The sequence below is a fragment of the Marinomonas flavescens genome (assembly GCF_004352835.1).
In the GTDB taxonomy this organism is placed as follows: Bacteria; Pseudomonadota; Gammaproteobacteria; order Pseudomonadales; family Marinomonadaceae; genus Marinomonas; species Marinomonas flavescens.
The window spans coordinates 1-214441 of the sequence record NZ_SJSB01000005.1 but is presented as its reverse complement, the minus strand read 5'-3'; the positions used below and the strand labels follow the sequence as shown (position 1 = coordinate 214441).

The following is a 214441-nucleotide window of genomic DNA, read 5'->3' as shown; positions in this document are numbered from 1 at the left end:
TGCTGATAATTCATGTTGGTACTGCTTTGTTCTGTGGTAAGAAGAATCATACCAACTTCAGCAGTTGGCTTCTTCTACACCTGATTAGCAGTGTCGCACTTATTATCTGAATTTAGGCATAATTGTTCTGTAGCCAGTATACCCATGAGAAAGAATGATAAGTGGAAATTTTCCTGCCGTATTAACAACCGCTGAATTTCTAACGGCATTTGCGATAATTGAAAACGGTTGCCCTGATCGAGTTACATTGTCATACGTAGTGGCATTATTACTATTTACTTTTTCACTACCTGGATACCAAACTTCTAGTTTCAGCGTTCTTGTCTTGTTGTCTGCATTAGTAAACGGGTCGTAATAATTTTTATCCGTTATTTCCATTGTTCTTACACCAACGCTATACCCCCCTGCTTTTGCCAAATCAGGGCTCATTTCTGATGGAACGTTAGTGTATAACTGCTCAGGCGTTGGCGGAACTGAAGCGATTGCCTGTTGTGAACATATAATAGTTGATAAAGAGAACAACATTATTTTAAACATACTCATCCTTAATTTTTGTCTTTATTATTTTGTTGACTTTATCACCCTACCAAATTACGTAAAAGATAACATTAGTGAAAAATTATTTTCAAACTGAGATTGGATGGGGAGAGTTATTTATCCATAACCTCATACACAAAAGTGGAACCTTTAAAAAACTCTCATCGTTTTGACTATGAAGCAACGACGTTATTACACACTAAGAAACCTGTGTTTTATGGCAGATAAGTACTTTATTTTTAAACGAATTCAGGGTTTTACTAGTTGAGGGGTTGGTTCAAGCGCAAATGGTTAGGTCGCGGGGATGCCACTTCCTAAATATAATATTTATTTACCTCAGAAAAACTCTATCGATCCACCGCTGGAGTCTTTCAGCAGCGTCACAAAATTATCAGTTTTATTATTCAATGCTGCCCGCCTAAGCTTTTTACCTGTTTTTATTCATTACTATTGGGCGTGTTTTTCTAACTAACGGGCCTGTGCAAAAAAATGCTGCGTGAGTGAATACAAAGCTTACGAAGATGAAAGACTATTCTCTTCCCAGACTTGAGCTGCCGCTTGGTGCAATAAACTATGACGCCAAGCGACACGCTCTTCTTGTCGATCGTAGCCACCACCTATCACACACGCCACTGGCAAACCTTGTTCAATGCAGGTGCCGATCATATAGCGATCACGTGCTAACACGCCACTGTCCGTCAGATTGACGTAACCTAATCGATCGTCTTTGTGCACATCAACTCCAGCATCATAGAAGATGAAATCCGGTTGATACTCAGCAAGCAAGCTCGGTAAGGTATTTTGCAGAATAGACAAATAGCATTCGTCATCGGCGCCTTTTGGAATCGCGATATTGATACCTTTTGTTTGCTTCACACTGGGGTAATTTTCTTCACAATGCCAAGAAACAGGGATTATGTCGGTACGGTCTTGAAAGAAGGCCACGGTGCCATCCCCTTGATGCACATCACAATCTAAAATGAGAATTTTTTTCGCTTTACCAGAATTGACTAACGCCAGTGCCGCAACCGCTAAATCATTAAAAATGCAGAATCCCGCTCCGTGAGAAGGATGCGCGTGATGAGTCCCACCTGCAAGATGACAAGCCAGACCATGCTGCAATGCCAACTCGCTGGTTAATATCGTTCCTGAAACTGCGCGCAAGGTCCGCTCAACCAACCACTCAGACCAAGGTAAGCCAATGCTTTTGATCTCTTGAGCGGTTAATTCACCACGAATAAATCGTTGTACATAGCTTTTGTCGTGGGCTTGCATCAATGCTGTTAATGATAGTGGCGCTGGTTGATGTTCATTTTCATCAGTCAGTATTCCCAGCTCTCGTAATGTCTCGGCAAGCAGCCTGAATTTATGCATAGGAAAACGATGCCCCGCAGGAAACGGAATACTGTAGTTAGAGTGAAACACCAATGGGAGCGATTTATGGCTGACTGGCACGACATTGCTTACCGAAAGGAAGTTGGTCATAGAAAGTAGGGAAACTCTAAAACATCAAAAAAACCATGCTATCAAGAATCAAGAGCGATGCGCTACCATCCCTTTAGGGTAATAGCCCGCCTAGATTAATATGATAGTTCCCGATAACATGCAAAACAACACTGTGTTATATCCGCTATCAAGATACATACGAGGAAAACATGCCAAACTATTGGTTGATGAAATCTGAACCAGATGCGTTTTCAATAGACGATCTAATAAGACAGGGAGCTTCTCCTTGGGATGGTGTTCGAAACTATCAAGCACGTAACTTTATGAAAGAGATGCAGGTGGATGACCTTGTCTTTTTTTATCATTCAAGTTGCAAACCGGCGGGGATTGTCGGCATTGCAAAAGTCACTCGATGCGCTTACCCAGATCACACGAGTTGGGACCCAAGCAGTGCTTACTACGACCCTAAATCCACCCCAGAAAGTCCGCGCTGGTTTATGGTGGATATTGAGTTGGTCGAGAAATTTCCTGCGCTTATTCCATTAAGCACCCTAAAGCAAGATCCAGCATTAGCCGAGATGCTGTTAGTCAAAAAAGGCAGTCGTTTGTCTGTCATGCCCATTCAAAAAAATGAGTTTCAGCATATCATCAGTACCACTCACTATGCCTAATCAGACTAGCAGGCCAGCGATTTATATTCAGTGATAACGCCTTTCACGCACTTTTAACGAGACGGCTTTATCAAAGTAGTAACGCGCGACAACACCAAAATAGTCGTTTCGCTCACCAGATCGTACAATAATCCCGACACTACCAAGCTGCTTATACTTTTCCGGCTGATAATAGGTTTCAAATCGCCAAGCCGCTTCGTCATTATAATGTTCGCGGTATAAGGAAATACGTTGATCATCCGTCAAATAGTAGCTCGCACCAACTCGTGTACTACTAATGTTACTCAAAGTATTTTTATAAGAAGTATAATTACCCGTTAAAGTAACAGAACCCCAAAACACATCGGCCATCCCTCGACCAATAACGCTTCGCTCAGACTCTTTATTTTCATCTTTGGGTTTAAGTTCAGAAAGCCCGATACCAACACCAAGGCGGCCGTATTGATTACGAGCAAACCAATTAGAGGACAATTCAGACTGTGCAAAGCTGTCTTTTGATGACCCCGTAATTAAATAGTTACTGTTCAGCAACACTTGTGTGGAATACACCTCACTTAAGGGTATATTAAGCATGACATCAATATTAAACAGCGCCTTACTGTTTAATAGCCCTGCGCCCAAACCAAGTTCGAAATTAGGCGCTTCGTCTTCCGCCCACACCACACTGTGGAAGATGTTAAAAAAAATGAATATTGAAAACAGATACTTCATATAGGTTCCTTGCCTAGACAGCCCGTAACTGTGGCATTGTAGGGCAAATAAAGCAAAGCAGATGAGTCTTTCTTGACGAACTATTTCGACTTAAAACGCTCGGAATGTTCGAGACCACTGTGATTCAGACTCAATCCCCAATATAATGGGGACAAAGTCGATTAGACGAACTCTTTTTTAGGTTTATAGGTTACATGGCAAAAAAACTTTTTATCCAAACTCACGGCTGCCAAATGAACGAATACGATTCTTCTCGTATGGCGGATTTACTTGGCGAAAGTCATGAGATGGAACTAACAGACAACGCAGAGGAAGCAGACGTTCTGCTTCTAAACACATGCTCCATCCGCGAAAAAGCACAAGATAAGGTGTATCACCAACTTGGTCGCTGGAAAAAGCTAAAACTTAAAAATCCAGACCTTGTGATTGGTGTTGGCGGCTGTGTAGCTAGCCAAGAAGGCGATGCTATTCGTAAGCGCGCCAAACACGTTGATATGATTTTTGGACCACAGACGCTGCATAAATTACCAGAAATGGTGAATGCTGCGGGTAAGCACATCCCTATTACTGATGTGACCTTCCCAGAAATTGAAAAATTCGACCATCTACCCGCTCCTCGTGTTGATGGTGCAGAAGCCTTTGTTTCTATCATGGAAGGTTGCAGTAAATACTGCACATTCTGCGTAGTTCCTTATACCCGTGGCGAAGAAGTTAGTCGCCCATTCGAAAGCATATTAGTAGAAGTCGTTCAGCTTGCAGAGCAAGGCGTTCGTGAGATTCATCTTTTGGGTCAAAACGTAAACGCTTATCGTGGTGAAAATGAAGACGGTGACGAAACGGATTTAGCTGATATTATTCATGCTGTTGCACAAATCGATGGCGTTGAGCGTATTCGTTTTACAACCTCTCATCCTGTTGAATTTACTGACAGTTTAGTTGAAGCCTTCCGCAATGAGCCTAAATTAGTTAGCCACCTTCACTTGCCTGTGCAAAGTGGTGCTGACCGTATTTTAAGTGCGATGAAGCGCGGCCATGACCGTCAATACTATATTGATAAAATCAACCGAATCAAAGAAGCGCGTCCTGGTATCAGCTTATCTTCTGACTTCATCATTGGTTTCCCTGGTGAGACCAATGACGACTTCATGGATACCATGAACTTGATACAAGAAATTGGTTTTGATCACTCTTTCAGCTTTGTTTATAGCCAGCGCCCAGGCACACCAGCGTCTAATTTAGAAGATGACACGCCTGATGACGTGAAAAAAGAACGCCTTTCTATCCTGCAGCGCCGTATTAGCCAGCAAGCCTATGACATTAGTTTGGCAATGGTTGGAGAAGTTAAACGCATCTTGATTAGTGGCTATTCACCGCGTGATCCAGGTCAGCTACAAGGTCGTACCGAAAACAATCGTATTGTGAATTTCCGTGCTTCTGACCCTCAACTTATTGGTAAATTTGCTGATGTGGTCGTCACAGACGCTTATCCGAATTCCCTACTTGGTGAATTGATTAGCTCCGAACTTGATTCTGATTTCACTCTTCAATAAATTAGGTAACTCTTGGAAACAACACAAATAACACAACAAACTCGCTTAGCGCCGGCCGAAGCTTCGGCCTTGGCCGTTTTGTGTGGTCAGCTTGACGAAAATATTAAACTTATTGAAGCCCGTCTTGATGTTTCTATTCATTATCGTGGTGAATTATTCAATATTTCAGGCGATGACGCAGAACGCGTGGCTGCCACTAAAACGCTAATCGAAAACTTGTATCGCGAAGCGTTGGCAGAATCGGTATTAACCACCGAAAGCATTCATCTTTACCTGCAAGAATCTACCATTGAGTCCCTTACTAAAAGCTCAAAAAGCCAAAGTAATCAGTTGGTTGTTAAAACGCGTAAAGCGTTTATCAAGCCAAAAGGCGAAAACCAGCAAGGCTATGTACGCGAGATTCGCAAGAACGACATCAACTTTGGTATTGGTCCGGCTGGAACAGGGAAAACGTACCTTGCTGTGGCTTGTGCGGTAGAAGCACTTGAAGCAGAGCGTGTAGAGCGTATTATGCTCGTTCGTCCTGCCGTTGAAGCAGGTGAAAAGTTGGGGTTTCTACCCGGTGATTTATCACAAAAAATAGACCCATATTTACGCCCATTGTACGACGCTCTCTATGAGATGCTCGGTTTTGAATTGGTGGAAAAATTCATTGAGAAAAATATCATTGAAGTGGCACCTCTTGCATTTATGCGCGGTCGAACACTTAATAATGCGTTTATTATTCTTGATGAAAGTCAAAATACAACACGTGAACAAATGAAAATGTTTCTCACTCGAATCGGTTTTGGTTCTACTGCCGTGATCACTGGCGACACCTCACAAGTCGATTTACCGCGCGGAACAAATTCTGGTCTTACCCACGCAATGCATGTATTACGTGGCGTAAACGGTATTAGTTTAACCCATTTCAGTGCTGGTGACGTTGTTCGTCATCCGATTGTTCAACGCATCGTTGAGGCTTATGAGCGCTTTGATGTGGAAGAAGAAGCAGAGAAAAAAGCACGTACCGAAGCTCGCCTTCAAGCACAAGCTGAGCAACAGGGTAATAAAGAATAATGGCTGATTTAGAGTTAGATCTGCAAATTGCGACACTAGCCACCGACAATCTTCCTAGTTTTGAGGATTTTTCACGCTGGATAAAAGTCGCTTTGCCGACCATTGGTGATGAGTTCGAAGTAACGGTTCGCCTTGTCGATGAAGAAGAAAGCCTTGCCTTAAACAGTGAGTATCGCGGTAAAGACAAATCAACTAATGTGCTGTCTTTCCCCTTTGAAGCGCCAATGGATTTGGACGTGCCCCTGCTTGGTGATTTGGTTATTTGCACTCAAGTGGTTAACCGAGAAGCAGAAGAGCAACAGAAAACTGCTTTAGATCACTGGGCACACTTAACAATTCATGGCATATTGCATTTACGTGGTTATGACCATATAGATGATGATGAAGCAGAAGAAATGGAAGCACTAGAAATACAACTGCTTGCTTCCCTAGGCATATCCGACCCCTATTTGATAAAAGAGTGAGTTCACAACCCCATGAGTGAAGACCGATCGAGTAATTCCAACGATCATAAATCTTGGTTTGAGCGATTAGCACAAGCATTTCATGACGAACCTCGTAGCCGAGAAGATATCGTCAAATTACTGGAAGCTGCCGTAAAATCGGATGTTATAGACCGCGATGCCTTTACAATCGTAGAGGGTGCTTTAGAGGTATCTGAAGTACAAGCTCGCGATATCATGATTCCACCATCGCAAATGGTGATCATCAAATCTGAAGATGATCCAAAAACCTCGATTCGAAAAGTTATCGACTCTTCTCACTCTCGATTCCCTGTTGTTGGTGAAGAGCCAGATGAAATTCTGGGTGTTCTCCTCGCAAAAGATTTACTGCCTTTGTTGTTCAAAGATGAAGATATCGTTCTTGAAGATATTCTTTCACGTCTGCGTCCAGCAAACTTCATCCCAGAGAGCAAACGTCTGAATGTGCTACTGAATGACTTCAGAACCAAGCGCTATCACATGGCACTTGTTCTTGATGAATACGGCAGTGTCTCTGGCTTGGTTACCATTGAAGATGTGCTAGAACAAATTGTCGGCGAAATCGAAGATGAAACCGATCGTGAAGAAAATGAAGACATCCAAACAACGGATGAAAAGAATGTTTTTCTTGTACCGGCATTATGCACTATCGAAGACTTCAATGAGTTCTTTAAAATTGAACTAAGTGAAGAAGAATTTGATACCGTTGGCGGCATTATCGTACAGCAATTTGGTCATGTGCCAGTGCGTGGCGAAGAAATCACGTTCAATGATCTTCATTTTCATGTTGTGAAATCCGATGGCCGACGCGTCAAAACCATTCAAGTAACTATCCCAACACCTGAAACAACGGAATAATAATGGCTGATATCCACCCCGACTTAACCACTAAAGCGGGGCGGAAACGCCCTCGCTTTCTTCAAAATGGCTCCCCTTATATTATTTTCCTTATTGGCCTACTGGCTGGTGCTATTGGCATTACCAGTTTTTCACCATATAACTTTTGGCCTAGCTACTTCGTTACACTGATTGCGTTCACCACCTTAGTTATTTCTAGTTCAACGGCAAAAACAGCCTTTTGGCGCGGTACTTCTGTAGGCTTAGGCTTCTTTGGTGCGGGTATTTCTTGGGTTTTTGTTAGCATTGATACTTATGGGCAAGTGGGCGATATTGTCGCAACGCTTATTACGCTACTTTTTGTCTTAGTCATCACTGCTTTTTGGTCTCTTTCTGCGTGCCTGTCTTGGTATTTAATACAACGTTTTAAGAACATCCCTCCTGCCCTGCTGATTGCTTTTAGCCTGCTATTGGGTGAATTTGCGCGAAGCCATTTATTTACTGGCTTTCCTTGGCTTTTACCCGGCTATTCAATCCAAGAAACATGGCTGTATGAATTATTGCCTATTGGGGGGATTTGGCTAACCAGCGCCATTGTTGTTATTACCGCTTGCCTTATTCCTGGCCGCTTGTTTAGCAATCATAGCCATGCTGCGCTGATCATCATTATGATTGCAGCTTGGTCATCTGGCCTGTACCTGCATTACTTTCCTGAAAAATGGGTCACACAGACTGGTACGATTAAAACAACACTGGTTCAAGGCAATGTGGCACAAGATCTAAAATGGCAACGAAGTACGGCCTCTGAATCTCTAGCATATTATGAAAAAGCGACTCAAGAGCATTTAGACAGTGATTTGGTGGTCTGGCCAGAAACGGCAATCACTTATCTTTACCAACAAGTGAAACCATTCCTTGCGCCTTTTAGAAAAGAACTTGTCGACTCAAACACCACGTTAATTACTGGCGTTCCAGATTATGACACAACAAAGAAAACCTATTACAACGCAATGTGGGCAACAGGAAATGGGCATGGCCTTTACTATAAACGCCACCTAGTGCCTTTTGGCGAATACATACCCTTTTCTTCTATTATTGGCCCTATTTTAGATATTTTCGGTATGCCGATGTCTTCTTTTTCTCCTGGCAAAGAGCATCAACCAGACCTAAACGTTGGACCATGGAAAGCCGCGCCGTTTATTTGTTACGAAATCGTGTATCCAGAACAAGTACGCAAACGAGTCCACGATAGCGATTTTCTAATCACCATTAGTAACGATGGTTGGTTTGGCGCTTCTATCGGGCCTTGGCAACACTTACAAATCGCACAATTTCGAGCAAAAGAAACAGGGCGGTATTTGATTCGATCAACCAATACCGGGGTGTCTGCGATTGTTGATGAAAATGGTAAAATAGTAAGCGAAGCGCCGCAGTTCAAAAGAACAACTCTGACTTCTGATGTGAAAACATTTAAAGGGCTGACGCCTTATGTCCAATGGGGTTACTGGCCTGTCCTGCTATTACTTTTCATCGGTTTTATCTTGTCTTATGCAAGCAACAGAATCATTAGTAAAAGACTAATCAGTGAAAAAAAGAGCCATCTTAAAAGACGACTCTATACATAAGCGCGCTCAGGGGCTGGTTAAATCACTTGTGAATTTACCAGCCTTACTTGACCGTTCTACAGTGGGTGGGTCGACATCAAACCATAATGACAAATTTCACAGGTTGATAAAATCCCATCTTTTTCCAGTACATTATCGTGGCCACAAGACATACAGTGATAAACCCCAGCACTTGCCTTTTCACCAGCCACATGACATTTCTCTAAAGGCACAGGATTGTTGTTCGCGTGATTGATTAACCACAACAACGCCACATCTTCTTTATTATCAAGCTCATCAATAAAGTCTTGCCCTTCGTCCATGACAAGATGCCAGTTAGCATCTACCCACGCTTCGGTATAACCCATTTGATCATCCCAATAGGCTTTCATCAGGGATACATCATCTAACAACCAATCTTTCGCACCTTGCAATGTTTTGCGTGCTTCCTCGACTAGATCCGTGTTGTTTTGCTCATTTTTATGATCTTTTTTCATTGTTTTCATAACTCCCCTTCTATGTGCCTTCTCATTAGAGCTCCATCTCTATAAAATAGCGAATATTCTTAGACTCTGTTGGGCTCTGCGCAAACATTTAATGCAATTCTTTTATGTTTCCTTACTTGGAGACGATTGTGTAGACAAGACCAACCTAACGCCTTTTACGGGACCATAAAACATCATGCAAGAACAATATAATCCTCAGCAAATTGAACAAGCTGCTCAATCATTTTGGGATGAAAACAAAGTTTTTAAAGCTGTCGCCGATACAAACAAAGAAAAATTCTACTGTTTGTCTATGTTCCCTTACCCAAGCGGCCGTCTACACATGGGTCACGTGCGTAACTATACCATTGGTGATGTTATTTCTCGTTACCAACGTATGCAAGGCAAAAACGTTTTGCAACCAATGGGTTGGGATGCTTTTGGTCTGCCAGCAGAAAACGCAGCGATCAAGCACAAAACTGCGCCAGCAAAATGGACCACTGAAAACATCGCCTACATGAAAGGCCAACTAAAAGAACTTGGCTTTGGTTACGATTGGGATCGTGAAATCGCGACTTGCACCCCAGAATACTACAAATGGGAACAATGGTTCTTCACTCAGTTAGTAGAAAAAGGCTTAGCGTACAAAAAAACTGCAGCAGTGAACTGGTGTCCTGAAGATCAAACCGTATTGGCTAACGAACAAGTAGAAGATGGCGCTTGTTGGCGTTGTGGCACTACCGTTGAGAAAAAAGAAATCTCTCAGTGGTTTATTCGCATCACTGATTACGCTGAAGAATTGTTAAACGACCTTGATCAACTGGATGGCTGGCCAGAAAAAGTAAAAGCCATGCAGCGTAACTGGATTGGCCGTTCTGAAGGGCTAGAATTCAGCTTCGCGGTTGAAGGTAAAGAAGAACGCCTTTCTGTTTATACCACTCGCCCAGATACTATCATGGGTGTTACCTATGTTGCCGTTGCCACTCAGCATCCATTGGCTCTAGAAGCGGCTGAAAATAACGCTGAACTGGCTAATTTCGTTGCTGAAAGCAAGTTGATGTCGACCACTGAAGCCGACATGGCAACGGTTGAGAAAAAAGGCATGGATACGGGTTTTAAAGCTGTCCACCCTATTTCTGGCGACATCGTTCCTGTTTTCGCTGCCAACTTTGTGTTGATGGAATACGGTTCTGGTGCGGTTATGTCGGTACCTGCCCACGATCAGCGTGACTTCGAATTTGCGAAAAAATATGGTTTAGAAATCAAGCAAGTTATTCAAAGCGATGCTGCTGACCTAGAGAAAGAAGCGTTTACTGAAAAAGGCGAACTTTGTAACTCTGGCGAATTCGATGGTTTGACGTTTAAAGACGCGTTCGATGCTATTTGCGCTTGGATGACAGAAAACGGTATTGGCGAGAAAAAAGTCAATTACCGCCTACGTGACTGGGGCGTTAGCCGCCAACGTTATTGGGGGACGCCAATCCCAACAATCAACCTAAAAGATGGTTCTGTGGTCCCTGTACCAGAAGATCAACTTCCAGTTGTGTTGCCAACAGACGTAGTGATGGATGGTGTTAACTCACCCATCAAAAACAACCCTAACTTCTCGTCTATTATGTTCAACGGCGAAGAAGCAGAACGCGAAACGGATACTTTTGATACCTTTATGGAATCTTCTTGGTACTTCGCTCGCTACTGCTGCCCAGATTCAAAAGACGCCATGCTGACAGAAGAAGCCAATTACTGGCTACCTGTTGACCAATATGTAGGTGGTGTAGAGCACGCAATCTTGCATTTGCTGTACTCGCGTTTCTTCCATAAATTGTTGCGCGATGCGGGTCTAGTCACCTCTGACGAACCATTCAAACGCTTGCTAACCCAAGGTATGGTTAACAAAGACGGCACTAAGATGTCTAAGTCCAAAGGCAATACCGTTGACCCTCAACAAATGATTGAGAAATACGGTGCTGACACAGTGCGCTTGTTCATTATGTTTACCGCGCCACCAGAGCAATCTCTAGAGTGGAACGATGCCGGTGTTGATGGTGCGTCACGTTTCTTACGTCGCTTATGGGCTTTGTCTTACCGTCATACCAATGCAGGTGAGATTGGACAATTAGACATTGCTGCGTTGAACGGTGCACAAAAAACGCTGCGCCGTAAAACCCATGAAACGATTCAAAAAGTCACTGATGATATTGAACGCCGTCAAACCTTCAACACCGCGATTGCCGCTGTGATGGAGCTTTGTAACGAGGTTAGTAAGTTTGAAGACAACTCACCATTGGGACTTGCGGTCGTTCAAGAAGCGTTAGAAGCCGCCACCTTGTTGTTGTCTCCTATCGTACCGCACATTTCACACCAGCTTTGGACAGATCTTGGCCACACAGGCAATGTTGTGGATACACCTTGGCCAACATTGGACGAAGACGCCTTGATCAAAGACGAATTGACCATCGTGGTTCAAGTTCTGGGTAAGAAGCGTGCTGAATTAACGGTATCAGCCAGTGCGGATAGTAAAACGATCGAAGCGGAAGCATTAGCACATCCTGGTGTAGCTAAGTTTCTTGAAGGTAAAACGGTTCGTAAAGTGATTGTTGTGCCTGGCCGTTTGGTCAATATAGTCGCAAACTAATACGCTCCCAAAGGGATGGCGTCGCCATCCCTTTTCATTCTTACTGAATAAGAGATCATGGATATGCTAGCGTCATTTAACAAAACATCGCGTTATCTTTTTCTTGCCTTCATCGCCCTTAGCGTTACCGCTTGTGGCTTTCATTTGCGCGGCCAAGTCAACATACCTCAATCACTAAAAACCATTACGCTAGTCTCTGAATCAAAATCCAATGCATTCAATACCGCCTTACGTATTGCCCTCACCCGTGCTGGAATTACCGTCGTATCACCAGAAGCTGCTGGCGCTAATGTCCTTGAGTTAAAAGTCAATGAACTAACTAATGCAGATACTGTACTCGCACGTAACTCGTCGAATGATATCACCCAAATCGAACGTCGCTTAAGCACCAACTATTTTATTCGCCAAGCCGATGGTAAATCTCTGTATGGCCCACGTACCGTTAGTACAACCAAAACGTTAGCGAACCAAAATGCAGAAGAAAGCACCAAGGCGGCATACAATAAATCGAAAGAAGAACAAATGAGCGAAGATCTAGCAAATCAACTCATCTATGATCTAGGCTATGCGCCTCTAAAATAATTACGCCAACAGGCCAATTTACGAATGAAAGTAAGAGCAGATCAACTGCCTCAGCAGCTCAATAAAAACCTTGCTCCTCTGTATATTATTTCAGGGGACGAGGTATTATTAATTCAAGAAGCGGCTGATAGCATCCGTAAAGCAGCACAATCTGCAGGTATTAATGAGCGCTTGCGGTTTGTTGCTGATGCCCAGTTTGACTGGCAAGATGTGATTAACGAAAACCAGAGCTTATCGTTATTTTCAAATCAACGTTTGTTTGATATACAGATCGATAAAATGGGCGAAAAGCACACCAAAGCGCTTACCCTACTGGCTCAATCCCTTACTCCTGATAACACCATATTATTAACGTTACCGAAGATCGACGCACGCACCCAAAAAGCCAAATGGTTCACACAACTAGAGTCTCAGGGTGTCTTTGTTCAAATCTGGCCAATTGACGCCAGTCGACTTCCTGCTTGGGCTCAACAAAGAGCCCAGGCACTCGATCTATCCTTGACGCGCGACGCTGCTAGCATTATTTGCGAACGCGGTGAAGGCAATCTACTCGCCCTTTCTCAAGAGCTAGAAAAGCTAGCACTCATACATGGCACTGGCACTAAGATAGACGCTGAAAAAGTGGCTGAGTCGATGGCAGACAGCAGCCGCTATTCCATTTACGATTTAAGTGATCGCATCTTAATGGGTAAAACCAAAGAAGCCATGCATTGCTTGAGTCAGTTATTGGGAGAAGGCATTGAAGCCAATATTATTCTTTGGCTATTTAATCGCGAAACGCAAACACTCGTTGCGTTACTTCAAGCCATGCAAACCAGCAATTTACGACAAGCCTGCCAATCCCAAAAAATCTGGGATAAACGCATCCCTTTTTATGAAAGCGCCATGTCTCGTCATAACCGAGGCACACTGCCCTATATCCAAAACTATTTGGCCTTAATGGATAAGCGCATTAAAGGACTAGAAGGTCCGGATTTAGACACAGGGTTTCGCAATCTGGTGATGATGTTCTGCGGTTACAAACCAACCGCCACTGAATTAGATCTGCCCACCTACTAGTAACCGTTAATAAAAATGCATTGTTTAAAATTCACCCAATGCAAAACAATTAATCTCAGCAGCATCGCTTTGATAGACTTCATTTATTCCCCTAGCCTGTTATCATGCGACATACTCACGAATCGCCTTCATACACTACGTTTATAAACTGCCCGTGCGCACTAGGTAAAATAGAATGAATAATGAACCCATTGTTTTAGAAGAGATAAATGTCTGGAATACCCCCTTATTTGTGAGCCAGCTCCCAGACCATGAGTTTTTAAAAGAAGCATTACTGGATCTAATCTACCAACAAAAAACTGCGCAAAAAACAGCCATCGACAGCCTAGTCGCTCCAACTGCAAAACACGCTATGCACGAGAGCACCTTGGATTTTCTAGACCAAGAAGATCCGACTGTGATGGAAACCAAGCGTATTTTGGAAGAGCTAACCTTAGAAGTCGCAGCAACTTTAAACCACTCCTTTTGGCCTGAAGATGCCACTGCAGACGCTCACATTATTGAGTCCTGGTATCACGTTACGCAAAAAGGCGGCTACCATGATGTGCATTCGCATCCGAATTGCTCTTGGTGCGGCATTTATTATCTAGAACCTGGCGATGCGGCAATGGCAGGTAATGGCGGGTTAAATCGTTTTTATGATCCGCGTATCAACGCAGAGCATTATACCGACCCAGGCACTGCGTATTTAGGCGCACAAGGGGTTTGGGACTTCACCCCAGTAGAAGGACAAATTGTCTTCTTTCCTTCTTACTTAAAACATTCAGCTTTGCCATATTTTGGTGATAAAGACCGCGTTGTCATCGCATTCAATTGCATTATCGAGCTTTACTAGTTTCAACCCATTTTTAAGGCAAGTAATTCCAATAAGTTACCAATCAGGCATTCACAAGCGACCAACACTTGTAGTAATTTAACTAGCATATATTTTTGATTTAATAGGAAGGTTTATGCTTTTTCAATTCGATCAACTCAGTGGCAGCGACCGCTACCACTTGATCACCCAAACGGTTACGCCAAGGCCCATCGCTTGGATTATGACTCGCAATGAAAACAAGTCGTATAATGTCGCCCCTTTTTCTTTCTTCTCTGCTATCAGTCCTGATCCAGCATTACTTGTGGTTTCCATTGGTAATAAGTCAGCAGACATCCAAAAAGACACCAAATTAAATCTAATCCGTGAGCGGGAATGCGTCTTGCATATTCCTAGTGGTGAGCAAATTGAGGCCGTCAATAGCAGTGCCGCAACATTAGAGTATGGTGATTCTGAGTTAGATGACGCAAGGCTGACGCTGTCTGACTTTACCGAAAATATGCCACGTATTAGTGACGCAAAAGTCGCCATGCACTGTCGCCTTTATGATATACAATCTATTGGTGAATCGTCATTTAGTGCCTGTTATTTAGAAATTTTGAATTTATATGTAGACGATAACATCTTAAAACAGGAAAACGGGCGTAACATAATCAGCAGTGCAAAACTTAATCCACTTAGCCGTCTTGGCGGCAACGATTATGCACTGATTGGCCAAACACTGACGATCAAACGCCCTGCATAAGGGCCAAAAGAACCGAGGTAATAACAATGGATATCACCAAACAAATACAAGCATTGCCGTTTATGGCAAACGTCAGTGCAGAGCTTCACACCTCATTGCTTAACATCGCCAGTTTCAAACATCTCGAAGCAGGAGAAGTACTCGCTAAACAATTCGAAATAGGCCAGTCACTGTATTTTCTCCTAGAGGGAGAAATTGCCATTTCGATTCCATTAAAGGAACAAGGTAAATCTTACAATGTTAGCTTAATCAATGACAAATACGCACCAGTAGGTTGGTCGGCTTTTCGCCACCCTTCTCGTTATGCCACGACATTTCAAGCAACTAAGTCATCTATACTGCTAGCTTGGCCAATTGTTGAACTCAATAAGATACTTGAAAGCGACCTTAACTTTGCAAATCTATTCTTGCGCTTTGTCTATGAGCAATCTTTACCTGTATTAGCCACGGTTCAAAATAAGACTCGCCCTTATTTTTCTAACGAGTCTCTGGCGTTCGACGAAACTCGTCCGTTTACCAACCCAGACAAGCAAACTCAATCATTAAAAGAGTCTATTGCGCTGTTAAACTATGCGGCATTTTGTGAAAAATTTACCCAAGCCGAAATTCACGCCTTAGCCAAAAATGCTTCCATTTTATTAGCCCACCAAGGCGATATTATTTGTCAGCAGGATCAGTGCCCTGATGGACTGTATTTTCTAATCAAGGGTAAGGCGATCATCAGCTACCAGACTGATAATGGTGACATTATTACTACCCGATCGATCGCTCGGGCCGGAACGGTATTAGCTTGGTGCATACCGGGCAGTGAACTCAAAAATAGAACCTCTATTATTTCTTCTCGTGATAGCAGCATTCTGTTTATACCAAAAGAAAAGTTACAATCGATCTTCACAGAAGACCCAAAATTCTCTGTGAAATATCTATACCGCTTAATATGGTTAGTAGGAACCCACCTACTGGCAGCTAGAATGCGTTATTTATCACAAATCGCCAATGACGAAGCACTCGCGGTAAGCAATGTCATTGATCAAAATGCGGCGATACTCCCAGTAAGTTCACCCCTTTATAAAGTGAGCGAATTACTAAAAAGCGCCATTACGACCGATTCCGCTTTTGGTGTTCTATATAAAAGCCTCCATTTCGGCAGTGTGTTAGAAAGAACCATTGCAGGCATGTGCTTAGATATTCTCAAGGATTTACAGCGCGAAAACGCTTTTTATCGTCATCTCCAGAAAGCGTATGACAACATTAATGCGTTGCCAAAAGACACCACAGCGCTGGATGTAAGGCGCTTCGGTACCGAGCAATTTAAACAGGCGTTTAAGCAGGTTCCTTATGTTATAAAAGGGCTTGAAAACCTGCCCAAAAAAGCGGGTAGCTTGTTTATCCATAACCATTTACTTGGCTCACCAACCAACCGATTACCGAATGGCTTTCGCTTTTCAATGGACGCTCAGTTTATTAGCACCATGGTCATTGATAAAGAGTATGGGATTTCCGGCCAACGAATCGTCCGTCGTAGCGGAGAAAATGAATTTTGGCGAGATGATTACTATGAGCGTTTTGGTAATGTGTTTGTCGATAGCTGGCAAACACTGGCAAAAGACACACCAGAATACGATCAGTTTATTAAAGAATCCCAGGAAACATTGCGCCACAACTATCCTTTGATGATTTCACCCGAAGGCACTAGTTACGGTACCCATCAGTCACCTGGTGCTTTCTTACCACACGCTTTTGAACTAGCAGGTTCACTGGAAGCAGAAGAGCCTTGGATCGTTCCTATTGTCGTGGCAAACTTTGATCGTCGTGCAGATCACAACCTTTATACCGTTATCATTAAGCCAGCGTTTAAACTGTCTGAACGCGTCGACTATAAAGATAAAGAAGCACTGGCCTTGTTTTTAATTGAGTACCAAGAAGAATACCGAGGCTATGTCAGCGAAGCTGTTGAGTTATCTCGTGAAATTCGTCAGTATCCGATTCTTAGTGGCCGTGCCGGTTATCGCTCTAATGTCATGAGCTTAAATCAGCTCGATGTCGAATTCGAATCGGATGTACGAGAATTAGAATTCCGTACCGCTCATCAAATTTACAAAGATCGTCCGGTCGCATTTTATGGCTCTTCTACCATGCGTCTATGGCATGATTTTGATGAACACTTTCACCCTAAAGACGCCATTAACCTTGGTTTTAGCGGAGCAACATTAGAAGCTTGCGTGTACTATTTTGAGCGCATTATCTTGCCTCATAACCCACGCTCTATGGTTATCTATGCGGGAGACAATGATATTGGCAATCATTGTGACAGCAACAAAGTAACCGAGCTATACATTGATTTATTACAAAAAATCGATCGATATCTTCCCGGCATTCCAGTGACGTTAATCAGCATTAAATGCAGTCCAGCACGGACAAAAATGCGTAAAACGATCGAAAAAGCCAATCTACAGTTAGAAAGACTGGCGATTACTCGTCCCAATACGAAATACATAGACCTCTTCTCAACATTGCTTGAGAAGCAAGGAGAAATGAAAGAGACGTTATTTGAAGGGGATAAACTGCACTTGAACAATAAAGCCTATGAGATTTGGACCAAGCATTTACTAAATTTAGAAGGCTTCATTTTTGATAAAAAATAATACGAACCAAGAATAACTAACGACAACTCAAGCCGTTGTGTTCTCACACTATCAGTAGCATAGGATTAAATAGCCATTATGTATGGTTATTTAATCCTTTTCGCTCAATCGTTTAAATCCCCCTCCCTAGTCCAACAAAAAACACCCTTACTAGCCAGCTAGATTGCTAGCAATAAATACCACGAAACTGTGAGCGCATTTTATTCAGAAAACAAGATTGGTCCACTGGCTGTGCTGGCACAGGAAACTTTGCAACCGATATAAAAAATGGCGATTATAATAAAGCCACCTTTTCAAAGATCAAATTAAGCGCAGGAACACCACCTAATAACTAATGATGTTACGCCTCACAAAATAGAAGTAAGTAACGGCCTAAACGGGCACATTAAAAAAGGGACATCCAGTTATTTGAATGTCCCTTTTTTGTGAAACCACCATCACTCTCTATTCTTTATAACGCTGCATTTATGAGCCAATAATTACTTTCAAAGCCAAGGCAATAAGTAAGCAGCCCATCGCCCGATCAACCCAAGCCATATGGCGACGCAGCCAAGATAATACCGGGCCACCAGCCAGTAATAGAGCGACTAAAATATACCAACCACTGTCTATCAGTACAACGGTAGCCCATAATTCTAGTTTAATATAAGCACTCATATCAGCCTGAATAAATTGGCTAAATAGCGCAAGGAAAAACAATCCAGCTTTCGGATTCATCAACGCAATAAGAAGACCATGTCTAGCGGATTCCCAATAAGAAGATTTAATCACTTCCGTGTCTATCTCCCCACCTTGCCCAGCATAACGAATCGACTTAATACCTAACCACGCCAGATATAGACCGCCTGCGACTGAGAGAATATAAAACGCTTGGGGGTGTTCTGTTACTAACAAGGCCAAACCTTGCATCGTAAAAAGCGCCCAAAGACCAATCCCAAAACCATGGGTTAACGCAGCAACTGCACCGTGCAAAGGAGACTGAGAAAGTGTCACTCTAAGTATAACGGCTAAGCTTGGGCCGGGAGAAATTGCTCCCATAATGCAAATAGTGACTAAAGATAACCACGTCGTTATATCCATCTGAACTCTCTAGTTATTTTAATTTCGCTTTATAAAATCGGACAAAAACACTGTAAGACATTATTTTGCCAGCATTAGTCTCTAAATCCTAGATAATTGAATTGTGAGTATTGACCTTCTTCGTCAAAAACGGCAGCATGCTAAATATCAAATACACAACACGATCTATTTAGAACTATGATTAATTCAATCTTAAAGAAACACAACGGCGATAAACGTAAGGCGAAGAAGCCCTGCAACGCTGACGTGTGGATGTAAGATAAAAAATCCCCGGCAGCATTTCTCGCTGACGGGTTCACCACCTCTTCAGCGACATGCTTACCCACTATTAATGAGGCAACAGTATGTTCCACGGTGCAATAACCGCTTTAATTACTCCTTTTCGTGATGGTCAGTTAGATGAAGACGCTTTACGCAAGATTGTACGCTGGCAAATAGACCAAGGTATCGACGGGCTCGTTCCTGTCGGCACCACTGGCGAATCTCCTACTTTGAGTGAGCACGAACACAAACGCGTCATTGAAATCACCGTAGAAGAAACCAATAAAGCGGTCCCTGTCTTAGCGGGTGCGGGTTCAAACAACCCAGTTGAAGCAGTGAACTATTCTGAATTTGCTTATCAAGCAGGTGCCGATGCAACGCTTCATGTGGCAGGTTATTACAACCGACCTAACCAAGCGGGCTTGTATGAACATTTTAAATACGTTCATGACAACAGCAAATTGCCTATCGTTCTGTATAACATTCCACCGCGAGCGGTTGTTGGACTTGAGGTGAATACCTTAGCGCGCTTAGCCGAATTACCACGTATCATTGGTGTTAAAGATGCGACTGGGGATCTTACTCGTCCTATTCGTGAACGAGCATTAGTGAACAAACCTTTTAGTTTTTTAAGTGGTGACGATGTAACAACCGTTGCTTATAACGTTGGTGGCGGTAATGGCTGTATTTCTGTGTCATCCAATGTGGCACCAAAACAAGTGGTTACACTTCAGCGCCTCTGCCGAGAAGGAAAGTTCACCGAAGCGGCTCAATTACAAGATAAGTTGTTTAACCTGCACTGTGCGCTTTTCCTTGAGCCAAACCCAGCTGGCCCGAAATACGCCATGTCACTACTTGGTTTTTGTTCAGAAGAATGTCGCTTGCCTATTGTACCTTTACAAGACAGTAGCAAAGCCACCATTCGCCAAGCAATGATCGAGCTAGAGCTGATTACACAATAACAGTTATGCTTTGATACCTGCATAAAAAAGCCAAGGTTCGCATATTGCAAACCTTGGCTTTTCTACTCATAGAGACTTTACTAAAAAGTAATGTTCTGTGGATTATTCTTGAACATCCATGTACTTATTCGCCCACGCACGATTTTCTGCTAACGTAGAATAACGAGTAGACAATTCAGATGGATTCAGCGTCCCTTCTGCAATGCCTCGTTGCTCTCGTAAGCAATCATACGTCGCTTTAATCGCGGCAAAGTACGCAGCATGACCGTTTACAACAATACGCACACCGCACGCCGCAAGACGTTCACGATCACGTAACTCAGGGTTATCGTAAGCGACCAACATTACTGGGATCGTTAAGTGTTGAGTAATCGCTTCTAGATGATCAAAGTTACGAATACCGACCATGCAGATACCGTCCACACCAAGCGCTTGATACGATTTAACTCGCGTCACCGTTTCTTCTATTGTCAGCTGACCCGCATTGGTACGCGCAATAATACTCATCGCTGGATCAATACGCGCCTCTAATGCGGCTTTCAATTTACCGACGGCTTCTTCAAGCGGAATTAAATCCGTTGATTTACGGCCATATTTAGCAGGCAGAAGCGTGTCTTCAATCGTCAAAGCAGCCACACCAGCACGCTCTAATTCAGTGATAGTTCGCATCACATTCAAAGCATTACCATAGCCATGATCCGCATCCGCAATAATAGGCAGACGTGCCACGCGACCAATGCGTGTCGCTTGCTCGGTAAATTCACTTAAAGTGATCAATGCAAAATCGGGGGCAGCCAATACTTGAAGTGACGCGACAGAGCCGCCTAGTATACCGACTTCGAAGCCAAGGTCCGCTGCGATACGAGCTGACATAGGGTCAAATGTAGATGCCGTATAATAACATTTACCGCTTTGTAGCAAGGCACGAAAGTCATTACGCAAATCATGCTGAGAAGGTGTTGCCATTTATTTACTCCTGAAGTGTCACTAAATTACATATGGCTAAGATTTCGGCGATTATACTCGCCTTATTGACAAGCTTCATTACCAACCGACCAACTGGTTAGGTTTAATCAGCTAATGAAGGCAATAAAAAACGTGTATCACCGTATTGTTAAAGGTTATTTCGGGAGTATGTAAAAAGTAGGGATATTTATGCTGAATACAAAAATGCGAGAAATTCTCTTTAGAAAAGAGCGATTTAAAGCAATAACTTACCTAATTGAGATACTCGATGCTGAAAAACGAAAAATGGCCAACGTAGTTCGTTGACCATTTCAGTATTTTTAGCATTATAAAGAGAGCACATCTGTAACGCTAGACTAACTCTCTTTCACTTGAAAAAATAAGTCTATATATTTTATAACCTCTTTTTTCTAAATAAGCCTTCTACACCTTTGTTTATGCTTTCTTAAATTTAGGAATAATATGACGACCATACTTAGCGATAATTTCTTCTTCATCACCACTGTCTAAATAGATATTAAACTGCGTAGTACCGGCCTCTTCTAGCGCTTTTACCTTAGCTATATGATCTTCAACTGTACCAAGGACACAGAAGCTTTTCACAATATCTTCCGTGATAAAGTCCAAAAATGGGTTATCGCTTTGGCCATGTTTTGAATAGTCGTAACCACGACGCTTTTCAATGTAATCCGTCAAACTTTTTGGCACTAAGCCAGAATCACTGCCGTATTTTTCAACGATATCGGCAACATGATTACCCACCATCGCAGGGAACCATTTCGTATGTTCGATGCAGTAATCCATATCACCAAAATAGGCAGGAGCAGCGGCCTGTACTTTAAAGTTAGACATATCTCGTCCAGCTTTTTCACCCGCTTGAATCGCTTGATCTTTAAACCAAGTTACCAAACTAGGATCGCCGATTTGTAGAATTAAGCCATCGCCTACTTCTCCTGCTGTTGCCAGCGCTTTTGGTCCATAAGCACCAATCCATACAGGCAATTCATAACCTGTGGCCCAAGGTAATTTTACCGCTTCAGGACATTCTCCGTACTCCACTTCATCACCACGAACCATGGCTTTCACTTTAGTCGTGAACTCTGCCAAACGCGCGAGTGTCGCAGGCTTTTTCCCCATGACGCGCATAGAAGAATCCCCACGCCCTAAACCAATATCAAAACGACCATTACTTTGCAGCGCTAAGCTGGCATACAAGCTCGCTGACAACGACCAATCACGAATATTTGGATTGGTTACACATGGGCCAAAACGCATAGTTTTTGTGTGTTCCATACACATTGCCATGGCCACAAACGACTCGCGCCATAAAATGTGAGAATCGTAAAACCAGCAATAATCAAAACCGGCTTCTTCTGCCTGACGTACCAAGTTTCGTGCTCGATCTGGACTTACAAAGCCTTTAAAAGTAATACCGAATTCCATGATGTGTTCCTCTTTATGATTTTTGTGTCTTTTGGATTTTTCTTTTAGTTTCTATATTTCAAATCTTGAATAACCCGAGCTAAAGGCCCGTTAGTAAACTTAATGTTCAGGTGGACAGATACGAATACCGGCATGACTAAACGGCACGTCTTTTGAAATATTCAAACGAATCAAGATAGGTGTAATGGCTTCAATACAGCGGGCGCTTTCTGCAAGCCCTGCGTTATAAGCTTTAGTTCCCATAGTATCGACCAGCGCCATAACGCGTTTTTTCGCCGCTAAATCGTTACCACAAACCAAGATATCGCAGTTAATAGAGCGAGACAGGTCATTCAAAGTAATCGCTGACACATTATGCAAGGCACCAACTACAGGGATGCTTTCACCAAGCAAAGCTTGAGCGTGCTCCGTAACGGAACCTTCTGCTGGCATCTCAACAGCTTTAGGGTTACCCGGTGCTAATGGCACCACAATATCCACTAGAATCTTGCCTTCCAACAAAGGCTTTAAGACTTCCAAGGTGGCATCGTGACCACTAAAAGGCACGGACAAAATAACCATATCCGTGGCGACCTTAGTCGCGTCCTCCATAGACAACCCACTAATATTTGCAGATTTAGTACCCAGTTCAGCCAATTGAGCGATCAATTCTTCAGCCACAATTTGTGCTTTACTCGCATCACGAGAGCCTAATACAACACTGACGCCAGCCATCGCTAATCGCAATGCTAACCCTTTCCCCTGTGGGCCTGTGCCACCAATAATAGCGACGGTTCCGATATCTGTATTCATTCTTGCTTCCTTTTGATTAAGCATGCTGTCTATTTATTAATAGTTTCGTTCTTATGTTTTTTATTACTGATAGCTCTTAATTACTAATCGCTCTTAGCACGGCCTTTACTTAAAAAGGTCTTCGTTTTGTGCCCGAATAAGATCGCGGCTACTGCTATCAGTTTTTGGCCAATCAAGTCCCCGAAAAACAATCACTGGAGCCTTAGCGCTTTTTTCCATCAGCAAGCCAGACGCTGCGGCTAACTCATCCGCAAAAGCGGGTGCGGTTACACTAAGAGGACGGCCAAATGCATCTAGCTCTCCTTCCATCTTCATCACCCCAGGAACATTAGCGAGACCGATTGCCACATTGGTCTGACCCAAGCGCCAAGGACGTCCAAAGGTATCGCTGATGACAATGCCCAAAGAGCAACCAAAATGCGCTTCCAATCGCTTGCACAGTAGTCGTGCACTTTGATCCGGATTTTCAGGGAGTAAAATAAGTTGGCCTGGATGATCTGCATTGGATTCATCCACCGCGGCATTGGCGCAGATGTAACCATTTTTGTGCTCAGCAATCAGTACTCCTTCTTGCTGATCAGGGCGCTTAACCGCACGCACAATGCGTTTCGATTGAGATAAAATCACTTCGACTTTTCTTGGATCTTTATTAACGCTCTTGGCCAGCTCAATGGCTTCTAAGCTCGGTGTGATTTGATCTAAATAGGCACAAGCACCTTCGCTTTTCGACACCACCTTATGAGCAATGACTAAAATATCGCCAGCCACTAGCGCTTTCTGCTGAGCAATCAGTGTGTCGATAATTACTTGCGCAAGATCATCCCCGTGTTGGAAATCGGGCAAGCCTTCAAGGCGAAACATGGACATAGACTCAGGCATACTGTCTCTCCTTCATAAGATCCGTGTTAGACAAATGGCGCCACGCTAAAAAGCGTTCCGGCTGCTGAGCAATCGCTCTTTCTAGGTCATCACTTTGGTCTATATCTTGTGACAAATTCGGCAGCTCTAATTGGCAAAAAGACAAATCGTGATCTAAAGCATCCATTCCATGCTTTTCTGCAGAGTTCTGCCCATAGTGGAAATCAATCGCATTTGGTGGCGATGTCACCAGTGCATTCGTGCCGCCATCTTTCGCTTTAGCAACAACGACCTGATGGCGCTTAGCCGCTTTCAGCAAGACACTAAATTCACATTTATCCAGCAGCGCAATATCACTCGGAACAATCATTTGATGGCTAAACCCTGCTTTGTTCACCCATTCACATGCTTGGAGTAATGCCCCGTTTAAGCCTTTTGATCCTTTTTCTAATACCGTCTGTGCGGAATAGGAAGACGCCAACGCCAACATCTCAGAAGACTCACTGATCACCATGACTTGTAAGTCTGGAAAGTGTGTACGGAAAAACGCCAAGGTATTTTGAAACATACTGATAGCAAGACTTTCGCGCTCCACTTGAGGCAAACACGTCGCTAATCGCTGCTTTGCACGTTTAGGACATTTCATCGGAATCACAATACAAAGTTTGCTCATTAGGCCACCCTCTGTTGACGTTGCGCTAGCGCAAACGCCACGACGTCTGTTAGCAAAGCACGCTTATCCTCAGTGCTACTCATAAAGGTAGGCGTAACCAATACATCCAAACCTTTGCCTTCTAACCAAGGAGCGTCGCTGCGGTCTACATCATCAATAACCAGCGCATTTAGAAAAGAGGAATAACATTGATATACACCTTTAGAATCGGTGCTTTTACCCATACTTTCCAACATTTTATCCGCAGGGCCTTTGATCGTTTTACCAGCAATTAACGGTGAAATAGCAATCACATAAGCACCACTTTTCTCAATCGCTTCTTGAATCCCTGGAATCGCTAAAATGGCGCCAATACTGACAATTGGGTTACTTGGTGCCACAATAATCACGTCGCTATTTGCAATCTGATTTAGCGCTTCTGATGTAGCTCGAGCGATCTTAGCGCCCTTATAATCGATACCAAGTACCTTAGGTTCGCAGTGTTCACGAACAAAATACTCTTGAAAAGACAACCAACCAGACGCGGTTCTGACCTGAGTTTGGACCACATCGTCTGTCGGTAATAAAATGGGCACTTGTACACCATGACGATTCGCTAAACGCTGAGTAATATGACTCGCTCTCACTCCTTGTTTACGCAATTCGGTGCGATAGATGTGTGTCGCCAAATCTAAATCCCCAAGGGTCATCCAAGTCTCTTGACCCAGCGCCTTGAGTTCATTAAGTACTTGGTAGGACTCATTCTTTCTTCCCCAACCACGTTCTCGATCAATCTGATCTCCAAGAGAATAAATTAAGGTATCAATGTCAGGAGATATCCATAAACCATGGAACTCTTCATCATCAGCAATATTACCGATGATGTGAGTCGCATCAGAGTAAGCACTCGCGGCAAGCCCTTCCGCCGCCTTCGCGCCTCCCACACCGCCCGCTAATAAGGTAATGGTTAAATCGGACATTACGCGACTCCTTGCACAGGGATACGCAAGTGAGTGATCGAATCAACAGCAAAGGTTTTTAGTTCCTCATATACGGTATTTCGCTGAATCGCTTTCAATCCTGCTGAATGAATATTGGCAACCATGTCTTCTGGCATCACTTCTTGACCATGAGTTGCACCAGCCGCCCGAGAAATACTCTCATTCATCAGGGTTCCGCCTAAATCATTGGCGCCTGATCGCAACATTTTTGCAGCGACATCTGGTCCCATTTTGACCCAAGATGCTTGAATATTATCGATATGACCTTGCAGCATAAGGCGTGCAATAGCGTGCATTTTGAAATGTTCATCACGGGTAGGACCAGGGCGAACCTTGTCCGGATTATCGTTAAACAAACGCGTTTCATAATGAATAAATCCCAATGGCACAAACTCAGTAAAACCACCGGTTTCTTTTTGAATATCACGCAATAGCTTAAGATGATTTGCCCAATGAATCGGTTGATCCACATGGCCGTACATGATGGTAGACGTTGTTTTAACACCCACAGAATGTGCTGCTTTTACGATGCGAACCCACTCTTCTGTAGTGAGTTTATTTTTGGTCAGTTGTTTGCGTATCTCAGTATCCAAAATTTCTGCAGCGGTACCCGGCATGGTACCAAGCCCTAACGCTTTCAGCTCTGTCAAAAAAACCTCTGGCTCAAGTCGCGCTTTCTTACAGCCATACCAAATTTCAAATGGCGAAAAGGCATGTATATGGATTTCTGGTACTCGCGATTTCACCGCAATAATAAGGTTACGGTAATAATCCGCATCAATATCTGGGTGTAATCCACCTTGAATACAGACTTCTGTTGCTCCGCGGGCCCATGCTTCTTCGGCTTTGTCAGCAACTTGCTCAACGGTCAAAAACTCCGCATCTTGATCGCCTTTTTCTTTGGCGAAATTACAAAACCGACAACCCATATAACACACGTTGGTAAAGTTAATGTTTCGAGTAATAACAAAGCTGCCAGTATTACCAACACGCTTTTCACGTACTTTGTCAGCAATGTCTAACACCGCTTGAGCTTCTTCACCTTGCGTGGCGAAAAGTACACAGGCATCTTCCACACTCAGCTCTTTACCCGATAAAGAGTGCTCTAAAATGGCACGTACTGGTGCACTAATATTGTGACTTAATAGGGTTGGTGGAAGCATTTCTTCCAATATTGAATGTGATAAGCTCATGCGCTGATATCTCCTTCTGACCGATGACCAGAATACTGATGGTTAGAGCGAGCGGCATGACTAGCAAGCGATGCGACTCGATGAGTTAAATTGGGCGTTAGATATTTATCGTCTTGCTGCTGAAAGCGATCATAAATAGTCAGTCGCTCTGCCAACGAATAACCTAATCCTTCACAAGCTTGCGCTACGCTACTAATCTGAGGCCACGCTCGTTCTGGATTAATAAAATCTTTGGTTAACGGAGAGATACCGCCCCAATCATTAATGCCGGCGTTAATGTAACTGCCGTATTCCACTTCTAAATTGGGTGGCGCTTGAATGCTAATTTCTTTTGGTAGGATCAAACGTGCTATCGCAATCGTCCGCTTCATGTCATCTAAATTAGGCTCTTGATAACCCGCCATAACGGTGCCCGCTTTAGCGCGAAAATTTTGAATGATAACTTCTTGTATGTGTCCGTAAGAAAGGTGTCGATCACGAATCGCCACCAAACTGTTAATGCGGTCTTGCCAAGTTTCACCAATGCCAATCAAAATGCCCGTAGTAAACGCAATATCAAGCTTTCCCGCTTGCTCGATTGTATCGAGTCGTCGTTTAGGCGTTTTATCTGGGCAAGCATGGTGTGCTTGACCTTTCCTAAGTAAATCATTGGATACATTTTCCAGCATCATCCCCATACTCGCCGCGACAGGTTTTAACCGCTTCAGTTCGTTATAAGACAATGCGCCTGCATTCACGTGGGGTAATAGATTGGTATGTGTTAATACGTTTTCACACTGATCATGTAGATAATCTAGCGTGCTTTCATAGCCTAAGGCCGCTAATAAGTCGCGAGCTTTTTGATGCCGCTCTTCTGGTCTTTCACCTAAACTAAATAAGGCTTCCTTACACTCTAGTGCTTCACCATCAAAAGCGGTTTTCAACACCTGATCTGGTGTCATGTAATTGGAATTGGGGGATTCAGGCCCTTGTACAAAAGTACAATAACCACAAGTATCACGGCACATATTAGTGAGTGGAATAAAAACTTTTTTTGAATAAGTAAGTTGTTTTCCCCAATAATCATCACGTACTTGAGCCGCTTGCTGACAAAGAGCATACAAGTCTGGTCCAGTGACAAATTCATTAGATACAGCATCAGAAACAGAAATCATATTTAATCCTAACCAGCCTTAATTTCATTTTTTTACCATTTGGTATAAAAACTAATATCAAGAATACAGAAGAGAGTAAATCGTTTTTTTTCGGTGCATCCTTGCACCAAAAAAAAACTTACCGACTTAAGTTTAGTTAACTAAAAAGTTAACTAAATGGTTAAGATCATGAATAGGAAAGGTTTTTCTTTAAACAATTTATATTAAAAACAGAGCTACTCTACGTTGAACAGATGAAAACGTGGCGTTAATTATTATTATTTTTTTTGTGCGCACCAAGACCGCGCACGATAAAATCTGTGACTGCAATCTCAGCTTGTTCAAAATCAGTTTGATGCAAACTGCTTCTACCTAATAAAATTTCAATTTGAGTCGAGAAATCCGCATAAGTTTGTGTTGCAGCCCATATCGTAAAAAATAAATGCTCAGGATCTACATTTTCTATTAATCCCTTATTTATCCAAGACTTAACTAACGAAACATCTCTATCAAACTGTGGTTTTAAGTGGCTAATCAAATAGTCTTTTAGGACTGGAGCACCGCTAATAATTTCATGGGCAAACACTTTCGAGCCATTTGGGTAAAGCCTTGAAATCTGCATTTTCTCACGTACATAACTGCGTATTACCTCTTCTGGAGTATCGCCATGATTTTCTAGAAAAGAGAGTTTCTCTATCCAAATATCAAGAATCTCCTCTAACACTCTTCTGTACAGTAAGTCTTTGTTTGGAAAGTAATAAATAAGGTTTTGCTTAGATATTTTAGATATTTCTGCAATGCGCTCCATAGAGGCACCACTAAATCCCTTAGAAGCAAAAACAATTTCAGCCGAACGTAATATACGTGATTCTAGTATCTTTCTATTAACCGATTGCTTTGTATGCTTTGATTTTTTTCCAATCAAAATTCGCCCTTCCTTATTTTATAATACTAAAAAATACCCACGATATTTTATTTACTTAATTCTACCTTTAAAGTAGCATCGAAAATCACTTAAAATTAGCCTGTTAATTAAAATTCTAATTAATTCACCAACTAAATGATTAATAATAAAAGTTGGCCTGCTAATTGCTTTCTGTAAAGTTCAATAAAAAACACTTAACCATCATGAATTTACGTTGAACCATTATATTCTCTCTTCTAACGAAATGAATATGTGATTCACTTCGTTTTGGTAATTTTTTTACCTTTTGGTAAAAAATACTGAATAAATATTAAGTTATCTAGGAGAACACTATGCAAGATCTTCGTATTAACGAAAAGCGTCTTTGGGACACCCTTATGGAAATGGGTGAAATTGGTGGTACAGAAAAGGGTGGTTGTAATCGCCTTGCTGGGACCGATTTAGACAAGCAATCTCGTGACCTTTTCGTCTCTTGGTGTAAGGCTTGCGGTTGCGAAATTGAAGTCGATAAAATAGGAAATATCTTTGCTCGCCGACCAGGGAAAAATAACAATCTACCAGCCGTAGGTACCGGTAGCCACCTTGATACCCAGCCTACCGGTGGCAAGTTTGACGGTGTTTTTGGCGTACTTTCCGGCGTAGAAGTACTTCGCACACTCCATGAAAACAACATCGAAACACCAACGGCAATGGAGTTCTCTGTTTGGACAAATGAAGAAGGCTCCCGCTTTCAGCCTGCTATGCAAGGTTCTGGTACCTATGTTGGCCGTTTTGACCTAGAGACAGAGTTAAATAAAACCGACGTCAATGGCATTCGACTCGGTGATGAACTAGAGCGTATTGGCTATTTAGGTGAGATGGAACTAGGTAGTCGCCATATGGGCGCATTCTTTGAGGCTCATATTGAACAAGGTCCAATCCTAGAGGATGAAAAAAAATCCATTGGCATCGTAAGACTAGGACAAGGTATTCGGTGGTATAACATCGAAGTTGTCGGCCGCCCTTCTCATTCAGGCACCACCCCTATGCATTTGCGTAAAGATGCCATGTTAGCCGCCGCCGCGATTGTGACTGAAATGCAAGCCATTGCAAACCGCCATGAAAACGGTCTGGGTACTGTCGGCTTTATGCAAGTCTGGCCAAATTCTCGTAACACCATTCCCGGTAATGTGAAATTCAGTGCCGATCTACGTAATCCAGTTCCCAGCGTATTGTTGACCATGCATGAAGAGCTACTCGCTTTTTGTAAGAAGATAGCCAGTGAGCACGAACTAGACGTTAATATCGACCCTTTTTGGTATTTTGCTCCCGTAGAATTTAATGCGTCTGACGATGTTAAGTCCGCCACAGAGAAATTAGGCTACAGCAATATGGATATCTACGCTGGCGCAGGACATGACGCCTGCTACATGGCCGACTTGGTACCCACTGGCATGATTTTTACACCCTGCCTTAATGGGATCAGTCATAACGAAGCAGAATATAGCTCTCCAGAAGAATGTGGCGCAGGCGCCAACGTACTGCTGCACTCCATGCTTGAAGCCAGTGAACGTATCGCCAAAGAACACGAATAAAGTAAGAAGATACATAAGAGCACTTAATAATTATGTTACTCAAATGGAACATCGCTATACACACTAAATAAACACTCATAATCAAAAAAATCGAAGAGGTGGCAACATGACAAGCAAGTCCATTCAGCAAGGTGAGTTTTTCGAGCTCGAGGTCGATAAAGACCTCAGAGAAAGTTCGGCATACAATGACGATTTAGCGCCAACCAAGATTAAAGATCGCACTTGGAACAAGTGGAATGTCACCGCGTTATGGGTAGGTATGGCGATTTGCGTACCCTCTTATACGCTGGGTGGCGTGTTAACATCCTACTTTGGTTTATCGGTTATGGAAGCTTTGCTTACCATTCTAATTGCCAACATTATCTTGCTTGTTCCCCTCACATTAAACGCCTATCCGGGCACAAAATACGGCATCCCTTTCCCTGTTTTATTACGCTCCTCATTCGGCATAGTAGGGTCTAATATTCCTTGTTTAATTCGTGGTTTTGTTGCGTGTGGCTGGTTCGGCATTCAAACCATGTTTGGTGGCCTAGCCATTCACTTGTTTTTATCGGCGATATCTTCAAGCTGGGCAAGTTTAGGTGGCGTTGGTGAAGTCATTGGCTTCTTTCTATTTTGGGCACTGCAAATGGTTGTGGTTGTACGTGGATCAGAGTCAATCAAATGGCTAGAGACACTTTCTGCACCGTTATTGTTGGTTGTTAGTATTGGCTTGATGATTTGGGCAGGAGGCAAGGTCTCCTTTACCGAAATTTTAGCAACCCCTGCTAATCGCCCTGAAGACGCTGGCTTTTGGGGCTACTTTTTTGGTGGTTTAACCGCCATGGTTGGTTTTTGGGCAACCTTGTCCCTTAACATTCCCGACTTTAGCCGTTATGCAAAATCACAAAAGGACCAAGTACTTGGTCAAATTATTGGCTTACCGATCACCATGTTCTTCTTTGCAGCATTGGGTGTTGTACTGACCGCGGCCTCGTCAACATTAGTAGGCGAAACCATTTCTGATCCTATTTCATTAATTGGTAAAATCAACAGCCCATTTTTAGTTGCGATCGCGATGGTCTTAATCATTATCGCTACACTGTCTACAAACATTGCAGCCAACGTTGTCTCTCCAACGAACGATTTCCAAAACATTGCACCGAAACTTATTAATCATACCCGCGGTGCGTTATTGACTGGCTTGGTTGGTATTCTATTAATGAGCTGGGAATTATTGAAAAAAATGGGCTGGATCGAATCCGATGTGAGTGTTGAAAGTATGTACTCTAATTGGCTATTAGGTTACTCAAGCTTACTAGGCCCTATCGCAGGAATCATGATCGTCGATTACTTCTTAATTAAGCGTCAAAACCTTGATTTGGTCGCTCTGTATACGCCGAATGGTATTTATCCTGCTTTTAACTATGCTGGCTTGCTCGCCTTTGCCGTACCAGTAGTGATTACTATTGCTGCGCTAAGTGTTCCAAGCATTAATTGGTTTTATCGATACGGCTGGTTCACGGGTGCTTTTACTGGCGCCATTGTCTATTTCGTTTTGGCCAAAATACTGGCATCGTCAGCTAATCAAACGCAAGCCATGCCGTCTTAATATCGAAATAAGAGAGGTCTAAACAGTAAGAGCATCAAACTAATCATTGATGCTCTTACTGTAGGACTTGCACGACAGGAAATTTCAAAGAAGCACATCTATCAGAACTTAATAAATACGAACAAAAATACTAATAAAACCGACAAAAAGGACGACACTATGAGCCTGTTTATTAAAGGGGGGACGATCGTCACCCACGAAGAAACTTACCAAGCTGATATCTTATGCGATGGTCATAAAATCATTAGCATCGGCCAAAACATGACACCTCCAAGCGACGCAACTGTCATCGATGCAACCGGCAAACTCATTATGCCTGGCGGAATTGACCCTCATACACACATGCAACTTCCTTTTATGGGCACCGTCGCCAAAGACGATTTCGCATCCGGTACTCGAGCCGCATTAGCTGGCGGCACCACCAGCATCATCGATTTTGTCATTCCTAATCCACAGCAATCTTTATTAGAGGCTTATCATCAATGGCGTGAGTGGGCAGAAAAAGCACATTCAAATTATACTTTCCATGTTGCCATTACTTGGTGGGATGACAGTGTCGGGGAAGAAATGGAAACGCTGGTAAAAGACTATGGCGTTAACAGCTTTAAACATTTTATGGCATACAAAAACGCCATTATGGCCACCGATGAAATTTTAGTTTCCAGCTTCACTAAATGCGTTGAATTAGGCGCTATTCCAACAGTACACGCAGAAAACGGTGAGCTGGTGTACCATCTTCAAAACAAACTCATGGAACAAGGCATGACTGGGCCTGAAGCTCATCCTCTGTCGCGCCCTTCTTCCGTCGAAGGGGAAGCTGCCAATCGTGCAATCAGCATTGCCAATACTCTTGGCGCACCGCTTTACTTGGTTCACGTATCTACCGAAGAAGCGGTAGATGCTATCCGTTACGCTAAAGACCATGGTCACACCATATTTGGCGAAGTATTAGCGGGGCATTTAACCGTCGATGACAGTGTCTATCAAAATCCAGATTGGGCAACGGCCGCCGCCCACGTCATGAGCCCACCATTTCGCCCTAAGCATCATCAAGATGCCCTATGGAAAGGTGTGCAAGGGGGAACGCTACAAACCACAGCAACCGATCATTGCGCATTCTGCAGTGAACAAAAAGCCATGGGCAAAGACAATTTCACACAAATCCCTAACGGCACCGCCGGCGTCGAAGAGCGCATGATGGTGCTATGGGAAAAAGGCGTCAATGCAGGTAAAATCACCCCTAATGAATTCGTAGCACTGACATCAACCAACACAGCAAAGATTTTCAACCTTTACCCAACTAAAGGCTGTGTGCGAGTCGGTGCCGATGCGGATCTGGTTATTTGGAATCCAAGCGCGCAGAAAACGCTATCAGCGAAAACTCACCAATCGAATATTGAGCACAGTATCTTTGAAGGCATGACGATTCACGGCATTCCAGAAACGACAATATGTAATGGCAAATTAGCATGGCACGAAGGCAAGTTACTTGCTCAGTCAGGCGATGGCCAATACATTGACCGCCCTGCTTACGCCCCTTATTACGAGTCATTGAAAAAACGACAAAGTCTATCAAAACCCAAAGCAGTTATTCGCTAACCGCTTTAAAACTATCTATATTAAAAGTAACAAAGGGCACGTGATGCCCTTTTTTTAAGGGACGTTTTTCGTGCTACTGTTGGCCAAATTGAATATTAACTGGTGCGTGCATAAAATCATCAGATCAAAATAGCCTTAAAATCATTCGTAATTCTAGCCAATATACTCTCAGTTCTGGCCGCTATAATAGTGCCTGTTCGGACTGACGCCTGATAATCTTCTCCAGTCAACATTTTCACAAAACCGCCCGCTTCTTGATAGGCCAAAATACCCGCAGCATGATCCCAAACTTTAGGTTTAGGGCTGACAAAGAAATCATAACTCCCTTGCACTAATGATCGGTATTCATGGCAGCAACACCGTAATGAATTAGTGCGAGCATAACTCACTTGCAACAAGACTACTGGCTCTTGATACGTTTTCTGAAAAAGAAACGGTGACATTACACCAACAAGGCGAGGTTCTTTTTCCTTATCTGACAAGGGTATTTGTCTAGATGTCTGATTCGGTTTTCCATACCAACAGCCCCTTCCTAAACTGGCCTCAATCCAATCATCTAAAACTGGATCATAAAGCACTTAGCGGGACATTCTGCGGGGCTAAACATCATCAAATGCCCCTCTTCAGAATCTCGATAAGAAATGAGTATTAAAGCGCGTCTGTAATGCTTTTTGCCATTGGGTTCATCACTTGTTGGAACCATGTAGACGCCAAGGTTTGCACCAAAGCGGGATAGCCATTTTCGTTCAATTTTTCAGTGACCATAAACGCCTTAGAGCGAAGTATTTTTCCGGAGTCTGAAAGTAATGTCCAACGCCCTGAAACGTGCACCTGCCCTTCTAAATCCCCATAAAACGCATCCACTTCGACGCTTAATTTAAGCAAATTCGCCACCTGAGTATTGTGCCCTTTATACCAGTTTGTATCGGGTAAACGCTGAATCAAGCCCTGCATCGTTAATCGATTTAATTGCGCTGACAATGGCTCAGCCCACAAGTTTTGCTGAGACCGATACACCATGCCTTGTTTAGACAACAAAACAATCTCACTGCCTGCCAAATAATCCGCTACCTGTATCGGCATGAGTTGAATATTAACCTGTGTTTTAGGGTCACTAATCACTATTTTAGGTGTGTTATCCATCAACAAGTATTCATTGCTCGTCACCTCTGTAGTGGCACAGCCAGCTAGCAGAGCAGAGATAAAAACAATCATTAGGGCCGATAAGTAGTTACCTTTCATTCTAGTTTCCTTTATTTACTGTGCGGCTTTAGGTTGTATATCTGGCTGCATTTTTTTATCAAATATTAATGAATTCGGATTATTTCGCAGACCTCTTAATAGCGGCTGAAGTTCATTCAACGATTTTTCCAAGGCCTTAAGATTGTCTTTTAGCGGCAAGCCTATTTCGCCATTGGTTTGATAGGCTTCTAGAATGCGAGACAGTTTATCCATTATCGATAGCACCTCATCGGGTAACTTTTGTACTTCAGGCTGATTAATTAACTGATCTACATTTTCAGACGTTGCCTTCATAGAAGCCAAGGTATCATTGGCGTTACTCATGGCATCGGTAATACTTTGCAAGCTTTCATTGACTGGTGCTTGCGCCAATTTATCCAGTATCTCAGTCACTTTCTTTTCGATGCTTGAGAAGCCTGTATTGGTCACAGGAAAGACGTCTATACCCACCACTTTTTGTGGCTTCTCGTTCTTAGAATTAGGGTAAAAATCGATATTAATCGCCTTAGCGCCTGTTAAAAAGTTGCGAGTTTTAAGCGTCGCTCTAAAGCCACTTTCAATTCGATCTTTAAACAAGGCTTTCCATTCTTGTAACGTCAGGTCTTTGTCCCCATTATTCAAACGCTGAGGTTCAATGCGAGCCAATACAGGAATCGCCGATTGTTTGAGCGAGGTTAACCCCACCATCGAGAGACCGGTAAAGGGTACTTGCTCAACCGTGCCGATACGAACACCTCGAAATTCCAGAGGAGCACCAGCGGTTAAGCCACTGATGTCTGAATCGAACAAAAAGACATAATCAATAAACTGATTGTAAAACTGATTTTCTGCGTCTTCTTTAGAGGCATACAAATGAAATTGCGTAAGGTCTTCAATCTCTTTCCCGGCCTTTTGATCATGTACCAAGCCAAAACTGATACCACCAGATAATAAGGTTTCCAAGGAATCCACTCGCAACTCTACCCCTCGTGCTGAGCTTGTTAAGGCAATACCCGGAGTCAGCCAAAACTTAACCGAGCTATTTACCAAAGCATCATATGGCGCCTTGATAAACACCTGATAGGTGATCGCCCCTGCAGCGGTATCAAATCCGACTTTTTCAACATACCCCACATCGTAACCGCGAAAGTGAACCACAGTCCCCACATCCAATTTTGAACTGCCCTTGCTGTCGAGCATCAATCGAACCCCTTTGTCCTCCGTGGTTGACAAGGGCGCTTGCTCAAGAACATTAAATTTAGAGGCGATTTCCCCCTTTTCGCCCGGCTCCATGTCAATATAAGCTCCCGATAACAAGGTACCTAAACCACTGATGCCTTCCTTTCCTACACGCGGTTTAACCACCCAAAACTTGGCGTCTTGGTGCAGCATATTATCGGTATCTTTGTCCATCCGAACGGTAATAATGGCCGTATTGTAGTCTGGACTAAGGTGAATACGAGTCACGGTACCAATATCAACATTACGCGCTTTGATCTTGGTTTTGCCAGCTTCTAACCCTTCTGCATTAGAGGCTATCAAGGTAATTTCTGGGCCTTCGCTGGACCAATTTTGATACACCATCCAACCTGCCACGATTAGGGCTAATAAAGGAACAAGCCAAATCGAATTAAAGCGTACCTTGCGTATCGATTGGCTGTTCTCTTGTAACTCACTCAAGGTTGATTCCCCTTATTCATTAATAACACCGGCTTCACCATTAGTATTCATCTCACCTTTCACTATTTTTGCCCGCAAGCAACGCTTCTTCTTGATCCCATAACAGCCGTGAGTCATAAGACATAGCGGCTAACATGGTTAAAATTACCACACCAGCAAATGACAAAGCCGCCGCTCCGGGCACCACCGACATCAACCCTCCCATCTGCACCAATCCGGTTAATGTTGCAACCACGAATATATCAATCATCGACCAGCGTCCCACACATTCTGTCATACGGTACAGTTTTAACTTCTGTGTTGTGGAATGATGAGAAGAAAAATGCAGCTGCCAACATAACCAGCTTAACGACAGTATTTTGGCAATGGGAATAAACACGCTCGCCAAGAGAATGATAATCGCAATAGGATAAGAGCCCATTCCCCAAAGCTGAAACACCCCTCCTATTATGGTCGACGGCTCACTGACACCAAAGAAGGTGGTATTCATAATCGGTAATAGGTTCGCGGGAACATACATCAATAACGCCGCAACAAGTAACGCGACCGTCATTTGAATACTAGCTGGTTTTCGACTGTGAGTAGTGTGCCCACAACGCCCACAGTGGCCATGCTCTTCCGCCACCACAGCACCACAAAAATGGCAACCAACCAGTCCTTGAGCGCGTGCGGAGCCTGCCATTAAAGGAGGACATTTAGCCGCACCCGCCACTTGATTCCAGAGCCAACGGCGATTTACCAAGGAAACGGTTTTTAACAGGCATAACACATAACTACAAAATGCCCAGAACGATAAACCAAAGCCAATGTCTGCCATACTTTGCATTTTCACTAACGCCACCAGCACACCGACTAAAAATACATCTACCATTAACCAAGGTTGAATCACCGTCATGGTGCGCAAAAATAATCGCTGTAGTACTCTGTTTCTTCTCTTATTGATAAGCCAAGTTAATAGCGCCGCACTAAGCAAATAACACATAGGCAGAACCAAAAGCACAAAAATCAATAAGGCGCCCAAGAAGGTAAATTGCTTATTCAATAACACAGATAGACTTTGCCAAAAGGTCACGGTGCGCCCAATGCCGGTGGTAGAAAAGCTCAGAAAAGGAAAGCTCAGCGCCAACGCCAACATCAATAATCCGGAGCCACTATAAACCAATATTTTCTCGCGCCTTTTCTTCGGTAAACTCACCAATAGGTGGTCACACCGTGAACAAGAAAGACTCTCACCGGGTTCCATTAAGGGAACCTCATTCACCAAATCGCATTCATCACAAACAGTGGCATATTCATTAAATTCCGAGTGACTCATAGCCTTCCTGAAAATAAAACACGTTTAAAGTAGTGTATGTCACACATAAAAATGACATCAAATCACGAAAGATAGGCTAAAATGCACATCTCACGTAAAGCATACCGCCTTCTCTCACTGGTACTTTCCCCATGAGTAAAGATGTTCACACTTTATTTTGACTTTTTTGATGCTTTACTCACAAATAGGTTCATTTTTCTCACAAAGTAAATTAGCCTAAAAAAAAGGATGCGCCTTGCACTTTCCCAATAAAAAAAGGAAACAGACTCACAAAATCTTTTCAATTCTCGGACGCCAAAAACTCACTATGAAATTATTAAAGCTTTATCATAAGGCTTTATATTAAAAGAGATTCTCAAGGAGTCAGCGGCTCATAAAAAACACAATATTCAGAACCATGTTTATACTCAGTTCTGCCTATTTATTTAGAGCTCATTTTTTTTACTATGCATAATTCGACATCTATTAAATTCTTTTTCATTGTTGCCTCTTTATTATTAAGTGCGTTTTCACAAGCAGAAAGCGACATGGCAATCCCAAAATCAGAAAGCCTTGTGGTGACCCCACAATCTAAAGAAACGCAAGACCAAGGTACAAAACAAGCACCATCTGAAGACTCGACGACGCCAACAAAAAAAATAGAAAAGAAAGATCCTACATCTTCGACTGAAATGGATACTAAACCCGTTAGCGATACAGAGAAAGACGCTAAGGTAGATTATCCATTTTCTTCCCAAACTGTGGTCAATATTGCAAGAAATCTCGCTAAATCACCGATGATTGCCCCTGATGTTGCACCAGAGTTACTGACTAATCTTGATGCTGCAACCTATCAAAAAATAGATTTTCAACAAAACAAGGCCGTTTGGGGAAATACGCCAACCCCATTTTCCATACAATTGTTTGCCCCAGGCTACTTATATAAAGATTTAGTCTCTATTGATGTGGTTGAAAATGGACGTGGCTTCCCTCTGGAAGTGTCTGCTTCGTCGTTCACCACACCAACACAAAAAATTGATGACCTCATTGCAAAAGCAGGAAAATACGCTGGATTACGTCTGCATTATCCATTAAATGCACCGGATCAGAATGACGAATTTATTGTTTTTCAAGGTGCGAGTTATTTTCGGGCGATTTCGAAAGGGCAAACTTATGGCCTTTCATCACGCGGTCTTGCTATCAATGTTGCACAACCCACAGGGGAAGAATTCCCAAGGTTTAAACACTTTTGGATCGAGCGTCCATCCGTTACTCAAAAAGCCATTGTGGTGCATGCACTGTTAGACAGTAAAAGCGTCACCGGCGCTTTCCGCTTCGGTATTTACCCAGGGTCACCAACACGGGTCGATGTTCAAGCAACACTGTTTCCAAGAGTAGACATTCAACATGTTGGCTTAGCCCCACTTAATTCCATGTTCATGTACGATGGGACGTTAGACCATTCAGATCGTCCAAATTATCGACCTGAACTTCACAATTCTGATGGTCTACAAATTCAGACCGGCAGCGATGAGGTATTGTGGCGCCCTCTCAACAATCCTAAAACACTACAAATCAGTGCTTTTCTTGATACATCTCCAAAAGGCTTTGGACTGATCCAACGTGATAATAAATTCAGTGATTACCAAGATTTGGACGCCGATTACCAAGATCGCCCATCCAGTTGGATCAAACCGTTAAACGATTGGGGCGCTGGCAATATTGAACTGGTAGAAATACCCTCTAACTCTAAAAGCAATGATAATATTGTTGCTTATTGGGAACCTAAAGATGGTCTAAAAAAAGACGTTCCATATACCTACTCCTACCAGCTGACCTGGCCTAATGACACACCTATATTAGCGGGCAAACCGCATATAGTACGCAGTGCAAGAACTGTCAGCCTACCGAATAACAATCCTGAGGTTGTGATCGATTATAGTAATTTATCCGTTAGTGACTTAAGTAAAGTTGCTGTGAACGCGAGCATCAGCCAAGGCAGTATCATTAAGACTCGGGTGGTTCAAAACCCTAATATTAAGGGCCTAAGAGTTTTCGTTACATTTGATACTCAAGAGGCAGACGTTGCTGAATTGCGAGTGCAGTTGAAAGAAAATGATCAACCACTTGCTTCCACCTGGTTATACCGATGGTTGAAACAAAAATGATAAACACACAAGGAAGTCAGTACGAACGTCTGGCGTTACCGCCAGAAGCACCACTCGCCATGCCTCGTCACAAAGTGAATGAGGCTCGCCAAAAAGCGAAAAAATTAGTCAAGCCGTTTCTATTTAGAACACTCTTGGCTCGCCTTTGCGTGCTAACCATTACACTTGGTCTAACTTGGTATGGTGCAACAGAAATGTATGCGGTGCTAAACACCAATGCCATTGCGGGTTTGCAATGGGCGTTTTTAGTCTTATTCTGCATAAACTTTACTTGGATCTCTTTTGCTTTTTCGCAAGCGATTATTGGTTTTTTATGCCGCCTATGGCCGTTTTCTCGCAAAGTAAAAGAAGTGGATGTTGATGGCGTTACTGCTATTTTATTGCCTGTTTACAATGAAGATCCTGCTCGGATTCGTGCCAGCATTGAAGCCATGCATGAAGATTTATTGGAAAAAGCACCCGGTAAATTTGCCTTTTTCATTCTTAGTGATAGTAATCGCTCCGAAGCCTGCATTAAAGAAAAGCACACCTTTTACCCATTATTAAATCATGATGATCAAGCCTGCCCAATCTACTATCGCCGTCGTGATAATAACAATGAACGTAAGGCGGGTAACATTGCCGATTGGGTAACGCGTTTTGGTGCTAATTATGAAAGCATGATTGTTTTAGATGCCGACAGCTTGATGAGTGCGGAATGTTTAATTAGTTTATCTCGCCGTATGGCTGCTGAACCTGGTCTCGGTTTGATACAAACGCTACCCACCATTATTAAAGCCAATACTCTGTACAGCCGTATACAACAATTTGCGAACCAATGTTTCGGACCGGTTTATGCGTCTGGTCTAGCGGCATGGCATGGCACAGCCTCGAACTTCTGGGGACACAATGCCATCATTCGCACCAAAGCGTTTGCTGAAGCATGCGGTCTGCCTATTTTAGAAGGGAAAGCCCCTTTTGGTGGACACATCATGAGCCATGATTTTATGGAAGCCGCCATGTTACGTCGCGCTGGCTGGGGTGTGCGCTTTGATATGGACTTAGAAGCGTCTTACGAAGAAGCGCCACCATCTCTGATTGATGTGATGGTACGAGATCGTCGCTGGTGTCAGGGTAACTTGCAACATAAGGCATTTTTGTTCGCGAAAGGCTTTCACTTCGCTACACGCATTCATTTGTTTTCAGGTATCTTTTCTTATCTGAGCGCTGTCTTTTGGTTCTTACTGATTGCTGTGGGTTTCGCTCTCGCTGTACAGGCACACTTTGTCCGTCCCGAGTATTTTTCTAACCCGTCATTATTCCCAACTTGGCCGGTCTTTGATTTTCAAAAAGCACGGCTATTATTCGAGCTTTCAATGGCACTAGTCCTCGCACCAAAGGTCTTTGGTTGGATCAGCGCTATGATCTACCCTCGCCGCTGCATGGCGTTTGGTGGTCCAATATTATTGACATTGGATACCTTGCTGGAAGTTATTATGTCGGCGTTGTACGCTCCGATTTTAATGTTTTCTCAGTTCTTGGTGGTCTTTGATGTTTTAAAAGGCCGTGATAGCGGCTGGAAACCACAGTCTCGTGATGATGGCGCTACACCATGGAAAACCGTCGCGCGTGCCCATTTATCTCATACGTTATTGGGTGCAGGATTAGCAGGCGCCGCCCTATTTCTTAGTCCTGAACTCTTCTACTGGTCACTGCCTATTACCATCGGCTTGGTATTTTCTATCCCTCTTTCTTGGCTTAGCGGTGGCGAAAAACGCGGCAATCTACTGTCTAAAATTATGTTGCTTCGCTCTTCAGAAGAAAAACACCCTAAAGGGATCGTTAAACGCCTTAACGACAGGCAAAATCATATTGTTAAAGATGACGATTATGATAAGCAGCCTCCGTTGTCTCGATTTATCAGTGATGTAGGATTCTATCATTGGTATGTTGCTCAACTTCCTAATGAAGAAGAAAACACATTATGCCGTAATCGTATTTGTGCCGAGTGGCAAATTGAGCAAAGCGACAGCATACCTCAGCTCTATGAGCACCTCAAAGAGAGTGAGTGCTTGGCTATTTTGAAACACAAATCACTTATGTTAGCCATGGGTAAATATTTACCCCAATCTTAAAAATAACAAACTATGGCTGGTATCACTCCGGCCATAGTTTTACTTTTAATAATCTACACCTCCTTTCAGAGCACTCTTATTTTACAAAAAACGATTAGCTTCTTCTAAAACGCCCTTTATTAATCAAAAAAACACAGTGCATATAGGCATCTTTTACTCTATAACTAATTAATATATTTGGTTTTTACAGTAAGAAAAACAATTTCCCTCATCCTATAAATACAGCTCAAGATCGCAGTGTTTATGGGTTTCACAAAAACAAAAAAATGATTAATGAGACAAATAGGTGTCGTAAAAAAGCAGACAAAAACACCGACACTCTGCTAATGTAACGTCATATCTAAGCGTAAATCGACTAACTACATTACTGTTCATAAAGACTCTGTCCGTTAGTCCTAAATTAGGACACTACTATGTTTGAAATTATTCAATTAGCTGGCGCCATCACCCTACTACTCTGGGGGATTCGCATGGTGCGCACTGGCTTCGAACGCGCCTATGGCAAAAATCTAGAAAATGCGATTCGTTTGATGACACGTCATCGCCTTCAAGCCGCAGCTTTAGGAGGGATCGCCGCCGCGGCACTACAATCTGGCACAGCGGTTGTACTACTGGCGGCAGGCTTTGTCGCGACAAGTGCTTTAGGGCTTATTCCTGCCCTCGCATTAGCCGTTGGTGCAGAAATAGGCTCAAGCTTAATGGCAATGCTACTTAGCTTTGACTTGTCTGCTCTTTCTCCATTGCTATTGCTGATTGGCTATATTAGTTTTCAGAAATCGACAAAACGAAAGTATAAATACTGGGGACGAATCTGCCTTGGGCTTGGCCTTCTCCTGCTCGCCTTATCTCTGATCGCAAGAAGTACGGCAGACATGCGCTCTGGCAACGGCATGACGTATCTCACCAGTTTATTGGCTCACGATACCTTACTAACCCTATTTTTGGTTGCGCTCTTTACTTGGCTTGTTCACTCAAGTTTAGCGATGATTTTGATTATTACTCACCTTGTCACTGACGGCGCTATCTCTATTGAGATGTCGATGATCATGGTTATTGGCGCTAATATCGGCGGCGCATTGCCCGCATTAAGCTCTGGGTGGGGATTGAGCGCAAAAGGACGACTGGTGATAATAGGCAACCTACTTATACGCTCTTGTGCCGTTATTATTGGTTTGCTGATTTACTTCATTCAAGAATCTGGATGGCTTTCACTACAAAGCCTTGGTTTAGATTCACCGATGGTTTTCCATGTCATGATCAATGCCATTAACGGTATTCTGTTTCTTGCCATGCTGCCTTTCTGGGCGAATCTATTAAAGAAATACGTCTCTCCTAACAACACGGAAATGGATGGTCACAAACCTCTAACATCCGTCTATTTATCACAAGACGATATCAAGCATCCTACTCGAGCCATTGCTAATGTCGCCAATGAAACTTTGCGAATTGCTGATATCGCTTATCAAATGCTGGAAAGTACACCTAAAACATTTACCAATGGTAAACACATTAATAGAGTAAAAGAGTTAGATGATGATATTGATCGAATTCATCGCGAAGTAACTTACTACTTGGCCGCGATAGAAAACATTAAGAGCTCATCGGAAGAACAAAATAGCTGGCAAGATGCGTTCAGTTTTGTAACCAATTTAGAGCACGTGGGGGACATCATTGACGCAAGCCTTATGGTGCTAGCTCGCAAAAAACACAAAGAAAAGATTCATTTTTCTGAGCAAGGTGAAAGAGAGTTAGATACTCTCTTCTCTGAATTGTTTGAAATTTTTCGTTTAGCTCAAGCTGTTTATGTGTCAAAAAGCCCTGACCTTGCTGCCGAATTGGTCGATGCCAAACACGTATACCGTAATAAAATTGCCGTATGCCGAGAGCAACATACTCGCCGTATTAGAGATCAGATTCCTGCAACACTGGCCTCATCACAAATACATATGGATATTTTACGAGACCTACAGCGCCTATCTTCATTACTGGTCGCGACGGCATACCCTATTTTAAAACGTCATAAACAAGAAATGACCTAATCGCTCATGTACAAGACGACTAGATCATTTCCTACAGGCACCATTAATAGTGAGTACTATCTATATTAGTTACTATCGAGAAGGCTTAGGCTTTCTCGTATTTCCTTTAGCAAAAGGTTTTGCTCCGGGTTTTGTACCCGATGGCTTTGGCCTTTGTCCTGATTTACTAGGTCTCCCTGGGGCATTATCAGACGGGCGTTTATGTTTAGTATTCGGCGCCTTAGGGTTGCCACCAGGTCGACTAGGCTTGCCTCCTGGTTTTGAATGACCTGAAGCCGCACTGGTTGCTTTTGTTCGTGCACCGGTTCCGTTCTTAGCGCTATTCGAAGGTTTTTTCGCCGCTGATGATGACTTTTTTGAAGGTTTTTTGTCTGTTTCAGAAGAAGACTCTTCTATTGCTTTAGAGAGAATTTCAATCTCTTTTTGCGTAAAGTCACGCCACTCTCCAACCGGAACGCCCTTCAGTCCGATGTGCATGATACGTACGCGCTCAAGCTTAACAACCTCATAACCAAAGTGTTCTGTCATACGACGTATCTGACGGTTCAAACCTTGCACCAAGGTAATACGAAAGACGTTATTAGACTCTTTCGATACTGGGCACTTCTTGGTCATGGTGCCTAAGATAGGCACTCCATTCGCCATGCCATTTATAAAATCATCGGTCACCGTCTTGTTCACTGTGACCAGATATTCTTTTTCGTGATTATTACCAGCGCGCAGTACCTTGTTCACTAAATCGCCATTGTTGGTCAAAAAGATCAAACCTTGAGAGTCTTTATCTAGACGCCCAATCGGGAATATCCGCACCCCGTGATTGACAAAATCGACAATATTGTCTTTCTCAGTGCTTTCTGTCGTACTAACAATTCCGACCGGCTTATTTAATGCGATCAAAACAAAATCTTCCGCATCTTGCGGTTCAATCAGCTGTCCGTTTACTTTAACCGTATCACCAGACGTAACCTGATCCCCTATCTTTGCTCGCTTACCATTAATAAACACATTGCCTTGTTCAATAAAGCGGTCTGCATCTCGTCGGGAGCAAATACCACTTTCGCTAATGTATTTATTTAAACGGGTTTTGTTAGAAATATTTAGCATAAATAGTGTCTTATAAATTCTGGGTGATGGCTGTAAACAGGGAAAAATAACAGCCTAATTGTAACTTAAATAGGGTCTTCACCGTAGTGTAACAACTCAACTAAGAGAGATGAAATTTTACAGAGATTATAGGGGATGGAGAAAGAATAAACTGCATAAAAGCATGCAAAAAAACCTCTTTATCTTGATCGTCGTTCACTTTTTTTTTGCGTTTAAAATAATACACTGACCTTATTACTAGGAGAATCGTAATCATGTCAGAAAAAGCATCATCTTATAATCCATACCAAATAATACTGCATTGGCTTATTGCTGTGTTAATCATTGCTAACTACTTCATTAGTGATCATATGAAGCGTTTTTTTGATGCCCACCTAGCAAACAATAACAGCCCTGCTAACTGGGTAGAAAATTTTCATATTTATGCAGGCCTGACTATCCTGTCATTGGTTGTGATACGAATCATTGTTCGTCTTCTCAGTAGAAAAACCGAGAAAATAAGTACGGGTAACGCCTTTCTAGATAAAATATCCCATTACTCACACGAGCTCTTGTATGTATTGATGTTTTTGGTTCCCGCATTTGGTGCAATCGCTTGGTTTTTTGATGTTGACGAACTGGGATATATTCATGTGATTACCATGGATTGCATGATGGCATTAGTGCTTGTACATGCCGCAGCGGCCCTGTTTCATCACTATATCCTCGAAGACAAACTACTTTTGCGCATGCTAGGACGATCCTAATTATAGCCTTGTGTGAAATGTAAAAATTCACGTAAATTCTCAGCAAAGTGGAGTTACGCAAAGGCTATTGGTAAACTGCGCACAGATTTAATTTTGAATGGATACGTCATTTCATGTTTACCTCAATAACATCACGATTTTCTCTGCCTATTTCCCTACGCTTTGGCACACTATCTTTAGCAACAGTGCTGATTATTAGCGGATGCAGTCAGCCACCGAAGATAGAAAAAGTAGAAGGTTATGCCCAAGGAACCACCTACCATATTAGCTTTTGGTCTAATGACGCCGTTCCCGTTGAGGACGTTCGAAGCAGCTTTAATGTCACCTTGGCACAAATCGATAAAGAGCTATCTACTTGGCGCAATGACTCTTATATTTCAACATTTAATCACAGTACTTCCACCGCTTGGCAACCAGCGTCGAAAGACTTTATTGAACTAATAGAAATAGCCAAAGACATCAATAAAAAATCAGAAGGTTGCTACGACCCAACTGTTGGGCCTTTATTTGATTTATGGGGATTCAAGAAAGATTCACTCCATATTCCGACGAAGCAAGAGCTTGCTGCAACAAAAGCAGACCTTGGAATGGAAAAGCTCGAAATAGATAAGACAGGCAAACGCATCCGTAAAACCATCCCTGCCCTACAAGTGGACTTCTCATCCATGGGCGAAGGTTATACGATCGGCAAATTAAGTCAGGTTTTAGAGGCTAAGGGCGTCACCAACTATCTTGTTGAATTTGGTGGTGACATGAAGATCAGAGGACACAAGCCGAACGGTGATAAATGGCGTGTTGCCATAGAGCGCCCAGTGCCTGACAAAGGTAACCCAACGCCCTATCAAATCATCACCATCAATGACAAAAATGGCGTAACCCTTGATACATCGGGGACTTATCATCATTACTTTGATGACAAAGGTAAAGAATACTCGCATATCCTAAACCCAAACACTGGCCAGCCAGTTTCTCATGACTTGGTATCGGCATCTGTCTTTGGAACTGACCCTCGAATCAGCGATGCCTGGGCGACGACTATGCTCTGTCTTGGCCAAAAAGAAGGCGCTAGAATTGCTAAAAAAGAGCAATTAGAGGTTTTCTTTATCGAGAATAAAAAAGGCAACTTGGTAAATTCAACCAGTCAGGCATTAGATAACTCTAAACGTGTGACTTTCGAAAGTGACAAAAAATAGTTGAGCTAGCTCGTACCTACACCAGCACGAGTACACACAAAAATGGCCGCATCATGCGGCCATTTTTACGACTAGACAGTAACACTCATCGCTTATCCACCAATATGCCAACCGTTGGTGATCGGATAACGACGGTCACGACCAAAACCACGACCTGTCACACGAACCCCAGTGGGTGCTTGGCGACGCTTATATTCATTTACATCAACTAAGCGAAGGACACGATAAACGGTATCTCGATCAAATTTTTTCGTTGCCAATATTGCTTCAGCACTCCAATCTTGTTCGATATATAGGCGTAGAATCTCGTCCAAAATATCATAGCTTGGTAAAGAATCTTCGTCTTTTTGATCTGGTGCTAATTCCGCGGATGGCGGACGAGTAATAACCCGTTCAGGAATAACATAACCGAGGGTATTACGGTAACGGCACAACTTAAAGACCAGTGTTTTGAAGACGTCTTTTAAGACAGAATAACCACCGACCATATCGCCATATAAGGTCGCATAGCCAACGGCCATTTCACTCTTGTTACCAGTGGTCAGAACCATAAGGCCCTTTTTATTAGAAATTGCCATCAAAACCACACCGCGAGTACGTGCTTGTAAATTTTCCTCGGTAGTGTCTTTCGCATAGCCTTCAAATTCTGGTGACAAGACATCGGTAAACGCAGACACCATAGGTTCGATAGGCAAAACACTGTATTTAACACCCAATAAATTGGCTTCTTCTTCTGCGTCATGCAAGCTGATAGACGAGGTGTAAGTGTATGGCATCATCACTGCCTGAACACGCTCAGCACCAATCGCATCCACTGCCACCGCCAACGATAGCGCCGAATCAATACCGCCACTCAGCCCCAGTACAATGCCTTTGAATCGATTCTTTTCGATGTAATCACGCAGACCAAGTACCATCGCTTGATAGACACTGGCTTCGACGTCTAACGCTGGTGCAATATTGCCTGCCACAGGTTCAACCTTGTTTGGCTGGCTGTCGTCTACGATTAGGTCCACGCAATACAAGCCTGACTCAAACCAAGGCGCTTGGTAAACTTTCTCACCTTTAGCGTTCACCACAAAAGAGCCGCCTTCGTAAACAAGCTCATCTTGCGCACCCATATAGTTCACATAAACAATAGGCAAGCTGACTTGCGTCGCACGTTGATGCAACAAGGCTTCGCGTTCGCCCATTTTTTCAATATGGTAAGGCGAGGCATTCAAGTTAAGGATTAACTCAGCACCCGCCGCTTTCGCTTGTGCGATGGGTTCTGGGTGCCAAATATCTTCACAAATACTCAGACCGACTTTCACCCCTTTGATATCAAGAATGCCAGCATCGCAGCCTTCGCTGAAATAGCGCTTATCATCAAATACTAAGAAATTAGGCAGCTTTTGTTTGGCGTATTCCGCCAACAAAGCACCTTGATAAATCACGCCAGCACAATTAAACAGTTCACCATCAATACGTCTTGGGTAACCCACCACAACATAAATGTCATGAACCTCCTGTAAAATTCGCTGCAAAGCAGATTCGATACGAGGATCTAAGCTGGGTCGCAGCAATAAGTCTTCTGGTGGATAGCCTGTTAAGGTTAATTCAGGGAAAACAATCACATCCGCATGTTCGTTATCACGCGCTTTATTTGCCGCGTCGATCACAGATTGTGTGTTTTTTGCTATGTCGCCGACCAGCATATCCAGCTGGGCCATTGCTACTCGTAATGTCATACAGTTGCTATCTCGTTAACTCTGTTAGAATATGCCCTTTATTGTCTGGAATTACCCAACCTAGGTAAAGTATATGATCGTCAGATTGATCGTTTTTATTGCTATTTTCGCAATTGGCTGGTGGTTATACCGCCAAGTGCTCGCTTTTCAACGTACAAAGAACCCAAGTAAGTCTCATTCTCCTTCAAAAACCACGGAGAAAGATGCGCAAGAAAACATGGTTCGCTGTGAACAATGCAAAATTCATGTCCCAAGATCTCATGCAATCCATGATCAAGAGGCCAATGCGTTTTGCAGTAAAGAGCATTTACAAGCGTTTCATAAAAAACCATAACATCAGCTTGCTACGCCAACAAAACCTCGGCTTATTGGTATTTTTTCCTGCCACCACCAGCAATGATATTGTTGGTGGTTTTGGCTAGCGCACAAACGATAAAAGCGGACGCCTAAACTGTTTATGTAATAACGCCATAAATAAGTAATACTCTCTTCACCATGACGCCATACATTGGTATTCACAAGATGAGAACTAGGCGTTAGCGGGCAAAAACCGTCACAAAGACTTTTTTGTGCTGCGTTAAAGACTGGCGAGGTCACAATATCTTGTTCAAACATGTACCAGCGTTCACGACTTTGATTTGACTCTGCCAATGTGGCTCGCCACTGAAAGCTCTCTTGTAGCTTTTGCTGATACGCTACCGAAAGGCCTGCCACCACCAGCAAAAAGAAAATAATCGGCAGTGAAATCCAACCTTTTTGTGTCTGTCTAGTGTGCATCACAAACCTCCCGTCACTCGATGTTTAAAAACTATTCAACACAATGATTTGATTACCCACACCTTGGCACGGTGATAAGTACTCCCAAGTGTTACCTCGCATCGTTTTATAACGCTGAGTGATTGGTGTTTGCGCATGAGCCTTACAATTGCCCAGTTCATAAAGGTACTCGACCCATAAAGCACGCACTTTATTCAGAGAATAGGGACCATAACGGGCATTTATTGAGTCCACAAAACCATCTTGGTTTGCATCTATAAGAGGCAGTACTGTTAACGCTTTTAAACCTGCCCATAGCTCTAACGAGTTACCGCTGCTTTTGGGCGTTCGCCACAGTGCTTGTTGAGTGTTTTTACCTTCGCCTACATACCAATAAAAAGCGGCTTGGCTTTCTAATATCCCAGTTTGAGTAAGCACACTACTGTTCAATAAATCGAAGCGTAATTTTTGACTTGTCGACAGAGTAACTTGAGCTTGAACACTCGTCTCACATGTTGAAATTCGAACTGAATCCCCAACATTAAGACCACAACTATTCGGTGTTTCTATAGGGTTAGATATTGTATTAAGAGACAGTCGGCAAGCGCCGTAATCCATTGCTTCTAACCAGTCTGACTGACTTGATACCGAGCGCCTAGACAAACGTTCGGGTAAATTATTACCTGCGCCAATCACTAGGTTTAATGCATTATCAATATTGCAACCAGCCGGTAGCAGCCGCCCCCAATGCGCCTTAAATTGTGCGCCTAATGCCGACTCAAAAACCGCTTGATCAAGGTAAGTTAACGTAAGATTATGGCGTGCTCGAAGTTGCCACAGTGACGGGATAAGTAAAGGAAGAATGACGGCCAATAACACGCAGGCAACCATTAATTCTAATAGCAAACTTCCTCGTAAGGTCGCGCGTCTAGGACTAGTCATGGTTAGACACCATGGTTTGAACGCTTGACGAAACCTTACCCTGCGCGGCATTAAACCATTGTGTCAGGTCATCACCAGAACATATTTCACAGCTAGGATAATCACCTTGTTGATGCGATTTATCGCTATCCAACCAAGCTTTAGACCCCGTTAACAGCGTCATCACTTCTTGTTTATTGAGATTATCTCTTAGCCTAGAAGTTTCTTCTCGCTGCTGAAGCGTTTGCCATTGGCGATCAGACTGCTGCTGAACCAAATGCAATACCACTGATAGCAACACCAGTGCGAGAATGATTTCTATGGTAATCCAACCATGAAGAGAAGCACGATGGGACAATGAGTACGATGCTTTCATCGGCACGAATCCTCATCACCATCAATAATATCTGAGGTGTAATAACGACCGCTCTGATTAATAACAATGCTGGTTTTCCAACTAAGATAACAAAACCAAAAAGTACCATTTTGATAGCTGGATAAACCGTTAGGAAGGAAGGTTATACGTGATTTATTAGCAGGAAAGCCTTTCCAAAGAATTCGAACATCATGGTCAAATACCACTTTTCGATATAAGCCACCCAAATGATCTGGTTGAATGACTTTAAAGCCATAAGACCAATCTCCACTGCAACTGAGGCCACCACAAATATAAGTGGACTCGCCAGATTCGATCGATAGCTGACGCGCCTCTTGAAGCGCGTTCGTTACGTTTAAAACATCAGCAATTAGGGTGTCTCTGTCTTTGCTCTTTTGCTCCGCCTTCAGAAACACCGCGGACCCAATAACGGCGAATAAACTCAATACCGCAAGCACACACATAAGCTCTAGTAGAGAAAACCCTCGCTTATTTCGCATAGAAACCTCCTTGTTTCTTGCTATTAAAACGACTTACATTGTTAGCACCTTATGAGAAGCCTAATAAGCAATGAAACTCATGCATGTCATATTCAAACATCGCACACTTCCACTATCGCCTACAGACCCAGAATTAACCTTATGCATGCGGCCTAACGACTCATTGTTTAAAAGTATAGCTTACTCCATAAATCTAGCCTGCAGAGAACCAACGATTAATATGATTCGCAATCTGCCTTGGTTTTTGAAATGGCAATGAATGATCACACGCGCTCATAATTTTATGCTGCCAGCCTTCATATTGCTCACTCAGTTGTTGATAATGTGCTCTTAATTGCTCGCTGCTTAACTCTCCAGAAAATAAAAACACCTGCTTGGCAGAACGAATCATAGCCTCTCTGTGTTCCGGTGCTTCAGCGAGAACATCCACATGATTAGTAACAGCATCCAGTGCGTAAGAAAAGCCATAGGGACGATGAGCCAAGCGAGATTGTGTGGTCGCCTCAGCAACAGGGTGCTTACGTCGATTAGGCGAAACGCCGTCCATAAAATGCGCCACACCCTGCTCCACATCGCCAGTGTCGCGAATAATGCTAGAAGCTTGACGATATTTTTTACGCACTTCTGAAAGAGCATTTAAATCTTCTCGATCCAAAGAGGCAGGTTCCATCAGCGCCATTTTGATGGCAGGTTTACCAGAAATAACGCGTTCATGATTGAGATTAAGCCCAATTAAGCCCCCTAATGAGTAGCCTACCAGATCAAAATCTTGCCAATTAAGATGCGCTAATAGTGCTTCTATATCATGAGTCAACTCGCTGATGGTGACAGGCGCTTCTTGACCATGCAGATGAAATGACTCGCCCATACCCTTGATGTCAGGCACTAACATCCAACGCCAATGTGTGAAATAAGGCAGGATAGGTGAATAGGTAATCTCGCCCGCAACGCCCGCCCCATGAAGCAATAAACAATGGCGGTCGCTTGTGGCTTCTTTATTTTCATAAAGACGATACGCAATACGGCTGTTAAATAAACTAAGAAAATGTACGTCAGACACTTGTAATAACCCTGTGGTCGCCCTTATTAAAGGACTACAATTGTAAACTTTTTAAATCATGGTTCCATTATGCCAGAAATAAAACGGATAACACTGCCCTATCAGTTGTCTTTGCTTTCTTTGTACCAATCCGTAAGAGCATTGCCTTATCCGGCAGTATTAGACAGCAATCACGAGTCTTTTCCTGATACACGGTTTGATATTTTGGTGGCAAACCCTCTTGCTCGAGTTTACGCAACACAAGGTAGGCATGATGTTCAATGGCGCAATGAGTACCAAGAGAAACCTCTTTATTCTCTAGATAAGACAGAAGATCCGCTAGATACTCTGAATCAATTATATACCATGACCACGCAAGAAACGTGGGCGCAGAGTGCACCGAAAGACTTACCTTTTGTTGGCGGTCTATTAGGCTATTACAGCTACGAATGCGGGCATTATATTGAAACACTACCTGACAACGTAGAACACGACATCAGCTTAGATCAACTCAGTGTCGGCCTTTATGGCTGGGGCATAATTACCTCCCATGCAGACAAAAAAACCGAGCTCATCGTCACACCTTGGTGTTCTCAACAAGAGGAAACGGCGCTACTCACCCTCATCAACAGCGCTCTTTCTAACGATCAAAAAGCGGCAACATCGTCTTTTGAGCTAAAAGCACCCTTCACCTCAAATATGACTGCAGACGAATACCACACCAAATTTGACACAGTAAAAGACTACATTCTCTCTGGAGATTGTTATCAAGTGAACTTAGCACAACGCTTTTCAAGCCAATATGTAGGCGATCCAATGGAGGCTTATCAGCGATTGCGCGAAGTCTGTCCGACGCCTTTTTCAGCGTTTATGGAGCTGGGCGAACAGCAAGCCATCTTGAGCCATTCACCAGAGCGCTTCTTATTGTGCGATCAAGGTCGTATCGAATCCAAGCCGATTAAAGGCACCATTGCTCGCGGCAACACCCCAGAAGAAGACAACGCCAATGCTGAGACTTTATTGGCCTCTGAAAAAGACCGTGCAGAAAACCTGATGATCGTCGATTTATTAAGAAATGATCTTGGCCGCACCTGTCTCACAGGCAGCATTAAAGTACCCAAACTCTTTGCTTTAGAAAGCTATGCCAATGTTCATCATCTGGTGTCGACCGTAGAAGGAAACATTGCAGGAGTGGATCAATCCATTCGGGTATTCCACGAAAGCTTCCCCGGCGGCTCAATTACGGGAGCACCCAAAATTCGTGCCATGGAAATCATAGATGAGCTAGAGCCACATGAACGTTCCGTCTATTGTGGCTCCATTGCCTACTTCAGTGTCAATGGTCAAATGGATTCCAGCATCACGATTAGAACCTTAGTTGCTGACCGTGGACGCCTGCATTGTTGGGCGGGAGGCGGTCTGGTAGCCGACTCTAAATATCAAGAAGAGTACCAAGAAACCTTTACCAAAGTAGGTAAATTAACTCATACTCTCGAAGATGATTTTTTGAAATAGGTCGCAGTATGTCCGATATGTCGCAGTTTTTAAACGCTCCAGCTATCTCAACCAACTTAGATGAGATACGCGCTGCGCTCGACAATACGCTAGAAGTCCATTCCATTTATAACCCTGATAAAAACCTGTCACCTAGTGCTTACAGATTAAAATACCGCTCTGCCGCTGTATTAATTCCTATCTGGCACTCGCCTGAACACGACCAACTAGAAGTATTAGTCACTAAAAGAGCGCTGCATATGCGTAACCACCCAGGGCAAATAGCCTTCCCTGGTGGCAAACATGACCCTGACGATGCCAGCATCCAATACACGGCATTAAGAGAAACACTGGAAGAAGTAGGGCTAGCCCCTGATTGCTTTGACTTAATAGGTGAATTGGGTGAGTACTGCACGATTTCTGGGTATTGCATCAAACCCATCATTGCTGAAATGACACGATTGAGTGCCATGAGCTTATGTGAAGATGAAGTTAAATCCGTTCATTGGGTACCGTTAGACTTCCTATTAGACCCTAGTAACTATCAATTTAAAACTCGACAAATTGGTACAGTGACGCACAGCTATTTTGAAATAAAATACCAAGACATTCGTATTTGGGGGGTTACTGCTGGCATCCTATATGGCCTTTATCAGACCCTCTCCAATCATATTCGCTAAGCCATTATAAGGTTAGTGTGCTTTCGTCTTTTGCATCGTTCGCACAAATTGTTATGGTACAGCCAACATACATTTAGATAGTGGTAAAACAGACTATGTCTACTTTCGACTTAACGTCTTTCGTTGCTAATAACGTTGAAGACGAAGCACAAAAAATTATTCATAACGCCATGAAAGAATTCGACAACATCGCCATTTCATTCAGTGGTGCAGAAGATGTTGTATTGATCGATATGGCGGTAAAAGCCAATAAAAATGTAAAAGTTTTCTCTCTGGACACTGGTCGTTTGCACGCCGAAACGTACCGTTTCATTGAACAAGTTCGCAAGCACTACCAAATTGAAATCGATATTCTCTCACCAAATAGTGAAGTGCTAGAAAACTTCACCCGTGAAAAAGGCTTATTTAGCTTTTTTGAAGACGGCCATAAAGAGTGCTGTGGCATTCGTAAAGTTCAACCGCTAAAACGCAAATTAGCCACTCTAGATGCATGGATTACCGGTCAGCGTAAAGACCAAAGCCCAGGCACTCGAAATGTGTTGGCGTTTGCTGAACTCGACTCAGCATTTAGCTCAGAAGAGAAACCACTTTTTAAATTTAACCCACTGGCTAACTGGTCTTCTGAAGATGTCTGGAACTACATTAAGATGTTTGATGTGCCATACAATGAATTGCATGCCAAAGGCTTTACTAGTATTGGCTGTGAGCCTTGTACTCGTGCTGTATTGCCTAATCAGCATGAGCGTGAAGGTCGCTGGTGGTGGGAAGAATCTGAGAACAAAGAATGCGGTCTGCACATTGGCAACCTGATTCCTACTGCGCAACAATAAACGGTAAAACCCGCAGCTGATAAAATCAACAGGCTGGACTAAACCGCCTGTTGATCTCTCTCCTGAACCACTTCTTGCTGCCACTTTTCCATAAAACGCTCGTAACACACTTCCAAATTTAGAATGTGCTTAAACAGCACCTCACCCGCATGGGTTAGCTCAGTCGTTCGACCATGACGAATAACCAAGGTCGCGCCTAAGCCTTGCTCTAACTTTTTAATGTGCTGGCTCACCGCTGGCTGAGTCAGTCCTAACTGCTGAGCGGTTTGCGTGAAATTGCCCGTTTTCACCAATGTTTTAAACGTAACTAGATGATGAGTATTTAACATAACGATTCCTTATAATTGGATGCATTATGACGAAGCCTTTTCACGGGCACATTGACCTAAGTCGTGTTTTAATGAAAGACTGATAATTCCTTACATACGTAGAGTATGAGCATGACAATAGAGCAAGATGAGATGTTGCCTTGGCACGAGAGGCAATCCGGCTATAAACAACCTCGTGAAAATGACTACCGCACTCCTTACCAACGGGATCGGGCGCGTATTATTCATAGCGCGGCGTTTCGTCGCTTGCAGTCTAAAACTCAAATACTGGCCATTCGCCAAAACGATTACAGCCGCACGCGTCTGACCCATTCGCTAGAAGTGGCACAAATCGGTAATGGTCTGGTACATCAGTTAAAACACAGTGCCCCAGCGGATGCGCCTTTTCAAAAGTGGCTCGCCGAGCCCGCGTTGATCGAAACCGTTTGTCTAAGTCATGACATTGGCCATCCACCTTTTGGCCACGGCGGCGAAGTGGCGCTGAACTACATGATGAACAACAATGGTGGCTTTGAAGGCAATGCTCAGTCGTTGCGCATCTTGGGAAAACGCGGCTCTTACTCACCTACTTTTGGCATGGATGTGACCCGCCGAACCCTGTTAGGCATTCTCAAATACCCAGTGTTGCACAACACTGTGGTGGGAAGTTACCCGCAAAAGCCAGATCGTTTTAGACAATTTAAAGCCAGCCACTGGGCTCCACCAAAATGTGTCTATCAAGAAGAACAAGATCTGCTGACTTGGATTATGGCGCCCTTTAGCGACGCGGATAAACTCGCCTTGCAACACTCCACGCGCCAGACGCCTGACAGCCATGCGAAATCAAGCCACTCCAGCTTCGATACCAGCATCATGGATCTGGCCGACGACATCGCCTATGGCGTACACGATCTAGAAGACGCCATTGTGTTAGGCATGGTCACCAAAGAGATGTGGTCAGAGCACCTAGAACCTAAGCTCGCCAGCCTCGCTGCGCCATTTTTAGATAAGCACCTTGGCGACATCAAAACACAGCTGTTTAGCCGTCAAAGTCATTTGCGAAAAGAAGCCATTGGTAGCCTTGTTAGTTGGTTTATTACCTCTTGTCAGGTGGTTGAAAATAGCGCCTTTGAACACCCTTTACTGCGTTTTCAAGTGACGCTTCCAGAAGGCCAACGACAAGCGCTCTCCTTACTGAAAAATTTTGAAATGCAACACATTATTCAGCGTCCAGAAGTGCAAATGCTGGTCTATAAAGGCCAACAAATGCTCTTGGAAATGTTTGAAGCGCTGGCCGCCGACCCAAGCCGACTGCTGCCGAGAGAAATCGCCACTGAATGGCAAAAGAGCGTCGATGACGGCCACGATGGTTTGCGTATTCTTTGTGATTACATGGCGTCCATGACGGACGACTACGCCAGTCGTATGTACAACAAGCTATTTGTACCTAGCTTAGGTTCGGTCTTCGAACCCATGTGATATCACCAGATAGCATCGCATATTACCAATAGACGCCCCTTCTTATGGCTTATAAAAGGGGCGTTATTTCTCTATTTTTTCCAGCTAGGCCTTTGCTATGAATACCTTAGACACAACGTCATTACTGCGGAAATTTCCGCTACTCAAACAACTGATCGCCTTAGAAGAAACCAGCTGGTTTAACCCCAACATCACCGGCCTCAAAGACGCCTTGCCTTATGTGGGCCTAAGCGCTCAAGACATCCAAGACGCCAGCGACAAACTGACTCGATTCGCCCCTTATTTGGCGCAAGTATTTCCAGAAACCGCCGCCAACGGTGGCATCATTGAATCTGAACTGGTCGAAATTTCGGCCATAAAGGCCGAACTAGAAAAGACATACAATACTCAAATCACGGGATCGTTACTGTTAAAAAAAGACAGTCATCTGCCTATTTCTGGCTCAATCAAAGCCCGCGGTGGCATCTACGAAGTATTAACCCATGCTGAGAAACTTGCTATACATGCAGGCTTGCTGAGTATTGATGACGATTACAGCAAACTGACCTCTGATGAATTTCAACGTTTCTTCAAACAACATAGCATTGCCGTAGGATCGACAGGCAATCTAGGTATGTCGATCGGTATTATGAGCGCCAAATTGGGCTTTTCGGTTGCGGTTCATATGTCGGCAGACGCGCGCCAATGGAAAAAAGACACCTTGCGCGCTCACGGTGTGACCGTTGTCGAATACGATCAGGATTATGGCGTGGCCGTAGAACAGGGCCGCAAAGAGGCAGAAAACAACCCAAACTGCTTCTTCATCGATGACGAAAACTCACACACCTTGTTTCTTGGCTATGCGGTCGCCGGAGAACGCCTGAAAGCGCAATTTGAGCAACAAAACATCCTTGTTGATGTAGATCACCCTCTGTTTGTGTATTTGCCTTGTGGCGTTGGCGGAGGCCCTGGTGGGGTGGCATTTGGGCTTAAAATGGCCTTTGGCGACCATGTCCATTGTATTTTTGCTGAGCCAACGCACTCCCCTTGTATGTTACTTGGCGTGCACACTGGACTGCACGATGCCATTTCAGTTCAAGACCTTGGCATCGATAACATCACAGCCGCAGATGGCTTAGCCGTAGGGCGAGCTTCTGGATTTGTCGGGCGCGCAATGGAGCGCTTATTGGATGGCTACTACACGCTCTCAGATGAACGCATGTATCGTCATTTGGGTGATATGAACGAGCTGGAGAATATTCAACTAGAGCCGTCGGCATTAGCCGGTTTAATCGGCCCTATTCTCGTCTCCAACAACCCCGAATACCGCCATCGTTTAGCACTGGATGACGACAAAATGCGTCACGCGACACACCTCGTCTGGGCCACTGGCGGTGGCATGGTACCAACAGAAGAAATGGCCGCGTATTTAGCAAGAGCCCAGCATGAGAAGAGCAAAGAAACAGAGAAGAGGAAAGAAACAACCTAGTCTTGGCGCTTCGGACTAGGATTCGGGTCTTAATACCGGCCAATTATTTCTTACGCAAGGCCTTTGCCACGCAAATAGCAGAATGCGCGTCATTGGCCGCGTACAACACCTGACTTTTCTTCAATGGGTAAGCGCCCCAATTTGAAATCTGCGCGCCTTTCCTAAGACAAAGATTCAACACCATAGCCACGGCTGCACGGGCACCTATGGTGTTTTTCTCCCCCACTTTGTTTTTCAACACAACGGACAAGTCTTGAGTATTGGCAATCTCTATATCGAGCTTATTACGCAGCGCTTTATTGTCATCTTTAATGCCAAAGCCGACTTTTTGAATACGCTCATTCGTTAACAATACTCGTGCCGCCTCTACAGCAAACGAAAAGCGAGTCGGAAAAAGGTAGCCCGTAGATTCGGTTGCCAATTGGATTAACGCAGGTGCCGGACTCTCTTCACCCTTACGAAAAGTTGGCTTGGTTTCTGTGTCAAAGCCAAGACAAGGCTCGTTTTCTAAAGCGCTCACGGCTTGCTTGGCGTCTTCTTCGCTTTCAATGATTTTAATATCCGGCAAATCAAGACCCATATAAAACGGCAATGCTTTGATTTGCTCCTTAGTAGGACGCTCCATAATGGCTCTCTTGGCTTGTTTTCTTAGGTTGCTTTCTTAGATCTCTATTCAACCATAAAACCGCCTCAATAGGCGGATAAAACCGTCATCGACCTGCGCTCATGCTATAGTCATCCGCTTATCTGTGCTGCTGTTTAAGGTCTGGCCACGTATGGCAATCTCTGAATACCCTTCAAAACTGAGTTTACCTCAGAGCAATCCCGGCGTCGTCACTGTGCTGGATTACCTGATCATTAAATTCCCCTATGTGGACGCGCAAATTTGGCGACAGCGGATGACTGCAGGCAAGGTACATTGGCATGACGGCACCTTGATTCATGCGCACACGCCATTCGAGACACAGCAAAGAGTGTATTATTACCGAGAAGTCGACAACGAGCCTCAAATCCCTTTTCAAGACACTATTGTGTTTCAGGATGAGCACCTTTTAGTGGCTTACAAACCCCACTTTTTAGCCGTGACACCAGGCGGCCAGTTTGTTAATGAGTGCTTGCAGACCCGCCTACGACGCCGCACAGGTTTAGATAGCTTACAAGCTCTGCATCGGTTGGATAGAGTCACCGCGGGCTTAGTGATTTTTTCGATTAACCCAAACACTCGACATCCATATCATGAGTTGTTTAAAACACGACAAGTACACAAAACCTATCAAGCCATTGCAAACGTGAGCAACAGTGACAATCTAGTAGGACAAGAATGGGAGGTAAAGAATCGTATCGTACCCAGCGAGCCACGCTTTCGCATGCAGGTGGTTGAGGGTAACGCCAACAGCCACTCAGTCATTCGCTGCGTACAACAAAGCGCCCAACAAGCCTTGTTTGAACTTACCCCTGTTACCGGTCGAACCCACCAGCTGCGCCTTCATATGCAGACACTGGGCTGGCCGATTCTGCATGACAAATACTACCCCGTTTTAGAGCCGCTCAGTACCGACAACTACGCTACGCCATTGCAGTTACTCGCCAAAGAGATTCAATTTATTGACCCCATCACTCAGCAGGTTAGGCACTTTCGTTGCCAAGATCGGCTGGCACTTCTGGAAGATTGAAATACCAGTACAAACAATCCAAATAAGGTGCCTTGGCGATTACTCAAACAAAGGCTTCTTCGGCCAAACCTCATCAAAAGTTGCTTCTTTTTTTTGTGTTTTTGCGGCAAAGCTTTTCATCATATCATTCGGCCTAAACATCCCTGCTTGCCAAGTCGCCATGTATTTCAAACTGTCTTCCACACTGTGATCGCGACTGTAGTTAATCATCTCTTTGCAGCCAGTTACCGCCAATGGAGAATTCTTGGCAATGGATTTTGCTACGTCTAACACACCTGATATGAGACTTTCATGGTCAGGAAAAACGGCATTGAGCAAGCCTATGTCTTTGGCCTCTTGGGCACTAAATTTACGCCCAGTGTAAGCCAATTCTCGTACTATTCCCGCAGGCACTAATTTCGGAAAACGTTGTAAAGTACCGACGTCTGCGGTCATACCTAATTCGGTTTCTTTAATGGTGAAAAAAGCATCTTCTGTGGCGTAACGACAATCGGCGGCACACACAAAATCCAACGCACCACCAATGCAGCCGCCCTGAATCGCTACTAGAACAGGAATTCGCGACTCTTCAAGAGAAGACAAGCTGGCTTGTAGCTGCATCACCACACGACGTAAATTCTCTGCCATTCGTCCAGGGTCGCCTGTCATGGGCACGGCATCGCCACTCATAAATACGCTAAGATCCATCCCAGCACTAAAGTGTTTCCCGGTCGAAGAGATCACAATAACCCGCGCTAATGACTCTGAATCCAACCCCTTAACTAACAGCGGTAATTCTTTCCAAAATGCCTTATTCATTGAGTTCATTTCGGTCGGACGCGACAATTGAATATGCGCGATGTGATCTTTAATATTAATCTCGAAACACGTAAATTTTCGCTCTAAAATAGCCATGACATTTCCCTTTCGTTATCTTTTTTATACGGTAGGCTACTGCCTATGAAATGATCAGAATGCATCAAATTAGCAAGTTTTTGTGCTTAGAATCAAGTCACTTCATTTTTTCTTCAAACCTCTCTCCCTGTTAACCTTAGAGGTCTAGCGAGAGTTGAACATTTCTCACCCCTATCCCGATGAAGTTTCATTATCATTGACGACAAAATATGCTTGAATAGCCACCTCTTAATTTAGGCATAAAGAAATCAATTAATGAAAAAACTCACTATTCTCGATGGCGGTATGGGGCGCGAACTTAAGCGTCTTGGTGCACCGTTCTCACAGCCCTTATGGAGTGCACAAGCACTAATAGAAGCACCACAATATGTGACTCAAGCGCATCAAGGTTTTATTGATGCAGGCGCTGAAATCATCACAACAAATAGCTATGCCTGCGTACCCTTTCATCTTGGCGAAGCGCTTTACCAAGAGCGTGGTGCGGCGCTAGCTAAGCAAGCCGCGATCCTTGCTCAAAACACGGCAAACAATGCCCAACAAACAATATTGGTCGCCGGTTCACTGCCTCCACCATTTGGTTCTTATCGTCCTGACTTGTTCGAAGAAGACCGCGCTTTTGATATTTTAAAAACATTGTTTAATGCTCAAGACGAACATGTCGATCTATGGCTTGCTGAAACCATCTCAAGCATTGAAGAAGCGCAAGTCATGATAAATGTGCTTAAAGAGTCAACGAAACCTTGCTACTACGCATTTACACTGAACGATAATATTGAACAACCCGCGACCCTACGCTCTGGTGAAAGTGTCACAAAAGCCATTGGCGCTATCATTCAAGAAAACATTGATGGGGTATTCTTTAACTGCTCTATCCCAGAAGTCATTGAGCAAGCGATACGCGATACTAATAACGTATTAGAGAAGCACCATAAACAAATCGACATTGGTGTTTTTGCTAATAGCTTTACGCCTATTTCAACGGATCACAAAGCCAATCTAAGCGTACAAGGCTGCCGTGATTTATCCCCTGAACAATATCTAGAATTCGCCAAAAAATGGCATACCGCTGGCGCCAATATTATCGGCGGGTGCTGTGGCATTGGACCCGAGCATATAGACCTGCTGGTACAGTGGAGAGACGGCTTCGAAAAAGCGTAACACCATGGTGATATTTGCTCCGCAATTTAGGTTTATAACCAGATAGCAGAGTATCAGCAATGACGTTATTATCGGCGACACAATACGTTCTCAATAACTCTATGGATTAGCAGTATCAATGATACCTTCAACTCAATTCCCTATGATTGCCGCCTTTGTATCGTTACTGTCCTTACAAATTGGGGCCGCCTTTGCTAAGACAATTTTTCCTCTTGTTGGTACCGATGGTGTTGCGGCTCTGCGCATCGGCATCAGCGCGCTACTTCTAGCGATTGTATTTCGTCCATGGACTGCAAAATTTCAAGCGACTTACTGGCCGAGTATTTTTATCTACGGTGCCATGATTGGGCTCATGAACCTGTTAATTTACCGAGCCTTTCTGCACATCCCCGTCGGTATCGCCATTTCCATTGAAGTGCTGGGACCACTCGGCATTTCATTACTGTCAACTAAGCGTAGAACGGACATTATCTGGGTACTCTGCGCATTAATTGGTGTGCTGTTGCTGCCCTTTAATCAAGCTGATACCGCGTTAAGTCTAACCGGTGTTATTTACGCTGTATTAGCCGCTATTTGCTGGGGTTTATACATCAAAACGGCAAGCACAGTCTCACAACTTGGCAGTAAAGGGGTGGCGACAGGTATGTTCATCGCCGCACTCTTCATGGTGCCTATTGGCACAGTTCAAGCGGGGGCTTCACTCTTTACTCCTCATATCCTCATGCTTGGCTTAATCATCGCCTTGCTATCCAGCGCCGTACCTTTCTTACTCGATATGTATGCACTAAAACGGCTTCCAAGAAGCATTTTTGGGATTCTAATGAGCGCCTCTCCTGCTGTCAGCGCCATTGCTGGCGCCATCATTCTTGATGAGCAACTAAGCACATTGCAGTGGTTTGGCATTGCCGCTATCAGCCTAGCGTGTATTGGAGCAAGCTTTACTAAAAAAGCATAAGACACTGCTTTTAGTAATTACGCCGTTAAGCTCTAGCGAATTAAGTTGAGAATAGGACGAAACTCTGGCGCTCTGCAGTCTTTTACAAGCTCGTACAGACACATTTCTAAGCCTGTGATTGTCACGCCTTTATTCATCAGTGCGGTTATCCCAAGTTGCTTATTGGTCTGCGTTCGAGAAGAAACACAGTCGCTGACCAAGTGCACATCGTAGCCACGATCCAACAATCCGCTGGCGGTTTGATAGACGCATATATGTGCTTCGATGCCACACACCAGCCAAGTTGTTATCTGTGATTCTGCTTGCACTGCTTCGACAAACTTAGCCTCTTCACAAGCATTAAAGGTAAACTTTTCGATTGGTGCCAATGGGGCTAATAACGAATGAATTTCTTCTATCGTTGAGCCTAACTTATCTGGATTTTGTTCAAGGTAAATAATAGGGAGAGCAAGCGTTTGAGCAGCCTTGATCAGCTGTTCACAATGAGAAATAAAGAATTCGCTGTCGTGGACTAGGCGAGCAAGCTTACCTTGAATATCCACCACGATAAGACCCGTTGTGTCTTTTTCTAACATAAGCCACCTCCAGATAGTTGGCTAAGCCTAACGCCATTCCGCTCGACTTAATCCATAAATAGCATGATCAAGCACATGCCTGTTTATCTTTTCAGCTCGCGTAATAATACCTTCTAGTTTGAAGCCTAAGCGCTCACACACTCGACGACTGGGCTGATTATCAACAGCGGCCGATATTTGAACTTTCTCCATATCGAGGTCAGTAAAGGCCATGGCTATTAGTTTCGTAACACATTTAGAGACAATGCCTTTACCTTGATAATCCGCGCTTATCCAGTAACCGATATCCACCTTCTTCAGATCGTGATCGATGCTATTAAAGCTAATATTACCCACTAGAGTTTGATTATAAAATATTGCACAAACCAGTGATTTTCCGTCAGCGTAGTCGTGCAAAGAGCGACTAATAAAGTTCAGAAAAAAACCGTCATCATGAGCATATGGAGGCCAAGCTAACCATTCACCCAAATAGTCACGCTCTCTCGACACAATATCGAAATATAAGGAAGCGAATGAGTTGTGAACTAGAGCCAGTTTTAAGTCTTTTTCAACGTCTAATGTAAACATAATTCCCCTTGCTTCCTATAAGCCTGTCATCAATCTAGCACCAAATCATCCGATCAAGCAGGCCGTCATTTTTTGGCTAAGCTAACGTTTCTAATGCTTTAATAATGTCGCTAGGTTCTGAACGTGTGCGATAGTCTACATCAACAAAACGCCACGCAACGTTCCCATCACGACCAATCACGAAAGTCGCAGGAATCGGCAGTATCCTACCGTTACCATTGTTAATGGATTCTAAATCAAGCTTACGATCGACACGCATATGCTCTAGTAAATGCTCAGGCACTTCCCACGCGACACCATATTCAGAGGCGACGGATGCGTTTTGGTCAGACAATACCTGAAAGGCCATTTTACTGATGTCATGTTTACTCATTGAATCGTCTGGTACTTGTGGGCTAATCGCAACCAACTCTGCACCTAGCCCATGAATTTCATCTAAATGAGCTTGTAAGGCTCTGAGCTGTAAATTGCAGTATGGGCACCAGCTGCCGCGATAAAATGTAACAACCACGGGACCTTTTTCTAATAAAGCGGTTAAAGATACCGCTTTGCCTTCTTGATTAGGCAGTTCGAAGTTAGGAGCACGTTGGTCTAATGCAATCGCATCACTGCCTTGTTGGAATTTTTTAGCTTGCGCAATAACATCGTCGACACCCTTCATGAACTCAGGGTTAGCATTTCGTGATTCTGCTATTTTTGCGTTGGTTTGTTCTTTCAACATTTTCATACTTTTCCTTTAAATCAAATTCTTTGGCGTAAGTGTCATCGCAATGCCAAATACAGTACTAATAATGTTAAAGCGACACCAATAAAAAACTAGAAAACAATAAGGAGAGTAATAATAGGAAAGTGGTAGCGGTAAAAACAACGTTACCCATATTGTCTGGGTAACGTGTTTAAGGATATGGTTACGCTTCTTGTAGCTCTTTTAATAGATCATGGATTTCGGCTTTTAACTCTTTATCAATGATTTTATTGCTATGGGTTTTAGCTTTTTCCAAGGACTCAATAGCCCCTTCTGAATCACCAAATTCTACTTGAAGTAATGCTTTTGAATAACCGATTGAAGATAAATAGTCTTTTGAGTTTATCGCCTCAGCTTTCAATAAGGCTTTATTATAAAGAGCGATAGCTTGTTCGATGTCATCATTAAAGTCTGCAAGCGCTTCCCACTGTACCGGGTGATCTTTGTCGGTATTATCATTGTCATCGCAGATCTTTTTCAATTGTGCATAACACGCATCAAAGCCAACTTGATCTTTTTTATTCGCAAAAGACATTAAGTCATTGGCCAACGAAAAGACTTCTTTATAAATTTTCGTATTCATATTTCACTCTATATTAAGCATTCAAAGATAATAGCTGCCTATGGTAATTTTAACGGGCAGTTTATGACAGTGTTGATATGTTAAAACGCGATTCTATCTGGTCAAAAACACTCTCGCGCTCTTAAAAAGACAGTAACATTTATTGATCTAATGGAATTCTCTGCCGAGTAGGTGTACATCTTCAGTAATCGCATCGTTTTGAGCAATGTTAGGCAATAAGCCCCATTGCTCGAAGCCTTGCCTCGTAAAGAATCGTTGACTGGCGTAATTACTGGCATAGATATAGGCAATTAAATGAGTAAAGCCGATACTTGTCTGATGATGCTCTAAATGCTGGATCAGTTGTTTGCCTAGACCTTTGTGCTGGTATTCAGGAGCAACATAAAGACTAATTTCTGAAGCTCGATCAAAAGCGGGTAACCCATAGAAAGGCTCAAGAGAACACCAAGCGACAACCTCATCTTGTACAACTATAACCAGCATCGGGTATTTATCGGAGGTATTTTCAAGCCATTCCATGATATCGATAAGACCAATACTGTCTTGTCGATTTGTGGCAACCGCGAACGGATCACCTTGCTGAAAGATAGATAAAATAGCCGGAGCGTCTTCTAAAACAGCGGCACGAATCAAGTGTCTCTTCTCTGCATTCATACCGCTATTGTCTCTTAGGTTCTTACGATGTGCGAATCGTTGTTTAGCCTTGCTCTAGCAAGCTACGTAAATCAATCAGCGCGGCGTTAGCGCGAGAGAGGTAAGATGCCATCACCAACGAATGGTTTGCCAAGATACCAAAACCACTGCCATTGAGAATCATTGGAGACCAGATACTTTCTTGGGTCGCCTCTAATTCTCGAATAATTTGACGCAAGCTAACGAGAGCATTTTTATCTTTTAGTGTAGGAGCAAAATCCACTTCCACTGATTTAAGAATATGGATCAACGCCCAACTAGTGCCGCGGGCTTCATAAAATACATTATCAATTTGGCTCCACGGCGTTTTAACGTATTTGTACGCTTCCTCGTTATTGTTATTGCTCGCATCTTGAGCGCTTTTATTGCCCGCTAAATCTGTATTCTCACGAACTTTAACTACACTGGCTGATAAACGCTGAGATAAGCTACCTAAACGAGTACTCACATCTGATAACCAATCCACTAGGTTATCTGAGCGAGCGTAAAACTTCGCTGGTGCTTGTCGTGAATTGCCCGCCAAACGATCCATGTATTCTAAGATTTCTTTATTACCGCGCTCGTATTCGCTTTCACTAGAAGGCAATGCCCAGCTATTATTATCAAAGTTAAATTGAGGCTCAGCGACTTTTAGGTTCACATCTTCGGTTGACTGAGATTGCGACCGACTAAACTCTTTACGCATTGCGCGAGCTAAGTCCCTTACTTGTACCAATACTCCAAATTCCCAAGAGGGCATGTTGTCCATAAAAACACCTGGAGGCATCACATCATTCGAAATAAACCCACCTGGTTTATTAAGCAATGTATCGACCATTTCATGCAATGTATTGGCTGTCGTATAACCTACAACCAACTGTTTATCAGGGCCAAGATCACCACGTGCTTCTGCAGTCGCTTTTGCTGACGCAACCACATTAAATTGGCCAGGCTCCGTGCTCCAATACATTCCCAATATAGATAACAAAATAACCAGCACACAAATAAGACCAACTATCCATTTCCATAATCCAGGCAAATGGGAGTCGCCTTTCCAAAACTGTAATTTACTTAATAAACTCGCCATCGTTATTTCACCTTAATTCTGTTGTAATTCGACCATATAGTCTGAGCGATGATAAATCATTGCGCGTACACGATAATCACTGACTCGACTGTTGATAATTTGATAAATCAATCGGGCTTGTTTGTCATTCGGCCAATAAATAGCAACTTCACTTTGGTCTTTTGCTACTTTATCGATAATAGGCTGAAGTGTCTTAACTATTTCATCGTCACTCAAACTGAATAAATCATGTGGCAAAAAATATTGCCCTGCTTTAATTTGAGATTCTGCTGTTTTAGAAGTATTCACTTGAGTGTTTGTTGATCCACCCTGAATCGTTTGCTGTTCAGTCTCTGACGGCGAGGCGTTTAGTCTTGCTGCTCGCTGTCGTTGCGCTTGTATTCGTTGTTCCTTTAATCCTCTAATACGCGCCGCCATATCATTAATGGTCGCGTCTTCAGGGTTTACTGAGCGAGCAGAGTCTAGATAACGCTCAGCGGCTTTATAATTTGTTTGTCTCGCCGCGTTTAGCGCCCATTGAGTATAAGTATCAATAATGGAAGCAATACCCAGTGTCGCTTGATAATTACCCGGGTCTCGACCCAATACGGCTTGAAAATACAAATTAGCATTATCATCGGCTGGCGTAAGTAATTGATTTGCCGCGAGAGCTTGTTTCCCCAGCTGAACCAATTTGTCCGTCATTATTTCAAAAGAGGTACGCACCTTTTTTTGAGTAACTTGAACCACTTTTTTAGCGTTAACTGGTGTTTGTTTCGCCTTAGCCACTTTTACCACTTCTGGTTTGGCTAGACCGACATGAGTAGGGTCCGATTTTTTCACATTTTCTTGGCATCCAGCGAGGAAAATGACAGTAAACAGTAAGGATATCGTTTTAATGCTCAATTTAGCCTCTTATGACTGGCAACTTTCTAAAGGGTTGATAGTCTATATCCGCTATTCGTGTGATGGAATAGATTCACGCAATCTAACTTATTTATAAAAGATTCTTATGCGCCTATTTATTGTATTTTGTTTGCTCTTAGTTAACAGCACCGCTTTTGCATTTACTTTTGCTCCTACCACAAATCAACTAGGACCTACTTTTCTACCCGTTGAGCAAGCCTTCCAGCTCACGTTAGACCCACCAAAAGATGGGAAAATAAAAGCGAATTGGTACATCAGTAAAGGTTATTATCTTTACCAGAACCGTTTATCACTGTCTGGCCCTCAAGCCGATAAACTGCACTTTGCAGCGCTGCCTAAAGGCGAAGACAAAACCGATAAATATTTCGGCGACGTGGTTATCTACAAACACAATTTGTCACTTTCTATTTATTATGACATTACTTTGCCTGTTGGTACTAAAATCAATGCCACCCTACACTACCAAGGATGCGCTGAAAAAGGCTTATGTTACGCGCCGCAGTCCACCCCGATTGAATTCACCGTCCCGCAGACAGATAAGACCAGTATTAAAACGAACGCATCACAATCGATACAAGCTCCTGTTGCGTTATCTGAAGCCTCTTCAATCAACCAAATTCTTGCCTCAAGCAATCTATGGGCGGCCATTGCCGCTTTATTTGGCTTTGGCTTATTGCTTTCGCTAACACCCTGTGTGCTACCAATGATTCCTATTGTTAGCGCCATTGTTGTCGGCACGCGACGCTCGAAATTAGGCTCTTTTTATTACAGCGTTGTGTATGTACTGGCGATGGCGCTGACTTATGGCGCCATCGGTGCTATTGCCGGTATTTTCGGAACCCAGCTTAATTTGCAAGCACAGTTGCAAAGCCCTGTACTGCTTTCCATCAGTGCGATTCTTTTTATTGCCTTGGCCCTTGCGATGTTTGGAGTATACGAACTGCGCTTGCCGTCATCATGGCAAAATCGCCTACAGCAAAGTAGCAATCCAGACTCTGCTTCAAGTCTACGCACGACGATCAATACCTTTATCGCAGGCGTACTGGCAACATTGATTGTTTCGCCTTGCGTGTCAGCTCCCGTCGCTGGCGTATTACTTTATATATCCAGCCAAGGTGATATTTGGTATGGCGCGCTAATGCTTTTCGTTATGGCGTTAGGTATGGGGATTCCGCTCTTATTAGTTGGGTTATTTGGCCCTAAAATATTGCCTAAAACGGGTCCTTGGCTTCACGACACTAAAGTCATTATGGGATTTGCCCTACTGGCTGTCTCTATCTGGCTCGCGACTCGCTGGTTACCAGACGCCACCCACCTTATTTTATGGGCGGCCTTAGCGCTCGGCATAAGTGGCTACTTCCTACACAGAGTGAGTAAATCATACTCTCATCCAGTGCGCTGGTTTTTTGCACTGTTCTTTGGTGTGATTGGTGCTTTTGAAATGTATGGAGGGGCTTCTGGTGCTTCCAACCCTCTAGAGCCTCTTTCATCCACTCAAGACAGAATTGAAGATGTTAGCGCTTCTCCATTCAAAAAAACCATTACCAGTTTAAACGAAATTCCACCGTTATTAGCCAGCCAAGACCATCGACCCATCATGTTAGATTTTTATGCCGATTGGTGCATAAGCTGCAAAGTATTGGAAGAAGAAGTTTTTAAAGCAACAGATGTCCATCCATATTTGAAACAGGTTCAACTGGTCAGAGTCGATGTCACAAAAAATACACCAGAGAACAAAGCGTTCATGGCGCACTTTTCTGTTTTCGGTCCCCCTTCTATCATCTTCTTAGATAAAAATGGCAACGAACGTAAAGACTTAACCTTGATTGGAGAACCATCTAAAACAGATGTTTTAAATCGATTAACGTATGTAACAAAAAACAATCAGTCAGAAAATAAATAACGGTTTACTACTGTTCAAATAAAACACTAGACAGCATTTTAATGGTTTTTTTACGTCATAACTGGACAATATCACGCTTTTTAACGATAATTTCTTACTACATGACTCTGCCCCTTCACTTTTGGCCGTTAATGTAAGTAGATTGTTAAAACCTTGGTTTTACAACGTCTTCATTAAAGGACTTCATTTGCCAGAGCATGCCGAAATTAATAATGATTAGTGTCTCTAAGTAGGCACTAAACAATTTAGACTGACAAAAGAGAGTAACCATGGATATTCGTAAAATAAAGAAACTAATCGAGCTTCTAGAAGAATCTAACGTCTACGAGATTGAAATCAAAGAAGGCGAAGAAGCAGTACGAATTAGTCGCGGTGGCGCACCTGTTGCTATGGCTCCTCAAATGATGGCCGCTCCAGCACCTCAATTAGCCGCTGCTCCGGCACCAGCATCTTCTGCAGCACCAGCCGCAGCACCAGAAATTGCAGGCCACACAGTAAACTCTCCAATGGTTGGAACTTACTATAAGTCTTCTGCTCCAGGTTCTAAGGCTTTCATTGAAGTTGGTCAAAAAGTTAACGTGGGCGATACAATCTGTATCGTTGAAGCAATGAAAATGATGAATCAAATCGAAGCCGACAAGTCGGGCACGATTGCCGCTATTCTTGTAGAAGACGGCGAGCCAGTTGAATTTGATCAACCTCTTGTTTCCATCGTTTAATCAACAGCTATAGGTTTCATCATGCTAGATAAGGTATTGATTGCTAACCGAGGCGAAATCGCGCTACGTATTTTACGTGCGTGTAAAGAACTCGGTATCAAAACCGTTGCGGTTCACTCAAAAATTGACCGCGACTTACTACATGTTCGCTTAGCAGACGAATCCATCTGTATCGGACCAAACCCTTCATCACAAAGTTATTTGAACATTCCTGCGATTATCAGTGCAGCAGAATTGACAGATACATCTGGGATTCACCCAGGTTATGGCTTCTTAGCAGAAAATGCTGATTTTGCTGAACAAGTAGAACGCTCAGGCTTTGCCTTTATCGGCCCTAAAGCTGAAACTATTCGCCTTATGGGTGACAAAGTTTCTGCGATTAAAGCAATGAAAGAAGCGGGTGTTCCTACGGTTCCTGGCTCCAATGGCCCAGTTCCTGAAGATCCAGAAGAATGTATCCGTGTGGCTCGAGAAATCGGCTTCCCTGTGATCATTAAAGCCGCTGCTGGTGGTGGTGGTCGTGGTATGCGCGTTGTTCACAACGAAGGCAGCCTACTTAAATCGATCAGCGTTACACAAGCAGAAGCAGGATCTTACTTCGGCGACAGCACGGTTTATATGGAGAAATTCCTACAAAACCCACGTCACGTAGAAGTACAAATCCTAGCTGACGGCCAAGGTAACGCAATTCATTTGTATGATCGCGATTGCTCTTTGCAACGTCGTCACCAAAAAGTATTGGAAGAAGCTCCAGCACCAATGCTTGATGAAACATCTCGCCAAGCTTGTCTAAAAGCCTGTGTTGATGCTTGTATCAAGATCAATTACCGCGGCGCGGGTACTTTTGAGTTTTTGTACGAAGATGGTGGCTTTTACTTCATCGAAATGAACACTCGTGTTCAGGTAGAGCATCCAGTTACTGAAATGGTAACAGGTGTTGATATTGTAAAAGAACAACTTCGCATTGCCAGTGGCATGCCATTGTCTCTTAAACAAGAAGACATCAAGCTTAATGGCCACGCCGTAGAAGCACGAATCAACGCTGAAGATCCGAAAACCTTCATGCCAAGCCCTGGTAAAGTGAACTACTTCCATGCGCCTGGCGGTAACGGTGTTCGTGTTGATTCTCACCTTTACAGCGGTTACTCAGTACCACCAACGTATGACTCTATGATTGCCAAAATCATCTGTCATGCACCGGACCGTACTATGGCAATAAAACGTCTTTCTGGTGCATTAGATGAAACCTTCATCGATGGCATTAAGAGCAACATTGAACTGCAAAAAGATCTCACAAATGATGCGAACTTTATTGCGGGTGGCGTTAATATCCATTACTTGGAGAAAAAGCTCGGCTTATAAGAGCTGATGCTTATCCCTAGCGTTCGTAAAGTTCGCTAGGGATCTTCACTTTCTGCTCGCGAACCTTCCCCAGCTTCGTTATTCTATCCCTTGCTTGTTTATTTTTCGGATGTTTGTTTATGCCTTGGCTTCAAATTTGTTTACACACCACACCTGATCATGTTCCTGCCTTTGAAGACACCCTACTAGATTGCGGCGCTATGGTCGTCACCTTTGAAGATGTTCATGATGACCCTGTCTATGAACCAGAACTAAATACAACGCCGCTATGGAAACACACGAAAGTAACAGGATTATTCGAAGCAGATGCCGATGTAGAACACATTCGCCCTGTTATTGAGCACAAAGCCAGCACCTTAGGTGAAGAAAGTACGATCGACATAAAAATCGAAATAGTCGAAGACAAAGATTGGGAAAGAGAGTGGATGGACAGCTACCATCCAATTCAATTTGGTGAACGCCTATGGGTATGCCCAAGCTGGCGCGAAGTCCCAGACGAAAACGCCATCACCCTTATGCTCGATCCAGGCCTAGCTTTCGGTACTGGCACACACCCAACCACCGCACTCTGCTTACAGTGGCTAGACAGCCTTGACTGTCATAACAAAACCATCATTGATTACGGTTGTGGCTCAGGCATTTTAGGCATTGCTGGACTATTGCTAGGCGCAGATAACATGGTTGGCATCGACATTGACCCACAAGCTGTGCAAGCGACACAAGCCAACGCTGAACGCAACAACATCGATCCTGCGCGCATCGAGGTAAAGCTTCCACCTTACGAATCAGATTTACAAGCTGATATCGTTGTCGCTAACATCTTAGCGGGACCTTTAGCACATTTAGCCCCAACTATTACGGCATTAGTGAAAACCGGCGGTCAATTAGCACTATCAGGCATCCTTGCGAACCAAGCACAAGAAGTAATAGACGCATATCAAGAATGGTTTACGATTGAATCTATTACAGAGAAAGAAGAATGGGTTCGCATTGTTGGTATTAAAAACGCCTAAAGTCACTAGGTAATCAGTAGAAGTCCAAATAGGAAGGCCGTAACACAATGACCGATAGCTTAATCACTCGTTGTCCCAAATGTTCCACTGCATTTCGTGTAACCGATGATGTATTAAGCATGGCAAAAGGAAAAGTACGTTGCGGTCAATGCTTCCATATTTTTGATGCCAGAGAAGCGGCTAACAAAATAACGACACCACCAGCGCAACCCACCGCAGTAAAAGAACAGATTCTTGAATCGAAAGTGGAGCCTGAACTTAAAAAACACACACCATTCTCCGAGTCAGAGCCAGAGACCAACGAAATCTCAAAAGGTAACACTCTGCTTTTTACCTCAGCTGACGATGAACCTGTCAGTCCTGAATGGTTACAAACACTGTTCGATGAAGATGATTTAGCACCGGGTACTCCAGATGACCCTTTGTTTGATGCCCCCAAACACACTCATCAACCTTCTCCCACTTCCGATGACTACGACCCAACTGATGCATTGCTCATTAACACGAGCAGCACGTCGTCACGCACCAAGCAAAACAATGAATTCAGCAGCCATACCAATGAAAAGGCTTTCTCTAAGCCCCAAAGAAAAGAAAACCAAGCTCAGAAATCAAACGATGCGCAAACAGACCCCGCGCCATGGGAACTAGAGCTAGCCGAAGTCGAAGCCGCATTAAATGCGACCCCAAGGCAACAGCCGATCAAAAAAGAAACTCTCGAACTTTTCACTGCGAAAAATAAACACGAAGAATTACACGCTACACCTGAGGCTGAACCCGAAGCAGAACCTGATTACATGGTGGCCTTGCACTCACTTGCCCAGGAAACCTCTAAACAGGACGCTTCAAATAGAATAACCAGCCAACATGCCGCATTAGATCAGCTGACCGGTCAAGAGTACCTAGACCCTTTACTGGGTGAATACGAAAAAGAGCAAAAATCCAACAAAAAACCGCGCACCTTCTTATGGTTTCTAGGGGTTCTCTTTGGCCTATTCGCTCTCGCGACACAAGTGACTGGACATTTCTTTTTACAAGGTAGTCAGTCGGAAAATTTTAGAGTGCTTTATCGAACCTTTTGTACTTATACCGGCTGTACTTTGCCCGTATTTGTTGACATTAACGCCATCAGTATTCAACACGTACGTATTCAAAGCCACCCAACAAAACCGAATGCATTATTAGTTAACGCCATCATGACTAATACCAGTAAGTACGCACAACCCATGCCTAAAATTGCTCTAGAATTCTTTGATCTAAATGGCGCACCCGTCGCCGCTCGATTATTCTCTCCTAGAGATTATCTTGATAAAGACTTCTTAGACATTACTTATATGCCGCCTAACACGCCAATTCACTTAGTCATTCCTATTCGAGATCCTGGTGCACGAGCGGTTACACACCAGCTTCGAGTTTTCCCAGCAGGGACTCGTTCTTACTAATTTAGGGTATTTTTGAGCCCGTAATAAAATAAGCACAAAAAATAGCCAATTTTCGTGTTGTCAAGACTTCAAAAATGTCTATCTACTAGGTATTATGCACGCCCGCTCGACATTGTCGCCGATCTTAAACTTTCGATTCAGTATTCAGGAACAGCATGGCTTTTGCTATTGGCTCATATTGCGTTGACAAGCCAGTTATTCTTGCCCCTATGGCAGGTGTAACAGATTTGCCTTTTCGCCGTCTTTGTCATGATCAAGGTGCTGGATTAGTCGTCTCAGAAATGGTGACGTCTGATGTTCGTCTTTGGAACTCAACGAAGAGCCGTCATCGTTTAATTCACGATGCCGAAGTCTCGCCAAGATCCGTACAAATTGCTGGCGGCGACCCAAAAATGATGGCAGAAGCGGCTCAACAGAATGTTGAACTAGGCGCTCAAATCATTGATATCAATATGGGTTGTCCTGCTAAGAAAGTATGCAATAAAGCAGCAGGGTCAGCGCTGCTAAAAGACGAAGTATTAGTTCGTGAAATATTAGAATCGGTGGTAAATAGTGTCTCTGTTCCTGTTACTTTAAAAATCAGAACAGGATGGAGCCAAGATCAAAAAAATGGTTTAACCATTGCCAAGATGGCAGAAGACATTGGTATCAAAGCATTGGCTGTCCATGGAAGAACACGAGAGTGTAAATTTCAGGGGCAAGCTGAGTACGATACGATTGCCGAGATCAAGCATCATCTTACTATTCCGGTGTTTGCTAACGGTGATATCAGGGATGCAAAAACCGCTAAATTCGTGATGGATTACACGAATGCTGATGGCGTTATGATAGGACGAGCAGCACAAGGACGACCATGGATTTTTCGAGAAATAAATCACTACTTACAAACCAATGAACTGTTAGCACCTCCTTCTCTTTTAGAAGTGCATCAGTTGGTTATCAGTCACGTCAATGCTCTTCACCAGTTTTATGGTGACTATCTGGGCGTGCGTATTGCACGCAAACATGTTGGCTGGTATCTACAAACGTTGGCGGACAAAACACAATTTCGTAGCTTGTTTAACCGTATTGATAATACGCAAGAACAGCTCGATCAACTGAACGAATTTTTTGTTTGTCATATGACAAACAAACCTTGTACTTAATAGGCAAAGACTTTATAGCCTCGTCAGATTTATTATCTTTCGTAATCTATGATCTATGCTCATTACTAAATGGTTAGCTTTAAACTAGAAGGTCATTCTGTGGTAGAACAAACTCATACTAAAACGTTTCAAGCGGCTTCTTCAGAGCAGTCACAAACACTACGTGATAACGTTGAAAAAGCACTGCAAAACTACTTCGCTCACTTGGATGGGCAGCCAGTGACTGACTTGTATCAGTTAGTCTTAGCGGAGGTCGAGGCACCTCTTCTAGAGTCTGTCATGAGCTACACAAAAGACAATCAAACAAAGGCGTCAACTATCCTTGGCTTAAACCGAGGAACATTGCGCAAAAAGTTAAAGCAGTACGGCATGCTTTAACCATTGAAAAAAGGGCAATTTCGCCCTTTTTTCGTTTTACCTTCCCCTTGTTTATTTATCGTTAATCAATTGCGAGAACCATGATGGCAAATCACACAACTGTTACTCCAATCAAACGAGCTCTAATCAGCGTTTCCGACAAAACAGGCATTGTCGAATTCGCCCGCGAATTAACCGCTCAGGGCATTGAAATCCTTTCTACTGGTGGCACTTACCGTCTATTACTTGAAAACCAAGTAGCGGCAACGGAAGTATCTGATTACACCGGTTTTCCTGAAATGATGGATGGCCGTGTAAAAACACTGCACCCGAAAGTACATGGCGGCATCCTTGGTCGTCGTGATATCGACGGCGCGATCATGAAAGAACACGGTATCGACGAGATCGATATGGTCGTTGTTAACCTATACCCATTCGAAGCAACAATCGAACGCCCTGATTGCGACCTACCAATGGCGATTGAAAACATCGACATCGGCGGCCCGACTATGGTTCGCTCTGCAGCGAAAAACCATAAAGACGTGGCTATCGTTGTATCACCAGCAAGCTATGATGCGCTACTTGCCTCCCTAAAAGCAGACGGCGGTTTAACGTACGATCAACGTTTCGACCTTGCGGTACAAGCATTTGAACATACGTCTTATTACGACGGTGCTATTGCTAACTTCTTGGGCAAAAAAGTGGAAGGCGGCAGCGAAGATTTCGCTCGCACATTCAACTTGCAGTTCAACAAACAAGAAGAAATGCGTTACGGCGAGAACCCACATCAAAAAGCGGCGTTTTATGTTGAAGCAAATCCAAAAGAAGCGTCCATCAGCACGGCAAAACAAATTCAAGGCAAAGCCTTGTCTTACAACAACATTGCCGACACTGATGCCGCTCTAGAATGCGTTAAAAGCTTCGACAAGCCAGCTTGTGTAATCGTTAAGCACGCTAACCCTTGCGGTGTGGCGACTGGCGAAAACCAATTAGCCGCTTACGAATTAGCCTTCCAAACAGACCCAACGTCTGCGTTTGGTGGCATCATTGCTTTTAACCAAGAATTAGATGCAGCAACCGCTCAAGCGATTGTTGACCGTCAATTCGTTGAAGTGATCATAGCGCCAAGCGTTAGCAAAGCAGCCGCAGACATAGTGGCAACTAAGCAAAACGTACGCGTTCTTGAATGCGGTCAATGGTCACAAGACAAGCCTGCAGCACTAGACTACAAACGCGTTAACGGCGGCCTATTGGTTCAAGACCGTGACGACGGAGCTATCACGCTAGACGACCTAAAAGTTGTGTCTAAGCGTCAACCAAGTGAAGCGGAACTAAAAGATCTATTGTTTGCTTGGAAAGTTGCTAAATTCGTTAAATCTAACGCCATTGTTTACGCAAAAGCAGAACAAACTATCGGTGTGGGTGCTGGCCAAATGAGCCGCGTATACAGTGCAAAAATCGCGGGCATTAAAGCCGCTGACGAAAACCTTGAAGTACCGGGTTCTGTTATGGCCTCTGACGCTTTCTTCCCATTCCGTGATGGCATAGACGCCGCAGCGGCAGCGGGCATTACTGCCGTTATTCAGCCTGGTGGCTCGATGCGTGATGCTGAAGTCATCGCGGCAGCAGACGAAGCCGGCATGGCAATGGTCTTCACTGGCATGCGCCATTTCCGTCATTAATCAACCGCCACTAAACAGCCGTCACGATAAAAGTGACACTCTTTAGCGAATAGCCAGTGGGGAGACTCACTGGCTAACAATAGAAAGGATGAAAACATGAAAGTTCTTATTATTGGTAACGGCGGTCGTGAACATGCACTTGCATGGAAAACCGCAGAATCAAGCGATGTCGAAAAAGTCTTTGTTGCACCTGGTAATGCGGGTTCAGCGATGGAAAACAAAGTTGAAAACGTCAATATTGGCGTGACTGATATTGCCGGCCTTGTTGCCTTTGCCAAAAAAGAAAACATCGATCTGACCATTGTGGGCCCTGAAGCGCCATTGGTTATTGGTGTGGTAGATGCGTTTGAAAAAGAAGGTCTTGCTATCTTCGGCCCAACCGCTGCCGCAGCACAGCTTGAAGGCTCTAAGGCCTTCACTAAAGACTTTTTAGCTCGCCATAATATCCCAACAGCGGCCTACGGCAACTTTACTGAGATCGAACCTGCGGTTGCTTACATCAAGCAACAAGGCGCTCCGATTGTGGTAAAAGCCGATGGTCTTGCGGCTGGTAAAGGTGTGATTTTGGCTCAAACAGAAGCCGAAGCCATCGAAGCGGTTGAAGACATGCTGCAAGGCAACTCTTTTGGTGATGCGGGCAGCCGTGTGGTCATTGAAGAGTTTCTAACTGGCGAAGAAGCCAGCTTCATTTGTATGGTAGATGGCGAAACTGTATTGCCAATGGCAACCAGCCAAGACCATAAAGCACGTGACAATGGTGACCTTGGACCAAACACTGGCGGCATGGGCGCTTATTCCCCTGCTCCCGTTGTAACACCTGAGATTCATGATCGCATCATGAACGAAGTCATTATGCCAACCGTGAAAGGCATGAACGCTGAAGGCAATCGTTACCGCGGTTTCTTATACGCAGGTGTCATGATTGACGCTGATGGCACACCAAAAACACTGGAATACAATTGCCGTTTTGGTGATCCAGAAACACAACCTATTATGATGCGCTTGCGTTCTGATTTGGCAAAAATGTGTTTGGCTGCCGTCAATGGCCAGCTAGACAGCGTTGACGCAGATTGGGACCCTCGTGCTAGCCTAGGCGTTGTACTGGCTGCTGGCGGCTACCCTGCTGACTACCCGAAAGGCGATGTTATCTCAGGCTTAAATACGGTCCTTCCAGCGCACCAGAAAGTCTTCCAAGCAGGTACTGCATTGAAAGATGGTAACGTGGTTACTAATGGTGGTCGTGTCCTTTGTGCGGTCTCTCTTGGCGACACCGTTGCCGAAGCACAAGCTGGCGCTTATGATGTCGTAAAAACATTATCTTGGGATAAAGTGTACTTTCGTACCGACATTGGTCATCGCGCCATTGCCCGTGAACAGAAATAGTCACTCGTTATAAGAAATTGCTAAATAAGCAACGCTGCTGATTTAGCGTTCCTTTTTAAAAACGATTTTCCAAATAAAAAGGCTCGTCATTTTTGACGAGCCTTTTTTTGTTTCTATGTTCCACTCTAATATTGTATTGCTACCAAGGAGTGGCGAGCTGTACGCAATCAATCAATGGCTGCGGATAAACACCTAAAACAACCACGATAATCACTGATATTAATAGTACACATGTTCCAGATTTAATAGAGGCACTCTTCGCTTCGATACTTTCTAAACGCTCTTCTACTAGAGAGTTGTCACGAGCCGGCAAAAATACGTTAATGGCTACTTTCAGATAATAATAAAGACCAATAGCACTCCCAATAACCACCGCCGCACTTAACCACCAAAGAGAGGCTTTCATCGCTAATGCAAGCACATAGAACTTACCGATAAAACCAAGCGTCATTGGAATACCCGCTAACGATAACATCATCACGGCCAGAACAATGGCAATCAACGGGCGACGCTTAAATAAGCCACGGTACGCAGAGATCTCTTCTACATCTTTGCCTTTATAGGGGCTTGATAGCAAACTCACCGCACCAAACGAACCTAAGCTGGCAAATAAATACCCGACTAAATACACACCCGTTGTTTCAATGGCTAATTGGCGATCTTTTATAGCCACTAACACGATTAGCAAATACCCTAAGTGTGCAATCGAGGAGTACCCTAATAATCGCTTAATATTCGTTTGCGACACCGCCATTAAATTACCAAATAGAATGGAAGCGAAAGCAATCACACCCAGTACTAATTGTACCGATGGCAGACTTGCTAATGGCGCTTCTAAAAAGATGCGCATTAGCACTGCAAAGATAGCAATCTTACTGCTTGTTGCTAAAAAGGTCGCTACTGGTGCTGGTGCACCTTGGTACACATCAGGCGTCCATAGGTGAAACGGCACCAATGAAAGCTTAAAGCAAATGCCCACTAACAGCATGCCAATACCAACTAATAATAAAGGCTGATGAATCATGCTGTGATTAAGGCTAGCACCGATACCCGCAAAGGATAACGACCCAGTATCGGCGTACAAAAGCGCCATACCAAATAACATAAACGCCGAAGCACCTGCGGAGAGCAGCATGTATTTGATCGACGCCTCAAGTGAAGGCTTCTGCTGGAAGACATAGCCCACCAAGCCGAACAACGGCAAGGAGACCAACTCAATTCCTAAGAACAAAGACGCCATATGGTCAGCACACGCTAACAATAGTCCGCCACTGGTAGAAATGAGCACCAGCATATAAAACTCTTCTTTATTATCCTGATGATATTTCAACCAAGAATAACCAAAGACACAAGTTGCTAAGCCGGCCAACAGTACTAAGCCGGAATAAAACAAAGTGAAGCCATCGACACGTAACAACGGCGTAATATGCGTAGGAATGTCTTTACCGGCTAAGAATAACGACAAGAATGCCGCAGTAAGCCCTATCAGACTTAGCCAAAGCGTCATACTGTGAGAGCGACGCCAAGCAATAGCCAGCATCACCACAACGACCGAGAAATCAACGATCAGAAGCGGTAATAAAGTGATCAATTGTTGGATACTTATGGTCATGGAAAATTACAGCCCTGTGGTTGATGTACCTGAGATGGATAAAGAAGAAGCCGCCGTATAATAATGCTGAATATTGGCAATCGCAGCGTGTGATGTATCAAGTACGCCCTGCGGATAAACGCCCAATAACACTAAGAGTACGACTAATGAAAGAATCATCGATAACTCTCTTACCGACATAGACTTCAACGGAGCTTCTGATTTTGCTTCTCCGTAATAAGCTCGGTGCATCATAATCAGTGAATATACGGACGCAAACACCAAACCAAATGTTGAAACAACGGTGATCACCGGAACCACGCTAAAGCTACCAAACAGCATCATAAACTCGCCGACAAAGTTCCCCGTGCCCGGCATACCTAACGACGCCACAGCAAAGAACATAGACAAGCCTGGCATATATCGTAAACGCCCCCAAAGCCCGCCCATTTCCCTCATGTCTCGAGTGCCTAAACGTTCATAAAGCTGACCACAAATGATAAACAAGGCCGCCGCAGATAGACCCAGAGCAATCATGGTGACAACTGCTCCTTGATAGGCAAGTTGGCTGCCAGTATAAATAGCCACCATCACAAAGCCCATGTGGGACACACTGCTGTAGGCAATCAAGCGCTTAATGTCGGTTTGAGCAAAGGCCATCCAAGCGCCGTAAAAAATACCGATCACACCCAACCACATAGCAATGGGTGCAAATTGCGCCGAGGCATGAGGGAAGAATGGCAACACAAAACGCAGTAAACCATAAGCCGCTGTTTTTAGCAGAAGACCCGCTAAATCAACCGAGCCTGCCGTTGGAGATTGGCTATGAGCATCAGGCAACCAGCCATGGAACGGCACTAAAGGCATCTTAACCGCGAACGCAATAAAGAAACCTAGCATCAGCAAGTAAGCTTCGGTATTGCTCATTTTCGTACCAAGAAGATGATTATAATCGAAGGTCCAAACGCCCGTCGTTTGATAATGAACAAAGACCAATCCGATAATCGCCACCAGCATGATCAAGCCGCTAACTTGAGTATAGATAAAGTACTTAATAGCCGTCGCAATACGAGTTCGTTCGTCGGAACCTTTATAGCCCCAAAGTGCGATCAAGAAGAATATCGGTACCAGCATCATCTCCCAGAAGAAGAAGAATAAGAACATATCAATCGCAAGAAATACGCCCATCACACCACCCACAATCCATAACAGATTGAGGTGAAATAATCCCTCACGCTTGTCCACTTCATTCCAAGAACAGACAACAGAAAGTAGGCCTAGAAAGGCGGTTAATACCACCATTAATAATGACAAACCATCCAGTGCAAAATGAATCGAGATCCCAAATCTAGGAATCCATGGCACTATAAATTCAGACTGCCATTGAGGAACACCATGGGGCACTGTTAATGAAAAGTGTCCTTGTCCCCACATCACTAATGATAATAATAACGTCAGCACCATGCTAAGCACGGCTATCCAACGAGGTAACGCTCGGCTAAAGCGTTCGCTCTGCCAACACAACAGACCGCCAATAAAAGGCAGAAGAATGAGCCAAGGTAATAGCATGGCGTTATATGATCCTCTTCAATTGATAACACTCACTTAAGCACATCGGATTAACTCCAAAGCAACAGGCCTAACACGATCACAGCACCCATTCCAAGCGATGCCATATACCAACGAACTTGGCCATTTTCACTTAAAGCAAGTCCTTTATTAAAGCCAATCGCGACAAAACGAAGACTGTCTAACATGGCATCGATTGGGTCTCGGCGCAGCCAATGTGCAATCGCTAAATAAGGACGCACAAATAATTGGTCATACAACCAATCAAAGCCCCAGGCATGAAACCAAAACTTACTCAATAATCGACCAAGGCCAGTATTGGCCACTTTAGTCACCAAACGTCTATTGCCCAACCACAAGAAAGCCGCAATCAAGACACCGGCAATAGCAAAACCACCGGAAATCAACTGCACCATCATGGATTCATGACCTGGCATCGACGGCAGTACGTTTTCAAGAGGTTGTTGAATTAACGCACCCACAAACGTCGATAAAATCATCAATACAATCAGTGGAAGATGATGAGAGATACCTCGACCAGGAGTAGCTTTGATTTGATCTTTGCCATGAAAAACGATGAAAATCATGCGGAAGGTATACAAGCCCGTTAAGAACGCGCCCACTAAGCCAGCAGTCAATAAATTAATATGGCCGCTTGCCAACGCACCAGACAAAATTTCATCTTTACTGTAGAAGCCAGCAGTGATCACAGGCAACGCAGCCAGTGCGCCCCCACCGACCAAGAAGCAGGCATATACGAGAGGGATATGCTTACGCAAGCCGCCCATTTTGAAGATATTCTGCTCATGATGACACGCCACAATAACGGACCCAGCGGAGAGGAATAACAGCGCCTTAAAGAAAGCATGGATCATCAGATGAAAAATCGCAGCATCCCAAGCTTGCACACCCAGCGCCAAGAACATATAACCGATCTGACTCATAGTGGAATAAGCCAACACCCGTTTAATGTCCGTTTGAACCAGTGCCGAAAAGCCTGCAATTAACAGGGTAATTGCCCCGACGATGCCAACTAAATGCAACACTTCTGGTGACAGTAAAAATAAGGTGTGAGTACGAGCAATCAGATACACCCCTGCCGTCACCATGGTTGCAGCATGAATTAATGCCGACACAGGTGTTGGGCCTGCCATCGCATCTGCCAACCAAGTTTGTAATGGCAATTGCGCTGATTTACCCACCGCACCACCTAATAACATCAAGGTTGCCCAGAACATAACCGAGGAGCCTACGGCCACTTGAGCGGGAGCGATCGTCGACAGTTGTTGTATATTTAACGTGCCAAATTGCTGATAAAGAATAAACAAAGCAAAGGCCAAAAAGACATCCCCTACTCGCGTAACAATAAAAGCTTTTAACGCCGCGGCACCATTATTACGATCTTTGTAATAAAAGCCGATCAACAAATAACTGCACAGACCAACCCCTTCCCAACCAAGATAAAGCAGCAATAAATTATCGGCCAAGACCAAGATCAACATGCTGGCGATAAACAAGTTAGTGTAGGTAAAGAAGCGAGAGTAACCCTCTTCCCCGCGCATATACCAAGAAGCAAATAGATGAATAAGCGCACCAACACCGGTCACCACACACATCATGGTTAATGATAAACCGTCTAGATGTAATACCGCTTGAACATCAAAATTGCCTTCGTGTATCCATGTCCATAATGGCTGATTAAACGAGGTTATTAGCCCTGCGTGCATCTGTGTTAGAAAATCGATACCCACATAAGCGGTAATTAACGCGGCAAGAACAATAGAGCCCACACCAATTACAGCGGAGGTATTTTCCGACCAGCGACCACGAGAAAAGGCCAGTAATAGAAAACCAATTAAAGGCAAAAGAACCGTTAAATAAAGTAAATTCATCCGCGCATCTCACTCACTGTATCCACGTTCAAAGACTGGTGACGACGATGTAATTGCAACAATAAAGCTAAGCCTATACTCGCTTCAGCCGCGGCCAAACTGATGGCCAAAATATACATCACTTGCCCGTCGGCTTGTTGCCAGAAACTACCAGCGGCTACAAATGCTAACGCGGCCGCATTGATCATAATTTCAAGAGACACCAACATAAAAAGCAAATTACGGCGCACTAATAAACCAGCCAACCCTAAAACGAATAATATCGCCGCAAGAATTAACACATGCGATAATGGAATCATGCGTCTTCCTCCATAGAATCAAGGCCCGTTTTATCTCGACCCAAATGGAATGCCACAATTAAGCCAGCCAGTAGCAATAAAGACGCTAATTCAACCGCCAATATATAAGGGCCAAATAAGCTTTCACCGACGCTTTTACCACCAATTAATTGATACTGAATAGCGCCATGCTGAAGACTACCGATACCGTAAACCAAGGTAATCAGTAGTAACCCAGAGATCAGACCGGGGCCAATCCATAACGAAGGTTTTAGCCATTGACGCTCTTGCTTAATCACTTCGCCACCGAGGTTTAGCATCATCACCACAAACACAAATAGCACCATAATGGCGCCTGCATAGACGATGATTTCCAACGCCCCAGCAAAATTGGCTCCCATGGAGAAAAACACCACCGCCACAGACAGTAACGACACAATCAAATACAACAAAGCATGCACTGGGTTAGTGTGACTAATAACGCGAATCGTCGTCACAATCGCAATGAACGCAGCAATATAAAAAACAATATTCACAGCAGAGCTCCTTACGGCATCAAACCTTTAACATTAATAGGTTGTGCTTCATTTTCAGCCGCCCCTTTCGGTTTGCCAGCGATCGACATACCCGCCATTCGATAGAAGTTATAATCAGGGTATTTACCTGGACCTGAAATCAACAAGTCCTCTTTCTCATACACCAAGTCCTGACGATTAAATTCACCCAGTTCAAAATCGGGTGTCAGCTGAATCGCCGTGGTTGGACAGGCTTCTTCACACATGCCACAAAAAATACAGCGTGAAAAATTGATACGAAAAAACTCTGGCATCCAACGACCGTCTTCGTCCTCCGTTTTTTGCAGAGAGATACAGCCAACAGGGCAAGCCACCGCACACAAGTTACAAGCGACACAGCGCTCTTCACCGTCAGGGTCTCGAGTCAGCACAATACGACCACGATAACGAGGCGGTACATACACTGGAACTTCTGGGTACATTTGCGTTTCACGCTTCGCAAACGCATGCATACCAATCATCCAAAGGCTGCGCGCTTGTGTGCCGAAACCAACCAGCAAATCTTTTAACGTCATGGTTGTCCCCTAAATTAGTTGTTTTGAATCAGCACAATCGCCGCGGTTATTAGTAGATTGATCAAGGTAATGGGCAGACATATTTTCCAGCCAAAAGACATTACTTGGTCATAACGAGGACGAGGTAAAGCGGCCCTAAGCAAAATAAACATCACCATAAAAAAGGCTGTTTTCAGTGCAAACCACACAACAGGCGGTAAAAAAGGCCCCTGCCAACCACCGAAAAACAGTGTCACAATCAATGCAGAAACCGTCACAATACCGATGTATTCACCGACAAAGAACAAGCCAAATTTCATTCCGGCGTATTCAATGTGGTAACCATCAGCCAATTCTTGCTCCGCTTCTGGTTGATCGAAAGGGTGACGGTGACAAACCGCAATCCCAGCAATGGCGAAGGTTAGAAAACCAAAGAACTGTGGAATAATATTCCACAGATGAGCTTGGTTATTGACAATATCCGTCAGTTGAAATGAACCTGCTTTCGCGACAACTCCCATCAAAGACAAACCAAGAAAAACCTCGTAACTTAGTGTCTGTGCTGAGGCTCGTACGGCACCTAAAAGAGAGTATTTGTTATTACTTGCCCAGCCAGCAAATAACACAGCGTATACACCCAAGCCCGCCATCATCAAAAAGAACAGCACACCAATATTAAGATCCGAAACAATCCAACCCGGACTGACTGGCACAATGGCAAACGCCAGCAGTAAAGAAGTGAACGCGATCAATGGCGCTAGAGTAAAAATAAAGCGATCTGAGAATGGTGGAATCCAGTCCTCTTTAAAGAACATCTTGATCATATCTGCGACGAGTTGCAGAGAGCCGCCCCAACCGACTCGGTTAGGGCCATAACGATTTTGAAACAAGCCTAGCAAGCGCCGTTCACCAAAACTCATAAACGCACCACATGCCACCACAACCATCAAAATTGCCAGCGCTTTACCAATGGTAATCAGCGTGGTGATGATCTCAGGTGAAAATATGCTCATGCTCGTTCCTCCTGCAGATTGTCAATCATTTTACCTGCAAGACTCGCTGGCAATCCTTCAGTACCAAGCGGCAAACCAATACTGCCAACTTGTAATTGATCACTAAAAGACACAGGCAGTTGCCATTCTTTTCCACCCCATGTGAAGCACACTTTTGCGTGTTCATGAACGCCCAGTTTTTCGGCATCCATTGGGTGAATTGACAGCGCTACTATTCCGGTACGCTCTTGGATCACTGGACTGCGTTGCGACAATTCATCACTACCAAACAGTCGGTAATTAGCAGCAACCTGCCATTGACCCTCAGTAATTTCAAACGCATTAGGAATGACGCTAAAATACTCACCCTGTGTAGACGCTTTGATTAAGCGCACACCTGGATCGCCATTGCGTAAATGTCCACCCACTTCGTCTTGAAACTTATTCCACGCTTGTGGGGAGTTCCAACCCGGAGCCCAAGCAAAAGCAACTTCGTTACGATCGGCTTGCGGATTGTTATTCCCTTCCATAGAGAAGGCAAAAGGCGAATCTACATCTTGTGGCTGACGAGGTTCATGCACACTGATATCAGCACGCATTGCCGTGCGGCCACTATAACGATGTGGTGAACGGGCAAGTTTTTGACCATGGATTCTAAAATCGGCATTCGGTGCAGCATCTATAATCGGAGCTAACTCAGGAACTTCTTGGGCAATTTCTTCGATTAAATTGTCAAAGGTTCCCCAATCTGAAGAATGCAGATTTTTTGCTGAATCAACGAGGTGCAACCAACGCCATGCGGCCAATACGATCGTTCCTGGTTTGTAATAACTAGGGTCATACACTTGGAAGAACCGTTGCGCACGGCCTTCTAAATTAACAACTGTGCCATCAGCTTCAGCAAAGCTACCAGCAGACAAGACTAAATCTGCGCGTTGTGCCAAGGCCGTATTCTGGTGATCGACAACGATAAGATGTTTTAGCTGTTCCAATGCTTGATCTACACGCTGTGGCGACACACGCTGATACAAATCATTTTCTACAACAATCGCTGTATCTGCGCCGTCTGCGATTGCGGACAAGCCATCATCTAATGTTTTACCGCCCAACATGGCTAATCCCATGCTGTTCACTTCACGAGCCACTAGCGTTAAGCCAACTTCATCGATACCACGAGATGTCAGTGCTTGTGCAATGTTAGCTGCGGCATCTATTAACGCTATTTCGCCCGCCTGACTGCCTGAAATAATCAGGGGTTTGCGGGACGTTTTTAATGCTAATGCGATAAATTCTGCTTTTTTCTGCAACTCATCACTTAAGCCGGTAACCGCTGGTGCGCTAGGATCAATGGCATGAGCGATAGCAAAACCAAGACGAGCCTGATCTGCCGCTGACGCGCTGTAATGCCAAGCCGTTACATCATCTAACCGAGTACGATCAGTGTGGGTAGTGAAAATAGGATACTTAGCATGCTGACCAATATTTTGAACCGCCGCAATCTGCCATTCTGAAATACGCTGCACTGCAGCCATTTCACGGGCCTTGCCTTTCACTGCTTGTCGAACAGATAACGCAATACGAGCCGCGGTTTGAGTAATGTCTTCACCTAAAATAACCACGGCATCGTAGGACTCGATGTCTCGCAATGTCGGGGTATGAATGCCTGAGGTATTCAATACTTGCAGCATGCGCTCAAGGCGTTGCTGTTCACCCGCTTCAATTCCGGTAAAAAAGTTTTCTTCGCCCACTAACTTACGTAGGGCAAAGTTGCTTTCTAAACTGGCTCGAGGTGAACCAATACCAATCACACGCTTTGAATCGCTTATCATATCCAGAGCAGACTGAACCGCTTGCTCTGTATTAAGGGTAACGTGCTCGTCACCTTGTTTTTGCAACGGCTTCTTAGGGCGATCATCTAAATTCGTATAACCATAACCAAAACGGCCGCGGTCACAAAGAAAGTACTGATTAACATCACCGTTGAAACGGTTCTCGATACGACGAACTTCGCCATAGCGTTCGCCCGGGCTGGTATTACATCCCACACTACATTGCTGACAAATACTCGGAGCAAATTGCATATCCCACTTACGGTTATATCGCTCCGTATGGGTTTTGTCTGTGAACACACCGGTTGGACATACTTCAACCAGATTGCCAGAAAACTCACTTTCTAATGTTCCTGATTCTGGTCGGCCGAAATAGATATTATTACTCGCACCATAAACACCAAAATCTTCACCGTCTGCGTAGTCTTTGTAGTAACGAACACAACGGTAACAAGAGATACAGCGGTTCATTTCATGAGAAACAAATGGCCCTAATTCTTGGTTTTCATGGGTGCGTTTGTTAAAGCGATAACGACGTGAGTTATGACCTGTCATCACCGTCATATCTTGTAAATGACAGTTACCGCCCTCTTCACATACCGGACAATCGTGTGGATGGTTTGACATCATCCATTCCACTACGTTTTCTCGAAACGCCTTTGCTTCTTCATCTTCAATCGAGATGTAAGAACCATCGGTCGCTGGTGCCATACACGACATCACCAAACGACCGCGTTTATCATCTGCGTCTTTATATTGCTTTACTGCGCATTGACGACATGCGCCGACACTACCCAATGCTGGATGCCAGCAAAAATAAGGAATATCAAGTCCTAGAGACAAACAAGCCTGCAATAGGTTGTCTGCTCCATTTACCTCGTATTCTTTGTCATCTACATGAATGGTTGCCATAAGTCTTATGCTTCCCACTGGCCCGTCACTATTAGACGGGCATCAAACACAAAAATAATTAAGCTGAATAAATTACTGCTGATTCGGTTGAATACCGCGGATCTCACGTAAATTATTAGCTTGTCCCGTAATGCCCGCTTCGAATTCACTGCGGAAGTAATTGATTGCACTCTGTAATGGCTCAACCGCGCCCGGAGCATGGGCACAAAACGTGTTACCAGGTCCTAACGAGCGACATAATTGCTCAAGTGTTTCAATGTCTCCTGGTTGGCCTTCACCGTTTTCAATGGCCATCAGGATTTTTACACTCCAAGGCAAGCCATCACGACAAGGTGTACACCAACCACAAGATTCGCGAGCAAAAAAAGTTTCTAAGTTGCGAACCAAAGAAACCATGTTGATCTTATTGTCCACCGCCATCGCCAACGCGGTTCCCAGACGACTACCAGCTTTTTGGATATGTTCAAAATCCATTGGCAAATCCAAATGCTCTGGTAAAAGGAAATCCGTACCAGCACCACCTGGCTGCCAGGTTTTTAAATCCAATCCGGCCTTCATGCCACCCGCGTAATCTTCCAGAATTTGACGCGCGGTAGTGCCCATTGGCAGCTCCCACAAACCTGGGTTATTGACGCGACCAGAAAAGCCCATTAGCTTGGTGCCACAATCCTTACTGCCATTGGTCGTAATACCTTGATACCAATCCACGCCTCGATTAAGAATGCCCGGGACATTACAGATCGATTCCACGTTATTGACGCAAGTGGGTTTGCCCCATGCACCAGAAACAGCGGGGAAAGGCGGTTTTGATCTTGGGTTCGCTCGACGCCCTTCAAGAGAGTTAATCAATGCGGTTTCTTCACCACAGATATAACGACCCGCACCTGTGTGTACGAACAGTTCAAAATCTTTACCGCTGCCTAAAATGTCTTTTCCTAGCAACCCTGCTTGCTTCGCTTCTTCTATCGCTTTACGTAGATTCTCAGCCGCTTCGACGTACTCTCCACGCAAAAAAATGTAACCTCGATAAGCTTTAATAGCGTGCGCCGCGATGATCATGCCTTCTACCAATAAATGCGGCATTTGCTCCATCAACAAACGGTCTTTATAAGTACCGGGCTCCATTTCATCGGCATTACAAATCATGTAACGAATGTTCATCGATTCGTCTTTAGGCATCAAACTCCACTTAAGACCGGTCGGAAACCCTGCGCCACCACGGCCGCGTAAACCTGCGTCTTTCACCTGAGCAACCACTTCATCAGGGTGCATCGCTAAGGCCTTTTCGACACCGATGTAACCTTCTCGTTGACGATATTCTTCTAACCAAACTGGCTGTTCATCATCACGAAGACGCCATGTTAGCGGGTGATCTTCTGCCGTCCGCTTACTTGATAGGCTCATTGATACTGCTCCAAAATTGTTGACAGCGTAGCGACTTGTAAGCGCACGTGCGTATCATCGTTCACCATCATGGTTGGCCCTTTATCACAGTTCCCCAAACAACACGTTGGCAAAAGCGTAAAACGATTGTCCGCTGTGGTTTGTCCAGGTTTGATCTGGAGTTGTTTTTCTAACTCATCAACGATTTCCTCAAAACCCGTTATGTGACAAACGACACTATCGCAATAGCGAATAATGTGTTTTCCCACTGGCTGACGATAAATTTGACTGTAAAAAGTGGCGACACCTTCAATATCACTGGCGGGTATACCCAATAAACCTGCGATGGCTTTAATCGCACCATCTGGCACCCAGCCATGACGTTTCTGAACAATTTTTAATGCTTCAATAGAAGCGGCACGAGGATATTCATAATGATGTTTTTCATGCTCGATAGCCTGCGCATCAGCATCATTTAGAATGAAATCGTCGTCACTCACTGTAATTATTTCAATCGATTGACTCATGATTAACGGTCCACATCTGACATAACAAAATCAATACTGCCTAGGTACACAATGAGATCCGATACTAGGCTGCCTCGAATTACCGATGGAATTTGCTGCAAATGCGGAAAACTCGGCGTACGTACACGGGTACGATAACTAGAAGTATTGCTATCGCTAGTGAGGTAATAACTGTTGATGCCTTTGGTCGCTTCTATCATTTGAAAGGACTCATTGGCAGGCATAACTGGACCCCATGACACTTGTAAAAAGTGGGTGATCATGGTCTCGATATGCTGCAGAGTTCGCTCTTTCGGAGGCGGAGTCGTCAATGGATGATCCGCTTTAAATGGACCAGAAGGCATGTTGTGGTAACACTGAGTTAAGATCTTCAGACTTTGACGAATCTCTTCAACTTTAAGCATGACACGGTTGTAACAATCGCTGACACCACCGCCGACAGGGATTTCAAAATCAAAATTTTCGTAGCCTGAATAAGGGCGCCATTTGCGCACATCAAATTCGATACCGGTGGCTCGTAGTCCTGCTCCAGTGACACCCCATTCCAACGCTTCTTTGGCGTTATAGGTTGCAACACCTTGAGAGCGCGCTTTCAATACGGAGTTATGCAGCGCTGCTTTTACATATTCATCTAGACGTTTAGGCATCCAATCTAAAAAGGTTTTTAGTAACTGTTCCCAACCTTTTGGCAGATCATGAGCCACACCGCCAATGCGAAACCAAGCCGGATGCATACGAAAACCGGTAATCGCTTCCACTACGTCGTATATTTTCTGACGATCAGTAAAAGCAAAAAACACCGGCGTCATCGCGCCAACATCTTGAATAAACGTGGAGATATAAAGTAAATGACTATTGATGCGAAATAGCTCAGACAGCATCACTCGAATCACTTCCACACGTTCAGGTACTTTAATACCAGCAAGCTTTTCAACCGCTAATACATAAGGCATTTCATTAACGCACCCACCTAAATATTCAATACGGTCGGTGTATGGAATATAGCTATGCCAGGTTTGGCGTTCGCCCATTTTTTCAGCACCACGATGGTGGTAACCAATATCAGGAACACAGTCGACAATGTCTTCACCATCAAGCTGTAAAATAATGCGAAAAGCACCATGTGCAGAAGGATGGTTTGGCCCCAAGTTAAGGAACATAAAGTCTTCATTGTCTTTACTACGCGCCATACCCCATTCTTCGGGTTTAAAAGTAAGCGCTTCCATTTCAATCGCTTCTTTTTGGCGTGTTAACTCATAAGGGTCAAATTCGGTTGCACGAGCGGGATAATCTTTGCGTAATGGATGACCTTCCCATGTATCTGGCATCATGATACGACGTAGATTAGGGTGCCCCTTAAAGACGACACCAAACATTTCCCAAGTTTCACGCTCATACCAATTAGCGTTTGGAAACAGGCTAATAATGCTGGGTAGCTCTAACTCTTTTTCACTCAACCCGACCTTTAACATAATGTCGGTATTGCGATAAATAGATAACAGGTGATAGAAAACTGTGTAATCAACACCGGTCGGTAATTGCTCACGATGTGTTCGTAGACGCTCATCAACCCCATGCAGGTCATACAACATGGAATAAGGTTTAGAGATGTTTTTTAAGAAAAGGATAACGTCAGTGATTCGTTCTCGAGCAACCCAAACAACTGGCATCCCAGTTCGTGTTGCTTGAAAATGAAATATTGACTCTCCAAACTTTTCGATAAGCTCACTAACGACAGGGTCAGTGCGGTGATCTCCAGTCTTCCAAGACTCAGGGACGGAGTAACTTGTTGCTTTGGTCATCTTTGCTCACTATCTTGAAATACGCTTAATGCACATAATGAACGATTAAATTTCGTCCGGAGTTCGTAGGTTTTTCACCGCAATACGATCATCACGTTTTCGTTCACGCTCAGGCTCCATATTGGCTTTGTAAACCCCTTGATCACCCACAACCCAAGACAGTGGACGACGTTCTTTACCGACGGCTTCTTGAAGTAAATTGAGCGCTTGAATATAGGCTTCTGGACGAGGTGGGCAACCTGGAATATACACATCCACAGGAATGAATTTATCAACACCCTGAACCACAGAATAGATGTCGTACATGCCGCCTGAGTTAGCGCAAGCCCCCATTGAAATCACCCATTTTGGTTCTAGCATTTGATCGTATAAACGCTGAATAACAGGCGCCATCTTGGTAAAACAGGTGCCTGCTACAACCATGAAATCCGCCTGTCTTGGTGAGGCACGAAGTACCTCAGAACCAAATCGAGCGACGTCATTGACGGCAGTAAATGACGTGGTCATTTCAACGTAACAACAAGACAAGCCAAAATTGTATGGCCAAAGTGAGTTTTTACGCCCCCAATTGACTAAATCATGTGCTGCATGCTCGAGCTTACCTAGGTAAACACTACGGTGAACCTGCTCTTCAAGCGGGTCACTGACCACTTCTGTAGTTTCAAGTGGATAGCGATCGTCTTCGCCATCCAAATTAATGCGTGTGAGCGTATAATCCATGATGAGACCTCTCGGTTATTTGTGAGAACCGTCGACAAGTTTGATAATTTCAGATTGATTAATAAGCTCTTTTGAACGAACTGGCGCCCAATCCAACGCTTTAGTTCTGATCAAATAAATCAAACCAGCAAGCAATACAAAAATGAACGTAGTGGCTTCAATGAAGCCCATCCAACCGCTTTCACGAATGGATACCGCCCAGGCATATAAATAAAGGGCTTCGACATCGAAGATTACAAAGAACATAGCAACCAAATAAAATTTGGCGGAAAACCTAAGTCGCGCGGTACCAACCGATGCAATACCAGATTCAAAAGGCGTATTCTTGGCGCGAGCTTGTGCTCTTCCGCCTAAGAAAGTCCCTCCGATCAACATCGCACCACCAAGGCCTATAGCGACCACAATAAACACTGCAAATGCCCAATGATGGGCGATTACATCGACAGGTGTAGACATAGAAAACGGCGCTTAAATTAAATGTTGGACAAAAACATTGGCTCAGAAGATTGAGTCAATACCCTATTATTTTTTGAAGGTTCGATATCAGGCAGATGCAGGAAAATGATCTAACCTATTCAACTAAACTGAAGTGATAGAAAACGACTTGCAAAAAATCCTGAGAATCATTATTTTTTTATTAGATTTATTATTTCAAACAAAAATTCTGCTCATCGACGCTGAAAATCAGATGCGTTCAGGAGCATCTTCAGCAGATGTCAATTATCCTACTCGCCTTATTCTTATCCTGTATAGAGTCATGACGGTCACACAAGAAAGCACCACATTCTTTTCTACATTTATGAGTTTTTGTCCTTTATATTTATCAAGACTAAACATAAAAACAGTCAGATTACTGTAAGCAAAACACAAATCTGTTCTTTTAGTCAGAATTTGGATTACAAAAAAATACATGAGAACACCTTAAATAACGAAAACTCAACATTTATTTATAAAGTGAATTACTTCTGCGAGGGTGAGATAAATAGAACGAAGGCTGATATTTCAGTTTTGAAAGGCAATAAAAAAGGCTTTCAATTGAAAGCCTTTTTTATCTGTGATTTTCGATTCTAATGCTATGAACTTGGTTCTATTGTAAGTAGATTATCTGGATTTGACGTGAAATTATTTTTTAAGTTGCTGTTCTTTTTTATCTAGCCACACCTTAAATAATCGACCAAGCTCTAAAAAAATCAACCCAAAAATCACTCCAGCGACCCAATGCAATGCCAGTAAAAAACCGATCGTTGCAATCATCGCATAACCGTACATCAGGTTTGTACGCACCTTTGGCTTATGCTGTCGAGTAAACCAAGTAATGCACAGTAAAGCTAAGCTAAACCAAACATAATGCTCTACTAAAATTGGATATAGCATTTCATCCCCTATCTAGTTAATAATGATAGCCTTACTTAAAACATTCTGGGCTAGCTTTTTGTTTTCACGACTAATTCTACTATTTTTATTGTTGGCTACCAATGACTCTTGGGCCGCTCACGACATTGCGTTGATAGATGACACCCATAGCGTGTTTAATGTAGCGAAAAGTGCCCACTATCTTGTTGACAGCAGTGGGCAGTTATCAATCAACACTGTCTCTTCAGAAGCATACTCCAAGCATTTTTTACCCGTTAACGGGTATTCCTTACAACTAGGGTTGATTAAAGGAAACATTTGGTTGCGAACAGAAGTCGCCATTAGAACCAGCAAAAACCAACCTGTGTTACTTGAACTCAATGCCCCACGTTTAGAATATGTTGATATCTACATTCCTAGCCTTTATGAAAACCAGGTTCAAGCTCGTCTCGGTGAAGACCGTCCTTATTCGAATAGACCCATTGAGCACCCGAATTATCTTTTTCCGCTACCAAGTAACGCTCCACCCGTATTTACTATCTATCTGCGGTTATCTTCAAACTTACCCATCAATATGCAGATCTATCTTAAAACCTTGTCTAAGGTCTCATTAAGCTCACAAGAGAACTTTACTTTTACCGGCTTATTAATGGGAATTTTATTGATTGTGTTCTTAAGTAATCTCTTTTTCTATATAAAAAGCACACACCCGATGTACATTGTGTACAGTGTTATGCTGTTAGCAATCGCTTTATTTCATCTGGCCTTCCATGGTCAACTTTATCAATTTTTTCCTAATCAAGTAGGACTACAAGAACGTATATACAATTTTGCCGCTCTATCTTGTATGGTTGGCATGACCTTTTTCTCCCGACTCTATCTGGATACCAAATCCTATTTACCGACGCTCGATAAAGCGCTAGTTGTCCTTGGTACTACTAATGCTTTTTTCGCGATACTCTTTACCGCGTCACCACATTTTATCAATATCATCTACTTGTCTTTTATCACTTTTATTACACTGCTTCTGTTAACCGCATTGGCTGTTTATGCCTATTTCAAATCCATTCCTTTTTCTGGACATTATTTAACAGCTCGTATCACTTTGCTCATTGGGTATTTTATTTGGGCAATGAGCGCCTACGGAATGATGTCCAGTCCAATCATTTATGAATGGGGCTTGACGGTTATATTTATTATTGAAGCCATGATCCATTTCAGCGGCATGATTGCTCAACTCAATCCATTTTTGAAAAAACAATCCCGCTTAACTCGCTACTCACAGGCTAAGACGTTAGATCTTATTTCGGACCTATCAAGCCGCTTGCGCAGACAGATCAATGTTATCGATGGAAGCCTTTTAGAAATAGAAAAAAACCTTAAAAGTGAGAAAAACAGGCAGCTTATTCATAATGGGCTGATTGCTAACAACAACTTGCAAGAATTAACTCAACGCCTTGATTTCATCGGTGCCACACAAGACAAAACTCAACCGGAACAATCGCTGCCACTGTTTTTAACTAAAATTGTCGACGATGCATACAATAGCTTTCAACTTCTAGATCAAGACAATACAAGTGTCGATCTCATCACTAAGAACATTGATCATGTAGAAATATTAAACAATGCTGAGCTTATTCAGCATTTGATTGAAACCATGATACTGGAATTCAAATACTTCACCGATCAAGTGCTAACGATGGAGATTTCTCGTCACGACTTAAATCGTGAAGGCATACGAATGCTTGAGCTCTACTGCTACCCCATTCCAAATCGGGTGTCTAAAGCTGAAGGGGGATTTGATTTAGGGATGAACTACATCTCGTTACTCATCCATCATCTAAATGGTAAAATGGACATTACTCAGCATGAAAAATCTCAAGTATTAAGTGTTAGTATTCCAATTTCGTCTCATATTCGATACGCCAGAACCGAACTAGAGCAGGAACATAATTGCGATTTAATTCTCTTCGGCCAACAGGATAAAGACTTACAAAAAGCATTAAATATCCTACAGTCTAAGCACAATAATATTGAGCATTTTGATCAATTGGATGAGTTACTAATATTCTTAGACAAACCAGACAACCGATATTTGGCCAGTATTATTTTAGTCTTTGATAATGGCGGGCATATTCCTCATATCACTATTCAGAAAGTTCGACCACTGATGAAAGTTGAAGACCAATGCCTACTGATTACGAATAATGTTAAAATGTCACGAGATTACGCGAAAACCATTGGCTTTGATGAGCTAATGACCGGCAGTGAACTTGATAGCCAACTGCAAGTGCAATTATTGCGCCTGATTCGCAGAGGCGAGAGACATAAAAACACTTTATTGCCTAGCATCAAACCTTTGCGCAAAGAGCCTTGATGAATCGATACATACCTTCAATAATAGAAACCTAGGGGACTACATGGATTGCCTATTTTGTAAATTAGTCAAAGGCGAGATACCAGCCACTATTTTGTACCAAGATGATGATGTGATTGCCTTTGAAGACATCATGCCTCAGGCGCCAACGCACTTTTTAGTGATCCCAAAGCGCCATATCAGTACATTAAACGACTTGACCGATGACGATTCTCCGATCGTAGGGAAGCTCCCTATCGTTGCGGCGAAAATCGCCAAAGAAAAAGGCATTAGCGATGCCGGCTATCGCGTCACAATGAACTGTAATGAAATGGGTGGCCAAACCGTGTACCACATTCACATGCATGTACTCGGTGGTCGCGCCATGACCTGGCCGCCAGGCTAATAGGAGTAAATACGATGTTTTCTGTTCTAGACAAAGCGGTATTACAGCTTGATCGGGCTCTGCAAACACTAGTGCCACACGCAGCAAAAGCCATGCGAGCGTCTCCAGCTAACGAACACCAAGAGGCACAATACACGGATGCTGAACGCAAGCATGCTATTGGCCTAATGCGGATAAACCATACTGGTGAAGTTTGCGCTCAAGCATTGTATGCAGGCCAAGCAAGCACAGCCAAACTGGATGCCGTTAGAGAAAAAATGGAGCATGCTGCAGAAGAAGAAATAGATCACCTCGTATGGTGTGAGAAACGCTTATACGATTTAGGCAGTCGACCCAGTATTTTAAACCCATTATTTTATGGTGCTTCTTTTAGTATCGGCGCAGGGGCTGGATTGATTAGTGACAAGCTCAGTTTAGGCTTTGTCGCCGCAACCGAAGATCAAGTCTGCACTCATTTAGAAAAACATATGAGCGCATTGCCAGTACAAGATGTAAAAAGTAAAGCAGTGCTTACTCAAATGCACATTGATGAAGCACGACATAAACAAGCAGCATTAGACTCTGGGGGCTATGTTTTCCCTAAACCTGTTATGGCAATGATGACACAAATTTCAAAAGTTATGACCATCTCAACTTACAGGATCTGATTATGAACCGTGACCTACACGCCATTCGACGTGATTATCAATTCGAGGATCTCTTGGAAGATACCGTGGGAGACGACCCAACCGCTTTCTTTGATCAATGGCTTGCTTTTGCTATCGACGAAGGCGTCGATGATCCAACGGCTATGCTAATAAGCACAGTCGACGCTCAAGGGCAGCCTCATGCTCGTGTGGTTCTGTTAAAAGAACATAATGAGTCTGGCTTCACCTTCTTCACCAATTATGAAAGCGACAAAGGCCAGCAGCTAGCACACAACAACAAAGCTTGCTTAACGTTTTTTTGGCCCACGTTATCACGACAAATTCGTATTGAAGGTACGGTAGAAAAAGTACTCAGAGAGGTTTCTGAAGACTATTTCTCTAGTCGTCCTAGAGGCAGTCAACTTGCTGCACGAACATCAAAACAAAGTACCATCATTAAAGATCGAAGCGTTCTTCAAGCCGCCTTTAAGGCAGAAGAAAAAGCGTTCACGGATCAAAAAGTGGCCTGCCCTGAAAACTGGGGTGGCTATACTTTAAACCCAACCTCTATTGAGTTTTGGCAAGGCCGTCCTAGTCGCCTCCATGATCGTCTATGCTTCAGAAAAATTAATGAACAATGGACATTGCGACGTAAAGCGCCTTAACCCTGTGTACAGTGATCAGAATAAGAGGAGCCGAAACGTTAAACTTATCCGCTCCTCTTTGACTTTTTTTCTTTTCGGTAAACTATGCTGCCACAACACCTGAGTAGATTCACACATCACTAACCAGCTTTCGTTAGTTAAACTTACCGTATGTTTTATCTTGTGATTGCCTTTAAGGCGAAATACAAACTCCCTCTGCGCACCTAAACTTAACATCGCCACCACAGGCGCAGGGCCAAGCGTCACTTCGCTATCACTATGCCACCCCATATAATCGTCACCATCTTGATACCAGTTTAATAAGACACAATTAAACCGCTGCCCCGATAAACACTCGGCTTCTTGCTTAATACTCAGCAACCAATCTGGCCACCCCTGCGCATAATGATCTACACCGGAATAACGATAGCAAAGCCCATGATCACCCAAAAAAGCGACTTTGCGAGGCACACTAACCTCACGACCAAACATAATAATTTTCTCTTGATTCCACTCTAAATTCTTTTTAAGACAAGGTAATAGCACCGAGCACCTTGAGCTCGAATTTGAGTGTCGGTATGATGGCCGGACTCTCTTCGTTATATTTTCCTTGGATTCACATGTCAGCAGATCATGATGTTTTAGACGTTTCACGCAGTTCGTTCCTTGATGCATATCGAGGCTTTGCCGTTTTGCTTATGATGATTTTTCATTTTTGCTGGGACCTAGGAAACTTTGGCTATATTGAGTTTTCATTAGCCGATCCATTCTGGATCGATTTTAGACGCGTTATCGTGACGCTATTTCTCACCGCTGTAGGCTGGTCCGCCTATTTATCCAATCGTCATCACCTCAGATTCGTCATTTGGAAACGAGACGTAAAAGTACTGCTGGCTGCTGCATTGATTTCTCTCGGAACCTATCTTGCGCTCCCCAATCATTGGATTTTTTTTGGCATCTTACACTTTATTTTTCTGGCTACCTTTTTGGTACGCCCATTAAGTCGTCGCCCCATTCTTTCTGCTTTGATCGGCAGCGCTATTCTCGCCATCTACAGTGAAACGTCTTGGTTGCATTTCCCAAACGCCCTTCCTACCATAGTACATTACTTAAATTTACCTCATCAGACACTAGACATTCTTTTTCCACTGCCTTGGATTGGGGTTGTTTTGATTGGTCCTCTATTCGGTTATTTAAATTGGCATAAATGCACCATTCCAAACCACTTATTGGTGCAAATATTAACCTTCATGGGTCGCTTCGCTCTACCTATCTATCTGGTACATCAGTTAATTTTATTCTCTTTGGTCGCTTTTGCCAAAATGGTGCTAAGCGCTTAATCCTGATCAATGTTTGGGCAAGAAAAAAGGCTATTTTTTTTTCGTAAAAATAGTAAAAAAAAGACAATCACATATTGCCTCCCACCAAGATTCCGCTTCCTAAGGCGAGCCTAGTTAGTAGACGCTTACCGCAGCTAACAGACCTTAATTCTGTGCATTTATCAAGTCTTGATTTAAAAAAAAAAGAGCATTATTGTTCTCACAGTCAGGTGATCAAAACACTATATGTAGTGTTCAAACAAGCAAACCAACACTAGATACAGTAAAACACCTCTTAAATCACAGAATGCACTAATGGGAAGTTAAGGCATGAGCACTCTCACAGTTACTAAGCGTAACGGGCAGACCGAAAACATCAATCTTGAGAAGATTCATAAAGTCATTACATGGGCCGCTGATGGCTTAGACAATGTATCCGTTTCCCAAGTCGAATTAAAAGCCCAAATTCAGTTCTTTGAAGGGATTCGAACCACTGATATTCACGAAACTTTGATCAAATCAGCTGCAGATTTAATCTCGGAAAACACCCCTGATTACCAGTATCTTGCCGCGCGCCTTGCCATCTTCCATTTGCGTAAAAAAGCATTTGGTGATTTTGAGCCACCGCATCTTTATGCTCATGTGCAAAACCTTGTTGAACAAAAGCGCTACGATGAAAACCTGCTAAAAGATTACTCTAAAGAAGACTTCGAGAAACTAAACGGTTTTATTGATCACTCTCGTGATATGGATTTTTCTTACGCTGCGGTTAAACAGCTAGAAGGGAAATATTTAGTTCAAAACCGCGTTAGTGGCCAGATTTATGAAAGCCCACAATTTATCTATATTCTAGTCGCTGCATGCTTGTTTGCAGGCTACGATAAGAAAGAACGCTTAGTCTTGATCAAACGTTTTTATGATGCTGTTTCTAAGTTCAAAATTTCACTACCAACACCGATCATGGCGGGTATTCGTACCCCTACACGTCAGTTCAGTAGCTGTGTATTGATTGAATGTGGTGACTCTCTAGACTCTATCAATGCCACGTCTAGCGCTATCGTTAAGTACGTTAGTCAACGCGCTGGTATTGGCGTAAATGCGGGCGCTATTCGCGCTTTGGGTAGCCCAATCCGTGGCGGTGAAGCTTTCCACACAGGCTGTATTCCATTCTACAAACACTTCCAAACTGCCGTAAAAAGCTGTTCACAAGGTGGTGTTCGTGGCGGTGCGGCCACTGTTTTCTACCCGATCTGGCATCTAGAAGTAGAAAGCCTATTGGTCTTGAAAAATAACCGTGGTGTTGAAGAAAACCGTGTTCGCCACCTAGATTACGGCGTTCAATTTAACCGCCTGATGTACCAACGTCTGATTAAAGGTGGCAACATCACCTTATTCAGTCCATCAGATGTACCTGGACTCTACGATGCTTTCTTCGCAGATCAAGAAGAGTTCGACCGTCTATACGTTCAATATGAGCAAGACGAATCTATCCGCAAGCAAACCATTAAAGCGTCTGAACTGTTTACCTTGTTTGCTTCTGAGCGTGCTAGTACAGGCCGTATCTACCTGCAAAACGTCGATCACTGCAATACGCACAGCCCGTTTGACCCAGCCGTGGCGCCGGTTAAACAAAGTAACTTGTGTCTAGAAATCGCACTACCAACTAAACCATTAAACCGCATCGACGATCCAGAAGGCGAAATTGCCCTTTGTACCTTGTCTGCTTTTAACCTTGGTGCCTTAGAAAACCTTGATGAGCTCGAAGAACTGTCTGAATTGATTGTTCGCGCATTGGACGCGTTACTTGATTACCAAAACTACCCGATTCCAGCGGCGCAACGTGCCACTGAACTGCGTCGTACTTTGGGTGTTGGTGTCATCAACTATGCGTATTATTTAGCGAAGAACGGCGTTAAATATTCTGATGGCAGTGCGAACGAACTGACCCACAAAACTTTCGAAGCGATTCAGTACTACCTACTAAAAGCATCGAACAAACTTTCTCAAGAGTTCGGCCCATGTTTGGCTTTCAATGAAACAACGTACGCAAAAGGCATTTTGCCAATCGACTCTTACAAAAAAGAAATCGATAACATCGTTTCTCCTGAGCTTTACTACGATTGGGAAACATTGCGTACTGATATTGTGAAACATGGCTTACGTAACTCAACGCTAACCGCGCTGATGCCTTCTGAAACGTCTTCTCAGATCAGCAACGCGACCAATGGCATTGAGCCACCACGCGGTTTTGTCTCTGTGAAAGCCAGTAAAGACGGCATTCTTAAGCAAGTTGTGCCTGAGTTTGATCGCCTAAAAGAGCAATATGAGCTATTATGGACCATCCCTTCAAACGATGGTTACTTGCAGCTTGTGGGTATTATGCAGAAGTTTGTTGACCAAGCAATTTCGGCGAACACAAACTACGACCCTCAGAAATTTGAGTCTCAAAAAGTACCTATGAAGGTGATCTTAAAAGACCTTCTAACCGCTTACAAACTGGGTGTAAAAACACTTTATTACCATAACACCCGCGATGGTGCGGACGATCAGCAAGACGACATTGATGATTGTGCCGGTGGTGCTTGTAAGATCTAGGCCTGATATTTGTCACACAAACACAAGCCCCATCCTAGGATGGGGCTTAGTTGTGTAAAGCGAAACAGAAATTTAATCACTCTCTAAGGCTTTTCTCTATAGAACGCCTGATGAATTTAAGGAACCCCCTGAGCAATGAGTTACTCGACTTTTAACCGCAAGCAATTCGATAGTATGAAAGAACCTATGTTCTTTGGTGAAAATGTCAATGTTGCTCGCTACGACCAGCAAAAACACCCTATTTTTGAAAAACTAATTGAAAAGCAATTGTCTTTCTTTTGGCGTCCTGAAGAAGTCGATCTGTCTAGCGATCGTAAAGATTTCCAACAGCTAGCCGAGCATGAACAACACATTTTTTTGAGTAACTTAAAATACCAAACCTTGCTAGACAGCGTGCAAGGCCGCTCACCTAATGTTGCGTTATTGCCAATTGTGTCGCTACCAGAATTAGAAACCTGGATTGAAACCTGGTCTTTTAGTGAGACCATTCACAGCCGTTCTTACACTCATATCATTCGAAATATTGTCAATGATCCAACGGTTATTTTTGATGATATTACCGTCAACACAGAAATTACCAAACGAGCAGACAGTGTCTCTGTCTACTACGACCGCTTAATTGAAATGGTCAGTTTGTACAACACACTGGGCATGGGCACACACCATATCCCTGGTAAAGGCAGCGTTGAAATTTCCATGCCGACGCTAAAAAAAGCCCTCTACCTCACCATTGCTTCCGTTAACGTATTGGAAGCCATTCGCTTCTACGTCAGCTTTGCTTGTAGTTTTGCCTTTGCTGAACGCACATTAATGGAAGGTAACGCTAAGATCATTAAATTGATCGCACGCGATGAAGCCCTTCACCTGACGGGGACTCAGCACATGCTGAACCTAATGGCGTCTGGTAAAGATGACCCTGAAATGGCAATGATTGCGGCAGAATGCCAAGATGAGGTACGCAACATCTTCATTGAAGCGGCAGAGCAAGAAAAAGAATGGGCAACTTACTTATTTAAAGATGGCTCCATGATCGGCCTAAACGCTCAAATTCTAAGCCAATATGTTGAGTACATTACCAATGTACGCATGCAAGCAGTGGGGCTGGATACTTGCTTTAGTACTAAGCACAATCCAATTCCTTGGATCAATGCTTGGCTCGTTAGCGACAACGTACAAGTGGCTCCTCAAGAAGCAGAAATTAGCTCCTACTTAGTGGGCCAAACAGACAACAGCCTAGACGATTCAGACTTCGATGACTTCGATCTCTAAACAAGACTCACTATCTAAAGACCTGGTACATCGCGTCTTATTGGGTAAGAAGCAGTTTCTTGTCACTGAAGACGAGCCGCTGCTGCCTCAGCTGGAAAGAGCGGGTATTCACATCGAATACCAATGCCGTGAAGGCTACTGCTCTTCTTGCTCAATTAAGCTGTTATGGGGGCAAGTGGAATACCCATTTGAGCCCCTTGCTTGGGTTCACAGTGGCTACATGCTTGCTTGCTGTGCGATCGTAAAAAGTGACATTGAAATCGCCTTTTTTCACGACTAATCACAGGCACCTTACCCATCCAAGTTTAGATAACGTTAAGACAATGTTCGGTAACCTGCATAAATACGGGTTGCCGTTGTTATCCAGCACGCAGCACCAAATACATACGCTAATACTGAAAAGTAATCAGGCAACAGACAAATCAACACCAAGAACAAAATCGTCTCCGTTCCTTCTGTTAATCCCCCTAAAAAATAAAGTGACTTTCTGCCATAGTCTAAACGCTCGATATTGCGCTTTTCAGCCATGATCGCAAAGGCCAAAAAGCTACTCCCCGTCCCCATAAACGCAAAAATCAAAAAGCTCGCCGCCAATGCATTTTCCGCGGGGTTCATTAATGCAAAGCCAAATATCACTGCCGAATAAAAAATAAAATCCAACGTAATATCCAAATATCCACCCAAATCGGTTGGCCCTTGAACTCGCGCTACCGCACCGTCTAACCCATCCATCGCGCGATTGAATACAATCAACAACAAGGCAACAAAGGTCATTTCACAGTACAAAGCAGGCAAAACTAAAAGGCCAAACAAAAAACCCACCACAGTTATGCCATTAGCGGTGGCACCTAAAGCATCTAAGCTCTGCGCCAAACGCGCTAATGGTTGCTTTAAATTTCGAATAAAGAATGTATCTAGCATGAAAAAAGTGCCTTGTCTGAATGGAAGCGAACAGTCTAAAGACTTGCTACAATGTGTTAAATTTGATGTTGAACAATAAGGTTATTATGGTACACGCAAAAAAATACGGTGAATCTGGCCCAGCTCTTGTCATCATTCATGGCCTTTTTGGCAACGCAGACAACTGGCACTCAATCGCACAATCCCTTGCTGAACACTTTACGGTTTATTGCTTGGACTTGCCTAATCATGGCGCATCTTCACCACTAGAAGACGCCACCTACCCCAAAATGGCGAGCGCTATATTGGCGTGGGCTAATGCCGCCAAATTAACGTCGTTCTATCTTCTCGGACACTCGATGGGCGGAAAAGTTGCAATGCAAATGGCCGCCATGGCCAAACCAAATCAAATTAAAAAACTGATTATCGCAGACATATCCCCTGTGGATTACCAACCAGGCCATACCGAGATATTCAAAGGACTGAAAGCAGTTAACGAAGCAGACATTCAATCTCGCAAACAAGCGGACACCATACTAAGTCAATTTGAACCAAGCCTACCTATTAGACAGTTCTTACTGAAAAATCTTACAAAAAAAGACAACAATTTTAGTTTGGTGATCTCTCTCGACAATATCGCCAATAGCTACGCCACTATTTTAAAGAAACCAGAGATCTCTGCACCTATCGACACACCGACATTGTTTATCAAGGGTGAGAAATCTAACTACATCATTGCAGACTACCAAAATGCGATTATGGCACTCTTCCCTAATGCAGAATTCAAAATGATCCCAGGCACAGGGCATTGGCTACACGCCGAAAAACCAGCGGCATTTACGGGTTTAGTAAAACGTTTTTTAAGCAAATAACACAGACAAAAACGCCCTGACCTTAAGTGCCCCAATAGCTAGGCACTTAAGGTCAGGGCGTTTTTATTCAAGAGCATTAAATTATAGACGCGGCTCGTTTCACTCGATACTCATCAGCATAATAGGTGCCCAGCATACGAATCTCTTCTGAAAAAAAACGCAATTCTTCCAGTGCAATCTGCATTGCAGGGTCTTGGAAGTGCGCTTCTACATCGACGTAAAACTGTGTCGCTGTAAAATGACCATTCACCATGTAACTTTCTAGCTTCAACATATTAATACTATTGGTAGCAAAGCCGCCCATGGCTTTATAAAGTGCCGCCGGGATATTTCGCACACGAAACATAAAAGAGGTGATGTAGGTTTGTTGAGGTTCGAAAGCAGGCATTTTCTGCTGTTTAGCAAACACTAAAAATCGCGTTGTATTACCTTGAGTATCGTTAAAGTAGGTTTTTAGTATGTTTAGCCCATACAGCTCAGCGGCCAGCTCTGAGGAGATAACAGCTAGCCCCGCCTCAGCTTGCTCAGCAAGATGCTTCGCGGCACCTGCCGTATCATACATGGCGACACTTTTCGCCCCCAGTGCTTTGATATTACTGTCACATTGAGCCAATGCTTGTGGATGACTACCAATCTGGCTCACTTGCTCTAGGGTCATCCCATGACGCGCCATTAAACAATGATTAACCGGTTCAAAATGTTCTTTAACAACATACAGTTGAGTACGTCTCAATTCACGATAAATTTCTTCGACACGACCTGCGGTGGAGTTTTCAACAGGAATCATCGCGTAATGCGCATCTCCTTGCTCGACCATCTGCAAGGCATCTGCAAAGGTAGCACAGTTGACGCTTTTCCAGTGGGGGAAGGTTTGTTTACAAGCTAGATGCGAATAAGCCCCTGGCTCGCCTTGATAGGCCACCACCTGAGTCGCATCAAAATGAATAATCTGTTCAGACATGGTATATTCGTTTTCGTAGGAAAGAGAGCTATTACTAGACCTCGATTTAAAAGACAAAGCAACTTTATGATAAAAACTCTATTTATTAAACTAGTAAGAGGCTATCAACTTTTGATTAGTCCTTTTCTAGGTAACAACTGCCGATTTTACCCTAGCTGCTCTCGCTATATGATTGAGGCAATAGAACGTTTCGGTATTGTGAAAGGCGTTTATTTAGGCCTAAGAAGGCTTGGCAAATGCCACCCTTGGCATGAAGGTGGCATCGATCCTGTGCCGCCCTGCTCCCACTCTCACAAAGATAACAGCAATCCCTAAGATTGGATGCTACCAATCTGTAGTTTCAGCTCACTGGCGACCAGAACGGCTTGTGTACGGTTGTTGATCTCTAGTTTTCGAAAGATAGCGGTAATATGTGCCTTTACCGTTGCCTCAGAAATCGACAACGCATACGCAATTTGTTTGTTAAGCAAACCTTCGTGAAGATAACAAAGAACTTTATATTGTTGCGGAGTAAGTTCTGCCACCTTGTGTTGCATACTTAAATCAGGCTTTGGTTGGCTAAGCAATTCAGATTGTAAATACTCAGGCAGCCAGATATCTCCCGCTAAAATCGCATTGATTGCATTGCTATAAATAACAGGTTCACTGGTTTTAGGAATAAAACCAAGCGCACCAGCCTCTATCACTTTAGCCACCATAGACACTTCATCGCTACCAGAAATAACAGCAACGGGAATATCGGGGAAGTCAGAGCGGATCCGAATGAGACCAAACAAATCTCCGCTACCGGGCATATTTAAATCCAAAAGAAGCAGATCCACATCCTCCATTTGCCGCAAACAGCGCAAAGTTGAATCCAAATCATAGGCTTCTTCGATGGTAATACCTTTCATCTCAGCACGAAGCGCGCCACTTAGCGCGCTCCGAAACAAAGGATGATCATCTGCAATAATAAGTGAAATCACTAATGACTCTTTTTTTAAGTGTTATTAAGACTTCACATTTAAACGGTTATCGATCAATTCATCAACCACACTTGGATCCGCCAAAGTACTTGTGTCGCCTAATTGGTCCTGTTCATTGGCCGCAATCTTACGAAGAATACGACGCATGATCTTACCTGAACGCGTTTTTGGCAGGCCTTTGGTCGCCCATTGAATAAGATCAGGCGTTGCAATCGGGCCAATTTCTTTACGAACAAACTGTTTCAGTTCTTTCATTAAATCATCGCTTGGCTCAACACCATCAATCAGCGCAACGTAAACATAAATACCTTGGCCTTTAATGTCATGCGGGTAACCAACGATCGCGGCTTCTGCAACAGAAGGGTGTGCTACCAATGCACTTTCGATTTCTGCTGTCCCTAAGCGATGCCCTGAAACATTTAATACATCATCCATACGACCAGTAATCCAATAATGACCATCAGCATCTCTAGACGCGCCATCACCAGTGAAGTACATACCATCAAAGGTACTAAAATAAGTCTGTTCAAAACGCTCGTGATCACCATAGACAGTTCGAGCTTGGCCAGGCCAAGAATCTGTAATAACCAGACCGCCATCCACCTTGACACCCTGCGCATCTAACAAAACACCTTGAGCATCAACTAATGCAGGTTGAACACCGTATAAAGGACCCGTACAAGAACCGGGCTTACTATCGCCTTGTACGATTCGTGGTGTCATCATCATGCCGCCGGTTTCTGTTTGCCACCAAGTATCAACGATAGGACAAGAAGCATTACCCATTTCTGAATAGTACCAAGACCAAGCTTCTGGATTAATTGGTTCACCCACACTACCAAGAATGCGCAGTGAATCACGTTTACTAGAACGCGTTGCTTCATCGCCTTTCGACATAAGCGCTCGAATTGCCGTTGGCGCAGTATATAAAATAGTGACATTAAATTTATCAACAATACGACCAATACGACCAGAGTCTGGGTACGTTGGTACACCTTCGAACAACACACTCGTTGCTGCATTAGCTAGAGGGCCATAAACAATATAACTGTGCCCTGTGATCCAGCCAACATCCGCCGCACACCAAAAAACATCATCGGGCTTAAGATCAAATACAACTTCATGTGTCATAGCCGCATACATCAAATAGCCACCAGTAGTGTGCACAACACCTTTTGGCTTACCAGTTGAACCTGATGTATACAGAATAAATAAAGGATCCTCAGCGTTCATCGTCTCTACTGGGCATTCAGTACTTTCTTTTTCAGCCTCAACCATCCAATCTAAATCTCTCCCCTCAAACCAAGGGACATCTTTTTTAGTGTGACGATAGGTCAAAACTTTCTCAACAGTAGGGCAAGCATTGTTTTCTAATGCCATATCTACATTGTGTTTTAAAGGTATAGTGTTGCCAGCTCGACGACCTTCATCTGCGGTAATGACAAGTTTCACTTCACAGTCATTCAAACGATCGGCAATGGCATGGGCAGAAAAGCCCCCGAAAATAACGGAATGGATAGCACCAATTCGAGCACAAGCTAACATGCTGTAGACAGCTTGCGGTATCATTGGCATGTAGATGGCAACTCGGTCACCTTTCTTCACACCTTGTTTCTTTAGTACATTGGCTATACGGCCAACTTCATCGTGCAAAGTTTGATAGGTAATAGCGTTCTTTTCTGAATTCTCTTCATCACTTTCTAAGTAATACGCGACTTTGTTGGCATGCTGAGCTAAATGGCGATCAATACAATTGTAGGCGACATTAAGCTCACCATCCTCAAACCATTTTATGCTGACATTTCCACGCTCAAAAGAAGTATTTTTAACCTTGGTATAGGGCGTAATCCAATCTAAACGCTTCCCTTCTCTCCCCCAAAATGCTTCTGGGTTTTGGATCGATTCTTGATAGCGTTTTTCAAACTCTGCTTGACTAATATTAGCGCTTTTTGCCGCCTCATTTGAGGTTGCACTGTATAATGTTTTCATAACCCGCTCCATTGTTAAAGTTGTTTTTAGGATGCTGAAACTACTATAGCTTTCTATACATGATGATCTATTCCACTTTAGTCTAAGCCTGACTTATTTCATGCGACCAGCTCTAACAAAAAATGGAAGGTGTATTTGTTTTTTATGTAAAGGGTCACTCCACACGGAGCGCAGTACCGTATTTGCTTGTACTAAAAAATCATCGCCTTCGTCTTGAATGCGCAACTGCGCAGCCGTCCAAGAGCGAATAAAATCCATGGTTTGAGAAACAGACCAATTACAATATAAATCAAATTTAGGAACATCGATCGGCTCAAATGGGAATTGAATATCTCTATACTGATTCCAAAGCAAACGACTCTGTACAGGCCAATAAGAAGACAAATGAGACAGTACATGCTCAGAAATAACGAGGTCTTCTTGCTCGCCTACCGTAAGCCAGTTGTACCCCCAACACACCAAAAGACCACCCGGTTTAAGTACGCGCTTTACTTCTTGCCAAAATAAATCCAAATCAAACCAATGCAACGCATGACCTATGCAAACCGCATCAAAATAATGGTCTGGATAATTGGTTTTTTCAGAAGGAAAGACTTGATAATGTACTTTGCGATGCGGTGTCGCCTCAGCAATTTGAGATTCACTGATATCTGACGCTTCTACCTTATCAAAATAAGCGGCCAAATCGATAGATGCTTGGCCAGTGCCACAAGCAGCATCCCATACGACACCTGAACTTTTTACCTGATGTGAAAGCCAATAATACAGCTCTGCAGGATAGGTCGGTCGTGCCCTTGAATAAATGCCTGAGGATCGTCCATCAAAAGAACGCATAAGAAATACCCTATTCAAATTATTTTGCTATCTCGATGACAATGACTTCCTATCAAGGGAGCACAATACACTATTATTTTTACCCGAAAATAAAACCTATTCCTGTAATACATTATAGGAATTTAATACATTTTTTGCCTCTTCAACACCCTTCACACGGTGAGCTTGAATGCCTAAAGTTTGAGCCATATCAATGTTTACTTGATTATCATCAATAAACAGTATTTTCTCTGGCGCAACCTGCAATGCGTCAAGAACATAATCATAAATAGAACGATCAGGCTTTACTGACCCTATCAAATGAGAAGCAAAATAACTGTGGAAATTTCCAGCAAGCCCCATTTCATTCATGAGACGAGACCAATGGGCGGCATTGGTATTCGATAAAATTGCTCGATGGTAGTTCGGCTTAACCGATTGAACCAGCTCAAGAGCACCTGTAAATAAGCCTTTTGGCCACGCTTTGAAAGCCTTTTTAAAGGTCTCTTTATCAACATTACTGCCTACTTCTTGCGGCAAACGCATCGCAAATTGGTCAAATGTGATCTTACCTGAGTCAAAGGCAGCAACAGAAGGCGAACGAAGCCACTTCAGCCAAACGTCAGATTCTTCACCTTCTGTGTTTAGCATCTCATGCATTTTTTCTACATCGCCAAGATCAACCAACACATTGCCTAAATCAAACATCACAACACTGATCTCTGTGTTTTCCATGGACAATCACCTCTCACTTCGCTATACATTTAAAGAATGTGTAAAAATAAATCAAAAACTATCGACAATTTTGGTTTATAAATGAATTATTCTTACGACCTACTGTCTAGAAAGACAATATTGCTATTTGAATTATGAGCCGCTGAGCTAATGATTGTTAGCCATTATTAATAACCAAATACACAAACGGAACAATACCCTGTTCGACTTAATAACAATAAACAATGATGTTCTCACCAAGGAGAAAAATATAATGAAACTGGGATTTTTCACTAAAACAATTCTTACAACAGCGACTGCCGCTACTATTGCGTTAACAGCAACCAGCAGTATCGCTGCCGATAATAGAAACTACATCCTTGCTACGGCGTCCACCGGCGGTACTTACTACCCAGTGGGCGTTGCTATCGCCACCTTAAGTAAAGTGAAGCTCGAACCTAAGTTTGGTATGTCACTTTCAGCAATCAGCTCTGCAGGGTCTGGCGAAAACATCAAACTGCTTAAAGAAAATCAAGCTCAATTTGCCATATTACAAGGCTTATACGGTGCTTGGGCATGGAATGGCGAAGGTCCATTAACACAATCAGGTAAACAAACTGAACTGCGTTCAGTATCTATGTTGTGGCAAAATGTTGAGCACTTCTCTCTTCGAAGCAATCTTGTTAAGACAGGTACTATTTCCGACCTTAAAAACATCGAAGGTACCGACCACAAGTTTTCCATTGGACCAAAGAATTCTGGAACCGAAGGTTCTGGTCGTCAGATTTTCAAAGGCTTAGGAATTCAACCTGATAATTTCAGCCTTGCTTACTTGGGTTACGGCTCCAGTGCCGATGCGATGCAAAACGGTAATATCGATGGCATGAACACACCAGCAGGTGTGCCAGTCAGTGCCGTCACTCGTTTATATGCTTCGCTAGGCGGTGACAATGTAGCTGTGCTTGATTTCACTGACAAGCAGATGAAAGAAGCAAATGGAAGCTACAACCTTTGGACTCGCTATGTAATCCCTGCGAACACTTATCCTGGCCAAACTAAACCAATTAACACCATTGCTCAGCCTAATTTCTTAGCAACCCGTGCTGATGTATCTGATGAAGATGTTTATCAGCTAACAAAAGCATTGTATGAAAACTTAGGCTACTTGAGCGCGATTCACAAAGCGACTGCCGTAATGAAACTTGAAAAAGCCATTGCTGGCTTGCCAGTGCCGCTTCACCCAGGTGCTGCTCGCTATTACCGTGAGCAAGGAATCAAAATTCCTGCTGATCTAATCGCAGACTAATCAAAACGTTTGTAAGTACCACCTCATAAGAGGCGGTACTGTTTTTTACATTATCCTGTTTGTACAAAGGTAACTGCCCTATGACTGCTTCAACTGAGTCGATCAAATCGCCTGAAAAAGAAATCAGTTTGGAAGATTTTGAAACCAAACACAGAGAAGGAAGATGGATCACTCGAGTGGTCTTTGCCTTGTCGATTTTCCTTGCTGTTGCACATATTTACATCAACACCATAGGCACTCTGCCAGAACTCAGAATATCTGCGTTCCACTTTGCAGGTTTCGGCGCACTTTGCGCGCTATTAATACCCGCAAATCCAAAATGGCGTGATAGCAAAATAGCCCTATTTTTTGACATTCTGATCGTGCTTGCACTCATTGGAATGGTACTTTATATCGTCTTTTTTGAAGACGCCTTATACGCTCGAGGTGTCACCTTTGATACCGGTGACTGGATTGTTTCCAGTATTGCCGTGCTGTTATCCTTAGAGTTAATCCGTCGCACAAGTGGCTGGTTTATTCCTTTTCTGATTCTTGTTGCGCTTACCTATGTTGTTTTGTGGGGAAAATGGATTAGCGGCCCTTTCTCGTTCCCAGGGTTAAGCGTTGAAACACTTCTCTACCGAAGCTTTTTCAGTACCGATGGCATGTTTGGATCCATTTCTCGAATTTCATGGAGCTTTGTCTTCATGTTTATTTTGTTTGGGGCATTTTTAGTCAAATCTGGTGCTGGCGATTTTATTATTTCTTTAGCCCGCTCTCTTGCCAGTAAAATGATTGGTGGTCCGGGTTTTGTGGCCGTCTTAGGCTCTGGCTTGATGGGATCAGTCTCTGGCTCTTCCGTTGCCAATACGGTTTCAACTGGGGTTATTACTATTCCTCTAATGCGTAAAGCAGGATTCCCAGCTCGATTTGCCGCAGGCATTGAAGCAGCAGCGTCTACAGGCGGCCAATTAATGCCTCCTATTATGGGTGCTGGCGCATTCATCATGGCGTCATACACTCAAGTGTCTTATGTAACCATCATTGGTGTTGCCACTATTCCTGCTATTTTATACTTTTTATCTGTAGGCTTTTTTGTTCGGGTAGAAGCAAAGCGCACGAGAGTAACGGCAGTCGATGAAGACGATGGCATTCCTATGTCACAAGTATTAAAAGAAGGTTGGCATAATATTCTGCCGTTGGCGGTGCTTGTGACACTTTTAGTAAAAGGCTTCACACCGACTTACGCTGCAGGCTTGGGTATTATTGCAGTAATTGTGTCTTCTTGGTTATCTAAAAACCATAAGATGGGACCAATAGCGATTCTAGACGCGATGGCACAGGGTGCCAAAAATATGTCTACGACCGCCGTTCTACTGATCGGAATTGGCTTAGTTGTTAACGTCATCAGCACCACTGGCGTTGGTAATACCTTCTCTATTATGATTTCAGATTGGGCTGGCGGCAGTTTATTCTTAACGATTGTTCTGGTTGCTATCGCATCATTAGTCTTAGGTATGGGGCTCCCTGTAACGGCGTCTTACATTGTATTAGGTACACTTTCTGCACCCGCCATTTTTAATCTAATGGCTGAAAGTCAATTATTAGAAATGATGAGTAACGGTAGTCTACCGCAAGCAGCAACCGCAGTATTTATGCTAGTTGATCCTGGATCCATTGCAAAACTTGCCCAAGGCATGCCGATGGATCAAGCCACTGCGTTATTGGCGCAAGTCCCTGCAGACTTCAAAAGTATGTTGATGGACCAAGCGCTTGGTGCAAACAGTGTTGCTATGATTTTAGTAACAGCGCATATGATCATCTTCTGGCTTTCACAAGACAGTAACGTCACACCGCCGGTTTGTTTAACGGCCTTTGCTGCGGCTGCAATTGCGAAAACACCACCGATGCGAACAGGCCTAACCGCGTGGAAACTGGCAAAAGGGCTCTACATAGTCCCATTATTAATGGCTTACACGCCATTGATTGGTGGTGATACAGAAACACTGATTCGCCTTACTATCTTTGCTGTCTTTGGCATGTACGCTTTGGTTGCCGCGATGGAAGGTTATTTGGAAGATAAATTGTCCATTCCATCAAGAATATTAGTACTCGCGTCCTCTATATTCATGCTTTGGCCACACTTTGATATCTGGTTACAACTGATTGGTTTAGCTATTTTCTTAGTCCTATTCATCACGGGCAACAGAAAATATTCGAGAGAAAGCGCTCTAACCTAACAATATAAAACAGCACAACAGAAACCGATATTGGCTGAAGCCAATATCGGTTTTTTTTTATTTTTAAGCATCTAACTAAAACTCATATTGGACCGTAAAATGATGAGAAAATTGACTTTATCATCTATTTAAATTATTCATATCGTCATATGAATAATTTAAAGTACGGTTTACTGGTTATGATAATAAACCTTACGCTGCCTAAGGCAGGCTTTCCCATTCAGTAAAAGGACGCAAGATATGATCAAGGCAAGCAATACAACAAGACTGAAATACACCTGTATTTTCCTCATGAGTTTAATAGGCTTTTCCACTGGTGCCTCAGCAAAAAGCCTTAGTATGGATGTTTTCGCGATTCCTTCTCAACCCATCAGCGACTTGGTAAAACACACAAGTGATTCTCTTAAAAAAGAAGGCATCAACACCTTTTATGAGAAAGGTTTTCCAGTTCACGCGACTCTGTATCTAACAGATTTTCCTGAAGGGTCAGAAGCAGCAATCAAGCAAGCAGTAGAGAAAATAGCCCAGAACTTTAAAGCCTTCCCGATTGACGCAAAAGGTCTCACGGTTACACAAAGTAACTGGGCTTTCATCAACTTAGAGCCATCTAATTCCTTACAAAGACTCGCAGACGAAGTCACTTTAGCCATTGAACCACTCCGTGATCACAATGCAGTGTTACCAGGGTGGGTAAAAAGCTATCCGAATAAACTAGCCGCCTTCCAGCGCTACGGAAGCCCAAATGTTTTCCAAAACTTTCAACCTCATTTGACGTTATTGGCAAACGAAAAAAGCTCAAAGCTTGCTAGCTTCAACGTAAAAATGAAAGCAAATCCACCTCAAGCGAAAGGGAAAATCATTGGCATTGGTATTGGCATTGCTGATGAATGGGGACAACAAAAAGAAGTTATCGCCCGCTATCTATTTAAATGACAGCCACTGATTTAAGTGTTGGCAAAGTATAGAAACGAACTAGATACCGATTTGTTAATCGGTATCTAGTAAAGTCTGGGGGACTCAGACCTGTTAATTAACTATTCTAAATAATTAAACTTGAAATATGATTTCACACGCTAGACTGAACACACATCCTTCTGCTTTGAAAAACGCTTAAAAAACATCCATATCATATTGATTTATCAAAACAAACGCTCTTTTTACCAAGAACGGCTGATTTTCTTTTTCATTTTCTTTTTTCGTGCTAGATTCCTGTCGCCCTCGTTTTTAGTAAACCAATTAACTGTCATTAGTTTCTTTCTGTTGGTTTATCAATAACAAGGATTAAGATTATTAGCACCTAATAATCCAAAAAAAAATATAACAATGCTTACAAAGCAATCACTTTGGAGACTTACATATGCAAGCATTCATTGACTTTCTAAACGGAGTCATTTGGAGCCCAGTATTAATCTATTTGTGTCTAGGCGCAGGATTATTCTATTCCGTACTCACTCGTTTTGCTCAGGTTAGACATTTCAAAGAAATGTGCAATTTATTGCTCAGCTCTAACGAATCAGACAAAGGCATTTCGTCTTTTCAGGCCCTAGCGGTTTCTTTATCTGGTCGTGTTGGTGTTGGTAATATCGCAGGTGTTGCTGCTGCCATTGGTTTTGGTGGCCCTGGCGCCGTATTCTGGATGTGGGTGGTGGCTTTCTTAGGCGCCAGTACCGCTTATGCAGAATCCACACTTGGACAGCTATATAAAGTAAGTGAAGATGGTCAATACCGTGGTGGACCCGCTTACTACTTTGACCGCTGTCTTGGATGGCGTTGGTTAGGCGTTTTATTCGCACTCGCTTCTATTATCGCTTGTGGCGTTTTTCTACCAGGCATTCAAGCCAATGCTGTTGGTAATGCCGTAGTAGAAATATTTGGACCGGGTTCTATTGTATCCAGTTCATTCGGTGATGTTAGCTCAACTAAATTGGTGGCTTTGGCTGTCATCTTGTTGGTCTTAGCCTTCATTATCTTTGGTGGCATCAAGCGAATTGCGAACTTTACTCAAATCATCGTTCCTTTCATGGCACTGGGTTACATTGTCATGGCGTTGATCGTTGTTTTTCTAAATATTCACCAAGTACCTGACATTTTCAAATTGATTTTCTCTGATGCCTTTACTGCTCAAGCAGGCTTTGGCGCAGCGATTGGTTGGGGTGTAAAACGTGGTATTTATTCTAACGAAGCAGGTCAAGGTACTGGTCCTCATGCGGCCGCTGCTGCAGAAGTAGAACATCCAGCACAGCAAGGACTTGTTCAAGCATTTTCTGTTTATGTTGATACATTATTCATTTGTACTGCGACAGCTCTGATGATTTTGATCACGCAACAGTACAATGTGCAAGGTAGCCTACCTGATGGCCAGTTCATCGTTCAACACGTTGATCCAGCAACTATCATCGCCTCTCCTGCGTTCACTCAAATGGCGCTGGCTCATGTTTTTGGTGGTGTAGGACCTATATTTGTTGGTATCGCACTGTTCTTTTTCGCCTTCACTACGATCTTGGCGTATTACTACATTGCAGAAACCAACGTGGCGTACTTACGTCGTACTTTGAAGTTCAATATTCCACTAACATTGGTTAAATTATTGATTATGTTCATGGTTGCGTACGGTACGGTCAACACCGCAGGTTACATTTGGAACCTAGGCGATGTGGGCGTTGGTTTAATGGCATGGATAAACATTGTTGGCATCCTAGTGATCTTCTTCCTATCGAAGCCAACGATAAAAACCCTTCGCGACTATGAACGTCAAAAAGCCGAAGGCGTCAAAAAATACACGTTTAACCCAAAAGCCCTTGGTATTAAAGGCGCCGACTTCTGGGAAGAGCGTTATGAAAAACAACAAGCAGAAGAAGCAGCAGAAGCAAAAAACAAATAACGTTTGTTGCTAATACTGTTTATTGATCTTCTATCTTGGTAATAAAAAAGGGGGCCATCATTATTGATAGCCCCCTTTTTTTACCTCTTATTATTTATAAGGTAATTTATTTAGCTAGCCACTCAGCCACTTGTTTCGCGTAGTAAGTCACAATCAAAGAAGCCCCTGCTCGTTTAAATCCTACTAACGTTTCGAACACGACTTGTTGCTCATCGAGCGCGCCAGCCAATGCTGCAAACTTAATTCCAGCGTATTCACCACCTACTTGGTAAGACGCCAGTGGAAGATGAGTCTCTTTGCGTAAATTGGCCAATACATCCAAATATGGGGTGCCAGGCTTAACCATCAAAATATCAGCGCCTTCTTGCTCATCTAGCAAGGCTTCTTGCATCGCCTGACGACCATTAGCACAATCCAGCTGATAGGATTTTCTGTCTCCATCTAACTCACTTTCAACCGCTTCACGAAACGGTCCATAGAAAGAAGAAGCAAACTTCGCAGAATGCGCCAGAATACCGACCTGTTTAAAACCCGCCTTATCAAGCCCCTGACGAATAGCTAATACTTGTCCATCCATCATCGCTGATGGCGCCAACATATCAGCCCCAGCCTTGGCTGCCGTAATACATTGCTTCACTAGATTGTTAACACTTTCATCGTTTTCAACATCGCCGTTATGAACCACACCACAATGACCATGATCGGTATATTCACAGAAACAAATATCAGGAATCACTACCATCTCAGGGCATGCTTCTTTAATGGTCATAATCATTCGTGCTAATAAACCATCATCTTTCCAAGTGTCGCTACCAAGGGCATCTTTGTGATGACTAATGCCAAACGGCATCACATAACGAATTCCCAAGGCAAACAAATCTCTTGTCTCTTGTGCTAGATCGTTTTCTGGCAAACGAAAGATGCCCGGCAACTTGGTTAGAGGGATCGCCTTATCAATACCTTCTTCAATAAAAAGTGGGTAAATTAAATCGTTCAGAGAAAAATCATTTTCTCGAACTAAATCACGCATGGCTGGCGTGCCACGAAGACGACGTAAACGTTTTAGAGGACCAACAGAAGCTGACATGTGTATTCCTTACGAGTAACCGCGTTAATACGCGAATTCAACAATTTGTTGAAACGAAGGGTACACCCGAGCGAAGGTAGTAAGCTATGGTAAGCAAAAAGGATTCATAAAATAAACACATTTCTATGGTATACATCAGAAAAACGCAAAACAACGAGCTTAACATTTCCTCGTTTCAGAAGTGTATTCGCTGTTTCGCTTCAATATCCAACTCAAATTAAAGTACTGTTACACCAGCGACTTCCGTCACACTTTTTGCATCGGCTCTTTCAATAATTTTAACGAGCACCGATTGAATGGTTTCATCTTCACGCACATCTGTTTCAGCGGAGAACCTCTGCTCTTGTGGCTCATCGCCCTCTTCCATCGTGAAGCTAATCGCGACTTCTGTTGCTAGCTCTTTTGATGCACCAAAGTACTCTAGTGAAATCGCAGGGTATCCTTTGAAGCCCTTTTTTACTTGTTTAGCGATACGTTTTTTCGCTTTATCCACGTGCATGTTGAACCCTTATGGTGAAAATTTAAAATAACTTTTGGCAAGTTAACATTTTGTCTGCCCTAAACAACAAACACTTTTCTCAAATATTTCTCTTGAACCATCAAGACAGTTTAATCTTCTCGATTCAATCACTGAATAGCAACAAAATTTAGGATGAATTGCGTATTAAATAAAACGCACTGCCTTTAATATAAAAAAAGAGTATTTTCATTTGAATCTAACCTATTAGGGAACGCCAATGTTTGATCAGATAACCCACTGGTGGGAAGACAAGAAAATTGAAAAAATCGACATAACCCCTGCGCAATGGGAGGCCGCTATAGACGGCTGGCACGTAATGGAACGCTATCAAGGAGAAGAGCGCGACGCCTTACGGCAATTAACCATGCGTTTTCTAGTCCATAAATCCATCTCTCCCGGAGGGGATGCTGAAATAACCGATGAGATGTGTTTGCGCCTTGCAACAATGGCGTGCGTGCCTATCCTAAATTTAGGGCTAAACTGGTACGATCATTGGAGTACGATTATTCTTTATAAGGGTGATTTTGTCCCTAATAGACCCTATCAAAGCGAAGATGGTGTCGTACATAGCCAAGCACCAGGATTAAGCGGTGAAGCATGGTTACGCGGGCCCCTAATACTGTCATGGGAATCGATTTGTGAAACAGGCGCACACGCCAGACATGGCCACGCAAGTAACGTGGTTATCCATGAATTTGCCCATAAACTGGACATGCTACGCGATGGCGCTAACGGAGCACCACCAATGCATCCAGACATGCGCCCTGGAGAATGGCATGATGCTTTCACGAATGCTTGGGAACGCCTATCAATTGATTGGCAACACCATCGGCCATTACCACTAGACGAATATGCTCTTACCAATCCCGCAGAGTTTTTCGCAGTGTGCAGCGAAACTTTCTTCGAAGCACCTCATAGAATGAAAAAACATATGCCTGAAGTCTACCGACTACTGTGTCAATTTTACCGACAAACCCCAGACCTCAAAGAGTCAAAAGAAAATACTTAGCCTAGCAAACACCGTGAACATAAAGCAGCCAGTAACTGGATAAAATGATTAGAGATAGTTACTGGCCTAATACTGGCTAAGCTTGCGTTGCTCTCAACATCCACGCAGTTTTCTCATGTATACGCATACGATCAGAGACCAATGACGCAGAAGATTCATCCTCTGCTTCTTGGGCAATTTTCAACACACTCCGAGCCGTTCTAATGACTTGCTCATGACCTTTCGTTAAAATTTTCACCATATCAGTAGACGCTGGTACACCGTCTACTTCTTTAATAGAAGCAAGCTTTGCAAATTCTTTGTAGGTACCTGGTGCAGGAACATCTAAGGTACGAATACGCTCGGCGATATCATCCACCGCAGTCGCCAATTCTTGATATTGCTCTTCAAACATTAAGTGCAACTCACGGAACTGAAGACCCGTCACGTTCCAATGAAAATTATGAGTCTGTAAATACAAGGTATAAGAATCTGCCAAAAGGCGTTTTAATCCCTCTGAAATTTCAGATCGGTTTTCTTTATTAATACCAATATTAATATCTGTCATGTTATTACCTCATTGTTAACATCGTGAGATAGCGCTTATTCAATACGTGAATTAAAAACAATCTTCCGTTTTAGAAACAACGCATTCCACGATAAAATGTATTTGTTAAAATGACGCATGAACCCTATCTCTCTTTTGAGTCATTGGCGATTACAAGATCAAAACCTACTCCATTTTTGCTCAGTCTATCAACAAAAAGACCAAACACAATTTGAACCGCCCTAAGGCTTCATACGCGATACGACACAGTCAATCCGTGTGGCATGTTTATATTATTACAGGAACAAAGAGGACTTTGAAATGGGTTAACTTGTAGCAAATGAGGAGATAACAGCAAATAAACTGACAGCATGACTTAAGACAATTACCAAGCATAACTACGTCATAACCAAGCCATGAAACCACTAAAGTCATCTGACATCACTGGTCTGATGCAACAATTCAAAACCCCGCCGAAATACGAAGCAAGCAATATCTTAAAAAAACATTCGCTTCTAGCTCTTATACAATTGATACTTTACCGCTAGAATGAGCGAAAATTGATATCATTCCTATTTATTAAGAGGGCAAACAAGCAACCCATATGAAAATACTTATTAGTCTAATTCGTAACCTGCTAGGTGCCATCATCGCGACCATTGACCTGATAACGCGTGGAACAAAGCTAAAACGCACACCTGAAAAGCAACAGCAAGTTAACGAAGAAGTGCAGCACCTAACCCTTTACCAGTTTTTTGCCTGTCCTTTCTGCATCAAAACTCGCCGAGCTATGTACAAGTTAAACTTACCAATCAAAACTCGCAGCGCGTCAGAAGGCTCTCCTTACCGTAAAGAGCTTCAAGAAGGCGGCGGCACAATAAAAGTACCTTGTTTGCGTATTGAGAAAGAAGGGCAAGTAGAATGGATGTACGAATCTTCAGATATTATTCGCTACTTAGAAAAACGTTTCGCCTAGCACTAGCTTAAAAGGCATAACACGAAAGACTCCGAACAATGATCAAATAAAAATGGCCTGTAAACCTCTGGCTTCCAGTAGACATAGGCCATTTTTTTCTCTCGTAGATCTAACAAATCAAGAAATGATTCGCGCGAAATTGCAGCAACTCATCGCAAAGCATTCATCATCTATTACATTCATTTTTTAGAGCGCTCAACGTAAACATGGCAACGCTTTCTTAGCGCTATGATTTAACGATGTTCAAACAATGAGAAAGTCGCATTTTTTATCATATTCGAGCAACGGTCGATGGCTTTTACGTTATACTGCGCACTACTATCCTTATGATATCTGCTGAGCCTTTATGCCATTTTCAAAACTTGGGTTATCTTCCCCTCTTGTAAAAGCCACAAAACAATTGGGTTACAGAACCCCAACAGAAATTCAGAGACAAGCCATTCCCGTTATTCTTGCCGGTAAAGACTTAGTTGCCACGTCTCAAACTGGTACCGGTAAAACAGCGGCGTTTGTTCTACCGATTCTAGAAAAACTGAATAAAGAACGTACCTTACGCGGCAAACGTGTACACGCATTGATCCTGACACCAACACGTGAATTATCCGTGCAGGTAGAAGCCAACATTGCCCTGTATAGCAAAAATTTAGCACTTACCTCTATGGCCGTTTACGGTGGTGTCGATATCGAGCCACAAAAACAGCGCTTAATTGAAGGTGTTGATATTCTGGTAGCAACCCCAGGTCGATTGCTTGATTTAGCTCATCAACGTGCAGTGCACTTTGATGAGCTTGAAATCTTAGTATTAGATGAGGCCGATCGAATGATCGATATGGGCTTCTCAGATGACCTGTATAAAATACTAGATCGCCTACCTCAACATCGTCAAAACCTATTCTTCTCTGCGACAATAACAGACAGTGTACGCTCACTTTCTTATGATTTTGCTGACAGCAAAGTCAGTGAAGCTGCGACAGAAATAAAAATTTCGCCACGAACAAAGACAGCACCAACGATCAAACAATGGTTAATCACGGTCGATAAAGACACTAAATCAGCATTGCTTAGCCATTTGATCAAAGAATACGAATGGGATCAGGCGCTGATTTTCATCGAGAAAAAACACGGTGCTGCCAAACTAGTGGCCCAACTTGCCAAGCGTGGCATAGTAGCAGACTCCATTCATGGTGATAGAAGCCAAGCAATGCGTGAAAAAATTCTGGCTGACTTCAAATCTGGTAAATTAAAATACTTAGTCGCAACTGGCGTTGCCGCTCGTGGTATCGACATTGGCGATCTAAGCCGTGTGGTTAACTACGATTTGCCGTTTAAACCAGAAGAGTACGTTCACCGTATTGGACGAACGGGCCGTGCTGGCGCCGAAGGTGAAGCAATTTCTTTTGTTGCTATGGGTGACTTTAAAAACCTATGCGCAATCGAAAGCCGTTTGAAACACATTATTGAACGTGAAGAAATTGACGAATTCCCTGTCCGTAAAACAGTGCCTGTTTCAGTATTGAATTTTGTTCGTAAGAGCAAAGCACCTGAACGTAAAGGTCCATCAAAACCAAGAAACAATACCAAGCCAAAAGACGCATCAAAAATCAAACACGAAGCGCCTCGAAAATCATCAGTTAAGAAAAATACTGACAAGTAATACATAAAAGAAGAGGCGGAGTTTAAGAAAGCAAATTTCTTAAACTCCAAATCAGACCGCGCAATGAAAAGATGTACACTCCTCTTATTGGATATAAAATACTCTCTTTCACATAACGTCTAAATCAGCATAAGGTGTGGTTTATGCAAATAATTGAAACATTGCTTGAATGGGTTTGCATCCATTGGGTTACCATCGTTGTTTTTTTGCATATCAGTTTCTCTTTCATCACATCGATACATGTTCTTTTATTCAAAGAAAATGAACGTACATCCCTAGCTTGGATCGGTCTTGTAATCTTCTCCCCTTTCGTGGGTAGCCTATTTTATTGGCTATTTGGAATAAATCGAATCAAGCGCTTAGCGCAAAAAAAGCACCCTCAAACGCTTAAACAAGATTTTTTTCACCAAAAAAAATGCATTAAATTTCATCAGATACCAAAATACTGGCATTCGTCCATCATCGCAGGACATGCAATCCACCCTGTCAATTTTGTTGAAGGTAACAATGTTGAGCCGCTCATCAATGGTGATATAGCCTACCCTGCGATGATCGAATCCATTCATTCTGCAAAACATTACGTTGTTCTATCGAGTTATATATTTGATTACGATTCCCTTGGCCAACAATTTGTTGATGCGTTAGCAAAAGCGCATCAACGAGGTGTCATTGTGAAGGTATTACTAGATGGTATTGGTGTTGGGTATAGCTGGCACAAATCAGACAGAGCCTTAAAAAAGCGCGGCGTCACAACGGCCCGTTTTTTACCCGCCATTTCACTTACTGGCTTTCGTTTTATCAATTTAAGAAACCACAGAAAAATACTCTGTATTGATGGTGAAGAAGCTTATATTGGTGGAATGAACGTCAGTAAAGACAATGTGGTTAAATCTTCTGCACACCCTATTGATGACGTTCAATTTAAAGTCACTGGCCCCGCGATTGACCAAATTAGTCAGGTCTTTATAGAAGATTGGTTCTTTGCTACCGGTGAACTGATTAAATTCCCTCACTTTGACCCAAAGACATCTAAACAAATAAACGGTCATAACGTGGTTGCTCGTGTCGTTCAGGATGGCCCTGATGAACACCATAATAGAATACGCTGGACACTAATTAACGCCTTAGTTTGCGCCCAACATAGCGTAAAAATAATGACGCCTTATTTTATTCCTGATCAAACATTGATGACCTCTCTGCATGCGGCGGCATTGCGTGGCGTATCCGTCGAAATCATTGTTCCTGAGCACAGCAATATTCCCTTTGTAGACTGGGTGATGGAAGCAAATTTCCCAAGAATAGCAGAGCACGGTATAAAAATTTACAAAAACAAAAGACCGTTTGATCACAGTAAAATTGTCATTATTGATGATGTTTGGTCATTCATAGGCTCTACCAACTGGGATGCCAGAAGCCTAGAATTCAATTTTGAAATCAATCTAGAATGCTTTGATACCAAGCTCAATGCGCAGCTAACAGAAATGTTTACCTCAAAAAAACACAATGCTGATTTAGTTATTAGAGATGAAATGAATAATTTACCAACCTACAAAAAAATTCGTAATAACTTGTTTCGTTTATTTTCGCCCTATCTGTAATATAAGGGATAGCATCATGCCGTCAAACGCTTTATTAAAGGCTGATATTTAATGATAAAAAAACGTTATAGCAAAGTTGAATCGCTAAAGTTTATGGGCAGTGCCTCAAAACAGGTGCTCGGACCCAATATCGAAATATTGCTGTGGAATGTATTCAAATGCAAAAAAAAGGGATGGTTGAAAGATTTTACCTCTCTCATTCAAGATAAAGATTTGATTCTTTTACAAGAAGCCATTTTAAACTCGCCCTTTGATAACCTTTTCCACAAATCGTCACAACATCAGTGGATTATGGCGAGTAGTTTTAGAAACGTAAAAACCAACATCGAGACCGGAGTCAAAACGGGATCAACCGTTGCAGCAAAACAACAGTATTTTTCAGTATCAACCTATGGTGAACCTATTACACAAACCAAAAAAATGCTGCTGGCGGCCGAGTATCCACTGTTTAATTTTGAAACACTGGCCCCAGGACAAACCTTGCTCGTGGTCAATGCTCATGTTATCAACTTTGTTTCTATCGAGAAGTTCAGAGCGCATCTCGACCAAGTATTTCAGACACTGAAGCATCATGCTGGGCCGGTATTATTGGCAGGAGATTTTAATACATGGAATGGTAAAAGATTAAAATATTTTAATAAGCTCGCTGTATCATTTTCATTAGAAAAAGTAGACATGATTCGCCAGCCAAGACTCAATCATTTATTTCGACACCTTGACCATATTTACTATCGTGGATTAGAAGTAACTGATTCGTTCGTACATACAGAGATTCACTCTTCAGACCACTATCCAATCAGTTTATCAATACGCACATTAGCACCGCCACTTATGACATAAACCTGTTTTTCCTGTGCATGAAAAACAAACAATCAACTCATAGCAGCATCAAAAGCAAAGCCTACTAAGGCTGTTACTGACATCGCCAATGCCCCCCAAAAACTCACTCTAGCGATTCCAATCACCATTTTTGCACCACTCAAATACGTTGATATAGCGCCTAAGATGGCCAGGAAAAATAGTGATAATACGCTTATAACAAATGATAAATTGTTTGCGTGATAAAAATAGGTGGTGAGTAAGGGCAATAGCGCACCAAGCGTAAAACTTAGGGCCGATACCAATGCCGCGGTGACTGGTTTGGCTGACGTCTGTTCTGATATACCGATGTCATCTCGGGCATGAGCACCAAGAGCATCACGAGACATCAGCTGTTCCGCTACTTGTCGCGACAAACTTGGCTCAACACCACGCCGTTGATATATTTCAGCCAGTTCGCTCACTTCGGACTCATAATCAGCTTTAAGGGATTGCTGCTCTAACAAAAGATCCGACTTCTCTGTATCAGCCTGAGTACAAACCGATACATATTCACCAGCCGCCATCGAGATAGCACCTGCCACCAGAGCCGCTGTACCAGCGACCATGATGGAGAGGTGTGTGGAGTTTGCCGCTGCTACCCCAATAATAAGACTTGAGGTGGAGACTATTCCATCATTAGCCCCAAGTACTGCGGCCCTTAACCAACCAACGCGATTTTGTCGATGGGGCTGCAAATGAGGCATTTGATTAGATTCCTTTTTATCGTTCTAGCGTTACATCGCCACCAAGCATCGTATAACGTAAAATACTTGGTGACATTACCTCCATGAATTAATGCTCCCACACAATATGATTCACTTCTAAAGGCGTCGAAAAACCCTCTCGATGAGGAATTATTCGCAAAGTGTATTCAGATAACGCTTGCCGTTCAGGCACTGTTAGTCGATACAAATGAGCCCCCATTTTGTCATCAGGCACATCCATACATTCCATTAATTCTCGTATTTCATCACCGCCGTCAATACCATTAGCATAAAGTTCAACGCTCACATCATGCGGCGCTAAACCATTGAGCAGTACAGTGGCGGCAAATATAAACTGTTCGCCCTCCTGTCTTGCAGTAATCCCGTCCACACGTAACCCAGCCCACTGCTGTTCAATAGTTTGCTGCCAGTCTGCAATCTGTTTTGCCACTTTGCCATTATCAGCTGAGCGGGCTTTAAAAGCCTCAGCGGCCGGAAGGTAGCGTTGTTCGGTATATTCACGTACGACACGGTTAGTTGAAAACTGTGGCGTTAGACGGGCCATACTTTCACGCATTCGTGTTGTCCATTCAACGGGGATTCCATTGCTATCTCGCTGGTAAAATTCCGGTATGACTTCCTGCTCAAGCAAGTCATAAAGTGCTTCTGCCTCCTGCGCATCCCAGGCAGGATCATTACCGTGCTCTTGACCATCCCCCAATGCCCAACCGATATCTGGACTGTAGGCTTCAGCCCACCAGCCATCGAGCTCAGACAAATTAATAGCGCCGTTTACTAACACTTTCATACCGCTCGTTCCACTTGCTTCCCAAGGACGCTGCGGGGTGTTTAACCATACATCAACCCCTGCCACCAAATGTCCACTTAATAGCATGTCGTAGTCACTAAGAAAGATGACATGCTGACGAACTTGAGGTTGGCGAATGAATTGCACCCACTGCTTGATTAACGCCTGACCTGCCAGATCTGCTGGGTGAGCTTTCCCAGCCATAATAAGCTGCACAGGACGTTCTGGATTAGTCAATATTTTCAGTAACCGAGCAGGATCGTGTAACAATAAGTTAGGACGTTTATAAGTGGCAAAACGCCTAGCAAAGCCTAACGTTAGAACCTTGGGATCAAACAGATGTTGCGCCTCTTCTATTTCTGTCTGCGGTGCCCCTGATGCTGCCATCTGACGAACTAGATGTTCTCGTACATAAGTAACAAACGTTTGACTAGCAGCGGTTCGGAAGTTCCATAGTTCTGTATTTGAGATCGCTCTAATGGATTTTTCAAGATGATCTGTGGCGCCAAGCCAACGATCTTTACCGCAAAATTTAGTCCAGAGTTCATCCGCGCTAGCAGAATCCCAACTCGGTGTATGTACACCGTTAGTGACATGACCAATAGGAATTTCGTTTAACGGCCAACGCGGAAATAATGGTGCAAATAATCGTCGACTAACCTCGCCATGGAGTGCACTCACGCCATTCACGGCCACACTACCTCGAACCGCCAGATAGGCCATATTGAAATCATCGGTCAAATGGTTTGGCGCTTCCTGCCCTAGCGCTAACAAATCATTCGTTGATATACCCAACTCTACGTTGGCGTATTTGCCTAACCACTGTTCGATTAGAGCAGGTGGAAAACGGTCGAAACCGGCCTCTACCGCAGTATGAGTTGTAAAAACATTTCCGGCTCGGGTTGCGACAAGCGCTGCCGCAAAAGGTAGCCCTGTTTTATGCATAAAACAGCGAGCTCGTTCTAAGATGGCAAATGCCGCATGCCCTTCATTCAAATGGCAAACTTCTGGCTCAATCCCAAGCGCTTCAAGCAAGCGCCAACCACCAATCCCCAACACTAACTCTTGCATTAATCGTAAATCTGCACTGCCGCCATAAAGCTCACTGGTGATAGCACGAAACGGCGCATAGTTTGCGGTGTCATTACTGTCTAGCAAGTATAGTTTTGTTCTGCCCACCTGAACTTGCCAGGCTCGCAGCCAAATCGGATGCCCAGGTAGATCAAGCTTTATGCGTAACCATTCTCCATTAGCGTGACGCAAAGGTGACACAGGTAATTGTCCCGGATCATTGTAAGGATACACCGCCTTTTGACTGCCATCGTTATCAATGAGTTGACGAAAATACCCTTGCTGATAAAGCAAACCGACACCAACGACTGGCACACCTAAATCATTGGCGGCTTTCAGCTGATCTCCCGCTACATTACCTAAACCGCCTGAGTAGATTGGCAGAGCATCGCTCAGCATAAACTCCATACTGAAGTAAGCCACCGTATTAAGAGCTGATTTCGGATGATTTTTCTGAAACCAACCCGGTGTCTTTGCGGATTCTCGCTTCTTTTTAATCAATTCATCAAGTTGTGTACGATAAGCAGAGTCAGCCAACAGAGTACTAATTTGGTCACGCGATACGGTTTGCAATAACCCCCACGGATTATGCGTTAATTCCCAAAGTTCAGGATCAAGCTGCCTCCAGATATCATCGGTAGCATGATTCCATGAACAACGTAAATCGAGCGCCAGCTCTGCCAACAAATCAAATCCTTCAAGATCTCTTGGAAAAAGAGCCGTAAGGGGCGAGCTGCTAGGGGTTTGTTTGTCCATATTATTTCCTATTAAAATCTGTTGAAGACATTGTCTATCTAGGCTCGCACCTAAAGGGATGACGTTTTTTCAAGCTCAACGACTTGTCGAATCGTTTTAAGTACCGTATCCGGACTGAGACTGATTGAATCGATACCAATTTTCACTAAGTACTCTGCAATCTCTGGATAATCCGAAGGCGCTTGACCGCAAATACCTGAATGCCTGTTGTTACGTCGAGCACCATCAACCGCTAGCTTGATCATTTTTTTAACACCCGCATCACGCTCGTCAAAATCAAACGCAACAATTTCTGAATCGCGGTCTACGCCTAAGGTAAGTTGAGTCAAATCATTTGAACCAATTGAAAAACCATCAAACAGTTTAGAAAACTCATCGATCAAGATGACATTGTTAGGGATTTCACACATCACATAGATTTCTAAACCGTTTTCTCCCTGCTTAAGGCCATTTTTATCCATCACCGCCAATACTTTTTCACCTTCATCGATACGACGGCAAAAAGGGATCATAAGAATGACATTATCAAAGCCCATTTCATCACGCACTCGCTTCATTGCAGCACACTCTAAAGCAAAACCTTCTGCATAAGCGGGATGACTGTAACGTGCAGCACCACGAAAACCGATCATTGGATTAGACTCGACCGGCTCAAAAGGCTTACCGCCTAATAACGTCGCGTATTCATTACTTTTAAAGTCACTCATGCGTACAACGCAAGGCTTTGGGTACACTGCAGCGGCGATGGTAGCGACGCCCTCAGAAAGCGTTTTGACAAAAAAGTCTACAGGGTCTGCAAAGGCGCTGCTGAGTGTTGCAATGGACTGACGTGTTTTCTCATCCAATTTTTCAGGGTGAACAAGTGCCATCGGGTGGGTTTTGATGTATTCATTAATGATGAATTCCATACGAGCCAGGCCGATACCGTCTACTGGTAACGAGGCAAGTCCAAAGGCTTGATCAGGATTGGCTAAGTTCATCATGATTTTAGTTTTCGGGTGCGACAAGTTGCTCAAATCGGTTTCTTCAATATTGAATTCGAGGATGCCATCATAAACTCGACCGATTTCGCCTTCGGCACAACTCACTGTGATTTCAGTGCCGTCAGACAATATATCAGCACCATTGTCGCTGCCTACGATGGCAGGAATACCCAATTCACGAGAAACAATAGCAGCATGACAGGTTCGACCACCATGATTCGTCACAATCGCTGCCGCGGTCTTCATTACAGGTTCCCAATCTGGTGTAGTGGTATCGGTTACTAGCACTTCACCTGGTTGGAATTTACTTAAATTTTTCACATCGTTGATCACGCGAACTTTACCCGCGCCAATTCCAGTGCCAACTGCCTGACCTTGAGTCAGAACAGTCGAACGACTTTTAAGATGATAAATTTTTAATACGTTGCCAGACTTTTGAGACTCCACGGTTTCAGGCCTTGCTTGTACCATATAGATATGACCATCGAGACCGTCTTTCGCCCACTCCATATCCATGGGTTTATGCTGGCCTCTCTGTTTTGAATAGTGATTTTCTACCTTAATAGCATAGTCAGCGAGCACCATCACATCGTCATCTGAGATAGAAAAACGGCTCTGTTCATCTGCGCTCGTATCAACATTACGAGTATACTCAACGGCAATGCTGTCAGTGTTGAGAGTATCGGTAAAAATCATTTTTTGTTCTTTTTTACCTAATCGACGCTTAAGCACGGCCCTAAAGCCTTTTCCGAAAGTGGGCTTATGTACATAAAAGCTATCTGGATCTATGGTGCCTTGCACAATATTTTCACCCAAACCTAGGGCCGCATTAATGAAAACAACATCTTTAAAACCAGTCTCAGTATCTAATGAAAACATCACACCACTTGCACCGATATCGCTACGCACCATTTTCATGATGACAACACACAAATCTACTTTAAAATAATCGAATTTGTTGTCGTACTTGTAATGAATAGAACGGTCGGTGAAATTAGATACTAGGCAGCGAAGATAAGCATCAAGCAAGGCTTCATCACTGCTGATATTTAGATAAGTGTCGTTTTGTCCAGCAAATGAAGCTTCTGGGGAATCTTCTGCTGTAGCAGAAGAACGTACAGCCAGAGAGACATCATCACCATACTGCAATTTAAGTTTGTCATAATATGCGATGATCTCAGTCTGAAGATCCTGAGGTAACTTACAGGCCGCTACAATCGCTCTTGCCTTGGCTCCACGAGCTTGCAAATCCTTAACATTGTCTGGATTAAGACCATCAAGCACATCATGCAACTCTACCCATGCGTTGTTAGCATCAAGTACTTTGCGATATGCCTCAGCTGTAACAGCAAATCCATTGGGTACTCGTACACCTTGTGCAGTAAGTTGTTGATACATTTCACCAAGTGAAGCGTTTTTTCCGCCCACCTGAGCCACATCGTCTATACCAATTTCTTCGAACCAGCGAATGTATTTATTTGACATGTAATCACCTATTAATGAATTGAATTAGCGATTTTTTTGCAAGCATTACCATAAAAATATTCACTGAGCATAAACTCAGAAATTGAAGTTTTCAGTGCTCTAACGAACAGATAAAAACAAAACATTTATTTTTACAAAAACCTGTGTCATAGACCAAACAGCCTCATCTCTTTTCTTTAGCAATGATGACCAAGGAGATAAAAGAGTCTGAGTCGACGATGAAAATAGAATCGTCGATAACTGTGTCAAATATGATAAGAGCGTTATTAGGCGAGACAGCAATTTTTGGGTAAATAAGGAAGTGTGGTTATTGAGCTATTAGGAGAGAAACGTCGAAAAAGACAATCATGGCGTTGTAAAATGCCCTGTTATAATCAGGCGGGAGATTGAAATAATGCATGGGATACTATTATAGCGGTGGATCAAAACAAACACTCAGTTTCTTAGTCCACCGCTATTACTTACGTTGGCGTGAAAGCCTTTAATAACTCAGCATTAGTAGGATATTCTTCTAACAGATCAACTAATTTCTGAGCACCATCCACAGGTTGAAGATGTGTAAGTGATCGACGTAAACCTATGACTTTTCCTATTTCTTTTGAGTCAATAAGAAGCTCTTCACGACGCGTACTGCTTTTGGCAATGTCTATTGCAGGGAATATACGATGGCTTGCAACTTCCCTTGATAATACAATTTCCATATTACCAGTGCCTTTGAATTCCTCAAAAATCACCTGATCCATACGACTGCCAGTATCTACAAGAATGGTTGCTAAAATCGTCAAGGATCCACCATTCTCGATTTTTCTAGCCGCACCAAACAGTTTTCGTGGTATTTCTAATGCCCTTGCATCCACGCCACCCGACATCGTTCGACCACTACTCTTTCTCTCTGCATTATGCACTCGTGACAACCTAGTCAGAGAGTCAATCACTATCATCACATCGTGACCTTCGCCGGCTTGTGCACGAGCAATATCAAGAAGATTATCGGCCACACGAACATGCTGAGTATAACTGTCATCCGAAGAAGACGCGTGTACCTCTGCAGGCACACTACGCTTAAAATCTGTTACCTCTTCTGGACGCTCATCAATCAGTAAGGCATAGAGTTTTATCTCTGGATAAGCTTTTCCCACTGCCTGACAAATATGTTTTAGTATCGTCGTTTTACCTGACCCCGGTGGTGCGACAATCAAGCCACGCTGCCCCATCCCGATGGGAGTAATTAAATCCATCGCACGAACAGAACGCTCATTAGAGCCGGACTCCAAACAAATTCTTGGAGAAGGATGAATAACAACACCGTTTAAAAATCGCTTCTGTGGGTCATTAGGAAACAAGTCCTCAACCACCTCTTCTACAGGATTGAGATCTTTGGCTCGCTTTCCTTTCAAACTTAGTATTTTTCTCGTCATAATATTATTTAAGGCTCTATAAAATTAAATATCTTATTTATTTATGATCGTTTGATGAGCACTGAAGAATAACCCCTCTTCCGTTAAACATAGGAAGTGAATTAAAAGATTTACTGCTCTTTAAAAAAATATAGTCTCTTTATTGCTCCTTCAATTTCTAACAATAAAGAAAGTTACTGACTAAAAGACTGCACTTCATCATTGGTCAAATAGCGCCATTGACCCACTTCAACATCAAGTGAAATGCTTCCGATCTGCTCTCGATGAAGTGACATCACGCGATTCCCTACGGCGGCGAACATTCGCTTTACCTGATGAAACCTACCTTCTGTGATGGTCAATAACACTTCTGTTGGTGTAATCACATCCAATATCGCAGGTAGCGTTAATTGCGATTCACCTTGCAGCTGAATCCCTTGCTTAAAGCGATATGTAATCTCTTCGACTCGCTCTGTAGATAACGCTTGAGAAAGCGTCACTCGATACAGCTTACGGCACTCTTTAGCAGGTAAGGTGAGATTAAAAGACCAACGACCATCATCGGTAATCAAAACCAACCCAGTAGTATCAGCGTCTAAACGCCCTGCTATATGTAACTCTGAAACGTTATCAAGCTCTAAATAATTGAATAGAGACGGATAGACTTCATCAATATTCGAACAGACAGTACCGGCTGGTTTATGCATCATAATATAGCAAAAATCACGAGTTTTCAGCTTAACACCGTTTAATATTATCGCATTATTCTCATGCACCTGGGTCGCTTCATTCGTTATAACCTTACTATTAACACTCACTTGACCGAGCTGAATGCGTTGGATTGCTTCACTTTTTGTTAACTCAGTACTTTTACAAACGAACTTATCAAGGCGCATGATGAATAATATTCAGAATATGAGGAAATATGACAGGCATTATTCTAACCGATAACGATGAGTGATTTGATGATAATAGCCTTAACATTGCTTATGTCGCTTTAAGATACTGAACAGCCTGCCCTTGCTCTTCAAGAGTAAAGCATTTCATTTGAATGCTACTGAAAATCTTGCCTTCAAAATTCACAATCTGCTCTATCCACTTTTTATCCGTTAAAATTGCCACTTTTAGTATATTAGACATACCAACGTCAAAAATGTATTTGAACTCTTCCATCATAGCTGCGATTTCAACGCCCTCGAAAGAGTTAATTTTTTCATAAATAACAATTTGTCCATGGCGTTCAATTTTGTCTTTCGCTTCACTAAGGACGATATCCATATCACTTTCTGTTATTTTTCCTGACATTTGAAATGCAAGGGCGTTATCAATTCCGATCTCTATTATTTCTAGCATCATTTCCCCCTACTACTCGTTATGAAAAGGCCTTATAAGTAAGGCTAAAATTCTGCGTTTACGTCTCTACACGAGTACTTGTCGTGTGGTCGCGATGTAGTGATGAACCTGACCTTCTATCTTTGGATCCACCATTTCTTCTGGACGACGGTCATTTGGGCAAGCCATACGAGGTGTTGTGCCAAATAATCGACAAATCAACGGACGCTCATCATACACAGTACAGCCATTAGGCCCTAAGTGTACGCAAGTCAGCTCTTCTAATGCAGCATCGTGTTCAGCGTCCGTTTTTACTGGTAGACGAGACATTTCTTCCGAAGACGTTGTTACTGGACCACAGCAATCATGACAGCCATCTACACATTTAAACGATGGAATATTCTCTCGCAGTCGTACAATGATGTTTCGGTTACTATTCATTCATATCTACCTTTTCCACAATTCATTAGCCTTACTTTATACCTAATTGACGATAAATTAATCACTTTTACACACCCTCGGATTACGATCACACGTCAAAATTGAACCCTCAAACTATGACCTAAAAATATATAACATAAGGTTATTTTTTAGCCGTCAGTAAAAAAACCGAAAAATCTCCATGCGGTTTATGCACCACACTTGCATCTATTACTTCAACATCTCGAAAACAAGCTTGTTTCGCTGCATTGGCAATAAGCTCACGATCAAAACCTGAATGGAAAACACCGGTGTCTTCCGTATGAAAACTTCCATCTTCTTTATCAAGGTCAGATATCGCGATGATTCCACCATCATTTAATAATGAATAAAATTTAACAAACATCGCTTCGATATCTTTCACATGATGCATCGTCATTGAAGATAGGATGCCATCAAACTTATCCGTAATATCTGTTGATACTAAGTCAATTTCCAGAATATCAATGTCACAAGCAAGGCTTGCTTGCTTTGTCACTAACTGCTCATTCATTGCTCTAGAAATGTCGATTGCGGTTACTTTTCTTACAAAAGGCGCAATACGTTCTAGCAGTAAACCTGTACCCGAACCAAAGTCCATAACATGCATTTCACGGTCAAGATTTACGTTATTAATAACCGCATTAGCAATACGGTCAACATTCGATACTCTATGTTTATTTTTCTCATAATTGCTGGCTTGCTTCTCAAACAAATCTTTACTCATTATTAGTACCTATTTTTTGAATTATTTACCAAGAATAGAGTCTCTTCTTTAGCAGATATGTGTATCTATGCCATAAAGCAAGTCTATTCTATCATGCTATAATAAAACCTATATTTCATTGGATGAAACCGATTGTCAGCATATTCACTGGCATTATTAGTCAGATTAGACTTAGCTTTTTTAGTTTAGCCATTTGGCTATTAAGGAATGTAAATGAGTGCAAAAGTAAAAATTGTATCCTCAATAGGTGCGATGTTTTTGATGGTCATTTTAATAGTGACATTAACCAGCTTTTTTAACTTCAAATCCGCATCTACGAATAATTATAAAGCATCGTTGAATGATAATTCATTCTTAATTGGCAACGCCATCGAACAGAAAATGAGTCGGTATTTTGATTCTCTTAATATCGTTTCTGATAAAATATCTATCAATGCTGATGGTAGTGTTAACCTAGAAAGTTTAAAAAACGAATTAGGAGATATTGAAAATAGATTAGGTGTTCTAGCCGTCTATGTTGGTCTAAAAAGTGGTGTCACCTATTTGCCAAGTGGTGAGATTTCAAATTTTAATGCAAAATCATTAGATAGAGAATGGTACAAAAGAGTCTTTTCTGGTGAGAAAAATATCATTACAAAGCCCTATACCAGTAGTGCCGGAAACCTAGTAATGGCCTTGGCGATTCCAGTCATAAGAAATAATGAAATCGTCGCGGTATTAGCTGCGAACCTAGCCGTTGATGATCTAACCAAATACATTGCAACGCTTTCTGATAACAATCAGCTATGGGTAACAAGAGAAGATGGCTTTATTTTAGCGGGTAAAGATCCTAAATACATAGGAAAGAACCTTTTTGAATTAAGACCTAGCTACTCTCAATACAAAGACGAAATATCTACCCATCACACCTATGATCTTGAAGGTGAACAATATTTTGTAGCCCACTCTAAAATCCCATCGAACAACTGGTCAGTATGGTCTTGGGATAGCATGGCGAATATCAATCAAGCTTCTAATGACAATTTAGTAGAAAGCTTAATTACTGCAATTGTACTAATACTCATTTCTCTTTATGTCTCGTATTTTCTGATTATGAAATTAATTTATCGTCCAATTGGGGGAGAACCAACAGAAATTGAAGATATTGTAAAACGCATTTCTGATGGTGATTTATCCATTCAACGATCATCAGATGGAACGGAAACTGGCATCTATTCCTCTGTGCTCACAATGGTTGATAATCTCAAAGCCAGCATGTTAAACATTAATGAAGCGGCAGAACAGCTACATTCCTCTTCTAGAGAAATAAGTACTGCCGCTCAATCTATTAGTGCTAGCTCTAGTGAACAAATGAATCAGCTAGAAAATTCAAGTACCAGCATGGAAGAAATGACAACAACGGTTGAAGATGTTGCTCGTAATGCTTTAGACGCATCAGTGGCGGCTCGTGAAGCTCATGATTCATCTGGGTTGGGATTAACCATTGTTACTGAAATGAATAACAATATTCAGGTTCTTGTTCAAGGCATCCAAGACGTTGTTGTCGTTACCAATAAACTCGAGGCTGAGACTCAAAGTATTGGCAGCATTTTAGAGGTTATTAATAGTATTTCTGAACAGACTAATTTACTTGCTTTAAACGCAGCAATAGAAGCAGCAAGAGCAGGCGAACATGGTCGTGGTTTTGCCGTTGTCGCAGATGAAGTTCGAAACTTAGCAAACAGAACGAAAGAAAGTACCGGCGAGATTCAAAACATGATTCATCGCCTTCAGGAAGAAGCGAAGAGATCAGTTTCCATGATGGAGCAGAATGTTATTGATGCTCAAAATACATCAGAGAAATCATCGAGTGCCGCCAACGCTTTAGGTTCGATACAAACTTCTATTGTTTCGATACAAAACCAAAATGATCAGATCGCGACAGCAGCAGAAGAACAAACTCACGTATCCACTGAAATCAGTCAAAGTGTGTTTGATATCTACAATAAAGCAAAAGAAAACTTTAATAATTCAAAAGAGAATGATGGAAGATCTAAAAGGTTAGCTGAAATAGCCGCTAGCTTGAAAAAAACGGTAGGTTTTTTCAAGCTATAACTACGTTAAGATAAACGATTTAGGCTCAGATAAAGATGAAACAGGATATTTCATCCTGAGCCTAAATTATGGCGTGGTTACTGGCCTACTTTTCGGACGTTTAATCGCTCCCAAGATGTCTCTCCAGCTTAATATTCCAACAGGAAAATTATTGCTATCTACAACAGGAATGCAAGATAAGTTGTGTTCCAAAAATAACTCTATAGCGTCATGTACACTTCTATGCTGCTCTATGTAGACGGGCTTTCTACTCATAATTTGATGAGCTTTTTTATTCAATGTTACCGTATCACTAAGCTTTTCTGCGACGGTTCCCAATTGAGGACTTAATACTTTCAGTAAGTCTCTATCAGAAACCACACCTAATAATTTTCCATTCTCAACCACTAACAAATGATGAAATTTTGTATTTGAAAACATGTCATTTACAACAGCTAACTTGTCATCAAGTCCAATGGTCGTAACTGGTGAAGACATAATTGCTTTAACACTCACTGTATACTCCTGATCAAACCTAACACCGCATTAGTAGCAAAATGAAAGGCCTGCTTAATGTAATTTAATAATCAATATTACACTTCGGGATCTGAAAAAACACGATCAATAATACCGCTCATCCTCTACTAGTGGATCTAGAAGCAATCATCACTACCTTCTACCTTCTACCTTCTACCTTGAAAAATGCTAATTGGATCATTTTAGGCCAGTCCATTGGAAAAAATATTGGAGCTATAATTAACGCTAACGCTCTTTCACCTAGCTCCGATATCTAGAATACCAACAGTATTTTTATGCCTATACGCAGCACTACTTCCAATAATACAAAGCATCTTCCCCAAGCTCTTGTTCAATTTCTAATAAACGATTGTATTTTGCGATTCGTTCACTGCGGCTTGCAGAACCACTTTTTAAATGTCCGCCATCCATAGCAACAGCAAAGTCTGCCAAGAAAGTGTCCTCTGTTTCACCAGAACGATGGGAGATAAAATAGCGCCACCCAGCATCTCGGCACATGCGCACCGCTTCAATAGATTCTGTCACTGTGCCTATTTGATTCAATTTGATTAACGCTGAATTTGCTTCTCGCTGCTCTATCCCACGACGAATGTACTTAGTATTAGTAACAAATAGATCATCACCAACCACTTCTATCTTATCTCCAAGGCGGGCAGTGAAGCGTTTAAACCCTTCAAAGTCACGTTCAGCTAGAGGGTCTTCCCACAATATAATGGGATACTTTTTCACCCACTCTTCCGCCATTGCAATAAGGCCTTCACTATTCATTTGGCCTTTGCCAGACCACTTAAGGTCATAGGAGCCACTCATATCGGTAGAAAACGAATTAGCCGCACTGTCTACCGCAATAGCGATATCAACTCCAGGCTTGTAACCCGCCTTCTCAATCGCTTGAATTATGGTCTCGATTGCATCTTCATTACTATCTAGATCTGGTGCAAAACCCCCTTCATCACCCACACTAGTTGCCAAACCACGGTCTTTTAGAATGCCCTTAAGAACATGAAAGGTTTCTGCCACATAACGCAAACCTTCTCGAAAATTAGGCGCGCCAATGGGAACCGCCATAAATTCTTGAATATCAACATTGTTGTCAGAATGCTCTCCGCCATTAATAATATTCATACAAGGAACAACTAAACGCCTCGCCCCCGTGCCACCTAAATATTGATAAAGAGGAATGTTAGATGATAGAGCAGCCGCCCGAGCAACCGCCATAGAAATGCCCAAAATCGCATTAGCACCAAGATTAGACTTATTAGGCGTACCGTCCAGTGCGATCATCGTACGATCCACTAAAGCTTGTTTAAACGGATCCATACCGAGCAAAGCAGGGGCAAGTTTATCATTTACATTCGCAACAGCCTGCAAAACACCTTTACCTGCGTAACGTGCTTTATCGCCATCACGTAGTTCGATGGCTTCATTTTCGCCCGTACTTGCACCAGAAGGAACGGATGCGACCGATGTTGTACCATCACTCAGCTCAACAAATACGCGAACGGTTGGATTGCCGCGGGAATCTAGTATTTCCATGGCTTGTATATTAGATATGGTAACTGACTTCATTTCTTACCCCTATTGTAGCTTTAAGCTACCGGCATAACGCCTTGTTGAGCGCCATAAAATAGTTGGCAAAATGTACAAAAAACGAAGCGCAGCCAACTGTTATGCCCCCGTTTAGGTAACTTACTATGTGTTATTTTCAATGTTTCTTTTTGATAGTCGAAACGACAAAAGGATTGCTTAACGCTGATTACTGGCTGACAGGCTATGACATAATTGATAGCCATACGTGCGAAGAGGTAAGTTTTTCATAGAAATGCGGTTGTCTATATACGCGTTAAAATAACCACTGGTCACCTCTTAACCAACAACACTTTATAATAGTGCCATGGTTTAAAAAGTGACTTATATCAACGCTAGACTTTTAAACTGTTTATTTACACTTTTCTTTCGATGATTTTATCAACAATATTACCCATCGTTGTCGCCATGATATCTGGCTGTCTATATAACGGGTGATAAATAGCCTGTGATCGAGCGATATAGGCCGCTTTCATACCAACAGACAGTGCTCCATGAGTGTCCCAATCGTGAGTAGCGACTAACCGCAATGATTCAAGCGGTTGGTTTAATTGCTGTGCAGCAAACTGATAGGCTGCAGGATCTGGCTTAAAACTGCCAGTTTTCTCGACGGATATAATCTCGTCGAAATACTCAGACAAGCCTGAATTTTTCATTTGAGTCGAAATCAGGCCGAGTGAAGAATTTGAAAAGGCGACCGTACGATAACCAGCAGAACGTAATCGACTAAGAGCTGGCTTGATATCATCATGAGCAGGAAGACTAGCAAAGCCACTCAGAATATCTTCACGGACCGCCCTAGATAATGCGATCCCCCTACGAGCAGCAATGGATTCAAGCATGACACCAGCTAATGTTGCAAAGTCCGTTTTGACACCAGTCACAACACAGACCGTTGAAGAATGTAAAAGCATAGAAAACCACACAGCCATCGCACTTTGATCACCAAAGGCTGCTATAAACTTAGACTTTAACGTACTGAGGTCCAGTACTGTTTCATTGATATCGAATAATATTGTCTGTTTGTTCATTGTCTTTTTATTCATCGTTATTTCTCGTCGCATTATTTAGTAAACGATACATTTATTGGCTATACCAACGATTGTGGACTCTTTCCTAAAAAATACACCCTCGCCATATGAATCTTCACCATATGAATCAAAGCCAGACCCATTAACACTGTAATATTGGTTGTCTTTATCCTCTACAAAATTATGTCGCCGCTAACTTAAAAAGTGGGCAATTGGACGTTAAAGCCCTTCAAGGAAGAACCTTCTAAATAACGTGAGAAATAGTGAACAAACTCTTGATCTACAACTTTTCCCATTATTAAGCTCGCGTTTCGAATATACAGGCGACCATGCTTACGAATTGCGATGGCTTGATGCGTAATGTTCATATTGGTTCCTATCCATCGTTTCACATTGTAATTTGGCCTTACCATGCTAATAACGCTGCCTGTTGGAATACGGTTCAATAAGGCTTGATTGATCGTTGAATAGGTTAGACGCTGCTGTAATACAGAAGAACGAGCAACTTGGTCTTGCAGAAAGATAGCCGACAGTGGAATATACGGTGTGCTCACCGACTCAGGCTTAAGGCTTCTGCCTTCTTTTTTTAAGGCGATAAGCAGCGTTTTTTTAGATTCTGGCGTCGCTGTTATATTCTGTATCCGATTCAGCGCCATACGCTGATACCAAGCCTTTTTATCGATAATGGTGTTTGCTAAGGCTGTCTGTGTGCCGCCTATTTGCTGGGTAATGTCTTTCAACATCCAATGATTATTCGGAATCCAGTCGACACTGGGGAAGTGATTACGAGTAACAAAAGACACCTGACCATGGTCATAACGAATTTTTAGCAGGTTAGGAACAAAATCATTGGCTGATTGAGACATTGCACCAGCCAACACCGTCTCTACGTAAGTTGTACAATCAAATTCATTAAAACGCCATAAAGGGTCTTTATCATATTTACCATTAATACCTTCCCCTAGATTACCATCCACATAGGGGGCGCCTAGCAAGGTAGCACTAAGGCGTTCGATCTTTTGTGCCGTGCTTATTGAATGCGCTTGGTTGGCTTCTATCACCCTATCAAAACTTGCTTGACGATTTTCTGAAGGCACTGTCATGTTCGCTTGAGACGGTGCTGACATCGTCGTAAGCAAGCAGTAACACCCTATGAGATTGATCTTTTTAAACATACGTCCACTACGATAGGATTGGAGTTCCAAGCCTATCGTAAAAAGTCTTTCATGGGAGCCAGCTTTACAGTTTTTTCTAAACCTGAACTTTCTAAACCTGAATGATGCTAATACTCGACACCTTCTCTGTATTTATGATTCTTTACGCGAGTTTATTTACATCAAATTAAACATTGCAGCACAACAAAAAAAGACCGATCAAAGATCGGCCTTTCTATGCATTTTTAAGAAGTGTTATGGGATTATTTTTTTGGTTGCCAAGCATGAAGATGAGCTTTACGCATAGCATCTTTTTCCGCAGCAGACGCACCCCAATTATTATTATAAACTTTTCCTTCCCAATCACCGTAGGCTGGGTTTGGTAACAGGATAAATTTAGTACCAAATAATGCCTTATCTTTTTCGACTGCAGCATAACTTTCTTTTAGACTCTTAGTTTTAAAGTCTTTAGAAAAATCATTCAGGTTGTCGCCCATGAATAATGCAATATCATAATGCTCTGCTACTTTTAGGCGACGAGGTTCTTTATCGCTCGTCGTTGTTTTCAGCATCAAATGCGCATCATCAACATCAGGAAAACCAAGTTCTTTTAGGTTTTTGCGCGTACCTTCCAAACCACTCATTTTACGGTTAGTAATATAGAATACTTCCGCACCATGTTTCACCGCATAATTTAAGAAATCAACAGCACCCGGCAAAGCGGTTGCTTCTGCAGAAGCCATCCACTCTCCCCATGTTTTACTGGAGTAGCTTTCATTTCTGCCCACTAACCAAGATTCATAAGCGCTGTTGCTAATGATTGTTTCATCAGCATCGACCACGATTGCAATTTTTTTATCGCCTTTATGAGTACTTGCATAACTATCAAAACGCATTTTCGCTAAATTAAATGCTTGATAAGACATTCCTCTAAATTCAGCGGAAGCTTGCATCCATAAGTTGGACATGACCAACTGTTCATTCAAATTTTTCGTAGTGTACGAAGCGTCATCTGCCCATGCTGGTAAAGAAACACTTCCCACCAATATAGCGGTAGAGACAAGTAGTGTACGTAATCTAGTCGGAACCATTTCCAAACTCCTTTAAGTGAATAAGCTAAAACAAGGACTTACTAAGCAACCTAATCCCATTTCTTAATTGTCCATGTGTCATTATCATTACAAGATTTTAACCACTAGGTCAAAAATTTTACGATAACTTTAAACTTCAATATGAAATTCATCCCTACTACGAGAAAGTCACCCGATTGCGGCCCGAGCTTTTAGAAAGATAAAGCGCACTGTCGGCCAATCTTAATGCATGATCAACGCCCTCTTTGTCGCTTACGTGAGCGCAACCAATAGAGGTCGTAATATGACCATGTTTTTCTGTATAGTCTGGTACTACGATTTCTTCAACTGCTCTACGAATACTGTCCGCAACTATTGAGGCTTCTTCTTTGGTCATTTCACTTAAATAAAGTGAAAACTCTTCACCTCCTAAGCGACAGATCAAATCCTCTTCACGGACAAATTTATTCAATATTCGAGCAAATTCGATTAATATCTTGTCACCCATTTCGTGACCAGCTGTGTCATTCACTTTCTTAAAATGATCAATGTCTATCATTAGCAGCCAAGACGTCAAAGGCGCGACTAACTCACGATCTTCTTCCAGTTTCTGAGCCGCCATCTCCATAAAGAAGCGCCTATTAGGTAACTGAGTCAATTCATCCGTCATTGCAGAATGATGCAACATTTGTTCCATTTCGCGGCGCTTACTGTCTACTTTTTCTTGCATAATGGCACTCACCACCACAAGCAGAGCAATAAACCAGCAAATTGATACAACGTAAATACCAAAGATACTGTTTTGACTAGAGTTCACTAACGAACGGATCACCATATAACCGATCAACAAAGGCACAAAATACCCAAGTAATATTTGGATACGGGCAATCTTACCGCCTATATAAGGTGACAATAATGCCCTCAATCCGCCTTTATCGGCTGTTACCGCCAATGTACCAATACAAAGCAAAACACCGAGAGTAGTAGAAAGGAGTGACATGGAGCCATAAAACGCGGTTAAACCATAAGCATACCCAGTTATGGATATTAGCGGGAAACATAACGCGGTAAAGGAAAGCAACTGGGAAATAAGAGGAAACTTAAAAATATAAGACAAATGAGACAGTGCTAAAAGCAGCAACATAAACGCAGTATTAACGCCAACTGAATTGCTTTTACCAAGTAATAAGTCACGGTCTACTATTGATTGGAATGGCACTAGGGTCGTGGTGAATGGAATGCCACTGGCACCCTCTACAATATATAAAGTGCAGAGAACAGTCGCAACTAGACCCAATAGTACAGGCATTTTTTTGCTGATGACTCGGTTACTCATTTCAATACTTAACGCCACCAGCACGACTATCGTGGCAGTCAATGGATTGGTAGCAGGTCCGTTAACAATAGGCCGATATAAATACTCAAGGTTAAAGGCATAACCAACCAGAACTAACAGTCCTAATAACATAGTAATTAGCCCAATCGGTTGGCCTATTCCTATAATAAAACGACTCAAATTTGAATGCTTGATTTGCTCGCCATTCAGGTAATCATTGGCATCTGAAAGTGGCATTACAATGGCCTCTTTATACTATTTGACGTTAATTTTATTTTACGAATTTCTTTTTTATAGCCTGTGAAATTGATGATGTTCACCTTAATTATAGAAGCATTAATTCAACTTCTTTATTAAATTTAAAATAGAATTTCATGAGTCCCACGCAGGAATTCATTATTCTCTTAAAATATCTATACCTTAATGAAGCTCAAGCCGGTTAAAACGTCGGTTCCAGTTTCCTTCATCGCTTCTTTCGCACGCTTCTTGCGTATCAAAAAACACATACTGGTGACTATTTTTAATAGAAACATTGGCACGAACTAACTCATCCTGAATGAGGCAACAAAAAAGCTCATCTTGTTTCGTTTCCAATGCCCTTTTTAGCTCTTCATCTTGTCGAAATACGCACACAATTCTGAGCGATTTAGGATATGAATTAAAATCAACCAAGTGCGTTAACCAAATAAATCCTTCAATATCGTATAACATTCGATCACAGACTTTTGTTAACGCTTTTCTTAATTCATTTTCGAGTTTTTTGTCTGACTTTTTCATTCGTCAACTTAAGTGAACATTCGGGTTAGTTTGTAGAAGAAAGGCTATCATATCAACCTATTACATCCGCTGGTAAATATTTTATTCTATTAGAGCAATGTCCAGTTCGATCGACAACAAAGAAGCTGTAATAAATTTAAAAACGCTTAGCATTAATCACTGTTGACACTTCGCAATCACAACCCAAAAATTCAAATCAGCTGCGACGACCAGTAAGCAATATCGATAATTTTTGAAGCATTCAGACCAGATTTTTATCTTAAAATGGCTTATTATTCCCTTCCCGGCTCGTTAATAGCCTCACTATTTCAAGATCAAATTTTTTTCTATGATTAGACTTACGAATATACAGCTACCTTTGGATCATAATGACACCGCATTAGAGCAAGTTATTTTGTCCACTTTGGGCATTAAAGCAGATCAACTTGTTCGATTTTCAGTTTTTCGACGCGGCTATGACGCAAGAAAGAAAGCTTCTATTCTTCTGACCTATACTTTGGATGTTGAAACCTTAAACAACCAAGCTTTGTTGAATAAATTTTCCGATAGCCAGCAAATTAAAGCAACGCCAGACCTCAACTACCACCCAGTTGCACAAGCGCCAGCGACATTAGCAGAACGCCCGATTGTTATTGGCTTTGGCCCTTGTGGCTTATTAGCAGGCCTAGTGCTTGCTCAAATGGGTTACAAGCCTATTATTCTAGAACGTGGCAAAGAAGTACGAGAACGAACCAAGGACACATTTGGTTTTTGGCGCAAAAAAGTACTCAATACAGAATCCAATGTACAATTTGGTGAAGGCGGCGCGGGGACCTTCTCAGACGGCAAACTGTACAGCCAAGTCAAAGACCCAAAACAATACAGCCGAAAAGTACTCAATGAATTTGTTGCCGCCGGCGCACCTGAAGAAATTCTTTTTGTCAGCAAGCCACATATCGGCACATTCAAATTGGTGGCTATGGTCGAGAAAATGCGTGCTCAAATTATTGAGCTCGGTGGTGAAATTCGCTTTAGCGCACGTGTTGATGACATCCATATCGAAGACAACCAAATCACTGGCGTCACGCTTTCAGATGGAGAGCGACTTGAGTCCAAACATATTGCTCTCGCTATTGGACACAGTGCCCGAGACACTTTCGAAATGCTTCATGACAAAGGGGTTTATATCGAAGCTAAACCTTTTTCTGTTGGTTTTAGAATCGAACATGAACAATCCGCTATTGATAAAGCCCGCTTTGGTCCAAATGCTGGTAATGACATTCTGGGGGCCGCGGATTATAAGCTGGTTCATCACTGTAAAAATGGGCGTTCTGTATACAGCTTTTGTATGTGCCCAGGCGGTACTGTTGTCGCTGCGACTTCCGAAGAAAACCGCGTTGTTACTAACGGCATGAGCCAATATTCTCGTAACGAGCGCAACGCAAATAGCGCCGTAGTGGTTGGAATAAACCCATCAGATTACCCGGGTGGACCTTTAGCAGGTATCGAGTTCCAACGTCAGTTAGAAAGCCATGCATTTGTTATGGGAGGCAGCAATTACGACGCTCCTGCGCAAACAGTCGGCTCTTTCTTACGCAATGAAACACCAGAAGAAGTGGGCTCTGTAATTCCTTCATTCAAACCCGGCATCAAATTAACCAATCTTGCTGACGCCTTGCCAGATTTTTGCATCGACGCAATCCGTGAAGCCATTCCTGCATTCAATAGGAAAATTAATGGCTTCTCCTTTGAAGATGCTCTCTTAACGGGTGTTGAAACACGTACATCAGCGCCGATCAATATCAAACGTGATGAGAGCTTCCAGAGCATAAACACGAAAGGTTTGTATCCGGCAGGAGAAGGCGCCGGTTACGCTGGCGGCATTATGTCTGCCGCTATTGATGGTATAAAAATCGCTGAAGCAATGGCGCTAAGTATCAATCAAACCGTTAAAAGCTAAGCATTCTTGCTCATACCAGAGGCCTTTGCCTCTGGTATTTCCTGCTCGTACTACCTTCTAAAGAACATTAAAACTAATCAGTGTCTCATCGTGATTCGTCAGTGAATTAAACCCAATAGAATCCGCCACTGAGACAAGCCCATTTAGTGTTCCCGTAATAAAAAAATAGTCTTTTCCTGCATATCCACGACGAATACACTCAAGAACCCCCTGTTTCAGTACACTTCTTTTTCGCTCAGCGGCCTGTTCAATTGAAAAAGCAAACTTATACCCTTGATGCCCACCATTAAAAACTAAATCACCAGAAAGCGTTTTTTGTGAAATCAGCACGCCGTAGTTAAAAAAGAAATCACAGGCTGGATGATTCAATGTATTTATAGCTGGACGGATTAGCTCAACGGCAGCATAAGTATCCAGACTAGCCACCAATTCACTGATTGATTCATTGGACGTAGGAACGTTTAACTGAAAGCAAACTTCCATTTCTGTGCCACGCAGTACTTCGCGGGACACCGTTTCACCCGTTGTAGGCACAACCTGAAAATCAAAGATCGGTGAAATAATAACACCGTCATTTCTATCGACAATTTTCCAGCCAGCAATCACAGCACCTTGCTCAAGCAAGGAGGCAATCAAATGGGCTTGATCATCCAACAACGCATCCAACTCGGGCAAGGTTATATTGGCAAGATCCAAATCAGAAAAGCCTTGATCGCGAAAAGCTTGTAACGTCGTTTTATACGCTTCAAAATGCATACGTTTTGCCTATAAGTTGTTGGGGAGTCATCGTTAAACTAAATTGTTTTAGAGCAAAAAATATTAAGATTTATTAAGGCCTTAATAAAAAACACTAGATTGTTTAATTAAGGGATTGAATGGCCTTTCAGCGTCTACCACAGCTTGCTCTAACTCAAGCAACTTGGATAAATTTGTTAAATTTTCACACCTAACAATCAAAACAAATACCCTCTTTAATAATCAGGAATAGTGGTCAAAAACACGATAAAAAAACGCGCCAATTGGCGCGTTTTCTACACAGAGAATAGTGTCTATAGATACAATTGCCGTTATAGAGGCTTTCCATCGTATTTATTAACCAAACAATCTTGGCCTTTTTGTTTCAACATATTACAAAAATCTGCGCCGTAAGCTCGATCCAAAAATGGCCCAACTTTCAATTGATACATAGTACGTCCGTTTATTTGTTTTTCATTCACATGAGGAACAAGATTTACATACGTATCTGGCGACGCATTACTAAGAACTTGCCAACCACGTACTGCTTCATTGTGAGAGCCGTAAGCGGCTAGCTGAACACCATAGCTATTGTCTTTTTCTTTGTATTTAGTCGGGGCAGCTACCGGTGTAATCACCGTCGCCTGAGCCGCTTTAGGCTTCATCTTAGTAGACTGACTTTCAACGATTGGTGCAACCGTAATGGCTGGAACCACATCAGACGCAGCCATTGCCTTACCGTCCGCAAGATTATTTTCATCAGAAGCCACGGTAGAAATCATTGGCTGGCTTGAATCTGTCACACCTTTGGATTTTTTGAGTTCAGCAACTTCGGTTTGCAACTCATCAATTCGATTCAATTTTGCTTTCATATCTTGCAATTCAGTATCGTGTGTTTTGACTTTATCTTGCAGATCTTGATACGTCATGAAAGTATTTTTACCTTCAAACATAGAACAAGCACTTAGCGACAACGCCACAGACACTAACAAGAGTTTTTTTAGTATACCCATATCTATTCAATCCTCCGTGTATAGCTATAATACAGAGCTTGGTTAACCATTAAGTAACCAGCTTTGTCCCCATAAAAGTAATGCATATCTTGCCGCCTTACCGATAAAAACGAAAGGTAAAAAATACCTTATTGGCGTATGAAATACACCAGCAACCAATGAAATAGCATCGCCAATGATAGGAAGCCAAGTAAACAGTAATGTCCAGATCCCATATCGATTAAAAAAGTGTTCCGCTTTCTGCCGACTTTTTATACTAACAGGAAACCACTTACTGTGTTCGTATTGAGCCAAATATCGCCCCAAATACCAATTTGTTAACGCCCCAAGCGTGTTACCTATACTAGCCCAAAACCATAACCAAACAATCGCTGAATTTGCTTCACTCACATAATAAAGCAACACCCCTTCTGAACCCAAAGGTAAAACTGTCGCCGATAAGAATGAAACAGCAAAAACAATAAGATAATTCAATAAAGTCTCTAAGTTAGATAATAAAATAGGCCATTAAGTTTACCTCGTTTCACATTTAGAAAGGTAGTTCTAAAGAGCCCTATTGCTTTCTCTTCGCTTTATCTTGGTGCATAGGATGAAATAACGCCTATTGATGTCTTATTCTGTGATATAGATCAACGTTTTACGTTCGAGTTCCGAACATCACAGCCGTAGAATGAGTGTGATGTATTCTAGGGGAAGTCTATGTTAAATCGTATTAACAATATAAAAATACGCTATAAGTTGTGGGCTATTATTGGGCTCATGTCGATGGGAACCGCTGCGTTAATTCTGGTATCACTCACAACACTTTTTCAAAGTAGTATTCACGACAGAGAAGATCACACTCAAGATATTCTTAATATCGCTAACTCAATTATTGCCCCTATTTATCAATCACAAAAAGACGGTCAAATAACCGAACAACAAGCCAAGCAACACGCAGTACAAGCATTATCAACGATTCGTTATGGCGATCGACAAGGATTGTGGATTTTAGACCAATCCAACAAACTGCTCGCTTCCTCCCATGATTATACTGGTCACATAGCACCAGCTTCGCTGCTTTCTGCGCTGCCAGCTCGTAATGGCCTAGCTGGAACTCGCCCTGACATTCACTCATTACGTTTTGAGTATCAAGGAGACCAGCAAAGAACACATAGAATGATTGCGAGCGCCTCCTCTTTTCAACCTTGGCAGCTCACTTTTATTGCAACTGATTCTATGGATACAGTGTGGAATGTTTTCCTAGACGCCGTTATTAATTACGCCATTTTAGTTGGTGTGTTAACAATACTCGTAGGCGGGACTGCGCTGTATATTATCCACTTAGTAACAGCGCGCGTGACTAGTCTATGCAACACAATGACATCAGTGAAAGAGTCTGGGGATTTGACTCGTCGAGTAGATTTCAATGGTAATGACGAAATGGGGGAAATGGCCGATGCGTTCAATACCATGATGGGAGATTTTCAATCTATTGTTCGAGAAGTCAGTCATTCCAGTGAAATGCTAGACAATATTGTTGATCAAACCAATCAATCGACTCAAAAAACAGCCACCAGCGTAGCAACGCAACTCAATGACACTGAGCAAGCTACATCGCTAATGCAAAGTGTATTGATCTCCGTCGATGAAACGCTTGGTATTGCAGAGCGTGCTAGCAATACAGCACAAACACTCGGCCTGCATTCTAAGCAAGGCCTCGGTGTCATGGACAAAGCGAAGAAAGAAATCCAACAACTCTCTATCGAGGTAGGAAATGCCACCAAAAACATTCATCAACTAAGAGAGGATGTCACTAATATTAACGACCGCTTAAGTATTATTTCTGAGGTAGCGAACCAAACAAACTTACTAGCATTAAATGCTGCTATTGAAGCCGCCAGAGCAGGTGAACAAGGTCGTGGTTTTGCTGTTGTCGCAGACGAAGTAAGACAATTAGCACAGCGATCTCAATTAGCGGCGACAGAAATTGGCAAACTGATTGATGGACTCACTCAACAAACGCTGGTCTCTGTGAATGTCATGGAGACGGTACAGCATACTGCTAATGAAGGCGTACAAAAAACAGAAGAAGCGGGTCAAGCCTTTAACGACATAGCCAATGGGGTATTATCCATTTCTGAATTAAACGGTAATATAACGCAAGCAGCGAATCGTCAACATGACGCATCCAATACGGTAAATTCGACTTTAGAAAGCATTGCTCATATCTGCGAAACAACAACGCGAAACTCAAGTGATATTCAGACCTCTGTCGAGCATCTACAACACTGTGCCACACAACTTCGCGGATTAATTAAACAATTCAGTGTTTGAAATACAGTTACGTATTAGACGGTCTCGCAATGCTTTGCTTAAGCACACTCGCCCTACTTTTGTTCAAAAAGGTCAAGTGAGTGTGTCTTTAGCCATGCGCTTCGGCATTATTCTTGCTTTACTTCATAGGTTGTTCAGTGTGAGGCCGCTTTCGTCCCTAATTGCCAGCGACAGTAAAAACCTTGAAAGAAAAGAAGAAGTTATTTTACTACTTTATCTTCACGGCCAGTCACCATATGCTTACAAGAGAAAAATATGGTTGCTTCTTTTCAATTTATTACTCGCTGTTAACGTCACCATTCAATCAGGGTGACTGTTTTAAAGCGTTTTCGCTTCAGAGGAATCGAATATGGCGTTTGATATACAAGAAAAGCTAGATTCTCTTTATCAACACATCCAGTCCGTCATTTTAGTTCGCCAGCATCCTGTTACTGGTCTCTTTCCAGCCAGTACTAGCATTAACAATCACGGTAATTATACCGATGCTTGGGTACGAGATAATGTTTATAGCATTCAGGCCGTTTGGGCCTTGCACCTTGCTTATAAACGAGCGTCTAACCCTGACAAACGGACCCACGAATTAGAGTACGCCTGCATCAAAATGATGCGTGGCTTATTGTTTGCGATGATGCGTCAGTCACATAAAGTCGAAGCCTTTAAACATAGCCTCGATCCAAAAGATGCTCTGCACGCTAAATACGATACAAAAACAGGACTAGAAGCGGTTGCTGATGATGCTTGGGGGCATTTGCAGATAGATGCCACTAGCTTTTATTTATTGATGCTGGCTCAAATGTCCAAGGCAGGCAGCAAAGTCATTTTTGCTCGCGCCGAAGTTAACTTCATACAAAATTTAATTTATTACATATCTCGAACCTATCGCACCCCAGATTACGGCATTTGGGAACGAGGCAATAAAGTTAATAACGGTAAAGCTGAAATTAATGCCAGCTCCGTTGGTATGGCAAAAGCTGCCATGGAAGCGCTAGATGGTTTGAATTTATTTGGTGAAGATGGCCCTGAGTGGTCGGTTATTCACTCGTTCGCCGATGCCGTGGCCCGAGCAGGTTCCGTCCTGCAATCGTTGCTTCCTAAAGAATCGCGTTCCAAAGAAGTAGACAGCGCGTTGCTGAGCATTATCAGTTTTCCTGCTTTTGCAGTGAACGATGAAAAATTGGCTCGTCGAACGCGTAAAGAAATTATCAATAAATTAGGCGGCGAATATGGCTGTAAACGTTTTCTACTCGATGGGCATCAGTCCTTATTAGAAGATCAAAGCCGAATTTATTATGAATACGATGAATTGATTAACTTCGAACACATCGAGTCAGAATGGCCTCTTTTCTTTACCTATCTATATATTGATCGGCTCTTTGCTCGTGACTGGGAAAGCGCAAACTTTTATCGCTATAAATTAGAAACCTTAATGGTTGAAAAAGACGGTCACATGCTGCTTCCTGAGCTCTATTATGTGCCACAAGAAAACATTCTGGCAGAGAAAGAAAATCCAGGATCACAAAAGCGTGTACCAAACGACAACCTACCTCTTGTTTGGGCTCAAAGCCTCTATCTTGTGGGTAAAATGCTTGATGACGAGTTGATTAAAACGGATGATTTAGACCCGCTAGGCCTCCATAAAATCCAGTACCGTCCTAACAAAGCCACCACATCAATGGTGATATTGGCGCAGAATGCAGAGGTTAAAAAGAAATTACTAGACGCAGGTTGTTTATGCCAAACCATTGAAGAAATAGCCCCACTAAAAGCAATCAGCGCAAAACAACTGGTTGAAACCTATCAATACTTAGGGGCCTCTGAGAGTCTGGGATTAACAGGCAGACCTAATCGGGCATTAAACAGTTTAGCGACATCTCAACCATTTTATATCAATGAAGATAACTACCTTTGTTTGTCATGGATTCAAAACGAAGACAAAGACTATCGGAAAATCGACCCTGCACTGCTTCAAACTCATATTCGGAATGAATTAAGCATTATTGCGCAACACTGGTATTATCCAGCCAATGCCGTTTTTACCATTCTGATTGATGAAGGAATGAGTGAGATGAAAAATGTGGATGAGTTATTTGAATTCATACGCATGCTACAGAATCATGAAGTAGAAGAGTTTCGTGTTACGCCACAATCCGCAAAAAATGCGTTCAAATCTGGCAACAGAAGAACCATCACAATCACCTCACCAGAAGAGCAAAATTTATGCACTACCTTACCAGTGCATCAAACACCATGGCCGATCTCCACCGAATCAGAAGATTACAACAATGGCCAAATTCATACGGTCGACACAGACACAATACTCGCTCGTTTAAATGAAACACCTTCTCTTGAAGAAGCTATTGATAGTTTAATCGAGCTCGGTGCAAGACGCTCGCTGATGAATACAATACCGGGTTCAACACCAGCAGTGACGGCCTACAAAGTATTAAATTCGGTGTACACACAAGCTCTATTAAACAGTAACTGGCATGCTGCTCGCTTATTGTTTTCATTGATGCTTAAACCCTCTTCTGATCTAGCCACTTATATTGCAGATATTACCGTTCGTCAGCGTTTTTTAGTGCTTGGCGAAACCCCAGAAGACGAAATAGACATTTCTCTGCCTTTGCATCAGGATGAAATTTTAGAGCTGTTACGATCCACATCGTCTTCAGCGCTTAATATGGTTCTCAGTCATGAACTAATCGCGATTGCCGGCACCCTAATCAAAATCCACCCGGAGTACTTTTCTGGGGTTCGAACGTTACGAATCCACAGTTTGGCGATGCTATGTGCACGACATTTTGAACCAGAAGAAAATGCACCTGTTTTTGAAACCTTGTCCTATGTTTCACCGAGTGAGTTATATGACGCACTTAGTGAAGTGCTTCAACAAAAACACGTTGAATTCACTCAGGTTGCTAATACAATTCACTACCACCACAATGTCGATGCGAATGACATAAAAATGAAGGATGTAGATTGGTTTGATTGGCGTGTAGAACAAGGCATTATTACAAAACTGCCTGACTCTATGTTATTGCAACTCTGGGAAAGTTTAAGTCATGTAGACTCTATTATTTTTGGTGACCTGAAAAGTAATACGACTCTAGACTGTAAGCGCACACTCAGTTCAATGACACCAGGCGAGGATACCTTTGCCATACTGATCGAGTCGTTAACGTCAGACATTCATCCAAGTTGGTATAAGAGTTTGATTTTTGAAGGTTTATACGCCTATATTCAATTTTGTCAGCAACATAAAAACTGTCGTTTCGAACAAGAAATCAACTTACCCGTTCTCGTATCACACGCGGCAGTAGATCATGTAAAACAATACCGCGTAGACCACCCTGAAAATGATTTAGCGGAAGCGGCATTGGATGAGTTCGCACAATTAACACCTAATAAAGTAAATCAATACTTACGTTGGGCGGTCAGTAAACTTCATAGCCGCCAACGTCAATTATTATTAGATAACAAAACCAACCCCTAGTTGGAGAAGTAAATGGATCTGCTTGAAAATGCTTTAATAAATGATGTTCTTAATGCCTGCTGCGCCGACCCTTTTGGCTGCTTAGGCCTACATCAAGAAGGTAAGAAGAAAGGACTTTCTCTCACAGTATGGCGTCCCGGAGCGACGGCAATCAGTGTACTAGACATCACCAAGAACGAAGTGTTGGGTGAGATGAAACAAATTGCCAAAGACGGTTTGTTTTATCTGAATTTCCCTAAACAAAAGCAACATTTCCACTATCGTATTCGAGTTGCTTATGGCGATAATGTTTTCACGATTGTCGATCCTTATCAATTCGCCGAAACTACATTTTCGGACCCTGAGCACCATCAAGCCAGCCTTTATAAAAGCCAAGGGGCGATTAAAGTTGGTGCGAAAATAGGTAATAATCTCACCATAAATGGTACTCGATTTGCGGTCTATGCCCCTGCGGCTCGATCAATGTCGGTCGTCGGTGATTTTAATGGTTGGGATGGTCGTGCTCACCCTATGTCGAGTAATGGCGATGGCATTTGGCGTTTATTTGTTCCCGATGTAAACCATGGTACCCGCTACAAATATGAGATTCGCGCTCATAACGGCGATTTACTTCCTCATCGTACAGACCCTTATGCACAACGCATTGAGCAATTCCCCTCTTTTGCAAGTGTGACCTGTTTCGATAATAAACATCAGTGGAAAGACTCTAAATGGACGGGGCGCCCGGTCGAAGACTTGTACGAAAAACCCATGAGCATTTATGAGTTACATGTGGGTTCATGGCGCCGCAAAGAAGACAATCAACCACTGACATACCTAGAGCTAATTGATGAATTAGTACCTTATATCGTCAAAATGGGCTATACCCACGTAGAACTACTTCCTATTACTGAGTACCCATTTGATGGATCTTGGGGTTATCAACCCGTTGGCTTATATGCTGTAACGTCGCGTTTTGGCACACCAGAGGAGTTTAAAGCTTTAGTAGATGCTCTTCATCAAGCCGACATCAGCGTTATTATGGATTGGGTACCAGCGCACTTTCCTGCCGATAGCCATGGCCTAGCGAACTTTGATGGCTCTAAACAGTATGAATATCCAGATCCTAAAAAAGGCTGGCATCCTGAATGGAACTCTCTGATTTACGATTTCGGCAAAGAACATGTTGTCAATTATTTGATCAGCAACGCAGTTTATTGGTTACAAGAGTTTCATATCGATGGCTTACGTGTTGATGCAGTTGCCTCCATGTTATATCTGGATTATTCACGCAAAGAAGGCGAATGGGTACCGAACAAAGATGGCGGAAATCACAACTACGAGGCGATTGCTTTTATACGTCGTTTAAACGAGACCGTTTATCTTAATCACCCACGCTGCTTCACCGTAGCCGAAGAATCCACCGCTTTTCCGGGAGTATCAAAACCAACCTATATGGATGGGCTTGGCTTTGGCTTCAAATGGAATATGGGCTGGATGAACGATTCTCTTGATTACATAGAAAAAGACTCAGTGCATCGTAAGTATCATCAGGGTGAACTTACTTTTAGCATGGTCTATGCCTATGACGAACAGTTTGTTCTGCCACTTTCTCATGATGAAGTCGTCCATGGCAAAGGCTCCATGATCGAGAAAATGCCAGGAGATCCATGGCAGAAATTTGCGAACCTACGTGTATTCACCGCCTATATGTACTTTCATCCGGGTAAAAAACTGAATTTCATGGGCAATGAGTTTGCTCAAGGTCGAGAGTGGAGCCATGAACGCTCATTGGATTGGCATTTACTCGATATTGATTACCACCAAGGCCAACAAAACCTTAGCAAAGATCTAAACCATTTATACAAAGATGAGTCTGCACTGCATCTCGATCACTCAGGATTAGGTTTTGAATGGATCAGTTATGACGACAGTGCTAACAGCATCTTAGTGTTTGTTCGTAAAGCGAAAAACTACGACACTCACGGTATTGCTATTACTAACTTCACACCTGTACCACAAGGTAACTATCGGATCGGAGTGCCAGAACCAGGTCGTTATCAAGTGGTTCTAAATACCGATGAAGGTAAATATAAAGGCAGTGATTACCTACTTCACGAAGGCTTGGAAACGGGCCATATTTACTCAACCGAAGCAATTCCTAGTCACGGAAAGGCACACAGCATTATTGTTAAAATCCCCCCTCTATCAGGGATCTTTCTTAAATGGCTAGAGCATTAATTGAGATCACTTCAATTTATCGTTCTTTGATTCAGACACGACGGCCGTTTCACACGGTCGTTGGCTTTTTTAACTCATTGAGGAGTCATAATGAGCACTTATACCGTTAACAATGGACAACCTTTCCCGTTAGGTTCAAGTGTTACAGAGAATGGCGTTAACTTTGCGGTCGTTTCAGAGGATGCCCACACTTTAATACTGTGTTTATTTGATGAAGAAGATAATGAACTTCAACGCCTACCCTTTATTGCTAAGCAACGTGGTATTTGGCATATGGAAGTGTTGGGGCTAAAAGAAAATCAGCGCTATGGTTTACGTGCAGAAGGGCCATTTGAGCCCGAGAAACAATGGTTGTTCAATAAAAACAAACTTCTGATTGACCCTTACGCCCGAGTCTTAACAGAAAAGCTTGTATGGCATGCAGACCAAGCGGCCATGACAGAGGAAGGCGAACTTCATCTCGTAGACTCTGCCTACTGCATTCCTAAATCCATTGTTAAAACAGTTTTACCCGCAGAAAACAGACCAAAACGAGTGAACGTTCTGCCGTCACATAGGGCGCTTTATGAGCTCCATGTAAAAGGTTTTAGCCAGCAGCTTCCCATTGATGATGCGCTAAAAGGCACATACTTAGGCGTTATTTCAAAAGAAGGCTTAGCCCATCTTACCTCACTGGGTGTTACGACTATCCAGCTAATGCCTTGCTTTAGTTTTGCGAATGAAAGGCACTTAGAAGAACTCAATTTGAAAAATTATTGGGGCTACAATCCTATTAGTTTTTTTGCGGCAGAGCCCTCTTATGCTCAACAAGATGCCACTGTAGAATTTCAAAAAATGGTCGATGGACTACGCGAGGCAGGCTTTGAAGTTATTTTAGATGTCGTCTACAACCACACCGCTGAGAGTGATATGGATCAATCTAGCGTATGCTATCGTGGCTTAGATAATGCTCATTACTACCGCTGTGCTGATGGCCACTATCTTAACTTCACAGGTTGCGGCAATTGTGTTGACACTTACCACTCAGCGTCCATTCGACTCATTTGTGACAGTATGCGTTACTGGGTAGAGGTCATGGGGGTTGACGGTTTCCGCTTTGATTTGGGTGTTGATATGGGCCGAACTGATCATGAGTTTTCCCCTAAAGCCCCTTTGTTACAAGCCATTTTACAAGACCCCATTTTGAGCCATACTTGCTTAGTCATGGAGCCTTGGGATATTGGTCCTGGTGGCTATCAAGTTGGTCAATTTCCACGTGGATTTTTAGAATGTAATGATCAATATCGCGACACTATTAGACGCTTTTGGCGTGGCGATGAGGGTATCATTCCACTGTTCGCGACTCGCATTATGGGCTCAAGAGACTACTTCCATAAAGGCCAACGCAGTGCGCTTCATTCAGTCAACTGCATTACCTATCACGATGGCTATACCCTAAACGATTTAGTGTCTTATCATCGACGTCACAATTTAGCCAACATGGAAAATAATCGTGATGGTCATGGTGACAACATCAGCCAGAATTTCGGCATAGAGGGCGAAACAGACAACACAGAGATTCAAAGTAAACGTCTTAATCAGCAACTGTGTTTTATTGCGACCTTATTACTAAGCCAAGGTACACCGCACTTTTTAGGTGGTGATGAGCTTTCTCATAGCCAAAAAGGCAACAACAACGCGTATTGCCAAGACAATGAAACAACATGGTTATCATGGCAAGAAAACGACGCTAGGAAAGCGCTCCAAACGGCACTATCAAGCCTAATGACAATTCGCAAGGCCTACCCTATTTTGGCAGAAATCTATCTTGAAGATGATCCGCTTTATCAGCACATGGACGCGGACCATATTGAATGGCTGAATCAGTTCAGTCAGCCAATGTCAGAAGGCGAGTGGTCTGAAAGCGAACGCGATTATCTGGCGTTAACACTAACGTCTGCGGACATATCTAATCGCCTATGGATCGTATTCTATCGAGAAGATCACCCTCTTAACGTACCGTTGCCGAAAAACTCAGAGAATATCGAAGTGCTATTCCAAACGCCCGGCATGAGCATCAAGAACGATACGCTACAGTGTGATTATCGTGGTGTGCTCTTAGCTAAACTGGCCTAATAACACTAACCGTTCAAACCAGCCTATAAGGCTGGTTTGAACCCCATACGAAAACCGCCCCAATGCTGTCCATTCACAAAAATGGGCACGGATAGGTCATGTAAGACTTCTCCGGTATCTCGCTTGTACGTTTGCAATAAAAAGCTTTCGTTATGGGCTCCACAGCGACGCCCTGTTGGATCGTCAAAAATACGACGACTACGATTGTTCGCTAAATCAATATCATAGTCACCCGTCAACGGTTGACTGAATTTCTTATTATGGGTTGGAAAATACCCATTCACATCCACCGCACCAGCGAAAATAACCTCGCCGTGCTGCTCTAGAATCGCTTCTTGAAATTGAGGAAATGTACGATCAGTAAACGCATTATATGGTGTGCTGAATTTTTGTGGATTCGTGTTCTCAATGGGTTGGTATTGTTTAGAAAAAACATCCTCCTGTGAAAGTTTTCCTTCCGCGATGGCACTTTCAAAAAGCTGTCCAATTCCTTTAGCGGCATGTTTTGCCGCGGCGACTAGCTCAGAGAAAAAGAGCGATTGATCGACTTTATCCAACTCTCTAAAAACCACCTCAGCGCCATCACTGAGCCCTGACGCCTCTTTTGATAAGTGTTCACTACGTTGATAAATATTTCTTAAAGCGTTACTAATACGCGAAATTGACTCATTAATTTGCAAGCTGGTTGATCCCAATATCTCCCCTGTATTTTCTACTTCTGACAATATCAAAGAGGCACTCTGCACTTCTTCCGTTACTGAAATAAAACGTTCAGTTTCTCCTAACAAGGTTTCAGATAACGACTCCGATAACACCTTCAAAGAGGTCATTTCAGTGTTGGTTAACTCACTATTGTGTCGTACTTCAATTAGCAGCGCTGAAATTTGCTCAGTGGCATCCGCCGTTTTGCCAGCCAAGGCTCGGACTTCATCGGCCACTACCGCAAAACCTCGCCCTTGCTCACCTGCTCTAGCGGCTTCAATAGCTGCATTTAAAGCCAACAGATTGGTTTGATCGGATACCCCTTTAATCACATTAGTAATACCATCAATAGCGTCCGCACTTTGTGTTAATTGACTAAGCTGCTCGCTGGCTGCTTGAACCTTTTGGGTCAGCTCACCTATTTGTTCTGAGCTCTGTTTCAAGGCAGTTTGGGCAACTTGGCTGGAGCTAGCCGTGTCACTCATGGTGTGCGCAACTTGGGTCAAGTTTTTTGACAAGGTAACGCTGGTTTCAGAAAGGATTGTCGCGGCTTCAGAAATTTGTGAACTATCATCGCTTGTGAAACGAATGTCTTTATTAAGGATATCGACAAAATGAGAGACTTCCGCGGCTCCCATCGCCATCTTGGAAGTCGCACTGGTCACACTTTTGCTAATTTTCCCGTATTCAGCGCTAAGTGCAGTCTCTTCTTGATTTTCGATACCATTAGATGAGGGTAACTTTATTCGAGATAACAGCACTAAAACACAAATAATCCCTCCGACAATACTGTAGGCAAGTGGTATGGAGTTTTGTACATAGCCAATAATAAATAAAATAAAAAGAGAACATACGCCACCAAACTGCACATAAACCATGAATATTTCCTACTGCTTTTTATTAGAATGTTGCCTTATCCTAACGCTAGATCATCGTGAAATTCAAAGACTAATACTAAAGTAGTAATAGATTCGGCTTATAGTCTTTATATGCCATAAAAAGTCTGCCAAACCTGTGACTATTCTTTACTCTTTTCTGCCTTTCTCCTCTTCCCTCTCACTATCTAAGACATGCCTTCTAATGGTTTTTTTAAGAGTCTCCAATATTTAAATACTTAATACAGGATTTGGCATGATTAGATGTTAAATCTAAACAATACTAATTATATGAATAATATATTCCGTAAAATATTAAATCAGTGCATAAAAAGCAAAATAACTTTCCTTGTTAATCGCTACACTAGATGCCAGCCAACAAGGCCGCCAATTCATTAAAATAACAACAAACGTCATTGTGCATGAGATGCCAATGCGCTGACGGAGGATTCCATTATGATTACTAATAAATCAACTCAAGACGACTTCTATCTTGAACTAGGTCAACTCACTGCAAACAGCGTTAATCATTTAGTTTCTTCATTTAATGATTTACCAGCGAGTCCTTATGCCGATGGCGCCTATCGTTTACGTCGCTATTCCCGCTTTACCATGAATAACCACAGCCTGTCTCGCTTGGCCTCTCAAGCATTCGTACAAGATGAAAGCATCAACCACTTTCAAGGTAATGTTGTCCGTGTTTACCCTGAAATCGAAGATCAAACATTTGAAGATCCTGCCTTTATTGAGCTGTTTAATCACTTCCAAAGAATGGCCAATGTACAAGACGACACGCCTATAGAAGTGCATCAAATGCGTATTTTAGCCAATAACAAAAGAGCCGAAGTCGCGCCAGAAGGGGTCCATCAAGATGGCTTTGACCGTGTCGGTATTTATGTCATCCAACGCCATAATATCCAAGGTGGCAATATCAACATTCACTCTAGCAAAAACAGCCCAGCAATCATTAGCCACGATTTTGATCAGGGTGAATTTGTTGTCTTAAACGATCGCAAGTTCTTCCATAGCGCGTACCCTATCAAGCCTGTTGATGGTGAGTTCGGCTACATGGATACTTTTATTCTTACTGCCAATTTAATACGCCAATAAAACATTTATTTACCAAGCCGACTTACAATGGAGAAAAACATGCGTAACCTAGAACAATGCCGACACCTTTTTCCGGCTTTAAATAGAACTCATAACAATCAATTACCTATTTTTCTAGATGGGCCTGGTGGCTCACAAGTGAGCCGCGGTGTGTTGGATGCAATGCAAGACTATCTAGGTCATTTCAATGCCAATTTAGGAGGCGCTTACTTTTCTAGTAAAGAAACAGAAAACGTTATGCATCAAGCTCGCTTGGCAGCCAAAGATTTATACAACGCACCCAGCGAGCAACAAATCATTTTTGGCGCCAATGCCACCAGCATTAATTTTCATGTCAGCCGGGCTATTGCTAGAGATTGGCAGTCAGGTGATGAAATCATTGTGACCAACTTAGACCATTATTCCAATGTGTCTCCTTGGGTTTTATTGGCGGAAGAAAGAGGCGTCATTGTTCATTATGTGAGAGTCAACGAAATCGATTGCACGTTGGATATGAACCACCTAAAAAGCCTATTGAACGAAAAGACACGACTCGTCGCATTTACTTGTGCATCCAATGTCACGGGCTCCATCGTCCCATTGTCAGAGATCATGAGCTTGGTTAAACAACAAACCAACGCCATCACCTATTTAGATGCAGTGCACTATGCGCCACACCATGCCATTGACGTACAAGCATTGGATTGTGATTTCTTAGTGTCTTCTGCTTATAAGTATTTTGGACCACATTTAGGCGTCTTATACGCCAAAGAAAGTACGCTAGCCAAACTAACTCCATACAAGGTCGCACCTGCTAAAGATATTGACCCAAACCGCTGGGAAACAGGCACCCAAAATTACGAAGCCATGGCGGGTTACATCGCTTGTGTGAATTATCTTGCCTCCTTAGGAGGACAAGATGGAGATAGAAGAGCACGATTACTCATGGCGTTTGATAATATCAAAGCCCACGAAGAAGCCTTGAGTCAGACACTTATTAGCGAACTACTGAAAGTAAATGGCCTAACTTTCTATGGTATTACAGATTTGGAGCGCGTGTCAGAACGTACGCCAACGATTGCTTTTCGAATTAAAGGCTTCAAACCGCGTGCTATTTCTGAGTATTTTGGGGATCAAGCCATTTGCCTATGGGATGGTAATTTCTATGCGCAAGGCCTTTACGATCAACTCGATTTATCAGACAAAGGCGGCGTCGTTCGCGTGGGTTGCTTGCACTACAATACCAAAGAAGAAGTGATGACTTTTTGTCAAAAGTTACAAGAATTGATCGCATAATTTATATCACTGCAACCCGTATCGCCAATCCCTGCCGATTTTTCTAGACAGAGACTGGCGATGCGTTATGTACTGAGAAAAGTGCTTCGAGCACGTTATTCGCTATGCTCTAGTTTTAATTGCCAATAACCAACAGAGACCCATTGTTCAAACTTAAATCCTACGTCAGAAAACTCACCCACTTTTTCAAAACCGTGTGCTTCATGCATCGCCACGCTCGCCTCATTAGGCAAAGCAATAACACCCAATACATTCCTAATTTCACTTTGACGTAGTAGCAGTAATAACGCATCGAATAATATCGTGCCATATCCTTGGCCTTTGACTTCAGGTAACAAGTAGACAGATGGTTCTACAGTAAATCGATAACAACGACGTGTATGCCATGAGTCCGCATAGGCATACCCTAAAAGGTCGCCTTCCTCATTCTCTATAACCAACCATGGCAAGTGTTGCTGTATGACTTTTTCTACACGAGAATGCATCTCTTCTGCGGTGATCGCCTCTTCTTCAAAAGTGACCAATGTATTCTCTATATAGAAATTATAAATCGCTGTCATTTGCTCAACATCAGAGAACTTTACTTTACGAATTTCCATCATGCCTCCTACAAACCATTCAGAAATAAAGCCAAGTTAAACATAGTACTATGTTGTAGATAAATTTAGCTTAGCATTTATGTCATTGGTATTTTCCGAAAAATTGACATATATCTTCAAGAACCGTCGCCTTTCCCCTTAAAAACCAAGTAAAGCTCGATACCATTCCAACATGATCAACATTGGGATAAATTTTGGTTTCTACGACCCCCTGTTGCTGGCGAATTTTATCTGCCAATAAATCCATATTACTTCTGCCAACTAAGGTATCCTTCGCTCCCCAAAGCAATAACATTGGCGGCTCACGACCATCTATAAAGGTGGTTACCTGCATTTGTGGGTAATTTTCTGGTGGACCGAAAATGGCTTTATAGGTCTCTTCTTTAGGCACAAAATCATAAGGACCAGACATACCTGCAAACGCCTTAATAACTGATGTATTCAGTCCTTCTTTCTGCAAATACCTATGATCAGCAGCAATCAACGCAGCAATATGCGCACCAGCAGAATGACCTGAAAGAAATAAATCATTTGGATTTCCAGAATACTTTTCAATATTTCGATACACCCAGGCAACGGCCTTAGCGCCATCGTCAACAAACTGTGGAAAGACCACTTGAGGGTATTTACTGTAATCTGCAATGACAGCAATGTATTTTTTCTGAGCAAATGCATCACCAACAAAAGCGTACATGTCTTTTGAGCCATCTTGCCAGCTACCACCGTAAAAAAAGACAACAACAGGCAAGGTTTCACCTTTGGCATGTTTAGGAATATAAATATCAAGTTTTTGCCAAGCATCGTGCCCATACGCAACATTTCTTATAATGTCTGTATCACTAAACTTTGACGGTAAATTAGCAAGTTCCAACCCAGTCCGAGCACAACCCAATAGAAGAAGAGAGCTAAGCGCTACAAGCAATTTTTTCATTGAGGAAAGTTACCTTTTTTGACCCTTTTCAATCGATGTCAATTACGATCATCAATACTGCGAATTAAATAGTACGAACGAGGATCGATCACAGATCAAAAAAAACATACTTTCAGCTCCTTTTCATCCTCCAATGGCATAGAAATATAGTGATGGATAAAATTGAACTTAACCACTACTATTTGCCCAAGAAATACGATTTTTTAGAAAAAGAAAGTAAAGCAAGTTCTTATTATATAGGCAAAAAAAAGCAGTTTTGCTATAGTTATTAGTTAAGATAAAACAAAGGTAGCCCTCTGGTATCATGCCCATTAGACCCCAATTTGATTCATTGCCCACTTTCTCTGTTCAGGCTGATCAATTTCAAATATTGCATTCTGCCCATTGTTTTAGTGATTTTTTACTTGATGCGATTAAAAATGCCAAACAACGCATCTATTTAACCTCCCTTTATCTAGAAAACGATGAAGCAGGTCAGGAAGTTCTCACGGCAGTTTATCAAGCTAAGCAGCGTAATCCGCAGCTCGATGTAGCGATTTGTGTCGATTGGCATCGAGCACAACGTGGCCTCATTGGTGCGAATAAAAGCAAAGGCAATGCTGCTTTTTATCAAGAGTTTGCACAACAACATGAACACAAAATCCCTGTTTATGGGATACCGGTGCGTAACCGTGAAGTGTTTGGAGTGCTGCATCTTAAAGGCTTTATCATTGATGATATGGTTCTTTACAGCGGTGCGAGCATTAACAACATCTATCTTCACCATAAAGATCGCTACCGATTTGATCGCTATCATGTCATTAATAATCGATCTCTTGCCAACAGCATGGTTGATTTCATTTGTCAGAACATGATCAACAACCCAGCAGTACATGACCTATCTAAAGTGGATTTACCAACCACGAAAGAACTCAAGTCGGCCATTAAACGATTCCGTATTTCATTATCAAAAGCCACTTACCACGTTACCAACGAAGAGATAAAAAAAGACCAAGTCGCCATCACGCCATTGGTCGGTGTTGGTAAACGAAACAATAAACTTAACCAACAAATTGTCTCCTTACTTGCTTCTGCGAAAAACGAGATATTCCTTTGCACTCCTTACTTCAACCCGCCTAACATCGTTATTAGAGAAATTAAACGCGCGATGAAACGCAATATAAGAGTGCATATCATTGTTGGAGATAAAACGGCAAATGACTTTTATATTCCACCAGAGCAACCTTTTCGAGCCATTGGCGGCCTTCCCTACCTTTATGAAATGACATTACGACGCTTTGCTCGAGCTAACGAAAATCATATTGAATCTGGCCTTTTATCCATTCATTTATGGAAACACGACAGCAACAGCTACCACTTAAAAGGCATCTGGGTGGATCGTCATTCCATGCTACTCACAGGCAATAACATAAACCCAAGAGCTTGGGCACTAGACCTAGAAAATGGCCTGTTGATTCAAGATGCTAACGGGCAACTTGAAGAAAAATTCTCTGCTGAATTCGATAATATTTTCGCACACACTCAACGTGTTGCAAGCTACCGCCAACTTGAGTCCATTAGAGACTATCCATATAAAATAAAGCGGCTATTAAAAAAGATCATTCGAACCAGAGCCGATCGATTGCTCAAGCGAATTCTTTAAATTATTAAAATATAGATATAAAAAGGGACCAAAATTTGGTCCCTTTTTATATCTAGCCATCACAACAACCAAATCTTCTAACAAAAATTAAAAAAATAGACAATGTGCTAAACATAATTTAAATGCCAAATAAATAGTGCAGTTGCACAGAAATAACTTAGATAAAGCAATATATATAGACATCAATATTAATTTTATATATTTATAACACAAGATTTTTAATTAAAATCATAAGCACCGCATGTTGAGTTTTACCTTGGTTGTACATTCGACGTAAATTGACTTTTAAATGGTAGGTAAAAAATATGCTGAATTTTCAGCTAAGCTTTAAATCCAAACTTCGTGTTGCTATCACGTTAGCGTTATTAGGCTTCATTATTTTATCTTTCATATCCTTTAATGCGCTGACAACTTTAAAAAACACCTCTCAAAAAGTTGACTTAATCAGCCAACAATCTCTTTTCCTAAAAAATCTTCAGATTGATGTCCTTCAACTAAATAAAAGTACTGATTTAGGCTTATTAAACCAACTTTCATCGAAGCACAACAACCAATTAAACGCAGTAAAAAAGCTGCTTCCAGAAAATAAATCAGTGTTAACAGAGAACGTTAAAAACGAATTGACCAACTGGGCTAATAGCCGAGTAAAAGAATTGAAGATACTGAAAATCATCGGTCATAATAATAGAGAAGGCCTTCGAAATACGCTAAGCCTCTCACTTGCCGACATTGAGAAAAAACTTTTTCCTATGTTCAACGACCCTTTTGCTAAAATAGAAAAAAGCGTTGCTGTCTATGAGGACAATCAAACTCTAGATCGTTTTAACTTAGTCTTAGCGTCTCTTGATGCATTCCAGAAGAAGTCCGATGAGATTAATTTCGGAAAAATCTACGACGCAAGAATTCAAAAAATAAGAAGTGACTTCTCGTTATTAGAGCAAAACTTTTCTGCAATGAAAATTGAGAATGACAAAGCCGAAAAAGCGTATATTCAATTGACCAGCTTTGTAACAAGCCTACAAGAATCTTTAAACCAACAACTGATCATTGCAAAAGAACAAGCCGTAGAAAGCAGCGAAAGAGCACAATTAATGATCATAAGTGTGTCTATTTTAATCATTCTGTTGGTTGTTGGCCTATTAATACGCACTAGCAATGAAGTGGTTAATACTCTATCTCGCATGTCTACAACGCTATATAAGCTTGCAGAAGGCGATTTGACACAAAAACTAGAAGTTAATACTCAGCGTAATGATGAGTTGGATAAAGTGGGCCAAGCTGTTAATAAAATGACCCAATCTTTAAGCGCCGTATTAACGCAAGTCACTAAAACGAGTGAACAGCTAGATCATGGTGCAACAAACTTATCGCACAGCTTAGATTCAATGATCACCATCAATACAACCACCAACACTCAAGCGGAATCGGTAGCCGCTGCGGCAGAAGAAATCAGTGTCACTATTTTAGACATGGCCAGCGCCACCGAAGTCGCTCATGATCAATCCCAACAGGCGCAAGACTCAGCCAACCAAGGTGGAGAAGTTATTACCAGCGCCATCGACAGTCTGAGCAAATTGGCGGTTATTTTTGATGGTCTAAATACTCAAGTTGTCGACCTAGAAAGCTCATCAGGAAAAGTTGACGGGGTAACAGACATCATTAACGGTTTAGCCGAGCAAACCAATCTATTAGCTCTTAATGCAGCAATTGAAGCCGCTAGAGCAGGCGAAGCCGGTCGGGGTTTCTCTGTTGTTGCAGATGAAGTTCGTGGCCTAGCAGAAAAGACCGTAAACGCAACTCAGAGCATTAACACTATCATTAACGAAATGCATCGAGGCATTCAAGAACTCCTTAAAGCCATGTCTGAAGGACGAGATTACGTTAACAGCGGTCGTCAGCTAGGCGACAAAGCCGCCGACGCAGTAGAGCAAATAAAGTCATTGGTTGAAAATGTTACCAATCGAAATCAAGAGCTTAAAGTAAATATAGATGAAGTCGCTAAATCGACACAAATGATTGCAGAGAACATGGTTCAAGTTGCAGATAATGTCTCTCACGTAAACGAGAAAAGCAAAGAAGTTCAAGAGTACGTTAGCGAATCGAGCAAGCAAGCCGCCAGCCTACTGGATATGACACAAAAGTTTCGCTGCTAACTCTCCTACCAATAGATCCTTACACGACCTAATAGACCGTTCTTGGAAACAGAACAGTTAAGCCACTTAACAAAGCCCCTTCTCCACCGGAAAGGGGTCTCATAGATACAGCCACACACTCATAGACAGCACGTCTGGCCATCAGTACGTCACAGCAGAGTGTTTAGAACCCTTGTGTAGATATGAGCTGAACTGAAGAACGCACTACCAACCACCACGGGACGCCTGAACCCTGCTTTTCCGTCGCCGAGGGTAGTGACTTTGCAGATAGTACAGCTGCCTTTCATTTCGGGTGGGGAGATGTCGTTTAGGGCGGCTTTGACAAGAAATAATGAAGGCAGCAACCTACAACGGATTGCTGCCTTAATGATTATTCTTGATCTTTGAAGAATTTTACAATGGATTCGATCGGCATCCAAAGTTTGGAGGTGTGCTCTTCCTTCAGAAGGAAGATGAAACCACGGTTTTGATAGAATTTAACGAGGTCATCGTCTTTGGCATCTACAAATAATCCAACAACTCCCATGTTCTCGTTTATCAGCAATGTTCGCCTCATTGCATCGATTACCATAATTTTGGCGATGCCCTGCCCTTGGTAATCTTCATCCACTCCCATTCTGGCTAAGGTCACCCCGGGCAATGGATTAGGGTGTTTCTTGTACATTCTATGAGGAACAGGAACTTTGACCTCAATATTGCTGAGCGAGTAGAAGCCCGCAATGTCTGTTTCATCGCTTCCTTCCAGAACAAATGTCCTAGACAGATTACGCTTTGCTGCACTGTTCGCAGACTCTTTTAAAAACTTATTAATTCGTTCATTGCCACAATCGAATCGTTTACGATTGTGGCTTTCTTTTAAAGGTGACACTGCCATTTTCATAACCCTTTAGCGCTTCATAAGCGTCATCAAGATGCTGAATCTCTGGCGGATTATCTAATGCTTCAAAAAATCGGTTAGCCCCTTCCATAGACAGCATTAGTAGTCTACTTCGTTCTACCACTTCCTTTGCCTTATCTAAGGCTGCATCAATCATAAACTGAGACATTGAAGCACCGGACAATTCCGCCGCATTTGTAATGATCTCTTGAACATCTTTTGGCGCTCGAGCAACGAGACGCACATTTTCTTGGACATGAGATATAGACATAACACTCCCCGTTGGCTTTAGTTGACCAGCCAACTACTTACATGTTGATATATTAAATACCTTATACAGTGAGATCTAAGCTCACTTGGTGCCATTATGGCACCAAAAAAACATATAGTAAACAAGGTGCCACTCTGGCACCACAATTACCTCAAACAACCTCACTAGCGACCACAGCACACCTGCACCCTGCTTTACCATCGCCTCGAGCGGTAACTTTGTCGATGGACCAGTTGCCTTTCATTTCGGGTGGGAAGGTGTCGTTTAGGGTGAGGATACCTTCGGCGACGAGGTTTGGGTTACCTGGTAGGTCTAGGGTGACGCTAGCGCCTTGGCGTTTTATTTAGGTGGCAGTAAAGTGAGTTGGGGAAGTTTTATTGTTTGCAGGCAGTTTGCAGATACAAAAAAGCCTCGATGCTGTGAGTGATCACTAACTATCGAGGCTTTCTGCTATTACTTAATAAGTGGTAGGGCTAGGCAGATTCGAACTGCCGACCTCATCCATGTCAAGGATGCGCTCTAACCAACTGAGCTATAGTCCTAAAAAGTGTTGGTTATTATACGCAGGAGCTCGCTTTTGACAAGCCCTGCTTACACTTTTTTGAAGTGTTTGTTTTACAGAGAGAAAACTCTTTATTTGTGCTCAGACAGGAATGAGTAATTCATGCCCTACTACTTCGTCTATCAGGTTATAAGGAACCTTGTATTCCTTACCACGAAACTTCACCGTAGCAAATTCATAACACATAGAAATTACAGTGCAGTTCACGATGACACCGTTGTCAATTACTCGAACAATGTTGTAATTACGCAGCGTGATAGCCATAACACTCCTCTATTTTATTGTCGTTCTTTTAATACAATTCTCAGCAAAATTAGCCTTCACCAACGTCTTTTAATTTACGCTGTAGTTGATGAATTTGATCTCGATAACCAGCCGCTAATTCAAATTTCAGACTCTCGGAAGCAAGTACCATTTCTTTTTGCAGTTGTATCATGGCCTTACGCACTTGCGCTACATCCTCCATGCTTTCTACTTGGTAGTCTTTCGCAGTTTCAGCGACTTTCTTCACTTTGCTACCACGCTTACCGGCACCTGGGTTATAAGCGCCTTCTAGAATGTCTTCGACAGATTTGGTAATACCCTTCGGCGTAATACCATGCTCTTCGTTGTAGGCCTCCTGTGTGGCTCGACGACGAGTGGTTTCATTCATTGCTCGTTCTATAGAACCTGTGATTCGGTCCGCATAAAGAATAGCTCGGCCATTTACGTTACGCGCAGCACGACCAATGGTCTGAATCAATGAGCGCTCTGAACGCAAGAAGCCTTCTTTATCCGCATCAAGAATGGCGACAAGACTCACTTCTGGAATGTCCAAACCTTCTCGCAGAAGGTTAATACCCACCAATACATCAAACTCGCCCAATCGTAAATCACGAATAATTTCTACTCGCTCAACCGTGTCGATATCCGAATGTAAATAACGCACGCGAACACCGTGGTCACTAAGATAATCGGTCAAATCCTCCGACATACGTTTGGTTAATGTGGTTACCAATACACGCTCACCAATAGGCGCACGTTTATTTATTTCAGAAAGTAAATCATCCACCTGCGTCGCCACAGGTCGAATCTCTAATATTGGGTCAACCAAACCAGTAGGACGAACAATTTGCTCTACTACCCAGTCTTGGTGCTCCGCTTCGTACTTGCCCGGTGTCGCCGAAACAAAAATGGTTTGCGGCTTAATTTGCTCCCACTCTTCAAAGCGCATCGGCCGATTGTCTAATGCCGATGGCAAACGAAAGCCGTATTCAACGAGATTTTCTTTGCGCGAGCGATCCCCTTTGTACATAGCGCCAATTTGCGGCACGGTCACATGAGATTCATCGATCACCAATAGCGCATTCGCAGGCAAATAGTCGAACAATGTTGGCGGTGGTGAGCCTTCTTCTCGACCCGATAAATAACGCGAGTAGTTTTCAATGCCGGAACAATAGCCAAGCTCTTGCATCATTTCTAAATCATAACGAGTGCGCTGCTCTAAACGCTGCAACTCAACCAGTTTATTCAATGATTTAAGCTGTTCTAAGCGTTGATCCAGCTCTACCTTGATGCGCTCAATAGCCGCGACAACGGTTTCTTTTGGCGTCACATAATGCGTTTTAGGATAAATGGTCGCGCGCGGTACTTTGCGAATGGTTTTATTCGTCAGTGGATCGATTATTGATAAGTTTTCGACTTCGTCATCAAACAGCTCAATACGGATCGCCGTGTCTTCAGAGTCCGCAGGAAATACTTCAATCACATCACCACGCACACGAAAGTTGCCACGCTCTAGAACCAAGTCGTTTCGAGTGTATTGCAGTTCGGCCAAGCGCCGCAATACGGCACGCTGGTCAATACGATCGCCGCGATCTAGATGAAGCATCATTTTCAAATATGACTGAGGGTCACCCAAGCCGTAAATCGCGGACACAGTCGCCACGATGATAACGTCTTCACGCTCTAGCAAGGCTTTCGTTGCAGACAAACGCATTCGCTCTATGTGTTCGTTAACTGATGCGTCTTTTTCAATGAAGGTATCTGACGCGGCTACGTACGCTTCAGGCTGATAATAGTCGTAATACGAGACAAAATACTCGACCGCATTATTAGGAAAAAATTCTTTAAACTCACCGTATAACTGAGCCGCCAACGTTTTGTTATGCGCCATTACAATAGTGGGACGCTTCACTTGAGAGATAACGTTTGCAACCGTAAAGGTTTTACCCGACCCCGTTACACCAAGCAGGGTTTGATGCGCTAACCCAGACTCAACACCTTGAACGAGCTTTTCAATCGCCTTGGGCTGGTCACCCGCTGGTTCATATGAAGAAACAATTTGAAATTCTTGTGACACGGTTCTCTTCCTAAGGGGCTGCAAACAACTTAATAGAGTAGCAAATTTTTGATATCAAGTCTGAAAATACTAAATAAATTGGGCGTAAACCAAGTAGGCTTTGTCAGCTAAAAGCGAATGTATTTTTAGCGATGAATCAATAAAGAAAGCCAAGTTAATCAGAGACTAACTTGGCTTAGAAACAACCAATAATAAAGTGGATTATAAAATCGTTTGATTCTCTTTAATTATCTGACATTTGGCCCTTGTTATCTTGAGACTCCGTAGCCTGAATTTCCAGGTTCTGATTACCAGAGACTTGAACAAGAGCTCTATTTCGCTCAACTAAAGCATCACCCAAGCCTTTCACTTTAGACAATTGATCGACCGTTTTAAAAGGGCCATTTTCAGCTCTGTAATCAATAATAGCTTGAGCTTTCTTTTCTCCTACACCAGACATGACCGCCGCAATTTGATCCGCTGTGGCGGTATTAATATCCAGAGGTTCAGCCGCAAAAAGGCCAAATGGGGAAAGAACCAACATCAGAAGGGAGCTTCGTAAGAACATTCGAAAGCATTTAATTAGACGCATAATAAAAATCCTTTTTTATAAATAAACCAAGGCATCCAGCCAATAAAAAACCGCTGCTAACTCTTATTGAAAAAGAGTAAACAACGGTTTTAGGATAAGAGGTTTTATTCGATAGCGCAAGTAAGCGAGTCGTTAAGCAAAAACACCTAACTCTTTATTCACTTGAATCAAGGCATTGACCGGATCTGCAGCTTGAGTAATAGGACGCCCCATTACTAAATAATGGCTTCCCGCTGCCATCGCTTCAGAAGGTGTCATGATGCGTTTTTGATCGCCTTGTGCAGAACCCGCTGGACGAATACCTGGCGTGACGAGTACAAAATCTTTGCCTAATTCAGAAGACAACATGGAAGCCTCTTGAGCAGAGCAAACCACCCCATCCATACCAGAAGACTGTGCCAGCGTAGCAAGACGTTTTACGTGTTGCTCTGGCGTCAAATCAATCCCTACTTCTACAAGGTCTGATTGATCCATACTGGTTAATACCGTTACCGCAATCAGCAAGGTTTTGTTGTCCGCCCGCTGGGAGAGCGCATTAACCGATGCTTCCATCATACGACGACCGCCAGAGGCATGAACGTTTACCATCCAAACCCCCAAGCTCGCAGCAACACTCACTGCGTTAGCAACGGTGTTTGGAATATCATGAAATTTTAGATCCAAGAATACGTCAAAGTTTAATTTATGAAGCGCTTCTAAAATCGCTGGACCTGCGGTGGTAAATAATTCTTTGCCCACTTTCACTCGACACTGAGTAGGATCAAGGCGTTTCGCCATCTCAATGGATTGCGCCATGGTAGGATAATCTAGGGCAACCACTATGGGGGATTGACAACTCATTCAAGGTCCTCTTTTTTCTATGTTGACTCACTCTGCTACCACTAAAAATAGCAGACGTGTTACGTGGATTAACGATTCGACTTATCGCCTTTTTTATCTTAAAAAAGGCTATTCACCCTCAAGACCGTGTATCGGTTTTACGACTCCCCAGCTTTTGCAACCTGGACATTGCCAATGTAATTGATAACCTGAAAAACCACATTGGCGGCACTGAAATTGAGGTTTTGCTTGAGCTAACTGATCAATCAATTCATACAAAACAATAAGATGCTGTTGGTTCTGACCGCGAGACTCCCCCATTTGTAAATTAATAAGCTCTCTAAAGCCCTTTACGGTTGGGTGGGAACGCAACTGCTCAACTAAGAACATCTCCGCGTATTCTTTATCATCTTCCATGTAATGGTTCGCTAGCGCTAAAATCAGTGCCGCGGATGGCTTTTTCTGATTTTGCTCTTGGAGAAACTTAATAAAACCACTGCCTCCCCATACTCGCTGATAACAGTCTTTTAGCTTGGGAATAATAATAGAAATAAACTCAGGGTCTTGTTCCGCAACTTGTTTCAATTCTTTTATGGCGTCCCGATAACGGCGCTGACTACACAAGACATCTGCCGCACCAACACTTGCCCTGACACAACTGGGATCAACACCTAACGCTTGTTTATAATGTTGATAAGCGTCTTTCCATTGTTCTTTTTTCGATAACATCTCAGCCATCTCACAATGAAAGTGAGCCAAGCGTTTAATTTCTTTTTTATTTGGGGAATCTTTAATTAGCTCAGTACTGATCTGAATAGCTTTTTCCCAACTCTGCTCAAACTCATAGAGATCCACGAGTAAGGTTAAAATCTTAGGGTGAAATTCACTTTTCTTAGAAGACGTCGCCATATTGAGTAATAATCGGCTGGCCCTATCTAGTAATCCAGCAGACATAAAGTCACTGGCAAGCTCCAACTGCACCATGCGCATTTCACGCTGAGAAATCTCTGGACGAGCTAATAGGCTTTGATGAACATTAATCGCTTTTTGAATTTCACCTTTTTTACGGAATAAGTTACCCAGTGTAAGATGAATATCAAAAGTATCTGAATTGACTTCTAGCGAATCAACAAACGCATCAATAGCCTCAGAATGTTGATCATTTAGTAGGTGATTAAGGCCTCGGAAATAGTCTGGCGGTACGCTTTTTTTATCACGCTTCAGCTTTTTAGCAGGATTTTTCCGTCCCATTGCCCACCCTAAAAACAGCGCAGCAAAAAGAACTATAAATAACCCAACTTCGGTCAACGCCGTTACTCCTTCCCTATTGAAAGTTCTTGAGCAATAGATGACGCACGCAAACGATCGGCTTCACTCTGTGATTTTTCAAGACGCTTACTTAAGACTCGAACTTGGCGCTCGCTACGAAAATAGGTCACAGAGCTCACTAAGAGCGCAACACAAGCACCAATAGTAAATGACAGAATAGTGTATAAAGCCACGCTCAGTTCAGGCCCTTGCCAAAACACCAAATCAAGATGGATCAGCTGTGGGTTCCTGATGGCGAAAAAAACGCCAACGGCAAGGAAAAAGACAATCAGAATTGTTAGGACAACTCTTTTTAGCCATTTAAGCATAAGAAAACCTACCAAATTAGAATGGCGATATTATGCCGTGATAGCTAAGAAATTTCGAGGCATAAGACGTAAATTAGTTAAGTTCGTTAATCTCAACCTCTGGCAAATTAACCAATTCGCGCAATTCTTTGCCTGGTTTGAAATGAGGAACATACTTAGCCGATAACTCGACCGACTCGCCTGTTTTTGGGTTACGACCGATTCTTGGCGCTCGATAATGCAACGAGAAACTGCCAAAACCTCTGATCTCAATGCGCTCACCATCCGCCAGTGAGTCCGACATATGATCAAGCATTGTCTTAATAGCTTCTTCAACATCCTTCACTGGCAAGTGTGATTGCTGATTGATTAACAGCTCTATCAGCTCAGATTTTGTCATTTTTGTCTCCGCGATTATATTTTGATCACTCCGTAAGACTAGCTAAATTTAGAAAGAAAGCAATAAGTTATAAGGCTTTCAGGCAAATTTAAGGTTTTTTTTATGATAATTTTGTAAATTATATCATCACAGCAGCTTCCACAACTGGCGCAGACCTTAACGAGCTTTTATAATGTCGGCATATTCAACACCACTGGAAGATAAAACAATGAGCTATAGTCAAATTCCTGCCGGCAAAGATGTACCAAACGATATCAATGTAATCATCGAAATCCCGGCTCAAGCCAGCCCGGTAAAATACGAAGTAGACAAAGACATGGACGCCCTAGTTGTGGATCGTTTCATGACCGCGCCAATGTTTTACCCTGCTAACTACGGTTACGTAAACCACACCTTGGCTGATGACGGCGACCCAGTTGACGTTTTGGTTATCACACCTTACCCAGTCGTAGCAGGTTCTGTTATCCGCTGCCGTCCTGTTGGCGTGCTAAACATGTCTGACGAAGCTGGCATTGATGCAAAATTGGTTGCTGTTCCTCACGAGAAACTAAGCAAAGAATACGGTCATATCCAAGATGTGAACGACATTCCACAATTGCTACGCGACCAAATCGAACATTTCTTCGAAAATTACAAAACGCTTGAAAAAGGCAAATGGGTAAAAGTAGAAGGCTGGGCAAACGCTGAAGAAGCGAAGAAAGCTCTAGTTGAAGGCGTAGAAGCTTACAACGCTCAGTAATAAAAAGTAGATCAAGAAAGGCGATTCATACCTTTCAATCACTTTATAACTGACCTAAAAAAACCGATCCTAGGATCGGTTTTTTTGTGTTCTTAACTCAGGCATCCGTTATTCTAAATAGCCTAGATCGCCAGTTATTCAAGAGAATCTAGGTAACGCTCTGCATCCAATGCAGCCATACAACCTGTTCCAGCTGACGTAATCGCTTGGCGATAAATATGATCACTCACATCGCCTGCTGCAAACACACCTTCGATACTGGTTTGTGTCGCGTTACCTTGTGAACCTGTTTGTACTTTAAGGTAACCATCTTTCATGTCTAACTGATCTTGGAAAATATCGGTATTTGGCTTGTGTCCAATGGCAACGAATACACCTGCAACCGCAAGATCTTTCTTCTCACCTGTTTGGCTGTTCTTAATACGAACCCCGGTCACACCATTCGCATCACCTAGCACTTCATCAAGTTCTGAGAACCATTCGATTTTTACGTTGCCGTTTTTCGCTTTTTCTAGCAATTTATCAGACAAGATTTTTTCAGAACGGAACTTATCACGACGGTGAATCACGGTAACGGTTTTTGCAATGTTCGCCAAATACAGCGCTTCTTCAACCGCAGTATTACCACCACCAATCACTGCAACATCTTGGTTACGATAAAAGAAACCATCACAGGTCGCACAAGCAGAAACGCCTTGACCCATGTATTTTGTTTCACTTTCAAGACCAAGGTACTGAGCACTAGCACCCGTTGAAATAATCAAGGCATCACAAGTATAGACGCCGTCATCACCTTCTAGACGGAAAGGACGGTTGTTCAAATCTACTTTATTGACATGATCAAAAATAATTTCAGTCTCAAAGCGCTCGGCGTGCTTGCGCATACGTTCCATTAGTTCAGGACCTTGCACACCTTGATCGTCGCCAGGCCAGTTATCAACTTCTGTGGTAGTCGTCAGCTGACCACCCATTTGCATACCAGTAATCATTACAGGGTTTAGGTTGGCGCGAGCCGCATAAACAGCAGCGGTATAACCTGCTGGGCCTGAACCCAAAATCATTAATTTGGCGTGCTTTACATCGCTCATGCAATTATCTCCTGTAGATGAATGTTTCTGACGCTCTCGCCAGATTAATTTCTTATGGTGAATTCTAACGAATCTGCGTCACAAATACTTAGCGAAAAATATTAATAACTAAAATAGGGATCTTCTATCAGTTTTCAAGCGCACCGTTTCTTTGCTTAGCCGATTTGACTACTACAAAAGGCGCATTCTGGGTCTTGAGTTAAACGCATTTCACGCCAACATCCTTCCAAACCGTCAAATAACTTCAGTAAGCCATGCTCTACTCGCCCACAACCACTGGCAATTTTGAGTGCATCCAGCGCTTGTAATACACCTAAAGAACCCACTACAGGACCGATCACACCACTTTCACTGCAACTGAGCTGATTATCAGACATAGAGGGATAAAGGCATTCATAACAAGGAGATGTATTCTGATCATAGAGAAAGCTAATCAATTGCCCTTCCCAGCGAATCGCCGCGGCGCTAACGAGCGGTGTTTTATTGTTTAAACAAGCTCGATGAATACTTTGACGGGCTTGATAATTGTCCGTGCAATCCAATACCACGCTGGCCTTAGCCACCACAAGAGATAAAGCCTCTCCTGCTAAATGCTCTGCAATAACCTGAATACGACTTTCTGAGTTTTTCGCGGTAAGCTCTGCCTGCGCCGCCTCTGCTTTGTTACGGCCAAGACAGGCCTCATTGTAAAGTACTTGTCGCGGTAAATTACTGAGTTCTAGATGATCGCCATCTGCTAGAATCAACTCACCAACACCGGCACTGGCCAAATACGTGGCGGCTATATTACCTAAGCCACCCATTCCAATGACCAAAATTGTTGCGTTTGATAAGGCAACCTGCCCTTCAATATCAAAGCTGGGGAGTAAAAGTTGTCGACTGTATCTATCAAGCTGTAATTCGTTCATTTTTCTCTACATTTATTTTAGATAACTGCCCGAACGGTCAATGTTTTGATAAAATAAAATCATCAACTTATCAGCGGACAAAAGTATGAAATTCCCAGGTAGACGTAAGATCAAACACTATTTTCCAGTTTCTGAAGCAAAACCTATTTTGCCTACCTCTGAAGTTCGTCCTGATAAAGACACCTATATTGTCGGGCTAGATGAAACCATTGTCGATGTTATTGCCAACATCAGTGATGATTTTTTAACAACCTTTAACATTAAGAAAGGATTATCCAATCTAGTTGATGTCGATACGGCTTCCGCAATCTATGAGGAATTGACCGCACAGCAAAGCATTTCTGACCATTTTGCCGGTGGCACCATAGGCAACACCATCCATAACTACTCCGTTTTAGCGGATGATAAATCAGTACTGCTCGGTGTAATGTCTTCTCATATCGCATTAGGCTCGCCAGCTTATCACTACATCTGCCACACCAGCAGCAAGGTTGATATGAATCATCTGCACGGCGTGAGTGGTGACATTGGCCGCGGCATTACCCTAATTACTCCAGACGGCGAACGCACTTTTGCGATTGCACCTGGCGACATGGATGAACTTAGCCATGAACATATCCCAGAAGATATTATTGCCGGTGCCGCTGCCTTTGTTAGCTGTGCTTACCCACTGCGCCACCAAGGAAAACCTATCAAGCAAGCCATGCTGACGGCCATGTCTTATGCCAACAAACATCAGATTCCGACGGTACTAACCTTAGGCACCAAACACCTCGTCGAAGATCATCGTGATGAGCTACTTGAGCTGATCAAACGTGATGTAAACGTCTTGGCGATGAACGAACTTGAAGCGGAAGCGCTCACTGGCTTTTCTGATCCATTGCAAGCCGCCGATGCGATTCTCGATTATGTGGACATGGTATTACTCACCGCTGGGCCAGATGGTCTGTATTTATGTGGCTACACAGAAGACACCCTAAAGCGAGAAACGACTAATCCAATAAAGTCCGCTAATGTTGCCGATTTCAACCGTTGGGAATTTAGTCGTCCAATGATGCGTCAAGCTTGTGACAACCCTATTAAAGTCTTTTCTCACATCGACCCTTACATGGGTGGCCCCGAGAAGATCCGCAACACCAATGGTGCTGGTGATGGCGCCTTGTCTGCATTACTGCATGACATATCTGCTAATCACTTCCATCGCGAAGCGCAACCTAACTCAAGTAAACACGCAGCACCTTTTCTTGCGTATTCGTCATTTGCCCAGATTTGTAAATACGCTAACCGCGTGAGTTATGAAATTCTAGTGCAGAGTGCCCCACGTTTATCACGCGGTCTACCAGAAAGAGAAGACAGCTTAGAAGAAGCTTACTGGGAACGCTAAAATCGGACGACAAAAGAAAGAACCATTACATTAAATAAAATAGTTAGACAAAAAAACCATGCTTTTTGAAGCATGGCTTTTTTTACGTAAAATCTCGAACTTAGTCGTGATTTACTTACATTGCTTCAATACCAAGCGCTTCATTACGCTCAAACATACGATCCAATTCAAGAAGAATAACCAGCTCATCTTCTTTCTGATAAACGCCTTGAATAAACATCAACGCGGAGTCATTACCCACACTAGGGCTTTGCTCAATTTCACCCTGATATAGATAAAACACTTCTTGAACCGCATCAACCAATAAACCAATTTGCTCGCCATCATGCTCGATAATAATAATACGAGTGTCATCCGTGATAGCACATTCTGGCAAACTAAACCGAACACGCGTATCGACCACTGTCACAACATTACCGCGTAGATTGACGATACCTAAAATATAAGAAGCTGCGCCAGGAACCGGAGCTATCTCACTGTATCGAAGCACTTCTTTGATTTGAAGGACGTTAATGCCGTAAGTTTCGTCAATCAATTTAAAAGTAAGATACTGCAATAATTCGCCTTTTTTGCTTTCCGCTAAGGCTTGTCCAGATGCTTTTATAGGCGCTAATTCTGACATGACGTACGTCCGTATTCGATTTAATTAAAATAATAAAACGGATGCACCCGTTAAGAACGCATCCGTTGTAGGGGTATTAGCAGAATTCTAAAACAATTAACTATCTTGTTGTATACCAACAATAGTCCAATTGCCTTTCTCATCCGACATATTTTTTTCTAGATGCCAAACTTCATTCGTATCAGAGGTTTGATCACCCTCTTTAATCCAGCCGGAAAATCTTAATGAAATTGACGCAATCGAACCAATATATTCACCACGTACAAGCTCAACCATCAATGAAATGACTTCAGTGCGAGGCATATTTTCGCCATGATTCGCTCTTTCACCTTGTAACATTGTTAACAAATCGGCACTTACGTAGCTGCGAATTTCATCAAAGTTATTATCATCCCATGCTTTTTGCAAAGCGATGTAATGATTTTTCGCTTCAGCTACAAACGCTTGCTCATTAAAACCTGGTGGTAATTTAATGTCTGACTCACCACCAAATCCAGAAACACCAGACATAGGAGAAGCCTTGAATTGATCACGTGTCGACGTTGGCGCTTCACTGTTCATAGTGTTGCCGTATCCTGCCGCTTGAGCCTGTGCTGCACGACGTTTTGGTGCAATTAACAACTTATAGATTAAGAAGCCAATTACTGCGAATAATAAGATATCGCCAAATGAAATACCGTCAAATGCACCGCTGCCCATTAGCGCAGCAAAAATACCACCCGCCAATAAACCACCTAGTAAACCACCGCCTAAACCGCCAAGAAATCCACGTTTTTGAGGAGCGGCTGTATTGGTTGCTTTAGGAATAGTGGAAGCACTGCTGCTTTTTGATTTAGAAAAAGAAAAGCTTTTCCCAAAACTCTTACCACCACCAAATTTCTTAGCTTGAACATCGGCACTAAAACCACCAACACCTATCGCCAAGACAAACGCCATTAACATGGCATATACAGTCGATTTCACAAAACTCTCCAAATTATTTAAAGCTTACAAGACCAACAGCATTGCGAAGGTCTGAAATGAATCCACGCACACGAGCTCGTGCTTTTTCTGCTCCAGCTTGAAGAATAACTTCAACCTGAGCAGGATTTGCCATTAGTTCTAAATATTTTTCACGAGGCTCAGCTAGTTGACCATTGATCAACTCAAAAAGTTCCTTCTTCGCTTGTCCCCAAGCAATACCATCTGCAAATTTCTGACGCATTTCAGCCGTTTGCTCAGGTGTCGCAAAGGCTTTATAGATATCAAACACAGTTGAGTCGTTTGGATCTTTCGCTTCGCCTGGTTCTAACAGATTAGTTTTGATCTTATTAATGCCTTTTTGAAGCTTTTTCTCAGTATCAAAAAGTGGAATCGTGTTGTTGTAGCTTTTACTCATTTTGCGGCCGTCTAAGCCTTTCAAAATAGAGCCTTCTTCACCAACAACCGCTTCAGGTAAGGTAAAGTGTTGACCAAACAAGTGATTAAAACGGCCAGCAATATCGCGCGCCATCTCAATATGCTGAATTTGATCTCGACCCACAGGCACTTTATTGGCATTAAACGCCAAAATATCCGCCGCCATTAATACTGGGTAGCAGAACAGGCCCATGGTGATACCAAAGTCAGGATCTTGGCTATCGGCTAGGTTCGCGTCTACTGCACCTTTATAAGCGTGCGCTCGGTTCATCAAACCTTTTGACGTCACACAAGTCAGTAGCCAGTTCAGTTCAGCAATTTCTGGAATATCGGATTGACGGTAAAAGGTCGCTTTGTCTGTGTCTAAGCCACAAGCAAGCCAGGTCGCTGCAATTTCTTGGCGAGACTGCTGAACACGCGCTGGATCTTGGCATTTGATCAAAGCATGGTAATCCGCCATAAAAAAGTAAGCATCCGTGTTTTCTTGACGGCTTGCTTCGATTGCAGGACGAATAGCACCCACGTAGTTTCCTAGGTGTGGTGTACCTGAGGTTGTAATACCGGTTAAAACGATTTCTTTTGACATTACTGCTACTACTCTCTTTCTACTGTATTTGGTGTCTAAATTTGCGTTTACCCTACCATAAAAGAATCACAGCAAGAATCTTACAAAAGCCTTTATTGCTTTTCTAACGCATTGGGTAACGAGGTATATTAATTAATGGAGTCAAATATTCTATTATCAAGCGTTCGGCCAAAGTTCATCCGGCAAACCTGAGTTGCGCTGAATCCGAGATTTAGCTGCCGCCGTCACCAAATGCGCCGCGCCCCACAGGGTGAAATCTTGCTTTGCTCGAGTGATTCCGGTGTAGATCAATTCTCGCGTTAACACCGGAGATGGCGTCAGCGGCAACAACAAAGCAACACGCTCGAACTCAGAACCTTGAGATTTATGCACCGTCATCGCAAACACCACTTCAAATGCGCTTAAACGACTCGGCAACAAGCCTGTAAAAGAACCATCCGGCTGCATAAACCACACTCGTAAACGCTGTGATTCATCCGGCATACACAAGCCAATATCGCCATTAAACAAGCCTAGACTGGCGTCATTACGCGTCAGCATGACGGCTTTTCCGGGATACCAAACATGAGGATCTTTCACTCTCCCGCGCTGATAAAAATACAACTCAAGATGTTTGTTTACTTGCTCAACCCCAAATTCACCTTGACGCACCGCGGTCAAAATTTGGTAACGAGAGAAAGACTGATAAAGCGCGGCAATGTCTTTTTGCTGTCGTACTGCGTCCCAGTACTCGTCGTAGCCCTTGGCTAAGGTCGCAATATCCGGTTTCGTCTGCTGCTCTGTCGGCACCTGCCAATGCACATCGTGCGGGTTATTTTGCAGCTGATAAATCGCCCCTTGTGCGTCGCCTGCGTTCATTGCTTTTGCCAAATGCCCAATACCGCTGTTGGCATCAAAACGATAACTGGTACGCAATAAGGTCAGCGAACGACTGATTAACGGCGCGGCAGGGTTCGCAAACTGACTGACATTTTCACCAGTAAGTTGCGTTAATCGCTGCGCCCAGTCCGCCTGAAAGTACGCCGTTTCTATGCCTAACGACAAATCCCCCAGTACACTGCCCGCTTCCACTGAGGCCAACTGGTCTTTATCACCCAATAAAATCAGCCGAGCATGAGGCGGTAAAGCATCGATCAGCTTCGCCATCATCGGCAAATCCACCATGGAAACTTCATCCACCAGCAGCACATCTAAATGCAGCGGATTGTCTTTATTATGTTTAAAACGGCTGCGACCAAAATCACTGCCAAGCAAACGGTGCAAAGTACTGGCTTGCTCTGGAATCACAGCTTTAATGTCTTTTGCTAATGGCAATGCACTTTTGGCATTGGCAATGGATTCAGTCAATCGCGCCGCCGCTTTTCCGGTAGGCGCTGCCAACTCTATTCTCAATAACTTGCCTTGCGCAGCAGACTGCGACACAAGCAAAGCCAACAGCTTGGTCACTGTGGTGGTTTTGCCTGTTCCAGGGCCACCACTGATCACAGAAAAGGGCAAACTCGCCGCATTGGCAACCGCGACTTTTTGCCAATCAATCGTGTCTGATTTTTTAGGAAATAAACGATCAATAATCGCCGCATCCGGCTCAAAAGGCGTCGCGCCAGCATGATGCTTAAGGTAGCTAAGTACTTGCTGCTCGTATTGAAAATAACGGTACAAATACAAGCGCGTGCCGCTTAATACCATGGGCTTTTCAGTCAATGGCAAAGCCACACTAACCAGCGAACTTTGCGCTAGCGCATTACACCAATCCGCCACCGAATACACGCCGCTGGACGCTAACAGGGCTTTCAATTCTGCGTTCGTCACCCCTTCTGGCGGCTTATGCCAAAGTACGGCCAAATCGATGCAAATATGCCCAGCCCCTAAATACGCACTGCACAACGCACCGGCAACACGCACCGCGTCGTGGGATTCATTGGCGTGGCTGGCCAATTGTTCAATCCACTGACGGTCAATCGCTCGTAATACCCCTTGCTCCTGCCATACCAATAACCGGTTGCCTGAGCTTGGTTCTGCCTGCGCTAATAAATCCAATTGATTAGAAAAGTCCAAGCTGGCCTTCCTCCTGTGATAGTTCACCGGCAAACAAGTGATCCAATGCGTCGACATGCTGCTTTGACAATCGAGTATTAAAAATGCCCGTTTGTTGGCCCGGTGTCATGCCTCGTAGAAACAAATAAACCACACCACCGACGTGGGCATCATAGTCATAATTCGGCAACCGTTGCTTAAGCAAACGATGCAATGCCAAGGTATAAAGCTGGTACTGCAAATCGTATCTGTGCTCAGCGATCGCATGCTCAAGCGCATCGCCTTGGTAATCGGCAAAGTCATCACCTAAATGATTCGACTTATAATCCAGCACGTAATAACGCCCTTCCCATTCAAAGAGTAAATCGATAAAGCCTTTTAGCATGCCCTTCAAAGGCCGATCCTGAATGCTCGGCGCGGACCTTGAAACCGCATCGTGTTCTCGTGCAATACGGTCTAATTGCAACGCATTCATGCCATTGACCGGCATAAAAAACTCCAGTTCTTTGCGGCAAGACGAGACTGGAAGATCACCAAGGCTTACCCCTGAAATCACTTCAGTATTCACAATGTCACCCAACCAATCACTCAATACAGAGCGCCACTCACCAAACCCTTGGCGTTCATAAAACGCCTCCATATTGGTTTGATAACTCAACTTTAGTAAGTCTCTAAAACTGGGGTCATGGACCACCTCTTGAATGCCTTTGCCTTCAAGCGTGTCATGCAAAAATGTCCCAACCTTAGCGCCTTTGGGGAAGCTAAAACGGTTCTGCTCTGGCTCTAACGAGGCATCAACAAGCGGGGAAATTTCTTCTAATTCATCATCAAATGGATCTTGAAGTCGCGTCATTTCATCTAAGCCGGGCAAGCTTTCATCGTTTTTCTCAGTGGCTTCCACCACCAAAGAAGAATAACTGCCCACCCACCAATCGCGCTCTATACGGCCGTTAAAACGCCGTGCTTGAGGCTCACTAAGACGCGTCTCAAGCATTTTAAAACGTGGTAATTCTGGCGCGTCACTGGGCAGATCCACCAAACTCATTTTTCCGTCTGGATGACGACTCACTAAGCGCCCAATAGTCGGCACCAGTCCCCCTGCCTCAAGTGGCTCACCTTCACATAACAAGGCGCCAACACCACTCAAATGCACATCACAAATCGCCTCTCGGGATTTAGTCGCGCCCTTGCCCACTTCCATACAACCAATAAAACAGGCTTCTTTTGAACGCGTTAGCGCCACGTACGCCAAGCGAATTTCTGCGGCGTAAAGCTCTTCTTTATGGCGCTCAGACTCGTCTTCGTCTGGGTCGATGGAAATCCACAACTGCTGTTGATCATCATGATAAAGCGCAGACTTGCCTCTATCTTGAAACGGCGTCAAAGCGAACGGCAAATACACAATCGGATACTCCAACCCCTTACTTTTGTGAATCGTGACGATCCGCACCAGTTCGGCGTCGGTTTCTAAGCGGATTTTTTGTTCGTCACTGTCACCATTGGGATTCTGGATCGCCAAGCGCAAATAACGCAATACGCCTTCTTTGGAGTCCAGCTCTAGGGATTTCTGCTGGAGTTTTTCAGTCAGGTGCAAAAAGTCGGTGAGCTTTCGCTCGCCGCCTATTTGACGCAACATATGAGTAGCAAGATCCACATCGGTCATAAACTCGCGCAGCATGGGGAGCAAACCTTGGTTTTCCCATAACTCTAAATACCCTTGGAAAGACTGCACCCATTTTTCGTACACGACATCATCGTGATTCAGCGTATCCAGCTCTTCTAATGACCATTCTACCAAGCTGGTCGCCAGCGCTGAGCGCATTTTACTTTCTTGGGCGTTGGACAAAATCGCCGTCAGCACGATCAATAACTCGCGCGCTTCGACGGTTTCAAATACCGAGCCTTTATCGCTCAAATAAACACTGGGAATACCTCGTTGACGCAAGGCGTCTTTCAGGGCATTGGCTTGACTAAAGTTAGTCACCAGCAAGGCCACGTCTTTCGGTCGCACGCCTCGCTCACCAATTAACGCAGCTTGGGTTTGCCCTTCTAGCAAGATGGCGTGTAAATGCGCGGCACAGGCGTCCGCCATGGTGGCGCGATATTGCGCACTCGAAATCGGCTCATCACTTTGCTGATACAAAAATTGCAACGCAGGTTGGCTCACGCCATGACGAGAGAATTGCCCTGCCACACCACGATCTTCTACTTCGACAAACGGAATGCCCGCCACACGAAAAGGCGCGTCATGGGTGGTAAATAAGGCATTTACTGACTGGATCATCGCCGCCGAAGAGCGGTAATTAGTCGCCAAGGAATAGACGCTATCAACACGCTGCTTAGCCGACAAATAGGTATAAATATCCGCACCACGAAACGCATAGATGGCTTGCTTTGGATCACCGATCATAATCAGACCCAAGGTATTTTGTTGCGTGTCCGCTGGCTTATATATCGTGGAGAAAATGCGATATTGAACCGCATCCGTGTCTTGGAATTCGTCGATCAAGGCAATCGGATACAAATGACGAATACGCTCCGCCAGATTACCCGCTTCGTCTTGCCCTAATGCCACGTCCAACGACGTTAGCAAATCCGTAAAGGTCAGTGACTGCGTGCTGCGTTTCCATTGTGCCATGCGCTCTTGGGTTTTGACCCAAAGTTGCTGCAATAAGACCGCTTTTAAACGCCCGGCTTCAGGAAAAGATTCTCTTAGCGCTTGTACCGAGGCAAAAAATGGATGCGCTGGCAGTTCACCATTTTTACTCAAACGCGTGGCGTGTTCACTGGTGTCGAACTTCTCAAGGCTTTTATCCAATTCAAAACGCGTCGAATGAGCCCATTGGGTCATCGCCTGTATGTCTTTGGATGGGTCTTTGCGCCAGAAAGTGCGTTTAATGCCGCTTTGTTCTAATGCTTCAATAATGTCTTGGGATTGCACAAGCCATGCCGCTCTCACCTTCTCAATCGCTTGCTGAGACTCGGCTAAGGCGTTTTCCCAGTCGTAATTCGGCGATACTAACTTGGCGTCTGGCTGATTCTGCAACAGAGACAAATCTTTTTGTAAGGCATCAGGAGAAGACCAAATAGGCTTAATCAGCGCCGCTTTGCTGTCGTCTAATGGATAAAACTCACTGCGCCAAACGTCTTTTACCGCCATCGATAAGGGGGCTTGTTCGTCGGTTTCTATGGTTTGCTGGAACAACATGCGGCTTTCGAACGCATTCTGGCTCAGCATCCGCTGACAAAAACCATGAATGGTAAAGACCGCGGCCTCGTCCATTTGTTTTTCCGCGTAGAGGAGCTTTTCAATCGCGTCAGACTGCTGGTTGTCATTCATGCCAGCCAACCAGTCTTTTAGAAATACGTCGTTTGTTTCCCCCATCATCAAGGCTTTACGCGCCACTCGGATACGACCACGAATACGTGCTTTTAGCTCCGCTGTGGCAGCCTCGGTAAAGGTCACCACTAGGATTTGATCTACCGTTAGTGGCTTGTCTAAATCGCCTGCCTGTCCGGTTGGCACTAACAAACGCAAATATAAGTTCGCAATGGTGTAGGTTTTTCCGGTGCCCGCACTGGCTTCAATTAAGCGCTTGCCGAAAAGCGGAAAGGTCAAGGCGTCCAGTAACTGGACCGACTGATTCACCATTATTGAGGTGTCAGCAGAATTGTCTGCTTGCGTCATGTCACTCATTCAAACAACTCCAAATGGCGGTGCATCGGCAGCCAAATCGTTTCACATAACTGAGTAAAGCGTTCGCGTTGCTCAACCAAAGAAGGGAAATAACGCTGCCAATAAGCGTCTTCTACTTCGCTACTGCTAAACGCACTACTGCTGTCTTGGTAGATTTTAATCGCTTGCTGCCAAGCCGCCTCTTCGTCTTCGGCGGTTTTCGAAGCGCAATAGCTTTTACACCAAGCATCCGCACTTTTTGATGGCAAAGGGATAGGTTCACACAAACCTTGCTGTAACAGGCTGATGATTTGCGCAAGGTGCGTTTTCGCTTCATCGGGCGCCACTATGATAAAGCCATGCTGGGTGACTTTGCCGTTTTTCGCTAAGTTCACCAGATGGTGCTGCTTTGGCGTGCCTTGCGCACACAGAGCCAGATGCTCGACCCAGGTTTGCATTTTTTGATGGGCAGAAAGGTCGCCAATACGATACGACAAACGCGTCGTTGCTGTGTCTAATTTGAGCCAGCCCTGCAAAGCGATCGAGCCGATAGTCAGGTTCACTTCCAGTGGCGCACACGGCTCAAGCGCGTAACCTTGTAGCACCTCAATCAGCTGCCGACATTGGTCTTGATATTGCTGTAACGAGAGCCGACCAAAAGCGCCATAGGGCAATACCCCCATCAAAGGCAGTCGTTTAAAAAAGGTCTCATCATCACCTTGTAACAGCGCTTCCAGCATGTCTGCTCGCAATAAATAACCAGATAAGCCTTCTAGGGTAAATGGCTCATCTTCAAACTCTTCCTCTTCGCGCAAACTCAAAAATGCTTTTAACCGACGCTGAGTAAAGTAGCGCGCCGGATTGCCCATAAAGCGTGACAACTCGTCGAGTGGCAACTCTGTTCGGGTACTTTCTTGGGCCGCTAATGGCGACATTAACGGCGCCTCTAGGTCTATCTGAGATGCGATCAAAGCAGGCAACCATTGCTCGCTATAGCTGTATAAACGCGCGTCTTGCTGATAGTAGCGTTCGTTAAAAGGCTGCAACGGATGCTCAATGATGAGCTTTTCTAAAAACGCTTGCTGTGCCGCTTCAGGCGCTAGACTCTCATCGCCGACAAACACACAACTTTGCGCCATGTACTCAAGTAGTTCACTGACCAAAATCGAGGGGTTCTTCTCGCTATTATCACGAATGCTTTTGCCCACATAACTCAGATAAAAGCATTCACGCGCCGACATTAAGGCTTCTAGAAACAGGTATTTGTCATCTTCACGACGGCTTCGGTCACCACTGCGGTAGTTACCCACCATCAAATCGAAGCCCATTGGCGCGACACTTCTTGGGTAATCCCCTTCGTTCAAGCCCAGCACACAAATGGCTTTAAACGGCACCGAACGCATCGGCATTAGAGTACAAAAATTGATTCTTCCAGCTAGGAAACGCTGCCCACCTTGGGCTTCTTGCAACATAGGTGTGAGCAACTGACGTATTACCTGCTGCTCTAATTTGTCATCAAAATAGGCGTGTTGCCACTGCAAGGTTAAGGTGTCTAACTGCTTAGTCAACAAAGCGGGAAAGCTGTCGTCTTCATCGACCAAAAAGAATTGCTCATTTAATGAGTAAAGCGTCTCGACCCATTCTTTCGGCGTGAGCGATGCTTGCAAACCTTGTTGTGCTTGATTAATCGCCGATAAAAACTCCGCTAACTTACCAGCCACCGCGGCTTCCAAACCTTCTACATCGCCATAGCTTAAGGTGTTCTCCCAAATATGATCGTGGCCCATGGCGTAACCTAACAACATACGACGCACGCCATTGAGCCAAGTGTGGGACTCTTGACTGGGTAACGAATGATGCTCCGCCGTGTGGGCGTCTAACCCCCAGCGAATACCCACTTCGGCCGACCATTGTCGAATGCGCTCTAGCTCTGCGGCGGTCAGTTCAAACTTCGCCAATACCGCTGGCACTTCCAATACACTGATCAATTCCGATAAAGTAAAACGGCTCTCGCCTAGCCCCAACAGATACAAATAAGCATCGACAATCGGATTTTCCATGCCGCCAGACTGATCTATTAAAGCAAACGGAATTCTCTTACGGCCTTGTGCTTGGCCACTGCCTTTACCACCAAAAACCGCCTTAACAAACGGACTGTAAGTGTTTACATCGGGCAACATGACGATGATGTCTTTCGGCGTTAAGCTAGGGTCACGTTCAAACATATCCAACAGCTGATCGTGCAACACCTCAACCTCTCGCAGCGGGCTGTGGCACAAATGCACCCGTACACTATGATCGTCAATGGCAATCGGATGACGGTATTCAGCACTCTGAATGTCAGGGTTTCGCTCTTCCGCCGAGCCATGATTTTCTAACGTGAGCACATCTTGCTGAACCCATTGCAACAAACCATGGTTTGACTCGTTGTGGTAATCCTCAAACACTTCCAGCTCGCCATCGGCCATTTCTTGTAGCTGTGCAATGTAGTCGCGACCTAATCGCCCCCAACTCGCCAACAATGGATTCGCATCCAAATGCAAGGTCTCCATGCTAAGACCCGGCTTTAATGTCTGGCGCTTGATGATTCGCCCTAGGTAATGTTTGTCGACCACATCCCCCCAATAAAAACGGCAGGGATTCTGCAAAAATAAATGCATTTCGATCCAACCAGACGACGCCAGCACTCGCAGGGATTCCAGCGTATTGGGCGGCAATGAAGACACCCCAAAAATAAAGATCCGCTCTGGCATTCCTACCGGACGAGTTTGTGACTTGGTGGCATCGGCCAACGCTTCAATCAAGTTGCCACGATGGTAAAGAGACTCGCCCTGCTGACTAATGTCCGCCACCAAATCCTGCCATAAAATCGCTTGCCAAGGCTGCTGCTCAAATAAAGCGGTTAGCTTTTCATCGTCGCTACCGCCACTTTCCCACACCTTGATCCAATCAGGCCGATAGACCAAATATTGGTCATAAATATCAGCAATGCTGCTGCACAACTGGAAGCGACGCACTTGACTGTCGTCGTCTTGCAAATACCAGCTTAACGACTGAAACGCCTCTTCCGACAAGCGTGCATCTAACAAGCGCATCAAACGCCAGACCAAAAAGGGTTTGTTGAATTCACTTTGCCCCGGAATGTCCGATAAGGTTTGCGCGAAGCTGTGCCAAACAAAAGTAGAGGGAAGTGGGAAAGTTAACCCAGCAGCAATGCTATGAGATTGCGCAATCGACATTTTCAGCCACTGCGCCATGCCAGGGTTTTGCACAAGAATATGTTCGTCTTCGAACGGGTTTTGCGGCGGAGAAAGCGCCAATATTTTTGCCAGCAAAACCGCCAAATCTTCAAGACGGTTGCCTGTGTAAAGCTGAAACATGCACGGATCCTTGTTGTCGGCAATGGAAGTAAGAAAAAGCAGACAGCGTTAAGACTAACCTTCGAGGCATCAAAAAAGAAGGCTATATTAGTTTAGTTTCGAAGTGATTTTAAAATGATGGTGGAGCTATGCGGGATCGAACCGCAGACCTCTTGCATGCCATGCAAGCGCTCTCCCAGCTGAGCTATAGCCCCAGATGACGTTGGCGTGTTTATTCAATAATAAAGCAAGCCGTCACTGGACAGAAAAGTCCTGAGATTGTTTTGTGGTGGAGCTATGCGGGATCGAACCGCAGACCTCTTGCATGCCATGCAAGCGCTCTCCCAGCTGAGCTATAGCCCCACAAAACAGCACGGAATTTTATTGACGCTTTCTAAAAGTGTCAAGATTTAAATCATTGTTTTCAATCAAAACATTGCCTACCTCTATTTTATGTGGCATTAGTACTTTCGTACAATTGCCGACACTAGTTGATTTATGCTTCTATATTGTTCGTTTAACATTTAGCACATAACATCCACTCGATACGTTTAATTCAATAGGGTAAAAGAAAGGTATGGTCGATTTTCCTGATGTTTTGGACGATTTAATGATGGCTCAACAACCCATTTTTAAAAAATCTAAAGAGTTGTTTGGTTATGAACTACTTTTTCGAGGGCAAGATAGTCAAAACGCTAATGTATCAGACGGCGAAATGGCCACCAGTCAAGTACTCGTCAATCTTTGTATCGGCATTACTCAATTAGAAACTCAGTTAAGAAAACCTTTCTTTATCAACATGACAACCAATCTCATGTTGTCAGACGCCTTTTTTCCTATCGACCCTGATACCGTCTACATAGAAATCTTAGAAGGTCAGCAACTCACTCCGCAGTTCATTGACGCCGTAAAAAACTGGCGGCAAGCTGGCTATCGCTTTGTTTTAGACGACTATCAATTTGATAAAGAATACGAGAATCTTCTTCCTTGGGTTTCCATCGTTAAAATAGATGTTCTAATCACACCCCCTCAAAACTATTCTGCAAAAATCAGAGATCTCAAAGCCAAAGGCTTGATATTGGTTGCTGAGAAAGTCGAAGACCAAGCCATGTTTGATTATTGCCATCAACTAGGGTTCGATCTTTTCCAAGGTTACTTCCTACAAAAACCTGAAATTATCAAAGGTAAGAAAATCGACTCAGCTGCCCAAAGTGCGATTACGCTATTAAACGCACTAGAAGATAAAGACATTGGCATTGATGTCATCACAAGCATGGTTTCCCAAAATCCCACACTGTCTTTTCAACTATTACGAATTTTAAAAAGTCCAGTCAGTGGCATTCCAAGAAAAATAGAATCCATTAAAGAAGCTGTCATATTTTTAGGCTTAGTTCAGCTAAAGCGCTGGGCGTTACTAATAACACTCACATCAACATCCAAACAGCCCAAAGCTCTCTTTAAAATTCTTCTTACAAGAGCTCGTTGCTGCCAATTAATCGCAGAATCAGATAATAAAGCATTGTCTGATAGCGCCTTTATGACCGGCTTAATGTCAGGCATTGACGCCCTTTTCGCTATGGAAAAAACATTGTTATTAAATCAGATCGCTCTAAGTCAAGAGGTCATGGATGCGATCCTCAAATCAGAAGGCTCTCTTGGCAACTATTTGCAAAAGACCATATATGTGGAAAAACAGGAATGGAGCAAGATTCAGAAAATTGATCCAATAGAGAGAGTACAGCTCAATCGTCACTTTTTAGACGCTATGCTATGGGCAAACAACATAGTGAAACATTTAAATTAATTGTTTTTCGTTAATTGATTGACAGGGCTGCAAAAAAAACTAAAATACGTTTCACCTTTTTCAAGGCCAGTGTGGTGGAATTGGTAGACACGACGGATTCAAAATCCGTTGCCTTCGGGTGTGGCGGTTCGAGTCCGCCTACTGGTACCAACATAAGAAAACCTCGTTGCTAACGCTTCGAGGTTTTTTTTTGCTTTTAATTATTCAAACTCTTTTATTTAACATTCCACATCACCTCAACACCTCAACACCTCAACACCTCAACATTGTCATAGTGAAATAATGTACTGACACCAAAGAAAGCATCACTCTTCCTCATAAATATTAGCTCAATAGGAAAGTAGATAAATATTTATTAGAATACGAGTATGAAAAAAACTAAGATGTGCGTAAGCTAGCATAAAAGCGAGGCAAAGATCGAAAGATCACCGCTTAGTCGTCATGAGAAGTCTAGATAAAGTATCAGTGTCATAGTCTGTTAAGATCAGCATAATTGATGAGCCAAGTGGAATACATCGACCCATGCAGACACGACACAAGAGAGATAAAAACTACTAAGTATAAAGCAAGCTTTGAAGATCTATAACTCGAACCATTGAGTGCATTTATACAAAATTATCAAATTTAAACAGGTAGGAATACATAGTGGCATCAAATAACAATGAGTCGAATAACTTTTCAAGCAACCTCAAGACTCTTTGTAGTTACTACAAATCTATTTCAGACGTTTGTCGTAAAACCAACATCAACAGACAGCAATTCAACCGCTATCTTAATGGGAACACCTTCCCTTCCTATAGCAATCTGAAAACGATATGTGATTTTTTTGGTGTTGACCAAGAAGAGATCATTAAAGACCCTATCGAATTTAAAAAAATCATAAGCCCAGTAACAGAAAGTAAAAAAATAGACGACATACCAGAAGGTATCTTTGCCTATATAGACATTCTAAAAAACGCATCAAAACATGGACTTGATAGATATTGCGGCTATTACTACCGATATATTTTGTCAGGGAGCTTCCCTGGAAACATAGTAAAATCTTTAATTAAAATATACCAAAAAGATGGTTTTTTTTACTATTGGCATGTAGAAAATCTAACCTCTAAATCCCCCGTTATAAAGAAGTCTTCTAGATTTAGATATGATGGTGTGGTTTTTATGGTATCTGAAAGAATCTACATGATTGAACTTGAATCAAAACTCAAGTCCACTATTTCAGAAACAATAATGATGCCTAGCTATCAACATGGGAATAAAAACATATCAGGAATAACGTGCTACTCCACTTCGGACATATCACATCAACCTGTTTCTTCTCGCGTTTTGCATGAGTACTTAGGTGACAAGATAAATATTCGCCAGAAACTTAATGAATGTGACTTGTTCCCAACTGACAGTAGCGCTATCTCGGATGATATAAAAGAGGCTATTTTCACTCCTCCTCTCTCTCCTACCGACATTTTATTAACAAACTAACGTTATTTTTTATCCTCCATAGACAAAAAAATTAAAGCTAAGGCCGACATATCGGCCTTAGCTTTTTTAACGATTAGTCATTAAGAGGTCTAGCAATCGTTAGATCACGTAGGTAATCATAAAAAGTGTCAGGGCTATTAACACCACCACCCACACCACTTAGATTAACGCCTGCGTAAGGTAGGCCGTAAGCAAACACGTTATGTGCATTGATCCAGCTATTACCAGAAACCATTTGCTCTGCTACACGATCACAACGCTCGCTATCTTCACTCCAAACGCTGTTCGCTAACCCGTATTGCAAGTTATTCACTTCTTCGATGACTTTATCTTCATCAGAGAATTTAACAAGGTAAGCGGTAGGACCAAAAATTTCTTCTCGGTAACAGACATTATCCGTGTCGCCTTCCATCAAGCAAGGTGACACAAAGTAACCGCCTTTCAAATCAGGAGATTCTACTTTGCCACCGGCAAAAACAAGATTCGCGCCATCAGCCACACCTTTGTCGTAGTAGCCTAATATGCTCTCTTCTTGAACCTTACTAACCACTGGCCCCATATCGGTTTCTAAATCTAGACCTGAGCCAATCTTGATGTTTTCTAAAATGGATACAGCTTTTGCCTTAAAAGCATCATAGACGTCAGCGTGAACAAACCAGCGCGTTGCTGTACAACATGTTTGCCCCGTATTTTTAATAATGGCATCAACCAAGCCTGATACCGTTTTATCAAGGTCACAATCTTCAAATACGACTGCCGCACCTTTACCACCCAGTTCAGATTTACAAGGAATAGGACGGCTTGCACACTTCTCAGCAACCATAATTCCTACTTGGGTTGAACCAGTAAAGGACATACGCTGAACCAATGGATGCTCAACAATTTTACTGCCTACATTTCCACCACTACCAGTAACAATATTGATAACACCATCTGGAACACCAGCTTTTTTAGCCAGATGCGCAACGTATAAACTTGATAGCGGAGTCACAATTGAAGGTTTCACAACCGCAGTATTACCCGCTGCGATAGCTGGCATAACATTCCACATAAACAAAAGAATTGGAAAGTTCCATGGGAAAATAAAACCACAAACGCCATACGCAGAACGATGAATTCGAGCGTCCATATTAGGAATGGCTAATTGTTTATCGTATTCTGCGTTTAACGCTAAATCGGCAAAATAACGTGCACATTCAATACCAGAAACAACATCACCTTTAGCCACTTTTTCTAACGGCTTACCGACATCTAGCGATTCTATTTCAGCAATATTCTGAGCTTCAGATTCAAGAAGATCAGCAAAGCGATGCATAATGACAGAGCGCTCACTAGGGGTCATTTTTCCCCATACTTTAGTCGCGTCAAATGCAGCTTGAACAGCAACATCTACGTCATCGCCTGAACCATATGCAATATCAGCAATGGCTTCGCCCGTCACTGGGTTTGTTACAGATCCTCTTTTCCCATCAATGCTAGGATGAGATTGGCCATTCACAAAATGCTGTAATGGGCTTTTCAAAAATTCTTTTACCGTGGCGCTTAATTCAATATTCATGCAACTACCTTCTCGTAATTAATTATTATTGGTTCTGGTTCGAGACTTTATTATCAAAAAAACAAAAAATGTTTTCTAACCGTTTCTTTTATTACCCATGTGGTTTGAGACCCAGCAGAAATAGTGACAAAATCACCTGCTTTGACTGTATAGGTATCACCGTCTTTAAGTTCTATTTCAGCAACACCCTGTAAGAAATAGAAGCTTTCATTCTTATCGTAGTAATGAGAATAAGTAATAGGTTCTTTTTCCCATATCTCCCAAGCTTTAACTTCTTCTAACTGCAAAACGGTTGGCTCTTCTATTTTAATCATTATTAAATTCCATAACCTAAAAACTAAAAGTTGAAATAATCTACTAATGTAAACTTCATCCTGTATCTATAAATAATAATGAGCTAATTTTGTTTATTCAATATCACAACATTACTCATTCTTACCCTTAACTGCTTAAACTAGCATAATCAAAGAATTGTAATTAATTGAATAAGTTTATTACTAATTACTCAATACAGTCGAAGCAACTCATTTTCTATAGGCAACTGACTTAATAAGAAATACATAAGATATTTTCCTGACTCAAACAGACAAAGCTGATGCGGTAGACTCGCTTAGTGCCCTTGATTGAATCCCTTATCCAAAGTAAACACCTAACGAAGAGAAACCTTGAAACACATTCAACACAAAAGAAAATAGAACGATCTTTGGATCTTGAATTCGGGAGTATATTGATGCCAGAGATGAAAGTAGAGCTGGCACATAACCTCAGCGCGGCAACAGAAATCCGTATGATATAAATACCAAAAATTAAGTGTAACCATTAATATGGCCTGTAATAAAAGTAGACTATATCAACGAGTAACGTCTGCTAGAATAGCTAGAAGCGCCTATTAAAAACTCAGAGATATTGATAATCGAAGACAGAAAAGCAGAGGAGTTGATCGGAGGGGATTTCGTTTTATTGGCGATCAAAACGATTTGAAATTAAGGCCGAAATATCGACCTTAACTTCCTTAATAATTAGCTATTAAGCGGTCTAGCAATCGTTAGATCACGCAAGTAATCATAAAAGGTCTCAGGGCTATTAACACCACCGCCCACACCACTTAGATTAACGCCTGCGTAAGGTAGGCCGTAAGCAAATACGTTATGTGCATTGATCCAGCTATTACCAGAAACCATTTGCTCTGCTACACGATCACAACGCTCGCTATCTGCACTCCAAACGCTGTTCGCTAACCCGTATTGCAAGTTATTCACTTCTTCGATGACTTTATCTTCATCAGAGAATTTAACAAGGTAAGCGGTAGGACCAAAGATTTCTTCTCGGTAACAGACATTATCTGTATCGCCTTCCATCAAGCAAGGTGACACAAAGTAACCGTCCTTCAAATCAGGAGATTCTACTTTGCCACCGGCAAAAACAAGATTCGCGCCATCAGCCACACCCTTATTGTAGTAACTCAAGATACGCTCTTCTTGAATTTTACTAACAAGCGGACCCATTTCAGTCTCTAAATCAAGACCTGAGCCGATTTTAATGTTTTCTAGAATAGAAACGGCTTTTGCTTTAAAAGCGTCATAGATGTCAGCGTGAACAAACCAGCGTGTTGCTGTACAACATGTTTGCCCCGTATTTTTAGTAATCGCATCAACCAAACCTGATACCGTTTTATCTAGGTCACAGTCTTCAAATACGACCGCTGCACCTTTACCACCCAGCTCAGATTTACAAGGTATAGGACGACTTGCACATTTTTCAGCGACCATGATTCCGATTTGAGTTGAGCCGGTAAAAGACATGCGCTGAACCAATGGATGCTCAACAATTTTACTGCCCACATTTACACCATCACCAATAACAATATTGATAACACCGTCTGGAATACCGGCTTTTTTAGCCAGATGCGCAACGTATAAGCTTGATAGTGGCGTAACTTCAGAAGGCTTCACGACCGCAGTATTTCCTGCTGCGATAGCTGGCATGACATTCCACATAAACAAAAGAATTGGAAAGTTCCATGGGAAAATAAAACCACAAACGCCATACGCAGAACGATGAATTCGAGCGTCCATATTAGGAATGGCTAATTGTGTATCGTATTCAGCGTTTAATGCTAAATCGGCAAAATAACGTGCGCACTCAATACCAGAAAGAATATCGCCTTTAGCTACTTTCTCTAATGGTTTACCAACATCTAATGATTCTATTTCAGCAATATTCTGAACTTCAGATTCAAGAAGATCAGCAAAACGATGCATAATGGCAGAACGCTCACTAGGGGTCATTTTTCCCCATACTTTAGTCGCGTCAAATGCCGCTTGCGCTGCGGCATCTACGTCTTCGCTTGAACCATAAGCAATATCAACAATAGTTTCACCTGTCACTGGGTTTGTAACAACCCCCATCTTCCCATCAATACTAGGATGAGATTGACCATTTACAAAATGTTGCAACGGGCTATTCAAAAATTCTTTAACAGTGACACTTAATTCGGTATTCATAGAGCTACCCTATCGAAAATAGTTACTATTGGTTCAAGCGTATATCTTAAAAAAACAAAAAGTGTTTTCTTACCGTTTCTTTGATGACCCAATTGGTTTGATCACCAGCATCAATTGTAACAAAATCGCCTGCTTTTACTGTGTAGGTATCACCACCTTTAAGCTCTATTTCAGCAACACCTTGTAGGAAATAGAAACTTTCATTCTTATCGTAGTAATGAGAATACGAAATAGGTTCTTTTTCCCATATTTCCCAAGATTGAGCTTTTTCTAACTGTAATGGTGTTGGCTTTTCAATTTTAATCATTATTAACTTCCATAAATTTCAAGATGAAATAATCTACTAACGTAAACTGTATTTTGTCACCATAAATAATAATGGGCTAAATTTCTTTATTCAATATCACCACATTACTCGACCTTACCCTTGGCCGCTTAAACTAGCGTAAATAAAAACTATGGATTGATTCGCAAAGCACTATATTTAATACCTCAGCTCTATCAATCTGAAGAAACAACAAGATGAATAAAAAGAATCCGTACAGCAGGAAGCGACGAACATAAATAAAGCTAGGAAGTGAAGGAAGGTTTTAACTATAGGAACTTAAAAATCACGATTATCAGGGCTTGATCAAGGAGCCGCTAAAGGAAAGTGCCAACTCACCTAGCAATAGATGAGCACAGCAAGACTAGAAAAGACGATACACCATTAGCTCAACATTTAACGCGTAGAAAGCGCATTTGAAAGATCATCAAGCCTAAACGCAAGATAAAACCGCACAAGGCTATTCCAATTGCTCAATTCAAATCCAAGAATACCTTCAATTTTATCAAGTCTATAACGCAGCGTGTTCCGATGAATATGCAACGCCTTGGCGCTCAACCCAAAATCGGTGTTTTGCTCAAAATAAGTAATCAGTGTTTTTCGTAACACACCATTTTTATCGCCTGCTATAAGCTTCTGATATTCACTTATCAGTTGCTCACCTTCCCAGGTAGGCTGAACCTGCTTTAAAATCATATCTAAGACTAAATCTCTAGGAAAATACACCTGTTGATCAGGTCGACAAACTCGCCCTGTGTCTAATGTTTTTAATGCACTACGATAAGATTTAGACAACCCTTCGAGAGATGGGAAATACTGCCCCTGACCGACTTTAAAGTTCAAATGATTTTGCTTTTTTAATGATGAACACAATTCAAATAATTGCTGGCGAGTCCTATCTTCATTCCAAACGCCATCTTGAATGGAAATAGTTGGCAACACCACTAACTGTGTTGGCTCTGATATAACTGCCAAACTATCAGGATCACAGCTATCCAATAAACGCAGGATATACTGCATTTTTTCCAATGGTAATTCACCACCATCTTCCGCCATTATTTTAATGACCACGGCAATTCTTGGAACGGTAAGATCAATACCTAATCGCTCTATTCGATCGTCAAACATGGAGTCACGCTCAAACTCACCTTGAATTAAACGACCAATCACCCCTTCTCTTTGTCTCTTATCCCATTGAACCTGAGCGGTTAGCCCCGCCTGCTCAACCATTAATTCCGCAGTCATGACCACAAGATCTGCGTATTTTCTAACTTTATCAGGGTCTCCAGTAATACCAGCCACACCCACTGTCTCACCATTACAGACAATAGGTAAATTGATGCCACCTTGAACGCCCGAAAGCAAACTAGCCTCTTTAGCGCTAAACCCCACCTCTGAATGACGGCTCAGCACATGTAACGCACCTTCGTGTAAGCTGCCAATGCGCAGAGGATCTCCAGATCCGACAATAACCCCCAAATGATTCATGACATTGACGTTATGACCAATAATCTTCATAGCCCTATCTACTATTTTCTGAGCGGCCTGCTGATCAATAAACATATAATATCGCCTTCAATGAAACGGGGTCATAACGTGGTGGATACGGTAACCTTTACTCAACTTTAAATACTGACATGCAAGCCTCATATTCGATACAAACATAAGGCCTGACACAATAAAAATTAAGTAAAACGCTTTTCAAATGCATCTAAAATTTCAAAAGTAGGAACCGCCAATTTAACAGCAATATCGCTAAAATGACGAAGCGGTGCATTACGGTAATTTGTAACAGGTATTTGAAGATCGTCAGCGGACTTACCTAAAATTCTTTCCGCCATAATACGACCCATCACAGTCCCCATTGCAACACCACGACCATTGTACCCAAGCCCTGCAAGAATACCTGGCTGAGGCTCATGTAAATGAGGAAGTACATCTGGCGTATGCGCAATTTGCCCACCCCACTGATGAGTTAACTCAATGCCTTTAAGCTGAGGGAATGTTTCAGCAAGACCTTCATACAAACGTTTTACATCACTGGGTCTTTTGCAATCAGCCGTAACACCCAAGGTTCCAAATACAACACGGTTATCTTTGATTTTACGACCATAATAGATAACACGGCGAGTATCTGCGTAAGTATGACCTTCAGGTAAAATTTGGTCATACACATCTTGAGGCAAAGAAGCTGTCGCGGACTGTAAACTAACAAGAGGCACTATTGTTTTTTGCAACCCAGGTAAAACATCATCAGTATAGCCGTTGGTACAAAACACGACCCACTCAGTGTCTACACTACCGTGGTCTGTTTTCACAAACCATCTACTGCCTTTTTTCTGGATTGAACCTACCGGCGAATAACTGAAAACGCGCGCACCTAGAGATGTGGCTGCAGCACATAAGCCTCTTGTATAGGATAGCGGCTGAACCGAACCACCTTTAGGGGTCAACGTAGCTGTGCCATAGGTTTTTGTTCCCATTAAGCGATGTAATTCAGCACCTTCGACATAACTAATATCAAGACCCACTTTTTGCCAAGCCGTTGACATAGATTCCAACTGCTTAACTGCACGATTACAATGCGCGACTCGAAGCCAGCCGTTTTGTTCAGCATCACATTCAATGTTATGTTTTTTTATTAAAGCGAAGACTTCATCGGCTGAATTAACGTATGCATCAACAACACCCATACCCGCTCGTTGACCTAAATGAGCGCAAATTTTCTCAGGCGTGTCGTGGGCTAATGGATTAACCTGTCCACCAGTTCTTCCCGAAGCTCCCCAACCTGGCTCTTTTGATTCAAGAACAACCACATTCAAACCTTTCTCAGAAAGCTCCAAAGCCGTTCTTAATCCTGTAATGCCCGCTCCTACAATAACAACATCTGCACGAGTATTTTCACTTAGTTTATTTAGGGGTGACGCAGCAATCGCAGTATCAGCCCATAGCGATGGATGCAGCTTCTGATGATTCATTTTTTACTCCTCTTTTTGTTATCAACAGAATAGTTAATTATGTAGTAGCAAAACAATTTGATGAAATTATTCGCTCTTAGCCATTTGCGCGTCACTTTCTAAGCTAGTTAGTAAAAAAGAGCATAAAAAATGAATAATACGGACTCTATTACAGTGATTTTTGTCACTTCTATTCATGAAATACACTAAGAAAGTTGAGCGAAAGGCACTACAACTCACCTTTAGACCATAGCAATAGCTAAAAAAACAACGAGAAGATATAGACACTAAACATGACTTCTAGAGCCTGCAGCGGTTTGAAATGTAGATAGATAAGCAAGATGAAAGGCAGAAAACCTAACATAAAAAAAAGCCCCGTTTAATTAATAACGAGGCTAATGTAGATCAACACAGATTAACGCGTAGTCATAAGAGTCGTAAGCTAAGCTTTAAAGCTCCGGCAAAGGCACTATCAACATTGGGATATGAGAGTGGCTTAACACATTCTTAGCAACACTACCCAAGAAGGTTTGAAACACACCCTTCTCATGAGTACCCATTACAATGAGATCAACTTCTAATTTTTGAGAAATTTTCAAAATAGATTCTGCAGGATAAGCTTCTACGACTTGTATCGACTTAATTTGCTGACGTACATTTTGATCTTCAAGAGACAACCTTTCCCAAAACTCATTCTGAACCACTCCCAGCTTTTCTTTAGCAAACCGCACTCGGTCTTCTAAAAATTCGCGTCTGCTTTCAGGATCATTTACATACGTTTTAAGAGTGATTTTTGCATCGTTAGACATTTTTTCGACGACATGCAAAATATAAATATCTGCACCCGTTTTTTTGGCTATATAAACAGCCTGATCAAAAGCTTTCATCGAACTTTTAGACAAATCAGTACTGTATAAAATCTTACCAACTTCAGGCAGCATACTATTACCTCCAAATGGACAATAGAGAAATGCTTGTAAGAAAATTTCTTACAAGCATTTAAATTAAAACTCGCTAATAACCAAATAGCCTTGGCAAATATAAGGATATTTCAGGGAAGTAAGCAATAACAAATACTGCCACTGTCGATGACAATGTAAACGGAAGCGCTTTAACTGTGATCTCTTCCAGTGATACTTTCGAAATACCCGATGCAACAAATAAGTTCTCTCCAAGAGGCGGTGTAGCAAAACCAATTGAAAGACAGCAAATCATTACAATACCAAACTGAACAGGATCAATACCTAGATTATAAGTCACAGGTAACAACACTGGCGTTAGGATCATAATCGCAGCCAATGTTTCCATAAACATACCAACAAACAGTAGGAATATGATAATCAAGAACCAGATTAGGTAAATGTTGTCAGTCAAGCTCAACATAGAATCCGCTACAATAGCCGGTATATTATTCTCTATCAGCAAACGCCCAAAGACGGTTGCACAGAATAAAATAAGCATTATTCGGCCAGACAACCATGTAGTCGTTTCTAGCGAACGAAAAATAGCACTCCAAGTAAGCTCTCTATGAATAAAGGCACCAACAAACAGAGTATAGAATATTGCAACAATGGCAGATTCAGTCGGAGTGAAAAATCCTGAATAGATACCACCTAAGATAACTAACGGAGCAAGAGCAGACCAAAAACCAGAACGCATAGTTCGTGCAATGTGTTTGAAATCCCAACCTTCATCAGTTCCCTTGTAACCTAGACGCTTACAGCGGAAATAGTTTACTACGAGCAAACTAAGGGCGATAACTAAACCTGGGATGACACCCGCAATAAACATTTTAGAAATCGAGATACTTTGGAAGGTACCAAATTTTTCAATTGCTTCAGGAGGTACAGCCAGTCCCATTGCTGAGATACCAAAGATAACCATAGGAATCGATGGTGGAATGATAATACCTAATCCACCTGCAGAGGCCACAACCGCAGATGCGTACCCTTTATCGTAACCTCGGTTAGCCATAGCAGGAATCATTAACATCCCTACCGCTGCCGTTGTCGCTGGACCCGAACCTGATATAGCACCAAAAAACATACAAGCCAGTACTGCTGCTGCCGATATACCACCTGTTACTGGGCCGGCAAAACTTTCCGCTAAGTTTACAAGCCGCTTGGAAATACCACTCGCCTCCATAAGAGCACCCGCCAAAATAAAAGCAGGAAGCGCCATCAACGGAAAAGAACCAACTGAGGTAAAAGCAATTTGTACAAAAGTAATTGGGTTCTCACCCAGATAGAAATAGGACGCTAACGCCGCTACACCTAACGAGATACTGATCGGAGCGCCCATTAACAAAAGTACAAAAAAGGATCCGAAGAGAACTAATACAATGGATGTTTCTGTCATGATTTACCCTCAGCCTTTGCGGTTTCGTTAAGTCCTTCCAACTCACCACTCTTTAATTTGTCCAATTCTTGTGAATCAGGGTCGATAACACTTTCACCCTTCACAAATTTTAAGTAGTTAACTTGAATGATACGCAAGCTCATTAATGTAAAAGCAATCGGTAGAATAAGATAAATATATTTCATTGGAATCCCTAATGTTTGAGATTTCCAAAACAAATTCATTTTATAAAATACAAAATTGTATGACATATAAACCATATAAAAATTAAACGCGATCCAAATAAGGTCTGTTATAAACTCAAGGATCGGTGGGAGCCAAGAAGGCATTAATTTATATTGAAACGTAACTCGGTTATGTGCTGCCAACCTAGCAGAGTAACAAGCACCAAAGTAAACAAACCATACAAACATATAGACAGAAAGTTCTTCAGTCCAAGCAATCGAATATCCGAAAATTTCACGAGAAATGATTTGCGCAAAAAGCAGTGTAACGAACAGCGCTAATAATGTCCGGCAGATGTAGCCTTCGATATCATTAAGAAAATGCAGAATCTTATTACCCATATCACGACCTCCATTTAATAAAGCAGTTATTAAAAAACTGAAAATTAAAAAAGAAAACCCCGCTGAGTTAACAGCGGGATATAAAATTATTCAAAATTTTAAAACTACTAGTTAACTTCAGCTCTGTTTAAAGAACGCAATACAGTATTAATTTTATCTTTACCGCCTACACTGTCGTAGTATTTAGGCCATACTTTAGTGGTAGCATTTTTGATCCAATTAGTCTCATCAACTTCATCCCACTCCATGCCACGCTTGATCAGCTCCGCTTTCGCTTTTGCTTCTTCTTGAACAAGGTATTTGGCACTGTATTGAGTGGCTAATTTACCCGCTTCTAGAATCGCTTTTTGATCTGCTGGAGACTGTTCTTGGAACACAGACTCAGACATGATCATAGGCTCAAGCAAGAAGTTGTAATGAATATCTGACAAGTATTTTTGTACTTCATCAAACTTCGACGTTTTAATATCGATCAAAGACAAATCTTGTCCATCAACTACTTTTTGCTGCAATGCAGTAAACAGTGAAGACCACGCCATCGGTGTAGGGTTGATTCCCCATGAGCGATACGTATCAATCATGATTTCATTTTTAGGAACTCGAATAACAAGCCCTTTTAAATCAGCAAGCGTTTTAACAGGTCGCTTAGAGTTACTCAAAACTCGGAAGCCAGAATATCCCCAAGCTACGATACGAACACCAGCGTCACGAATCGTGTTTTGAACCAATCTTTCACCTTCAGGACCCTGAGTGATTTTGATCGCTTCATCTAGACTTTGAATCATGTATGGAAGAGTCAAGATGCCAACACTTGGAGAAAATGGTGTGATGTTATTGATAGCAACAATAGAGAAGTCCAATACACCGATTGCAGCGTCATTAACGGTATTCTGTTCAGAGCCTAATTGACTGTTCAAGAACAAACGCGCCGTATCATCTGTGTGCGCTTCCAATTCCTGAACAAACTTAGTTGCCACAGCATACTGGCCACTACCTTCACTGCCACCTAGTGCTATTTTGAATTGCTCTGCAACTGCTGTCATCGACATAGTACAAGCCAATACACAACCAATAACTAACGATGGAGCTTTAGATTTAATCATTTTCATATCCTGCCTCTCATTTGGAATTTTGGTAACGACGATAATATTTATTGTTTTTAATTTTTATAAAATTACTATTTTAGTGTTTCTAAACTGACGATTTATTGATCACATTATAATTTTTCATAACATCACATGACGAAGACTTGCTTACCCTTTTCTTCTTACTCAGTGATTCCTAGTCATTATGTAACCCATACCTACACACAACCTCGGCAAAACAACCAAACATCAACGAGCAAAAAATATATTTTTTATACCTTTTGCACAATTTTGATACTTTCTAAGTAAAGCATAATTTTGCACAAGCCACTTAAGTTAGCCTATGCCGTATGCTGCGTAGTCATTTTCTGGAACCTACTTTTAGATGAATCAGTGCCCATGATCAAATAAAAAGTTTATATTCCTTCCTTCTGGACCAAAAGGAAAAACAAATCTGGCACCATAGAATTTATCTCAATTTCTGAGTTCCATGCTTTACAATAATGCAATAACGACACTTATAAGTTTCTAGAGCAACAAGTGAATTATCTTTGCAAAGCCATTGAATAAAACCGTAATATCCGCCTATCTTATAGGCCCAAAATAAAAATAGAATAAGACCAAGAAAAATACACTTAGATATATTGATAGAACTAAAATGGCATGAAAAGAAAACATCATAACACAATTAAATCTAATAAAAACAATAACTTATGAAAACACCAAACCACAAACACCCCTTGACTAAATCACCTAAAAAACGAATAGTAAAAAATGAAAATTAAAAAATGGCGAGATTAACAAGGAATTAATTGATTAAAGAGTAAAATATTGATTATAAATCCACCAATATGATAAGAGAATATTTATAACCACTTGGTTAAATACACTAATATTGCTGGAAATATAAGCAATTAAAATTTACTAATACTCCATCTATCAAAATAATAACTAAAAATAAAGAAGCCCCTTTCTTTGCAGGCTAACAACAAAAAATAAGCAGAATGCTAGCAACCTACTTCATATTCAAAAATAAATAAATTCTATTTTCTCAGCTTAAACCATCAACTATGATATCGTTCAAAAACCAACTGAATTAATGATTGTATTAGAGGGCTGCTCTCCTCTTTCGTTTTGTATGAGTACCCATTTTTCATCAATATTTCGCAGGCTATCCATAACATCGAAGCGCTTGCTCTGAACATGAGAATTTTGCATATGCTCCAGCTTTTTCACCTAATCCAAGATAAAAATATTAGCCTGCAAAAGCAATTAAGAGAGCAGATTGCAAGCGCAATTATGAATGGGAATATGCCGCTAGACACGCCTCTCCCCTCTAGTAGAAAGCTAGCAAAAGACCTGAACATTGCTCGAAACACAGTGGTCTTGGCTTATGAACACCTTTTAGATGATGGTTACCTTGTTGCTCGTGAACGTCGTGGATATTTCGTTAACCCTGACATTCTAAATGGCCAAGTTGCGAGCCAATCTAATCAACAGACTACCGAGGGCAACCTTCCAGATTGGCAGCGCCGATTCAAAATCCACCCCAGCGAGCAAATCAATATTAATAAAGCTCCGGATTGGCAAAGCTATCAATATCCTTTTATTTATGGCCAATTTGACGAGAAAATTTTTCCGACCGTTAACTGGCGAGAATGCTGTCGCGATGCAGTCAGTGATGCCGCTGTTAGTGGCTGGGCCTCAGACAGCTTAGACCACGACGACCCTAGGTTAATTGAGCAAATTCGTACTCGCTTACTTCCTCGTCGTGGCATTTGGGCCTCACCAGACCAAATACTCGTTACTGTCGGCGCTCAGTTGTCTCTCTATATATTGGCGCAATTACTACTGGATAGACGATCTACCCTTGGCATAGAAGACCCTGGGTATGTCGATATCAGGAATATCGCCAAACTACATGAATGCCAAATTGAGCCATTGCCCATCGATAAAGACGGGCTAATCATTGGCGAACAACTCCATCACTGTGATCTCATTTATACAACACCTAGTCATCAGTGCCCTACCGCTGTAACAATGCCACTAGAACGACGTTACGAGCTATTAAACCGAGCGCATCTTGATGATTTTTTGATTATTGAAGACGATTACGAAAGCGAAACCAACTTTAGTAGCAAACCGAATCCAGCACTAAAAAGCCTAGATAAGAGCGACCGTGTCATTTATATCGGGAGTTTATCGAAAACATTGGCCCCAGGTCTGCGTCTGGGTTATGTCGTTGCATCAAAAGAATTAATAAAAGAAGCTCGCGCCTTACGACGCTTAATGATTCGCCACCCAGCATCCAACAATCAAAGAGCTGCGGCCATGTTTCTAGAGAGAGGTTATTATGATGCGCTAGTCATGAATATTAGTCGTAATTATCAAACCCGTTGGCTCGCAATGGACCAAGCTCTCAACAAGTACCTGCCTGGCAGCCATGACGCACCGACTTTTGGTGGTTCTTGCTATTGGGTGAAATGCCCCGAAGGATTAGATACTTCCGAATTAAAACAACGCGCAATGGTGGAAGGTATTATTATCGAACCAGGGCACATACATTTCTATTATGATGACAACGCGCCTCGTAATTTTATTCGTTTGGGATTCTCTTCCATATCAACTGATCGAATCGAACCCGGTATTAAAAAGCTAGCTGAGCTGATTAACGCGATGAGTGACGAGTCGTCAAACGAAAATTAAAACGCTTTCGGGGAATAATAGGATAAATTTTTACAGAAGAACCAGTAACTAACCCATTGCCTAAGGTCAGTTACTGAATCTAACAAGAGATGACATTTAAATAGCAACCACAACTAACCGTAAGACGATCGGCTGCCTCACATTGCTCTTAGAGATGCTCTTCAGACAAATGTTCTAACACATAATCAGGTAAATCTGCTTCATTAGGAATTGGGGTTGGAAGACCCTCTTCATCAATAGCAACAAACTTAAATGTTCCTTCTGTCACTTTTTCACGTTTACCAATGCGTCCTCTTCTTACCCACGCTTCAACACGAATATTCATAGACGTACGACCATGAGATTCAACATGAGTATAAATACCTAAAATATCACCCACCTTCACAGGCCGAATAAAACTCATTCCATCAAGGGCAACGGTCACCACTCTCGACTGAGCTCTTTGGCCTGCACAAATACCGGCCGCGATATCCATTTGAGAAACAACCCAACCACCAAAAATATCACCTGCGGGATTCGTGTCACTAGGCATTGCAACAGTACGAGTCGTTAAACGCCCTTTTACTTTTTCTTCAGTTGCTGACATAGACTGTCCCTTCAAATATTCATTACAGATAAAATTACACGATTCTTTTAGACTCACTTTCATCTCAGAACCTAATCGTCGCCCTGAAAACTACTCACTAAAAGCATATAAATTAAAAAATTAAAACACCCACAAACGACACAAAATCAGCAGGGTTAAGTATTCACACAAAATACGTCGAATATTTAAGAAAACTCGCTTCGCAAATAATTGGTTAATTTTTGAGAAGAGCGAACATCCCGAAGAAACGACAATTTAAGATAAGCTTCGACAGCACGAATATTAGAGTCCGTTATCCACCCTCTTTCATTATAAAAAGATTGAATAAATGCCAAGACTTCAAATCCATTATTTTTATCAATTTCAGTATTTTCTGCATTCGAATGCTCGACATCCCAGTTATAAATACCTTTTAAATCGCTGCGTTTAACTTGATAGACCATTAATATAACCCCTTCTCCCAGCATAACCCCTTAAGACTAGACGTTATGTAAACACTTGTCTGAAGTGTTTTATTTATACAGGGAAAGCACGTTAGGATTGAGCAAAAAACCGTCACAAATACGTGAAATTTAAAATGACAATCATTTAGCTAAATTAACAAAGATAAAGTAATAGACAATGTAAAAAAGAAGGGAGTTTAGTAATAGATAAAAGCACCATCAAAAAACATTATTTCTTTAAAATCAGTCAATAAAATCAACCACTTGGAACAGATTTTCTACTACTTCCTTAACCTTCCAAACATAGTATAGACTTGTACCGACCCTGCCAAGAAAAATAGAACCCAAAATACCAACAAAGACACAACGGTAAAAACACCACGCTCTTAAAGCAATACAAGACTAAAATCGCCTATTTTTGCTTTGAATCAGTCCAGCTGTGTATTTCTTGTTCCATAGGTTTCCCTTGAAGAACATAACACCATAAAAATCAGATAATGATTTTATCTCTACCCGTATTTTTAGCTTGATACAACTTCTTATCGGCTTGCTCTACTAATTCTTCTGCAGAAATATAGCCACCTTCATCCACATGAACGACGCCGAAACTCATAGTGATATGTTGATCATTAACCACAGGATGATCTACAAAGCTTTGCCTAATGCTGTTCAGCCTTGCCATTACTTGAACAATATCAGCATTAAGAAAGACTAAGGTAAATTCTTCACCACCATAGCGCGCAACGATATCAAGCGAAGACCGCACATGCTTTTTAAGGTTCATCGCTACAGAAACCAACGCAAAGTCACCAACCGTATGCCCGAATTTATCATTAATACGCTTGAAATGATCAATATCACATAACACAAAGGTCAACTGTTGCTCTTGTTGCTGGGCGCGCACCAAGGCTTGCTCGAATACTTGGTTAAACCCACGCCTGTTATATAAAGAGGTTAATTCATCGGTTAAAGAGTTCTCGAGTAAATACTCATTTTCCCCTTGTAGATAAGACGTTCTCTCCGCTACTTTTTCCTCCAGATTCTGCATTATGTCGGCAAGATTATCGGCCAACGAGCTTAACCCTCGACTAAGAGAGTTAATTTCACTGATCCCACTTAAAGGGTTTGGCAGCATTTGGACACCCTTTAGATCTTTTTCATTGGCAACCTGATTAAGACGCTGAATCGGCTTACCTATGTACCAAGCAATCAAAGAACCAACAACGCCAATACAGAGGAAAAGCATTAATGTAATAAACACCGTACTTTGGGTATAACTGGCCAAAACACTCTCATGATAAGAGCTGGGGATAAGCACGCCTACTTGCCATTTTTTGCCATATTTAAGCGCAATAGGACGCAGATAATATAGGTACTTTTGCCCTTCAACATCCAGCGTTTTCATGCCGGTTTCTAGGTGCTGGCTCGCAAGTCGAAAGGCTTGATTAGAGTGACTATTAAGATTTGAGCGCGTGGTAACACCATCTTTAGTTTGGTACAGCTTTCCCTTTTCCGAAGTGGCGATTAAATCACCATTTTCTTCCGCTAAAAAGATGTAAGCCCCTTTTACTAAATCTAAAGACGCCAGATATTTATCCAACTCAATCAAAGCGATACTGGTTGCTGTGACGCCAAGCAACTTGCCCTCTTTGTCATATATTGGCGCCGACAAATCAATACCCAGTGCAGGAAAACCATAATAAGGCTCAATATGCCCCCAAGTTACTTGCTTGTTTTTAACCGCAAGTTTATAAAAGGGCCGCACTCTAGGGTCGTAAGCAAAGGTCGGATCAGATTTGATTTTGTCGCCAATAATGATTCGTGGATCGTACTTAAACCCTTCCATCGTTAGTGGTTTATGGACAAAATTGGCAGCGATATTATGCAGCCCTTTTTTGATAGGGTTTTGTGAAGAGCTAACATAACGTCCATCGGTCGTGGCGACTGAGATAAACGTCATTTGTGAATAAGGGATTGCCTGCTCATAAAACCGTCCTGCGACAGAGGTTAAATTATCAAGCAGTTCTGGCCGATTAGAAAAAGCATTAATGTTCAATTCCATAATGTTGGTCAAAGGCGCAACAAAGTCTTGCACACGATCGTAAATACGACCCTCCACCTCTTTGATGTATTGCACACCCACCTTGTTCGCAATATTGGCGATCGTGACAGAGGACAGTATGTACATGGTCACCCCAGAAATCAGGGCAAGCACAACAAACGGAGTAACAATCAACCAGCGTAACGGAACAGTCTTCACTATAAATTTACTCTACTAAATCATGCTTCTTTTAAATTTTGATCAAAGAATAAAATCTGATCATTAATTCAGCTATTTAAATAATTGTACTATGAAGACAGTTAATTATGGAAACCCTGTGCACTAAAACTTACATAAATACAGGACAGACAAAGAACAACACGACCCCAATCAAAAGACTTGAGAAAAGCGACCTGTGGACTTGATTCAAAAGAGGCACAACACGTACAAGTGCCCCTCCTAACACTAGGCAATGTGTTGTGTAGTCAGAAAACCGCACCAACTGCCGTTGGATCGCAAGCGAAGTCATGTCATAGGCACTCGCCTAAAGCATTACCACCAAACACTGAACCAAACAGCAGGCATAAAAAAACCGCCCAGAGGCTATTTTTTACTACTAAGAATCAAGAATCAAGAAATAGCATGTTACAATCTATTTAATTCTTTCTAGAACACTAGTAGCAACAGTAATCCTTTGATTAGTAAGTTCTATTAATTTCAAATATAAAATTAAATTTATCTCTGCAAACTTAAGACCTCTAACCTGCCATATAGCCAAAAACTGCTTGTACATATAAACATGTCTTGATCTGATATTTTTAGCACTCTCTAACTCTTGTGATGCAATATCATATAAACCTGACTCTTGTATATTCAAAAAAATATCTAAATCATAGCGCCAAGAACTTACTTTTAAATCATATTGCCACATCAATAAATAACCAGAATTTTCAACTAAACTTGTGATTTCTTTATCATATTTAGGATGACTACAGACATAATTTATAAGCTGTTCATATGTTTGTATATCCTCTCTTACTATCTTCCTAGCTTCTTTAAGAATTGAATTAGTAATATTAGCCTGGCTCTTAAGAGGACTATCCGATTTAGCAAAATCCACCTCCACAGTGTCCGCATCTCTAAGGCAATCATTAACCCGATATGTATATACTGAATCATCAAGTTCCTGAGGAGTACAGAATGAACCATTATCGACAAGGTTTAATCCAGCAAATTCATATGACTGAGCAACTAAACGTGAACAAAATTGTCTATTTGTATCAATTTTTTTAGATAATGGATTCTTGGTTTTTATAGCGTCTTTTAACGAGTATTGCTTCCCAATTTGCGTTCTTGCAAATACACATGCTAATTCAATTAGTTCTCGATCAACATCACTCTTTAACCTTAACACTTGTACCTAAATTCAGATAATAAGTGCGACACTGCTAATCAGGTGTAGAAGAAGCCAACTGCTGAAGTTGGTATGATTCTTCTTACCACAGAACAAAGCAGTACCAACATGAATTATCAGCAGTTG

At 42.7% G+C, this 214441-nt stretch carries 183 protein-coding genes, 4 tRNA genes and 1 pseudogene; 74 read left to right on the top strand and 114 right to left on the bottom strand.

Annotated elements, in window-relative coordinates:
- Positions 1-102 precede the first annotated feature (102 nt).
- On the bottom strand, positions 103-537 hold the full coding sequence (locus tag E0D70_RS07530) for an alpha/beta hydrolase (RefSeq protein ID WP_165942881.1): 435 nt from the start codon (positions 535-537) through the stop codon (positions 103-105).
- Between the two features lie 513 nt (positions 538-1050).
- Positions 1051-2022, bottom strand: a complete 972-nt coding sequence (locus E0D70_RS07525; RefSeq protein ID WP_133011657.1) for a histone deacetylase family protein — start codon at positions 2020-2022, stop codon at positions 1051-1053.
- A gap of 170 nt (positions 2023-2192) precedes the next feature.
- Between E0D70_RS07525 and E0D70_RS07520 the strand changes: the two genes are divergently transcribed.
- Positions 2193-2654 carry an EVE domain-containing protein gene (locus E0D70_RS07520; protein ID WP_133011656.1) on the top strand — a complete coding sequence of 154 codons (462 nt, stop codon included), beginning with the start codon at positions 2193-2195 and terminating at the stop codon, positions 2652-2654.
- Positions 2655-2681: 27 nt separating this feature from the next.
- On the opposite strand, the gene E0D70_RS07515 is transcribed toward E0D70_RS07520, so the two are convergent.
- Complete coding sequence (locus E0D70_RS07515; protein WP_133011655.1) at positions 2682-3365, bottom strand: hypothetical protein; 684 nt, start codon at positions 3363-3365, stop codon at positions 2682-2684.
- Between the two features lie 194 nt (positions 3366-3559).
- On the opposite strand from E0D70_RS07515, the gene miaB reads away from it, so the two are divergent.
- The 5 genes from miaB to lnt are packed head-to-tail and all read left to right on the top strand — an operon-like array spanning position 3560 to position 8918.
- Positions 3560-4915 carry a tRNA (N6-isopentenyl adenosine(37)-C2)-methylthiotransferase MiaB gene (miaB, locus tag E0D70_RS07510; RefSeq protein WP_133011654.1) on the top strand — a complete coding sequence of 452 codons (1356 nt, stop codon included), beginning with the start codon at positions 3560-3562 and terminating at the stop codon, positions 4913-4915.
- A gap of 12 nt (positions 4916-4927) precedes the next feature.
- Entirely contained in the window at positions 4928-5974 is a 1047-nt protein-coding gene (locus tag E0D70_RS07505) for a PhoH family protein (RefSeq protein WP_133011653.1), read from the top strand.
- Positions 5974-6438, top strand: a complete 465-nt coding sequence (ybeY, locus tag E0D70_RS07500; RefSeq protein WP_133011652.1) for an rRNA maturation RNase YbeY — start codon at positions 5974-5976, stop codon at positions 6436-6438. Before E0D70_RS07505 ends, ybeY begins: the two co-directional genes overlap by 1 nt.
- Positions 6439-6450: 12 nt before the next feature.
- Entirely contained in the window at positions 6451-7314 is an 864-nt protein-coding gene (locus E0D70_RS07495; RefSeq protein ID WP_133011651.1) for an HlyC/CorC family transporter, read from the top strand.
- 2 nt (positions 7315-7316) lie between these two features.
- Entirely contained in the window at positions 7317-8918 is a 1602-nt protein-coding gene (gene lnt / locus E0D70_RS07490) for an apolipoprotein N-acyltransferase (protein ID WP_133011650.1), read from the top strand.
- Positions 8919-8974: 56 nt separating this feature from the next.
- Here lnt and E0D70_RS07485 read toward each other — a convergent pair.
- Positions 8975-9427 (bottom strand): annotated as a pseudogene (locus E0D70_RS07485) (zinc ribbon-containing protein); the annotation flags it as partial.
- Positions 9428-9578: 151 nt separating this feature from the next.
- Here E0D70_RS07485 and leuS point away from each other — a divergent pair.
- The 6 genes from leuS to E0D70_RS07455 all read left to right on the top strand — a co-directional run bounded on the left by leuS (position 9579) and on the right by E0D70_RS07455 (position 17862).
- Complete coding sequence (gene leuS / locus E0D70_RS07480) at positions 9579-12017, top strand: leucine--tRNA ligase (RefSeq protein ID WP_133011648.1); 2439 nt, start codon at positions 9579-9581, stop codon at positions 12015-12017.
- Between the two features lie 63 nt (positions 12018-12080).
- Positions 12081-12599: an LPS-assembly lipoprotein LptE gene (locus tag E0D70_RS07475; protein WP_133011647.1), complete on the top strand. Its 519-nt coding sequence runs from the start codon at positions 12081-12083 to the stop codon at positions 12597-12599.
- 24 nt (positions 12600-12623) lie between these two features.
- Entirely contained in the window at positions 12624-13658 is a 1035-nt protein-coding gene (gene holA / locus E0D70_RS07470; protein WP_133011646.1) for a DNA polymerase III subunit delta, read from the top strand.
- A 175-nt stretch (positions 13659-13833) separates the two neighbouring features.
- Positions 13834-14493 (top strand): putative 2OG-Fe(II) oxygenase, encoded by a 660-nt coding sequence (locus tag E0D70_RS07465; RefSeq protein WP_133011645.1) that lies wholly within the window; start codon positions 13834-13836, stop codon positions 14491-14493.
- A gap of 115 nt (positions 14494-14608) precedes the next feature.
- Entirely contained in the window at positions 14609-15217 is a 609-nt protein-coding gene (locus E0D70_RS07460) for a flavin reductase family protein (protein ID WP_133011644.1), read from the top strand.
- Between the two features lie 26 nt (positions 15218-15243).
- Positions 15244-17862, top strand: a complete 2619-nt coding sequence (locus E0D70_RS07455; protein WP_133011643.1) for a cyclic nucleotide-binding domain-containing protein — start codon at positions 15244-15246, stop codon at positions 17860-17862.
- 465 nt (positions 17863-18327) lie between these two features.
- On the opposite strand, the gene E0D70_RS07450 is transcribed toward E0D70_RS07455, so the two are convergent.
- On the bottom strand, positions 18328-18942 hold the full coding sequence (locus tag E0D70_RS07450; protein WP_133011642.1) for a LysE family translocator: 615 nt from the start codon (positions 18940-18942) through the stop codon (positions 18328-18330).
- A 344-nt stretch (positions 18943-19286) separates the two neighbouring features.
- On the opposite strand from E0D70_RS07450, the gene dapA reads away from it, so the two are divergent.
- A complete protein-coding gene (gene dapA, locus E0D70_RS07445; protein WP_133011641.1) occupies positions 19287-20165 on the top strand; it encodes a 4-hydroxy-tetrahydrodipicolinate synthase in 879 nt (292 codons plus the stop codon).
- 102 nt (positions 20166-20267) lie between these two features.
- Here dapA and E0D70_RS07440 read toward each other — a convergent pair whose 3' ends face one another.
- From E0D70_RS07440 to E0D70_RS07400, 9 genes are all read right to left on the bottom strand, one after another.
- Positions 20268-21131 carry an isocitrate lyase/PEP mutase family protein gene (locus E0D70_RS07440; RefSeq protein ID WP_133011640.1) on the bottom strand — a complete coding sequence of 288 codons (864 nt, stop codon included), beginning with the start codon at positions 21129-21131 and terminating at the stop codon, positions 20268-20270.
- 435 nt (positions 21132-21566) lie between these two features.
- A complete protein-coding gene (locus E0D70_RS07435; protein WP_133011639.1) occupies positions 21567-22574 on the bottom strand; it encodes a TIGR03842 family LLM class F420-dependent oxidoreductase in 1008 nt (335 codons plus the stop codon).
- A gap of 99 nt (positions 22575-22673) precedes the next feature.
- Positions 22674-23366, bottom strand: a complete 693-nt coding sequence (gene npdG, locus E0D70_RS07430) for an NADPH-dependent F420 reductase (protein WP_133011638.1) — start codon at positions 23364-23366, stop codon at positions 22674-22676.
- A gap of 105 nt (positions 23367-23471) precedes the next feature.
- The gene (cofE, locus tag E0D70_RS07425; RefSeq protein ID WP_133011637.1) at positions 23472-24245 is read right to left on the bottom strand and encodes a coenzyme F420-0:L-glutamate ligase; all 774 of its coding nucleotides are present in this window, start codon (positions 24243-24245) and stop codon (positions 23472-23474) included.
- The gene (gene cofC / locus E0D70_RS07420; protein ID WP_133011636.1) at positions 24238-24897 is read right to left on the bottom strand and encodes a 2-phospho-L-lactate guanylyltransferase; all 660 of its coding nucleotides are present in this window, start codon (positions 24895-24897) and stop codon (positions 24238-24240) included. Before cofC ends, cofE begins: the two co-directional genes overlap by 8 nt.
- Positions 24897-25856, bottom strand: a complete 960-nt coding sequence (gene cofD, locus E0D70_RS07415; protein WP_133011635.1) for a 2-phospho-L-lactate transferase — start codon at positions 25854-25856, stop codon at positions 24897-24899. The genes cofC and cofD overlap by 1 nt, the downstream gene beginning before the upstream one ends.
- Positions 25856-27070, bottom strand: a complete 1215-nt coding sequence (gene cofH / locus E0D70_RS07410) for a 5-amino-6-(D-ribitylamino)uracil--L-tyrosine 4-hydroxyphenyl transferase CofH (protein WP_133011634.1) — start codon at positions 27068-27070, stop codon at positions 25856-25858. Before cofH ends, cofD begins: the two co-directional genes overlap by 1 nt.
- Entirely contained in the window at positions 27067-28224 is a 1158-nt protein-coding gene (gene cofG, locus E0D70_RS07405) for a 7,8-didemethyl-8-hydroxy-5-deazariboflavin synthase CofG (RefSeq protein ID WP_133011633.1), read from the bottom strand. Before cofG ends, cofH begins: the two co-directional genes overlap by 4 nt.
- Before the next feature lie 247 nt (positions 28225-28471).
- Entirely contained in the window at positions 28472-29128 is a 657-nt protein-coding gene (locus E0D70_RS07400; RefSeq protein WP_133011632.1) for a TetR/AcrR family transcriptional regulator, read from the bottom strand.
- A 332-nt stretch (positions 29129-29460) separates the two neighbouring features.
- Between E0D70_RS07400 and E0D70_RS07395 the strand changes: the two genes are divergently transcribed.
- The 3 genes from E0D70_RS07395 (at position 29461) to hydA (ending at position 33892) form a co-directional block, all read left to right on the top strand.
- Positions 29461-30702, top strand: a complete 1242-nt coding sequence (locus E0D70_RS07395; protein ID WP_133011631.1) for a Zn-dependent hydrolase — start codon at positions 29461-29463, stop codon at positions 30700-30702.
- A gap of 106 nt (positions 30703-30808) precedes the next feature.
- Positions 30809-32293: an NCS1 family nucleobase:cation symporter-1 gene (locus E0D70_RS07390; RefSeq protein WP_133011630.1), complete on the top strand. Its 1485-nt coding sequence runs from the start codon at positions 30809-30811 to the stop codon at positions 32291-32293.
- 159 nt (positions 32294-32452) lie between these two features.
- Positions 32453-33892 (top strand): dihydropyrimidinase, encoded by a 1440-nt coding sequence (gene hydA, locus E0D70_RS07385; protein WP_133011629.1) that lies wholly within the window; start codon positions 32453-32455, stop codon positions 33890-33892.
- A 119-nt stretch (positions 33893-34011) separates the two neighbouring features.
- Here hydA and E0D70_RS07380 read toward each other — a convergent pair whose 3' ends face one another.
- The 4 genes from E0D70_RS07380 to E0D70_RS07365 all read right to left on the bottom strand — a co-directional run bounded on the left by E0D70_RS07380 (position 34012) and on the right by E0D70_RS07365 (position 38108).
- Positions 34012-34470, bottom strand: coding sequence for an inositol monophosphatase family protein (locus E0D70_RS07380; RefSeq protein ID WP_133011628.1), 459 nt, complete (start codon positions 34468-34470; stop codon positions 34012-34014).
- Between the two features lie 70 nt (positions 34471-34540).
- Complete coding sequence (locus E0D70_RS07375) at positions 34541-35134, bottom strand: PqiC family protein (protein WP_133011627.1); 594 nt, start codon at positions 35132-35134, stop codon at positions 34541-34543.
- A gap of 15 nt (positions 35135-35149) precedes the next feature.
- Positions 35150-36793, bottom strand: a complete 1644-nt coding sequence (pqiB, locus tag E0D70_RS07370; RefSeq protein ID WP_133011626.1) for an intermembrane transport protein PqiB — start codon at positions 36791-36793, stop codon at positions 35150-35152.
- Positions 36794-36845: 52 nt separating this feature from the next.
- Entirely contained in the window at positions 36846-38108 is a 1263-nt protein-coding gene (locus tag E0D70_RS07365; RefSeq protein WP_133011625.1) for a paraquat-inducible protein A, read from the bottom strand.
- Positions 38109-38554: 446 nt separating this feature from the next.
- Here E0D70_RS07365 and E0D70_RS07360 point away from each other — a divergent pair, with 446 nt between their 5' ends.
- From E0D70_RS07360 to E0D70_RS07350, 3 genes are all read left to right on the top strand, one after another.
- A complete protein-coding gene (locus tag E0D70_RS07360; protein WP_240537019.1) occupies positions 38555-40255 on the top strand; it encodes a glucan biosynthesis protein G in 1701 nt (566 codons plus the stop codon).
- Positions 40252-42369 (top strand): glucans biosynthesis glucosyltransferase MdoH, encoded by a 2118-nt coding sequence (gene mdoH, locus E0D70_RS07355; protein ID WP_133011624.1) that lies wholly within the window; start codon positions 40252-40254, stop codon positions 42367-42369. The genes E0D70_RS07360 and mdoH overlap by 4 nt, the downstream gene beginning before the upstream one ends.
- Positions 42370-42782: 413 nt before the next feature.
- Positions 42783-44408, top strand: a complete 1626-nt coding sequence (locus E0D70_RS07350; protein WP_133011623.1) for a Na/Pi cotransporter family protein — start codon at positions 42783-42785, stop codon at positions 44406-44408.
- A 72-nt stretch (positions 44409-44480) separates the two neighbouring features.
- On the opposite strand, the gene rluF is transcribed toward E0D70_RS07350, so the two are convergent.
- The gene (rluF, locus tag E0D70_RS07345; protein ID WP_133011622.1) at positions 44481-45512 is read right to left on the bottom strand and encodes a 23S rRNA pseudouridine(2604) synthase RluF; all 1032 of its coding nucleotides are present in this window, start codon (positions 45510-45512) and stop codon (positions 44481-44483) included.
- A 254-nt stretch (positions 45513-45766) separates the two neighbouring features.
- Between rluF and E0D70_RS07340 the strand changes: the two genes are divergently transcribed.
- Together E0D70_RS07340 and E0D70_RS07335 are read left to right on the top strand one after the other, a co-directional pair.
- Positions 45767-46258, top strand: coding sequence for a cytochrome b (locus tag E0D70_RS07340; RefSeq protein WP_133011621.1), 492 nt, complete (start codon positions 45767-45769; stop codon positions 46256-46258).
- 113 nt (positions 46259-46371) lie between these two features.
- On the top strand, positions 46372-47451 hold the full coding sequence (locus tag E0D70_RS07335; protein WP_133011620.1) for an FAD:protein FMN transferase: 1080 nt from the start codon (positions 46372-46374) through the stop codon (positions 47449-47451).
- A 92-nt stretch (positions 47452-47543) separates the two neighbouring features.
- On the opposite strand, the gene E0D70_RS07330 is transcribed toward E0D70_RS07335, so the two are convergent.
- A complete protein-coding gene (locus E0D70_RS07330; protein ID WP_133011619.1) occupies positions 47544-49181 on the bottom strand; it encodes an NAD+ synthase in 1638 nt (545 codons plus the stop codon).
- A 73-nt stretch (positions 49182-49254) separates the two neighbouring features.
- Between E0D70_RS07330 and E0D70_RS07325 the strand changes: the two genes are divergently transcribed.
- A complete protein-coding gene (locus E0D70_RS07325; protein WP_133011618.1) occupies positions 49255-49515 on the top strand; it encodes a PP0621 family protein in 261 nt (86 codons plus the stop codon).
- Between the two features lie 2 nt (positions 49516-49517).
- Here the strand turns inward: E0D70_RS07325 and E0D70_RS07320 are convergent, their stop codons facing one another.
- The 5 genes from E0D70_RS07320 to E0D70_RS07300 form a co-directional block, all read right to left on the bottom strand.
- A complete protein-coding gene (locus tag E0D70_RS07320) occupies positions 49518-49958 on the bottom strand; it encodes a hypothetical protein (protein WP_133011617.1) in 441 nt (146 codons plus the stop codon).
- Positions 49959-49982: 24 nt separating this feature from the next.
- Positions 49983-50879: a hypothetical protein gene (locus E0D70_RS07315; RefSeq protein WP_133011616.1), complete on the bottom strand. Its 897-nt coding sequence runs from the start codon at positions 50877-50879 to the stop codon at positions 49983-49985.
- Positions 50872-51234, bottom strand: a complete 363-nt coding sequence (locus E0D70_RS07310) for a hypothetical protein (protein WP_133011615.1) — start codon at positions 51232-51234, stop codon at positions 50872-50874. The genes E0D70_RS07315 and E0D70_RS07310 overlap by 8 nt, the downstream gene beginning before the upstream one ends.
- Positions 51231-51734, bottom strand: a complete 504-nt coding sequence (locus tag E0D70_RS07305; RefSeq protein WP_133011666.1) for a GspH/FimT family pseudopilin — start codon at positions 51732-51734, stop codon at positions 51231-51233. The genes E0D70_RS07310 and E0D70_RS07305 overlap by 4 nt, the downstream gene beginning before the upstream one ends.
- Before the next feature lie 193 nt (positions 51735-51927).
- On the bottom strand, positions 51928-52794 hold the full coding sequence (locus E0D70_RS07300; protein ID WP_133011614.1) for an alpha/beta fold hydrolase: 867 nt from the start codon (positions 52792-52794) through the stop codon (positions 51928-51930).
- Positions 52795-52863: 69 nt separating this feature from the next.
- On the opposite strand from E0D70_RS07300, the gene pabB reads away from it, so the two are divergent.
- From pabB to E0D70_RS07285, 3 genes are all read left to right on the top strand, one after another.
- Positions 52864-54288, top strand: coding sequence for an aminodeoxychorismate synthase component I (pabB, locus tag E0D70_RS07295; RefSeq protein ID WP_133011613.1), 1425 nt, complete (start codon positions 52864-52866; stop codon positions 54286-54288).
- A gap of 8 nt (positions 54289-54296) precedes the next feature.
- A complete protein-coding gene (locus tag E0D70_RS07290) occupies positions 54297-54947 on the top strand; it encodes an NUDIX hydrolase (protein WP_133011612.1) in 651 nt (216 codons plus the stop codon).
- Between the two features lie 95 nt (positions 54948-55042).
- Positions 55043-55777, top strand: a complete 735-nt coding sequence (locus E0D70_RS07285) for a phosphoadenylyl-sulfate reductase (RefSeq protein WP_133011611.1) — start codon at positions 55043-55045, stop codon at positions 55775-55777.
- A 38-nt stretch (positions 55778-55815) separates the two neighbouring features.
- On the opposite strand, the gene E0D70_RS07280 is transcribed toward E0D70_RS07285, so the two are convergent.
- Entirely contained in the window at positions 55816-56106 is a 291-nt protein-coding gene (locus E0D70_RS07280) for a LysR family transcriptional regulator (protein WP_133011610.1), read from the bottom strand.
- A gap of 111 nt (positions 56107-56217) precedes the next feature.
- On the opposite strand from E0D70_RS07280, the gene E0D70_RS07275 reads away from it, so the two are divergent.
- Both E0D70_RS07275 and E0D70_RS07270 read left to right on the top strand, forming a co-directional pair.
- On the top strand, positions 56218-57564 hold the full coding sequence (locus tag E0D70_RS07275; RefSeq protein ID WP_133011609.1) for an anti-phage deoxyguanosine triphosphatase: 1347 nt from the start codon (positions 56218-56220) through the stop codon (positions 57562-57564).
- Positions 57565-57661: 97 nt separating this feature from the next.
- A complete protein-coding gene (locus tag E0D70_RS07270) occupies positions 57662-59032 on the top strand; it encodes a D-serine ammonia-lyase (protein ID WP_133011608.1) in 1371 nt (456 codons plus the stop codon).
- A 43-nt stretch (positions 59033-59075) separates the two neighbouring features.
- Here E0D70_RS07270 and E0D70_RS07265 read toward each other — a convergent pair whose 3' ends face one another.
- Entirely contained in the window at positions 59076-59657 is a 582-nt protein-coding gene (locus E0D70_RS07265) for a 3'-5' exonuclease (RefSeq protein ID WP_133011607.1), read from the bottom strand.
- Between the two features lie 151 nt (positions 59658-59808).
- Between E0D70_RS07265 and E0D70_RS07260 the strand changes: the two genes are divergently transcribed.
- Positions 59809-60705 carry a pseudouridine synthase gene (locus E0D70_RS07260; RefSeq protein WP_133011606.1) on the top strand — a complete coding sequence of 299 codons (897 nt, stop codon included), beginning with the start codon at positions 59809-59811 and terminating at the stop codon, positions 60703-60705.
- A gap of 39 nt (positions 60706-60744) precedes the next feature.
- Here E0D70_RS07260 and E0D70_RS07255 read toward each other — a convergent pair whose 3' ends face one another.
- Positions 60745-61599, bottom strand: coding sequence for a crotonase/enoyl-CoA hydratase family protein (locus E0D70_RS07255; RefSeq protein WP_133011605.1), 855 nt, complete (start codon positions 61597-61599; stop codon positions 60745-60747).
- Positions 61600-61854: 255 nt separating this feature from the next.
- On the opposite strand from E0D70_RS07255, the gene E0D70_RS07250 reads away from it, so the two are divergent.
- Positions 61855-62757, top strand: coding sequence for a homocysteine S-methyltransferase family protein (locus tag E0D70_RS07250; RefSeq protein ID WP_133011604.1), 903 nt, complete (start codon positions 61855-61857; stop codon positions 62755-62757).
- Positions 62758-62875: 118 nt separating this feature from the next.
- The gene (locus E0D70_RS07245; RefSeq protein WP_133011603.1) at positions 62876-63712 is read left to right on the top strand and encodes an EamA family transporter; all 837 of its coding nucleotides are present in this window, start codon (positions 62876-62878) and stop codon (positions 63710-63712) included.
- A 32-nt stretch (positions 63713-63744) separates the two neighbouring features.
- Here E0D70_RS07245 and E0D70_RS07240 read toward each other — a convergent pair whose 3' ends face one another.
- The 7 genes from E0D70_RS07240 to E0D70_RS07210 form a co-directional block, all read right to left on the bottom strand.
- The gene (locus E0D70_RS07240; protein WP_133011602.1) at positions 63745-64287 is read right to left on the bottom strand and encodes an isochorismatase family protein; all 543 of its coding nucleotides are present in this window, start codon (positions 64285-64287) and stop codon (positions 63745-63747) included.
- A gap of 27 nt (positions 64288-64314) precedes the next feature.
- Complete coding sequence (locus E0D70_RS07235; protein ID WP_133011601.1) at positions 64315-64854, bottom strand: GNAT family N-acetyltransferase; 540 nt, start codon at positions 64852-64854, stop codon at positions 64315-64317.
- A gap of 76 nt (positions 64855-64930) precedes the next feature.
- Positions 64931-65581, bottom strand: coding sequence for a peroxiredoxin-like family protein (locus E0D70_RS07230; protein WP_133011600.1), 651 nt, complete (start codon positions 65579-65581; stop codon positions 64931-64933).
- A 181-nt stretch (positions 65582-65762) separates the two neighbouring features.
- Entirely contained in the window at positions 65763-66182 is a 420-nt protein-coding gene (locus E0D70_RS07225; RefSeq protein ID WP_133011599.1) for a tetratricopeptide repeat protein, read from the bottom strand.
- Between the two features lie 147 nt (positions 66183-66329).
- Positions 66330-66836, bottom strand: coding sequence for a GNAT family N-acetyltransferase (locus tag E0D70_RS07220; RefSeq protein ID WP_133011598.1), 507 nt, complete (start codon positions 66834-66836; stop codon positions 66330-66332).
- Positions 66837-66879: 43 nt separating this feature from the next.
- On the bottom strand, positions 66880-67941 hold the full coding sequence (locus E0D70_RS07215) for a DUF2333 family protein (protein WP_133011597.1): 1062 nt from the start codon (positions 67939-67941) through the stop codon (positions 66880-66882).
- Positions 67942-67953: 12 nt separating this feature from the next.
- A complete protein-coding gene (locus E0D70_RS07210; protein WP_133011596.1) occupies positions 67954-68826 on the bottom strand; it encodes a tetratricopeptide repeat protein in 873 nt (290 codons plus the stop codon).
- A gap of 106 nt (positions 68827-68932) precedes the next feature.
- Between E0D70_RS07210 and dsbD the strand changes: the two genes are divergently transcribed.
- The 9 genes from dsbD (at position 68933) to purD (ending at position 79850) form a co-directional block, all read left to right on the top strand.
- Positions 68933-70750, top strand: coding sequence for a protein-disulfide reductase DsbD (dsbD, locus tag E0D70_RS07205; RefSeq protein WP_133011595.1), 1818 nt, complete (start codon positions 68933-68935; stop codon positions 70748-70750).
- A 269-nt stretch (positions 70751-71019) separates the two neighbouring features.
- Positions 71020-71469 (top strand): acetyl-CoA carboxylase biotin carboxyl carrier protein, encoded by a 450-nt coding sequence (gene accB / locus E0D70_RS07200; RefSeq protein ID WP_133011594.1) that lies wholly within the window; start codon positions 71020-71022, stop codon positions 71467-71469.
- 21 nt (positions 71470-71490) lie between these two features.
- Entirely contained in the window at positions 71491-72831 is a 1341-nt protein-coding gene (accC, locus tag E0D70_RS07195) for an acetyl-CoA carboxylase biotin carboxylase subunit (protein ID WP_133011593.1), read from the top strand.
- Positions 72832-72950: 119 nt separating this feature from the next.
- On the top strand, positions 72951-73844 hold the full coding sequence (prmA, locus tag E0D70_RS07190) for a 50S ribosomal protein L11 methyltransferase (RefSeq protein WP_133011592.1): 894 nt from the start codon (positions 72951-72953) through the stop codon (positions 73842-73844).
- Positions 73845-73891: 47 nt separating this feature from the next.
- Positions 73892-75283 carry a DUF3426 domain-containing protein gene (locus tag E0D70_RS07185; protein WP_133011591.1) on the top strand — a complete coding sequence of 464 codons (1392 nt, stop codon included), beginning with the start codon at positions 73892-73894 and terminating at the stop codon, positions 75281-75283.
- Positions 75284-75438: 155 nt separating this feature from the next.
- Positions 75439-76428, top strand: coding sequence for a tRNA dihydrouridine synthase DusB (gene dusB / locus E0D70_RS07180; protein ID WP_133011590.1), 990 nt, complete (start codon positions 75439-75441; stop codon positions 76426-76428).
- Between the two features lie 99 nt (positions 76429-76527).
- On the top strand, positions 76528-76806 hold the full coding sequence (gene fis / locus E0D70_RS07175; RefSeq protein WP_133011589.1) for a DNA-binding transcriptional regulator Fis: 279 nt from the start codon (positions 76528-76530) through the stop codon (positions 76804-76806).
- 83 nt (positions 76807-76889) lie between these two features.
- Positions 76890-78467, top strand: a complete 1578-nt coding sequence (purH, locus tag E0D70_RS07170) for a bifunctional phosphoribosylaminoimidazolecarboxamide formyltransferase/IMP cyclohydrolase (protein ID WP_133011665.1) — start codon at positions 76890-76892, stop codon at positions 78465-78467.
- A 96-nt stretch (positions 78468-78563) separates the two neighbouring features.
- The gene (purD, locus tag E0D70_RS07165) at positions 78564-79850 is read left to right on the top strand and encodes a phosphoribosylamine--glycine ligase (RefSeq protein WP_133011588.1); all 1287 of its coding nucleotides are present in this window, start codon (positions 78564-78566) and stop codon (positions 79848-79850) included.
- A 139-nt stretch (positions 79851-79989) separates the two neighbouring features.
- On the opposite strand, the gene nuoN is transcribed toward purD, so the two are convergent.
- The 14 genes from nuoN to E0D70_RS07095 form a co-directional block, all read right to left on the bottom strand.
- Positions 79990-81462, bottom strand: coding sequence for an NADH-quinone oxidoreductase subunit NuoN (gene nuoN, locus E0D70_RS07160; RefSeq protein WP_133011587.1), 1473 nt, complete (start codon positions 81460-81462; stop codon positions 79990-79992).
- A gap of 6 nt (positions 81463-81468) precedes the next feature.
- Entirely contained in the window at positions 81469-83010 is a 1542-nt protein-coding gene (gene nuoM, locus E0D70_RS07155; protein WP_133011586.1) for an NADH-quinone oxidoreductase subunit M, read from the bottom strand.
- Positions 83011-83060: 50 nt separating this feature from the next.
- On the bottom strand, positions 83061-84902 hold the full coding sequence (gene nuoL, locus E0D70_RS07150; protein WP_133011585.1) for an NADH-quinone oxidoreductase subunit L: 1842 nt from the start codon (positions 84900-84902) through the stop codon (positions 83061-83063).
- The gene (gene nuoK, locus E0D70_RS07145) at positions 84899-85201 is read right to left on the bottom strand and encodes an NADH-quinone oxidoreductase subunit NuoK (protein ID WP_133011584.1); all 303 of its coding nucleotides are present in this window, start codon (positions 85199-85201) and stop codon (positions 84899-84901) included. Before nuoK ends, nuoL begins: the two co-directional genes overlap by 4 nt.
- A complete protein-coding gene (nuoJ, locus tag E0D70_RS07140; RefSeq protein ID WP_133011583.1) occupies positions 85198-85716 on the bottom strand; it encodes an NADH-quinone oxidoreductase subunit J in 519 nt (172 codons plus the stop codon). Before nuoJ ends, nuoK begins: the two co-directional genes overlap by 4 nt.
- Positions 85717-85727: 11 nt before the next feature.
- Positions 85728-86270: an NADH-quinone oxidoreductase subunit NuoI gene (gene nuoI / locus E0D70_RS07135; RefSeq protein ID WP_133011582.1), complete on the bottom strand. Its 543-nt coding sequence runs from the start codon at positions 86268-86270 to the stop codon at positions 85728-85730.
- 14 nt (positions 86271-86284) lie between these two features.
- Positions 86285-87262, bottom strand: coding sequence for an NADH-quinone oxidoreductase subunit NuoH (nuoH, locus tag E0D70_RS07130; protein ID WP_133011581.1), 978 nt, complete (start codon positions 87260-87262; stop codon positions 86285-86287).
- Complete coding sequence (gene nuoG, locus E0D70_RS07125; RefSeq protein WP_133011580.1) at positions 87259-89982, bottom strand: NADH-quinone oxidoreductase subunit NuoG; 2724 nt, start codon at positions 89980-89982, stop codon at positions 87259-87261. The genes nuoH and nuoG overlap by 4 nt, the downstream gene beginning before the upstream one ends.
- Before the next feature lie 72 nt (positions 89983-90054).
- A complete protein-coding gene (gene nuoF, locus E0D70_RS07120) occupies positions 90055-91386 on the bottom strand; it encodes an NADH-quinone oxidoreductase subunit NuoF (RefSeq protein WP_133011579.1) in 1332 nt (443 codons plus the stop codon).
- On the bottom strand, positions 91383-91892 hold the full coding sequence (gene nuoE / locus E0D70_RS07115) for an NADH-quinone oxidoreductase subunit NuoE (RefSeq protein ID WP_133011578.1): 510 nt from the start codon (positions 91890-91892) through the stop codon (positions 91383-91385). Before nuoE ends, nuoF begins: the two co-directional genes overlap by 4 nt.
- A 2-nt stretch (positions 91893-91894) precedes the next feature.
- Positions 91895-93694, bottom strand: coding sequence for an NADH-quinone oxidoreductase subunit C/D (gene nuoC, locus E0D70_RS07110; RefSeq protein WP_133011577.1), 1800 nt, complete (start codon positions 93692-93694; stop codon positions 91895-91897).
- A gap of 45 nt (positions 93695-93739) precedes the next feature.
- On the bottom strand, positions 93740-94414 hold the full coding sequence (locus E0D70_RS07105; protein ID WP_133011576.1) for a NuoB/complex I 20 kDa subunit family protein: 675 nt from the start codon (positions 94412-94414) through the stop codon (positions 93740-93742).
- Between the two features lie 15 nt (positions 94415-94429).
- Positions 94430-94870 (bottom strand): NADH-quinone oxidoreductase subunit A, encoded by a 441-nt coding sequence (locus E0D70_RS07100; RefSeq protein ID WP_133011575.1) that lies wholly within the window; start codon positions 94868-94870, stop codon positions 94430-94432.
- A 666-nt stretch (positions 94871-95536) separates the two neighbouring features.
- A complete protein-coding gene (locus E0D70_RS07095; RefSeq protein ID WP_133011574.1) occupies positions 95537-95788 on the bottom strand; it encodes a hypothetical protein in 252 nt (83 codons plus the stop codon).
- Positions 95789-95846: 58 nt separating this feature from the next.
- On the opposite strand from E0D70_RS07095, the gene E0D70_RS07090 reads away from it, so the two are divergent.
- The 4 genes from E0D70_RS07090 to pdxH are packed head-to-tail and all read left to right on the top strand — an operon-like array spanning position 95847 to position 99820.
- Complete coding sequence (locus tag E0D70_RS07090) at positions 95847-98144, top strand: 7TMR-DISM family protein (RefSeq protein WP_133011573.1); 2298 nt, start codon at positions 95847-95849, stop codon at positions 98142-98144.
- Between the two features lie 43 nt (positions 98145-98187).
- Positions 98188-98529: a histidine triad nucleotide-binding protein gene (locus E0D70_RS07085; protein WP_133011572.1), complete on the top strand. Its 342-nt coding sequence runs from the start codon at positions 98188-98190 to the stop codon at positions 98527-98529.
- A gap of 14 nt (positions 98530-98543) precedes the next feature.
- Positions 98544-99176, top strand: a complete 633-nt coding sequence (gene coq7, locus E0D70_RS07080) for a 2-polyprenyl-3-methyl-6-methoxy-1,4-benzoquinone monooxygenase (RefSeq protein WP_133011571.1) — start codon at positions 98544-98546, stop codon at positions 99174-99176.
- A 2-nt stretch (positions 99177-99178) separates the two neighbouring features.
- A complete protein-coding gene (pdxH, locus tag E0D70_RS07075; RefSeq protein WP_133011570.1) occupies positions 99179-99820 on the top strand; it encodes a pyridoxamine 5'-phosphate oxidase in 642 nt (213 codons plus the stop codon).
- A 15-nt stretch (positions 99821-99835) separates the two neighbouring features.
- On the opposite strand, the gene E0D70_RS07070 is transcribed toward pdxH, so the two are convergent.
- Complete coding sequence (locus E0D70_RS07070; RefSeq protein ID WP_240537018.1) at positions 99836-100345, bottom strand: alpha-ketoglutarate-dependent dioxygenase AlkB family protein; 510 nt, start codon at positions 100343-100345, stop codon at positions 99836-99838.
- Between the two features lie 74 nt (positions 100346-100419).
- Here E0D70_RS07070 and E0D70_RS07065 point away from each other — a divergent pair, with 74 nt between their 5' ends.
- From E0D70_RS07065 to yfaE, 4 genes are all read left to right on the top strand, one after another.
- The gene (locus E0D70_RS07065; RefSeq protein ID WP_133011568.1) at positions 100420-101139 is read left to right on the top strand and encodes a heparan-alpha-glucosaminide N-acetyltransferase; all 720 of its coding nucleotides are present in this window, start codon (positions 100420-100422) and stop codon (positions 101137-101139) included.
- 309 nt (positions 101140-101448) lie between these two features.
- Positions 101449-103713 carry a class 1a ribonucleoside-diphosphate reductase subunit alpha gene (gene nrdA, locus E0D70_RS07060; RefSeq protein WP_133011567.1) on the top strand — a complete coding sequence of 755 codons (2265 nt, stop codon included), beginning with the start codon at positions 101449-101451 and terminating at the stop codon, positions 103711-103713.
- 135 nt (positions 103714-103848) lie between these two features.
- Entirely contained in the window at positions 103849-104982 is a 1134-nt protein-coding gene (gene nrdB / locus E0D70_RS07055) for a class Ia ribonucleoside-diphosphate reductase subunit beta (protein WP_133011566.1), read from the top strand.
- A complete protein-coding gene (yfaE, locus tag E0D70_RS07050) occupies positions 104966-105262 on the top strand; it encodes a class I ribonucleotide reductase maintenance protein YfaE (protein WP_133011565.1) in 297 nt (98 codons plus the stop codon). Before nrdB ends, yfaE begins: the two co-directional genes overlap by 17 nt.
- 35 nt (positions 105263-105297) lie before the next feature.
- Here the strand turns inward: yfaE and E0D70_RS07045 are convergent, their stop codons facing one another.
- Positions 105298-105903 carry a CDP-alcohol phosphatidyltransferase family protein gene (locus E0D70_RS07045; protein ID WP_133011564.1) on the bottom strand — a complete coding sequence of 202 codons (606 nt, stop codon included), beginning with the start codon at positions 105901-105903 and terminating at the stop codon, positions 105298-105300.
- Between the two features lie 65 nt (positions 105904-105968).
- Between E0D70_RS07045 and E0D70_RS07040 the strand changes: the two genes are divergently transcribed.
- The gene (locus E0D70_RS07040; RefSeq protein WP_240537017.1) at positions 105969-106754 is read left to right on the top strand and encodes an alpha/beta fold hydrolase; all 786 of its coding nucleotides are present in this window, start codon (positions 105969-105971) and stop codon (positions 106752-106754) included.
- A 76-nt stretch (positions 106755-106830) separates the two neighbouring features.
- On the opposite strand, the gene E0D70_RS07035 is transcribed toward E0D70_RS07040, so the two are convergent.
- The gene (locus E0D70_RS07035) at positions 106831-107715 is read right to left on the bottom strand and encodes a prephenate dehydratase (protein ID WP_133011563.1); all 885 of its coding nucleotides are present in this window, start codon (positions 107713-107715) and stop codon (positions 106831-106833) included.
- Between E0D70_RS07035 and yidD the strand changes: the two genes are divergently transcribed.
- Complete coding sequence (gene yidD / locus E0D70_RS17775) at positions 107641-108030, top strand: membrane protein insertion efficiency factor YidD (RefSeq protein WP_420813328.1); 390 nt, start codon at positions 107641-107643, stop codon at positions 108028-108030. The genes E0D70_RS07035 and yidD overlap by 75 nt on opposite strands.
- Here the strand turns inward: yidD and E0D70_RS07025 are convergent.
- The 4 genes from E0D70_RS07025 to E0D70_RS07010 all read right to left on the bottom strand — a co-directional run bounded on the left by E0D70_RS07025 (position 108027) and on the right by E0D70_RS07010 (position 112217).
- Positions 108027-108680: a response regulator transcription factor gene (locus E0D70_RS07025; RefSeq protein WP_133011561.1), complete on the bottom strand. Its 654-nt coding sequence runs from the start codon at positions 108678-108680 to the stop codon at positions 108027-108029. The two genes, yidD and E0D70_RS07025, sit on opposite strands and share 4 nt — an antisense overlap.
- Before the next feature lie 24 nt (positions 108681-108704).
- Positions 108705-110669, bottom strand: a complete 1965-nt coding sequence (acs, locus tag E0D70_RS07020; protein ID WP_133011560.1) for an acetate--CoA ligase — start codon at positions 110667-110669, stop codon at positions 108705-108707.
- A 93-nt stretch (positions 110670-110762) separates the two neighbouring features.
- On the bottom strand, positions 110763-111503 hold the full coding sequence (locus E0D70_RS07015; RefSeq protein ID WP_133011559.1) for a class I SAM-dependent methyltransferase: 741 nt from the start codon (positions 111501-111503) through the stop codon (positions 110763-110765).
- 96 nt (positions 111504-111599) lie between these two features.
- Positions 111600-112217: an HAD family hydrolase gene (locus E0D70_RS07010; protein ID WP_133011558.1), complete on the bottom strand. Its 618-nt coding sequence runs from the start codon at positions 112215-112217 to the stop codon at positions 111600-111602.
- A 253-nt stretch (positions 112218-112470) separates the two neighbouring features.
- Between E0D70_RS07010 and E0D70_RS07005 the strand changes: the two genes are divergently transcribed.
- The 4 genes from E0D70_RS07005 to E0D70_RS06990 all read left to right on the top strand — a co-directional run bounded on the left by E0D70_RS07005 (position 112471) and on the right by E0D70_RS06990 (position 118602).
- Positions 112471-113502, top strand: a complete 1032-nt coding sequence (locus E0D70_RS07005) for a TAXI family TRAP transporter solute-binding subunit (RefSeq protein ID WP_133011557.1) — start codon at positions 112471-112473, stop codon at positions 113500-113502.
- Between the two features lie 80 nt (positions 113503-113582).
- Positions 113583-115721 (top strand): TRAP transporter permease, encoded by a 2139-nt coding sequence (locus E0D70_RS07000; protein WP_133011556.1) that lies wholly within the window; start codon positions 113583-113585, stop codon positions 115719-115721.
- A 240-nt stretch (positions 115722-115961) separates the two neighbouring features.
- Positions 115962-116654 carry a 2'-5' RNA ligase family protein gene (locus tag E0D70_RS06995; protein WP_133011555.1) on the top strand — a complete coding sequence of 231 codons (693 nt, stop codon included), beginning with the start codon at positions 115962-115964 and terminating at the stop codon, positions 116652-116654.
- Positions 116655-117078: 424 nt separating this feature from the next.
- Positions 117079-118602 (top strand): alanine/glycine:cation symporter family protein, encoded by a 1524-nt coding sequence (locus E0D70_RS06990; RefSeq protein ID WP_133011554.1) that lies wholly within the window; start codon positions 117079-117081, stop codon positions 118600-118602.
- Between the two features lie 106 nt (positions 118603-118708).
- On the opposite strand, the gene hemB is transcribed toward E0D70_RS06990, so the two are convergent.
- Entirely contained in the window at positions 118709-119689 is a 981-nt protein-coding gene (gene hemB, locus E0D70_RS06985; protein ID WP_133011553.1) for a porphobilinogen synthase, read from the bottom strand.
- A 217-nt stretch (positions 119690-119906) separates the two neighbouring features.
- Positions 119907-120188 carry a hypothetical protein gene (locus E0D70_RS06980; protein WP_133011552.1) on the bottom strand — a complete coding sequence of 94 codons (282 nt, stop codon included), beginning with the start codon at positions 120186-120188 and terminating at the stop codon, positions 119907-119909.
- Between the two features lie 238 nt (positions 120189-120426).
- On the opposite strand from E0D70_RS06980, the gene E0D70_RS06975 reads away from it, so the two are divergent.
- Positions 120427-121218 carry a M90 family metallopeptidase gene (locus E0D70_RS06975; RefSeq protein ID WP_133011551.1) on the top strand — a complete coding sequence of 264 codons (792 nt, stop codon included), beginning with the start codon at positions 120427-120429 and terminating at the stop codon, positions 121216-121218.
- A gap of 76 nt (positions 121219-121294) precedes the next feature.
- On the opposite strand, the gene E0D70_RS06970 is transcribed toward E0D70_RS06975, so the two are convergent.
- The gene (locus E0D70_RS06970; protein ID WP_133011550.1) at positions 121295-121765 is read right to left on the bottom strand and encodes a Dps family protein; all 471 of its coding nucleotides are present in this window, start codon (positions 121763-121765) and stop codon (positions 121295-121297) included.
- Positions 121766-122348: 583 nt separating this feature from the next.
- Here E0D70_RS06970 and E0D70_RS06965 point away from each other — a divergent pair.
- From E0D70_RS06965 to E0D70_RS06950, 4 genes are all read left to right on the top strand, one after another.
- Entirely contained in the window at positions 122349-122720 is a 372-nt protein-coding gene (locus E0D70_RS06965) for a glutathione S-transferase N-terminal domain-containing protein (RefSeq protein WP_133011549.1), read from the top strand.
- Positions 122721-123066: 346 nt separating this feature from the next.
- Positions 123067-124374, top strand: coding sequence for a DEAD/DEAH box helicase (locus E0D70_RS06960; protein WP_133011548.1), 1308 nt, complete (start codon positions 123067-123069; stop codon positions 124372-124374).
- Positions 124375-124517: 143 nt separating this feature from the next.
- Complete coding sequence (locus E0D70_RS06955; protein ID WP_133011547.1) at positions 124518-125972, top strand: phospholipase D-like domain-containing protein; 1455 nt, start codon at positions 124518-124520, stop codon at positions 125970-125972.
- A gap of 51 nt (positions 125973-126023) precedes the next feature.
- Entirely contained in the window at positions 126024-126812 is a 789-nt protein-coding gene (locus E0D70_RS06950; protein ID WP_133011546.1) for an endonuclease/exonuclease/phosphatase family protein, read from the top strand.
- Between the two features lie 32 nt (positions 126813-126844).
- Here the strand turns inward: E0D70_RS06950 and E0D70_RS06945 are convergent, their stop codons facing one another.
- The 8 genes from E0D70_RS06945 to E0D70_RS06910 all read right to left on the bottom strand — a co-directional run bounded on the left by E0D70_RS06945 (position 126845) and on the right by E0D70_RS06910 (position 136555).
- On the bottom strand, positions 126845-127537 hold the full coding sequence (locus tag E0D70_RS06945) for a VIT1/CCC1 transporter family protein (RefSeq protein ID WP_133011545.1): 693 nt from the start codon (positions 127535-127537) through the stop codon (positions 126845-126847).
- An 88-nt stretch (positions 127538-127625) separates the two neighbouring features.
- Positions 127626-130172, bottom strand: a complete 2547-nt coding sequence (gene glgP / locus E0D70_RS06940; protein WP_133011544.1) for an alpha-glucan family phosphorylase — start codon at positions 130170-130172, stop codon at positions 127626-127628.
- A 50-nt stretch (positions 130173-130222) separates the two neighbouring features.
- Positions 130223-132640: a phosphoenolpyruvate synthase gene (ppsA, locus tag E0D70_RS06935; protein ID WP_133011543.1), complete on the bottom strand. Its 2418-nt coding sequence runs from the start codon at positions 132638-132640 to the stop codon at positions 130223-130225.
- 461 nt (positions 132641-133101) lie between these two features.
- Complete coding sequence (gene rho / locus E0D70_RS06930; protein ID WP_133011542.1) at positions 133102-134058, bottom strand: transcription termination factor Rho; 957 nt, start codon at positions 134056-134058, stop codon at positions 133102-133104.
- 173 nt (positions 134059-134231) lie between these two features.
- Entirely contained in the window at positions 134232-134933 is a 702-nt protein-coding gene (locus E0D70_RS06925) for a pseudouridine synthase (protein WP_133011541.1), read from the bottom strand.
- 91 nt (positions 134934-135024) lie between these two features.
- Positions 135025-135393, bottom strand: a complete 369-nt coding sequence (locus E0D70_RS06920; protein ID WP_207923228.1) for a SpoIIAA family protein — start codon at positions 135391-135393, stop codon at positions 135025-135027.
- 63 nt (positions 135394-135456) lie between these two features.
- A complete protein-coding gene (locus tag E0D70_RS06915) occupies positions 135457-135810 on the bottom strand; it encodes a YkgJ family cysteine cluster protein (protein WP_133011540.1) in 354 nt (117 codons plus the stop codon).
- A 142-nt stretch (positions 135811-135952) separates the two neighbouring features.
- Positions 135953-136555, bottom strand: coding sequence for a class I SAM-dependent DNA methyltransferase (locus E0D70_RS06910; protein WP_133011539.1), 603 nt, complete (start codon positions 136553-136555; stop codon positions 135953-135955).
- A gap of 213 nt (positions 136556-136768) precedes the next feature.
- Between E0D70_RS06910 and E0D70_RS06905 the strand changes: the two genes are divergently transcribed.
- Entirely contained in the window at positions 136769-138649 is a 1881-nt protein-coding gene (locus E0D70_RS06905; protein WP_133011538.1) for a methyl-accepting chemotaxis protein, read from the top strand.
- A 66-nt stretch (positions 138650-138715) separates the two neighbouring features.
- Here E0D70_RS06905 and E0D70_RS06900 read toward each other — a convergent pair whose 3' ends face one another.
- From E0D70_RS06900 to E0D70_RS06870, 7 genes are all read right to left on the bottom strand, one after another.
- Positions 138716-139144 (bottom strand): CBS domain-containing protein, encoded by a 429-nt coding sequence (locus E0D70_RS06900; protein WP_133011537.1) that lies wholly within the window; start codon positions 139142-139144, stop codon positions 138716-138718.
- Positions 139145-139456: 312 nt separating this feature from the next.
- Entirely contained in the window at positions 139457-140734 is a 1278-nt protein-coding gene (eno, locus tag E0D70_RS06895; RefSeq protein WP_133011536.1) for a phosphopyruvate hydratase, read from the bottom strand.
- Between the two features lie 374 nt (positions 140735-141108).
- Positions 141109-141798, bottom strand: a complete 690-nt coding sequence (locus E0D70_RS06890; RefSeq protein ID WP_207923227.1) for a haloacid dehalogenase type II — start codon at positions 141796-141798, stop codon at positions 141109-141111.
- 182 nt (positions 141799-141980) lie between these two features.
- Complete coding sequence (locus tag E0D70_RS06885; protein WP_165942880.1) at positions 141981-142922, bottom strand: N-acetylmuramoyl-L-alanine amidase-like domain-containing protein; 942 nt, start codon at positions 142920-142922, stop codon at positions 141981-141983.
- A gap of 278 nt (positions 142923-143200) precedes the next feature.
- A complete protein-coding gene (locus tag E0D70_RS06880) occupies positions 143201-144028 on the bottom strand; it encodes a 5'-nucleotidase, lipoprotein e(P4) family (protein WP_133011534.1) in 828 nt (275 codons plus the stop codon).
- Positions 144029-144185: 157 nt separating this feature from the next.
- Positions 144186-145580 carry a GGDEF domain-containing protein gene (locus tag E0D70_RS06875; protein ID WP_133011533.1) on the bottom strand — a complete coding sequence of 465 codons (1395 nt, stop codon included), beginning with the start codon at positions 145578-145580 and terminating at the stop codon, positions 144186-144188.
- A 183-nt stretch (positions 145581-145763) separates the two neighbouring features.
- Positions 145764-146120 carry a Fis family transcriptional regulator gene (locus tag E0D70_RS06870; protein WP_133011532.1) on the bottom strand — a complete coding sequence of 119 codons (357 nt, stop codon included), beginning with the start codon at positions 146118-146120 and terminating at the stop codon, positions 145764-145766.
- Between the two features lie 328 nt (positions 146121-146448).
- Here E0D70_RS06870 and E0D70_RS06865 point away from each other — a divergent pair, with 328 nt between their 5' ends.
- Positions 146449-148059 carry an NAD(P)/FAD-dependent oxidoreductase gene (locus E0D70_RS06865; protein ID WP_133011531.1) on the top strand — a complete coding sequence of 537 codons (1611 nt, stop codon included), beginning with the start codon at positions 146449-146451 and terminating at the stop codon, positions 148057-148059.
- 57 nt (positions 148060-148116) lie between these two features.
- Here the strand turns inward: E0D70_RS06865 and E0D70_RS06860 are convergent, their stop codons facing one another.
- The 3 genes from E0D70_RS06860 to E0D70_RS06850 form a co-directional block, all read right to left on the bottom strand.
- Positions 148117-148815: a hypothetical protein gene (locus E0D70_RS06860; protein ID WP_133011530.1), complete on the bottom strand. Its 699-nt coding sequence runs from the start codon at positions 148813-148815 to the stop codon at positions 148117-148119.
- Positions 148816-149126: 311 nt separating this feature from the next.
- Positions 149127-149807: an SPOR domain-containing protein gene (locus E0D70_RS06855; RefSeq protein WP_133011529.1), complete on the bottom strand. Its 681-nt coding sequence runs from the start codon at positions 149805-149807 to the stop codon at positions 149127-149129.
- Between the two features lie 42 nt (positions 149808-149849).
- Complete coding sequence (locus E0D70_RS06850) at positions 149850-150281, bottom strand: YqaA family protein (RefSeq protein WP_133011528.1); 432 nt, start codon at positions 150279-150281, stop codon at positions 149850-149852.
- 225 nt (positions 150282-150506) lie between these two features.
- Between E0D70_RS06850 and E0D70_RS06845 the strand changes: the two genes are divergently transcribed.
- The 4 genes from E0D70_RS06845 to glgX all read left to right on the top strand — a co-directional run bounded on the left by E0D70_RS06845 (position 150507) and on the right by glgX (position 159951).
- The gene (locus E0D70_RS06845; RefSeq protein WP_133011527.1) at positions 150507-152123 is read left to right on the top strand and encodes a methyl-accepting chemotaxis protein; all 1617 of its coding nucleotides are present in this window, start codon (positions 150507-150509) and stop codon (positions 152121-152123) included.
- Between the two features lie 349 nt (positions 152124-152472).
- The gene (locus E0D70_RS06840; protein ID WP_133011526.1) at positions 152473-155616 is read left to right on the top strand and encodes a glycoside hydrolase family 15 protein; all 3144 of its coding nucleotides are present in this window, start codon (positions 152473-152475) and stop codon (positions 155614-155616) included.
- A gap of 12 nt (positions 155617-155628) precedes the next feature.
- A complete protein-coding gene (glgB, locus tag E0D70_RS06835) occupies positions 155629-157836 on the top strand; it encodes a 1,4-alpha-glucan branching protein GlgB (protein ID WP_133011525.1) in 2208 nt (735 codons plus the stop codon).
- A 90-nt stretch (positions 157837-157926) separates the two neighbouring features.
- Positions 157927-159951 carry a glycogen debranching protein GlgX gene (glgX, locus tag E0D70_RS06830; RefSeq protein ID WP_133011524.1) on the top strand — a complete coding sequence of 675 codons (2025 nt, stop codon included), beginning with the start codon at positions 157927-157929 and terminating at the stop codon, positions 159949-159951.
- Positions 159952-159974: 23 nt separating this feature from the next.
- Here the strand turns inward: glgX and E0D70_RS06825 are convergent, their stop codons facing one another.
- Positions 159975-161531, bottom strand: coding sequence for a methyl-accepting chemotaxis protein (locus E0D70_RS06825; protein ID WP_133011523.1), 1557 nt, complete (start codon positions 161529-161531; stop codon positions 159975-159977).
- A gap of 453 nt (positions 161532-161984) precedes the next feature.
- Here E0D70_RS06825 and E0D70_RS06820 point away from each other — a divergent pair, with 453 nt between their 5' ends.
- Positions 161985-162638 (top strand): 2OG-Fe dioxygenase family protein, encoded by a 654-nt coding sequence (locus tag E0D70_RS06820; RefSeq protein WP_133011522.1) that lies wholly within the window; start codon positions 161985-161987, stop codon positions 162636-162638.
- Positions 162639-162677: 39 nt separating this feature from the next.
- Positions 162678-163913 carry a cysteine desulfurase-like protein gene (locus E0D70_RS06815; protein WP_133011521.1) on the top strand — a complete coding sequence of 412 codons (1236 nt, stop codon included), beginning with the start codon at positions 162678-162680 and terminating at the stop codon, positions 163911-163913.
- Positions 163914-164008: 95 nt separating this feature from the next.
- Here E0D70_RS06815 and E0D70_RS06810 read toward each other — a convergent pair whose 3' ends face one another.
- Together E0D70_RS06810 and E0D70_RS06805 are read right to left on the bottom strand one after the other, a co-directional pair.
- Positions 164009-164512, bottom strand: a complete 504-nt coding sequence (locus E0D70_RS06810; RefSeq protein WP_133011520.1) for a GNAT family N-acetyltransferase — start codon at positions 164510-164512, stop codon at positions 164009-164011.
- Between the two features lie 82 nt (positions 164513-164594).
- On the bottom strand, positions 164595-165443 hold the full coding sequence (locus tag E0D70_RS06805; RefSeq protein WP_133011519.1) for an alpha/beta hydrolase: 849 nt from the start codon (positions 165441-165443) through the stop codon (positions 164595-164597).
- Positions 165444-165747: 304 nt separating this feature from the next.
- Here E0D70_RS06805 and pssA point away from each other — a divergent pair, with 304 nt between their 5' ends.
- Both pssA and E0D70_RS06795 read left to right on the top strand, forming a co-directional pair.
- Positions 165748-167085 carry a CDP-diacylglycerol--serine O-phosphatidyltransferase gene (gene pssA / locus E0D70_RS06800; protein WP_133011518.1) on the top strand — a complete coding sequence of 446 codons (1338 nt, stop codon included), beginning with the start codon at positions 165748-165750 and terminating at the stop codon, positions 167083-167085.
- A gap of 305 nt (positions 167086-167390) precedes the next feature.
- Complete coding sequence (locus tag E0D70_RS06795; RefSeq protein ID WP_133011517.1) at positions 167391-169238, top strand: methyl-accepting chemotaxis protein; 1848 nt, start codon at positions 167391-167393, stop codon at positions 169236-169238.
- Between the two features lie 370 nt (positions 169239-169608).
- Here the strand turns inward: E0D70_RS06795 and E0D70_RS06790 are convergent, their stop codons facing one another.
- The 10 genes from E0D70_RS06790 to ihfB all read right to left on the bottom strand — a co-directional run bounded on the left by E0D70_RS06790 (position 169609) and on the right by ihfB (position 176710).
- Entirely contained in the window at positions 169609-170112 is a 504-nt protein-coding gene (locus E0D70_RS06790) for a GNAT family N-acetyltransferase (RefSeq protein ID WP_165942879.1), read from the bottom strand.
- Positions 170075-170386 carry a type II toxin-antitoxin system TacA family antitoxin gene (locus E0D70_RS06785; RefSeq protein ID WP_133011515.1) on the bottom strand — a complete coding sequence of 104 codons (312 nt, stop codon included), beginning with the start codon at positions 170384-170386 and terminating at the stop codon, positions 170075-170077. The genes E0D70_RS06790 and E0D70_RS06785 overlap by 38 nt, the downstream gene beginning before the upstream one ends.
- A 465-nt stretch (positions 170387-170851) precedes the next feature.
- Positions 170852-170928: transfer RNA gene (locus tag E0D70_RS06775), tRNA-Val, on the bottom strand.
- Positions 170929-171029: 101 nt separating this feature from the next.
- Positions 171030-171212: a hypothetical protein gene (locus tag E0D70_RS06770; RefSeq protein ID WP_133011514.1), complete on the bottom strand. Its 183-nt coding sequence runs from the start codon at positions 171210-171212 to the stop codon at positions 171030-171032.
- 49 nt (positions 171213-171261) lie between these two features.
- The gene (gene uvrB, locus E0D70_RS06765; RefSeq protein WP_133011513.1) at positions 171262-173289 is read right to left on the bottom strand and encodes an excinuclease ABC subunit UvrB; all 2028 of its coding nucleotides are present in this window, start codon (positions 173287-173289) and stop codon (positions 171262-171264) included.
- A gap of 223 nt (positions 173290-173512) precedes the next feature.
- Positions 173513-173860, bottom strand: a complete 348-nt coding sequence (locus tag E0D70_RS06760; RefSeq protein ID WP_133011512.1) for a ComEA family DNA-binding protein — start codon at positions 173858-173860, stop codon at positions 173513-173515.
- A gap of 132 nt (positions 173861-173992) precedes the next feature.
- The gene (gene pyrF, locus E0D70_RS06755; protein WP_133011511.1) at positions 173993-174700 is read right to left on the bottom strand and encodes an orotidine-5'-phosphate decarboxylase; all 708 of its coding nucleotides are present in this window, start codon (positions 174698-174700) and stop codon (positions 173993-173995) included.
- 108 nt (positions 174701-174808) lie between these two features.
- Positions 174809-175987, bottom strand: coding sequence for a lipopolysaccharide assembly protein LapB (lapB, locus tag E0D70_RS06750; protein ID WP_133011510.1), 1179 nt, complete (start codon positions 175985-175987; stop codon positions 174809-174811).
- Between the two features lie 5 nt (positions 175988-175992).
- The gene (locus tag E0D70_RS06745; protein WP_133011509.1) at positions 175993-176316 is read right to left on the bottom strand and encodes a LapA family protein; all 324 of its coding nucleotides are present in this window, start codon (positions 176314-176316) and stop codon (positions 175993-175995) included.
- A gap of 73 nt (positions 176317-176389) precedes the next feature.
- On the bottom strand, positions 176390-176710 hold the full coding sequence (gene ihfB / locus E0D70_RS06740; protein ID WP_476703412.1) for an integration host factor subunit beta: 321 nt from the start codon (positions 176708-176710) through the stop codon (positions 176390-176392).
- A 193-nt stretch (positions 176711-176903) separates the two neighbouring features.
- Here ihfB and ppa point away from each other — a divergent pair, with 193 nt between their 5' ends.
- A complete protein-coding gene (ppa, locus tag E0D70_RS06735; RefSeq protein ID WP_133011661.1) occupies positions 176904-177434 on the top strand; it encodes an inorganic diphosphatase in 531 nt (176 codons plus the stop codon).
- Between the two features lie 134 nt (positions 177435-177568).
- Here ppa and trxB read toward each other — a convergent pair whose 3' ends face one another.
- Together trxB and E0D70_RS06725 are read right to left on the bottom strand one after the other, a co-directional pair.
- Positions 177569-178522: a thioredoxin-disulfide reductase gene (gene trxB / locus E0D70_RS06730; RefSeq protein ID WP_133011507.1), complete on the bottom strand. Its 954-nt coding sequence runs from the start codon at positions 178520-178522 to the stop codon at positions 177569-177571.
- Between the two features lie 155 nt (positions 178523-178677).
- Positions 178678-179430, bottom strand: coding sequence for a HesA/MoeB/ThiF family protein (locus E0D70_RS06725; protein WP_133011506.1), 753 nt, complete (start codon positions 179428-179430; stop codon positions 178678-178680).
- 85 nt (positions 179431-179515) lie between these two features.
- On the opposite strand from E0D70_RS06725, the gene E0D70_RS06720 reads away from it, so the two are divergent.
- On the top strand, positions 179516-180814 hold the full coding sequence (locus E0D70_RS06720; protein ID WP_133011505.1) for an inosine/guanosine kinase: 1299 nt from the start codon (positions 179516-179518) through the stop codon (positions 180812-180814).
- 115 nt (positions 180815-180929) lie between these two features.
- Here E0D70_RS06720 and E0D70_RS06715 read toward each other — a convergent pair whose 3' ends face one another.
- The 8 genes from E0D70_RS06715 to E0D70_RS06680 all read right to left on the bottom strand — a co-directional run bounded on the left by E0D70_RS06715 (position 180930) and on the right by E0D70_RS06680 (position 192852).
- Entirely contained in the window at positions 180930-181436 is a 507-nt protein-coding gene (locus tag E0D70_RS06715) for a chemotaxis protein CheW (protein WP_207923226.1), read from the bottom strand.
- A gap of 96 nt (positions 181437-181532) precedes the next feature.
- A complete protein-coding gene (locus E0D70_RS06710; protein WP_133011504.1) occupies positions 181533-182399 on the bottom strand; it encodes a Tim44 domain-containing protein in 867 nt (288 codons plus the stop codon).
- Positions 182400-182412: 13 nt separating this feature from the next.
- Entirely contained in the window at positions 182413-183420 is a 1008-nt protein-coding gene (locus E0D70_RS06705; protein WP_133011503.1) for a tryptophan--tRNA ligase, read from the bottom strand.
- Positions 183421-183576: 156 nt separating this feature from the next.
- Positions 183577-185475 (bottom strand): exodeoxyribonuclease V subunit alpha, encoded by a 1899-nt coding sequence (recD, locus tag E0D70_RS06700; RefSeq protein WP_240537016.1) that lies wholly within the window; start codon positions 185473-185475, stop codon positions 183577-183579.
- The gene (gene recB / locus E0D70_RS06695; RefSeq protein ID WP_240537015.1) at positions 185462-189151 is read right to left on the bottom strand and encodes an exodeoxyribonuclease V subunit beta; all 3690 of its coding nucleotides are present in this window, start codon (positions 189149-189151) and stop codon (positions 185462-185464) included. The genes recD and recB overlap by 14 nt, the downstream gene beginning before the upstream one ends.
- A complete protein-coding gene (recC, locus tag E0D70_RS06690) occupies positions 189148-192510 on the bottom strand; it encodes an exodeoxyribonuclease V subunit gamma (protein ID WP_133011501.1) in 3363 nt (1120 codons plus the stop codon). Before recC ends, recB begins: the two co-directional genes overlap by 4 nt.
- A 118-nt stretch (positions 192511-192628) precedes the next feature.
- A tRNA-Ala gene (locus tag E0D70_RS06685) sits at positions 192629-192704 on the bottom strand.
- Between the two features lie 72 nt (positions 192705-192776).
- Positions 192777-192852, bottom strand: a tRNA-Ala gene (locus E0D70_RS06680).
- 214 nt (positions 192853-193066) lie between these two features.
- On the opposite strand from E0D70_RS06680, the gene E0D70_RS06675 reads away from it, so the two are divergent.
- The 3 genes from E0D70_RS06675 to E0D70_RS06665 all read left to right on the top strand — a co-directional run bounded on the left by E0D70_RS06675 (position 193067) and on the right by E0D70_RS06665 (position 195772).
- Positions 193067-194293, top strand: coding sequence for an EAL and HDOD domain-containing protein (locus tag E0D70_RS06675; protein WP_133011500.1), 1227 nt, complete (start codon positions 193067-193069; stop codon positions 194291-194293).
- Between the two features lie 65 nt (positions 194294-194358).
- Positions 194359-194443, top strand: a tRNA-Leu gene (locus E0D70_RS06670).
- Positions 194444-194938: 495 nt separating this feature from the next.
- Complete coding sequence (locus E0D70_RS06665) at positions 194939-195772, top strand: helix-turn-helix domain-containing protein (RefSeq protein WP_165942878.1); 834 nt, start codon at positions 194939-194941, stop codon at positions 195770-195772.
- Between the two features lie 73 nt (positions 195773-195845).
- Here E0D70_RS06665 and E0D70_RS06660 read toward each other — a convergent pair whose 3' ends face one another.
- The 10 genes from E0D70_RS06660 to E0D70_RS06615 all read right to left on the bottom strand — a co-directional run bounded on the left by E0D70_RS06660 (position 195846) and on the right by E0D70_RS06615 (position 207143).
- The gene (locus E0D70_RS06660; protein WP_133011498.1) at positions 195846-197330 is read right to left on the bottom strand and encodes an aldehyde dehydrogenase family protein; all 1485 of its coding nucleotides are present in this window, start codon (positions 197328-197330) and stop codon (positions 195846-195848) included.
- 53 nt (positions 197331-197383) lie between these two features.
- On the bottom strand, positions 197384-197644 hold the full coding sequence (locus E0D70_RS06655) for a cupin domain-containing protein (protein WP_133011497.1): 261 nt from the start codon (positions 197642-197644) through the stop codon (positions 197384-197386).
- A gap of 705 nt (positions 197645-198349) precedes the next feature.
- On the bottom strand, positions 198350-199834 hold the full coding sequence (locus E0D70_RS06650; RefSeq protein WP_133011496.1) for an aldehyde dehydrogenase family protein: 1485 nt from the start codon (positions 199832-199834) through the stop codon (positions 198350-198352).
- A 46-nt stretch (positions 199835-199880) separates the two neighbouring features.
- The gene (locus E0D70_RS06645) at positions 199881-200141 is read right to left on the bottom strand and encodes a cupin domain-containing protein (protein WP_133011495.1); all 261 of its coding nucleotides are present in this window, start codon (positions 200139-200141) and stop codon (positions 199881-199883) included.
- Positions 200142-200555: 414 nt separating this feature from the next.
- Positions 200556-201722, bottom strand: a complete 1167-nt coding sequence (locus E0D70_RS06640) for a sugar diacid recognition domain-containing protein (protein WP_133011494.1) — start codon at positions 201720-201722, stop codon at positions 200556-200558.
- Positions 201723-201844: 122 nt separating this feature from the next.
- On the bottom strand, positions 201845-203137 hold the full coding sequence (locus E0D70_RS06635; RefSeq protein WP_133011493.1) for an NAD(P)/FAD-dependent oxidoreductase: 1293 nt from the start codon (positions 203135-203137) through the stop codon (positions 201845-201847).
- Between the two features lie 428 nt (positions 203138-203565).
- Positions 203566-204057 carry a universal stress protein gene (locus E0D70_RS06630; protein ID WP_133011492.1) on the bottom strand — a complete coding sequence of 164 codons (492 nt, stop codon included), beginning with the start codon at positions 204055-204057 and terminating at the stop codon, positions 203566-203568.
- A gap of 73 nt (positions 204058-204130) precedes the next feature.
- Positions 204131-205474, bottom strand: coding sequence for a TRAP transporter large permease (locus tag E0D70_RS06625; protein WP_133011491.1), 1344 nt, complete (start codon positions 205472-205474; stop codon positions 204131-204133).
- Positions 205471-206040, bottom strand: a complete 570-nt coding sequence (locus tag E0D70_RS06620; protein WP_133011490.1) for a TRAP transporter small permease — start codon at positions 206038-206040, stop codon at positions 205471-205473. The genes E0D70_RS06625 and E0D70_RS06620 overlap by 4 nt, the downstream gene beginning before the upstream one ends.
- A gap of 107 nt (positions 206041-206147) precedes the next feature.
- Positions 206148-207143, bottom strand: a complete 996-nt coding sequence (locus tag E0D70_RS06615; RefSeq protein WP_240537014.1) for a TRAP transporter substrate-binding protein — start codon at positions 207141-207143, stop codon at positions 206148-206150.
- Between the two features lie 1200 nt (positions 207144-208343).
- On the opposite strand from E0D70_RS06615, the gene pdxR reads away from it, so the two are divergent.
- Positions 208344-209831 (top strand): MocR-like pyridoxine biosynthesis transcription factor PdxR, encoded by a 1488-nt coding sequence (gene pdxR / locus E0D70_RS06610; RefSeq protein ID WP_133011488.1) that lies wholly within the window; start codon positions 208344-208346, stop codon positions 209829-209831.
- Between the two features lie 148 nt (positions 209832-209979).
- On the opposite strand, the gene E0D70_RS06605 is transcribed toward pdxR, so the two are convergent.
- From E0D70_RS06605 to E0D70_RS06590, 4 genes are all read right to left on the bottom strand, one after another.
- Positions 209980-210417 carry an acyl-CoA thioesterase gene (locus E0D70_RS06605; RefSeq protein WP_133011487.1) on the bottom strand — a complete coding sequence of 146 codons (438 nt, stop codon included), beginning with the start codon at positions 210415-210417 and terminating at the stop codon, positions 209980-209982.
- Positions 210418-210602: 185 nt separating this feature from the next.
- Positions 210603-210860 carry a hypothetical protein gene (locus E0D70_RS06600; RefSeq protein ID WP_133011486.1) on the bottom strand — a complete coding sequence of 86 codons (258 nt, stop codon included), beginning with the start codon at positions 210858-210860 and terminating at the stop codon, positions 210603-210605.
- A 490-nt stretch (positions 210861-211350) separates the two neighbouring features.
- Entirely contained in the window at positions 211351-213120 is a 1770-nt protein-coding gene (locus tag E0D70_RS06595) for a diguanylate cyclase (RefSeq protein ID WP_133011485.1), read from the bottom strand.
- Positions 213121-213553: 433 nt separating this feature from the next.
- A complete protein-coding gene (locus E0D70_RS06590; protein WP_133011484.1) occupies positions 213554-214315 on the bottom strand; it encodes a C40 family peptidase in 762 nt (253 codons plus the stop codon).
- Positions 214316-214441: the final 126 nt, after the last annotated feature.

Bases quoted from the DNA above. Each gene is read 5' to 3' on its own strand.
- E0D70_RS07530 (WP_165942881.1), bottom strand. From the start codon at position 537: ATGTTTAAAATAATGTTGTTCTCTTTATCAACTATTATATGTTCACAA.
- E0D70_RS07525 (WP_133011657.1), bottom strand. From the start codon at position 2,022: ATGACCAACTTCCTTTCGGTAAGCAATGTCGTGCCAGTCAGCCATAAA.
- E0D70_RS07520 (WP_133011656.1), top strand. From the start codon at position 2,193: ATGCCAAACTATTGGTTGATGAAATCTGAACCAGATGCGTTTTCAATA.
- E0D70_RS07515 (WP_133011655.1), bottom strand. From the start codon at position 3,365: ATGAAGTATCTGTTTTCAATATTCATTTTTTTTAACATCTTCCACAGT.
- miaB (WP_133011654.1), top strand. From the start codon at position 3,560: ATGGCAAAAAAACTTTTTATCCAAACTCACGGCTGCCAAATGAACGAA.
- ybeY (WP_133011652.1), top strand. From the start codon at position 5,974: ATGGCTGATTTAGAGTTAGATCTGCAAATTGCGACACTAGCCACCGAC.
- E0D70_RS07495 (WP_133011651.1), top strand. From the start codon at position 6,451: ATGAGTGAAGACCGATCGAGTAATTCCAACGATCATAAATCTTGGTTT.
- lnt (WP_133011650.1), top strand. From the start codon at position 7,317: ATGGCTGATATCCACCCCGACTTAACCACTAAAGCGGGGCGGAAACGC.
- leuS (WP_133011648.1), top strand. From the start codon at position 9,579: ATGCAAGAACAATATAATCCTCAGCAAATTGAACAAGCTGCTCAATCA.
- E0D70_RS07475 (WP_133011647.1), top strand. From the start codon at position 12,081: ATGCTAGCGTCATTTAACAAAACATCGCGTTATCTTTTTCTTGCCTTC.
- holA (WP_133011646.1), top strand. From the start codon at position 12,624: ATGAAAGTAAGAGCAGATCAACTGCCTCAGCAGCTCAATAAAAACCTT.
- E0D70_RS07465 (WP_133011645.1), top strand. From the start codon at position 13,834: ATGAATAATGAACCCATTGTTTTAGAAGAGATAAATGTCTGGAATACC.
- E0D70_RS07460 (WP_133011644.1), top strand. From the start codon at position 14,609: ATGCTTTTTCAATTCGATCAACTCAGTGGCAGCGACCGCTACCACTTG.
- E0D70_RS07455 (WP_133011643.1), top strand. From the start codon at position 15,244: ATGGATATCACCAAACAAATACAAGCATTGCCGTTTATGGCAAACGTC.
- E0D70_RS07450 (WP_133011642.1), bottom strand. From the start codon at position 18,942: ATGGATATAACGACGTGGTTATCTTTAGTCACTATTTGCATTATGGGA.
- dapA (WP_133011641.1), top strand. From the start codon at position 19,287: ATGTTCCACGGTGCAATAACCGCTTTAATTACTCCTTTTCGTGATGGT.
- E0D70_RS07440 (WP_133011640.1), bottom strand. From the start codon at position 21,131: ATGGCAACACCTTCTCAGCATGATTTGCGTAATGACTTTCGTGCCTTG.
- E0D70_RS07435 (WP_133011639.1), bottom strand. From the start codon at position 22,574: ATGGAATTCGGTATTACTTTTAAAGGCTTTGTAAGTCCAGATCGAGCA.
- npdG (WP_133011638.1), bottom strand. From the start codon at position 23,366: ATGAATACAGATATCGGAACCGTCGCTATTATTGGTGGCACAGGCCCA.
- cofE (WP_133011637.1), bottom strand. From the start codon at position 24,245: ATGCCTGAGTCTATGTCCATGTTTCGCCTTGAAGGCTTGCCCGATTTC.
- cofC (WP_133011636.1), bottom strand. From the start codon at position 24,897: ATGAGCAAACTTTGTATTGTGATTCCGATGAAATGTCCTAAACGTGCA.
- cofD (WP_133011635.1), bottom strand. From the start codon at position 25,856: ATGTCCGATTTAACCATTACCTTATTAGCGGGCGGTGTGGGAGGCGCG.
- cofH (WP_133011634.1), bottom strand. From the start codon at position 27,070: ATGAGCTTATCACATTCAATATTGGAAGAAATGCTTCCACCAACCCTA.
- cofG (WP_133011633.1), bottom strand. From the start codon at position 28,224: ATGATTTCTGTTTCTGATGCTGTATCTAATGAATTTGTCACTGGACCA.
- E0D70_RS07395 (WP_133011631.1), top strand. From the start codon at position 29,461: ATGCAAGATCTTCGTATTAACGAAAAGCGTCTTTGGGACACCCTTATG.
- E0D70_RS07390 (WP_133011630.1), top strand. From the start codon at position 30,809: ATGACAAGCAAGTCCATTCAGCAAGGTGAGTTTTTCGAGCTCGAGGTC.
- hydA (WP_133011629.1), top strand. From the start codon at position 32,453: ATGAGCCTGTTTATTAAAGGGGGGACGATCGTCACCCACGAAGAAACT.
- E0D70_RS07375 (WP_133011627.1), bottom strand. From the start codon at position 35,134: ATGAAAGGTAACTACTTATCGGCCCTAATGATTGTTTTTATCTCTGCT.
- E0D70_RS07365 (WP_133011625.1), bottom strand. From the start codon at position 38,108: ATGAGTCACTCGGAATTTAATGAATATGCCACTGTTTGTGATGAATGC.
- E0D70_RS07360 (WP_240537019.1), top strand. From the start codon at position 38,555: ATGCATAATTCGACATCTATTAAATTCTTTTTCATTGTTGCCTCTTTA.
- mdoH (WP_133011624.1), top strand. From the start codon at position 40,252: ATGATAAACACACAAGGAAGTCAGTACGAACGTCTGGCGTTACCGCCA.
- E0D70_RS07350 (WP_133011623.1), top strand. From the start codon at position 42,783: ATGTTTGAAATTATTCAATTAGCTGGCGCCATCACCCTACTACTCTGG.
- rluF (WP_133011622.1), bottom strand. From the start codon at position 45,512: ATGCTAAATATTTCTAACAAAACCCGTTTAAATAAATACATTAGCGAA.
- E0D70_RS07340 (WP_133011621.1), top strand. From the start codon at position 45,767: ATGTCAGAAAAAGCATCATCTTATAATCCATACCAAATAATACTGCAT.
- E0D70_RS07335 (WP_133011620.1), top strand. From the start codon at position 46,372: ATGTTTACCTCAATAACATCACGATTTTCTCTGCCTATTTCCCTACGC.
- E0D70_RS07330 (WP_133011619.1), bottom strand. From the start codon at position 49,181: ATGACATTACGAGTAGCAATGGCCCAGCTGGATATGCTGGTCGGCGAC.
- E0D70_RS07325 (WP_133011618.1), top strand. From the start codon at position 49,255: ATGATCGTCAGATTGATCGTTTTTATTGCTATTTTCGCAATTGGCTGG.
- E0D70_RS07320 (WP_133011617.1), bottom strand. From the start codon at position 49,958: ATGCACACTAGACAGACACAAAAAGGTTGGATTTCACTGCCGATTATT.
- E0D70_RS07315 (WP_133011616.1), bottom strand. From the start codon at position 50,879: ATGACTAGTCCTAGACGCGCGACCTTACGAGGAAGTTTGCTATTAGAA.
- E0D70_RS07310 (WP_133011615.1), bottom strand. From the start codon at position 51,234: ATGAAAGCATCGTACTCATTGTCCCATCGTGCTTCTCTTCATGGTTGG.
- E0D70_RS07305 (WP_133011666.1), bottom strand. From the start codon at position 51,734: ATGCGAAATAAGCGAGGGTTTTCTCTACTAGAGCTTATGTGTGTGCTT.
- pabB (WP_133011613.1), top strand. From the start codon at position 52,864: ATGCCAGAAATAAAACGGATAACACTGCCCTATCAGTTGTCTTTGCTT.
- E0D70_RS07290 (WP_133011612.1), top strand. From the start codon at position 54,297: ATGTCCGATATGTCGCAGTTTTTAAACGCTCCAGCTATCTCAACCAAC.
- E0D70_RS07285 (WP_133011611.1), top strand. From the start codon at position 55,043: ATGTCTACTTTCGACTTAACGTCTTTCGTTGCTAATAACGTTGAAGAC.
- E0D70_RS07280 (WP_133011610.1), bottom strand. From the start codon at position 56,106: ATGTTAAATACTCATCATCTAGTTACGTTTAAAACATTGGTGAAAACG.
- E0D70_RS07275 (WP_133011609.1), top strand. From the start codon at position 56,218: ATGACAATAGAGCAAGATGAGATGTTGCCTTGGCACGAGAGGCAATCC.
- E0D70_RS07270 (WP_133011608.1), top strand. From the start codon at position 57,662: ATGAATACCTTAGACACAACGTCATTACTGCGGAAATTTCCGCTACTC.
- E0D70_RS07265 (WP_133011607.1), bottom strand. From the start codon at position 59,657: ATGGAGCGTCCTACTAAGGAGCAAATCAAAGCATTGCCGTTTTATATG.
- E0D70_RS07260 (WP_133011606.1), top strand. From the start codon at position 59,809: ATGGCAATCTCTGAATACCCTTCAAAACTGAGTTTACCTCAGAGCAAT.
- E0D70_RS07255 (WP_133011605.1), bottom strand. From the start codon at position 61,599: ATGGCTATTTTAGAGCGAAAATTTACGTGTTTCGAGATTAATATTAAA.
- E0D70_RS07250 (WP_133011604.1), top strand. From the start codon at position 61,855: ATGAAAAAACTCACTATTCTCGATGGCGGTATGGGGCGCGAACTTAAG.
- E0D70_RS07245 (WP_133011603.1), top strand. From the start codon at position 62,876: ATGATACCTTCAACTCAATTCCCTATGATTGCCGCCTTTGTATCGTTA.
- E0D70_RS07240 (WP_133011602.1), bottom strand. From the start codon at position 64,287: ATGTTAGAAAAAGACACAACGGGTCTTATCGTGGTGGATATTCAAGGT.
- E0D70_RS07235 (WP_133011601.1), bottom strand. From the start codon at position 64,854: ATGTTTACATTAGACGTTGAAAAAGACTTAAAACTGGCTCTAGTTCAC.
- E0D70_RS07230 (WP_133011600.1), bottom strand. From the start codon at position 65,581: ATGAAAATGTTGAAAGAACAAACCAACGCAAAAATAGCAGAATCACGA.
- E0D70_RS07225 (WP_133011599.1), bottom strand. From the start codon at position 66,182: ATGAATACGAAAATTTATAAAGAAGTCTTTTCGTTGGCCAATGACTTA.
- E0D70_RS07220 (WP_133011598.1), bottom strand. From the start codon at position 66,836: ATGAATGCAGAGAAGAGACACTTGATTCGTGCCGCTGTTTTAGAAGAC.
- E0D70_RS07215 (WP_133011597.1), bottom strand. From the start codon at position 67,941: ATGGCGAGTTTATTAAGTAAATTACAGTTTTGGAAAGGCGACTCCCAT.
- dsbD (WP_133011595.1), top strand. From the start codon at position 68,933: ATGCGCCTATTTATTGTATTTTGTTTGCTCTTAGTTAACAGCACCGCT.
- accB (WP_133011594.1), top strand. From the start codon at position 71,020: ATGGATATTCGTAAAATAAAGAAACTAATCGAGCTTCTAGAAGAATCT.
- accC (WP_133011593.1), top strand. From the start codon at position 71,491: ATGCTAGATAAGGTATTGATTGCTAACCGAGGCGAAATCGCGCTACGT.
- prmA (WP_133011592.1), top strand. From the start codon at position 72,951: ATGCCTTGGCTTCAAATTTGTTTACACACCACACCTGATCATGTTCCT.
- E0D70_RS07185 (WP_133011591.1), top strand. From the start codon at position 73,892: ATGACCGATAGCTTAATCACTCGTTGTCCCAAATGTTCCACTGCATTT.
- dusB (WP_133011590.1), top strand. From the start codon at position 75,439: ATGGCTTTTGCTATTGGCTCATATTGCGTTGACAAGCCAGTTATTCTT.
- purH (WP_133011665.1), top strand. From the start codon at position 76,890: ATGGCAAATCACACAACTGTTACTCCAATCAAACGAGCTCTAATCAGC.
- purD (WP_133011588.1), top strand. From the start codon at position 78,564: ATGAAAGTTCTTATTATTGGTAACGGCGGTCGTGAACATGCACTTGCA.
- nuoN (WP_133011587.1), bottom strand. From the start codon at position 81,462: ATGACCATAAGTATCCAACAATTGATCACTTTATTACCGCTTCTGATC.
- nuoM (WP_133011586.1), bottom strand. From the start codon at position 83,010: ATGCTATTACCTTGGCTCATTCTTCTGCCTTTTATTGGCGGTCTGTTG.
- nuoL (WP_133011585.1), bottom strand. From the start codon at position 84,902: ATGAATTTACTTTATTTAACGGTTCTTTTGCCTTTAATTGGTTTTCTA.
- nuoK (WP_133011584.1), bottom strand. From the start codon at position 85,201: ATGATTCCATTATCGCATGTGTTAATTCTTGCGGCGATATTATTCGTT.
- nuoI (WP_133011582.1), bottom strand. From the start codon at position 86,270: ATGACGTTAAAAGATTTGCTGGTTGGTTTCGGCACACAAGCGCGCAGC.
- nuoH (WP_133011581.1), bottom strand. From the start codon at position 87,262: ATGAGCATATTTTCACCTGAGATCATCACCACGCTGATTACCATTGGT.
- nuoG (WP_133011580.1), bottom strand. From the start codon at position 89,982: ATGGCAACCATTCATGTAGATGACAAAGAATACGAGGTAAATGGAGCA.
- nuoF (WP_133011579.1), bottom strand. From the start codon at position 91,386: ATGAGCCTATCAAGTAAGCGGACGGCAGAAGATCACCCGCTAACATGG.
- nuoE (WP_133011578.1), bottom strand. From the start codon at position 91,892: ATGAGTCAATCGATTGAAATAATTACAGTGAGTGACGACGATTTCATT.
- nuoC (WP_133011577.1), bottom strand. From the start codon at position 93,694: ATGACCAAAGCAACAAGTTACTCCGTCCCTGAGTCTTGGAAGACTGGA.
- E0D70_RS07105 (WP_133011576.1), bottom strand. From the start codon at position 94,414: ATGGATTATACGCTCACACGCATTAATTTGGATGGCGAAGACGATCGC.
- E0D70_RS07100 (WP_133011575.1), bottom strand. From the start codon at position 94,870: ATGTCTACACCTGTCGATGTAATCGCCCATCATTGGGCATTTGCAGTG.
- E0D70_RS07095 (WP_133011574.1), bottom strand. From the start codon at position 95,788: ATGCTATATCCAATTTTAGTAGAGCATTATGTTTGGTTTAGCTTAGCT.
- E0D70_RS07085 (WP_133011572.1), top strand. From the start codon at position 98,188: ATGGATTGCCTATTTTGTAAATTAGTCAAAGGCGAGATACCAGCCACT.
- coq7 (WP_133011571.1), top strand. From the start codon at position 98,544: ATGTTTTCTGTTCTAGACAAAGCGGTATTACAGCTTGATCGGGCTCTG.
- pdxH (WP_133011570.1), top strand. From the start codon at position 99,179: ATGAACCGTGACCTACACGCCATTCGACGTGATTATCAATTCGAGGAT.
- E0D70_RS07065 (WP_133011568.1), top strand. From the start codon at position 100,420: ATGTCAGCAGATCATGATGTTTTAGACGTTTCACGCAGTTCGTTCCTT.
- nrdA (WP_133011567.1), top strand. From the start codon at position 101,449: ATGAGCACTCTCACAGTTACTAAGCGTAACGGGCAGACCGAAAACATC.
- nrdB (WP_133011566.1), top strand. From the start codon at position 103,849: ATGAGTTACTCGACTTTTAACCGCAAGCAATTCGATAGTATGAAAGAA.
- yfaE (WP_133011565.1), top strand. From the start codon at position 104,966: ATGACTTCGATCTCTAAACAAGACTCACTATCTAAAGACCTGGTACAT.
- E0D70_RS07045 (WP_133011564.1), bottom strand. From the start codon at position 105,903: ATGCTAGATACATTCTTTATTCGAAATTTAAAGCAACCATTAGCGCGT.
- E0D70_RS07040 (WP_240537017.1), top strand. From the start codon at position 105,969: ATGTTGAACAATAAGGTTATTATGGTACACGCAAAAAAATACGGTGAA.
- yidD (WP_420813328.1), top strand. From the start codon at position 107,641: ATGCGAATAAGCCCCTGGCTCGCCTTGATAGGCCACCACCTGAGTCGC.
- E0D70_RS07035 (WP_133011563.1), bottom strand. From the start codon at position 107,715: ATGTCTGAACAGATTATTCATTTTGATGCGACTCAGGTGGTGGCCTAT.
- acs (WP_133011560.1), bottom strand. From the start codon at position 110,669: ATGAAAACATTATACAGTGCAACCTCAAATGAGGCGGCAAAAAGCGCT.
- E0D70_RS07015 (WP_133011559.1), bottom strand. From the start codon at position 111,503: ATGCGTTCTTTTGATGGACGATCCTCAGGCATTTATTCAAGGGCACGA.
- E0D70_RS07010 (WP_133011558.1), bottom strand. From the start codon at position 112,217: ATGGAAAACACAGAGATCAGTGTTGTGATGTTTGATTTAGGCAATGTG.
- E0D70_RS07005 (WP_133011557.1), top strand. From the start codon at position 112,471: ATGAAACTGGGATTTTTCACTAAAACAATTCTTACAACAGCGACTGCC.
- E0D70_RS07000 (WP_133011556.1), top strand. From the start codon at position 113,583: ATGACTGCTTCAACTGAGTCGATCAAATCGCCTGAAAAAGAAATCAGT.
- E0D70_RS06995 (WP_133011555.1), top strand. From the start codon at position 115,962: ATGATCAAGGCAAGCAATACAACAAGACTGAAATACACCTGTATTTTC.
- E0D70_RS06990 (WP_133011554.1), top strand. From the start codon at position 117,079: ATGCAAGCATTCATTGACTTTCTAAACGGAGTCATTTGGAGCCCAGTA.
- hemB (WP_133011553.1), bottom strand. From the start codon at position 119,689: ATGTCAGCTTCTGTTGGTCCTCTAAAACGTTTACGTCGTCTTCGTGGC.
- E0D70_RS06980 (WP_133011552.1), bottom strand. From the start codon at position 120,188: ATGCACGTGGATAAAGCGAAAAAACGTATCGCTAAACAAGTAAAAAAG.
- E0D70_RS06975 (WP_133011551.1), top strand. From the start codon at position 120,427: ATGTTTGATCAGATAACCCACTGGTGGGAAGACAAGAAAATTGAAAAA.
- E0D70_RS06970 (WP_133011550.1), bottom strand. From the start codon at position 121,765: ATGACAGATATTAATATTGGTATTAATAAAGAAAACCGATCTGAAATT.
- E0D70_RS06965 (WP_133011549.1), top strand. From the start codon at position 122,349: ATGAAAATACTTATTAGTCTAATTCGTAACCTGCTAGGTGCCATCATC.
- E0D70_RS06960 (WP_133011548.1), top strand. From the start codon at position 123,067: ATGCCATTTTCAAAACTTGGGTTATCTTCCCCTCTTGTAAAAGCCACA.
- E0D70_RS06955 (WP_133011547.1), top strand. From the start codon at position 124,518: ATGCAAATAATTGAAACATTGCTTGAATGGGTTTGCATCCATTGGGTT.
- E0D70_RS06950 (WP_133011546.1), top strand. From the start codon at position 126,024: ATGATAAAAAAACGTTATAGCAAAGTTGAATCGCTAAAGTTTATGGGC.
- E0D70_RS06945 (WP_133011545.1), bottom strand. From the start codon at position 127,537: ATGCCTCATTTGCAGCCCCATCGACAAAATCGCGTTGGTTGGTTAAGG.
- glgP (WP_133011544.1), bottom strand. From the start codon at position 130,172: ATGGACAAACAAACCCCTAGCAGCTCGCCCCTTACGGCTCTTTTTCCA.
- ppsA (WP_133011543.1), bottom strand. From the start codon at position 132,640: ATGTCAAATAAATACATTCGCTGGTTCGAAGAAATTGGTATAGACGAT.
- rho (WP_133011542.1), bottom strand. From the start codon at position 134,058: ATGACGAGAAAAATACTAAGTTTGAAAGGAAAGCGAGCCAAAGATCTC.
- E0D70_RS06925 (WP_133011541.1), bottom strand. From the start codon at position 134,933: ATGCGCCTTGATAAGTTCGTTTGTAAAAGTACTGAGTTAACAAAAAGT.
- E0D70_RS06920 (WP_207923228.1), bottom strand. From the start codon at position 135,393: ATGATGCTAGAAATAATAGAGATCGGAATTGATAACGCCCTTGCATTT.
- E0D70_RS06915 (WP_133011540.1), bottom strand. From the start codon at position 135,810: ATGAATAGTAACCGAAACATCATTGTACGACTGCGAGAGAATATTCCA.
- E0D70_RS06910 (WP_133011539.1), bottom strand. From the start codon at position 136,555: ATGAGTAAAGATTTGTTTGAGAAGCAAGCCAGCAATTATGAGAAAAAT.
- E0D70_RS06905 (WP_133011538.1), top strand. From the start codon at position 136,769: ATGAGTGCAAAAGTAAAAATTGTATCCTCAATAGGTGCGATGTTTTTG.
- eno (WP_133011536.1), bottom strand. From the start codon at position 140,734: ATGAAGTCAGTTACCATATCTAATATACAAGCCATGGAAATACTAGAT.
- E0D70_RS06890 (WP_207923227.1), bottom strand. From the start codon at position 141,798: ATGAATAAAAAGACAATGAACAAACAGACAATATTATTCGATATCAAT.
- E0D70_RS06880 (WP_133011534.1), bottom strand. From the start codon at position 144,028: ATGGTTCCGACTAGATTACGTACACTACTTGTCTCTACCGCTATATTG.
- E0D70_RS06875 (WP_133011533.1), bottom strand. From the start codon at position 145,580: ATGCCACTTTCAGATGCCAATGATTACCTGAATGGCGAGCAAATCAAG.
- E0D70_RS06870 (WP_133011532.1), bottom strand. From the start codon at position 146,120: ATGAAAAAGTCAGACAAAAAACTCGAAAATGAATTAAGAAAAGCGTTA.
- E0D70_RS06865 (WP_133011531.1), top strand. From the start codon at position 146,449: ATGATTAGACTTACGAATATACAGCTACCTTTGGATCATAATGACACC.
- E0D70_RS06860 (WP_133011530.1), bottom strand. From the start codon at position 148,815: ATGCATTTTGAAGCGTATAAAACGACGTTACAAGCTTTTCGCGATCAA.
- E0D70_RS06855 (WP_133011529.1), bottom strand. From the start codon at position 149,807: ATGGGTATACTAAAAAAACTCTTGTTAGTGTCTGTGGCGTTGTCGCTA.
- E0D70_RS06845 (WP_133011527.1), top strand. From the start codon at position 150,507: ATGTTAAATCGTATTAACAATATAAAAATACGCTATAAGTTGTGGGCT.
- E0D70_RS06840 (WP_133011526.1), top strand. From the start codon at position 152,473: ATGGCGTTTGATATACAAGAAAAGCTAGATTCTCTTTATCAACACATC.
- glgB (WP_133011525.1), top strand. From the start codon at position 155,629: ATGGATCTGCTTGAAAATGCTTTAATAAATGATGTTCTTAATGCCTGC.
- glgX (WP_133011524.1), top strand. From the start codon at position 157,927: ATGAGCACTTATACCGTTAACAATGGACAACCTTTCCCGTTAGGTTCA.
- E0D70_RS06825 (WP_133011523.1), bottom strand. From the start codon at position 161,531: ATGGTTTATGTGCAGTTTGGTGGCGTATGTTCTCTTTTTATTTTATTT.
- E0D70_RS06820 (WP_133011522.1), top strand. From the start codon at position 161,985: ATGATTACTAATAAATCAACTCAAGACGACTTCTATCTTGAACTAGGT.
- E0D70_RS06815 (WP_133011521.1), top strand. From the start codon at position 162,678: ATGCGTAACCTAGAACAATGCCGACACCTTTTTCCGGCTTTAAATAGA.
- E0D70_RS06810 (WP_133011520.1), bottom strand. From the start codon at position 164,512: ATGGAAATTCGTAAAGTAAAGTTCTCTGATGTTGAGCAAATGACAGCG.
- E0D70_RS06805 (WP_133011519.1), bottom strand. From the start codon at position 165,443: ATGAAAAAATTGCTTGTAGCGCTTAGCTCTCTTCTTCTATTGGGTTGT.
- pssA (WP_133011518.1), top strand. From the start codon at position 165,748: ATGCCCATTAGACCCCAATTTGATTCATTGCCCACTTTCTCTGTTCAG.
- E0D70_RS06795 (WP_133011517.1), top strand. From the start codon at position 167,391: ATGCTGAATTTTCAGCTAAGCTTTAAATCCAAACTTCGTGTTGCTATC.
- E0D70_RS06790 (WP_165942879.1), bottom strand. From the start codon at position 170,112: ATGGCAGTGTCACCTTTAAAAGAAAGCCACAATCGTAAACGATTCGAT.
- E0D70_RS06785 (WP_133011515.1), bottom strand. From the start codon at position 170,386: ATGTCTATATCTCATGTCCAAGAAAATGTGCGTCTCGTTGCTCGAGCG.
- E0D70_RS06770 (WP_133011514.1), bottom strand. From the start codon at position 171,212: ATGGCTATCACGCTGCGTAATTACAACATTGTTCGAGTAATTGACAAC.
- E0D70_RS06760 (WP_133011512.1), bottom strand. From the start codon at position 173,860: ATGCGTCTAATTAAATGCTTTCGAATGTTCTTACGAAGCTCCCTTCTG.
- pyrF (WP_133011511.1), bottom strand. From the start codon at position 174,700: ATGAGTTGTCAATCCCCCATAGTGGTTGCCCTAGATTATCCTACCATG.
- E0D70_RS06745 (WP_133011509.1), bottom strand. From the start codon at position 176,316: ATGCTTAAATGGCTAAAAAGAGTTGTCCTAACAATTCTGATTGTCTTT.
- ppa (WP_133011661.1), top strand. From the start codon at position 176,904: ATGAGCTATAGTCAAATTCCTGCCGGCAAAGATGTACCAAACGATATC.
- trxB (WP_133011507.1), bottom strand. From the start codon at position 178,522: ATGAGCGATGTAAAGCACGCCAAATTAATGATTTTGGGTTCAGGCCCA.
- E0D70_RS06725 (WP_133011506.1), bottom strand. From the start codon at position 179,430: ATGAACGAATTACAGCTTGATAGATACAGTCGACAACTTTTACTCCCC.
- E0D70_RS06720 (WP_133011505.1), top strand. From the start codon at position 179,516: ATGAAATTCCCAGGTAGACGTAAGATCAAACACTATTTTCCAGTTTCT.
- E0D70_RS06715 (WP_207923226.1), bottom strand. From the start codon at position 181,436: ATGTCAGAATTAGCGCCTATAAAAGCATCTGGACAAGCCTTAGCGGAA.
- E0D70_RS06705 (WP_133011503.1), bottom strand. From the start codon at position 183,420: ATGTCAAAAGAAATCGTTTTAACCGGTATTACAACCTCAGGTACACCA.
- recB (WP_240537015.1), bottom strand. From the start codon at position 189,151: ATGAGTGACATGACGCAAGCAGACAATTCTGCTGACACCTCAATAATG.
- recC (WP_133011501.1), bottom strand. From the start codon at position 192,510: ATGTTTCAGCTTTACACAGGCAACCGTCTTGAAGATTTGGCGGTTTTG.
- E0D70_RS06675 (WP_133011500.1), top strand. From the start codon at position 193,067: ATGGTCGATTTTCCTGATGTTTTGGACGATTTAATGATGGCTCAACAA.
- E0D70_RS06660 (WP_133011498.1), bottom strand. From the start codon at position 197,330: ATGAATATTGAATTAAGCGCCACGGTAAAAGAATTTTTGAAAAGCCCA.
- E0D70_RS06655 (WP_133011497.1), bottom strand. From the start codon at position 197,644: ATGATTAAAATAGAAGAGCCAACCGTTTTGCAGTTAGAAGAAGTTAAA.
- E0D70_RS06650 (WP_133011496.1), bottom strand. From the start codon at position 199,834: ATGAATACCGAATTAAGTGTCACTGTTAAAGAATTTTTGAATAGCCCG.
- E0D70_RS06645 (WP_133011495.1), bottom strand. From the start codon at position 200,141: ATGATTAAAATTGAAAAGCCAACACCATTACAGTTAGAAAAAGCTCAA.
- E0D70_RS06640 (WP_133011494.1), bottom strand. From the start codon at position 201,722: ATGTTTATTGATCAGCAGGCCGCTCAGAAAATAGTAGATAGGGCTATG.
- E0D70_RS06635 (WP_133011493.1), bottom strand. From the start codon at position 203,137: ATGAATCATCAGAAGCTGCATCCATCGCTATGGGCTGATACTGCGATT.
- E0D70_RS06630 (WP_133011492.1), bottom strand. From the start codon at position 204,057: ATGCTGCCTGAAGTTGGTAAGATTTTATACAGTACTGATTTGTCTAAA.
- E0D70_RS06625 (WP_133011491.1), bottom strand. From the start codon at position 205,474: ATGACAGAAACATCCATTGTATTAGTTCTCTTCGGATCCTTTTTTGTA.
- E0D70_RS06620 (WP_133011490.1), bottom strand. From the start codon at position 206,040: ATGGGTAATAAGATTCTGCATTTTCTTAATGATATCGAAGGCTACATC.
- E0D70_RS06615 (WP_240537014.1), bottom strand. From the start codon at position 207,143: ATGATTAAATCTAAAGCTCCATCGTTAGTTATTGGTTGTGTATTGGCT.
- pdxR (WP_133011488.1), top strand. From the start codon at position 208,344: ATGCTCCAGCTTTTTCACCTAATCCAAGATAAAAATATTAGCCTGCAA.
- E0D70_RS06605 (WP_133011487.1), bottom strand. From the start codon at position 210,417: ATGTCAGCAACTGAAGAAAAAGTAAAAGGGCGTTTAACGACTCGTACT.
- E0D70_RS06600 (WP_133011486.1), bottom strand. From the start codon at position 210,860: ATGGTCTATCAAGTTAAACGCAGCGATTTAAAAGGTATTTATAACTGG.